Genomic DNA, 230,686 nt, shown 5'->3' with positions numbered 1-230,686 from the left:
GGGTAGGGTGTACCGGTTCAGGCAAGTGGACTGTCAGTGCCTGTGGCAGGAACCAACGCCATCCTGTTGCGGTAACGCCCTGGGGGAGCTGTACCTGTTCGGGTACCATTACCGCCAGTTCCAGTCAGCGACCAGGATGGCGCCGACTACGCTTCAGGCAACCCGGCCATCTCGCTGAGACCCGTGGCTTTCCGGCTCCGCATCGCTGCGGGTGTGGCGTTTTTCTGATGTATTATTTCGCTTACAGGATCGCGCTGTCAGCGCGCCCGTCCGGGGTTCTTTTCACGCGATCTGGCACCAACAATAGGACTTGTTTCAGGCCGCGAACATGATGCAATTGAACTAGTCTGCAACTGTAAGGATGCTGTAACAGCGCTGGCACGGATGGCCCCACGAGCTGATAAAGTCCAGATGGGGAAAAACAGGTGGATACGCTCAACAGGCTGACGCTGGGGTTGTACCGGGTGGCGCGGGAGAAGGCGAATGCCGAATTTCAAACGGCCGCGCTGGGTCTGATCAGGCAGGCGTTGCCTTTCAACGGTTTTTTGTGGCGCACCTCCTTGCAGACGCTGGAAGGTCTGCTGTGTCGGCGGGAGTTTCGTTGTGGGGATGTGTCGGACCGGGCCGCCGCCCTGTCGTCGGATGAAGACGTTGCACAGCAGCTAAGTGGTCCGGCACCGACTCTGCGAATATCAGTTCCCCAGCCCGAGCTTGGGCTGGTGCATGAGTGTGTATTTTTTCGTGCTGGCGATGACGATAGCTTTGATCCGCAGGAGCAACTGCTGTGCGAGCAGCTGCTGCCACACCTGATCGAGTCCCAGGCGATCAACCGTCTGCTGGGTGTGGCGCGTCTGAGCAGTCAGCACCGCGGTCCGCACCGCAGTCTGGGTATTGTCGACAGCAACGGTGTGCTCCATTACCAGGAAGGCGAGTTTGGCGTGCAATTGCGGCGTGAATGGCCCGACTGGCAGGGCCCGCGGCTACCTGCCGCGCTGTGCCGGGCGCTGCTGGACGATAATCAGGAGTTGTTCGTCGGGCGCCTGTTGGTGCTGACGCGCCTGCTGGAGGACGATTTGCTGATACTGCGGGTACGGCCGCGTCTGGCTGTGGATAACCTTAGCGCGCGCCAGTTGCTGGTGGCACTGCAGGTGGCGCGTGGGCTCAGTCACAAGGAGGTGGCCCGGGCGCTGGGGATAGCGCCCGCCACGGCACGCAACCATATCCAGGCCATCCATGACCGTCTGCGGGTGCGTAACAGCGCCGAGCTGGTGGAGCAGCTGCAGCTGGCCGGTTACTGATTCAGGCCGCTGCTCAGCGGCGCCTGCCCCGGGCAAGCAGCTGCAAGACCTCCTCGAAAACGGCATTGTCGAGCTGATGCTCCATGTCCAGCGCCAGGTTATGGCGATAGTAGGGACTCAGGTCCAGCCCGACACCCAGGGCATAGAGCTCCATGTCGCCGCGGGCTTCAATCTGACTCACCACCTGGCGCAGATGCACATCCAGCAAGTCGTCGCTGTTGGAATGCAGGGTGGCGCTGTCCATCGGGCAACCGTCGGAAATGACGATGATGATGCGGCGTTCTTCCCGCCTTGCCTGCATGCGGCCCAGGGTCCAGAGCAGGGCCTCGCCATCCACGCCTTCGCGGAACAGATCCGGCTTTAGCAATGCCGCCATGGATGCGCGGGCGCGCCGCCAGGGCGTGTCCGCATCCTTGTACACGATATGGTTCAGCTCGTTCAGCCGGCCGGGATTGGCCGGCTTGCCACGTCCAAGCCACTGCTTCATAGGCCGGCCACCGTTCCAGTGCCCGGTGGTGAAGCCCAGTACCTCGGTGCTGGCACCGGCCTGCTCAAGGGCTCTTGAGAATACATCGACCAGCATGGCGATGGATTCGATATGGGCCTTCATGGAGCCGGAGTTGTCGATCAGGAAGCTGACCAGGCAGTTGCTGTGGGGCTGGTGGCGCTCCTGACGAAACAGCTGCCGGTAGCCGGGCGATGTGACCAGGCGGGACAGACGGCGGGCATCGAGGCGACCTTCTTCCAGGCCGAATTCCCAGCCGTCGCGCTCAGGCGCCGACAGAATGCGCGCCAGCTTTCGGGCCAGGCGAGGCACATTAAGCCCCTGGGCGCGGATGCGAGTATCCAGCTTTTCGCGCAGGTCGGTCAGCTGTTCGGCCCGCACCAGCTTAGCCGCAGGCAGCACACGATCGTACTGGGTAGTAAAGACGCGATAGCTATCGCCATCACCGGCATGCTCACGCTCGCTGGCGGCGACAGACTGGCCGCCGAGCTCACCATCATCACCTTCGAGCTCCAGCAGCAGGCTGAAGTTCTGGTGGCTGTTCTCGCTGATTTCAGAAGCATCGCGCTCTTCGTTCAGCGCCATTTCCTGATTCAGTTCATCGATCATGTCCTGAATCACCGCGGCTATGGCTAGGGCATGTTCGGCAAAGGCCTGCTGGTCGTGGCGGGTACGGCGCAACAGACCAAAGTGTGCGCCTATCTGGCGGCCCAGAGAAACCCGGGGCATTTCAATCAGCATTTCGGACTCTTCGCTCACCGGGTTGCCGCTGAGCAGTGCCCAACTCATCTGGGTGAGGGTGTAGAGCATAAGGCCGATATGGTTTTCGGTCTGGCCTGAGGCGTGGAATTGCGCGCTCCAGGCGCTGAATCTGTGGGTCAGATTGGCGCGCACGCCGGGGTGATGGTCTTCTACCAGGGATTCGACCCGCAGCTGCTCCAGCATTTCGAATATCAGCCGGGCAATGGGCGCGGCGGGCTTGAGTTTGTCATGCAGGCGGCGGTCATTGTGCCGCAGCCGCAGGGCGATACCATCGGCGGCGCCGCGAAAGGAGCGGAAGTCGTCCCGTTCCAGATCGGTGAGCAGATGAGGCACGCGCACCGGATAGGCGCGGCCGTCGATTTCCAGCCGCCGGCCGCGAAAGCGCAGGTTGCGGATGCCGGTCTCTGCGCGCATGGCGGCGCCGCTCAGCTCTTCGATCTGCTGCTGCTTGCGCTCAAGCCTGGGGGCATCGCTGCTCTTCTCCGCAGCCTGGGGCGCGAGCTGCGGTGCCTGCTCCGGGTTCCAGGCGGTGAGCGGTTTATTGAAGCCGCTTTGAGTCATGGCTACCTCAGCTGGATGCGTGCAGCAGATAGGATTCCGTCAGTTCCTGATTAAAGCAGCGCTGGAAGTACTCGGCGACAATGGGCCGCTCGGCTTCATCGCACTTGTTCAGGAACGACAAGCGGAACGAGCGGGCCAGGTCGTGGAAGATATCGTTGTTTTCGGCCCAGGAGATCACGGTGCGGGGCGACATCAGCGTCGACACATCGCCGCTGGCAAAGCCCTGACGGGTCAGCTCGGCCACGGCCACCATGGCGGCGACCTGCTTGTGTCCTGCTTCTGTGGCGAAGGAGGGTACCCGCGCCTGCACTATGGCGATTTCATCCTCACGGGGCAGGTAGTTGAGGGTGGCGACAATGTTCCAGCGGTCGATCTGTGCCTGGTTGAGCACCTGGGTGCCGTGGTACAGGCCGTTGAGGTTGCCAAGGCCGACGGTATTGGCGGTGGCGAACAGGCGAAAATAGGGGTGCGGATGTATCACTTCGTTCTGATCCAGCAGGGTGAACTTGCCGTCGCGCTCCAGAATGCGCTGGATCACGAACATGACATCCGGTCGGCCGGCGTCGAACTCGTCAAAAATTAGTGCCACGGGGCGGCGCAGTGCCCAGGGGACTATGCCTTCCTGAAACTCGGTCACCTGCTTGCCATCGCGCAGGCTGATGGTGTCCTTGCCCACCAGATCCAGGCGGCTGATGTGACCGTCCAGGTTGACCCTTATGCAGGGCCAGTTCAGGCGTGCCGCTACCTGCTCGATATGGGTGGATTTGCCGGTACCGTGCAGCCCCTGAATCATGACGCGCCTGTCCTGGGTAAAGCCCGCCAGGATGGCAAGTGTCACATCTTCGTTGAATTTGTAGGCCGGATCGATTTCCGGCACATGGTCGTCACGCTCGGTGAAGGCGGGCACACGCAGGTCTGAGTTGATACCAAAGCGCTCCCGCACAGAAACCATAGTGTCGGGTTGTTCAATGAGCATCGTCTCGGTCATCAGTTCTGCCTCAGGTTAAACACTGCAAATTAAACACAGCAAAGCCCCGGCGCGGCGCGGCCGCAGACGGACGCTGGATAAAAACAGTGTAAAGGAGGCCGCCCTCCCGGGGAGGAACCAGATGGTGGCTGTTGATGCAGCCAAGGGTGCCCCGTCGGGGTCAGCCGCACGGGGTGTCGCGGCGGCACTCGCTGAAGATGCGCGTGGTGCAGTTGTCGCAAGTGGGGCGATCGAGACGCTCGTAGATGCGTGTGATGGCGATGCCCTTGCTGATAAAAATATTCTCCGCCCCCAGTTCCTCAATATGGCCGTTCTTGTCGAGGTAGTGGGACACCCGGTCTTTCAGGTTGCTCAGATAAAGTGTGCCTCCTGCGGCACGACGGCGCCGGGCCTCGTGCACCAGCAGTTCGGCGCCGGCGATATCGATAAAGTTCATGCCGTTGCCCACGATCAGCAGGTTATTCTCCGGCAGGTCCTGCAGGTATTCCTTGACGTAGTTCACCGCGCCGAAAAACAGTGACCCCTCGATGCGGATAATCCGCAGCTGCGGGCATTCGGGCAGATCGCGGCCCTCGTTGCTGACGAAAAAGGGCGTGGGGGAGGTCGGGTCCGGCAGCACCTGGACGATTTTCGGCTTGGAAGTGGTCTTGAGGTAGAACACCAGCGACAGCATGACGCCTATATAGATCGCGAACTCCATCGCCATGATCAGGGTGGCGAGGAAGGTGATGATCAGCACCGAGGCTTCCGAGCGCCCGGCCTTGAGAATGGCGCCTATATGGTGAAAGTCGATCAGATTCCAGGACACCACCAGCAGAATGCCCGCCATGCTGGGGATGGGCACATAGGCGGTGAGATCCGACAGCAGCAGTACGATGATGGCCAGGGAAATGGCCGCGAACACGGCCGCCAGCGGTGTGCGTGCCCCCGAGGCGTAATTGACCCCGGTGCGGGTGAAAGAGCCGGAGGAGGCATAACAGGAGAAAAAGGAACCGACAATATTCGACAGCGCCTGGCCCATGAACTCCTGGTTGCCGCTGATAGTCTGATGCGAACGGCTGGCTACCGAACGGGCGATGGATACGGCTTCCACCAATCCCAGCAAACCGATGGCAAGCGCACCTGAGCCCAGCTGATGCAGCAGTGCTGGCGAGAAGTCCGGCAGGCTCAGGGGGGGCAGTGTCGCGGGGATCGAGCCCACCAGGGCAATGTTGTGCTCGGCGGCGCCGAGTACCGCGGCCAGGGTGCTGCCGATGATCATGGCCAGCAGCATGTTGGGCCACCTGGGTAACAGCTTCTTGATAATCAGGCAGCTGAACAGGGTGCATAGCGCCACGGCCAGGGAATACAGGTTGGTATCAGCCAGTCGCTCCAGCACACCCATCCAGGTGGAAACAAAGGTGCCATCGCTCTCTACGCTGACCCCCAGCAGGTTCTTCATCTGACTGGAGGCGATGACCACTGCGGCGCCTGCGGTAAAACCGATAACCACCGAATGGGAGACAAAATTCACCAGCACGCCCATACGCGCCAGCGCCAGCCCGAGCTGGAAGAGCCCGGCGAACAGCGTCAGCGTCAGCGCCAGTTGAATAAATTCGGCGGAGCCGGGCTCGGCCAGCGGGCTTATGGTGGTAAACACGACTATAGACAGTGCCGCCGTGGGGCCCGAGATCAAGTGGAAGGACGAGCCAAAGAGCGCGGCAATAATAGCCGGCACTATGGCTGCGTAAAGGCCGTACTGGGGCGGCATGCCGGCGATAAGCGCGTAGGCCACGCCCTGGGGCAGTACTATGACCGCATTGGTGAGGCCGGCAAAAAAATCGCAGCGCAGGCTTTCCCGGTTTACTAAACGCCCCCAGAGCAGGAACGGAAACAGCCGTGTCCAGAGTGTCTGTTTGGGTCGGGTTTTGAATGCGCGTGCCATGAAAGCCCCTGTGTCGGAACGGTCGAATGATCCGGGTTGCCCTGCAGTCAATGATGAAGCATCCCATGCTTCAAACCCGATAATTCAAGCCTAGTGACTTCAAAGGCTAGCCCATAGAGCCAGATAAACTGTCTTTGTCATGCCATGCGAGGTTGTAACGGCCAGGGCTCAGAGTTGCGCCCGGGCTCAGATTCAGCCCTGTAGCTGCCGGCTGGCACTATAAGTCCTTGCTGGTTGGCGTTTGTCGCCTGGCCGTGCAATCTTCTACACTGTTTAAATATAACCAGTTAATGTCAGCATATTCTTTTAAGTTATATGCAGCATCATGGTCCTTATGCCTGCGAGTTGCAGTGCCGTGCTCCAGTGGCGCTGTGAAGGATAATCAGGGTGTGGTCGCCTGTATTTTCAAGCGCGAAGATTCCAGGTTGCGGCACCGGTACCGGGTTGGAAAATAATAATGAATTCAGTAAAAGCTGATGTGCCCTGCAATCTTGATGCGCAGTTGCTGATCGATTCGGTTGAACTGCCGGAGTTCGAGGCGCACGACAAGCAGCAGATCAAATACACCACCTGCTATATGTGTGCCTGTCGCTGCGGCATCAAGGTAACGGTGGAAGACAATCAGGTTCGCTTCATTCAGGGCAACCCCAATCACCCGGTCAACAAGGGTGTGCTCTGTGCCAAGGGTAACTCCGGCATCATGAAGCAGAACTCCCCCGCCAAGCTCAGCGCCCCCATGCTGCGCAAACCTGGTACCGAGCGTGGCGCCGGCGAGTTTGAAGTCATTTCCTGGACCCGGGCACTGGATATCCTTGAAAAGCGCCTTTCCCATATCCGCGCCACAGATCCCAAAAAACTCGCTTATTTCACCGGCCGCGATCAGATGCAGGCCCTTACTGGCATGTGGGCGAGCCAGTTTGGCACCCTCAACTGGGCGGCCCACGGCGGCTTCTGCTCGGTCAATATGGCGGCCGGCGGCCTCTACACCATGGGCCACGCCTTCTGGGAGTTCGGCGATCCGGACTGGGACAACACCAAGTACTTCATGATGTGGGGTGTGGCGGAAGATCACAGCTCCAACCCGATCAAGATTGGTCTGAAGAAGCTCAAGGAACGCGGCGCCAAGTTTGTCTCCATCAACCCGGTACGTACCGGCTACCAGGCCATCGCTGACGAGTGGATCTCCATTCGGCCAGGCACCGATGGTTTGCTGGCGCTATCGATGGTGCATGTGCTGCTCAAACACCAGCTGGTGGATGAAGAATTCCTGATTCGCTACACCAACTCGCCGCAGCTGGTGGTGAATACCCCGGGCGTGCAAGGCGATGGCCTGTTCTATCGCAGCGGCGGCGAAATCCAGATCTGGGACCAGACGACCGACAGCTTCGCCGATGCCAGCCGTACCGATGTGGCGCCGGCCCTGTTTGGCGAATTCAAGGCCCCCGATGGCACGCCGTTGCGCACCGCCATGAGCATTCTGCTGCAGAAATATCTCGACGACGAGTACGCCCCTGAAAACGCGGCCAAAGGGTGTGGCGTGGACGCCGAGACCATCGAGCGTCTGGCGCTGGAGATGGCCCATGTGGCGTTCCGGGAAACCATTACCATCGATGTTGAGTGGACCGACTGGGCCGGCCGCAAGCAGGACAAGTTCATCGGCCGCCCTGTGTCGATGCACGCCATGCGCGGTATCTCCGCCCACTCCAATGGCTTCCAGACCTGCCGTGCCATTCATTTGCTGCAGATTCTGCTCGGCACCATCGACTGCCCCGGTGGCCATCTGGCCAAGCCGCCGTTTCCCAAGCATGTGCCACCGGGCATCAAGCCTGCGAAGGAGTGCGCGCCCAATACGCCGCTGAAATCACCGCCGCTGGGTTTCCCGACCTGCCCGGAAGATCTGGTCATCGATGCTGACGGCAATCCGCTGCGCATCGACAAGGCCTACAGCTGGGACGCGCCTATCTCCTGTCACGGCCTGATGCATATGGTGATCAGCAACGCGGTCAAGGGTGATCCCTACAAGATCGACACCCTGATGCTGTTCATGGCCAACATGGCCTGGAATTCCAGCATGAACACCGCCCAGACGCTGGAGATGCTCTGCGCCAAGGAAGACGACGGCGAGTACAAGATTCCGTTTATCGTCTGCTCCGATGCTTTCCACTCAGAGATGGTGGCCTACTCCGATCTGATACTGCCGGATACCACCTATCTGGAGCGCTACGACACTATTTCGATGCTTGACCGGCCTATCTCCGAGACCCATGCCGCCTGCGACTCGGTGCGTATTCCGGTGATCCAGCCCGATCGCGATGTCTTGTCATGGCAGGAAGTGATGATCGAGATGGCGGGCCGGCTGAAATTCCCGGCCTTCACTACCCCCGAGGGTGAGCGCCGCTACGAAGGCTACAAGGATTTCATCATCAACTTTCAGAAGGAACCCGGTATCGGTTTCCTGGCGGGCTACCGTGGTGTTGATGGCAGCAAATCGCTGCGCGGTGAGCCGAATCCGCGCCAGTGGGAGGCCTATGAAGAAAATGAGGGCTTCTTTGAATTCGAGCTGGGGCTGAACCAGCGCTACATGCGCCACGCCAACCGCGACTATATGGAGCTGGCGAAGGAGGCCGGTTGGGTGGGCTCTACCGATCAGATCCTGATCGAGCTGTATTCGGAAAAACTCCAGACCTTCCGCCTGGCGGGCCAGGGTCTGTACGACGGCCCCATGCCCACCGAAGAGCACCACAAGGAGCGGCTGGTCAAATATTTCGACCCACTGCCGTTCTTCTACATGCCACTGGAAGAGCAGCGTATCGATCGTGATGAATACCCCTTCCATGCGGTGAATCAGCGGCCCATGTTCATGTATCACAGCTGGGACAGCCAGAACGCCTGGCTGCGCCAGATCATGTCGCAGAACTATCTGTTCATGAACCGGGTGGCGGGCGAGAAAGCCGGCATCAAGGATCTGTCCTGGGTTTGGGTCGAGTCCCATAACGGCAAGATCCGGGCCCAGGTGAAATTGATGGAAGGCTGCAACGAGAACACCGTCTGGACCTGGAACGCCATCGCCAAGAAGGGCGGCGCCTGGGGCCTGTCGAAGGACTCAAACGAGGCGACCGATGCCTTCCTGATGAACCATTTGATTTCCGAACTGTTGCCCACGAAGGGCGACAAGCAAGACGGAGTGACCAACTCAGATCCGGTTACGGGGCAGGCCGCCTGGTACGACCTGCGCGTCAAAATCACGCCGGCGGCGGAAGGTGAAACCGGAACCTGGCCGCTGTTCTCGTCCCATGAGCCGCTGCCGGGAGCCAAGGCGTCGCCGCAGATGCTCAGCTACAGCAGTCACAAGAACGTCAACCTCAAGCGTCCGATGCTCGATATTCTGACGCGTGGCGAGAAATAACGGGAGAACAATAATATGAAACTCGGACTCGTCGTCGATCTTGATACCTGTGTTGGCTGTCATGGCTGCGCTACAGCCTGCAAGCAGTGGAACACTTCCGGCACCATAGGCCCGCTGTCGGACAAGGACCCTTACGGGCGTGATCCGTCGGGCACCTGGCTTAACCGGGTACGCACCTACGAAGTGGGCGATACGCCCAACAGCAAGACCGTTCATATGCCAATGTCCTGCATGCACTGCGAAGACGCCGCCTGCGTCACCGTGTGCCCCACCGGCGCCTCCTACAAGCGCAAGGAAGACGGCATAGTGCTGGTGGATCAGGACAAGTGCATGGGCTGCAACCTCTGTTCCTGGGCCTGCCCCTATGGCGCCCGCGAGCTGGATCCGCAGGAAGGCACCATGAAGAAGTGCACCCTCTGTGTGGACCGCATCTACGATGAAAAACTGCCGGAAGCCGAACGCCAGCCGGCCTGCGTGCTGACCTGCCCCACCAGCTCGCGGGTGTTCGGTGACTTTGATGATCCCGATTCCGAGGTCAGCCGCCTGACCCGTGAGCGCAGTGGTCAGCAGCTGATGCCGGAACTGGGTTACAACCCGGTGAACACCTATCTGCCACCGCGCAACAAGAAGGTGGTTGAAACCTACCAGCTCAAGCCGTCCCTGGGGGCGACCCTGAAGCAGTGGGTTAACAAGGTCATCACGCGCTGAGTTCAGCCGAACCGTTTCAGGAGTTCTTGTTATGCATCCGGCATTTTCTGTACTGATCTTTACCGTCACCTCCGGGGCCGGCTATGGCCTGTTCGCCCTGATGGTACTGGCACAGCTGGCGGGGCTGAATGCGCTGCAGGACAGCACCCTGCTGCTGTCCGGTGCTGTGCTGGCACTGCTGATGATCACCATCGGCCTGCTGTCGTCCACGCTGCATCTTGCGAATCCGAAGAATGCCTGGCGTTCCTTCGCGCGCTTTCGCACTTCCTGGCTGTCCCGCGAGGCGGTGTTCGCCGTGCTCTTCTATCCGGTGGCGCTGCTGTATCTGTTTGGCATCTACGTCCAGGGCAGTGAACTGGGCGGCTTTTACAGCGCCTGCGGTGTGGTGGCGGCGCTCTTGGCCATGGTCACGCTGTTCTGCACCAGCATGATCTATGCGAGCCTGAAAACCATTCGTCAGTGGTGCACGGCGCTGACGCCGCTGAACTACCTGTCTTTGGGGCTGATGTCCGGCGCGCTCTGCCTGGCGACCTTGCAGGCGTTGCTGCAGGATGGCCTGTCGCCGGTGCTGCGCAGCGCAGGGCTGGGCCTGATTGCCCTGGGTGCGGTGGCCAAACTGATCTACCTGTTCTGGATCGGCAAGCCCGCCGGTGCCACCATCAAGACCGCCACCGGCTTTACCCAGGCCAGCGTGCGGCTGCTGGATGCCGGCCACAGTGCCGGTACCTTCCTGACCAATGAGTTTGGCTATACAGTGGCGGCCAACAAGTTGCTGCGCCTGAGATTTGCCATGGTGGCACTGGCCTTTGTCGTGCCCTTCCTGCTGCTGCTGCAGGGCCATGCGCTGGCAACGCTGCTCGCCGCACTGCTGGCACTGGCGGGGTTGCTGGTGGAGCGCTGGCTGTTTTTCGCCGAAGCCCGCCATGTTGTGCGCCTGTATCACGGCGACCAGCGCACCTGAGACAGTACGACTTTTTCGTTAGTTCTGAGCAGCCGTGCCGGGTACCGGTGCTGCTGCTTTTGCGGGTAAAGGCTTTGCGAAGTGCCCGTTTCAACCTGATACACAAGGATGCTTTGAAATGATGTTTGAATCCCGTAATCCGGCCACCGCCGAACTGATTGAAGTCTTTGACCTGCTCAGTGGTGCCCAGCTCGAGGCGCGCCTGGACAAGGCCCAGGCGGCGAGCCTAGAGTGGCGTGCCACTGGCAACGACCAGCGTGGGGCTTTATTGCGCCGGATCGCGGCGGTGCTGAGGGCGCAGCGCGAGTCCCTGGCGCACACCATCTCGCTGGAAATGGGCAAGCTGCTGCCTGAAGCCCTGGGTGAAGTCGACAAGTGTGCCCAGTGCTGTGAGCACTACGCCGAGCACGCCGCGGCCATGCTGCAGGATGAGCTGATCCCGACCCATGCACGCCGCTCCCTGGTGAGTTTCGAGCCGCTGGGCACCATTTTGGCCGTGATGCCGTGGAACTTCCCCCTGTGGCAGGTGTTCCGCTTCCTGGCGCCGACGCTGATGGCCGGCAATACCGCGCTGCTCAAGCACGCGCCCAATGTGTCCCGCTGTGCGCTGCTGGTTGAAGACATACTGCGTGAAGCCGGCGCCCCCGAAGGTCTGTTCAGCACCCTGCTGATTTCCGTTGAGCAGACCGCCGCGGTTATCGCCGATGGCCGTGTGCAGGGCGTCGCCTTTACTGGCAGCGAAGCTACCGGGCGCAAGATCGCCGCCATGGCGGGGCAGAATCTGAAAAAAGTGGTACTGGAGCTGGGCGGCTCCGACCCCTTTATCGTGCTGGAGGACGCCGATCTCGACAAGGCGGTGGAATTCGCCATGAAACTGCGTTTTGGCAATGCTGGTCAGATCTGCATCGCCGCCAAGCGCTTTATTCTGACGCCCACCATAGCCGATGAGTTTGTCGAGCGCATGCTGGCGCGGGTGGCGCAGTTGCAGACCGGCGATCCGTTGCAGGCGGGTACTACTCTGGCGCCTATGGCGCGGGAAGATCTGCGTAGCGGATTGCAGCTACAGGTGGACGCGGCTATTGCTGGCGGCGCCCGGCTGCTCACCGGTGGCGCTGTGCAGGACGGCCCCGGCTGGTTCTATCAGCCCTCGGTGCTGGACAACGTAAAGCCCGGCAACATGGCCTTCGACGAAGAACTCTTTGGCCCGGTGGCGTCCATCGTACGGGCGGCGGATGCGGAAGAGGCCATTCGTCTGGCCAACGCCACGCGCTTTGGCCTGGGGGCCAGTATCTGGACCGCCGACAGCGAGCGGGGCGAGGCCATTGCCCGTCGCCTCGAAGCCGGTGCCTGCTTCGTCAATGCGCCGGTCGCCAGCGATGTGCGCATGCCGTTCGGCGGCACCAAGGCGTCTGGTCTTGGGCGTGAGCTGGCCAGCTACGGCATTCGCGAGTTCTGCAACATCAAGTCGCTGTGGATCGCCGACTAAACGGCGCGGGCCGCCTGATGGTTTCATTTGCCCCCAGGGGTAACGGCGAGGATGTTGCATGATCGTCTTTGGTGGCTCTGAACTGCTGTTGCTGCTCTGCCTGGCGCTGGCGAGTTATATTCAGGCCACCACCGGCTTTGCCTTTGGCCTTATAGTGATGGCTACTGTTACGGCGCTGGGGCTTGCCCCCATCGATGTGACGGCGCTGCTGGTCGGTGCCCTGACGCTGGTCAACGCGGCGGCGACGCTGCGAGGCGGCCGCTGGCGGGATGCGAACTGGCGGGCGCTGGGGCTGATGCTGGCAACCTGCCTGCCGGTCACCTTTGTTGGCCTGGAGTTGCTCTCTTACACCAGCGAGGGCCAGCTGGGTTTGCTCAAGGGAACGCTTGGGCTCTGTCTGATCGGCAGCAGCCTGCTGATGATGTACCGGGTAACACAGCTGGAAAAGCCATCTTCGGTGCCGGCCTTTGCTTTCTGCGGCGTTCTGGCCGGCCTGATGGGGGGGCTCTTTGCAGTCTTTGGCCCGCCCGCCACCTTTATGATGTACCGGCAGCCCGATCGTATCGCTGCCATTCGTGCAACCCTGATTTGCTTCTTCAGTGTGATGTCTGCATTGCGCCTGGTTGCTGTGCTCTGGACGGAGCCGGTAGGCGAGAGCTTTGTCGGCCTGGCACTGCTGGGGGCGCCGGTGGTAATGTTCGCGGCCGTGGCAGCGCGGCGTTTCCCGCCACCCTTGTCGAACCAGGCACTGCGGCGCTTTGCCTTTGGCTTGCTGCTGTTGTCCGGCATCAGCCTGACGCTGAAAGGCTTCTTTTGATGCCCAGGTGTTCGCTCTGGCAACCTCAAAGCCCCAGCCATTCGGGCCGGCGCGGGATGTCGGTGGAGTAGACGCGCTCCATGCGGATGATGCCCCGGTCGATCAGGTCCGCCACGGGCGCATCGGTCGGGCCCGTGACGTGGCTGCGATAGATCAGCACCCGTGTCACGCCGCGATGATCATCGGGCGTCCAGCTGGCCGGTGAGCAGACCCCCTCAAGCCCAGCCGGCACCCAGTCCCTGTGCTGGTAAATACCCTGGCGGATATTGGCGCCGCTGATGCCGCCGTTCCTGTCGGCCCACTCCATGGCTTCCTTGATAAGGAACATCGAACAGACGCCGCGGATGTAGTGCACCGGTCGGTACGTCTGGCCGCTGGGATCCGACATTTTGGAGACTTCCTGCACGGTATACATGCCCGGGACATCGTCGCCCCACTTGGCGGCGCCCATGACCCAGACCACGCCATCGGCAGCGCTGCCGGCTGCCTGCATCACGTTCTCGTCAAAGCCCCAGATATTCACCATGAACTGGGTGTGCACCTGCAATGCCTGGCACTGTGTCAGCAACACGGAAACCGAGGCGGTGGTGTTGGCCAGGTAGGCGTAATCGGCGCGCTCGGTGTTTAGGCGTTCGCACTGGGCGCTGAAGTCATCCGGGGCCATGGATACCGCTATGACCGGCAGTACCTCGAAGCCGAGCTCCCGGGCGTAGGCCTGACAGGCATTTTTCGGCGCATTGGGGTAGGGGTGATTTTCGCCCATGTGGACGAAGCGCGGCGCGGTGCTGTTACCCCGTGCTGTCCAGTCGTCCTTCGCCCACTGCAGCAGGCCACGGCAGGCGTCCGAGTAGGAGGGACCGTAGAAAAAATTGTAGGGCGCGGCCCGACCGCCGGCGCCCCGGCCTGTGGGGTCGGTCAGCGAGGCGGCGTAGGAGGCTGAAAAATAGGGTATTTCGTCCTCGGCCACAGCGCCGATCAGGGCCTCGGTGGAGGGGGTGCTCCAGCCATGAATGGCCAGTACCTGCTGTGTTTTCCATTTGCGATAGCCTTCGAGCGCCCGCGGAACCAAATAGGAGGTATCGATCGTATCCAGGTCGATCAGGCGGCCATTCACGCCGCCGTTGGCATTGATCCAGTTGCTGGCGTCGATCATCGCCTGGCCATAGATACGCCCGGTGCCGGAGGCTATGCCGCTCTGGTCCACCAGCTGGCCGACCAGCAGGTAGGGGGAGGGCTGTACAGGCGGCGGTGCCGCCGTCGGTGCCGGTGCGGGTGTTGGCGCCTCCGTGGGCGTGGCCGGTAACAGCAGCCAGACCAGCAGGGCCCCCGCGGCCAGGCCCGACAAGGTGCCCAGGGCGGGCAGCAACCAGCGGGGCCTGGATGTGCCGGGGCTGTCGGTTGTGTGCTGATCGTTGGCGCGCACCCGGTAGACGCTCACCGGTTTGGCGATGTTCTTGACGTGCTGTTCACCGAGGAAGTCGTAGCCGAAGTGCACCTTGCCTTCCACGGCGTCGTAGACGGAACTGGAGATACAAATGCCGCCGGGTTCCGCGAGGGCTTCCATACGGGCGGCGATATTGACGCCATCGCCGAAGATGGTGCCGCTATCGTCTTCGATAACATCGCCGAGGTTGACGCCGATGCGAAACTCCATGCGCCTGTCAGTCGGCAGTTCCAGGTTACGGCCTTCCAGCACTTTTTGAATCTCGACGGCGCCGTTCACAGCTTCCACGGCACTGGGGAACTCGGCCAGAATATTGTCGCCGGGAGCGTCGACAATGCGGCCCATATGGCGCTCGATCACCCGCCCAATGGCCTGCTGATACTCCTTGAGCGTATCGATGGTTGCCCGCTCGTCTTCGCCCATCAGGCGGGAGTAGCCGACGACATCGGCACTGAGAATGGCGGCAAGCTTGCGCTGGCCCTGGGACTGGCTCATGCAACTGTCTCACTGCGTAGAGTGTATCGTGGCCGAGGTTCCGCCGATTGCCGCATACCGCTGCAATGCGCGGGGTACTCTTCAGTGTAGACGGCCAGCAGTGCTGGGGGAGGCGCGAGGCCTGGGCTTCCTGCGGGGCCTTAAGCCCTGATATCCAGCAGGGTACCTATGACATTGTCAGCGGCCTGGATGACCTTGATACCGGAGAGAGCATAGGTTTCGGCCTGCTGCAGGCCGGTGAGAGATTCGATGTTGCTGGTGCGAGCTATGTTTGCCGAATGGCTGCCCGCCATCTGGGCCAGTTCACCGGCGCGCTGGCCAATACTGGACTGGGCTTGTTGCAGCAGTGCAGAGCCGGCCGATAGGGCGTTATTGATGGGAAACATATGGCGATACCTGAGCGTTTCAGTGCTACTCAGGCAGTGTAGCAAAGGCGATTGCTGAAGGGGCGCTCAAGGGCTCAGTGCCACTGTTTCAGGTTGAAGCGCATCTCTGCGATCTTGGCGCTGACGACCTTTTCGAGGTGGTTCAGCTCGCCCAGCAGCTGTTCCCGTGTGGGGGCGGGCTGGCCCTGGCGGGTAAGTTGCTGCAGCTCGTCCAGTGCGCTGAGCAACTCGGCGGCGGCGGTATTTGTGGCCAATCGCTGGAAATCGAATTTCATGCTGTGGGGCTGGCTGTTGCCCCCTGTGCAGTGGAAGTAGACCTTGAGTTCGTCGCTGTGGCTGCCTTCCTTGAGCGTATAGCGCGCAATGGACTCAACCTCGGTAATCCCCATGGCAGAGAGTGTCGGGTACTTGTGCATGAGATCTCCAGGTTGTCGGCAAAGGGTGGCGGCAGTTGGGCTGGGCGGCTGTCCTGTTCTGGTACAGAGAGAGCCCTGATGGTCCGTCTGACAGAGTAGGGGCTTTGGCGGCAATGCTCTAGCGCCAGTCGCCACTGAACGATGATGCCAGTCAGGAGGGGGATATGTATTAATCAGGGATGCTTGGTTCCACCCAAGCACCAAGGCTGGATCTAGCCACAGCGGGCCTTGCTGGTCATGATGAAATAATGCGCCCTGAATGGCGCCTCGATTTATAAAAGACACAGTTATAAAAAAAACGAAGGTGACGAGATGGCTGCAGCAAGCGTGGAAATCAAACTCAGCGAACAGGCGGCGAAGCTTTTTGCGGACTACGAGCGTTATACCAATGTAACGGCCGAGGTTTACATCAACGAGCTGGTGGACAAGACCCTGCCCACGCTGCAGGCCATGGTGTCGGCATTTGAAGAATGCCAGGACAATCCGGATGCGGTGATGGAAGTTTTCGGCCGCAAGATGGGCGAAATGATGCTGGAGCAAAAGCAGGCACAGCAGGAAGCCAGCGAGTCGCACTAAGTCGTTTCAGGTTCCGCGGGTACCTTGAGAGGTATCAGGTAGAGTAGCAGGCAGTGGCCGCTGGGCCACCGCCGGCAAAGCGCATTACTTCATGCTCTCGATCTGGCGACGCAGTTCGTCGATCTTTGAGTTCACCACGGTTTCGAGGTGATTCAGATCTTCCAGGAAGCGGGCTTTCACATCTTCCGGCGGCAGTGCGGCAGGCTGGGTGGTCAGCTTGTTCAGCTCAATCACGGCGCTCTGCAGCGTCGGGCTGCTGTCGGTCAGGCTGTCCCACTTTTCACCGCTGCGAAACTGCATCGGGATGGACTTGCGCGGCCGGGCAAAGGTGAATTTCTTGCTGCGTGACAGCAGCGAAGCCTTGGGGCGCTTGTAGTAAATTTTCAGCACATCCACATCGCTTTCGCGGCGCAGGCTGTACTTGGTGATGTCTTCGAAGGAGCTAATGCCCATTTCTTCGAGCGTCGGGTAGTCTGACATTAATCTGATCTCGCCAATAACAATGGATAAAGGGTCGTCTGGCTATAGCAGGATAACCGCAAAAGCCAGTATCAGCACACATGGGTGTGCCGTCTGTAATCGAGATTGTTGTTATTGTCGAAGCGGGCAGATTATAGAGCCTGCAATCTGCCCGCATAGATCCAGCGTGGGCTCCCATTGGGAGCCAGTCGAGCAGCCTTAAACCGCCGCAACCGAGTCCAGGTAGCGCACTATATCCGACGATTCATACATCCACTGTACATCGCCGTTTTCGCTTTCAATGCGCAGGCAGGGTACTTTCAGCTGTCCACCCTGTTGCAGCAGTTCCTGACGATAGTCGGCCTGTTTTTTCGCATCCCTTGTTTCAATCTTCAGCGACTGACGACGCATGGCGCGGCGTACCTTGACGCAAAACGGGCAGGCGGCGTACTGGTACAGTGACAGGCGCGAGGTCTGCAGATCCAGCACAGCCTGTTGCTCAGGTGCACGCTTGATGCCCCTTGGGCGGGTCAGGAAGTCGAGTAGCAGAATGATACGTCCAAGAATCCAGCGGATGATCGCCATCGTGTATTACCTTCAAAAAAGCTGATTCTGTAAGTGCGCCGCTTTATATCACAGATAGCGGTGTGCGGTCGAATTTTGATCAGTGTCAGGGGCCAGCCGCCTGCTGGCTTACAATCTTTTTACAACACCCATACGTTTGTCTGACCGCCCGGGAGCGCGGGCGCCCTAGAGTGCACACAGACAGTGACGATTACAGCGTGACCGGCACTGTATACACTCAACCGGGGGAGAACGATCATGCAAACTGGGATAAAACATCATTGCTGGCTGCGGCCACTACTGCTACTCGTGCTTTGGCTGCCGCTGGCGGTACAGGCGCGGGACGTGGGCCTTAATCTGAGTCTGGCCACGCCCGTGATGGACGCGGGCAGCACTCAGACGGCCTTTATCAAGATAGCCCTGCAGGGGTTCGAGCAGGAAAGCCTGGCGCAGCGCTCGCCGGTGAATGTCGCCATAGTGCTCGACAAGTCGGGCTCCATGAGCGGCGAGAAAATCGCCAATGCGCGTGAGGCGGCCATTATGGCGATTGCGAGCCTGGATGCGCGGGATATCGTCTCGGTGATCAGTTATGACTCCCGCGTCCAGGTGGTGGTACCGGCCACCCGGGTGGAAGATCGGCAGTCAATTTATCGTGCTATTCGCCGGCTGCAGGCCGGCGGCAATACGGCGCTCTTTGCCGGCGTCAGCAAGGGCGCGCGGGAAGTGCGCAAGTTTCTTGAGCGCCAGCAGGTGAGCCGGGTCATATTGCTGTCCGATGGCCTGGCCAATGTTGGGCCCCAGTCGCCCCATGAACTGGGCCGCCTGGGCCAGTCCCTGGCCAAGGAAGGTATCAGTGTCACCACCATCGGCCTGGGGCTGGGCTACAACGAAGACCTGATGACCCAGCTGGCGGGCTTTAGCGACGGTAACCATGCCTTTGTCGAAAATGCCGCGGATCTTGAACGTATCTTTCAATATGAATTCGGCGATGTGATGTCCGTCGTGGCGCAGGATTTGAACATCGAAATTCGCTGCCTCAATGGCGTGCGGCCGCTGCGTCTGATCGGGCGTGAGGCTGAGGTGATCGGCGACCGGGTGCGCACCCGTCTGAGTTCGCTCTACAGCGAGCAGGAAAAGTTCGTTATTCTCGAGGTGGAAGTCCCGGCCCACGCCGCCGGCAGTACCCTGGATCTGGCCGAGGTGCAGCTGGATTACAACAATCTGGCGCTGCGGGAAAAACGCCAGCTCAGCGGCCTGGTACAGGTCGCCTTCAGTGCCTCGGCGCAGGAAGTGCAGCAGGCGGTCGACAAACCGGCACTGGAGTCTGCGGTGGAACAGGTGGCCAATGAATACAGCCGCCAGGCGCTGGAACGGCGTGACCAGGGTGATATCGAAGGGGCCAGAAGTATTCTGCAGAAAAGTGCCAAGCTGCTGGGCTCCAAGGCCGACAGTCTGAGTTCACCGAAACTGGAGGCCCAGGAAGCAGAAGCGCTGCAGGACGCCGATGACATATCCTCGGAAGATGACTGGAACCGCAAGCGCAAGGAATTGCGCGAACGCCAGTACAAGCGCTCAACCCAGCAGACCTATTAACGGAGCAGGGAGACCTCTGAGCCTGTGAAGTATCGCGCCCCGCTACTGCTGATTCTACTGGTGCTTCTGCCCGTGCTGCTGCTGGGTTGGCTCGGCCTGCGCCTGCAGCACAACGAGCAGCAGCTGGTGGGGTTGCAGCTGCAGACGCTGATAGAGCAGCAGCTGCAGTCGGTGGATCAGCAGCTGCAGACGCATTTTCGTCAGCTCGAAGGCGTGCTGCAGCAACAGGCACAGCGCCTGCAGCGTCAGACGGACCCCGACTACAGCAGTGAAAACTTGCGCGCCTTTATCAAGGACTCGGTCTACGTGGAGCAGCTGTTTGTGCTGGGCGGCGACGGGAATAGCGAGCGGCTTTTCCCTCCGCGCTTCGCACCGCTGAGCCAGGCGGAGCAGCGTTTTGTCGAGCAGATGCAGCCGCTGTGGCAGTCGCCGGACCTGTTTCGCCCGGCGGCTGTCGATCCCGTGGATCAGCGGCAGCAGGCACCGGTGCTGGCGGCGGGTGATTCCTCCAGTTATCTGGCCAGTGGCCAGCTGCGGGCGCCGTCGGCCCCGGCCGAGCTGGCGCTGGATCTGGCGGACGCAGACCGTGTGGCAGCCAAGACCGAAGCTGCTGCCACCGCGCCTTCTGGCTGGATTGCCTGGCACGCCAACACCGGCCTGATGCAGGTGTACTGGTGGCGCGATGACCGGGGGCGGACACTGGGCTTTGTGCTTAACAGCGCACGCCTGCTGTCGGATCTGATCAACCGCTTGCCGGAGGGCGAGCTGGGCGACCAGCAGTTGGGCAATGCCGAAATTCGCCTGCTGGACAGCCGTGGCAGCACCCTTTACAGCTGGGGTGGTTACCGGGCCCAGGGCAATGCACTGCGCGTACTCTGGCTGAACCATCCGCTGGGCAGCTGGCGGCTTGAGTACCATGCTCCCGCCGGTACTCAGGCCGGAGCCCAGGGCGCGCTCACGCAGGTGGCGCCGCTGCTGCTACTGGCACTGGGGCTGGGCCTGCTGGGCTATCTGCTGTACCGCGAGCATGGGCGGGAGTTGCGCCTGGCCCGTCAGCGGGTCAATTTTGTTAATCAGGTGTCCCACGAGCTGAAAACCCCCCTGACCAATGTGCGCCTGTACGCCGAAATGCTGCAGGAACGCCTGGCGGACGAGGAGCAGGATCCGGGGGTGCTGCGCTATCTGAATGTTATTACCGGCGAGAGTCAGCGCCTGTCCCGCCTGATCGACAACGTGCTGAGCTTCTCCCGGTTGCAGCGCCAGCAGCTGCAGTTGCGGTTTGAATCCGCTGATGTGGATGAGCAGATTGACCGCATCCTGCAGACCTTTGTACCTCTGCTGCAGCAACGTGGTATCGAGGCCGAATTTGTCGCCGGGATAGGCGCCAGGCTGCGCTACGATGCCGGCGCGCTGGAACAGATTCTCAATAACCTGCTGAGCAACTGTGAGAAATATGCGCCCAACAGTGGCCGCCTGCGGCTTGAATCCTGGTTACAGGGCTCAAGCATTTACATCCGGCTACAGGACCAGGGCCCGGGGATTGAGCCCGGCGAGCAGCAGCGCATCTTCGAACCGTTTTATCGCAGCAGCAACAAGCTCACCGATGGCGTGGCGGGCACGGGTATTGGTTTGGGGCTGGCGCGCGAACTGGCCCGCGCCCACGGTGGTGACCTGACCCTGGAGCCCGGCGGGCAGGGCGCCTCTTTTCTGATTCGGCTGGAGCTAAAGCCATGAAAATACTGATTGCCGAAGATGATCTGAATATTCGCCTGGGATTGGCGGAGCTGCTGGAGGCCGAAGGCTATAGCTGCCTGGAGGCCGCCGATGGCGACCAGGCCTGGGCGCTGTTCGAGCAGCACAGGCCCGATCTGGTATTGCTGGATATCATGATGCCGGGGCAGGACGGCTACAGCCTGTGCCGGCGTATCCGTCAGCAGGACCAGCAGTTGCCGGTGATTTTTATCAGCGCCAAGTCGGAGGAAATCGATCAGGTGCTGGGGCTGGAACTCGGCGCCGATGACTATATCAAGAAACCCTTTGGCAGCCGGGAAGTGGTGGCGCGCATTCGTGCCGTCACGCGGCGCTGCCTGGCGCGGCGCATGCTGCCCGCCGAAGATGACAGCTTCCAGATGGCGGATCTGCGGGTGCTGCCGGCGCAGTTACGGGCCGAACGCAATGGCAGCCGTATCGACCTGAGCCTCAGGGACATGCAGATTCTGCAGTTGCTGCACCGCAATCCCGGCCGGGTACTGAGCCGTGACGAGCTGTTTGATGAATGCTGGGGGCGCCATTATCTTCCCAGCAGCCGCACCCTGGATCAGCATATTTCCAAACTGCGCAAAGCGGTGGAGCTGGACCCGCGCACCCCCGCGATTATCGTCACGGTGCACGGCGTCGGCTACCGCTATGATGGCTGATGGCACTGCGGCTATGCTTTGAGCTGAAATGCGCACAATGGCAACGGATGCTGTGCTGTAAACGCCAGACGGAGGACGAGCAAACCCCATGCGCTGCACTGACTGTGGCCAGGACAATATAACCGGCGCCCGCTTTTGCGAGCACTGCGGTACCCGCATGGCGCGCTGCTGCCCGGGTTGTGGCCAGTCCGTGAGTGCGGCTGCCCGTTTCTGCAATGCCTGCGGTATCGCACTGGAGGATGCTGCTCCCGAGGTACTGCCTGCCGCCACGACGGCGGCGCCCATTCAGTACACCCCGGTGCATCTGGCCGAACGGATTCTGGCCGAGCAGAGTGCCCGTCAGGCGCGTGGTGGCAATGGCGGTGAGCGCAAGACCATTACCGTGCTGTTCGCGGACATGACCGGCTCCACGGCGCTGATTCAGGACCTGGATCCGGAAGAGGCGCGCCGACTAATCGACCCTGTGCTCGAACTGATGATGGAGGCTGTGCATCATTACGAGGGCTATGTCGCCAAGTCCCTGGGGGACGGCATTCTGGCCCTGTTCGGGGCGCCCATCGCCCACGAAGATCATCCCAGGCGGGCACTCTATGCGGCGCTGCGCATGCAGGAAACGATTCGTCATCACAGTGATCGCCTGCGGCTGGAACAGGGCATCGCGTTGCAGGTGCGGGTGGGCATCCATAGCGGTGAGGTGGTGGTGCGGGAAATCCGCACCGATGATCTGCACACGGATTACGACCCTGTGGGCAATACCATCAACATAGCCGCGCGCATGGAGGGTATAGCTACACCCGGTACCATTCTGGTGAGCGAAGCGAGCCATCGCCTGACCGAGGGGTATTTCGACTTCAAGCCCCTGGGGGACACCCGAATCAAGGGCTTGTCCGAGCCGCTGGCCGTGTATGAGCTGCAGGGGCTCGGCGCCCTGCGCACCCGGCTGGAAGTTGCTGCACACCGGGGGCTGGCTCGCTTTGTCGGCCGCCAGGGCGAAATGCTGCAGCTGCAGCAGGCGCTGGACAAGACCTGTAGCGGCCAGGGCCAGATCGTCGGTGTGGTGGGGGAGCCGGGTGTCGGCAAGTCGCGGCTGTATTACGAGTTCAAGCACCGCGCACAGCAGCCCTGTCGGGTACTGGAGACCTTTTCGGTTTCCCACGGCAAAGCCTTCGCGTGCCTGCCGCTGATCGAGCTGCTGAAGAACTACCTGCAGATTGGGCCCAAGGATGATGAGCGCCAGCGGCGCGAGAAAATTACCGGCAAGGTGCTGACGCTGGACCGCAGTCTGGAAGGGAGCCTGCCTTATCTGTTCTACCTGCTGGGGGTCGCCGAGGCCGATTCTGCGCTGCGCCAGATGGATGGCCAGGTGCGGCGCCAGCGTACCTTTGAGGCGATCCGCCAGCTGCTGGTGCATGAAAGTCTCGATCAGCCGCTGGTGCTGATCTTCGAGGATCTGCAATGGCTGGATCGGGAAACCGAAGCCTTCCTCAGAACCCTTAGCGACGGCGTGCCCGCGGCCCGCATGCTGCTACTGGTGAACTACAGGCCCGAATACCAGCACGACTGGGGCCAGAAAAGCTGCTACACCCAGCTGCGCCTCGACCCGCTGGGGCCTATGGAAGCCGGGGAACTGCTCGCCGCCCTGCTGGGAGACGATGCATCCCTGGCGGCGCTCAAGCCTCTGATCATGACTCAGACCGAGGGCAACCCCTTCTTTCTGGAAGAGGTGGTGCAGACCCTGGTGGAGGAGGCCGTGCTCAGCGGCAGCGCGGGTGCCTATCGGCTGCAGCAGGCGCCGGCGGATCTGCATATACCCACCACAGTGCAGGGGGTGCTGAGCGCGCGTATCGACCGTCTGGCCATGGCCGAGAAAGCCCTGCTGCAGACCCTTGCGGTGATCGGCAAGGATTTCCCCTGGAGTCTGGTGGAGCAGGTGGTGGGGCCGCCGGAAGATGATCTGAAGCGGGGACTGTCGCGCCTGCAGGCGGGGGAGTTTCTGTATGAACGGCCGGCTTTTCCGGAGGTTGAATACACCTTCAAGCATGGCCTGACCCAGGAAGTGGCCTACGGTTCGCTGCTGCAGGAGCGTCGCAGCCGGTTGCATGAACGCACGGCCCAGGCGATTGAAACCCTCTTCAGCACCAGTCTGGACGATCGCTGCAGCGAGCTTGCGCACCATTACAGCTGCAGTGGCAATGCCGACAAGGCGGTGGAATACCTGCTGCGGGCCGCAGATCAGGCGATGCGGCGCTCCGCCAGTAAAGAGGCACTGGCACACCTGCGCCAGGCACAAAGCCTGCTGCCGGCACTGCCCGACACCTCGCGGCGTACAGAACTGGAGCTGCAGCTACAGATCAGCCTGGGCCATGTCTGGATGGCGGTGCGCGGCTTTGGCGCCACCGAGGTTGAAGCGTGCTTTACCCGGGCCGAGATTCTGGCGCGCGAACTTGGCGACAGCCAGCAGCTGTTTTCCGCGCTGGTGGCGCTGCGGCGTTTTTATACCCTGAGGGCCGATTTTGGCGCCGCCCAGCCCATGGCCGAACAGCTGCTGGTGATGGCGCAGGCGGCCGCAGACCCGGCTCTGCTGGTACAGGCCCATGGCGCTCTGGGGGCAACCTCGCTGTTTCGGGGCGAGCTGAATGCGGCCCAGCAGCACTGTGACCAAGTGCTGGCGCTCTATGATGCCACCGAACATGGCAGCCATACTTTTGTATACGGCATCGAACCGGGAATTCTGGGGCGGATTATAGGTGCCTGGACGCTCTGGTATCGCGGCTTTCCCGACCAGGCGCTAAGACGCTGCCTGGAGGCGCTGGAACTGGCGCAGCAGATCCCCAACCCTTATACCCTGGCGGACCCGATGATCTTTAGGGCCGAGTTGCATCATCTGCGCGGTGAGGTCACACAGGCGCGGGAGTGGGCCGAGTCGGTTATTGCGCTTGCGACCGAGCAGGGCTTTCCCTATTGGCAGGCCCGCGCCAGCATCCTGCGTGGCTGGGCCCTCGCCGAGCAGGGAGAGTCGGTCGAAGGCATCGCGATCATTCGCCAGGGCATGCAGGATTACCACTCCACCGGCGGCGAGTTTCTCAAACCCTATTTTCTGGCGTTGCTGGCCGAGTCCCTGGGTAAGGCAGGCCAGAAGCAGGAGGCGCTACAGGTGCTGGATGAAGCTCTGGCCTGCGTCAAACAGACCGGCGAAAACCTCTATACCCCCGAACTGCACCGGCTGAAGGGGGTGTTCCAGCTGGAACAGCCGGAAGTCGCACAAGACTGCCTGCAACAGGCCATCACTCTGGCAGCCAAACAGGACAGTCGCTCGCTGGAGCTGCGCGCCGCCGTGGATCTGGCCCGGCTATGCCTGCACGAAAAGCAGCATGGCAAACAAGGGGCCAAGCAGACGGCCCGGCAACATAAGGCCCACGAGTTGCTGATCGCCCGCTACAAGGCTTTTGATGAAGGCCTGGATACCGCTGATCTGCAGGCCGCCCGGGCACTGCTGGAGCAGCTGAAGGACAGCCCGAACCAGGGCTAGGCGGCGGATCGGCTCTCAGGCGTTTCTCTGGTCCATCTCACGCGAGGTTTGCAGCACAATACGGTTCAGTTCGCTGTCGCGGGAGTGGTGATACAGGCGTATATCGAAATCCAGATCCCAGTGTTCATCGCCGGCACGGCACAGCCGGCCGTCCCGCAAGTCCGTCAGGATGGACGAATAGGGGAGCCAGGCGAAGCCGAGTTTTTCCAGCACCATGGATTTGAGGGTATGGGAAAAGGGGTTTTCATAACGTCGCTGTACATAGCAGCGGTGGTCCTTGTCTTGCAGTAACTGATCAATGCTTTTGCCAAATAAGGCTTCGTGGGTGTAGGCGACAAAGGGCACCGGCTCGGCCGGGTTGCCTGGCAGCGCGAACAGCGGCTCTTGGGTCTGCCCATTGGGCACCGACACCGGAATCAGCTTCTCACGCCCCACCAGGGTGTATTCAAAGCGGCTGTCGTCCAGTGGCAGGCCGATATTCTTGTGGGCATAACAGAACAGATAATCCACATGCCCCTGGGTAAACAGCTCAACACAGTCGATTAGTTTCTCCGATACCAGTCGAACATAGATGGATCCGAAATTGCGTTCCACCCGTTTTACCCAGTCGAGAAACAGGGTTTGGGCGATGGAATTTTGCGCTGCAACAGCGATTTCCCGTTCGCTGGTTTTACCCAATGCTCGAACTTCCTCGCGGCAATTATAGAGTTTGCGCAATATGACTTCGGCTTCCCGGTAAAACAGTTTTCCCTGGGGTGTCAGGGCCAGGGGGGTGCAGTCTCGGTTGACCAGATCTGTTCCTACCCACTCTTCCAACGCCTTGATTCGTCTGCTGAAAGCCGATTGAGTAACCAGCCGCTCGCGGGCTGCGGCGGTGAAGTTCTGTAATTGGGCCAGGCAGACAAAATCTTCCAGCAACTTCAGGTCCATCGGTTTTCCTTCTCGCGCGAAATAAAAACGCTCAGATGTTTAATGAGTTTGCGATTGCAGCACAAGAGTGTAGTTTTCCGACTTTTCCGAGTAATTACGATGCATGAGTATCAATACCAACACAAGTGTCAGGCACCTTGCGGAGCTGACGGACGCAATCGGACTAGCGTCAGTCGGAATTAGCATTGGGCAAAGGCCTCTATGGCGTTTGATACTGGCGCCAACACTAGCACAGGCTATCCCGTACTGGTGCACTATAAAAACAGCAGGAGAATTGCATGAAAAACCGGTTTACCGCCCAGGCATTACTGGCAGGATGTGTTGCACTCGGGGCCGCATTCAGCAGTGTACAGGCCGCCGAAACCATTCGCGTTTCGACCTACGTCAATGAGTCCGATATTCGTTACGAAGGCTTCAAACACTTCGCCGAACTGGTGAAGGAAAAGACCGATGGTGGCGTAAAAGTCATGATTTTCCCCTCATCCACGCTGCATGGCTGGAGCGAAGGTGTCGATGCCGTTCAGGGTGGTGTCGCCGACGTCAGCTGGATGCCCGCCGACACGCGGCTGGCTTGCTACCGCGTGACGTCACTTTACCCGGCTGCCATTGATCTGGAAAACCAGGTCGAGCTGGATGCCGAATATTCCGAGCTGATGCGTGAAGAGGCGGCCTCGGTCAATCTGATGCCCCTGATCAATTCCAACTACTCCTACGACCAGGAATGGTGGTTCGAAAAGCCGGTTGAGAGCCTTGGCAAGCTGGACGGTCAGCTGGTGCGTTCAATTGGACCCCTGGTCAGCATGATGATCGAAAACTGGGGTGGCAAGCCGGTTTTTGTTGCACCCAAGGAAGTCTTCCAGTCGGCCGAGCGCGGCGTGGTTGATGGCATCAACATGGGCGTTGCCACCTATAGCTCCTGGAAGTTGTGGAACGTGATGCCGCACATGGTTAACGCCAACCTGTTCTACGGCAATATCGTTTACATGATGAACAAGAAAAAATTCGATGGCCTGAGTGCCGAGCATCAGCAGGCCGTGCTGGATGCGGCGCAGGAGTCCGAAGCCTGGCTCAAGCCGCGCTATGAAGACTGGGTCGATGCCCGTGTCGGCAATGCGGTGATGAAAGGCGGTGGTTCTGCCGTCACGATCAGCAAGGATAAGCGTTTGAGCCTGATCAACGGTGTTCAGTCCAAGTGGGACCAGGAAGTGGATGCCGCCTGCGGCAAGCCGCTGGCAGATAAAGTACGCAGCCTGTTTGCCAAACACTCCTCCTGATATTCCTCCGGCGCGCCAATGCCGCTGCACGGATGCATTAGCATTGGCGCCAGACCCATAAGTCCCCAACACCAGGCATGTGTGAGCGCCTGCCTGGTTTTGTGGGAGTAGCCGCCAACCAGGCAAGGGAATCCTGGTGGTCGCCAGGTTAATCGAGGCTTGAAATCATGACACAGGCACTGGCAAAGATGCTTACCGGCGTCGCGCGCATCCTGCTTTATTGTGGCGGCATTATTGTACTGATACAGGCGACCTGGATCAGCTATGGCGTGTTCATGCGCTATGTGATGAATAACCCCGATGGGGTTGTGACTGAGGCAACGGCACTGCTACTGGTCCCCGTGGCATTTTTTGGTCTGGCCTATGCGTTGCACATGGATGCCTACCCCAAGGTCACGATCTTTCGCGATCTGATGCCGGTGAAACTGCAGGGCTGGGTTGATCGATTCAACCTGCTGATCATGACGCTGACAGGCGCCTTCTTTGCGCTGGCAGCCTGCAGGGCGACGCTGCATTCGTTCAGCTCCGGTGCTGCCTCTGAAATTCTGCTTTGGCCAAGGTTTTACTTCTGGGTGCCAGTGGCCATTTCCCTTGTTGTGTTTGTATTGACCGCAGCGGTGATGCTGCTGAGATACCAGCACCCCACCGCTCAGGAGACTCAGTGATGGAGTGGTATACAGTGGGTTTGGGCCTGATGGGGCTATTGCTGTTATTCATTTCGATCGGCTTGCCGATTCCCTTTGCCATGGCGGCGGCCTCAGTGCCCTTTCTGTTGAGCATTCAGGACTTCTCAACCACCCTGGTGACTGCGGAGCTCAAGCTCTGGGGCGTCTGGGTTGATTATATTCTGCTGGCGGTCCCGCTATTTGTACTGCTGGGTGAGCTGATCGGGCGCTCCGCCATAGGCCCCAATTTGTACTGGTTCATGCATAGCAATGTACCGGTACGCGGCTCGGCGGCCTATGGCAGCATTGGCGCCTGTGCGGGTTTTGGCGCCGTTTGTGGTTCCAGCATGGTCGGCTCCCTGACCATCGGTGGCGTGGCGTTGCCGGAAATGCTCAAGCTGGGCTACGGCAAGCGTTTGTCCAGCGGTGTGCTGGCCGCGGGTGGGACTCTTAGTGTGCTGATTCCGCCGAGCCTCATTCTGCTGTTCTACGGAATAGTCACGGATCAGTCGATCGGTGAACTGTTTATTGCCGGCGTGATTCCGGGCCTGGTGCTGGTGTCGCTATTCGGAATTATCGTTGCGATCTGGGGCTGGCTGAAACCGGAAGATGTTCCCGCCGGCGATGAGAGCACGCCGATTCCCTGGGGGCTTGCGCTGTCGGCGGTGCTGCCGGTGCTGATCATCGGCCTGATTATCACGGTGTCCATTTACACCGGTATCGCCACTCCGACTGAAGCGGCCGGTATTTCCTGTGTCGCCACCGTTCTTATGGCGTTCGCCGTAGGGGGCTTGACCTGGCAAGGGTTTCTGGCAGCGGTCCGTTCCACCATGCAGACCATGGGCTACCTGGGCCTGTTGCTGTCGGCGGGTGTTTTGTTCGGCTTCGTCATGACCTATTACCAGGTGCCGCAGCAGTTCACCGAACTCTTCGTCGAAATGCAGCTGTCGCCCTATATGGTGCTGGCCGCGATCATCGTGTTTTACATCGTACTGGGGATGTTCCTTGAACCGGTGTCCATGACCTTTATCACCCTGCCGACCCTGTTCCCGCTGGTGTCTGCCGCAGGCTTCGATCTGGTCTGGTTCGGCGTTATTTACACCATCACCATGGAAGTGGCCGTGCTGACGCCGCCGGTAGGTCTGAATCTGTTTGTGATTCAGGGGCTGGCCCGCAAGGACATCACCATTGGGGACGTGATCATGGGTTGTCTGCCCTTTATAGGCGCGCTTATTTTCCTGCTGATGTTGCTGGTTATGGTGCCTGATACGGCGCTGTGGCTACCGGGGATTATGGAGTAGGAGAACACTGATGGGTTGTATAAGAACCGGAAAGGGCCCTGTACTGGTACTGGTACATGGCTTTCTGAGTGGCCTGAGTTACTGGCACAAGCAGGTTGAAAATTTTAGCAGCCACTTTGACGTTATAGCGCTGGATCTTCCAGGCTACGGCGGGGAAACCCGCACAACGGGGCCTGCGCGCATCGAGGACTTTGCCGATTGCGTGCTGCACCAGCTCGATAAACTGGGCGTCGAAAATTTCTACCTCATGGGGCATTCCATGGGAGGGATGATCGCCCAGGAAATTGCCCTCAAGGCCCCGGATCGGGTGACGCGGCTGGTGCTCTATTGCACCGGCCCGAACGGGCGCCTTCCGGGGCGATTTGAACCGCTGGAAGAGAGTATCCGCAAGGTCTGCGAGCGAGGTACCGAAGAGCCGGCGCGCTATACGGTGCCCACCTGGTTCACCCTGGGAACTGAGGATCCCGATTGCCAGGAGGGAATCGAGATGGCGTTACAGGTGTCGCGTCAGACCTACATTAACGGCCTCAAGGCGATGGGCGGCTGGAGTGCCGAACAACGGCTGGGTTCCATCCGTGCCCAAACCCTGGTGCTCTGGGCCGATCGGGATCGTACCTACATGTGGCAGCAACCCGAGGCGCTCTGGAAGGGCATCAAGGGGGCTAATCTGGCGGTCATACCCCAGTGTGCCCATAACGCCCATCTGGAAAAGAGTCATGTTTTCAACCAGATAGTGTTCGACTTTATTAACAGAAGAGACGGTTGAGTCCGGGTAGCTGAGACAGAGGGTAGGATGGCTAGTATGGCCACGGATTCATGGCGCAAGGCGTTGATGTCGGCTGTGAATCCGGAAGTGCTGTCGGGCGGCCCAGGGGTTGCCTCGGCAGTAGCGCTTGAATAGGGGAAGTAGCATAAGTCGGGACAACACTGACGTATTGCCAGAAGGGGGGAGGTGAACGATTCTAGCCAGGCTTTAGAGAAGTTAATGCCGGTGGATAAAACCCGCGCAGGCGTCAGTAGACGGCTGCGCGGGGCTGCTCCGGTGGTTAGGCCGGCTTGTTGTTGTAAATGTCCTTATCGAGCTCGCCTTCGCTATGAGCAATGAAAACCGCGACCGCGGCATCGCCAGTAACGTTAATGGTCGTACGGGCCATGTCGAGAATGCGATCGATACCGGCGACCAGCGCAATACCTTCAAGTGGCAGGCCGACGGACGTCAGCACCAGTGACAACACAATAAGACCGCCGCCCGGAACAGAGGCTGTGCCGATGGAGGCCAGCACGGCCGTCAGCAGGATCATCACATATTCCGTCATTCCCAGATCAATACCGTATGCCTGCGCGATAAAGACCGCCGTCAGTGCCTGATAGAGCGCCGTACCGTCTAGATTGATGGTGGTGCCTACCGGCAATACGAAGCTGGCAATATCCTTGGATACGCCCAGGTTCTGGCGTGCGCAGGCCATAGTCACCGGCAGAGTTCCTGCCGCTGTGGTGGTACTGAAAGCGACCAGCTGGGCTTCAAAGATACCTTTGAAAAACTGAATGGGATTAAGCCGCGTCAGCAGCGCCAGACCACCCCCAAGGGTGACAACCGCATGGATGATACAGCCCAGATAAACGCCCAGTATCACTTTGCCCAGGGGCAGCAGGACTTCCAGGCCATAGGTGCCGGCGGTGGTGGCGATCAGGGCGAAAACGCCGAAAGGTGCGAACGAAATCACAATGTCGGTGAGTTTGTACATTACATCGGCAAAAGAATCGAACATCTTACGTACCGGCTCCGCTTTTTCGCCGACCAGGTTAATGGCGATGCCCAGCAGTATGGCAAACAGGATAATCTGCAAAACGTTGCCGGTGGCAAAAGCGGCAAAGGGATTGGTAGGAATAATGCCCAACAGCGTATCGATAATACTGGGGGCTGCACTGACTTCGATACTGGTTGCGTGTCCCAGATCCATACCCTTGCCGGGTTCGAGCCAGATGGCCAGGGCCAGGCCAATCGGAATCGCGAGGGAGGTGGTCACTATATAGGTAACGAAGGTTTTTACACCAATGCGGCCCATACGGGTCACGTCCTTGACGGCGGTGACACCGCATACCAGGGACACAAAGATCAACGGAACTACCAGCATCTTGATACTGGCAATAAACGCCTTGCCAATCGGCTGCAGGACAGTAGCGCTTTCACCCAGTATGACGCCAGTGATAGTACCCAGCACCAAGCCAATCATGACCTTTTGCCAGATATGGAGTTTTTTCCAAAAAAACACATTGCCAGTTTGGCTAATGGTAGTAGTCATTTTTTATCCCTTTTTCTGCAAGTGGAAGTTTATTTTTTTGGCAATGAACACTACAAATTTTGCTATTTATTATTTGTTATCTATTGAAACAGGATAAATCCCAGCACCAGCAGCGCGATAAAAAGCGTTTCGCTGACCACCAGCAGAACCGGCTTGATGCCCACGGTGAGAATTTCCTTCAGCGACGTACGTACACCCAGGGCAGCAATGGCGGTGAGCAGCAGCCAGGAAGCACTGTCGGCCATGGGCTCAACGATGACCTGCGGCATCCATCCCAGGCTATTAAAGATGAACAACACCACGAAGCCGATCAGAAAGCCCGGTACGCCGACGCTGCCGCCACCCACTTCCCCGCGGCTAGCCATGGAGCGGCGAATCACGACGCCTATCACCAGCACGATGGGGACAAGCATGGCGACGCGCAGCAGTTTGACAAAAGTACTCAGATCACCCACTTCGGCCGATACGCTGTAGCCTGCACCCACGACTTGGGCCACATCATGGATGGTGCCGCCGATAAAGAGTCCGGCTTCGGCCGGTGTCAGTCCCAGTTCATGACTGACCATGGGATAAAGCACCATGGCCAGGGTACTCAGCGTAGTCACGCTGATCACCGTGAACAGGGTGTCTTTTTTGGTCTGCGCATTTTGCGGCAGCACGCTGCTGATGGCCATCGCCGCCGAGGCGCCACAGATGGCGACAGAGCCGCCGGTGAGAGTGCCAAAGCCGTTACTGAAGCCCAGCATGCGTGCCATCAGAATACCGAAGCCGATAGTCAGCAGTACGGCGGAGCAGACCATCAGCAGCGGTGGCCAACCCAGGGAGAGTACATCGGAAAAGGTGATGCGCAACCCCAGCAGCGCCACGCCAAGGCGCAGCAGCGTCTTGGCGGCCAGCTCGATGCCGGGGACAACCCTGGGCTCGTCACTGAGAAAGTTAAACGCAAGGCCCAGCAGCAGACCCATCAGCATGGCCGGTGCGCCATAGCGCTGCGCCAGGAAGGTCGCTGCGATACCGATAGTCACGGCGACGCAGAGCCCCGGGAAGTAGCGCTGCTTGAGCTCACCCAGTCGGTCGATGGAATTCACTGCCAGTCCTTTCATGCGTTTATTTCTCGTGCTGGCCGGTTAGTCGTACTTGGGGAAGTCGAACGCGGTGCGGTAACCGAACAGCGCCTGGCTGCCGCCGGTATGCAGGAAGACCACGTTGTCGTCCTTGTCGAAGTGACCCTTGCGCACCAGGTCGATCAGGCCGGCTGCGCCTTTGCCGGAGTAAACCGGGTCCAGCAGAATGCCTTCGTGACGGGCGAACAGCTCGATCGCTTCCAGAGTACTGGCCGCCGGAATGCCATAGCCTTCACCCACGTAGTCGCAGTTGGCAACAACATCTTCACGCTTGACCGCACCCGGGATACCCAGTTTTTCACAGGTACGTTCAGCCAGGCGGAATACGTTGGCTTCCTGCTGTTCACGCGGTACTCGTACACCGATGCCCAGTACCGGAATCCGACTGTTGCTGCCACTAAAACCGGTAACCAGACCCGCCTGGGTGCCGGCGGAACCGGTGCCGTGCACGACGGTATCGATGCGCAGACCGGCCGTGTTGGCCTGAGTCAGCAGCTCGAGGGCGCAATCGACATACCCCAGGGCGCCGATTTCATTGGAGCCGCCGCCGGGCACGATGTAAGGCTTTTTGCCTTCGGCACGCAGCGTGGTTGCCAGTTCTTCCATGGCCGCATTCATGTCGGTGCCGGCGGGGAACTTGGTCAGGGGCGCGTCCATCAGCTGATCCAGCATGACGTTGCCGTTGTAGTTGTAATCCACTTCGCCGGAACCGGTACGGTCTTCCAGCAGGATGTGGCATTTCATGCCGAGCTTCGCAGCAATGGCTGCGGTCTGGCGGGCATGGTTCGACTGGGTCGCGCCCTGGGTAATGATGGTATCCGCACCCTGCTCAACGGCATCCGCCATCAGGAATTCCAGCTTGCGGGTCTTGTTACCGCCGCCGGCCAGACCGGTGCAGTCATCACGCTTGATCCACAGGTTCGGGCCGCCCAGGGCCTTGGACAGGTTGGTCAGCGGCTCAAGGGGAGTCGGAAGGTGGGCAAAGTGCAGACGGGGAAAACGGGCCAGATGCATGTAGTAGCTCCTGCAAGCGGTGTGTTGTTGATGTCTACCGATAGTAGGGACAAGACCCGAATCTGTACCAATGCTATATTGTCAGAATCCGGTTACTTTTCGGCATAGGTGCCGTGATTCGGGCGTTATGGGGCAGGTTCAAGGGGGCGGTGATGGAATTAAAGTGGCTTAAGGACTTTGTGGCACTGGCGGAAAACGGCAGTTTTTCCAAGGCGGCCGAAGCACGCTTTGTGACGCAGCCGGCGTTTAGTCGTCGCATTCGTTCGCTGGAAAACTGGCTGGGTGTACCTTTGGTTGATCGCAATCAGTATCCCACCACCCTGACACGTGTGGGCGCAGAGTTTGTGGTCGAGGCTAAACGCATGATCGCCGATACCTACTCAACGCGCGATCGCTTGCGGTTACACGATGAGCAGCGCCAGAGCCTGCAGTTTTTTGCCCAGCATTCACTGGCAGTGTCGTTCTTTCCACCCTGGGTTCAGAGCGTGGAATCACTGTTCGGAGATACTCTGGTGCGGCTGCAAACCGGTAACCTGCATGATGTGCTAGACGCTTTTCTGGCGGGCATGGGGGATTTTCTGCTGTGTTTCTCGTCGCCGGTGACCATCAGTCAGCTGCAACGTGAAGATATCGAAGCCTTGCAGGTGGGGTCCGACCGGCTGATTCCGGTGTCGGCGGTTGATGCCGCAGGGGAGCCCTGCCATGCACCCGTTGCCGGGCACCGCTTGAAGCTGCTGACTTATCCACAGGACAGCTTCCTTGGCGAGCTGGTAAAAAGTGAATGTCTGCCGCGCATGCAACCGGAACTGAATTATCAGCCCATGTTCGAGAACGCCCTGGCAGAAGGTCTCAAGGCGTTAACACTGCAGGGGCAGGGGGCCGCCTGGCTGCCCGAAAGCCTGGTACGTCAGGAGCTGGATGCGGGCCAGCTGGTGGAACTGGGCTCGCCGATGGTGGCGGTGGATCTCAAAATTCTGCTGTATCGCTTTCGCCAGGCCCGCACGCCTGCTGTGGACGCATTCTGGCGGGCGTTGCCGGTGCGGGATATTTGATCCCGCACCTGGACTCCAGCAGCTTAGCTCAGGGTTATAAACCCCAGCACCAGCAGCACGATAAAGAGGGTTTCGCTGACGACCAGCAGCACCGGCTTGATGCCCACGGTGAGGATTTCCTTCAGCGAGGTGCGCACGCCCAGGGCGGCGATGGCGGTGAGCAGCAGCCAGGAGGCACTGTCGGCCATGGGCTCTACGATCACCTGCGGCATCCAGCCCAGGCTGTTGAGGGTGAACAGCACCACGAAGCCGATCAGAAAGCCCGGCACGCCGACGCTGCCGCCGCCCACTTCACCCCGGCTGGCCATGGCACGGCGAACCACCACACCGATCACCAGCACGATCGGCACCAGCATGGCCACGCGCAGCAGTTTCACGAAAGTACTCAGGTCACCCACCTCGGACGACACGCTGTAACCGGCACCGACCACCTGGGCCACATCGTGGATGGTGCCGCCGAGGAAGAGGCCGGCTTCGGCCGGTGTCAGCCCCAGCTCATGGCTGATCATGGGGTAGAGCACCATGGCGAGGGTGCTCAGGGTGGTCACGCTGATGACGGTAAAGAGGGTGTCTTTCTTGGTCTGCTCGGTTTGCGGCAGCACACTGCTGATGGCCATGGCCGCCGAGGCGCCGCAGATGGCGACGGAGCCGCCTGTTAGGGTGCCAAAGCGGTTGCTGAAGCCCAGCAGGCGTGCCATCAGAATACCGAAACCGATGGTCAGCAGCACGGCGGAGCACACCATTAGCAGCGGTGGCCAGCCCAGGGTGAGCACATCGGAAAAGGTGATGCGCAGGCCCAGCAGCGCCACACCCAGGCGCAGCAGCGTCTTGGCGGCCAGCTCGATGCCGGGGACCACACGGGGCTCGTCACTGAGGAAGTTAAACGCCAGGCCCAGCAGCAGGCCCATCAGCATGGCCGGCGCGCCGTAGCGCTGGGACAGGAAGGTCGCGGCAATGCCGATGGTCACGGCGACACAGAGCCCGGGGAAGTAGCGTTGCTTGAGCTCACCGAGTCTGTCGATGGGATTTGCGACCAGCTGTTTCATGGGCGAGTAACTCGAATTTTATTGGGTTTATGAGCGTTGAGCGCAGCCTGTTTACCGGTTGCGGCGCGCCGCCCCGGATCGCAGCGAGATGCAGCGTCACGGGATTTGAGACCATTCTTATGGATCCAACCGGCAACTGTTAGGGCCAGATACCCGAATGATTAATGCCAGTGCGCCTGTAGCGCAGGCGCGGAGGGGTGGGGGCAGGGAGCCTCAGGAGTGGAACTGCACCACATTGATGGGTGGCAGGTGACTGGACAGGCAGAGCCAGCGATCGCCCTGATCCTCACTTATCCACAGGCCGCCGGTGGTCGAGCCAAAGGCCAGGGCATTGCCGCTGCTATCCACTGCCAGGGCATGACGGTAGGTCAGGTCATAGGCCGGTTCCGTTGGCAGGCCGCTGTCGAGTGTGGTGAAGCTCTGGCCGCCGTCCCGGGTGCGGGTGACGACCAGTTTGGCGTCCACCGGCACCCGGCACTCGTCTTTTACCGCCGGCACAAACCAGGCGCAGTCGGGGTCTTGGGGGTGTACGGCCACGGCGAAACCAAACACCGAAGGCCCGGCCTCGGTAACCTCGGACCAGTGGTGGCCGCCGTCGGTGGAGCGGAAAATACCATTGTGGTGCTGAATCCACAGATGATCGGGTGCTGCGGCGCAGCGCACCATGCGGTGCGGGTCCTGGCTGGTGGGTTCATAGGCCTGCTCTGGTGGCAGGAAGGCGGCACGCAGGCCCTGACCAATCAGCTGCCAGCTTGCTCCCCCGTCCAGGCTTTCCCAGACGCCGCCACAGGACACCGCCAACGTCAGCTGGCGGCTGTTGCGGGGGTGTACGCAGATGGAGTGGATGCCGGGGGCATCGTAGCCACCGCCAAACCAGAATTCACGCTCCGGTCGCGCCCAGAGGGAATCGACCAGCTGCCAGGAATCGCCTCGGTCGATGGATTTGAACAGCCCGCCGGGAATGGTGCCGGCCCAGAGAGTGCCGGGCTGATCGGGTCCGCCGGGGCAAAGTTCCCAGATTTGTTCGACGGTGGGGCCGTCGTCGGTATCCGTCCTGGGAAAGGCCGGGGTGCTGATTTCAATCCAGTTGTCGCTGCCAGGGTCGGCCCGGTAGAGTTTGACGCCAAAATGCCCCAGGTTCAGTGCGGTGAACTGGTCGCCGCTACGCGGGTCGGTTAACAGCATGGTAACCGGGTCCCCCAGCAGGATGGGGGACCGGGGCTGCCACTGGCTGGCTGCGACGCGGTCGAAAATGAACAGCCCCTTGCGTGTACCGACTCTGAGTTGCATCTTGCTGTCCCCGTGGTTGGGTGTTCGTTGCCAGGTGCGCAGGGCTGCATCAGCCGCCGGAGAGCGCCTGCAGGATATAGATTTCGGAGTCGGGCCTGAGCCTGTCGCTGAGGTGGCGGCGATCCCGGATCTGCTGGCCATCGACGAAAATGGCGACGTTTTTGCGCAGCCGCCGCTGATCATCGAGGATATAGCCCGCCAGGCGGTCATTGCCGGCAAAGGCCTGGCTGAGGGCTTCGCGCAGGGTACCTGCGCTGACATTCAGCGAGGGGCAGTCGAGATAGCGCTGCAGGTGGCGGGTGAAGTTGATGGTCGCCATGGGTGTGACGCGGCTGGCTGTGAATGGTCTGTTGATGATAGTACAGCCAGCTTCAGGGGGGGGCAGACTTGATCAGTCATCAAATCGGCTAGTGCTGCCGCAATCACTGCAATGCACGGCGTTGCGCACCGGGAACAGCGGGAAGTCGAGCCCCAGAAATACCAGAAAGGCCAGCCTGCGGCCCACCGGCTGGTAGCGGGTGTTACTGCTGCCACAGCAGGGGCAGATCAGCGGTTCTGAGCCTTCCTGTTCTTCCACATCCTGGCTGCGGTCCAGGGCGAGGATATCCTGTGCCCGCTGCAGTTGCTGCGCATCCACCTGCAGTCGCACCCCGCCCAGGGCATTGCTGTACAGCCACTGCATGCCGATGGTGAATTCGTCGGCGACCCAGGCGTCGATGCCTTCGGCTTCGAGCTGAGAACGGGCAATCTGGGCCTGATAGGGGAAATCGAAATGGGCGACGGTGAGCAGCATGGCTGTGTCCGGGCTGGCGACTAACGGCGGCAGCGCCTGGGGCGCTGCACTTGCCCTTAAGCATAGCCAATGGCTCATTCCCTGGGAACGCCTCAGTTCAGCTAAAGGCAAACAGCTTGATGGCGGCCAGGCTCGCCATGATGCGAATGAGCCATTTGAACTGCGACAGTTTCAGCCGGCGCAACAGCCAGTAACCGATGCTGGCGCCAAGAACCAGGGCCGGCAGGCCGTAGAGGCTGAGCCTGAGACTGTCCTGGGTGATCAGGCCCAGGGTCCAGAGCATCGGCAGTTTGGCACCGTTGATGATCATGAAGCCCCAGGCACGGGTGCTGACGTAGGCATCCTTGGACAACCGCTGTTCCAGCAGATAGAGGCTGAACAGAGGCCCGGCGGCATTGGCAACCATGCTGATAAAGCCCGCGGCAAGGCCGGTGATGTTGGCCGCCAGCGGGTGGCGCATGATGCCGGCGGGCTTGTGATCCAGCCAGAGCCCCAGTGCAAGCATGGCCAGAATCAGTCCACCGAGCATGGGCGTGAAGGCACTGGTATCCAGGCTGCCGAGCAGCCATGTGCCGAGCAAGACGCCGATCAGCGCCGGCGGCAGCAGCGCAATCAGCACCGCCCAGCTGATATCACGTCTGTACATGGCGATGGCCATCAGGTCGGTGGCAACATACATGGGCACCAGTATGGCCAGAGCTTGCGGGCCGGTTACGGCAAGCATCAGCACCGGCAGGATGAGCAGCCCCATGCCGCCCACGGAAAACTTGGAGAAACCGGTGATCAGGCCCGCGGCCAGTACGCACAAGAGTGTCAGATCCAACGCAGGGTGCTCCCAGGCTTGTCATGTTGCTTGAACAGGGTGCTAGAGTAGATCGATTTATGAACGTAAGATAACGATCTGTTTAGCTCATTATGATCGTTTTTATCATTCATTAATCGAGGCGTCGGCAGCATGACCAACGAGCAGCTAAGGGCGTTTATTGCCGTGGTGGAGCAGGGCAGTTTTCGCGCCGCCGCAGGCCAGGTGTTCAAGACCCAGTCCACGGTGAGTGCCGCGGTGCGGGCGCTGGAAGACGAGTTCGAGCTGCAGCTGTTCAGCCGTGACAACTACAGGCCAGCGCTGACACCGGCGGGCAAGTCGTTCTACCGTGAAGCCCGCAAATTGCTGGGGCAGGTGCAGCGCCTGGAAACCCTGGGGCACCATCTGGCCCAGGGCGCGGCGCCTTCGCTGGCACTGTCCCTCAGTGCCATGTGTGCCTATCCGCTGTGGCTGGAAACCGTAAAGGAGTTCTGGGGGCGCAATCCCCAGATGCACCTGAGCATCAATACCCAGCATCTGTCGGGCATAGTGGAATCCCTGCTGCAGGAAAAGGCGGATCTGGCCATGGGGCCCCATACGGGCCTGGATGAGCGCTTCGACTTTGTGCGGGTGGGTGATATCGACATGCTGACGGTGGCAGCGCCGACCTATCTGAGCGGTGCAGGCGAGCGCATTATCGGCCAGGCCGAGCTGCGGGGCTGCCCGCATATTTTGCTCAGCGACAGCGGGTCCCTGTCACCCTTTGACCACGTCCATGTGATTCCGGGCGGGCAGCGCTGGTATGTGGGGGATTATCAAATGAAAAAAGCCCTGCTGGTGGCGGGCATGGGCTGGGCGCGCATGCCGGCGCAGATGGTGCAGGCGCAGCTGGCGAACGGGGAGCTGGTGGCACTGGAAGTGGAAAACTTCAGCTCCCGCAGCCGGGTGCCGATTTACCTGATTCGGCTGCGGGACATGCCGCTGAGCGAGCTGGCGCAGGGTTTCTGGCAAGAAATGATCGCCGCACGGGGCTGAGTGGCCGCGGGTGTTTCAATCGAGACAGCCGCTGTCGATGGCGGTGATCTCTATCTCCAGGTCGCCAGCCGGGCGCTGCCAGCGCACGCAATCGCCAAGACTGCGACCCAGCAGTGCCTTGGCCAGCGGCGAGGTCCAGCTGAGCAGGCCCTGGGCTATATCCGCTTGGTCCTCGCCGACAATACGAAACTGGTGTTCGTTGTCCCGTTCGTCGACAAAGTGCACGCTGCAGCCAAAGCGTACACTTGTTGCCGCGGGGCTGGCAGGTTCCAGCACCTGGGCCGTTTTTAGCCGCGCGCGGTAATAGCGCAGGTCCCGCTCCAGTGCCGGCAACCGGGTACTGGCGGCCCAGTCATCGCCGGCCTTGAGAGCCGTGATCTCCTGTTCGCACTGCTGCAGTTGTGCCTGCATCCGGCGATGGCCCTCGAGGGTCATGTAATTGGGGTGCGGGCTCAAGGGCCGGTCGGGCAGATGCTCCGGCTGGTCGCTGTCTTCTTTTACAAAGGCTCGGCTCATGACAGGCTTCACTGGGTTAAAGTCTTAAGCTAATTCCTGGCGGACCTGTTGGCCAGCCGCAAAGCCCCGCAGGGCGCAATTGGCTACTTGGGTGTCGCTCATTAACCGCAACCTGGCACTCTCTGACATTGAGCGCCGGAAACCTTTTGGGGGCTGAACATATGAAAAAATGGCTGTTGCTGGTGGTGTTGGTGCTGGCTGGGTTCAGCGCACTGGAGCGCATCGCCCCGACTGGTCCTGTGGTTGACACCTCGGGTGCGAATGCGGCCCTGATGCAGGTGATCGCCAGGCGGCAAAGCGATACGCAGGTGCAGGGTGTTGGCCGGGTGTCGCGACTGCTGGCAGATGACCTCAAGGGCAGTCGGCATCAGCGTTTTATCCTGGATCTGCCCGGCGGTGGCACCCTGCTGATTGCCCACAATATCGACCTTGCACCCCGCATTGACAGCCTGCGCCAAGGCGATGAGGTGGAGTTTTACGGCGAATATGAGTGGAATGATCGCGGTGGCGTAGTGCACTGGACGCACCATGATCCAAGGGGAAGCCATGCAGGTGGATGGCTGCGGCACAAGGGCCGGACCTATGAGTGAGTCCTGCCGGCAGGCAGAGATTTGACCGTCAGGGTGGGTGCACTGGAGCTATCTCGATTATGATCCCCGAGGACGCCACGAGGGAGGATGGCTAAGGCACAAGGGCCGGACTTACGAGTAAATATCCAATGCCTACAGCCTACAGCCTACAGCTTACAGCTTACGGCTTACCGCTTACCGCTTACAGCTTACGGCTTATCGCTTTCCTTCCGCTTGGGCCGGTCACTGGCCCCAGCATCGGGCTGCAACTGGTTCTTCGGTCACCCGAACCCTGATCGTTATAGTGTTGACCCTCTGCTGGCCGGATGACCGCTTTTGCGGTGCTATCCGGTTTTGGGGCCTTAACTCCTAACAAGAACAACTTTCGGGAGCCAGCCCAATGGCCTTTACACCTGTTGCCTGTCGACAGGCGGGCGTTCGTGTCCGCCATATCAGATCTTTTCACATCATCCAGCCGTTCGGGCTGCTGCTCATGCTACTGGCGCCTGTATGCCGGGCCCAGGGGCTGGATGCCCAGGTCAATGCACTGCTTGCACCGCTGAGTGAGATGTTTTCCAGCCTGGTGTTCTACAGCGTTGAGCTGCTGGGTGTGCAACTGCCGCTGGTGGTGCTCTGGCTGGTGGCCGGAACCCTGTTTTGTACCCTCTATCTGGGCTTTATCAACCTGCGAGGCCTGCCCCATGCGTTGCGCCTGGTGCGGGGTGATTTCTCCACGCCCGGCGAGGCGGGGGAGGTATCCCATTTTCAGGCGCTGGCCACGGCGCTGTCCGGCACCGTGGGGATCGGCAATATCGGTGGCGTGGCGGTGGCCATTGCCATTGGGGGCCCAGGCGCCGTGTTCTGGATGCTGGTGGCGGGCTTTCTCGGCATGTCCACCAAGTTTGTCGAATGCACCCTGGCGGTGATGTTCCGCCAGCACAACAAGGACGGCTCCATTTCCGGTGGCCCCATGTATTACCTGCGCGATGGCCTGGCCCGACGGGGCTTGCCGCGCATGGGACGGCTGATGGGGCTGCTTTATGCCTGGGGTATCGTTATCGGTGCCATGGGAATCGGCAACATGTTCCAGTCCAACCAGGCCTTCGTGCAGTTTGTGGCGGCCACCGGTGGCCAGGAGCAGAGCTGGTTCAGTGACAAGGGCTGGCTCTTCGGTGTGATTATGGCCGCGGTGGTGGGGTATGTGATCATCGGTGGCATTCGCAGCATTGTGAAGGTCACCGAAAAGGTGGTGCCCTTTATGGCCGTGCTCTATGTGGGCTTGGCGCTGCTGCTGATCATCCTCAATCGTGAAGCCCTGCCCTTTGCGCTGCAGGCTATCTGGGACGGTGCTTTCACCTCGACAGGCGCCGCCTGCGGCGCCCTGGGCGCCATGATCGTTGGTTTTCAGCGCGCGGTGTTTTCCAATGAGGCGGGCCTGGGCTCGGCGGCCATCGCCCATTCGGCGGTGCGTACCCGAGAGCCTGCGACCGAGGGTTATGTCGCCCTGCTGGAACCCTTTATCGATACCATTGTTATCTGCAGTCTCACCGCACTGGTTATCATCACCACGCTCTATTACCAGCCCGGCCTGACCGACATAGAGGGCGGCGTGGCCATGACCTCGGCGGCCTTTGAGCGTCAGCTGAGCTGGTCGCCACCGCTGCTGGCCTTTGCCGCCATGCTGTTTGCGTTCTCGACCATGATTTCCTGGTCCTACTATGGCCTCAAGGGCTGGACCTACATCGTGGGTGAAAACCCGCGGGCGGATCTGGGCTTCAAGCTGGTGTTCTGTATGTTTGCGGCCCTGGGCAGCATGATTCAGCTCGAAGCCGTGTTGAGCTTCTCTGACGCCATGGTGTTTCTGGTCTGTGTGCCCAATGTACTGGGCATTTATCTGCTGGCACCGCTGGTACGGCGGGAGCTGCGTGCCTATCGGAGCCGGTTGCAGCAGCGGGCCGCCGAGTCTGCAGATACCGCGGCAACGGCGGTGCCGCTCTCGAAACCGCGCTAGGCTCCCGGTTGCAAGCGGGCAAGCTGGCGGTCGTGCAGGCTGCTGAGCAACCCCAGGGCGCAGATGGCCCCGATCAGCGCCATGAGCATGTCGGACTGGGTATCCCAGATGTATCCCTGGGTGCCCAGGAAAGACTCGGCGGCCTCTGCGCTCAGCAGCGCGACCCACCATTCGATCAGCTCGTAAAAGGCGCTGAACGCGAGGCAAAAACAGACGACAAGAAAGGCACGCCAGTAGTTGCCATTGACGACATCCAGGCGCAGCAATATCTCCCGCGCGGCTATGGCCGGCACAAACCCCTGGGCGAAATGCCCGACCTTGTCGTAGTTGTTGCGTGAACTGCCGCTCCATTGTGCGATCTGATCGAATAGCGGCACCTCAGCGTATGTATAATGCCCCCCTACCATCAGGATGATGCAATGTAGCAGGATCAGGCCGTAACACAGCGGCGTGAGGGGGAAGCGATCCCGTGTGGCGGCGAGCAGGGCCAGGGCGGCCAGCGCCGGCATGACCTCCAGCCACCAGGTCAGGCGATCCTTGGGCGCAATGGCCGACCAGAGCAGCACGGCGCCGAACACCAGCAGCCACAGCAGTGCCGGGGTCTTGCGCTGAAAAGCAGAATGCATAAGTGGCTCCTTGCCGGCAGGGCTCATAACAAGAGGGTGCGAACATGATAGCAGTCAATGGCGATATGGCCCGGCGTGTCCATATCCACACAGACGCCGAGCCCTGGCTGCCAAGTCCTGGGGGCGAAGTGCTGCGCAAGCGGCTGCACCTGGTGGGCACGGCCGAGGGCGGCGAGGTGACATCCCTGGTGCGCTACCCTGCGGGTGCAAAATTTCCGCTGCATCCCCATCCCGCTGGGGAAGAAATCCTGGTACTGGAAGGCGTCTTTACCGATCAGGAAGGCGACTGGCCGGCGGGCAGCTATCTGCTCAGCCCGGAGGGTTATGAGCATGCGCCTTCATCGAAGGAGGGCTGCCTGCTGTTCGTAAAGTTGCGTCAGTACGCAGGATCCAGGCACCATTTTTCGGTCACCACCAAGGCGCGTGACTGGCAACCGAAGGAGGCCTGCGTGGAGTTCAAGATGCTGTATCAGGAACAGGATTATGCCGAAACCATGCGGCTGGAGCGCTGGAGTCCGGACACTCTGCTGGCGCCGCGCGTCTATCCAGGCGGCGTTGAAATACTGGTGATCGAAGGCAGTTTTAACGACGAGCAGGGTGACTATCAACGTCATGACTGGCTGCGTTTGCCTGCCGGTGCCAAGCACAGGCCGGCCAGCAAGACCGGCTGCAAGCTGTATATCAAGGAAGCGGGCCTGGCGGCACTCACTTCGGTGCCGACCGTAGCCTAAGGTGCCAGCTTAACTTTCCAGCAGAAAGGTGACGGGGCCATTGTTGGTCAGGGAGACCTGCATATCAGCGCCAAAGCGCCCGCAGGCCACCTCGGGATGACGCTCGCGGGCCTGCTGCAGGAAGTAGTCATACAGCTGCTCGCCCAGCGCAGGGCTGGCACCTGAGGAAAAACCGGGGCGCAGACCCTTGCGGGTGTCTGCCACCAGGGTGAACTGGGAGACGACCAGCAGGCCACCGCCTGACTGGGGCAGATTCAGGTTCATCTTGCCGTCTTCGTCGCCGAAAATACGATATCCCAGTACCTTGCTCAGCAACTTGTCGGCCGCCGCCTGATCATCGTTGCGCTCAACACCCAGCAGTAGCAGCATGCCGGCACCTATGCGTCCGGTGCACTCGTCGCCCACCATCACCTGGGCCTGACTGACCCGCTGTATCAAAGCTTTCATCGCTGACTGTCCGTAAAAAGGCGTAAAAAAAGCGCATGCTAGCACGGCCGTGGCCACACCGTGACAGGCGCTTGCAGCAGTCCCCATTCTGCTTTCTTTCTACTTTCTACTTTCTACTTTCTACTTTCCCCTTTCCCTTGCTTCAGGCCAGGCTGCGGGCGAAGTCGTCAGTGGCTTCCACCAGGTTGCTGATGATGCCGGGCTCGAACGCCGAGTGACCGGCGTCGCGCACCAGGTGCAGTTCGGCCTGGGGCAGCGCCTTGTGCAGCGCGTGGGCCTGCTCCGGCGGGCAGACGACATCGTAGCGCCCCTGCACTATGACAGTGGGAATATCACGGATGATGTGGGTATCCCGCAGAATCTGGTCAGGTTCAAGGAAGGCCTGGTTGACGAAGTAATGTGCCTCGATACGGGCCATGGCCAATGCCACATGAGGGTCGGCGCAGTGATCGACAACCTGGCTGTTGGGGTCCAGCGTCGAGCAGCGACCCTCCCAGAGGGACCAGGCCTTGGCGGCGGACAGGCGGCCAATTTCGTTGTCTGCGGTCAGGCGGCGGTGGTAGGCCCGCAGCATGTCGCCGCGCTCGGCAGGCGGAATCGGCTGCTCGAAATGTTCCCAATAGTCTGGAAACAGGGCATTGGCGCCGCGCTGATAAAACCACTGCAGATCCTGATCGCGGCACAGAAAAATGCCGCGCAGTATCAGGCCACAGACCCGCTCCGGGTGGGTCTGGGCGTATACCAGACTCAGGGTCGAGCCCCAGGAACCGCCAAACAGCAGCCAGCGATCAACTCCCAGCAGGGCGCGGATGCGCTCCATATCGGCCACCAGGTGCGAGGTCGTGTTATCCACCAGGGATGCGTGGGGTCTGGAGCGGCCGCAGCCGCGCTGATCGAACAGAATGATGCGGTACTTGGTGGGGTCAAAGAAGCGTCTGTGGGTCGCGCTGCACCCGCCCCCCGGGCCGCCATGCAGGAACAGCACCGGTATACCCTGGGGGCTGCCACTTTCTTCCACGTACAGGTTGTGGATATCGTCGACCTGCAGACGGTGTTCTGCGTAGGGTGGAAAGTCGGGGTACAGGGTGCGCATGACCTGGCCTTTTGTTGTGTGTGGGACTGAGTCAGTCACTCAGTATAGGGTTGTCCACCGTCAGCTGCATCCGAATCTTGCGCTCTGTAATGGTGCCGGTGCAGACCTGCGCGGGAGCATCATTGCCATAAGCCAGGCGCAGTTCGTTCAGGCAGACTTCGCGCAACAGATTGGACTGGGCCTCATCGCGCCAGACGGCGTTAAAGGGGGAGTCGAAAAAGAACTGCTCGGGCAGGACGGGGCGAATCATGCCTTTCTCGGTCCATTGCCGCGCGTAGTGTTCGGGCAGGATCCCAATGTACTGGCCGCTGAGTATCAGGGTCGGGGTGCTGATTATTAAATCGCGGATTCCACTGGGGGTCTTTGATCTGGTAAAAATCTTTCTGGTAAGAACCGCGATTTCACCCCCCGTTATCGCGCTGATTGCCCATCTGGTCGTGTTTAGAACCTAGACTGAGGCGTCAGTTGGGGGTTAACTCCCGCTTTAGCTCTCGTTCAATTCAACCGGCGCCTCAACAGCGCCGGTTTTTCGTGTGAGCCCTGTTTCAGCTGCTGTGACCCGCGATAATAGCGTGCACCGCCTGAGCTTCCGCTTCGCTGGCGCCGGCGACCAGACCCTCCTCGATCAGGCTGTTGATACGCTCCTTGTGCAGTGCGAACAGCTCGTGCAGTGATTGGGTAATCTCCAGGCGCTGCTCGGGGTAGAGCTCGACCAGCAGCTGCATCAGGTGGCCAGACTGTTTGGGCAGGGTCAGCACCATCTTGGTGGCGACATCGCTGGGCTGCAGGTCGGCGCTTTCCAGGGTGACACGGATCAGTTCAGCCGGATCCCTGGGCTGCTGGCGCAGCGCGACCAGCAATAGCTTGAGGGCCGGTTCTTCGATCTGGGCGATGCTGTAGTCGACGCGCGGATCCAGCTTGGATGAGCCCAGGGAGGTGGGCTGAGTGGTCACGCGGTAGGGCGCACTGGCGCTCAGGCGTTCGGTGCGGATAAAGAACTTTCGTACCAGCAGGAAGACGATCACGGCGGCGTGGACAAGGATGAGGTAGTAGTACAGCCAGATGCTTTCGAAGGCGCTCATCAGAAAGCCCGCGGTGATCGGGCCTATGACGCCCCCGACACCCAGAATGATCTGCAGTGTGCTGGTGGCGGGCATGGCATCTTTAAGGTCGATATGATCGAACACCTGGGTTACCGCCAGCGGGAACAGGGCCACGCCAGAGCCGCCCGATACCAGGAACACCAGCACCAGCAGTCCGGTGGGCAGGCCAACAAAATAATCAAACACAATCAGCAGGTTGCTGGTGATACCCAGGGTCATCAGGCCCGCCGCGACTGAGCGCTTGTCGTAGCGGTCGGCCAGCCAGCCAGTAGGGTACTGGGTGAGCAGGCCGCCGAGCTGGTAGGAGCCCAGAATCAGGGATAGCCAGACGCCGGTAAAGCCGCGTTCATAGGCATAGAGCGAGATCAGCGAGACGCTGGCGGCGCTGATCAGGCCGGCACAGAAGCTCGACAGGGTGCCGGAGGGTGAGTAGGCCCAGAGCTTTTTCAGCGACATGGCGCGGGCGCGTTCGGTGGCTTCAGGTACCGGGATGCGACTCATGGACATGATGATCAGCGAGATGCACAGAAAGATGCTGATGATGCCAAACAGACGCGGGTCGCTGTCGACCGACAGGTTCAGCAGGAAGGGTGCGCTGCCAAACCCCAGGGCGATACAGATCTGGTAGATGCTGAAAATCTTGCCGCGGTTGGTGCTGTCGCTTAGCACGTTAAGCCAGCTTTCGAGGGTGATAAAACCGGTCACGAAGCTGAAGCCGGCCAGCAGGCGCAGCAGCCCGGTGAGCCAGATATTGGTGAGGTAGCTGTGGGCCACGGCAATGATGGCCAGGGTTGCGGCCATGCTGGCAAAGGCCCGGATATGTCCGACCCGGTGTACGGCGCGCGAGGCGAAGAGTCCCGCCAGTACGGCGCCGGCGGCATACATACTCATCGCCACGCCTATGTCTGAGGTGGCGATACCCTGATCGCTCATGCGAATGGGCAGTAGCACGAAGAAGAGGTTGAGACTGGCGGCGTAGGCGGTAATCGCGAACAGGATGGGGCTGATACGGTACAGAAGCTTTTGCTGCATGGAATACATCCTTTTATAAGCTGAAACACCCGCCAGACAGCCCTCTACGATACGCGAGAACCCTTGGCGGGCGTAGCCCTCAATGGCGCCTGGCCACGCAAATTAAAGCGGAGCCGCTCAGGCCTTCAGCGTGTTGCAGCGCAGTACCTCATGGCAGGCGCCCATGCTGTGGTAGTCACACTTGCCACCGGGCGGGCTCTTGATGTCGTCATAGCGCTGATTGTCGGCATCCAGCAGGCGGAACCAGGCGCCGTGGCGGTGATCGATCATATGCTCCCAGCTGTAGTCCCACAGGCGTTCATACCAGCGCCAGTAGTTGGCGTCACCGGTGCGTTCTGCCAGCAGGGCGGCAGCAGCCATGGATTCGGCCTGTACCCAGAAGTACTTGTCGTCATCGCAGATGCGACCATCGGGGGCAAAGCCGTAATAGATGCCGCCGCGCTCTTGATCCCAGGCGGTACTGAGCGCTGTATCGAACAGGCGTCGGGCGCAGGGCAGCAGCCAGTCTGCCGGCTGGTGGCGTTCGATCATCAGCAACAGCTTGGCCCACTCGGTGAGGTGGCCGGGCTGAAAGCCCCAGGGACGGTAGAGGTTTTTGGGATCGGCCTTGTTGTAATCCCAGTCGACCTGCCAGTGAGCGTCGTAGTGTTCCCAGATCAGGCCATCGGCCAGCGCGGCCTGACGCTGGCAGATAGTCTGCGCCAGGGTCATGGCGCGCTCGAGGTACTTCTTGTCTGAGGTCGCTTCGAAGGCGGCGATCATGGCTTCGCAGCTGTGCATGTTGGCATTCTGGCCGCGATAGGGCGCAACGGTGTTCCAGTCGGCGCTGATCTCGTCGCGATAGAGTCCGTAGTCGGCGTCCCAGAAGTGCCGCTCCATCAGGGCGTAGGTCTCTTCTATCCAGGGGGCGGCCTCCTGGATACCGGCCTTAAGGGCGCTGGAATAAGCCAGCAGTACAAAGGCCAGGCCGTAGCAGTGGTTGGTCGCATCAGCGGTTGTGTCACCGTCCAGCAGCCAGCGATAACCGCCGGTGGTTGGGTTCAGGTGTTTTTCCCGCAGGAACTTGAGGCCATGGCGCACCGCATCCAGATACGCAGAATTACCGAACTCGATGGCGGCCATGGCGTAGTTGAAGATCATGCGGGTGCTGCTGACCAGGTGGCGACTGCGGGCATCGTAAACGCTGCCATCATCACGAAATGCCTGATAGAAGCCCCCCTGCGACGTATCAATGCTCTGGGGGTAGTAAAACCCCATGATTTCGCGGATGTGGGTCTGCAGAAAACGGCGGGAGCGAAAGCCGCAGTCAGCCGGTGGCGGAGTATGAAAGCGAACGTCTTGCATAGGATCCTCAGATAAAAATATCGGAAATCATAGGGAAAAACGCTATGGCCAATAGTGCTGCGAGCATACCCAGTAGCATCGGCAGTGCACCGGTAAATACTTTGTGTACCGCTGTTTGACTGATCTGGTTGGCAATAAAAAGATTACCACCCAGCGGTGGTGTTACGAATCCAAGGCCCAGCCCCACGATTAGAATCATTCCGAAGTGATAGGGGCTGACACCATAAGGGGTTAGCAACGGATAGAGTAATGGCGTCAGGATAATAATGGAAGCCAGGGTGTCCATGATGCAGCCGACCAGCAACAGCAGTATCACTATCAGTACTACCGTTGAGATATAGCCACTCATATGGCTGGCCATCATCGCCGTTAATAATTCCGGAACCTGCTGCGATGACAATAATTTTCCCAGAGCAACGGCAAAGGGGATCAGGAACATGGCGACAACCGTAATAATGGCGGATGTGGACAGCACCTGATAGGTATCTTTTAACTTTAGCTCCCGGTGGATAAATACACCGACGATAAAGGCGTAGAGTGATGCGACTGCAGCCGATTCAGTGGGGGTGAAAACGCCTGAGTATATGCCGCCCAGTATAATCACCGGGGTGAGAATAGCCCATTTTGCATGTGCCAGCGCCTTGAGCCGGGTGGTTGCTGTACCGGCCTGTCTGTCTCCGCCCCAGTTGTTCTTCTTGGATATATAGTAGGCCGGAATAGCCATGCTGACGGCGACCAGGAGCCCGGGTATCAAGCCCGACAGGAACATGGTGGAGACCGATGTACCCGGTTGAGTGAGGGCGTAAATTATCATTGGATTGGAGGGCGGAATAATGATGGCAATAACACCGGAGCAGGCGGTGAGTCCGGCGGCAAAACCACGGCTATAACCCTGCCTGATCATCTCGGGGATGGTGATAGAGCCGATGGCCGCGACAGTCGCGGGCGCCGAGCCTGACAGGCCGCCAAACAGAACGCTGGCAAAGATGGTGACGATGGCCAGCCCACCGGGCAGGTGGCCAACAAACTCATCGGCCAGATCCAGAATGCGCTGAGCCACACCGCCGGTGGCCATGAGGGTGCCCGCCAGAATAAACATCGGAATCGCCAGCATCGGGAAGCTGTCCAGAGACTGGTATGAGTCAATGGCGAGCTCGATGTTGTCCAGCCCGAGCATTGAAAAGCAGGCAACCAATATAATGCCCAGTGTCACTGCGACAGGCACCTGCAAAAAAATAAGGACAAAAAATGCCAGGATCGAAAGGCCAACTTCCAGACTACCCACGGTGTGCCTCCTTCTCGATAGCAGTGTTGTTCTCTGTATAGGTACTGGTATTTTTTCGGTTTTTTCTGATAGAGCGTGCAATGCTTTGAACAAGTCTGACGATGGTAAGACTGAAAATCAGGGGCATCATTCCAAACAGGATCCAGTAAGGGATTCCAAGACCTTCAGTGGTTGATCCCAGCATGCGGTGGAAAAGGCTGGCGCGATAGGATGCCATAATAAATGCCACGCAAAAGCCAATGAACAGTATTTTAGACAGTATCTCTATTACGAGTCTTTTTTTCGCCCAGGACGCTGTGGTTGGCAGTATATCTATAATGACATGACGATCAGATTTAACGGCCCAGGGGACGCCGATAAATACAATAAAGATCATTAGAGTACGTGATACTTCATCAGTGTATGCCGATGGAGAATTCAGGATGTAACGGAAGAAAACCTCGGCATTTAGCGTTATTGCAATGTACCCTAACATGCAACTGCAAAGGAACTCTTCGAACCGATCTTCAATAACGCGTAATATCTTCAGCATTAGAATTCCTCGCGTTTTACCCGAGTTCACTCAAAGTCCCTGGAGGGCCGAGACCTGCCCAGACTTTGAGTGTACCCAGGTAAATTTTTACTTACAGCTGATTAGATAATTCACGTTTCAGGACGTTGACGAATTCCATCTCTTCACTGCTGAAGTCCTGGGTTGCAATTGCGGTCGCACTGTCTGTAATCAGCTCAGCAAACTGCTGCTGTTCCTCGGCAGTGGGCACATAGACTGTGACGTTCTGTTCCTGGAGCTTGGCTACAGATTTTTCCAGAGCTTCATCGTACAGTGGTCGCGTTGTCATGACCGCTTCGTCCGCAGCTTGCTGGACCTTGGCCTGAAGGTCTGCGGGCATTTTTTCCCAGATCTTCCGGTTGATGGTCATGAAAGAGCCGTGGGGCTGGAAGTTCAGCATGTTGAACTGCTTGCCAACTTCACCCAGTGCAAAAGCAACCGAGGTAATCGGGGGGATTGCCAGGCCATCGACAGTGCCAGTCTGCAAGGCGGTATAGACTTCGGAAATGCCCAGGGTTGTGGCACCGGCGCCCAGCTGGGTGATCATGTCCCTTTCCACGGCACTGGGTGTGACGCGGATCTTGAGTCCCTGCATGTCGGCAGGCGAGTGTACGGCCTTCTCGGTGGTCAGAATGCCGCGGAACTCGAAAGGCACTACGTAGAGCAGATGCAGGTTCTTCTTGGCCATGTGCTTTTGCAGTTCATCGACCACAGGGCCACCCAGCTGACCATTGGGGTAGAAAAGATCGAGGGACTTTTGTGCATCACTGACGATATAGGGGATATCGAAGGTCCGCATGACGTTCACAACAGAGCCCAGGTTCGCGCCCGAAGAGTAAGCGCCCTGAACCGAGGAGCCCAGCTGCGTCTTTTGCAGCAGCTGGGTATCATTGCCCAGGGCACCACCGAAGCTGGCGTTTATATTGACATGGCCATCGCTGTATTGGGCGGCAAGCTGCTGGAAGGTCTCCAGAGTCTTGGCCCAGTGCGAGGTGCTGGGTGTAGTAGTCGCCAGCATCAAGTCATATTCTGCCGCCCCACTGATGGCCGATAGAGGAAGCAGGCAGGCGCCGACCAAGAAATTTCTGAGTGCTTTTTTGGGAAACATATAAAATATCCTTTTATAGTTTTGATGGTGTATTTTACGGTTTGAACGCTTGTTTTTTACTTGTGCACTTTTACAGTTGTAATTTATTCAAAATTTCTTCCGTGTTATGGCAGGGCGTATCACCAATCTCACGCATTTTCTTGTCCAGTTCCAGCGTCATCTTTCGTACTATATTTGCGTACTCCGGATCCTGATAGCAATTGAACAGTTCCAGAGGGTCCTTTTCACAGTCGAAAAGCTCCCACTCTTTTTCCTCACCGCCGGGGCTTGTTCCCGGAAGATCAAAGTCTTCGTTATACCAGTAAATCAGTTTGTATCTTTTGTTGCGGATCCCATAATGGGCGTAGGCATTATGGTGTTCGTCCTTATGCATCCAGTAGCGATGATAGGCCAGTTGCTGCCAGTCTTGCGGTGTATTGCCTTCCAATAGCGGTCTGAAGCTGGTGCCCTGCATATAGCTGGGTTCGGTCAGGCCGGCATAGTCCAAAAACGTCTGCGCGAAGTCGACATTGCAAATAATGTCATCACACACAGTGCCTGCTTTTATTTCCTTGGGATAGCGCACAAGAAATGGCATTTGGAATGATTCTTCGTACATAAAGCGCTTGTCGAACCAGCCGTGTTCGCCCAGGAAGAATCCCTGGTCTGAGGTATAGATGACGATAGTGTTGTCGGTCAGGCCATTCTCATCGAGATAATCCAGCATGCGGCCGACATTTTCGTCGATGGAGGCGATGGTGCGCAGGTAGCGTTTGATATAGCGCTGGTATTTGAAGTGGCTGAATTCCTGCTGGCTGCTGAATGTAAAAACTTCGCCGCTGTCTTTGTCAATCAGCCTGATCTGTGACACATCATCAGGGTTGGGAATCTTGCGCACGCTGCCGCCTGCAACCGCGATCTCGCCTACCTCAGCGCCGCCTTCGGGTTGTACGAGACCAAGGTCGTAATAGGTAATGTCCGACTCGATACGCATTTTTGCCGCGGCGGCGGCTTTGCTGCGGTTCTTGTAATCATCGTTGAAAGTATCGGGCACCTTGATGTCGTCCTGGTACAGGTGCCTGTGTTTGGCGTTCGGTTCCCAGGAACGGTGCGGTGCCTTGTGGTGGCACATCATGAAGAATGGCTTCGCGGGATCACGCTGATCCAGCCAGTTCAGGCACTTGTCCGTGATGATGTCGGTGGCGTAGCCGGACTCATGTACCGTCTGACCCATCTCGATCATTTCGGGGTCATGGTAATCGCCCTGTCCTGGCAAAACAGACCAGAAGTCGAAGCCTGTGGGCTCGTGAGCCGCGCCTTCTCCCAGGTGCCACTTTCCGACCATTGAGGTCTGGTAGCCATCGGTTTTGAGATGTTTGGCAACATTGGGGATATGCTTGTTGATCTTGCTATCCAGCGTCACTACGCCATTAACGTGATTGTAGGTTCCCGTCAGGATGCTGGCGCGGCTCGGTGTACAGATGGAATTGGTGACGTAGCAGTGATTAAGGCGCATACCCTCCTGCGCAATTCGATCCAGGTTCGGCGTCTGATTTATTCCATAGCCGTAGCAGCTGATGGCCTTAGAGGCGTGATCGTCCGCCATGATGAATAGAATATTTGGCTTTGAATTCATTAGTTCCTCCGTCATGGGTCAAGGAGTTTTCAGGCTGTTCGCCGCATCGTGCAGTATTTTTTTGTAACGACTGATGTGTTTTTCTTTATCGGGAACCTGTAGAGCGGCTTCGGCGATACAGATAAGGAATAAGGGACTGCCGTTTGCATCAAGGATGAGTTTTGCGAAGCGTCTGATGCCCCGAACATTACCTTCGATATCATAAGCTACATCACTGATGTCCGTGGACTCTATGATATCTTTTGCTTCGCTCTCGGTAATGAATTCCCGTTCAGTACCGGTACGAAAAAATGCTGTTTTGTCGAATGTCTCACTGACTTTTTCCCAGCCAAGGGCTTTCAAATAAAGACGGGAAGGGGAGTCGAGTTCATACATTGCACGTCTAAAACCTGGTTGTGCGCGCAAGCGAATTGCCAGATCCTTGTATTCGTTTTTTGAATGCCAAAGCAGGTGGTCGCTATCAATTAGAATCGATTCAGCCGTTTGCTGAGAGCTGTCAGCAATATCATTCAGAACCTGTTCCAGCTTTTTAAGATAATCGCTGGACATGGGCAGTGATTTTTTAAATTCAAAGTTGCTTATATAAGTTGTGTGACTCTGTCGCTGTATATAACCCGTCTGTTCAAGGGTACTGACGATTCTGAACAGGGTTGCCATGGCTATATTGCAGTGCCTGGCGATTTCAGTGAGCGATACGGGTTGTTGCCCACTGGTGGCGAAAAACTCCAGCACCTTGAGTGTTCTTTTAACGGGCTCTGACATGGTGGTTTCTGTCTTTAGTCGCTTTTAGTTATGGAGTGATAGTACGCCCGACCCAAACAAAAAGTCAATAATGAAATATTAAAAGCCAAATATGGAATATCTTGAGTTTGGTGGAGGCATCTGGTGGCTGGTTGAGAGCTTTTGGAGCCTGTGTGCTCGGGCGGGAATGCATTTTTTGCAGGCGGTATAGGGTAACTTATTGATTTTAAGTGTTTTTTATATCAGGCATCTTCAGCCTTGAGAGTGACTTTGTTTCAGATAGGGTTTTCAAATATGAAATTCCAATACGAAAAAGGCCGCCGAGACAGAATTCGGGCGGACTTTTGCCGCGGGTGGCAGGCCCGGCCTGAATGTTGTCAGGCCTCCAGCGTACCTCATGGCAGGCCCCGTGGTTTGCGCTGTGGCGGCATACAGGCACAAAAAAGGGGAGTACCTGGCGGCACTCCCCTTTTTACAAGACTATTAAGACCGGATCACTGCAGCTGCAGCGACCCGCTTACTTCTTGTTGCGCTTGCGCTCGTTTTCTTTCAGCAGCTTCTTGCGAATACGCAGGCCTTTGGGAGTTACCTCCACCAGCTCGTCGTCTTCGATGAAGTCCAGCGCCTGCTCCAGGGTGAAGCGGATCGCCGGAGTCAGCTGAATGTTTTCGTCGGTGCCGGAGGCACGAACGTTGGTCAGCTGCTTGCCTTTGGTCGGGTTCACGGCCAGGTCGTTGGTGCGGCTGTGGATGCCCAGGATCATGCCTTCGTAAACATCGGTGTTAGGCTCGATGCACAGACGGCCACGTTCCTGCAGGTTCCACAGGGCATAGCCCAGGGCCTTGCCGGTGACCATGGTCACCAGTACGCCGTTCATGCGCGAGGTGACTTCGCCTTCCTTGATCGGACCGTAGTGATCGAAGGTCGAGGTCAGGATGCCAGTACCGGAGGTCATGGTCAGGAAGATGGAGCGGAAACCGATCAGACCACGGGACGGAATCATGAAGGTCAGGCGTACGCGGCCCTTGCCATCCACTTCCATGTTGGTCATGTCGCCTTTGCGCTTGCCCAGCTCTTCGATAACCGAACCCTGGTGCTGCTCTTCAACGTCCAGCATAACCAGTTCGTACGGTTCTTCTACCTTGCCGTCGACGATCTTCTGGATAACTTCGGGGCGGGACACGCCCAGCTCGAAGCCTTCGCGACGCATGGTTTCGATCAGTACCGACAGGTGCAGTTCGCCACGACCGGAGACCTTGAATTTTTCAGGGGATTCGCCCTGTTCAACCCGCAGTGCCACGTTGTGGATCAATTCGCGCTCGAGGCGGTCCTTGATGTTACGGCTGGTGACGAACTTACCGTCCTGGCCTGCGAACGGCGAATCGTTGACCTGGAAGGTCATGGAAACGGTGGGTTCGTCGACGCTCAGCGGCGGCAGGGCTTCTACCAGGGACGGATCACACAGGGTATCGGAGATGTTGAGTCCATCGATACCGGTGATGCAGATGATGTCGCCGGCCTTGGCCTGCTGTACTTCAACGCGTTCCAGACCCATGTAACCCATGATCTTCAGAACCTTGCCGCTACGGACCTTGCCGTCGTGGTCGATAACCTTGACCTGGGCATTGACCGCGATCCGGCCGCGCTTGACGCGACCTACACCGATGACGCCAACATAGCTGTTGTAGTCCAGTGCCGAGATCTGCATCTGCAGCGGGCCATCCATGTCGACATCCGGCGGGCTGACGTGCTCAACCACGGCTTCGAACAGCGGTGTCATGTCATCGCTCATCTGATCGACTTCAAGACCTGCGATGCCGTTCAGGGCAGAGGCGTAAACGATCGGGAAGTCGAGCTGCTCGTCGGTGGCACCCAGGTTATCGAACAGGTCGAAGACCTGATCTACAACCCAGTCAGGGCGCGCGCCCGGACGGTCAACCTTGTTGATGACCACGATCGGGCGCAGGCCCTGGGCGAAAGCTTTCTGGGTCACGAAGCGAGTCTGGGGCATCGGGCCGTCGACGGCGTCAACCAGCAGCAGTACGGAGTCAACCATGGACAGAACGCGTTCCACTTCACCACCGAAGTCGGCGTGTCCCGGGGTATCGACGATATTGATCCGGTAACCGTTCCATTCAATGGCGGTGTTTTTCGCCAGAATGGTAATACCGCGCTCACGCTCCTGATCGTTGGAGTCCATGACGCGCTCAGCGCCTTCATCGCGTCGGCCCAGGGTACCGGACTGCTGCAGCAACTTGTCGACCAGTGTGGTTTTACCATGGTCAACGTGCGCGATGATGGCAATGTTTCTAAGCTTCTCGATCACCAGTTCTTACCTTCAAGAAAATCGGAAAGGCGGCATTATACGGGAGCGAAGCCGAACAAGCGATCAGCATATGATCAAAATGTGGCCAGTTGGGCAACTGTTTCTGTTTGCAGGGGGCTTCGCACGAAAAATACTCCGAGGGCCCCTTTTTGAGGCAGACAGCTTTGGAAGGGTTGCAGTATGATTGGGCTCGCTGATGCTCGCATGGGCAGAAAATACTGTAAATGACCCGTAGTAGTGCGCTGGCGTTCTTTTGTGCTTCATGTTGGTGCGCCGCTGGGGCTTCGTCGGGTCTGGATTGACCGAAAATGAAGCACTTAGGGCTTTTGTAGTGCTGGCACGGAGATTGCTCTTGCTACAGCCAAGAGGTTGTAGGCCGTTTTTAGCAGGACTGCAGAACCACGGATCTGACAGTTTCAACAGAGTGGAGAAAGGCAAATGTCAGAGAATACTCTGAATCTGATTAAAGAAAGCGAAGCTCGCTGGATTGATATGCGCTTTACCGATTTCAAAGGTAAAGAGCAGCATCTCACCATTCCGGTTTCGGACATGGGTGATGAATTCTTCGAAGACGGCAAAATGTTCGATGGTTCTTCCATCGCAGGCTGGAAGGGAATCAACGAATCCGACATGATCCTGATGCCGGACGACAGCGCTTCCGTGCTGGACCCCTTTGCTGAAGACGCTACCGTTATCGTACGTTGCAACATCGTTGAGCCCATGACTGGCCAGGGTTACGACCGTGACCCGCGTTCTGTTGCAACGCGCGCCGAAGAATACCTGAAGTCTACCGGCATTGCCGATAGCTGCATGCTGGGCCCAGAGCCGGAATTCTTCGTGTTCGATTCTGTTGAGTGGCACGCCGGTATCGGTGGTTGCGGTTACAGCATCGGTTCTGAAGAAGCGTCCTGGTCGTCCGACAAGCAGTTCGAAGGCGGCCGTAACACCGGTCACCGTCCGCGCGTTAAAGGCGGTTACTTCCCGGTTCCGCCAATCGATTCCCTGCACGACCTGCGCGCCGCCATGTGCGATGCCATGGAAGCCATGGGCCTGACCATCGAAGTTCACCACCACGAAGTTGCCACCGCCGGCCAGTGCGAAATTGGCGTGCGCGGTAACAGCCTGGTGAAAAAGGCGGACGAAGTTCAGATCCTGAAGTACTGCGTGCACAACGTGGCCCACAGCTACGGCAAGACTGCGACCTTTATGCCCAAGCCGCTGGTTGGCGATAACGGCTCAGGTATGCACGTGCATCTGTCCATGAACAAGGACGGCGTGAACATCTTCGCGGGTGACGGCTACGGTGGTCTGAGCGAAACTGCACTGTTCTACATTGGCGGTATCGTCAAGCACGCCAAGGCTCTGAACGCCATTTGCAACCCGGCTACCAACTCTTACAAGCGTCTGGTACCTGGCTTCGAAGCGCCGGTCATGCTGGCATACTCTGCCCGCAACCGTTCCGCGTCGCTGCGCATTCCTTACACTACCAGCCCCAAGGGCCGTCGTGTGGAAGCGCGCTTCCCGGATCCTGCTGCCAACCCTTACCTGTGCTTCGCGGCACTGCTGATGGCGGGTATCGACGGTATCAAGAACAAGATTCATCCTGGCGACCCGGCTGACAAAGATTTGTACGACCTGCCGCCGGAAGAAGCGAAGCTGATCCCGACCGTTGCCGAGAGCCTCGACGAAGCGCTGCTGGCACTGGAAGCGGATCGTGAGTTCCTCACCGCTGGCGGAGTATTCTCCGACGACATGCTGGATGCTTACATCCGCCTGAAGCGTGAAGAACTGGCGCGCGTCAACATGACGACGCACCCGGTAGAGTTCGACCTCTACTACTCCGTATAAGCCGTTCCGTATAAGAAAGGTGCCGCTGTGGTGGCGCTGATCTGACGGCCCGCAAAAAACCTCCTTCGGGAGGTTTTTTTGTGCCTGTTTTTCGCCATCGGCACTGTCGCGGTGGCGATCAATTCGGGGTTACATCGGCCGCTGAGCAGGAAGTAAAAAAGCCGTTATTCGTTATTCGTTATTCGTAGCTAGCATCAGACCTTGCACCTTGCACCTTGCACCTTGCACCTTGGAACTGTGCTTCACAGCGGGCGCTGCGGATGTCGGAATTCGCTAGGCTCATTACCAACCTGCGAATGCCGTTGTAGCCGGGAAATGAGCTCCGGGCGAATTTCGAAGATATACCGGCAAATTCCGAGAAACAGGGTAAAACTGGCGGCGTTCGAGCAGAGGGTCTAACTGTGTGCCCACTTTTGTGGGGGCGCACAGTCATTGTGGAGCGCCATTCCAAGGCGCCATAGCAGAGCGCGTGGCTGTTGTGGTGCGGCTGGCTGTTATAGGGCGCGGGAATGCACCATAGTGGTGCATGTCCGCGCCCAAGGCTAAACTCTAGCAGGGCGCCGGGTTGCCCCATTATGGCGCCGGCCAGGGCATTCAGCCCGTTTTAGCGCTGTCAGCAAGTTGGCGCTGATCTTGCTACTACTTATAGAGTCCAGCAACAGAGTTCATTATGTTCAGGCCATCTCAGCACAAGCAGATACTCGATAACCTCAGCAAGGCTGTGATCATGCTCGATGGCGCGCTGTGCATCGTTTACATGAATCCGGCGGCCGAGATGCTGTTCGAGGCCACCATGCGCAGGCTCAAGGGCATGCGGGCGGAAGAATGGCTGGCGGCCAGTCCGGCCGAACTGCAGGTATTGCAGAACTCGATGGCGTCGGGGCATCCCTACACCAAGCGCGAGGCGCGCATGATCACCATGAGCGGGCATGAGCTGACCGTCGATTACAGCGTCAATACGATTCCGCAGTCCGGTGGTGGTCGCACCCTGCTGGTGGAAGTGGAAGCGCGTGACCGACTGATGCGCATCGAGCGCGAAGAAGAGTTGCTGGCCCGCCACGCCGCGGCGCGCAATCTGGTGCGTGGACTGGCCCACGAAATCAAGAATCCACTGGGGGGCATTCGCGGCGCCGCGCAATTGCTGGAGCGCGAACTGAACGATGCCGACCTGCACGAATATACCCGTGTCATCATCGAAGAGGCCGACCGGCTGCGCAACCTGGTGGACCGGCTGCTGGGGCCGCGCAAGCTGCCACAGCTGTCGGCGGTGAACATTCACGCCATCCTCGAACGGGTGTGCAGCCTGGTGAATGCCGAGAGTGGTGGCTGGATCAACATCCAGCGGGACTACGACCCCAGTATTCCCGAATTTACCGGTGACTCGGAGCAGCTGATTCAGGCGGTGCTGAACATAGTACGCAATGGCATGCAGGCGCTGCAGCGTGCCGGCACGCCTGAGCCGACGCTGCAGCTGCGCACCCGCGCCATGCGCCAGGTGACCCTGGGCACGGAGCGTCATCGTCTGGTGTGCTGTGTGATGATCAGCGACAACGGCCCGGGCATTCCCGCCGAAATATTCAACAACATCTTCTACCCCATGGTCACCGGACATGCCGATGGCACGGGTCTGGGGCTGTCCATTGCCCAGTCGATCATCAATCAGCACCAGGGGCTGATCGAGTGCGTGACTGAGCCGGGCGAAACCCAATTCAAACTCTTTATACCGTTGGAGCTACAGCATGAGAATCTCAGGTAACGTCTGGATCGTGGACGATGACCGGTCGATCCGCTGGGTGCTGGAAAAGGCGCTGGATCAGGCCGGACTTGAGACCCAGTCGTTCGACAACGCCGATGATCTGCTGCGCCGCCTGACGCGTGAGTGTCCCGACGCCATCATCAGCGACATCCGTATGCCCGGCACCGATGGTCTGGCCATGCTCGACAAGATTCAGGATACCCATCCTGAAATCCCGATCATTATCATGACCGCCCATTCGGATCTGGAAAGTGCGGTGGCATCCTACCAGGGCGGCGCCTTTGAATACCTGCCCAAGCCCTTTGATGTGGATGATGCCGTGGCACTGGCGCGCAGGGCCCTGGCCCACGCCCGGGAGCAGCAGCAGGGTGCGGTCATCGAGCCGGTGGTGGTGCGCGCCACCGAGATTATCGGCGAGGCGCCTGCGATGCAGGAAGTCTTCCGTGCCATTGGCCGGCTGTCGCAGTCCAATATCACGGTGCTGATCAATGGCGAGTCCGGCACCGGCAAGGAGCTGGTCGCCCACGCGCTGCACAAGCACAGTCCCCGCGCCAGTCAGTCGTTTATCCCGCTTAACATGGCGGCCATTCCCAAGGATCTGATCGAATCCGAATTGTTCGGGCACGAGAAAGGCGCTTTTACGGGGGCTGCGTCTGCACGTCGCGGGCGTTTCGAGCAGGCCGACGGTGGCACCCTGTTTCTGGATGAGATCGGCGACATGCCGGCGGATACCCAGACCCGGCTGCTGCGCGTGCTGGCCGAAGGCGAGTTCTACCGCGTGGGTGGTCATACGCCGGTGCAGGTGGATGTGCGCATTATCGCCGCCACCCATCAGAACCTTGAAAAGCTGGTGGCCGACGGGCGCTTTCGCGAAGACCTGTTTCATCGCCTCAATGTGATTCGCATCCATATTCCGAAACTGTCGGAGCGACGCGAGGATATTCCGCGTCTGGCGCAGCACTTTCTCGCCAGCTCGGCCAAGGAGCTGAGTGTCGAGCCCAAGGTGCTGAAGGCGGAAACTGAAAAGTTTATGAGTCACCTGTTATGGCAGGGCAACGTGCGTCAGCTGGAGAACACCTGTCGCTGGCTTACGGTGATGGCCTCGGGCCGCGAGGTGCTGATCGAAGACCTGCCGCCGGAGCTGCTGGAGCAGCAGGACCAGGGCACCACCGTCAGTTCCAACTGGGAGCAGGCGCTGCGCCTGTGGACCGATCAGCAGCTGGGCTGTGGTCGCCAGGGGATTCTGGAAGAGGCGGTGCCGGCGTTCGAGCGCATCATGATAGAAACCGCGCTCAAGCATACCGCTGGCCGCAGGCGCGATGCCGCCCTGCTGCTGGGCTGGGGCCGCAACACCCTGACCCGCAAGATCAAGGAACTGGGCATGGATAGCGGCACCGAGGTCGACGAGGACGAGTAACGGATGCGCCGGGTGAATGCAGACTTTTCATTGTGAATAGCGCCACCACAGGCGCAGTATCAGGAGCTGTTGGCGCAAGCTTGTGCGATGTTTTCAGGGTGGAGGCGGCTTCGTTCGGGTTGAGTAGATCAACCCAGTATCCGCCCTTTTAGTCCCTTATCCATGGCTGTGCCTGAACATGGGCAATTACCGCAGGTAATCAGGGATGAAAGAAATACCGGATATTATTCAACAGGTTGCGCCTACGCTGGGGTTGGCTCTCAAGGGGCCTTTCGCCGCCGTGGCACAGCGTTATATTCAGGATCATCTGCCGCCCGGCAGTGAGGGCAGCGAGGCCAGTCCGCAGGAACGCCTCTTAGCGCTGCTCGATGATGCGAAAAATCTGCACAGGATCAAGGATCTCGATCAGCCGTTTCGGCTCGAAATGCAGAAGCTGGGCGTCGATCTGCACAAGCAGCAGGGCGCTGGCCCTGATAACCCCAGAGCAAAAGCCGCCATTAATCCGCAGGTACTCATCAGTGTGCTATTTCTGATCGCATACTTCAGCATGCTGGCAGCAATCTTCTATGTCGAAATCAGCGATGAAATGAACATGCAGACCGGGGATAATTCCCTGATGGATCAGTTGCAGATCCTGTTTGGCGTGCTCACGGCGGGCGTGGTACAGGTGCTGAGTTACTGGTTTGGCGGCACCAGGGGCAAGCCGGCGCCCTGAGTCGGAGGCCGTCGCTGCTGTGATGCCAGCCCGGTCAGCGAACTGCGCAGCGGCGCCGGTCCCTCACCGGGCAGGCACGATGGTTACCGAACTTGTAGGCCGGGTTAGACGCGCTTCGCACCTGCTATAAGCCCTGTTCGCGCACGCTTTTGAGTGTCAGGTCGAAGCAGGTGCGCACCTTCTGACAGAGCTCATCCACCTCATCCCGGCTGATAATCAGCGGCGGTGACAGCACCATGCGGTCACCCACGGCGCGCATGATCAGGTTGTTTTCAAAGCAGTGATCCCGACAGATTTGCCCCGCGGCGCCGGTTTCTGCGAAGAAGGTCCGGCGGGCCCGGTCCTTCACCAGCGCTATGCCGGCAATCAGGCCGATGCCTTCGATATGTCCCACCAGCGGATGTTCCGCCAGGATTTGGCGCAGGCGCTGCTGGAAGTAGGGCCCTATGTCGTCGGCGACATACTCGACGATTTTTTCCTGCTTCATGGTGCGGATATTGGCGATGGCCACGGCGGCGGCCACCGGGTGTCCGGAGTAGGTGAAGCCGTGGTAGAACTCGCCGCCTTTTTCGATCAGGCTGCTGGCCACGCGGTCCCCCACGGCCACGGCGGATATGGGCATGTAACCCGATGACAGCCCCTTGGCCATGGACATCAGGTCGGGCTCGATCCCCAGCGTCTGGGAGCCGAACCAGCTGCCGGTGCGACCAAAGCCACAGATCACCTCGTCGGCCGCCAGCAGAATGTCGTATTTGCGGCAGATGCGCTGGATTTCCTGCCAGTAGCCCGCCGGCGGCATGATGACACCGCCTGCGCCCTGAATGGGTTCGCCGACAAAGGCCGCGACCCGCTCGGGGCCCAGCTGCAGGATGCGCTCTTCCAGTGCGGCGGCGGCCTTGAGGCCAAACTCCGCTTCGCTCAGCCCGTCACCCTCGCCATACCAGTACGGCTGGCGGATATGTTCGATATCCGGCAGGAAAGGACCACCCTGGCGGTGCATGGGGGTCATGCCGCCAAGGCTGGTGCCGCCGATGGTGCTGCCGTGGTAGGCATTGTCCCGGCTGATCAGCAGGGTTTTCTGTGGCTGGCCTTCCAGTGTCCAGTAGTGGCGAATCATGCGCATCAGCGTATCCACCGCTTCCGAGCCCGAGTTGGCAAAGAAAATGTGATTCAGATCCCCCGGTGTCACGCTGGCGATTTCCTGGGCCAGCACGGCGGCGGGGGCCGTGGTGGTCTGGAAAAAGTTGTTGTAATAGGGCAGTTCTTCAAGCTGGGTTTTGGCGGCGTCGATCAGTTCGCGCCGGCCATAGCCGAGGTTGACGCACCAGAGCCCCGCCATGCCATCCAGAATCTTGTTGCCCTCGGAATCCCACAGATAAACTCCTTCGCCGCGCACCATGACGCGAGCCCCTCTGCGGTTTAGCGCCGCGGTGTCGGTGAAAGGGTGCAGGTGATGGCGTGCATCAATCTGCTGCACGGACGTTGTGAGGTTGTGGCCGGGTTCGGTGGTGGCTGGCGTGATGATCTGGTTGGCGACGCTGGCTGACATGGGGTTCCCCCTGGTGTGCATTCGAACAGGACGCCGGCCGTGCTGTATGCGCGGTGACGGTGATGTCCCTGAGTTGCCTTATTTTGTGATCACAAAATTTAAAAAGTCAACGCAATAATGTGATCACGAAACAATGAGTCGCCAGGAAGGGGGTCGCGGTTTTTAACCCGGGCGGGTGTCGGTGGCGCAGGATGGGGGGCGCTGCAGAGCGGGCTCAGGCACGCGGCTCGATGACATCCTGAAACAGGCCTGAGGTGATGACAAAGCCAATGCCGTCGCGGATATCGGCGCTGATAGCCAGGCGCAGCGCAAAGGCGTCATGACGACGAATGGCATCCAGCGCTTCGTTATGGCGATCAATCTGGTAGTGGCCCGCCAGCTCAGTGGTGGCCAGACGCATGAAGGGGCCAAGCTGGAGCCACAGGCTTTCGATCAGGGTGAGGGTGACCTGGTGCGGGTTGGCGCTGTACAGGCGGCGGTGAAACTGCTGATTGCAGATGCTCACCTGGGCGTGATCGCCACGCTCATAGGCCGCATCAACCCGGGCATCCAGCTGTTCCAGCTCGGCCAGGCCCGCCTTGTCGATGTAGGGCATGGCGCGCTCGGCGGCATGGGACTCGAGCGCGACCCTGGCTTCGAGCAGTTCCTGAAATTTCATGGCCGTCATTTTCGGCACCAGCACCCGGCGGTTGCCCTGGATTTCCAGCGCGCTTTCGGCCGCCAGCTGTCGCAGTGCCTCGCGCACCGGCATGGGGCTCACCTCCAGGGTTGCTGCCAGTTCGCGGATAGTCAGGGCGCGCCCCGGCGGGATCTCGCCACACATCAGGGCATGGCGCAGGCTCAGATAAACCTTCTGGTTTACCGTCATGGCGGGATCGAAACCCTCGAGGGTCAGTTTCAGTGGGGCTTTGGATTTCATGTTGGCCTGATATCGATGGAATCTGCACAGCATAGTAATGAGATCAGGTCGAACTTTATACCCCCGAGTAGGTATAGCCAACGCCCTTGTCTCTGCGCTTACAATGTGATCACATTATGCCCCGTTTCTGGTATCCACTTCAGGATTGCCACGAATGCTCAAGCCTGGGCTGCGGTATCCGGTTTGGGGCAGAGCTCGGCACTCGATAAAAATAAGTAACGGAGAGAGTCCATCGCATGAACATGAAATCCGCCACACTTGCCGCCATCCTGGGGTGCACACTGTCTGTTTCGGCCGCCGCCGAACAGCAGGTACTGAATATCTATAACTGGTCGGACTATATAGCCCCCGAAGCCATCAGTCGGTTCGAGGCCGAGACCGGCATCAAGGTGAACTACGACGTTTACGATTCCAACGAGGTGCTGGAAGCCAAGCTGATGTCGGGCCACAGCGGCTATGACCTGGTGGTGCCGACCGGCGCCTTTATGGAGCGCCAGATTCAGGCCGGTATCTACGCGGCAGTGGATCGCAGCCAGCTGAGCAACTACGCCAATCTGGATGCGCAGCTGCTTGAGACCGTGTCCCGGCATGATCCGGATAACAGTCACGGTGTGCCCTATACCTGGGGCACCATCGGCATTGGCTATAACCAGGACATGCTAAGGCAGCGTCTGGGTGATATGCCCGTGAGCTCCTGGGATCTGATCTTCAAGCCGGAACTGGCGGCAAAGGTGGCGGACTGCGGCATCGCGGTGCTGGATTCCCCGGCCGAGGTGGTAGCCGTGGCGCTGAATTATCTGGGGCTGGATCCCAACAGTGAAGACAAGGATGACCTGAAAAAGGCAGAAGTGATGCTGGCGGCGGCGCAGCCGAGCATCAAGTATTTCCATTCATCGCAATACATCAGCGATCTGGCTAACGGCGAGATCTGCGTTGCGGTGGGTTATAACGGCGATATGCTGCAGTCCCAGGATCGCGCCGCCAGTGCTGGCCAGGGCGTAAAGGTGGCGTACAGCATCCCGGATGAGGGCAGCCTGGCCTGGTTTGACCTCATGGTGATTCCGGCGGATGCGCCCAACCCGCAGGCGGCGCACCGCTTTATTAACTTCGTGCTGCAGCCGGACGTGGCCGCCGGTATTTCCAACTTCGTCTATTACGCGGTACCCAATACCGGTGCCGAGTCGCTGCTGAATGACGATGTGCGCAGCAACCCCGGCATTTACCCGCCGGCGCAGGTGAAAGCCAATCTGTTTTCCCAAAATGCCCACAGTGCCCGTTTCGATCGTCTGCTGACCCGCTCCTGGACCCGCATCAAGACGGGTCGTTGAAAGCCGGCCGCCGCGCTTTCGAGGCGCGGCGGCGATCGCCGACGCAATTTGTGAGGATTTTTCGATGCAGCTCAATGACTCTCTTCTTCAGCAGGTTGATCAGTCGCCGCTTGAAGCCCTGCCGCTTTGGGCGCGCCCTGACGCCGAACCCTTTGTGCGCATAGAAAATGTTAGCAAGCAGTTTGGCGACTTTACCGCCGTCGACGCCATTTCGCTGGATATCTACCAATCGGAGCTGTTTTGCCTGCTGGGCGGGTCTGGCTCCGGCAAGAGTACGCTGCTGCGCATGCTGGCGGGCTTTGAGGCGCCGAGCGGCGGCCGGATTCTGATTGACGGAGTGGATATCTCGGCCATCCCGGCCTGGAAGCGTCCGGTTAATATGATGTTCCAGTCCTACGCGCTCTTTCCGCACCTGTCGGTGGAGCAGAACGTGGCCTTTGGTCTCAAGCGTGACGGCGTGCCCCGCGCCGAGGTGAAACAGCGGGTGGCCGAAATGCTCGAGCTGGTGCAGCTCGGGCACCTGGGCCGGCGCAAGCCCCACCAGCTGTCCGGCGGTCAGCGCCAGCGCATTGCCCTGGCCCGGGCGCTGATCAAGCGCCCCAAGCTGCTGTTGCTGGACGAGCCCCTGGGGGCACTGGACAAGAAGCTGCGCGAGGAAACCCAGTTCGAGCTGATCAATATCCAGCAGAACCTGGGGGTGACCTTTATGGTCGTGACCCACGATCAGGAAGAGGCCATGACGCTCTCGACCCGGATCGGCGTCATGGACCAGGGCCGCATCGTGCAGGTGGGCGAGCCCCACCAGGTCTATGAATATCCGCAGAGCCGTTTTGTGGCTGATTTTGTGGGGGCCATCAATCTGTTTGAAGGCCTGATCAGCGAAGACGAAGTGGATTCGGTACGTATCCGCTCGGAGCAGGCCGGCGCAGAACTCTTCGTCAACCATGGTATCAGCTGCACCCTGGGTCAGAAGGTCTGGGCGGCGGTGCGACCGGAGAAAATGCGCATTTCCCGTACCCGCCCGGCGGACGCTGACAATTGCATCAGCGGCAACGTGGATGAGGTGGCTTATATGGGGAGCCTGTCGGTATTTCGGGTGCGTCTTGCCAGCGGCCAGATGGTGCGGGTCACCAAACCCAACATGGCGCGGCGCTTTGATGAGCGCATTCAGTGCCGCGATCCTGTGTATCTGAGCTGGGGTGCCGACAGCTGCGTGGTGCTGACATCATGAACCGCCGCACGAGCGCATTCATACCCGCGGCTACCGGGGCTGTGTCCGGGCTATGGCGCCAGGCACTGCACGGGCTGAGCGCCCGATTGCAGCCCGGTAAAACCCTGGTGGCCTCGATCCCGACCTTCTGGCTGGCACTGTTCTTCCTGATTCCCTTTGTGGTGGTGTTCAAAATTTCCCTGGCGGAGCCCGCCATCGCGGTGCCGCCCTATACTGCACTGTTCGAGTGGGACGCCGACCTGGCCCTGGCCTCGCTGCAGCTGAACCTCGGCAACTATCTGTTCCTGTTCGAAGATTCGCTCTATCTGGAGGCCTACCTGAATTCCATCAAGGTGGCGGCCATTTCGACCTTTATTACCCTGCTGCTGGCCTATCCCATGGCCTACATGATTGCCCGCAGCAGCCCGTCCAACCGGGTGATTCTGCTGTCCCTGGTGATACTGCCGTTCTGGACCTCCTTCCTGCTGCGGGTCTATGCCTGGATGGGCTTTCTGAAAAAGAATGGCGTGGTGAACGAGCTGCTGCTGTCCATGGGGCTGATCGACGAGCCGCTGATCATGCTGCAGACCGACTTCGCCATCTATATCGGCATCATCTATACCTATCTGCCGTTCATGGTGCTGCCGCTCTACAGCACCCTGGAAAAACTCGATATCAGTCTGCTCGAAGCCGCCGAGGATCTGGGCTGCAAGCCGATGCAGCGCTTTTTTCTGGTGACGCTGCCGCTGTCGCTGCCGGGTATGCTGGCCGGCTGTCTGCTGGTGTTTATTCCGGCGCTGGGGGAGTACGTCATTCCGGCGCTGCTCGGTGGCTCAGATACGCTGATGATAGGCCGGGTACTCTGGGACGAGTTCTTCCTCAATCGTGACTGGCCACGGGCATCGGCGGTGGCGATTCTGATGCTGCTGTTCCTGGTCATGCCCATCATGTTATTGCGCAACGCCCAGGGGCGGCGGGAGGAGAGAACATGAAGAGGCGCAAACCGGGTTTTTTGCAGCTGTCGTCCTGGCTGGGCTTTGCCTTTCTGTACGCCCCGATTATTTCGCTGATCGTCTACAGCTTTAATGCCTCCAAGCTGGTGACCGTGTGGGGGGGCTTTTCCCTCAAGTGGTACAGCGCGCTGCTGGACAACGAGCAGATTATCGATGCCGCCATTGTCAGCCTGAAAGTGGCCGTGATCAGCGCCAGCCTGGCGGTGGTGCTGGGTACCCTGGCGGGTTTCTGCCTGTCGCGCTTTGGCCGCTTTCGCGGTCGCATGGCGCTGTCGGGCATGATTACCGCTCCGCTGGTGATGCCCGAAGTCATCACCGGTTTGTCCCTGCTGTTGCTGTTTGTGGCGCTGGAAGGCAGCTTCGGCTGGCCGGCAGGACGGGGCATCACCACGGTGATCATCGCCCATGTCACCTTTTGCATGGCCTATGTGGCGGTGGTGGTGCAGTCACGTCTGGCGACCCTGGATGAATCCCTGGAAGAGGCGGCGATGGATCTGGGGGCCAAGCCCTGGACGCTGTTTTTCCTGGTCACGCTGCCGCTGATATCGCCGGCGCTGATCTCCGGCTGGCTGCTGTCCTTTACCCTGTCGCTGGATGACCTGGTGATCGCAAGCTTTGTGTCAGGCCCCGGCAACAGTACCCTGCCGATGGTGATTTTTTCCAAGGTGCGTCTGGGCGTGACCCCCGAAATCAATGCGCTGGCAACCCTGATGATTCTGGTGGTGGCTGTCAGTGTCCTGGGCGCCACCTGGCAGCTGCGCCGCCAGTCACGCAGTGTGCGCAGCAATGCCTGAGATAGCGGACATTCGGGCTTTTGTGGCGTAGCGGGCAACGCGGTGCCCAGTGAATAACAGTGGAGTAGACAGGCAATGAAGATAGGCATTCTCGAAACCGGTACCAGCCCGCAGGCGCTGGCGGCACAGTACGGTAGCTATGCCGATCTGTTCGTGCGCATGCTGGGCGCGGCGGACCCGGGCTTGAGGTTCGAGCGTTACCAGGTGGTGGATGGGGTTTTCCCGCCCGCGCCCGACCTGTGCGATGGCTGGATCATTACCGGCTCGCGCCATGGCGTCTATGAGGACCTGCCCTGGATGCGCCGCCTCAGTGACCTGATCCTGGAGCTGGTAGCACAGCGCCGTCCGCTGCTGGGAATCTGCTTTGGGCATCAGATCATCGCCAGTGCGCTGGGTGGGCGGGTCGAAAAATCCGCCCGTGGCTGGGGGCTTGGCGTGCATCAGTATCAACAGGTCGGGCCCTGCAAGGGGCTGGGCGGACGCGGTGACACTCTGGTGCTCAATGCGCTGCATCAGGATCAGGTGGTGGAAAAACCGGTAACGGCTGAAGTGTTTGCCAGTTCCGATTTTTGCCCCTACGCGGCGCTGCGTTACGGCGATAGCGTGATTAGCTTCCAGGCGCATCCCGAGTTCACGCTCGACTATACGGCGGCGCTGCTCGAGGCGGTGAAAGGCGAGCGATTGCCACAGGCTCAGGCTGATGTGGCACTGAGCGGCCTGCGGGCAGCGGATGCGCTCAACGATTCAGGCCGGGTGGCCCGCTGGCTGGTGGAGTTCTTCCGACGACAGGGCCTGATGCCTGCGGACTGTACCGGCTCCGGGGCGAATGCGACGGCCTGCGCACCGCGAATAAGTGGTATTAACCCGCGGGTTAATACATGAAGCAGGGATGCTTCATCATTGGCCGCAGGCCAAGGCGAATGCCATACAAACAAGCATGTCCACGCACCTGCGGCCGTTTTTATGGCGTGACGGACAAATAGGGAGGGAACCTATTTGTCCGCTAGGTTAATAGCGTCGCTTGAGGTCATCTGAATGTACTGCGCAAATACATCTGAACTGAGTGCCGCCAGTGTCTGGTCGCGGGAAGTGGCTCAGCTGATCGATCACATCCGTCTGCCGGGCTTCCCCCAGGCACTGGCCAGCGCGCTGGGGCGGATGGTGCATTTTGATACCATGCTGCTGGCAGTCTACCGCGAGCAGGACAGACCGCGGGTGCTGCACCCGCTGGCGAGTGATCCGCGCAGCGCCGCCATGTGCCGTTATCTGAATGAAGCCTATATGCTGGACCCGGTGTTCAACGCCATTCGCCGCCAGATTCGCCCCGGCGTACAGCGCCTGGCCGATATAGCGCCCGATTCATTTGAGCAGAGTGATTACTATCGCAGCTGCTACCGCGAATTCGGTCTTATCGACGAGGTGGTTCTGTTTATCTATCCCGAACCTGGCATCGCTTTTACCGTTTCTATCGGTCGCCGGCAGGAACTCGGCTCAGTGACGCGGGCCGAGCGTCTTGGGCTTCAGGCGCTGTTTCCGGTGCTCAGCGCCCTGGTGAAACAGTTCTGGCTGGTGCAGTCGGGGCGATATCTGAACGAGCGCAAATCCGGCGGCGCCCTGGCCCAGGCGATGGAAACCTTTGGTTGCGGCATACTCACCGCGCGGGAGCAGGAGGTCGCGGGGCTGGTGCTGCAGGGCTTTTCCAGTGATGCCATCGCCGCCCAGCTGCATATCAGTAGCGGCACAGTGAAGGTGCATCGCAAGAATATGCACGCCCGCCTCAATACTTCGACCCAGTCCGAGCTGTTCTCCCTCTTTTTGGATCATCTGGCTAATCAGGCGCCCCTGTAAATGCTGGCTTTTGCTCCACACAGCAGATCGCCTGATAGCGCGGGTGGATATCTCGTTCAAGTGCCCTGCTGTTCTGGGAGTGCGCAGCGTCTTTCCCTGCGCGGGTCTGGCTGTTATAAACAGCGTTCATCCATGCCGATTTAAATGCTGTGCAGGGTTTTGCCCGGGCGCTACAGGCAGGTAACAGAACGAGGAAAGACGAATGCGATTGCAGGGACGCATCACGCGCTGGAAAGATGACCAGGGCTTTGGCTTTATAACCCCTGATGGCGGCGGCGAGCCTGTGTTCGTGCATATCTCGGCCTTTGCCAGCCGGCGCTTGCGCCCCTCTGTGCAGGATGTCGTGGTCTACACCCCGGGCACCGGTGAGCGCGGTCGCCCCCAGGCGCTGAAGGTCAGCTATCCCGGCGATAGGCGTCAAGCCCGTGTGTCCAGGCGCTCCAGTGGCAACGGGACCCTGGGGCTGCTGTTTGCCGGTATCTTTCTGGGCTTTGTCGCCGTTGCGGCCATGCTGGGCAAGTTGCCGTTGTTGCTGGCCGGCCTCTACGCACTGGTCAGCCTGGTGACCTTTGGCACCTACGCATGGGACAAGTCCGCCGCGCAGAAAGGGCAGTGGCGTACCCAGGAAAGCAGGCTGCATCTGTTGGCGTTGCTGGGGGGCTGGCCGGGCGCCATGGCGGCACAGCAGATCCTGCGTCACAAGTCGATCAAGGGCTCCTTTCGCTTTGTTTTCTGGCTGACCGTTAGCGCCAACTGCGCGGTGCTGGGCTGGCTAATGTCTTCCGCAGGCGCTCCCCTGATGAGTTTGATTGCCGGTTAGAGTGATGTGCCGCGCCCTTGCGCTCACCGCTGCTTTGCTGCATGTTGCATCACTGCCGTGGCGGCATCGCTGCGCATAATAAGCATAAGAATGCGGGGCGGCTGTGATGCGGGTGGGGGCTATTCCGGGGTTGAAACGGCTCGGTATTGGCGGGCGGCTGTTTCTGGCCTTTGTGCTGATTTCGTCCATTACGGTGCTGGCCAGCGGTCTGGCCACCAATACCTATCTGGACCTGAGCGAACGGCTGCTGGCGCTGAAAGAGCAGGATATTCCGGGGCTGGATGCGGCCGCGCGGCTGAACAACACGAGCCGGCTGGTGGTGGCCACGGCACCCCTGCTGGTGACCAGCGACTCCAACCTGGCGCGCCAGCAGGCGATGGGTGAACTGCGCGGGGCTATCCTGGATATGGACCAGCTGATGCGCAATCTGCCGGACTATAACCGCTACTTCAGCGAGCTGATCGTGCAGATCGAGAACAGTCTGGTGCTGCTGAATCAGAGCGTGGAGCGGCGTGAGCAAATAAGGCGCGAGCTGGCGCTGGAGTCGAACCGGGTGTTTCCGCTGTTTTCGCAGTTTATCCAGCGGCTGGAGGCGTCCCATCATGCGCTGTCCGGCGACGCCCTGGGAGCTGTGATCAGCCGGCTGTATTATTTTTCCGGCATGGTTGAAAAGGTGCGCAATGACGCCTCCTTCAATGACCTGGACTACACCTTTTTGCGACTGGAGCTGCTGGGTGCACAGATCCGACAGCAGTTGCAGGGCATTGCCCCCGATACTATCGAACCCGAGCTGATCGATGATCTGCACGAACTGCTGCGGATCGGTTCGCGCGCAGGAGCGCTCTTTGCGCTCAAGAATGAAGAGCTCGACCTGCTGTATCAGCAGAGCTTCTTTCTGGAAAACAGTCAGCAGCATATTCAGCAGCTGGCCACCCAGATTAATCACCATACCAACCAGACCAACGCCAGTATCAGTGACTCGCTGCAGGCGGCCATACTGTCGATCAATGTCAGTATTCGCAGCAGCCTGTTGCTGTCGCTGATCAGTCTGGTAGTGGCCTGCGCGATCTCCTGGTTTTACGTGCGACGCAACGTGCTGCAGCGCATTATTGAACTGCAGCAGAACATGCGTGCCATCGCCTCGGCGCAGCTGGATACTAATATCCGCATTCTGGGGGACGACGAGGTCTCCGCCATGGCACGGGATCTGAAGCATTTTCAGAAAACCGCCATCGAGGTGGAGCGCACCAATCAGCGCCTGGCCGCCGAAATCGACGAGCGCATCACCGCCGAAGCGCAGCTCAAGGCGGCCCAGAACGAACTGATACAGGCCGGCAAACTGGCGGCGCTGGGTCAGTTGAGTGTCGGTATTACCCACGAAATCAATCAGCCGCTCACCGCCATTGCCAGTCATCTGCATAGCGCCGGGCGCAGGCTCGACCGGCAGCAGCCGGAGCAGGCGCGCCTGAGTCTGAACAAGATTCGCCAGCTGCTGGACAAGATCGCCAGCATTACCCGCCATCTCAAGGCGTTTGCCCGCGAGGCCGGCACTGAGCTGAGTCCGGTGGATCTGGATGGGGTCATCCGGGAAGCACTGGAGCTGATGTCGGCGCGGCTGGCGGACGTGGACTGCGAACTTTGTTATGAACCTGGCCCCCCAGGGCTCAGGGTCGAGGCGGAGCCGATTCGGCTTGAACAGGTGCTGGTCAATCTGCTGAGCAATGCCATTGATGCGATGAAAAACAGCAAGGTCCGGCGCCTGAACATTCGGCTTGGGCAGGCGGCCGATACTGTCATGGTTGAGGTGCAGGACAGCGGTATCGGCATGGTGGCGGATCAGCTGGGGCAGATCTTTGATCCGTTTTTTACCGGCAAGGAGGTCGGCGAAGGCCTGGGTCTGGGCTTGTCGATCAGCTACAACATAGTGCAGGATTTTGGCGGGCATATTCGGGTGCAATCCCGCCAGGGGCACGGCAGCACCTTTACTCTGGTACTCAAAAGGGCGGGACAGCATGCATAGCGATATCCAGGTCGTCATCATCGACGATGATGCAGAAATCACCGAAGCGCTGACCGAAATGCTGGAGCTGGACGATTTCTGCGTGCAGGCCTTTGCGCAACCCGAAAAGGCGCTGGCGTCCCTGCACGCGGACAGTCCTGTGGTGGTGCTGAGTGACGTGCGGATGCCAAGGCTCAATGGCCTCGATCTGCTGGCCCGCTTGCAGCAACTGGATGCGGCAATACCGGTGCTGCTGATGAGTGGCCATGGCGATATTCCCATGGCCATCGAGGCCATGAAGGAGGGCGCCTACGACTTTCTGGAAAAACCCTTGCAGCCCGAGCACCTGCTGTCGCGCCTGCACCATGCCATCGACAAGCGGCGCCTGGTGCTGGATAACCGCAGCCTGAGGCAGAATCTGGAGGCGCGCTGCGGGCTCGAAGCCTCGATTATCGGTGAGTCCGCGGCCATCAAGGGCATTCGCCAGCAGGTGCTGGCCCTGGCCCAGGCGAATGTGGATACGGTCATTTACGGCGATACCGGTAGCGGCAAGGATGTGGTGGCCCGGGCGCTGCATCAGTGCAGTGCCCGGCGTGACAAGCGTTTCGTGGCCATTAACTGCGGCGGCATGAGTGAAAGCCTGATTGAAAGCGAGCTGTTCGGTCATGAGGCGGGCTCCTTCACCGGCGCCAGCAAGCGCCATATTGGCAAGATTGAAGTGGCCAATGGCGGTACCCTGTTTCTGGATGAAATCGAATCCATGCCGCTGTCGTTGCAGGTCAAGCTGTTGCGGGTGCTGCAGGAACGCAGCATAGAAAGGGTCGGCAGCAGCACGCCTATTCCGGTGTCGCTCACGGTGCTGGCGGCCAGCAAGGACGATCTGGCCCAGCTGGGGGAAGAGGGGCGCTTTCGCAAGGATCTGTATTACCGCCTCAGTGTGGCCAGCCTGAGCATTCCGGCACTGCGCGACAGGCCCGAAGATGTGCTGCCGCTGTTCCATCATTATGCCCAGCAGGCCTGCGAGCGTTTCGCGCGGCCCCTGCCGGAACTCAGTGCGGCACAAAGCACCCGTCTGCTGCAGCACGACTGGCCGGGCAATGTGCGTGAACTCAAGAATGCTGCCGATCGCTTTGTGCTGGGTATAGGCGAGAGCGCCATGGCCACGGATGAGGCGCCGGGCGGCTATGAGGAACGCATGGATCATTACGAGCGGCACATTATCCGCGAAGAGCTCAAGGCGGCGCAGGGACAACTCAATGCGGCGGCACAGCGTCTTAACCTGTCGCGCAAGACGCTGTACCGCAAGATGAAGAAGCATCGGCTGGACAAGCAACTGTTCAAGGCTGGCGAGGATGATGGGTCATAGCTGTCTTTTAGGGGCGGCTGGATGGGTCTGAAGTGTCCCGTTTGGGCGGGTACTTGACCCGATGATTAAATATAACTAGCTGTAAAATAAAGACTTTTAATTATTGGTTCTGATCTTGCTATCTATCCCGTCGACTAAGCCTGGCAGTGTCCGGGCTGCGTAGCACCGCCGCCGCAGGATATCGGGCGGCGCCAACACGATGAGCGACAAGGATAAAAACAATGCTAAGAAAATCCCTAACCGGCCTGCTTCTGACGGCTTCCCTGCTACTGGGTGCGAGTATCGCCAACGCCGATGAGTGCAGCCACCGTGGCGTGCTGGACGACAAGTTCTGCGACGAGAACAAGGATCTGGTGGCGGATTCGCCCAAGGATGCGTCCCAGTGGCGTGACCCCAGTACCCTGGTGTTCACCTACACCCCGGTGGAAGACCCAGCCGTGTACAAGGATGCGTTCCAGGAGTTTCAGCAGCATCTGAGTGCAGCCACCGGCAAAAAGGTGATCTATTACACCGTGCATTCCAATGCCGCTGAAGTGGAAGCCATTCGCTCCGGCCGGCTGCATATCGCCGGATTCTCCACCGGCCCGACCGGTTACGCCGTCAACCTCGGCGGCTATGTTCCCATTGCCGTAAAGGGCACCGCCGATTCCTTTCAGGGCTATAACCTGATTACCATAGTGCGCAAGGACAGCCCGATTCAGACCATGGCGGATCTGAAAGGCAAGCTGGTGGCACACACATCGGCGTCGTCCAACTCCGGTAATCTGGCCCCCCGGGCACTGTTCCCGGCGCTGGGCATTACGCCGGACACTGACTACACCGTTAAATACTCCGGCAAACACGATCAGTCGATCATGGGCGTGTTGAGCGGTGACTACGATGCCGCGCCCGTGGCCTCCGATGTGTTCGATCGCATGGTGTCCGCCGAGCGCATCAAGCTGGATGACTTCCGTATTATCTACACCAGCCCGCGTTTCCCGACGTCGGCCTTTGGCTACGCCCATGACCTGCACCCTGAGCTGGTCGAGAAGATCAAGCAGGCGTTCGCCAGCTTCCGCTTCTCGGCGCAAATGACCGAAACCTTTAACGGTGCCGATCGCTTCTACCCCGTGACTTACCAGGAAGACTGGAAGGTTATCCGCGATATAGCCCATGCCACAGGTACTGCCTATTCCAAGGCCGGCCTCAAGGCACTGGCTGAAAAGGATGCTGCCAAGGCGGCCAAGAAGCGGGCCGAGCAGGTCGCCGCTGAAGCGGCCAAGACAAGCAGCTGAGTTTCACCCGCCAGGCAGGCCGGCGTGCTGCTGCACTGCGGGTGACCGGGGCCGGACTTTGCCGGCCGCGTGCACCCTTATTGCAACATCGCAGCCGTACGCTGTTCCCCGGCCCTGTGGGCCCGGGGAGCGCTGTTTAGCACTCCGACTCTGTGGGCGTTGCTGCAGTCTGTGGTGGCGCCCGAACTCCTTGAATCGCATAACCGCAGGTCTCCCTCGTACGGGAACCTGCTAAGGATGAACCATGAAAAAACTGACCAAAAGCCTGCATGCCCTGGCGGGCATGACTCTGCTGGCGGGCATGGCCGGTGGCGCCTTTGCCGCCACGGCCACCGATGCGGGCGCCAAAGCCGAGATGGCGGCGGCGCAGCTGGGACCCCGGCCTTTCTACCTGATCGATGCGATGCAGGACAGCCCGCTGAAAGAACGCCTCAGTGCCTGCAAGGATCAGAGCTTCTCCCGCTCTGACCTGTCCATCGGCCACCGTGGCGCGCCCCTGCAGTTCCCCGAGCATACCCGTGAGTCCTACGTTGCTGCGGCGCGCATGGGTGCCGGCGTGGTGGAATGTGATGTGACCTTTACCAAGGATCGTGAACTGGTATGCCGCCATTCCCAGAGCGATCTGCACACCACCACCAATATTCTGGCGGTGCCGGAGCTGGCGGAAAAATGCACAGTGGCGCCGGACTACAGCAGCGACACGCCCTTCAAGGATGTGGAGTGTCGCACCAGTGATGTGACGCTGGATGAGTTCCTGTCCCTCAAGGGCAAGATGGACGCCGGCAACAAGGAGGCGAAAACGCTGGAGGAATACATGAATTCCACCGCCGCCTATCGCACCGATCTGTATGCCGCTAACGGCACCCTGATGAGTCACCGTCAGAGCATCGCGCTGTTTCAGCAGCTGGGTGTGAAAATGACGCCGGAGCTCAAGGGCGCCGCGGTGGAAATGCCGTTTGAGGGCGACTATAGCCAGCACGACTACGCCCAGCAGATGATCAATGATTACAAAGAGCTGGGCGTGGATCCGGCTAATGTGCTGGCGCAGTCCTTTAATCTGGAGGACGTGAAATACTGGCTGGCGAATGAGCCTGCCTTTGGCGCCCAGGGCGTGTATCTGGATGATCGCTATGACATCGAAGGCTTTGACTACAGTAATCCCGCCACCTGGTCGCCCAGCATGGGCGAGCTGCAGGCGATGGGCGTCAAGATCATAGCGCCGCCGCTGTGGATGCTGGTGACGGCCGAAAACGGCAAGATAGTACCCTCGGTCTATGCCACGGCTGCGAAGGATGCCGGCCTCGATATCATAACCTGGAGCCTTGAGCGCTCAGGGCCGCTGAACGGCGGCGGTGGCTGGTATTACCAGAGCATCAACGATATCACCAGCAATGACGGCAATACCTTCGACCTGCTGGACGTACTGGTGCAGGACGTGGGTGTGATTGGTGTCTTCTCCGACTGGCCCGCCACTGTGACTTACTACGCCGGCTGTTCCAGCTAAGCTTCCCGGCTTTAAAAGCGACGCCGGGGCCGGTTTAGGTCCGGGCGTCGCTACCCCTGTGCCTGTGCCCTGACTGGACCTTTCTGGCTCCTGCGCATTGGTGCACCCAATTTTCATGTTTACAGGATTTGGCTATGTCTTCTGCTCAGGCGTTTCTTGAGATTAAAGGCCTTAAAAAAGAATATGTGAGTGGTAACCCTATACTCAAGGGCATTGATATTACGATCACCGAACCCGGTATTATTGCCATTATAGGCCCCTCGGGTACCGGCAAAAGTACGCTGCTGCGCTGTATCAACCGCCTGATCGAGCCCACCGCCGGGCAGATCATGTTTGACCAGGCAGATCTGTGCGATGCCAGGGGTGGCGAGCTGCGCAAACTGCGCCGGCATGTCGGCATGGTGTTCCAGGAATACAACCTGGTGGAGCGCCTGAGCGTGATCGAAAATGTGCTCACCGGGCGGCTGGGGTATATGTCGGCCTGGCGTGCCTGGCGGCGCAATTTCAGCCAGCAGGATATCAATATCGCCTTCGAGTTGCTGGATGCGGTGGGCCTGAGCGAACACGCCACCCAGCGCGCCGACAGCCTGTCCGGCGGCCAGCGCCAGCGTGTCGGCATTGCCCGGGCTGTCATGCAGGATCCGCGCATTCTGCTGGCCGATGAGCCGACCTCCTCACTGGACCCCAAGACCGCCGTGGAGATCATGGAGCTGCTGGAACGCTTTGCACAGGAGAAAAACATTCCGGCGCTGGTGAATATCCATGACGTAACCCTGGCCCGGCGTTTTGCCAGGCGCATGATCGGCATGGCCGGCGGCAAGGTGGTGTATGACGGCAGCCCAGAGGGCATTTCCGATGCGCATCTGAAACTGATCTACGGAGGTGAGTCATGGCTGGCGTAAAGTCTGTTGCCGGGCAGGCAAGGCCTAACCCCTTTGCGCGCAACGGGTTCGTGACCGGCATCTGGCTGCTGCTGGCGGGCTATCTGCTGTATTCGGTCAATGCGCTGGGGCTGAGCTGGGATCGTATAAGCACCGGTATGGGCTTTGCCGGCAACCTGCTGGACAAGATGTTCCCGCCCAACTTCAGTCGCTGGGAACTGCTGCTTGGCGGCCTGATCGAAAGCCTTGAAATAGCCGTGATAGCCAGCTTTGTCGGCATAGTCGTGTCGCTGTTTCTGGGGCTCTTTGCGGCGCGCAATATGATGAGTGGCTGGGTGAGTAGCCCGGTGCGAGCGCTGATTGCACTCTGTCGTACCTTTCATCCGGTGATTATCGCCATCCTGTTCGTCAAGAGTGTGGGCTTTGGTGCCCTGGCCGGCATCCTGACCCTGGTGGTCGCTTCCATTGGCTTTATCGCCAAGCTGTTTGCCGAAGCCATAGAGGAAATATCTCTCAAACAAGTTGAGGCGATTCGTGCCACCGGCGCCAGTTTTGTCAGTGTCGTGCTGTTTGCGGTGATGCCACAGGTGTTCTCGCGCTTTCTGGGCTTTGCCACCTATCAGCTGGATTCCAATCTGCGCAACTCCACCATGGTGGGTATAGTCGGTGCCGGCGGCCTGGGCGGTACGCTGTTTTCGGCTTTCCAGCGCTTTGACTATGACTTTGTCGCCGCCATCCTGATCGTCATTATTGCCCTGATCATGTTTGGCGAGTTTCTTTCCAACCTGGTGCGCAGGATCTTCAAATGAAAACATCGACCGCGACCCCCCAGACCGGCATCGATCACCACTGGCAGCGCTTTACCCTGAGTCAGAAACTGTCGCGTTATGCGGTTTACCTGGTGCTGGTCATGGCGCTGGTGCTGTCGATGCAGACGGTGGAAGTGATTCCTGAGTTTTTCTATGATGCGCCCGAACAGATGGCCGACATGTTTACCCGCATGTGGCCGATAGACTTCGCCTACTATCCGGTTTCGGTGCACGATGCCATGCTCGAAACACTCAATATCGCGACCCTGGGTACGCTGCTGACGCTGATTTTTGCCATTCCGCTGGCGCTGATGAACGCCAGTAATGTGGTGGCATCGCCCTGGTGTCACTGGGTGGCGCGCTTTTTCCTGGTATCGTCCCGCTCTGTCAATTCTTTGGTGTGGGCGCTGCTGTTTGTGGCCATCTTCGGCCCGTCGGTGATTGCAGGCGTGCTGGCCATTGCTTTTCGTTCGGTGGGTTTTGTCGGCAAGCTGCTGGGTGAGGCCATCGAAGAGATCAATATGGGCCCCATCGAAGCCCTGACGGCAACGGGCGCTTCATGGGCGGCGATTCTGCTCAAGGGGTACTGGCCACAGATTCTGCCGGCGTTTTTCAGCATAGTGCTGTTTCGATGGGACATTAATGTCCGCGAGTCGGCGGTGCTTGGGCTGGTGGGCGCAGGCGGTATCGGCGTAGTGCTCAGCGACTCCATGAATCTGTTCGAATGGCAGCGGGTGGCCATGGCGCTGCTGGCGATTTTTGTCGTGGTCATACTGGCGGAAATCCTGGTGGTGAATATCCGCAAGCGACTTCTATGATGTCGGTTAGAGGCCGGGCAATGGCGGGCTTTTTTGGGAGGGGAGAGCAACAGTCGTGACGCAATTTAACAACAGCTACTACCTGATGCGCCATGGCCAAAGCGAAGCCAATGTGGCCGGGTTGATCGTCAGTGCGCCCTTTATAGGCACGACGGCCTACGGTTTGACTGAAGAAGGCGAGCGCCAGGTGCAGGCGTCGCTGGCGCACTTTGAGGGCCCGCGGCCGACGCGGGTGATCAGCTCTGATTTTCTGCGTGCCCGGCAAACGGCGGTGCTGGCCGCCCGTTATTTCGAGCTGCCATCGCCTGAACTGGATGTCGGCCTGCGGGAGCGATTTTTCGGGGGCTGGGAAGGTCAGGCGGACAGCGGCTACGGGCAGGTTTGGCAGCAGGATGAAGCCGACACCGATGGCAGCCTTGATAAGGCCGCAGAAGACGCAGGGAGCCAGGGGCAGGGCGCCGTTGAGCCGGTAAGCTGCGTTCTGCAGCGTGGGCTTGATACGTTACGGGCGCTGGATACGCGCCATGCCGGAGAAGTGTTGTTGCTGGTGTCCCACGGAGATCTGGTGCAAATACTGCAAACGGCCTTTGTCGGGCTGGCCGCCCGTGCGCACCGGCGAGTCCCCCATCACCAGACCGCGGAGATAAGGTCCCTGGTGAGCCGGGGTCAATCCTGGCCAATGATCTCCTGATCAGTACAGTGTTGGCTATTACCGCGGATGTCGGTTAATGCAAAGGCCCATGTATAATGGCTGCCTTTACGGCTGACGCTGGCTGACATTGCATGTTTCATATCGCACTTTATGAGCCGAGGGTTCCACCCAATACCGGCAATATTATTCGGCTGGCGGCCAATAATGGCTGCACGCTGCACCTGATTGAGCCTTTGGGGTTTGATCTGGAGGAAAAGAATCTGCGCCGGGCGGGGCTGGATTATCATGATCTCGCCCGTGTGCACCGGTATGAAAATTATGGCGTCTTTATAATCGCCATGCAGGGCCGGCGGATTCTGGCCTGTACCACCAAGGGCACCCAGTCCCACGATCAGATTGAATACAGGCCCGACGATGTGCTTTTGTTCGGCTCTGAAACCAGCGGCCTGCCGGATTCAGTGATGCAAGGCATTGCGCCGGATCAGCGCTTGCGTATTCCCATGATGCCGAATAACCGCTCGTTGAATCTATCCAATGCGGTGGCGATTATCAGTTATGAGGCCTGGCGGCAGCAGGGGTTCCACGGCGGAGCCTGATCCATAGACTGTGAGCTTGCCTGTGTTGCAAACGCAAAAAGCGCTGATCCCGGGAGATACAGCGCTTTTTAATAGCAGTTCGTTTAAAGCCGGTATTAACCGGCCTTAACGCCTGATTACTTCTGAATCAGGAAATCTTCTTTCTTGGCGCCTTTTTCAAAACGCTCCAGGAAGACACGCGGGGTACGGCCACGGCCGGACCATTCATGCGGCTTGCCTTCAGCATCGATCAGACGGTACTTGGCCGGTACAGAAGCCTTCTTGGTGGCAGTGGCGCCGCCAGCGGACAGATCGTCGGCAGACAGACCGAGTTCGGCCATCTGAGCCTGGATCTTTTTAACGGCTTCCAGACGAGTTGCATCAGCGGCTGCGCGTTCTTCTTCTGCAGCAACTTTCTCGTCGCGGATTTCCTGAAGGTCGGAAAGAACTTTTTCCAGTTCTGCGACGGAGATTTCAGATACAGCTTTACGCAGAGAGTTTTTGCGCAGCAGTGTAGAAGTGAACTCGTTTTCGCTCATTTAATAGTCACCTGTGTCATGTTGATATTGTGCTGGATTCTACAGAATAAATTTATATTAGCAAAGATAATGCAGAGGTAAAGTTTCAAATCAATCTGGATTGTAAAGTATCTGAGCGAATAGTCTAAGCGAGGGTGCCTATTTTAGGCGTTGGTCAGAATCCAGCCTTTGTCTGTTTTAAATGTCGCCACTTGTTGTCTTGCCGGAAATTCCCCTAAGGTTTGTAATGTCGATACGGCGAAGGCAAACGGAACTTTCGGGGCTATTAGTGAGTCACTGACCCTTGGGTTTAAGGGGGCTGTGAGCTGTGACTATGGGGTGAAGGCTGAGTTATCGTTGCAGGGGAGCTGTTTCAGGCCGTCTGTTTGTCAAACGGCCTGAGTACGCTGGCTATTTAACAGGGCTGGCCGATAAAGAGTTCGTCGAACAGGGCATAGGTCTTTTTGATCCAGACGCGGGTGCGCTGGCGTTCCATCAGACTGAGGTGCTCAAGGTTTTTGTCTTTGATGTTTTCAGCGCCCCAGAAGCTGAAACTCAGCTCGTCTATCTTGCGCATGGTTTCACGGTGCAGGGCGGGTAGCGCCGCATGCCGGGTGCTGCCGCCGGCCGTGGCAGGATCGCTGTGCAGTATGGCATCGATGGTGGCAAAGTTTGTACCGCGGCCCTCGTTCTTGATAACGGCGATATTCATTCGGCTGCCGTATTTGGCCAGAAAGGTTTCCAGCAGCGCGACTGAATCGAGACCGTCGTCGACGATATACCAGTACAGCAGCGGAATCTGCAGTTCAGCGCACATGTCGAGCACGCCGTTTTCATCGATCCAGCGATCCAGAAAGCGTTCACTCTGGGCTGGCAGGTCGATCAGAATCTGCTGCTCGCCTTCAGTGGCGAACTCCATTATCTGGTCGATGCTGTCGAATGAGTCCAGGTTGACCGGGCGCGTGTATTGCGGATAAAAACGACTTAGTGTGGCATGGGACTGATCGGCGTCCAGCCCGAGGTAGGGCTGGCCCCGGTCGAGGAAGTACTGCGACAGCAAGCGTGAAAGCACCGATTTGCCTACGCCGCCTTTTTCCCCGCCAATAAAATGGATACTGCTCATCAATAACAATCCTCGTTAATGTCAATCTGCAGGTACGATCGGAATCACAGTGGTTACAGCATACAGATCCCAGGCGCTGTATCGATCAGAGGTAACCTGGGTTCAAAGGCACGGATGCCCCCTCGGCGGTTATTCCTCAGGCGTAAAATGGCTTTTGCACCGCATTGGTGCGGCTTAGTCCTCTGCCCATTCCGCCAGTTCAGACACTACACCTGCTTTGTTTGCGCGGCTACCGGTGCGGCTCCCCCTTTCGCCGTTATTCACCCCACCGCTCAGTGGCTTGCCGGCGTGCCGAGTTGGGCTGCCACCGCGCCCGCTTTTTGTACGCTCGAGTGGGCGATGCAGTAATCGCACCAATCAGACGGCAGTGCCCTCATTGCTTGGTCGCTCGAGGTATCTGGTAGAACTGGCTCGGCAGGATAAGGTGGAAAATGCGATTGGGCACTCTTGTATCGGCGTCGCCGAGGTCGGTATGTTAGCGCCAGCAGGCTGTTGCTGCCGCGAATGAGGTGATTTCATTTTATATGGGCAGCTTTATCCGGGTGCCGTTGGCAGAAGACCCTAATGGGCTGTTCTGTTGGTTATTTTTGTTGGAATGTTGCCGGCTGGATTAATTTCATTCAGGCGTTCGGGTATTGCTACTGCTGCAGTGGGAAACGGATTCCGACTTCAGGTTGACGTACGCGTAAACCCTTATTAGTATGTCTCGACTTCGCGTCTCACAAGGACGCGATGCTGGAAATCAAATAAAGCCGGCTGGGGACAAACCCGCCGGACAATAACAACAAGATTTGCTGCCTTGCCGTGATCCGGCCAGGGACGAGGATTTTACATGAGTATCTGGCAACACCTGCTCAAGGCGCGCCGTTGTGCGCATCTCTCCACCGGCGGCCCGGCCCGCATATCTGCTTCACCATCACTGACTTCAGGCGCAGCGCCACGGTTCTGATTCCGTTGCAGCGCGCATATCCATTTTTGGCAGTTGATCGTCTGTAATAGCGGCACCCGTCACGGGTGCAGGTTGCTACAGGCGCAGGGTGAATCTGTATGAGTCATGACATCAGCCTCAATGACAAATGGGAGCTGGACGCAGGTCGCGTTTATCTCACCGGCAGCCAGGCGCTGGCGCGTCTGCCCATGTTGCAGGCACAGCGGGACCAGGCCGCGGGCCTGAATACTGCGGGTTTTATTTCCGGCTATCGCGGCTCGCCGCTGGGAAATTTCGACAAGACCCTGTGGGAAGCCAAGGCCTACCTGGCCAAACACCGCATTCATTTCCAGCCCGGCATTAACGAAGACCTCGGCGCCACCGCCGTCTGGGGCTCGCAGCAGGTGAACCTGTTCCAGGGCGCCAAGTACGATGGCGTCTTCGGGCTCTGGTACGGCAAGGGGCCGGGCGTCGATCGTACCGGTGATGTGCTCAAGCACGCCAATGCGGCGGGCAGCTCCCGCTTCGGCGGCGTGCTGGCGGTGGCAGGCGACGACCATGCCTGCAAGTCCTCCACTTTGCCGCACCAGAGCGACTATGCCTTCAGCGACGCCATGATGCCGGTGCTGCATCCCAGCGGGATTCAGGAAATGCTGGATTATGGCCTCTATGGCTGGGCCATGTCCCGTTTCAGCGGTTGCTGGGTGGGCTTCAAGGCGTTGGCCGAGGTGCTGGACTCGTCCATCTCCGCGGACCTGGACCCGCACCGCGTGCAGATCGTGCTGCCAGAGGATTTCCCGCTGCCGGAGGGGGGCCTTAACGCCCGCTGGCCCGACAAACCGCTGCAGCAGGAAGAGCGCCTGCATCACTACAAGCTCGATGCGGCTAAGGCGTTCTGCCGTGCCAACCGCCTGGACCGGACAATCTTCTCCACCTGCGATGCGCGTTTTGGCATTATCACCACCGGCAAATCCTACCTCGACGTGGTGCAGGCGCTAACGGACCTGGGCCTGGGTGAGGCCGAGTGCGCCGCCATCGGCCTGCGGCTGTACAAGGTGGCCATGCCCTGGCCGCTGGAGCCCGAGGGCGTGCGGGAATTTGCCGCCGGCCTGGAAGAAGTGCTGGTGGTGGAGGAAAAGCGCGGCCTGATCGAGGAACAGCTCAAGGAGCAGCTCTACGGTACTGACAAGGCCCCGTGCATCGTCGGCAAGCGGGACGAGCAGGGCGCCGAACTGCTGCCCTCCATCGCCGAGCTGACGCCGGCCATGGTGGCCCGGGTGATAGCCGCCCGCATCCAGAGCCGCTACAGCAGCGCCCGCCTGAGCGAACGCCTGAGCTTTCTGACCGGCAAGGAAGCGAGCCTGGCCGAGCCGCGGGAGCTGCTCGAGCGCACGCCGCATTTCTGTTCCGGCTGTCCGCACAATACCTCCACCGTAGTGCCCGAAGGCAGCCGCGCGCTCGGCGGTATCGGCTGCCACTACATGGCCACCTGGATGGATCGCGAAACCGATACCTTTACCCAGATGGGCGGGGAGGGCGCCACCTGGATAGGCCAGTCGCCCTTTACCCATGAAAAGCACGTGTTCCAGAACCTGGGCGACGGCACCTATTTCCATTCCGGCCTGCTGGCCATCCGGGCCGCCATCGCCTCCGGCGCCAACATTACCTACAAGGTGCTGTATAACGATGCCGTGGCCATGACCGGCGGCCAGCCTGTGGACGGCATGCTCACGGTGCAGCAGATCAGCCATCAGCTTTACGGCGAGGGTGTGCGCCGCATCGCCGTGGTCAGCGACGATATCGGCAAGTACCCGTCGCGGGCCGACTTCGCCGATCGCACCACCTTCCACCCGCGGGAGGATCTGGATGCGGTGCAGCGCGAGATGCGCGAAATCGAAGGCTGCTCGGTGATGATCTATGACCAGACCTGCGCCGCCGAGAAACGCCGCCGGCGCAAGCGCGGCACCCTGACAGACCCGGACAAGCGCGTGCTGATCAACCCGGCGGTCTGTGAAGGCTGTGGCGACTGCGGCGTGCAGTCCAACTGCCTGTCGGTGCTGCCGCTGGAAACCGAGCGTGGCCGCAAGCGCACCATCGACCAGTCTGCCTGCAACAAGGATTTCAGCTGCGTGCGCGGTTTCTGCCCAAGCTTTGTCACCGTCAAGGGCGGTACCCTGCGCAAACCCGCCGGCATCGGCACCGGGGTCGCCTTCCCGGAACTGCCGCAGCCGGTGTTTGCCGGTGAACACAGTCCCTACGGCATTCTGCTCACCGGCGTGGGCGGCACCGGCGTGGTGACCGTCAGCGCACTGCTGGGCATGGCGGCCCATATCGAAGGCAAGGGCGTGGCGGTGCTGGACCAGGCGGGCCTGGCGCAGAAGTTCGGCGCCGTGGTGAGCCATGTGCGCATAGCGCCCTCGCAGCAGGATATCCAGGCGGTGCGTATCCCGGCGGGGGAGGCGGACCTGATGATCGCCTTCGACCTGATGGTGGGCGCAAGCCTGGATGCGCTGGCCAAGCTCGACAGCCGCTTCTCCCGTGCCGTAGTCAACACCCAGAAAGCCATGCCGGCGGCCTTTACCCGCGAGCCGGACCTGCAGTTCCCGGGTGACGCCATGGAGCGCAGCATTCGCGAGTCCTGCCACCCGGATGGCAGTTTCTTCCTCGATGCCTCGGAGCTGGCGCTGGCGCTGATGGGGGATGGCATGGCGGTAAACCTGTTCACCCTCGGCTTTGCCTGGCAGCAGGGCCTGTTGCCGCTTCGGGCCGAGTCCATCGAGCAGGCCATCGAGCTTAATGGCGCGGCGGTGAGCAAGAACAAGCAGGCGTTCCTGTGGGGCCGGCGTGCCGCCCATGACCTGGCGCGGGTGCAGGAACTGGCCCACCCCACGGCGGTGCCGCTGAAGATCATCGAAACACCGGCGCAACTGATCGAGCGGGAAAAAGCCCATCTGCGTGACTATCAAAATGCCGCGCTGGCGCAGCGTTACGAAGCGCAGGTACGCCGCGTTGAGGCGCGTATCGGCGAGGTGGCCGGTCACGACAGCGCCTTGCTCAAAGCCGTGGCCCAGAGCTACGCCAAGCTGCTGGCCTACAAGGACGAGTACGAAGTGGCGCGCCTCTACAGCGATGGCAGTTTTCGCAAGCTCTTGGCCGAGCAGTTTGAAGGCGAGGTGGAGCTGGAATTCAACCTGGCGCCGCCGCTGCTGGATGGCCGTTTTCTCGGCACGCTGTTTGGCAAGGGCACCGCGAATGGTCGCCCGCGCAAACGCCGCTTCGGCCCCTGGATGGAATCCGCCTTCGGGCTGCTGGCCAGGGCCCGGGTGCTGCGCGGCACGCCGCTGGACCCCTTTGGCTACAGCGCCGACCGGCGCCTGGAGCGGGCGCTGATCCGCGAATTCGAAGCCGATATCGATGCCATAGTGCAGCACCTGAGCGGCGACAATCTGGCCGCCGCCCGGGCGCTCGCCAGCCTGCCCCAGCAGGTGCGCGGCTATGGCCCCGTGAAGGAAGCCGCCTGGGAAAAAGTACAGCCAGAGCGTGCACGCTTGCGTGGCCTGCTGTGCGCCCCGGTGCGCTCAGTCGAACCCCAGATTATCGATGCCGTCTCCGGCGCCGCCGTTTAATCCTTTGTGATGTTGCCCACAGGAAAAAGAATCATGTCTGTATTTAGTCATCCGGAATTTGATAACCATCAGCACCTGTCCTTTGTCAGCGACGAAGAAACCGGCCTGCGGGCCATAGTTGCGGTGCACAACACCAACCGCGGGCCGGCGCTGGGCGGCTGCCGCATGTTCCCCTACGCCAGCGACGAAGCGGCATTGCGCGATGTGCTGCGTCTGTCCAGGGGCATGACCTACAAGTCGGCTCTGGCCAACCTGGACCTGGGCGGCGGCAAGTCGGTGATTATCGGCGATCCCCGTGCCCACAAGAGTGAAGCCCTGCTCGAAGCCATGGGGCGTTTTCTGGAACAGCTCGGCGGCCTTTATATCGCCGCCGAGGACTCCGGCACCAGCGTGGCGGACCTGCAGGTGATGGGGCGCCATACCCGCCATGTGGCCGGTATTGCGGCGCGCCCGGGCTTTGATGGCCGGCACAGCAACGGTGATCCGTCACCGGCCACGGCCTACGGCACCTTTGTTGGCCTCAAGGCGGCGGTGGCGCATCAGCTCGGCCGCAGTGACCTGGAAGGTCTTAAAGTGGCGGTGCAGGGTATCGGTAATGTCGGCTATCGCCTGGCGCAGCTGCTCAGCGATGCCGGCGCCAAGCTCTGGGTGCACGATATTCACAGCGATGCGGTGGCCCGTGCCGTCGATGAACTCGGTGCCACCGCCGTGGCGGGGGATGAAATCCTTGGCCTCAACGTCGATGTGGTGGCGCCCTGTGCACTCGGTGCGGTGCTGAACGACCAGAGCATCGCCCGGCTGCAGGCCCGGGTGGTGGCGGGGGCCGCCAACAACCAGCTCGAACTCGCACGCCACGATCAGGCACTGAGCCAGCGCGGCATCCTCTATGCGCCGGATTTCGTGATCAACGCCGGTGGCATTATCGATGTCTGCTACGAGCGCAATGGCCATGATGCCGAGGCTGTGCGCCGCCATGTGGAAACCATCGGCGATACCCTGGGCGAAATCTTCGCCCGCGCCTCCTTGACCCAGCAGCCCACCGGCGTGATCGCCAACCGCCTGGCGGAGGAACGCTTCAAGCCGGGCAGGGAGAAAGGCGACCTGCAGGTGGCCTGATGCCCGACTTTTACAGCCCGGGTTCTTGGTAATTGGTAATTGGTGATTGGTGATTAGTGCCTGGTGCTTGGTTCCTGGTTTTTCAATCTTGAACCTTTCACCTTTCACCTTTCACCTTTCACCTTGGCCTTTAAACCGAACGAAAGCTCCTCCCTATAAAAACAGCAACACGGAGATTCACATGACTCAATCTGTCACTTCAGCGCCAGCACCGGGCGCAGCCTCTGGCGCAAACAGTGCCGCTTCGCCCAAACGTGCTTTCTGGTCGTCGCGCATGGCCTTTATCCTGGCGGCCACCGGCTCCGCCGTGGGCCTGGGTAACGTCTGGAAATTCCCCTATATCACCGGGGAGAACGGCGGCGGCGCCTTCGTGCTGGTGTACCTGCTCTGTATCGCCATCGTTGGTATTCCCATCATGATGGCGGAGGTGCTGATCGGCCGGCGCGGCGGGCGCAGCCCCATCAGCAGCATGGGTATCCTGTGCCAGCGCGACAAGCTGCACAGCAACTGGCGCTGGCTTGCCGGCATCGGTGTGCTGGCATCCTTCCTGATACTGTCGTTCTACTCGGTGATCGGTGGCTGGGCCCTGTCCTACGTGGGCACGGCGGGCAGCGGTGAACTGAGCGGCCAGAGCAGCGAAACCATCGGTGCGATATTCTCCGGCCTGCTGGCGGACCCCGGCACTCTGTTGATCTGGCATACGCTCTTTATGGCGCTGACCATGCTGGTGGTGGCCCGGGGCCTGCGCGGTGGCCTTGAGCGTGCGGTGACCATCCTGATGCCGGCGCTGTTCGTGCTGCTGTTGCTGCTGGTGGGGTATGCCATGACCACCGGCCATTTCGGCCAGGCGCTGAGCTTCCTGTTCCAGCCCGACTTTTCCAAACTGACCACCGAGGGCATCCTGGTGGCACTGGGTCATGCCTTCTTTACCCTGAGCCTGGGCATGGGCGTAATGATGGCCTACGGCTCCTACCTGCCCAAGGGCGTGTCCATCGCCCGCACCTCCATGCTGGTATCGGTGATGGATACCGGCGTGGCGCTGCTGGCGGGGCTGGCGATCTTCCCGCTGGTGTTCGCCAACGGTCTTGAGCCCGGCGCCGGCCCCGGCCTGATCTTCCAGACCCTGCCCCTGGCGTTTGCCCAGATGCCCTTTGGCAGCCTGTTCGGCACCCTGTTCTTCGTGCTGCTGGTGTTCGCCGCCTGGACGTCCGCCATCTCGCTGCTGGAACCGCTGGTGGAATGGCTCGAAGAACGCCGCGGCATGAACCGCATGATCAGCACCCTGGGTGCAGGCATCGCCGCCTGGCTGCTGGGCATCGGTTCCATCCTGTCGCTGAACGAGTGGTCGGACTTTGCGCCCCTGGGCATGTTCGCCATCTTTGAAGGCAAGACCATCTTCGATCTGCTGGATTACCTCACCGCCAACATCCTGCTGCCGCTGGGCGGCCTGCTGGTGGCAGTCTTTGTCGGCTGGTTCATGGCGCGCCAGGCGCTGGAGAACGAACTGTCCATGGGCCGTCGCAGCTTCGCGCTCTGGTACGGCGTGTTGCGCTACGTGACGCCGGTGGCGGTGGCCATCGTGTTTATTTATAACCTGGTGTAAAGCGACGGCAAGGCGCAAGGCGCAAGGAGCTAGGTAAAAGGCGCAAGGCGAAAGTAAAAAGTGAAAGCAAAAAGGCAGGGCGTATTGGCGGCCTGCCTTTTTTGTGTGGGAGCCCGCTCCGCGGGCGAATAGCGTTGTTTGCGTAGGATGATGAGATGGGAGATGGTCTCCTCCCCACTCCAACCGAGCGCAGTCCATCAAGGGCTGGCTACTTTGTCTCTCCGCTTGCGTGCTGTTTTTATGACCAGGCTAATCTGCAGTGGATATTTCTCGTTTCTCGCACAGACCGTGCTAATCTTCAGCGGTGCAGGGGAGGGCGCGGTCTTCCTTTTCCATTAGCAATCGTTGCCCTCGTTCCCCGCGCGACAGTCGCCAACGAAGGATCAATGGCGCTCGCAGCGCAGGCAGTCTGCACAACAAGGGGCGCCAGCTTCATCGGCTGACTTCCAGCAAGATCGCTAGCTCAGCAGTGGACACCAGGCTATGTGAAGGGGCCACCCGGCTCTGTTCGCTTTCTCCCCTGACTCCACTCCCGCAGCGTATCGACAATGGCATTCCCTTGTTGCCGGGGCGGTAGCGTGGTTTTTGGGGTAGAGGAGGCCAGAACTTATCTTTTGATTCAGCCTCGGCCTCTAATTGAAAGGGAAAAGGAAAAACTTGGCCCTTTAATCATTATTTTGCCTACATTCGTACCTGATTGGAGATTTAGCCAATGGGATTCTATCTGAGAAAGAGTATCAGTGTCGGACCGTTACGATTTAATCTTTCTAAGTCAGGTATAGGCATTTCGGCAGGTGTAATTGGCCTTCGCTTTGGCATCGGTCCGCGAGGTAACTACGTTCACATAGGCCGAGGTGGCCTTCACTATCGCGCGACGCTTCCTACTTCATCGTCCCTCCGTGACTCGCCAGCTCAGTTTCGCTTTCAATCGACAGCAGAAATACCTCTTGGAACCCATGCTCCGCTTGAGGAGATCGAGTCGGCGGATATTTCTACAATCGTCGATTCGTCATCCCGAGAGCTTTTAGACGAGCTGAACCGGAAGAGTACGAAGGTTCGCCTGTGCCCTTTCGTTGCGGTTTCATCTGTTGTATTACTGGCTTTTGGTGCATTTTCCGGCTGGTCCGCTTGGCTTGTAGGCTTACTCGCAATAGCATTCGCTGCGGGAACGTATGCCGCTCACATAAGAGACACCCTGCAGAAAACCGTTGTGATGTTCTATGACTTTGACGCCGATATGGAGGCTGCTTACGCCAAACTTCACACGGCTGCGAGCCAACTTTCCAATTGTGGGGCGGCTTGGCATATCGAGGCGTCTGGAAAAGTACATGATCGGAAATACCACGCGGGAGCCAGTGATCTTGTCCGCCGAAATAGCACTTCCATCCGAAGGGGCGAACCACCGTACGTTAAGACAAATATCGAAACTGTCGCTGTTAGTGTGGGCCGTCAAACACTGCACTTCTTCCCTGACCGCGTTTTCATATATGATCAGAACGGCGTGGGTGCCGTCGGTTATCAAGAGCTGCGCGTGGAAGTGGGCGTAACTCAATTTATTGAAAGCGAGTCAGTTCCCGGAGATGCAGAGATCGTCGGACGAACGTGGAAGTACGTCAACAAGTCTGGTGGCCCCGATAAGCGTTTCAAAGACAACACGGAATTACCCATCTGTCGATACGAGGAAATCGCTCTGTCGAGCCAGTCAGGGCTAAATGAGGTGATTCAATTATCCCGGTGCGGCGCAGGAAGGGGTTTCGCGGAAGCCATTTCGTCGCTGGGCAGGAAAATGCCCAAGGAAGTCGTCTGTGTTGCATAAGCGGTATAACTCCCTTTCCCCTTTCCCCTTTTTCTATAGTCAAGGTCCCAATAAAATGTCTCATTCAGAAACAAGCTGTCTTTGTGGTGCTGTGGAAATCGTTGTTGATAAAATCGATCCCAAGTTTAGCGTATGTCATTGCCAGTCATGCAGGACCTGGGGTGGGGCGCCATTTTTTGCTGTTAAATGCGGTACCCGAGTGGATATTAAGGGTGGTGATAAAGTCAAGATGTATGAGTCGTCATCCTGGGCGTCCCGCGGTTTTTGTACGGAGTGTGGCACTCATCTCTTTTATAAGTTCAAAGAAACGGGCGAATATAACATGCCCGTAGGGCTGTTCCCAAACCTGGAGGGGCTGGAGATGGATATGCAGTATTTCAGTGACATGCGCCCCGGTTATTACTGTTTTTCAAATAAAACAAAAGAAATGACTACGGCTGAGATAATGGCTTATTTCGCCGATAAAATGTAACAGTGAAAGTGGTAGATTACTCGGGTAATAAAGAGACTCTTTTGCTTTGGTTTCTGGTTGTTAGCAGGAAGTGAAGATCTGCCCCTGTGCTCCGTTATTTGGCCATCATCGAGTATCCGTAAAGATAAATCATGGAAGTCATAAAAGGTAGAGAGTTTACAGCGAGTCGAGCCTGGGGTTCAAAGTTGATCGCGAATATGCAGGGCATAACTACCAAATTACATTGGACCAACCAGCCCTACAAATGGCATATCAATGCTGGGGAAGAGGTCTTCGTGGTTATTGATGGCATTGTGCACATGCACTACAGGGAAAACTCCATTGAAAAGGTCGCTGTGCTGGAAGCTGGCGATATATTTTTTGCCTCAGTCGGCACGGAGCACGTGGCTCGTCCTCAGGGAGAGGTGCGGGTCCTGGTGGTTGAGAGCGAGGGCAGCGTATAACAAGGCCAAGCCGTTCGCTACAGGGCTTCGCCCTTCTGCGTTAGGGTGTGGGGTATTTTCTTTCACTTCAGCCTTTCATTCGAAGGTAAAAAAAAGAGGCCTGGGCCTATCCCTTTTTCCAGGTCGTACCAATGCAAGGGGATTTATATGAGATAAAAATACGTAGGTCGACTAGTTTGTTGTTCGCATTCAAATACTAAAGGATTAGTTTATGTCTACAATTACGATAACCAATAATACGAAATTGCCAATCCATGCTGCGACAGAATGGAATCATATCGTGCAGGAATACAGAAATAACATTGAACCAGGAGAGACCATTGAAATATCAGCCGCAAATTTTGGCTGGCAAGACTTAATGGTGATTACTGGCTTTGAGGAAAACAAAATAAGCCATTCCCAGGATTGGTCTCATGCGCTTGGCTTTGGCATAGTTATTGTCGGCGCACTCGGGACCATCGCCGGCACAGCGTTAACCATAGCAACGTTCGGAGGATCAACGCCGCTTTTGGTTGCAACTGCCGCGGCAACTGCTGCGAGTGCCTCGGCGCTTGTTGCAGATACGGCCGTAACGATTGCTAATTTTGTAGTTAATCCAGCAACAGTTCCCTCTTTATGGGGGCCTGATGGTTATACAATAGTTGTCTCCGGTGGAGACGTTAGCGGTACATTGGATAGTGCTTCAGGAAAGTTTACTGTGACTGGAGTATCACCACTGGTTGTGAAGTGGACTAATAAAACGTCGCATACTTCCGGGACCATAGGATCGACGCGATAAGAGGTTCAGGGGTCTTGCGTTTTGTCATATAAGGCCGCCTGTATATGCCGGCGGTAAAGGCAAGACCCCAGCCGTTTTCGGTCCCGATGCTTTTTTTTGACTTGGCGTATTGTGCCGCCCTTGCACAACCTTGTGCCAGGAAGCAGGTTTCAGTGGCAAAACAGCATGTTCGATTTTGCCGATATTTTCGGGCGTCAGCAGTTGCCGGCGGCCCGTTGCAACGAGCAGTATTGGCAGCGGCGTCCATAATGAATCAAGGCCGCTCTGCCGTTTTGCGCGAGCGTACCGTACGAACGATTAGACCCGTCCAGGAGGGCAAGACCAATGCGTTTAGCAGATATCGTACAGCGAGGTTGGGAGGCACTCGGTGCCGGAGACTTCGATACCCTGGTGGCCGACTACGTGGAGGACATGACGTTTATCATGCCGGGGCAGACCGATGTCCTTGAAGGGCGCCAGGCGTTCCGCGGGGCGCTGGATGGCCTTGGGAATATTCTCCCGCCAGGCTTTGAAATCACAGGGCTGCGTCAGATCGAAGGGGAAAACGAAGTCGTCTCGATCCTTGAGTGGAGGTCCGAGAAGGTCCCTGGCTCCCAGGCGTCCGTTCTGTTCAGGTTCAAAGGCGACAAAATTTACGAGGAGCGGTGGTTCCTCGACACCGAACAATGGAAGCACGCGTTCTGAGTTCTGTTTTTTGCTGGTTCATGGCGGCTTGAAACACGGGAACGGCAGGTTGCGAAACAAAGGTGTGCACGGACAGGGCCCGGCGAGCCCGAACGGGTGATACCGGGCGTTAGGCGGCTATGTCGGGTAAGGAGCAATCATGACTCCTGCCCTCGACTCGTGGACAGGTAGGCGCAGAAAGCCCCATCGACCCAGGATATCCCGGTCACACACCTGCCGAATCCGGCGGTCATGAATCAACGGTACTTATTGCTGGCCGCGACTGCAGCGTGGGGTTAGGCCGGGCTTGGATTCCAGCACCAGCGTGAGTGTGCCTGCATCATGGCAGTAGACAACATCATGGCCTCGCCAAAAAGAGCAGAAATCAATAATACCCATGCTGATTGCAGAGTTGCAGGATGGGTTTGTTTGGCGACAACCACAGTACTGCTTCCCTCTGTCTGCTAATCTTCACTTCCCCCTAAAGTCCGCGAAGAACACATCACCCCCCTTTCCCCTGCGCTTTACCTTGCACCTGCTCTACAGCCAGTCTTTGCGCTTGAAGAAGTAATAGGTGCCGAAGGCGCTGGCGACCATCATGCCGAGCGCCATGGGATAGCCCCAGCTTTGCTGCAGCTCGGGCATGATATTGAAGTTCATGCCGTAGATGCTGGCTATCAGGGTGGGTGGCAGGAAGACCACGGCGGCCACCGAGAAGATCTTGATGATCTTGCTTTGTTGCAGGTTGGTGAAGCTCATGGTGGCGTCGAGCATAAAGTTTATCTTGTCGAACAGAAACTGGGTGTGGGGCAGCAGGGACTCGATGTCAGACAGCATCTCCCGGATCTGGCGCTTGTTGTCCTTGCTCAGCTTGTCGATCTGATAGCGCTGCAGAAAGCGCAGGGTACGCTGGGTATCCAGCAGGCTCAGGCGGATTTTGCCGTTGCTGTCTTCCTGGCGGGTGATCATGCGCAGCAGTTCATCCAGGCCGTCGGTCTCGAAGACCTGCTCTGAGGCCGGTCCCAGAATCTTGTACACGTCTTCGATGGAGTCCGACAGGTAATCCACCTTGAGGGCAAACAGGTGCAGCAGCAGCTCCATCGGGCCCGCAGCGTGAATCCGGTCCTGGCGCAGATACTGGCGCAGCAGGCGGAACAGGCTGAGGTCTTCACCCCGCACACTGATCAGGCGGTCGACACGCAGGTTGAGGGAGACGTTAAAGCTGCGCAGTTCCTGACCGACCTTGTGGGGAAACAGCGAGTTGATATGCAGGCCGTCCTGGTCGGTAAAAAAACGCGAGGATGCCTCTATCTCATCGACCTTTTCCTGCCCGGGCAGACCACCGACAAAGTGGCCCGACAGCCAGTTACGCTCGTCCTCGTCCGGTTCCAGCGCATCGATCCAGATGGTGCCATCGGGGATGTCATCGTTGATGCTCAGGCGTGTCTTGCGCAGGTGATTGTGTTCGAGTTGATATGCGGCCAGCATGGGGCGGCGTACTCCCTGACAGTGATGCGCCAGAGTATAACGCCACAGCGAGGCACGTCTGTAGCGCGGCGGTGGGGTTTTACGGGGTTATTGTGCAAAAATTGCAGCGGCAGCGGGGCGAAAGACGAAAGGTGAAAGAGGGCAAGGCGAAAGGGAGCAAGGAGAAAGAGAGGACGGAGCGCCGCCGGAGAAACCGTGGCGGCGCTTTATCTGGGGTCGTGTAGTTACTTGCCCTGGGTCACGTACCGCAGGATCTCTACCACTTGCTCAGGTTGCTGCGCCCAGGCCATGGCGGCGGCGTCGACTTCTTTCAGCGGATGGATGATGTCGGCGTCGTGCAGGGTAATGAACGGGGTGCCCAGTGCCGCCAGGTAGCCAGCGTCAAAGGCGGCGTTCCACTGCTTGTACTGGCTGCCAAAGCGCACCACGGCGACATCGGCGCTCTCGATCAGGGTTTTGGTGCGGATGGCGTTAACTTTGGATGACTTGTTGTCGCGCCAGAAGGGCTTGTCTTCAGCGCCCAGGTGATCGCCGGCGGCATCGGAGGCATCGTGGTCGGTGACGGGGCCGACGAAAGCAACGGGCAGGTCCAGTGCCTGGCAACCGGCTTCGATGCGTTCACGCCAGTCGCTGTGAATCTCGCCGGAAAGGTAGACGGTCCAGATCATGGGGGGCTCCTTGAGTGTTTTTATGTATACAAAATGGGGTTGGCTTTGTGCATTGTCCCGAACAAGCGGCCGCGCTGCAAGTTGGCAGGCCGCGCTTGTTCCGCTCAGCGGGCCGTGGCAGTCTTATCGTTTGATGCTTTGACGGGGCAAACGGATGCAGTCCTTGCTGATCGTAACCGAGTTGTATGGCTTTGATGTAACCACCGGCTGCCTGCGCGGCCTTTGTCACGATGGCCGCTCCCTGCTGGTGCAGGCCGAACCCGGGCAGCAGGTTAACTGTGACCTGTTGCAGAGTCTGCCATGTCCGTTCTTCCTGCTCAGTGATCAGCCCGCCGAAGTCCTTGGCGATATGCTGATGCTGTCCCCCCGTACCCTGGTCAGCGTGCCGCCGTTTTCGACTATGGAGGTTGCCGCCATGCTGGATAGCGGCCAGGCAGAGTTGTTGCTGGAGCAGGCGCTACGGGGCTGATCTGCCGGTAGCCTTAGAGGCCGTAGCAGGCCTTCACGGCGTCGCTGCCCTGTTGTTCCATGTCCTGGTATTTGCGCCAGAATTCCGTATCGACCAGCTGGAGATGCCTGCTGGTACCAGCCCTGCGGTAACGGCTCAGGTGGCGTGGGCCGCCGTTGTATACGCCGTAAGCAGCACGGGCGAGAGCGCGGGGATCGCCGCCAATCTCATCTTCCTTGCGCTTGATGGCGAAGTCGACCAGGTAATGCACCAGGATCTCGTTGCCGGCCCGGGCGTTATAGCCGACATCGCGGCTGAGTGAGTCGATGTTGTACAGGCCGCGCCAGACATGGCGGTTGATCTGCATCAGGCCTATGGCACCGCCCGGTGACACTATGGTGCGTACCTCTCCATCCTTGCGGACGAACTGTCGCCAGCAGCTTTCTTGCCAGGCCGTGGTCCGCAGCAGGGTGGCGTAGATATCGAAGGCATCCCCCGGCACCTTGCCCTTGCGTCGCTCGGCTATCACCACCTGATCAAACAGTTGCGCCATGGTGCCGAGATAGTCATCAATCTCAGCGGTGGCCGGTACCCAGTTGGTGAGTCGAGCCACCAGGGTCGGGGTTATCTGGCCGGCATGGGCCGGCGGCATTAACCAGGCCAGAGGCAGGGGTGGATCCTCGGGTTCATCCATATTCAGTTCGGGGTCCAGCCCGAGCAGCCTGCGCAGCGCCGGGTCCACCTCGGTATCGTATTCGAGAGTGTCGTCGCTGACCGCGGGCACCAGCAAGCGGGCCAGGCTGCGCAGGCTGTGGCGGTCCAGCTGCATGCCCAGGTGCGGCGCGACCCTGTCCAGGGCGCTGAGGGCGTCGGCGGCGCTGATAAAGGTCGCGTATTGCAGAGCCTGAATTCCGGGAATGTCCAGGCGGGTGTCGTGCAGCAGCGGTGCCAGTCGCTCCCAGGTATTGAGAAAGAGGTCGCGGACCGGATCGCGGGCACGGTCATCATCCGCCAGGGCGTCACGCAGGTCGAAGCGGGCCTGCAGCAAAATATCGACCAGGGCATTTGCAAGCTCAGGCTCGGCTGTGCTGGCGAGGGTCTTGATCAACCAGGTGGCAAAGCTGTCCCAGGACTGCCAGGCGCTATCCCAGCGGGCCAGTTCCTCTGTGCTCAATACCCTGTCACTGGCCGGCTGCCACCCGGGGGGTGCATCCGGAACCTGAAGTCGCAGCAGTACATCCAGCCCGGCGGGAGTGGGGGTGACCGCTGTGAATGCGAGGCCCAGGGGCGGGCTGTCAGCAGATTGTGGGTCCTTTAGTGTCAGGCGCAGCAGATCTTCAAGGCCGGCAGTCACGGCGCCAAGATCAATGCTGATGGCATCGTACCTGGGCTGGATAAAGGTCTTGATCCAGTCCCAGATAACACCTGGCACCGCGCGCGCCTGCTCGTCGGACTTGAGGATGCTGGAGTTGATGGTCTGGATATGGATCGCCGGTCTGCGCTGGTCGATATAGGCCTGGTGCAGGGTTTCAACCACGCCTTTCCACTCCAGTGGCAGCATGCAGTGATTGCCGGTCGGGATGCCTGTCCGGGTGCTTACATCGGTGAGGATACGAATCTGGCCGCCGTCGGTACCCTCAATGCGCGGGTTGGACAGGCGCAGGCTGTTGCAGCCGCTGCTGTCTGCAAGGAGTTCCACCGTCTTGCCCGGGCCCGACAGCAGTTGTTCGTCAAGCGCCCTGTGCAGAATGCGGTAGTCCAGGGTGACAGGAAGGTCCAGCTCGGTGGCGAGCAGGCGCAGTGGCAGGGCCCAGAGCAGAGCGCCGAGTACGAGTGCCGTGGCAGAGCGAGTTTGCATGAACAGACCCTCTGGGGATCATGGCTGACACTGGATTTCAGATAGCCGTTACACAGGTGTTTGACTCGGCTGCACTGTAGCAAAGTTCCCGTTCGCCGGCTGCGGTAAAAGGGCCTGAAAAAGTTCATGGCACTGCATTTTGGCGTGCGGATTTTGTCTGGTTTCGCGCCTTATCCCCGAAAGCTGTGTGTAATATTGTGGATAACATATGGGTACTTGTCCCAGGCTCGGTGGTCATGCCGTCTGACGCCGCGCGGGTATTAATTGATCGGCGCAGAGGCTGTGGCTGCAGTGCTTTGCCGGCTGCGCAGGCAGATCTGAAACTTATCTGATTGAGGTTGATGTCAAGTGCCGCGGGGAAATAAAACGCTTGTGACAAAGCCGGTTGTCCACAGATAAGCAGGTGCAAGACAGTGGCCAGGCTGGACTAATACCCCTGGGCACCGGTTGGCGCAGATGCTCTGTGGTGATCTGCTTGTTGCGCAGTGGCCAGGGTGGCGCCCCGTTACCTGCAGTCAGAGTTCATCCCGTTGGGCTTTAGCCTCATTTGGACTGGTCGGTCGATTAGTATAATTAACGTGCTACATTGTGGCGTAGAATAGCCGCATGGCAGGGATAGCTGGCTATCAGGCTGAGGGTTTATGGAAGGGGGTTGTTCCGGTTTGTTCGTCTCGCCTGTCTCTATATTGCCTGGCTCAAGGTGCTGTGTGTTATAGGCTGTCCGATTAGCTAAAAATAAGTGTCTCTAAATAGATACTAAATAGCTGAGCTGACTTCAGTAATTGACAGCATAGTTTGCTAGGATGTGGCACTTGTTGTCACAACCGTCAGCTTTTATTAGCAGTGCAATGACTTTCGCCAGGGATGGGCAGGTTCACCATGGTTCAGTTCCACCGATCTAGCCGTGCTATCAGGCGAACAGCCGCCATAGGGGGATTCACCCTTATTGAGCTGCTCGTCACGCTTTCTATTGCCGCCATTCTGCTGACCCTGGGCGTGCCGTCTTTCCGTTATGTGATGGAGGACTCGCGCATGGACAAGGGGCAGTCCAGCCTGATTGATGCCATACAGTTTGCTCAGAGCGAAGCGGTCAAGCGCAATGCGGTCGTTGCCGTCGCGCCGTCTTCTGGCGCCGGCTGGACCCGCGGTCTGTCCGTGACTGTTGGAGCTGAGCAGTTGCGCAGCCTGGACAGCCTGTCTGGCGTTACCCTTAGTTGCGTTGGTGATTGCACCGGCTTGAGCTTTTCAGGTGCAGGTACCACCACGGCGCAGACGTTTCATCTGTGCAGCAACCGAGGCAACGGACGCCAGATGACGCTCTATGCCACCGGCAAGGTTAAATTGGGCAGCTGGAGCGGTTGTAATGCGTAGCTCTGGTTCAGACTCGGTTGGTTCTATCTCAACCCCCGAGCGGGGTTTCTCGATGATCGAAGTGCTGATTACCCTGCTGGTCTTTTCCATCGGCTTGCTGGGTATGGGGGCCATGTATGCCCAGAGCCTCTCGATCAGCCATAACACTTACCTGCGTTCCCTTGCCTCGATACAGGCCGCCGACATGGATGAGCGCATCCGCGCCAACCCCTGGGCGGCGGCCGATGCCTATGTGATGGATGGCACTCAGTGTCTTGGGCTGGGCTCAGGTGCAGCCTCGGTAGCGGTGCCTGTGGCTCCGGTGGATTGTGCTACCGCGAGCTGCGCGGTATCCCAGACGGTGAGCTGGGATTTGGAGCAGTGGTGCAGCGCCAATATAGACCTGTTTGGCGGGCTCTTTGCCTCGGCGGCGATCACTAGCACGTCGGGAGACTATCAGATCGACCTCAACTGGCAGGAACGCGTTTCAGAGCAGAATAATCAGCGCAGTATCGAGACCCGCGGATTCAGTTACCGCCTAACCCCATGATCGGCACGGAGCACCTCAAGATGCGAGCCAGACAACGCGGAATGTCACTGATCGAGCTGATGATTTCAATGCTGATCGGCCTGGTGCTGGTTATGGGCGTCGTACAGGCGCTGATGATCAGTCGCTCCGCCGTCGTCAGTCAGGCCAGCATGGCGGCAATTTCCGAGAATGCGCGGGTTTCTTTCGAGCTGATGAAGCGCGAGTTGCGCCTGGCGGGGCTGAACGCCACTTCCAGCAGCTGGCTCAGCTTTGCCCAGGTGGACGACGCCGACCATGCCAACGCCTGGGTGCTGAGCGCGGAAGGGGATGGCGCGACTGTTGAGTACTGGATAAATGCGGATAACGAGCTGGTGTATCGCCGTGACAGCGACAGTCCCCAGCCGCTGGTGGACGGTATCTCCGCGATGAATGTGACCTTTGGTGTGGGCGATCCGACTGATGGCAGTGTGCAATATGTGGGTCAGAGCGATATTGCCAGCGTCGCCCAGGATAATATCTGGGCGCTACGCATCGAACTGGCATTGAATGACCCCGAGGACAATGGCTCCGACCTGCATTTTGGCCAGCGTAGCATCAGCTCCACCGTGGCCCTGCGCAATCCGCTGCTGAATGCCGTGGCGGGTATCACCACGGCGCCTGCTGCCGGCAGCGATGACGATGATGATTCTGGCGATGGGGATGACGGCAGCGACAACGGGGGAGACGACGGCGATACCGGAGGGGATAACGGCGACACGGGTGGCAGTGATAACGGCGATAGCGGCGATGACGGTGGCGATAGCGGTGGTGATTCAGGTGGAGACAGCGGCGGTGACTCCGGCACTGTGGCCAGCTGTTTTGTGACGGTAATCGGGTCAAAAGATCATAAAGATTCCAGGGTTACCATAACCGTTGATGGCGCAAGCGCACTTGCCTGCGCAAGTGCTGGGACGAACCCCAACCCTACCTACAGCTGTATCGGTGGCCCTTACGCTGAAGGAATGCTGATCATGCTGAACGACAGTAAACATGACACTACTAAAGAATTCACTCTGTCGTGCGGCACTCAGTCTTCAGTGACAAAAACCATAGATTTTTAGAGTCAGCATATGCCTACGTTCAAGACATCCAGAAGCCGCGGCTTCACCCTGATCGAAGTCATGATTGTGGTGGTGATCGTCGGCATTATTGCCTCCTTCGCGGTGCCATCCTACGTACGCTACGTGCGTGACGGCAAACGCAGCGAGGGCCAGGTGGCATTGCTCAGCCTGTCGACACAGCTGGAACGCTGTTTTACCGAGGGTTTTTCCTATGTCAGCGGTTCGTGCCCGACCGGGCCGCTGGATAGCCAGAGCGGCTATTACAGCTTGAGCGTTTCGGCGGCGGCGACCAGCTATACACTCACCGCCGAATCCAACTTTCAGGACACTCAGTGCGGTGACCTGACACTGACACACACGGGTAGCCGGGGCTCCAGCGCAGGGGGCGCGTGCTGGAAGTAGCCCGCTGCCAAACAACACAGGATGTGGTGAATGAAGATTAATTGCAGCCTGCAGGTTCCGCGCGAGCGGGGTTCTGCGTTAATCGTCGGCATGATCATCATGATTGTGATGGCGATTGCCGGCCTGTCGATGATGAATACGACCCTGCTCGGCGAGCGTAAAAGCAGTAACGCCCGGGCGCAGTTGCAGGCATTTCTGGCGGCGGAAGCCGGCACCAGCAAGGCGCAGGACTACCTGATTCTGAATTGGGCCGGCTATAGCTGTGCCGTCAATGCGGCCTTGCCGGGCATGTCTGGCGTGGCCTACGGCAGTGCCCGCTATACAGTTACGGCGGTCACCTGTGGCACCGATGAAGTCACCCTCAGAAGCAGCGGCATTCAACAGGAAACCGGCGCCTCCCGCGATATAGAATTTGTGCTGCAGAGTGAATCATTGCGCGGCGGTGGGCTCGGCGGTGCGATCAATTTCGTCGGTGATGTAGTCACCTTCGACACCCCCAGCTCCAATGCCTTCGAAGTGGATGGTGTCGGCGGGCCGGCGATTACCGCCTCCACCGACGCTTATCGCGACGGTATTCTGGCGGCTATCCCATCGGACAGAATCGACAATTATATAGGTGGGGTGGAAACGGCGGATTTTCCTGAAACCTGGAGTACTGCTACCGGCCTGCAGGCACTGGTAAGCGCTATCGAAACCAGCCCAGATGCTCGGGTTTATAATACTGATGGCGATGTTGATGTCGATGACCTGGGCTCAAGCAGCAATATGAAGATCACAGTGGTCAAGGGGGACCTGTCGCTCAAGGGGAATGATACAGGGGCGGGTGTAATGGTGGTGTATGGCGACCTTTCATATCAGGGGACGCCAACTTGGGACGGTCTGATTATTGTACTGGGTGGTACCTTCGCTGTGGGTGGTGGCGGTAATGGTGGTCTGGGAGGCTCCATGTTTATTGCGGATGTAGATACCAGCCTGCCGGCCTGGACATTCACAGGCTCCGATTTGAAGTTTGACACCAACGGTGGCGGTACATCGGACTATACCTATGACTGCGATAAATTGTCCGACGCCCGGGATCTTTTGAACGTCGTCGGGAAAACCCTGTGGGACATGGATGCAGGGGATTGCAGCAGCCCAGGCAGTGGCACCGGCACCGGCGGCGTGGTGCTGACGCAGTGGCGCGAACTGATTGCCCGCTAAGACGTGTGCTCGCTCGTGGGGGAAAGCTGCGCCGTTCTTCTATACTGCAGACCATGGCCTTAGAGCGAACCTGGCGGCGGGGTGACAGCAATGGTGCGGGACGATGCGCGACAACGGCTGCTGGATGCAGCGACCGGCTACTTCGGCAGCCGGAAAATGGCGGAAGAATGGATCAATAGCCCGCATATGGGGCTCGAAGGCATGACGCCGCAGGAAATGCTGAATTCAGGCCCGAGCGTCGAACAGATCATGGATCTGGTGCATCAGCTGGAGCAGGGCGATGCGCCCTGACACTGCCCGGCTGTTGGCAGCCTCCGGTGCAGTGGGCCTTTCTCAGGCGCCTGTGAAGTTTTCATCAGAGTAAAATATGAACGCCTGACTGTAATTCCACTTTAGATAAACTCATCGAGTTTTTATCTTCCAGTCCACCTATTGGTGCTTTTAGGTCTGCTTATTAATTGGGTTAATATTCACAGGTTTTTATACCTGTCGTTTCTGTAATCTGCTGTTTTTAGCGATGTTTTAGTGTCTACTAGGGATAAGAAGATTCTTCAGTTTGTGCTATTTTTAATTGAATCACTCACTAAATAAATGGAATTAACGAGATGATATCGCCCCAGATCCCACCCGATGAAGCACAGCGCCTTGAAACCCTGCGGGCGCTCAAAATTCTTGATTCGGCTCCTGAAGAGCGTTTTGACCGCCTCACGCGCATGGCCAAGCGCATGTTTGGTGTGCCTATCTCGCTGGTCAGTATCGTCGACAGCGACCGGCAGTGGTTCAAGTCGGCCCAGGGGCTGGATGCAACCGAGACCCCTCGGGACATTTCCTTTTGTGGCCATGCCATTCTGGGTGATGATCTGTTTTTAATACCCAACGCCATCAAAGATGAACGCTTCCATGATAATCCGCTGGTCACGGATGCGCCTAACATCCGTTTCTATGCCGGCTGCCCGTTGCGGGTTGGCAGCGGCCACAAGATGGGCACCCTGTGCCTGATCGATGACAAGCCGCGGGAGATGGATGAGGAAGACAAGCAGCTGTTGCGGGACCTGGCGGTCATGGCCGAGCAGGAGATTGCCGCGCTGCAACTGGCGACACTGGATGAGCTGACCGCGATTTCCAATCGCCGGGGTTTTATCTCGCTGGCCAAGCATGCATTGGCGATGTGCCGGCGCCATGGGCAGTCGGCGACGCTGGTGTTTTTTGATCTGGACGATTTCAAGCCTATTAACGATACCTATGGTCATGCCGAGGGTGATATAGCGCTGATCGCATTTGCCAACCTGCTGCGGGAAAATTTCCGCGACTCCGATGTGTTTGCCCGCGTGGGAGGGGATGAGTTCGTGGCGCTGCTGACCGGTACCGGAGAAGAGTATGTACAGCAGGTACTTGAGAACTTTCAGCGGGCGGTGGATCAGTACAACACAGAAGCGGCCAGGGGCTATGACCTTAAGTACAGCGCGGGCTACGCCATCCGAAAAAGTGACGATAGCTGCGATATCGAAGCCCTGATGGCGAGGGCGGATGAGCTGCTGTATGAGCAGAAGACAGCGCGCAAGCGCTAGACGCGGGTTCTATATATTCGCCGCTCGCGGAGCAGCCGGTGGCCGAACCAGGATGTGTGACTTTGACCTCAAGACCCTACCGGGTGGCGAGATTTATCGAGGAGCCATTCATTTTTCGCGCGCTTCAATGTTTATGCCGGAAATGCTTTGTTAGCATGGGCGCATTATCCGGTCTGGGATCAATCTTATGTCCGCTCCATTTGACAGTAAGCAGAGTATCGGCCTCACCCGGGAGCTGATCGAAGTGCTGTTCCCAATTTTTGAGCAGGCCAGTGCCGGTGCTATTGCCGTGGACAGGGAAGGGCGCATCACCTGGATCAATACCCGCTATGCCAGCCTGCTGGGTATCAAGGATCCTCATACCCTGATTGGCCGTCCGGTGCGTGCTGTTATTCCCCACAGCCGGTTACCGGAGGTATTGCGAACCGGCCAGCCCCTGCTGCTGGACATCATGGAGCATCAAACCCAGCAATTGGTGGTCAGCCGGTTGCCGTTTTTTGATGATGCAGGCCAGGTCAGCGGCGCCGTGGCCTTCGTGCTCTATGACGATTTGCAGCCACTTACGCCTCTGGTCAGCAAATACCGCCAGTTGTACCAGGATCTGCTGGCCGCCAAAAAAGCGCTGGCAAATAAGGCCCGCAGCACCCGCTACAGCCTGAATGACTTTGCTGGCGCCAGCCCCGCAGCTCTGGAGGTTAAACGCCGGGCCAGGCTGGCCGCCGGGCGTGACATGCCGGTGCTGTTGCTGGGTGAAACCGGTACCGGCAAGGAGATACTGGCTCAGGCTATCCATTCCCTGTCGCCCCGGACCGCAGCGCCCTTTGTCGGCGTTAATGTGGCGGCGGTGCCTGAAAATTTGCTGGAGGCCGAGTTTTTCGGGGTAGCCCCCGGCGCATTTACCGGCGCCGACAGGCGCATGCGCAAGGGCAAGTTCCAGCTGGCGCACGGGGGTACCCTGTTTCTTGATGAAGTGGGCGATATGCCGCTGGCCCTGCAGGCCAAACTGCTGCGCGTGCTGCAGGAACGTGAAATCGAACCCCTGGGTTCGAATCAGGTGATCCCGGTGGATGTGCGGCTGATTGCCGCTACCAGCCGTGATCTGGATGCCATGGTGGCCGAGGGCAGTTTTCGCTCCGATCTGTACTATCGCCTCAACGTACTGGAAATTTCGATCCCGCCGTTAAGGGCGAGGCTGTCGGATATAGGTGTGCTGTGCGAGACGTTGCTGGAAGATATCTGCGCCGGGCAGGAAGTGCGAGCTGAGGTCACCGATGCAGCCATCAGTGTGCTGGAGTGTTATGACTGGCCCGGTAATATCAGGGAGTTGCGTAACGTGCTGGAACGCGCCTTTACCATGGGTGAGGGCAGCGGAACGCTGGATGCCGACGCCGTGTGCAGGGTACTTCCCAAAGCGGTCTGTGGTTCGAATACTCCCCCAGAGACAGCCGCCGCCCGACCGCTGGCGGAGGTGTTGGCCGAGGCTGAAGCTGTCGCCATAGGTGCGGCTTTAAAAAGCTGTAACAGTAATCGTTCGAAAGCGGCCCGGTTGCTGGGAATTTCCCGTTCTGCGCTCTATGAAAAGCTTGCCAGACTGTCCTGAATTTAAGACAACTGTCCGCCATACAGGACGATTTAAGGAGCATCTGCTAACAATCTGTCCAGATAACAGGACAGGCGTTCTTTTTTTGCAACAAAAATAAATTAAGTTATTGAATTATATCGATTTTTTAATTGAGGCATGATTTGTGCTCTTCCATATGGGCGAAACGCCGGCCAAGGACAGACAAATGACTGTCCGTCGGGCTGGCAGAGCAACGACCCCAGAAGAAGGATAACTGCATGTCGATTAATAAGAAATTTTCTAACCTGAGCTGTGGACTGACCGCCGCTGTACTTTCTGCCAGCCTGTTGAGCACGCCGGCCACGGCAACTGAAAAGGTGCGTTGGCAGGTGCCGCTGGCGTTTCCGTCTCACCTGGTGGGTCTGACCACCCCGGTCAAGCACCTGTCCGAGTCCTTAAGTGCGGTGTCAGGCGGTGATATCACGCTACGTTATTACGAGCCGGGTGAGTTGGTACCGCCATTTGAAATTATGGATGCGGTGAGCTCCGGCAAGTACCCCGCGGGCTATACCTGGGTTGGCTACGATCAGGGCACTATTCCGGCCCTGCCGCTGTATTCGGGCGCGCCTTTCAATATGGAGCCGCCGGCCTACCTGGCCTGGTATTACGAGGGCGATGGTAAAAAACTGCTGGAAGAGATCTATGATGCGCGCAATATCCACCCCATGCTGTGCAGCATCATAGGTCCCGAGGGCGCAGGCTGGTTTAAAAAGTCGATTACCGACCTCAAGGACTTCGATGGGCTGCGTATCCGTTTCGCCGGCATCGGCGGCAAGGTACTTGAAGAGTTAGGGGCTTCGGTCACCATGGTGCCCGGTGGAGAGATCTTCCAGGCGCTGGAACGCAACACTATCGACGCCACCGAATTTTCTCAGCCCGCCATCGACAAGATGCTGGGTCTCGATCAAATCGTGAAAAACTACATCATGCCCGGCTGGCACCAGACGCTGACTACTTCGCATCTGCTGGTGAACAAGGACGTCTGGAACAAGCTTGAGCCCGAAACCCGTGCGTTGGTAGAAATGGGCTGTGAATCCGCCACCCTCAAGGGCTTTGCCCAGAGTGAGTGGGCCCAGCCGACCGCCCTGCGCGATTACGAAAAAGAGGGCGTAAAAGCCCAGGTACTGCCCGAACAGGTGCTGCGCGAACTGCAGACGGTCACCGACAAGGTGATGGATGAAATGGCCGCCCAGGACGAGATGTTCAAGCGCGTACTCACCAGCCAGCGCACCTTTATGGAGCATCACTCCATCTGGCACGGCAAGGGCTACCTGCCGCGCGATTTCTACCAGTACGACTGAGTTAGCCTCCCAGCAGTCTGTCGGGCTTTTCCGCAGTAGATCAGTGTTAAGTCCGACAGGTTGCCAGTGGCAGGCCCGGCGTGGCCGGTGCCTGCCTTTCCCCTTATTACTGGTTTAGCGAGGTTAATGTGACTCAACACAGTAATTCTATCGAGGCCGGGCCCAGGGATCTGCCGACCAACCGTCTCTCTCGACTGCTGGACAGCGTTGTGGAGGCCGTGGGCCGGCTCAGTTCCTGGCTCTGGCTGGCGGTACTGGTCGTGGTGCTGACCAACGTTTTCAGCCGTTTCGTGCTCGCAGCAGGATCTATTGCGCTGGAAGAGTTGTCCTGGCACCTGTTTGGTATCGCCATGATGCTGACTCTGGGCTACGCGGTGGTGCGTGATGACCATGTACGGGTAGACGTGCTGCGGGAAAAATTCTCGCTGCACACCCAGGCGGTTATCGAACTGGTGTGCATATTGCTGTTGGCCCTGCCCATCATCTATTTGATGATCGACGCCCTTATCCCGTACGCCTACAAGGCTTACATTTACGATGAGCGCTCCCAGGCCCCGAGCGGCCTGCCGTATCGCTTTATCTTTAAAAGCGCCCTTCCCCTGGGGCTTATTCTGGTCGCCATAGCGCTGTTCTCCAGAGCCCTGCGTTGCATGACGCTGCTGTTCGGGTTTCCCCGTGCCACAGAGATGCCCGAGCAGAGCAGCAATAACGACCACCCCCACCCCTGAATCATGAGGTAGCTGTCCATGGAGTTGGAACCCCTTCTCGTTATGGCCATGTTCGCCAGTTTTATGGCGCTGTTGCTGCTGGGCTTTCCGGTGGCTTGGGCGTTGGCAGGCATCGGTCTGGTATTTGCGGCTCTGGGCCATCTAATGGTGGAGCAGTTTGACGCCAATCTCTGGTTTACCTGGAACGGCACCATTGGCGTGCTGGATGCGCGTATCTACGGCATAGTGGCCAACGAACTGATGGTGGCGCTGCCGCTGTTTATTTTTATGGGCATCATGCTTGATCGTTCTGGCATCGCCGAAAAACTGATGCACAGCCTGGTGCGTGTACTCGGCCCCTTGCGCGGGGGCTATGCCATTACCGTGGTGATCGTTGGCGTTTTACTGGCGGCCTCCACCGGCATAGTGGGCGCCTCAGTGGTGCTGCTTGGCATGCTGTCGCTCGGGCCCATGATGCAGGCGAATTACAACAAATCCCTGGCCGTGGGCACTGCCTGCTCGGTGGGTACCTTGGGCATTTTGGTGCCGCCGAGTATCATGTTGGTGCTGATGGCAGACCGCATGGGTACCTCCGAAGCGTCGGTCGGCAAGTTGTTTATGGGGGCGCTGATCCCCGGCCTGATGCTGGCGGCTATGTATATCCTCTACATTGTGGTGCTGTCCTGGCTGAAAAAAGACATGGCACCGGCACCGAAACATCACGAGCGCCTCGACGGCCGGGCGCTGCTGGGCGTGTTCCTGGCGGTAGTACCGCCGATGATATTGATCCTGGCGGTGCTGGGCTCCATTTTCTTCGGCATTGCCACCACGACCGAGGCTTCCGCCGTGGGCGCTGCCGGTGCCCTGCTGATGGCGCTGTTGAGTCGCAGGCTGAATCTGGAGGTCTTGAAAGAGTCCCTCTATCAGACCAGTCGCACCACCGCCTTTATTTTCGGCATTTTTATCGGTGCGACCGTGTTTGCCGCCGTGCTGCGTGGCCTGGGCGGGGATGATGTGATCCGTGACGCCATTACCGGTCTGCCGTTTGGTACCACCGGCATACTGCTGACCATTTTGTTTATCACCTTCCTGCTGGGCTTTTTCCTCGACTGGGTGGAAATCACCCTGATTATCCTGCCGCTGGTGGCGCCTGTGGTGTTTTCCTTGGGGGTTGAGCCTGTGTGGTTTGCCGTCATGTTTGCCATCTGCCTGCAAACGTCATTCCTTACGCCGCCGGTGGGTTTTGCCCTGTTCTACATCAAGGGCGTATGCCCGCCAGAAATCACCACCCGTGATATCTACCTGGGGGTCTTGCCCTTTATTGCTCTGCAACTACTGGGGCTGGCGCTGGTGTTCTGGTTTGAGCCCCTGGCCACCTGGCTGCCGAATGAAGTTTATGGCGGTCACTGACCCAGAACTTAACAAGGAGAAAACTATCATGCGTCTGAAAGATCAAATTGCGTTGATCACCGGCGGTGGCCGGGGCATAGGCAGAGCCATTGCCGAACATTATGCCCGCGAAGGCGCCAGGGTGGCGGTGGCCGATCTGGATCTGAGTAGTGCCGAACAGGTGGCGCTGTCCATCGTCACCGCCGGAGGTTCGGCGATGGCGCTGAAGATGGACGTGACCGATGAGCAAGCGGTGGAGCAGGGCGTCGCTGCGGTGGTCAGTCATTGGGGCAGGCTGGATATTGCCCTGGCCAATGCCGGTATTCAGCATATAGAACCCCTGCACAAACTGTCCTATGCCGACTGGAACAAGGTGGTGGAGGTGCATTTGGGGGGCGCTTTTCTGGTCACCCGGGCGGCGCTGCAACAGATGTACGCTAACGGCGGTGGCACCATGCTCTATATGGGCTCGGTGCATTCGCTGGAGGCCTCGCCGCTCAAGGCACCTTATGTGGCCGCCAAACATGGCATGCTGGGACTGTGCCGTACGGTAGCCAAGGAAGGCGCCGAGCATGGCGTGCGCAGCAATATCATCTGTCCCGGCTTTGTGCGCACGCCGCTGGTGGATAAGCAGATTCCAGAACAGGCACGTGAGCTGGGTATTTCTGAACAGGAAGTGATCCGTAACGTGATGCTCAAGGAAACCCTGGATGGCGAATTCACCTCCCTGGACGATGTGTCTGAACTGGCGGTGCACCTGGCAGCCTTTCCTTCCGCTGCCCTGTCCGGCCAGTCGCTGGTGGTCAGCCATGGCTGGCATATGCAATAGCCGCCATCCATTGATGTGGCAATCGCGGTCTGCTTCGGTTGGCTGCGGTCAGGGTGCCCAATAGTCGCCTGGCAGCCTCCTCACTGTCGGATTTCCTTGATTTGGTTCCAGCCCGTGCTCCGGCTTTACCGGTGGCCGGGCCGGCGCTGAACTCGTTTGCAAAGAGTAAGGGCGCTTTCCCACCTGCGGCAATGTACGGTCATGCACCGCGCATGACGAAAGTTCACTGTGACACAGTGGAATTCACTCGCTGGCGGCAAAGCCCGGCAGCAGCCATTGTCTAAAAGCGTTATGCTTGGCGCCCGACAAGCTGGTGACCCTTGCATGACCATAGCCCTGATCAATCTGCCCGAACCCACTGGCGCGGTGACCTGTGCCAGCTGCGCGGCCCGCTGCTGTCGCCTGACCGTCATGTTGCTGACCGATACCGGGGTTCCCGAGCGCTTTATCGAGTACGACGACTGGGGCGGGGAAACCATGGCGCAGGGGGATGATGGCTGGTGCCTGGCGGTGGATCGAAACACCATGCTCTGCACCATCTACGAAAATCGGCCACTGATCTGCCGCGAGTTCGAGATGGGGGCCTATGAGTGCCTGACCGAGCGCGCCGATACCTCTTTCTGACAGGGCTGCTGTTTGGCAACTAGTGTACTGTCCGGCAAACTCGACTACAGCAATGACGTTGTGGGTCCCTTGCGGCTGAGTCAGAACCGCAGTTATTACATCACCCATCTTTTGGTCAAGGAGGCACTGGATCTGGCTGTCGCCGCCGGCACGGATTTGAGCCGCTACGATTCCCGTGGTGAGGGAATCATGGATGCGCTCAATATAATGTACGCCGGACAGACCCAGTACGACGGTGACCTCTGGCCGCACAATTCCGACATCAACCTGCGTTACGGAAATATCTCCACCAACCTTTACCTGCTCACCAGCGCCGGGAGAAGCGCCTGGGATCTGAGCATTGGTACCTTCTGCCATGAGAACGGGCACCTGCTCTGCCGGTTCCCGGATATGTACGACTACGGTGCTGTGAACCGGGAAGGCGACGGTGTGAAGAGTGCCGGCAGCTACTGCCTCATGGGCTCCGGCAATCACCTCAATTCCGGGCGCACACCCGCACCTGTGTGTGCCTACCTGCGTGACCTGGCGGGCTGGTGCGACAATGAGACCCTGCTCAATACGGCGGCGGTCATCCAGGCCGTTCACGGAGATTACAACCGCGTGCTGAAATTCAGAGGCCGCACGCCTAATGAATACTTTCTGGTGGAGAACCGCTCCAAGCTTGGGCTCGACCAGCACCTGCCCTCCAGCGGGCTGGCCATTTATCACTGCGACACCCTGGGCTCGAACGAATTTCAGCAGGGTACTGGCCAGCGTCACTACCAGTGTGCGCTGCTGCAGGCGGACGGGAATACCGATCTGGAACACAACGTTAATCAGGGCGACGGTACCGATCTCTTCGGCGGAGTGAATGGCGTTGCCATATCCCACGCCACCACCCCATCCTCGCGTCTGTGGGATGGTTCCGATTCGGGTTTTGTCCTCTCGGACATTGCTGTACCGGACGAGAGGCTGGAGTTCCGCGTCGGGGTTGTTGAACCGCCCCCAGTCATTTCGGTATCGACCCTGGTGGGCGAAAACATGACATCAATGTCGATTCCGGACAAAAATACGGCCGGCATCAACAGCAAGATCAATATGGGTCAGACGGGGCTGGTGCAGCGCATCAAGGTGAGCCTGGATATCACCCATACCTATATCGGTGATCTGGTGATTGAGCTCATGGACCCTGCGGGCACCCGGGTTAAGTTGCACAACCGTGAGGGCGGCGCGGCGGACAATCTGTCCAAAAGTTACGCGCTGGAGTCGCTGGCCGCGCTCGCGGTCTTCGTCGGGCGGGCTGTGCAGGGCGATTGGATGCTCAGTGTAAAAGACCTGGCGGGTCGGGATCTTGGCACACTCAACCGCTGGAAACTTGAAGTTGAGGTCGAAAGGGTTGCTCAAATCGTCCAGGGTGAAATCGCCCCTAATCTTGCTATCCCCGATAACGATGCCGCCGGCGTCAGCAGCAGTATCGTCATCAGCCAGTCAGGCAGCGTCGATCAGCTGAAGGTGAGCATCGACATTACGCACATTTATATAGGCGATCTGCGTCTTGTACTCATCTCGCCCGCCGGGCGCAGTGTAGTGCTGCACAGCCAGCTGGGTGGAGGGCAGGACAATCTGGTCGTAACCTACGACTCAGCCGCGCCGCTCTCGCCGCTGTCTGGGCTGAGTGGCCAGCCCATCCAGGGCAACTGGACGTTAAGGGTCGCGGATCTGGCGCGCATCGATGTAGGTAGGCTGAACAGCTGGAGCCTGGAAATCGTGCCTGGGGGTTGATACAGATTGGTGTTCGCCGGAGCCGCTGAGCCGCGGGTGTTATCTTGCAATGCACCCTGCTGATCATGGGAGAGCATGACCCGGGCGTTAGATGGAGAGAGCATAGACGTTTTTATGCCCGGTCTCGCTGTCCAAATCGCCGCTGGCCTATTGGAGCCACGGGGTGAAGAGGCCGACACCCAGTGTCTGGCCCCACTATCGCCTGCACAAAAAAGGGACTGACGCCTGGGCGTCGGTCCCTTTTTTGTATTCCAGCCCTCTTTAACTATAAGCCGGGGGCTCAGTGTGCCTGAGGCTCGCTTTCGGCGGGCTGAGCGGCTTTCTGCTGCATCTGCTGCGCGTACAGGGCATCGAAGTTCACCGGCGCCAGCATCAGTGCCGGGAAGCTGGCCTTGGTGGCCAGGCTGTCGACCGATTCACGGGCGTAGGGGAACAGGATGTTGGGGCAGAAGGCACCCAGGGTATGGTTCAGTTCGGCGTCGGCCAGACCTGCAATCTGGAAGATACCCGCCTGCTGAATCTCGATCAGGAAGGCGTTGTTGCCATCGTTCTTGGCCGTTACGGTCAGGGTCAGAATCACTTCGTAGTGATTCTCGCCCAGGGTACGGGTACGGGTGTTCAGATCCAGATTGATTTCTGGTTTCCACGCCGACGTGAAGATCGCGGGTGTGCCCGGGGCTTCCAGCGATACGTCTTTCAGGTAGATCCGCTGTACCGAAAATTGCGGTCCTGTGGCTTGCTGTGCGCCGTTCTGTGCGTTTTCTTCAGCCATGTTGTGTGCTCCTTGTGTATGCGTGAGTTCACTGCCATCAAAACAGGGTCAGTGTATTGCTGTGCCCGAGTGGCAGGGAGGCTGGACGCCACCCGGGTTGATCAGGCCAGCAGCTTGTCGAGCTTGCCCTGTCGCTCCAGGGCGTAGAGCTCGTCGCAGCCGCCGATATGGTTTTCACCAAAGAAAATCTGCGGCACGGTGCGCTGACGGCTGCGCTGCATCATTTCGGCGCGCTTGGCCGGTTCTTTGTCGACATTGATTTCCGTATAGGTCGCGCCTTTGCCATCGAGCAGCATCTTGGCGCGAATGCAGAACGGACACCAGGCGGTGGTGTAAATAAGGATATCGGTCATGGTGCTCACTTTATGACGGGCAGGTTCTGGCCCTTCCATTCGGTCATGCCGCCGCTGAGGCGGGTGACCTGTTCAAAACCGGCCGCGGTCAGCTTCTTGGTAGCACTGCCGGCGGTCTGGCCCAGGTTGCACACGACTATGACCGGTCGCGACTTGTATTTGTTCAGTTCCCCGATACGGGTATCAAAATCGGCGATGGGCAGGTTGACCGCATCGGTGATGTGTCCTGTAGCCCATTCCTTTTTGGCACGGACATCAATGACAACGGCGTCCTGCTTGTTGATCAGCATGACAGCCTCATTGGGCGTGACAGATGTGCCGGACTTGCGGCTTTCATTCCAGAGTAGCATGGCCAGGGTCAAAACCCAGGCAGCGATCAGGTAGGGGTGATTGACAACAAATTCGAACAGGTTTTCCATCGTGAATTCCGTTAACTACGCCTGATTTCGCAAATGCTCGAGTCTGAATTTTGCAATTGCACTGAAAATTAGCGGCTAAGTATACAATGCTGACTGCGGCGGCATAAGGGGAAGGGTGATGATAGCCGCGATTGGCCTGCCGGGGCGCTCTGCTCAGTCGCAATAGGGGCTAATACACAGTAAAATGGCCGCTTCGCAAACCCGATCCGGACATCAGAACTTCCATGACTGCCACTCGTATCCCCAAAGCACTGATCATTCTCGACGGCTTCGGCATCGAGCACACAGCATCCTCCGCCATCGAAGCCGCACAGACCCCCACCTGGGATGCTCTGCTGGCAGCCAATCCGAATTCCCGCATCGAAACCTCCGGCCTGGCCGTAGGCCTGCCCGACGGTCAGATGGGGAATTCCGAAGTGGGGCACATGAATATTGGTGCCGGACGCACGGTTTATCAGAACTTCACCCGTATTTCCAAGGCCATCAGTGACGGCGATTTCTTTGACAACAGCGTGATCTGCGCCGCGATGGACAAGGCGATCAGCGCCGGCAAGGCGGTGCATGTGCTGGGGTTGCTGTCGCCAGGCGGCGTGCACAGTCATGAAGAGCACATGCTGGCACTGCTGGAAATGGCGGCAGCACGCGGCGCCAAGTCGGTTTATCTGCACGGGGTGCTGGATGGCCGCGACATGCCACCACGCTCGGCTGAACCCTCTATTGCCAAGGTCGAGGCCAAGCTTGCCGAAATCGGTGTGGGAGCGATTGCCACCCTGGTGGGGCGTTACTATGCGATGGACCGGGACAACCGCTGGGATCGGGTAAAGGTTGCCTATGATGCCATGACGCTGGGCCAGGCACCGCAGCGCTTTGAGTCCGCCCAGGCGGCGCTGGCGGCAGCCTATGAACGCGGCGAGAACGATGAGTTTGTCCAGGCTACGGTACTGACCGATGCCGCTGGCAAGCCCCGGGGGACCATCTGCGACGGCGACGCCGTGATCTGTGCCAACTTTAGGCCGGACCGCTCGCGGGAAATTACCCGCGCCCTTGTGGATCAGGACTTCGATGGTTTTGAGCGCAGCGCGCATCCGGCCCTGGCCGAGTACGTGATGATGACCGAATATGCAGCCTCCATCGATTGCGCCTGCGCCTATCCGCCGGCCAGTATCAGCAACGATCTGGGCGAATACCTGTCGGGCCTTGGCAAGACGCAGCTGCGTATTTCCGAAACCGAGAAATATGCCCACGTCACCTTCTTCTTCAATGGTGGTCGCGAGGAAGTCTACCCCGGCGAAGAGCGCATTCTGGTGCCCTCTCCCGATGTCGCTACCTATGACCTCAAGCCGGAAATGAGTGCGCCTGAAGTCACCGAAAAGCTGTGCGAAGCCGTTCGCAGTGGCAAGTACGACCTTATCGTCTGCAATCTGGCCAACGGCGACATGGTGGGCCATACCGGCAAGTTCGATGCTGCGGTCAAGGCCTGCGAAGTCATTGACGACAGCATTCGCCAGATTCTGGCGGCCATGCGTGAAGTGGGCGGCGAAACCCTGATCACCGCCGATCACGGCAATGTCGAATTGATGGTCAATCCCAAGACGGGTCAGCCCCACACCGCCCACACCAACTGGCCGGTCGCACTGATCTACGACGGCCCCCGTGTCGCTCAGGTGGGTCTTGCCGACGGTGCCCTGTGTGACCTGGCGCCCACGCTGCTGGCCCTGATGGGGCTGGAACAGCCGCGGGAAATGACCGGCAAGTCCCTGATAACAAGGGGCTGATCCTGCCGGGGCCGCCCCAGGAATCCCATGATGATGCGTATACTAATGTTGGTGCTGCTGGTTCTGCAGGGCAGCCTGCTGATGGCAGCGGACAAGCAGGCCACCGAGGCGCAGATTCAGCGGCTGCAGAAAGATATCAGTGCCCTGCAGAACTCTATCAAGGGGCAACAGGGCGAGCGCAAGACGCTGCAGCAGACCCTGCGCGACAGCGAAGCCGAGATCGGTCAGCTGGGCAATCAGCTGGCCGAGCTCGAGCAGAAGCTGGGCCAGCTGGGTAGTCGGGCCGGTGACCTGGAACAGCGCCGTGATGCGCTGCGCGCGTCTCTGACAGCCAGTACGGATCAGTTGCAGCGCCAGCTGCGCAAACAGTATCGCCTGGGTAATCAGCCACGCCTGCAACTGCTGCTTAACCAGGGTGATCCGGCCCAGATCGATCGTATGCTGCACTACTTCGACCTCATCAACGGGGAACTGGTGGCGCAGCTGACGCTCTATCAGCAGCAGCTGACGGAGCTTGAAAGCACCGAGTCGGCGCTGGATGACACCCAGGCCGAGTTGCTGGCAAGGCGCAATGAGCTGGAAAGCCGGCAGCAGCGCCTGGGAGCGGTGCGCGAAGAGCGCAAGGCCACCCTGGCCAAACTCGCCAAATCGATTGATTCCAAGCAGGGCAAGCTCAAGGGTCTGGACAGCGATCGCAAGCAGCTTGAGTCGGTGCTGGCACAGATCGAAAAGGCGCTCAAGGCGGCGAAAATGGCGCGTGAAGCCCGTTCGTTGCCGGATCTCAAGGGCAAGCTGTCCTGGCCGGTGGACGGGCGCCTGGTGCGGGCCTTTGGCAACACAGACTCGGGTGTCAGCTATGACGGCCTCCTGATCGCGGCCCAGGCCGGGCGGGAAGTGCGTGCGGTGCATCAAGGCCGGGTGGTATTCTCGGACTGGCTGCGGGGCTACGGCCTGCTGCTTATTATCGATCATGGCGGCGGCTACATGAGCCTCTATGGCCACAACCAGCGGTTGCTGAAGGAGCCGGGCGCCTGGGTTGATGCCGGTGACGCCGTGGCGACCGTGGGCAACAGTGGCGGCTATACTGAGCCAAGCCTCTATTTTGCGGTACGTTTTAACGGCAAGCCGACGGACCCGGCGCGCTGGCTGGCCGGGCGCTAGCGCCAGGGTCTTTTGTTAGAGCTGATCCATTTCCGGTGTGACTGAATTAAGGATGCTGTTATGAAGTTGTTGACTCATGCACCTGAACTGCTGAACAGGATGTTCGGTGCGCTGCTGTTGTCTGTCTTTCTGGCAGCGCCTGTCTTCGCTGACGACGTACCTCAACAGGATGGCGAGGATATGCTGGCCGAGGCGCCGACCTTGCCGTTGGAAGAGCTGCGCCTGTTTGCCGAGGTATTCGAGCGTATCAAGACCGCCTATGTTGAGCCGGTGGATGATGCCAAGCTGCTGGAAGATGCCATTCGCGGCATGATCGCCGGGCTCGATCCGCATTCATCCTACCTCGAGGCCGATGCCTACCAGGACCTGCAGGAGTACACCAGCGGCGAATTTGGCGGCCTGGGGCTGGAAGTGGGACAGCAGGACGGCTTTATTCGCGTGATTGCTCCCATCGATGATACGCCGGCTCAGCGCGGTGGCGTTAAGGCGGGCGATCTGATCATCAAACTCGACGAAACACCGGTGCAGGGGCTGTCGCTCAACGAGGCCGTGGCGCTGATGCGCGGCAAGCCGAACGAGCCCATCGTCCTGACCATCGTGCGCGAGGGGGTTGAAAAACCCTTCGATATCACACTGATACGCGATCGCATCAAGGTCGCCAGCGTCAAGCATCGCCTGCTGGAGTCGGGTTACGGTTACCTGCGGGTGTCCCAGTTCCAGGTGAATACCGGCAAGGAACTCGCCAAGGCGATCAAGTCGCTGGAAAGCACGACCCCGCTGCGTGGCCTGGTGCTGGATCTGCGCAACAATCCCGGCGGTGTGCTGCAGGCGGCCGTTGAGGTCAGCGACGCCTTTATCGACGAGGGTCTGATTGTCTATACCGAAGGCCGTTTGGCCAACTCTGAACTGCGTTTCAACGCCAGCGCGGCCACGGTGGCCCCCAGTGTACCTATGGTGGTGCTCATTAACGCAGGCTCCGCTTCGGCGTCCGAAATCGTGGCCGGTGCGTTGCAGGATCACAAACGTGCGCTTGTGCTGGGTACCGACAGCTTTGGCAAGGGGTCGGTGCAGACCATTCTGCCGCTGACATCGGACCGTGCCGTCAAGCTCACCACCGCACGTTACTTTACCCCCAATGGCCGCTCCATTCAGGCCCAGGGCATAGTGCCGGATATACGGGTGGATGAGGCCGAGGTACGCAATCTGGATAACGCCGAAGGGGTCAAGGAGAGCGACCTGAGCGGTCATCTGGAGAACGGTAACGGCGCCGCCAAGGCCATAACAGGGGCCAATGCCAAGCTGGTGGAACAGGACTTCCAGCTGTTTGAAGCCCTGAATCTGCTCAAGGCGCTGGTGATTCTGCAGCCACCGCTCAAGCAGGGCTGATGCGCCGACGCGCCTTGCTGGCAAGTCTTGCTGCCCTGGCGGGCGGGGCTGCTCTGCCGGCGCTGGCCCGGGTGCCGGGCCTGGGTAATGTTGAACAGCCGCGCCTGCTGCTGGTGATCGACGATGTGGGACACAGTCTCGCCTCCGGTCGCCGCACCCTGGCGCTGCCGGGCCCGCTCAATTGTGCCTTCCTGCCCCACTCTAACCACGGCCGTACCCTGGCGCAGGAAGCCCGCGCCCTGGGCAAGGGCGTGATGCTGCATGCCCCCATGGCCAACAGTCAGCAGCTGGCCCTGGGCCCGGGTGCTCTGACGCCGGATCTCGACAAGGCCGAACTGCAGCGCATTCTGCGCGATGACCTGGATGCGATTCCCCACGCCGCCGGCGTGAACAATCATATGGGCAGCCTGCTGACATCCAGCCGTGCGCCCATGGAGTGGGTGATGGAGGTACTGCGCGAACGCGGTCTCTGGTTTGTCGACAGCCGCACCACCGCCAGTACCCTGGCCTGGCAGGTGGCGCAGGAACAGGGGGTGCCTTCACTGATGCGTGATGTCTTTCTGGATCATGAGCAAACGCCGGAGTTCGTGCACCGCGAGTTCCGCCGCGGCCTCAAAATTGCCCGACACTATGGCTCCGCACTGCTGATCGGCCACCCCCATGATGTGACCCTGGATTATCTGCACGAGGCGCTGCCGCTGCTGGACGAGCTGGGTTTTCAGCGTCTGACGGTATCTGCGTTTTTGCAGCAGCAGGCGGATTTTCGAAGCCTCAATTCCGCCGACCCACGCTTGATAAATACCCACCGCCGTCACTGGGGCATGGGTTAGACGGCCGTGTAGTACTAGCGCTGGAATGGGTAGACGTTGCCCAGTTGCAGAATGCGGGTCAGCTCATCCAGTGCGGTGCGCGATTCCAGCAGTAGCTGCGGGTCGGCCAGATCCTTTTCGTCCAGCCGGTCGCGGTAATGCGCATCGACCCAGCTGTTGAGCATAGTGAACAGCATTTCGTTCATCAGTGTGCCGGGGTTGACCGCCGCCCGTTCGGCCTCGTTCAGCACCACCCGCAGGCGCAGGCAGGCGGGCCCGCCACCATTGCTCATGCTCTGTTTCAGATCGAATATCTTCAGCTCGTCGATACCGCTGTCGGTGTCAGCCACAAGCGCCTGCAGGTACTGCCAGACCGGCGCCATCTTCTGGCTCTCCTGGGGTATCACCAGCAGGGTGCGACCGTCGGGCAGCGACAGCAACTGGCTGTTGAAGAGGTAGGACTGCACCGCCTGCTGCACCGAAACCGCGTGGCTGGGCACCTCTATGATGCGAAAATTCCCCTGCATGGCCTGGGTCAGCTGCTGCTTGACGTCGGCCTGATCCATAAAGGCCTGCTCGTGGCAGAACAGCAGGTTGCGGTTACCGACGGCGATCACATCGTTGTGAAACACGCCCTGGTCGATCACCTCCGGGTTTTGCTGGGCATAGATGACATAGGGCGGGCTGAGCTGGTGCTTGCGCACTATCGCCTGGGAAGCTTCGAAGGTCTGGCGGGCTGGAAACTTCTGTGGCTCAGGTTGGCTGCTGTCGAAGGCATGGCGCCCGAACACGAAGAACTCGATACCGCGCTGGCCATAGTCGTGACAGAAGCGACTATGGTTGGCGGCGCCCTCATCACCAAAATGCTCGGCGCCGGGCAGCGCGCTGTGGTGCTTGAAGTGGCGCTCATCGGCAAAAGTGGCGGCCAGAATGCGCCCGGTGGTTTCGTGCTCGATGGAGCGGTGAAACTTGTTGGTGAGATTGGCCGGGGTGAAGTGCACCCGGCCATCCTGAGTATCAGCACTGGGGGACACAGTGGCGGCGTTGGCTGTCCACATGCTGGAGGCCGAGCAGCAGGCCGCCAGAATGCGGGGTGAGTGTTGGGCGGCCTGCGACAGCACCTGGGCATCAGTACCGCCAAAGCCGAGCCTGCGCAGGGTATGAATATCGGGCCGCTCCTGGGGTGCCAGTACGCCTTGCACCAGCCCCAGGTCGTGCAGGGTCTTCATCTTGACCAACCCCTGCCTGGCCGCGAGTCTGGGGTTGGATGCCTGGGCCCTGTGCTGGTCCGAGGCGATGTTGCCGAAAGACAGGCCGCTGTAGTTGTGGGTCGGCCCGACCAGGCCATCAAAGTTGGCTTCGCAAGCGGTCATGGAGCCCTCCTTCTGTTGAGTACCCTGCATCAGCGCGGCTTCCGGTATTTGCCGAGCGTGCTGTCGAGCGCGCCATCGGCCAGTTGCAGCAGTATCAGGGTGCTGAGTTTGGCGCGTGCAGTGAAGCTGCTGGCGTACATGAACTCGTCGCTGCTGTGAATCTTGCCGCCCTGGACCCCCAAAGTATCGATATTGGGGACACCGGCGGCGGCAAGATTGTTTCCATCGCAGCAGCCTCCGGTGGGCTTCCACTCCAGTGTCATGCCCAGCTGTTCACCGCAATCGCGGGCCAGCTCGAACAGTGCGAGGTTGGTGGCGGACAGTTGCTTGGGTTTGCGACCGAAGGCGCCGTGCAATTGCAGGCTGATGCCGTCGCGGCTGTTGATGCTGGCACTGAGGCGATCCAGCTGTTCGAGGCACCAGGCTTCGTCGTCGGCCTGGCCGATACGGATATTGAACCTTGCCATGGCCTGATCCGGCACTACATTGACGGCGCCACCACCATGGATGAATCCCGGGTTCAGCGTGATGCCTTTACGCTGGCCGTTGAGGTCGTCCAGCGCACTGACAAAGTCGCACAGTGCCCGCACGGCGTTGCGTCCCAGGTGATGCTCACGCCCGGCGTGGGCGGCCAGGCCCTGTACCGTGACGCTGAAATTGCCGCTGCCCTTGCGCTCGCCCGCCAGGTTGCCATCCGGCAAGCAGGGCTCGTAGATCAGCCCCAGATCGCAGCGCGAGGCGGCTTCGCTAATCAGCGGGGCTGAGCTTGGTGAGCCAATTTCCTCATCCGGATTGAACAGTATTTCCCAGCCAATACGGTCGCTATAGGGGCTGCGCTCCAGTGCCTCTATGGCTTTTAGCATCACCATCAGGCCGCCCTTGAGGTCCGCGACCCCGGGCCCATTGAGGGTGTTGTCATCAAGCCAGCGCACTGACTGGAATGGGTGGTCCGCCGCGAATACCGTATCCATGTGACCACAGAAAAAAACCTGCAGTGGTGCCTCGGGTCTTTTGCGGATGCGCAGCGCATCCCCCAAGGGGAATAGCTGCTCCTCGCCCTGGTCGGTGATGAGGCGATAGGGCGCCACCGGAAGCACCTCCACAGTGCCGCCGAGCGCACTGCAATAGCGCTGCAGGGTTTCGCGTACGCGGTTGACGCCGGCGTGGTTGAGGCTGCCGGAATTGATGGCGGCCAGCTCCAGGGTGCGAGACAGCATGTTATCGTGCTGGCTGTCGAGCCAGTCAATCCAGGGGCTGTGGGCAGGGTTGAGTTTCATGGTGGTCTCGTCCTGTGGAGTCTGGCATTGGCGTCACGGCGGTCGAGAGGGCGACCCTAAAAGGGTCACCCGGTTTGGTACGGGGTTACTGAGCGGCCAGTACCTGCTCGATAGCCGTTTCCAGTTTCGCCATGGCGGCGCTGATATCCTCATCGGGGATGACCAGAGATGGCGTGAAGCGCAGCACGTTGGGGCCGGCCATCAGGATCAGCAGGCCCTGGGCACGGGCCGCGGCGAGAAACTCACCGGCCTTGCCATGCCAGGCGTCGATCAGCTCGGCTCCGATCAACAGGCCTGCGCCACGTATCTGCTTGAAGATGCCCAGCTTGTCGCCGATACGCTGCAGCTGATCTGCAATAAGGGCATGTTTGCGGCCAACGTCGGCCAGCAGCGCGGGGTCGCTGACGATGTCCAGTACCTTGCCAGCCACGGCGCAGGCCAGGGGGTTACCGCCGAAGGTGCTGCCGTGGGCGCCAAAGCCAAAGCTGGCGGCGATCTCGGCGGTAGTCAGCATGGCTCCGATGGGGAAGCCGCCGCCCAGGCCCTTGGCGCTGGTGAGGATGTCGGGCGTCACGCCCATATCCATGTAGGCAAACAGCTTGCCGGTACGGCCAATGCCGGTCTGGATTTCATCGTAGATCAGCAACGCATTGTGCTGATCGCACAGTTCGCGCACCGCCCGGGTGAATTCCGCCGTGGCCGGGATAATGCCGCCTTCGCCCAGAATGGGTTCCATCACGACCGCGCAGGTACGCTCTGAAATGACCGCTCTGAGCGCCTCTATATCGTTGTAGGGCACGTGGGTAATGCCGCCGGGAGCCGGTTCAAAGCCCTGGCGATACTTGGGCTGGCCACCGACGCTGACGGTAAAGAGGGTGCGGCCATGGAAGGACTGTTCGAAGGCGATGATTTCGTGTTTCTGCGGGCCCACATGGTCGTAGGCATATTTGCGTGCCAGCTTGAAGGCCGCTTCGTTGGCCTCGGCGCCGGAGTTGGCAAAGAAAACCCGTTCGGCAAAGGTCTGCTGGGTCAGCTGCTGGGCCAGCGCCAGCGCCGGCTCATTGGTGTAGACGTTGCTCAAGTGCCAGAGTGTGTCGGCCTGATCCTTGAGTGCCTGCACCAGTTGTGGGTGACAATGGCCCAGCAGGTTGACGGCGATACCGCCGGCCAGGTCAATATAGTCGCGGCCTTCCTGATCCCACAGGTGCGAGCCCAGGCCGCGCACCGGAACTATGGCCTGGGGTGCGTAGTTGGGCACCATTACTTCATCAAAGGTTTGCCGGTTTACCGGGGTACTTGTCATGGCTGTCCTCTCAAATGATTCCATTACAGATTGCGCAGGTTGCTCAGTTCCCGCACGGCGACAGACAGCATGGGCAGGTCCGGTGTGTCGCTGTTGCGTATCTCACTAAACAGCTGTTGCAGGTGTTGCAGGATGGGCCTGCTCTGGGCCTGCCAGTGTTGCAGGCGCTGATCCAGATCATCGCAGTTTTTGATGCCGCTGAGTACTGCTGTGCAGGCCTGGGCAAGGGCGCCATCGACTTCCAGTGACAGGGCGCGGCGGGCCTTGCGCTGCCACAGGTCCCGTTCGGGCAGTGCCAGGATCATTTTGCGCAGCGGACTCAGTTCCAGATGCTGTTCCAGGGTGAAGTAGACGCGACTCGCCGTCTTGCTGTCCTGGTCACTTTTCAGGCAGAGCGCGACTATTTCCAACCCGCGGGAGAGGTTGGACAGGGTCGCCAGGCGCTGGGCCAGAGCGGCGGGCAGCCCTGCGTCCTGCAGGGTCTGGCCTTCGTGCTGCAGGTGCTCCTGCTCGGCGGTATCAAGGTAGGGCAGCAGCACATCGCTCACCTCTGTGACACTGTTGCCGTAGCGTGCCAGCAGGTCGGTGATGTCCAGGTTGTTGCCGTGGTTGCGTAGCACCCAGAGGCTGGTGCGTTCGAGCAGCGAATGGATGCGTAGCAGCTGGCGGCGGAACAGGCTGTCATCGAGCTGGCTTTCAAAGCACTCGAGCTCGCGCCAGATGGCGGGCATGTCCAGTAGCTGGTGGGCGACCATCCAGGCGCGCACCGCATCCAGGGCGCTGCAATGGGCTTCGCCCCGCAGGTAGGTGACCAGGGTTGAGCCCATGCGGTTGCAGATCAGGTTGGTGCAGTGGGTGGCGATCAGCTGCGGGTGCAGCGGGTGCTGCTGCAGCGCGGCTCCGAAGCGCTGCTGGATCACATCGGGGAAGTAGTTGTGCAGCTCCCGGGCCAGCCAGGGGTCGTCGCCGATGCCATCCTCGATCAGCTGGTCGCACAGCCACAGCTTGCTGTAGGCCAGCAGTACCGCAATTTCGGGGCGGGTCAGGCCCTGGCCGCTGCGTGCCAGTTCATCCAGTTGCTCGTCGCTGGGCAGGTATTCCAGTTCGCGGTTGAGACGGCCGGCCTTTTCCAGCTGCTGCATCAGGCGACGGTGGTCGTTGATGCGCCTGGGCGCGACCTGGTTGGCGGCGCTGAGAATCTGGCACTGACCGTAGTTATGCCGCAGCACCAGACGGGCGATATCCTCGGTCATGCTTTCGAGCAGTGGATTGCGCTCGTCTGCATCGAGGGTGCCGGCGATCACCTGCTGGTTGAGCAGGATTTTCAGGTTGACCTCGTGGTCGGACGAATCCACGCCGCCGGCGTTGTCGATGGCGTCGGTATTGATCAGGCCGCCGTGGCGCGCGAACTCGATACGTGCGCGCTGGGTCAGGCCCAGATTGCCGCCCTCGCCAATGACCTTGAGGCGCAGCTCGCTGGCGTCCACCCGCAGATTGTCATTGTTGCGATCGCCCACCTGATCATGGCTCTCCTGGCTGGCCTTGATGTAGGTGCCGATACCGCCATTCCAGAGCAGATCCACAGGCGCTTTGAGGATCACCCGGATCAGCTCGTTGGGCGTAAATCGCGTCTGTTCGGTGCCCAGCGCCGCTTTGGCCTCGGGGCTCAGGTCTATATGCTTGGCGCTGCGCTTGTAGAGCCCGCCGCCAGTGGAAATGAGGCTCTGATCATAGTCCTCCCAGCTGGAGCGCGGCAGTTCGAACAGCCGCTTGCGTTCCTGCCAGCTGGAGTCGGCATCGGGGGTAGGGTCGATAAAGATATGCTGGTGGTTGAAAGCGGCCACCAGGCAGATATGCCGTGACAGCAGCATGCCGTTGCCGAAGACATCGCCGGCCATGTCGCCGACACCCACCACGCTGAAATCTTCGCTCTGGCAGTTGCGGTTCTGTTCACGAAACAGGCGCTTGACCGACTCCCAGGCGCCACGGGCGGTGATGCCCATCTTCTTGTGGTCGTAGCCGTTGCTGCCGCCGGAGGCAAAGGCATCACCGAGCCAGAAGCCGTATTCGGCGCTGATGCGGTTGGCGATATCGGAGAAGGCCGCGGTGCCCTTGTCGGCCGCCACCACCAGGTAGGGATCCTGGCCATCGTGGCAGATGACGTTGGCGGGCGTGACGATCTCATCGCCAACGCGGTTGTCGGTGATGTCGAGCAGGCCGCGGATAAAGGTCTCGTAGCAGCGGATCACCTCGGCCTGGATGGCGTTGCGATCGCCGCCTGCGGGCAGCTGTTTGGGCACAAAGCCACCCTTGGCGCCGACTGGCACTATCACCGAGTTCTTCACCATCTGCGCCTTGACCAGCCCTAGCACTTCGGTGCGGAAATCCTCGCGCCTGTCGGACCAGCGCAGGCCGCCGCGGGCGATGGGGCCGGCCCGCAGGTGTACGCCCTCGACCCAGGGTGCATAGACGAAGATCTCGAACGCCGGGCGTGGCTCGGGGGCGAAGTTCAGCGCACGGGTATTGAGCTTGAAGCTCAGATAGCCTTTTTCCCGTTCTTCATCGGCCTGGTAGTAGTTGGTGCGCAGCATGGCGTTGACCACGCCCAGGTAGTGACGCAGGATGCGGTCCTCGTCGAGGTTGTCGACGGTTTCCAGCGCGGCCAGGATATCGGCCGCCAGCAATTGCCCCAGCGCCTTGCTGCCCGGCGGTGCCTGGGGGTCGAAGCGGGCAGTGAAGAGTGCCAGCAGCTGACGGCAAATCTGCGGATTGCGGTACAGCGCCTGCTCGATATAGTGCTGACTGAACGGCAGGCCCAGTTGCAGCAGGTATTTGCACAGGGCCCGCAGCAGTGTGACCTGATGGTAGGAGATGCCGGCGCGCAGAATCAGTTGATTGAAGCGATCGTCTTCCAGTTCGCCATAGTAGGTGCGGATAAAACTCTGCTGGAACTGTTCGCGCAGGGCGCTGTTGCCGAGGTCAAGTTCGGTTTCGCTGTCCAGGCGAAAATCGATGATCCAGAACGCCTGCTCGTCCTCCTCACCGATGGCGTAGGGGGAGGCATCCAGCACCCGAACACCCAGGTGCTCCAGGATCGGCAATACATCGGACAGCGCCAGGCTGTGGCCGCGCCCCAGCACCTTGAAACGTACGTGGCCTGTGTCGGGGCGGTACAGCTGGGTGGTCAGGGCTGCGTGCAGGGCGCTGAGCTCGCGAATATCAGCCACCGCGGTACGGGGGCTGTGGTCTTCGCGGTAGGCGGCGGGGAATAAAGGCCCAAAACGCTCAAACAGCCGATTGGCCTCGGCTTCGTCAAAATTGTGCAGCAGCGCCTGATGCAGCTTGTCCTGCCAGCTCTGGATGGCATCGGCGATCAGGCTGCGCAGCAGGTCACGGTTATACTCCTGGCGATGCGCCTGCTTGCAGTGAATGCTGAACTGGATCATGGCCAGCGGCTGCTCGCTCAGGCGCACGCTGTATTCGGCGCTGTGCCCCTGCAGCTGGCGCAGCAATATGTCCTGCACGCGGATGCGAACATCGGTGTTGTACTGGTCCCGCGGCACCAGCATCATGACGTTGATAAAGCGGCCGTAGGTATCGGGGCGCAGAAAGACGCCAAAGCGGCGTTGTTCCACGCACTCCAGCATGCCGTTGATAGTTTCATGCAGCTGTTCGTAGCTGGCCTGCAGCAGTTCGTCCCGCGGGTAACCGTAGATGATATGGCGCAGCGCCTTGTAGCCGTGGGTGTCGCTTGGCATGCCGGAGGCATCCAGCAGTCGCTGCACGCGCTGGCGAATGCGTGGAATCTGGGTAATGGGTGTGTCATAGGCCTTGCTGGAATAAAGCCCGAAAAAACGCCACTCACCTGTTACCTGGCCTTCGGGTGATGTCTTTTTTACGCCAATGTAATCGAAGTGCGCCTGCTGCTGCACGGTAGAGCGGGTGGATGACTTGGTCAGCACCAGCACCTCCGGTGCCTCCAGCTGACGGCTGAGGTGGTCGTCCAGCTCCAGGGTGCGCTGGGACTCGGAAATGGGATCGCGAAAGCAACCCAGACCGCTGCCGTCCTCGTAGTGCAGGCGGTAGCGTTTGCCTTCGATGGCCTCGACCCGGTAAAAGCGAAAGCCGACAAACAGGAAGTAGCCATCGGCCATCCAGCGCAACAGCTCCACCGCCTCCTGGTTGTCCTCGCACAGGTTGCAGGCATCGCTGTTCTCGCACCAGCTGGCGGCTTCTTCAACCCGTGCCAGCAGGGGTTTCCAGTCGGCTACGGTGTAGCGCACATCGAGCAGCACCTGCTGCAGGCGTGACTCCAGATGTTCCAACACCTGGGGGCTGGTCTGGCGATCGACTTCAAAACGCACCAGTGTTTCAACGATCTGACCGGGCGCATCGCCACTGTTGTCGCACAGCTGCAGCAGCCGCCCCTGCTCATCGCGTTCAACGCGGTATATCGGATAGATCTGACGGTGGATCGGCAGCCCCTGGCGGGCCAGCTCGGTGGCGCAGCTGGCGACGATGAAGGGCATGTCGTCCATGACAATTTCAATCACGCTGTGGGAGCTGTGCCAGTGATCCTGTTGTGGGTCCGGATTATAGGCGCGGATCAGGGTCTGCTGGGGAGCGCGTTGCTGCAGACTGTGCCAGATGTCGAGCAGGGCGCCGTAGCGGTCTTCTGCCGTCATGGCGCTGTTACCGGTGGCTTCATCGGCCTGGGGATGGAATACATGATTGCTGAGGCGTTGCAGCTGTGCGGCCTCGTGGGCGGTGTGTCGGGCACTGATCAGCGCCTGCAAGTCGGTTGTTACGCGGCTGTGGTGTGCAAAGTTCAGGGCCATGGCTCTCTGTCTTGTTATCCTGTGGGCCCGCTAAGTATCAGTCAGGATTGCGGACTTCGACAGGAGCCAGAGCGGATAAGTGTATTCAGCGGCCATTGCCGGGCTTCAAACCGGCCCACAGAACAGAGGAAACACCGCGCAGGGCCAGCGGGACCGGATCCCTGTGTGTATCAGCGGTTGCTATTGCCCCTGCGCGCACTGTCGGCCTGAACAAAGCCCGGGCGCCCGGCATACCAGCCGCAGCCAAACTGTGTCAGCTGCAGTAGCATCAGCAGCAGCAGGGCGCCGCTCCAGTTGTTCATCCAGTCATTCACCAGGCCCAGCATCACAGGCCCAGTGGCTGCCAGCAGATAGCCGATGGACTGTGCCATCGCCGACAGTGCGGTGGCTTCAACATGGCTTTGGGTGCGCAGGCCGAACAGTGCCAGTGCATAGCTCAGGGATGCCGAACCACTCAGCCCCAGCAGCGCGGCCCAGAAAATCGGTGCTGCGGTTGGCGCCAGCCAGAGGCCGCACAGTCCCGCGGTACCCAGCACAAACACCAGCAGTGCAAGCGGGCGCTGATCCTTCATGCGGGCGGCGATCATCGGTGTGAGCAGGTTGGCCGGGATGCCCGCCAGATTAATCATGGAGGTGGCGAAGCCGGCGTCCTGGTCTTCAAGACCCGCATCCATCAATATCTTGGGCAGCCAGGTGGCGACGGAATAAAAGAAAAAGGACTGCAGGCCCATAAAGATGGTGAGCGCCCAGGCGGTCGGGTCGCGCCAGAGTGTGACTCTTGCGCTGGGGCCTGGGGCTTCCTGGATCCGTACCCGTAGCATGTAAAGCCACAGCGGCAGGCACAGCAGGGGCAGTAGCGCCCAGAACAGTAGCGGTGCCTGCCAGGCATCAAAGGCGTCTCGCAGCGGGATGGCGAGATAAACACCGAGCCCGGCACCCAGGGTGAGGGCGACCGAATAGAGTCCGGTCATCAGGCCGATCTGGCGCGGAAAATAGCCCTTTACCAGTCCCGGAATCAGCACATTGAGCAAGGCGATGGCACTGCCCAGCAGCAGGGTGCCTGTGAGTACCATGCCGAACAGGCTGGTGGCGCGCAGGCTCGCACCTGCGGCAATGAGCAGCAGCGCCACTATCACCAGAATGGGTGCGCGAATACGCCGGGCCAGGGCTGGCACGCAGCCGGAGACCAGGCCGAAGCAGATCAGTGGCAGGGCGGTCAGCAGACTGAATTCACCGGCGGACAAATCGAGGCTGGCACGGATGTCGGCAACCAGGGGGCCGACGACCACCAGGCCGCCACGCAGATTGCCCGCCGCCACCAGAATGGCGAGGACGGCAAGAAAAAATGCCCACTTGCGGCCATCAAAGGGGCCTTTGAGTAATATCATCCATGTCTCCGCGAAATTGGGATGCTGCCGTGCTCAGAAGGATAGCCTGACGGGGTGAGGCAGGGCGCAGCGGGCCGGATTCTGACGCATCGGGATTGGCAGCAATTGTGCCATTTTGGTGTGCACCGAAACAGGGCAAAAATCGAACAGTCTGTTGTACTTTTTGTGCGTCTATTCAGTGACAGGAAACAGCTGCAGCAGGGCGAGTGCGTCCCCAGTCAGCTTGATGCCCACCAGAATGGTCAGCGTTTCGAAGGCGCGTTTGACCAGCTTGTTGCCCTTGGCGATGGACAGGTGGGCCCCGCAGTAGGCGCCGATAAGGGCACCGAGCAGCAGGGCCGGCAGCCAGGGCCATTGTGGCGCCTGCTGCAGACTGATCGTAAGGGCGCCCAGGCCGTTCCAGAAGAGTCCGACCAGTACCAGCACATAACTGACGGCGCGCTGATAGTCGAAACCGAACCAGCGCACCAGCCAGAGAGTCACGAAGAGCCCGGTACCTGAGGTCAGGGAGCCGTTGAGGATGCCGATCAGCAGCAGACCTATGCCGCCAATGATCAGGCCGCGGCGGTCACGGTTGCGGGGCTCGAATGTCATGCCGAGCTGTTTTTTACAGCCTGAGTAGATTCCCAGGGCGCAGGTGAGCAACCCCAGTGCCAGCAGTGTCCAGGCTTCGGGCAGCTTGAGTACGCTCCAGGCGCCCAGCACCACACCGGGGAGGCCGCAGGCCAGAATGTAGCCGCAGAAGCGCGGTTCCAGGTGACCTTCGCGCAGGTGGCGCAGGGTAGCGCCGAGCCCCAGTGCCACGCTGGCTATCTTGTGGGTCGCCAGCGCCACGCTGAAACTCAGTCCCAGAAACAGCAGTACCGGCAGTTGCAGCAGGCCGGCCCCGCCGCCTGCCAGTGCGGACAGACCATTGGCCAGCAAGGAGAGCACAAAGAGGCCTGTATGTTCGAGCAGCAGTTCGGGCGTCATGGCTCAGGTCGTTGCAGGTGACAGGGTGGAGCAGGCGTATTGCCCTGTGCGGCCACTGGTCTGTCCCAGTTCTCATGGGTCGCCAGCACTCTCAGGCTGCGGGGCGGAACAGGCCTGTGGCCAGGCGCGGCCACTGGTCGGACCAGAGTTCGGTCGGACGCTGGCGGAATTCGCTGCGCACGAACTGGCGGATACGGCCTTCGATGGTGGCCAGCATCAGGTTGGCGGTGGCGCCTGCGGTGGTGTGGGTGCGCAGACCTTCGCGTATTTCAGCTTCGCGCAGGATCTGGCGCAGCTGGGTTTCGAGGCGCTCGAACACCTGGTGTACCCGTGCGCGCAGGCGGTCGGTTTCGCCCGCCAGGGCATCACCGGTGAGGATGCGGGCCATGCCAGGATTGCGTTCCACGAATGCCAGCACCAGGGTGAGTATTTGCTCGCACTGGCGGATGGCGCCCTGGTCTGAGTCCAGAATCAGGCTGACACGGGAAAACAGTGTTTCCTCGATAAAGCTGATCAGGCCTTCAAACATGCGTGCCTTGCTGGGGAAATGACGGTACAGGGCAGCTTCCGACACGCCGACCTCCCGTGCCAGTGCGGCGGTGGTGATACGCTGGCCCGGGTTGCTTTCGAGCATATGTGCCAGCGCCTGCAGAATCTGCTCGCTGCGCGAAACCTTGGTTTGCTCGCTCATGCAAAGTCCTTTAAAGCGTGCGATTAGAAAATAGCAGTGCCTGCCACTGGGCGTGGCTGGCACTGTTGTAGCGCTGAGATCGATACCGTACTAGAGCGTGCGGTTGGTGATCAGGGTGCCGACACCCTCGTCGGTGAAAATTTCCAGCATGCAGGAATGCTCCACCCGACCATCGATGATGTGGGCGCTGTTGACGCCGTTTTTCACCGCACTCAGGGCGCAGTCGATCTTGGGCAGCATGCCGCCGTAGATAGTGCCATCTTCGATCAGGCCGTCGACCTGGCGGGTGGACAGCCCGGTCAGCAGTTTGCCTTCCTTGTCGAGCAGGCCTGCGATATTGGTCAGCAGTATCAGTTTCTCGGCTTTCAGCACTTCGGCGATCTTGCCGGCAACCAGGTCGGCGTTGATGTTGTAGGACATGCCGTCCTCGCCCACGCCTATGGGGGCTATAACCGGAATGAAATCGGAGTTGACCAGCATGTCGAGCACCTTGACATTGACCTTCTCGACTTCGCCGACATGGCCGATATCAAGGATTTCGGGCGCCAGCATCTCGGGGGTCTTGTGCTTGACGCGCAACTTGCGGGCCGTCAGCAGCTGGCCGTCCTTGCCGGTCAGGCCAATGGCCTTGCCGCCGTTGCTGTTGATCAGGCCGACGATCTGCTTGTTGACCATGCCGCCGAGCACCATCTCAACCACGTCCATGGTTTTGGAGTCGGTGACGCGCATGCCATTGATGAAATGGGATTCGATATTGAGCTTTTCCAGCAGGTCGCCGATCTGCGGGCCGCCACCGTGGACCACTATGGGGTTCAGGCCGACCAGTTTGAGCATGACGATGTCGCGGGCAAAGCTGTTCTGCAGTTTTTCATCGACCATGGCGTTGCCGCCGTATTTGACCACCAGGGTCTTGCCGACAAAACGCTGGATGTAGGGCATTGCTTCGCTGAGCACCTGGGCGGTGTTCATGGCTTCGCTGCGTGTCAGTGCCATTGCTGTGTCACTCCTCTATCGACGTAATCGAGCAGGCGTCCCTGCTTGATTGTTGCCCCTGCAAAGTGGGCTGAATTGTGTAAAATCCCCTGGCTCTCAAGGGGCCGCAGTCTGTCGGACCTAACACTGATGCTTAGTGTCGGCCCGAGGAGCCGAAACCGCCGTCGGCGCGCTCGGAGGCGTGGAATTCATCCACCATCTCAAAGTCTGCCTGCACCACCGGCACCAGCACCAGCTGGGCAATGCGCTCGCCGGGCTCGACCACAAAGGTGGTCTGGCCGCGGTTCCAGCAGGACACAAACAGCTGACCCTGATAGTCGGAATCGATCAGGCCAACCAGGTTGCCGAGCACAATGCCGTGCTTGTGACCCAGGCCTGAGCGCGGCAGGATCATGGCGCACAGCGACGGGTCTTCAATATAGATCGCCAGGCCGGTGGGCAGCAGTTCTGTCTGGCCGGGCTCAAGTGTTACAGGTGCGTCCAGGCAGGCGCGCAGGTCCAGGCCTGCGGAACCGGCGGTGGCATAGGCGGGCAGCGCAAAGTCGCGGCCAATACGGGGATCAAGAATCTTTACTTGCAGTTTCTTCATGGGGCTCGGTTATAGAGTTCGGCAATTTGACGGATCAGCTGGCTCGCCAGCTGGCGTTTCGAAGTTTGGGGCAGCACCAGTGCCGCATCGCGGCTGACCAGGGTAACGGCGTTTTCGTCGCTGTTAAAGCCGATGCCGGGCTGGGATACGTCGTTGGCGACGATCAGATCCAGATTCTTGCGTTCCAGCTTGCTGCGGGCATAGCTGAGCAGATCCCGAGTTTCGGCGGCAAAGCCGACAGTAAAGGGTTTGCGGGGCAGGGCGGCGACGCTGGCAACGATATCCGGATTCTTTACCAGCCGCAGCTCCATGATCTCCTCGGCACCCTTCTTCAGCTTGTGCTCGGATACCGCCGTGGGGCGGTAATCGGCCACGGCGGCAGCGGCGATAAAGATGTCGCAGCTATCGATTCCGTCCATGGCCGCCGCCAGCATGTCTTGTGCGCTTTGCACCTGTACCCGCTCCATGCGTGGGGGTGCTGGCAGGTTGACCGGCCCGCTGATCAGCTTGACGCGCGCGCCTGCATCCACCGCCGCCTGGGCGAGGGCGTAGCCCATCTTGCCGGAGCTATGGTTGGAAATGTAGCGTACCGGGTCCAGTGCCTCGCGGGTCGGGCCTGCGGTAATAAAGACGGTCTTGCCGCTCAGCAGGCCGGTGTCGAACTGGGCTGCGGTGAGCTGGGCCAGCTCTGTGGGTTCCAGCATCCGGCCGGGGCCGGTGTCGCCGCAGGCCTGTTCGCCACTGCCGGGACCAAAGATGCTGATCTCGCCGGCGTGCAGGCGGGCAATATTGTCCTGGGTATGACGGTTGCGCCACATGGCCTGGTTCATCGCCGGCGCCAGACAGATCGGTGCCTCGGTAGCCAGACAGAGGGTGCTGAGCAGGTCATTGCCCTGACCATCGGCCAGACGGGCGATGAAATCGGCACTGGCCGGTGCAATCAGGATCAGGTCGGCCCACTTGGCCAGCTCTATATGACCCATGCCGGCTTCGGCTTCAGGATCCAGCAGATGCTGGTGGACCGCATGGCCGGACAGCGCCTGCAGCGTCAATGGGGTAATGAACTCAGTGGCCGCAGGCGTCATGACAACGCGCACGTCGGCACCGGCGCCCTTGAGCAGGCGCGTGAGCTCGGCACTTTTGTAGGCGGCAATGCCGCCGGTAATGCCCAGAATGATTTGTCTGTTAGTAAGTCGTTGCATACCCGGAACCGATGAGTCGCCGTCGCCTGAAAAAGAGCGCCTAAGATATCACTTCAGGGCTGCTTTGCGTAGGCATGGACGGGCGGCCTCTGGGCGTTGCTCCTTTGTGGCTTGTAAGCCGTAAGCCATAAGCCATAAGCCGTGATTGGTGATTGGGAGCTGGGTGAGTCTATGGTTGGCGGTGGGGTTGGACTGCGCCAGTGCTACGCTCAATGAATGGTGGCAATAAACAGTGGCTATAGAGCGGTACTTACAAAGCTGCATCTATTAAACGATATTTATAGAAAGTAGCGACACAGGGAGGTGTCTCATGTCCATTTCAGACTGGCCGGCGCAGGAGCGTCCACGGGAACGCTTGCTGTCACTCGGTGCGGCGGCTTTGTCCGATGCCGAGTTGCTGGCGATTTTTCTGCGTACCGGTGTCAGCGGCAAAAGTGCGGTGGATCTGGCGCGCGAGCTGCTGGATCGTTTTGGCGGGCTGCGACCGCTGCTGGAGAGCAGTCGTGAGCAGTTCTGTCAGGGTTTGGGGCTGGGGGATGCCAAATATGCCCAGCTGCAGGCGGTGCTGGAAATGGCGCGGCGTCATCTGGAGGCGACACTGGAGCGGGGTGATGCGCTGGAAAATCCGGCAGCGGTTCGGCGCTATCTCACGGCACGGTTGCGGCATCAGGCGCGGGAAGTCTTTGCCTGTCTGTTTCTGGATAACCGCCACCGGGTGATTCATTTTGATGAGCTGTTCTTCGGCACCATCGATGCCGCATCTGTTTATCCGCGCGAGGTGGTCAAGCGGGCGCTGGCGCATAACGCTGCGGCGCTTATTCTGGCGCACAATCACCCCTCGGGTGTGGCTGAACCCTCGCTGGCCGATCAGCAGATTACACGCCGTCTGATCGATGCCCTGGCGCTGGTGGATATCCGGGTGCTGGATCATATGGTGGTCGGGGACAGGGAGGTCGTATCCTTCGCTGAACGGGGGCTGCTTTAAAGGGCTAATATTTGCACAAACAGGCTGGTATCGCGGCCCATGTTTGAGTATGATATGCGCCCTTCTGTCCTCCTGGTACGGGATTTTGTCCGGTTTTTGGACGCTCCGCCTGAGATAGCTGCTGCAAATGCTATCGATAAGTATCTGGACAGGGTTATATAAAATTTTCGAGAAGGTTTTCGAGATGTCTAAAGTTTGCATGGTTACCGGCAAGCGTCCGGTCACCGGGAACAACGTTTCCCACTCACAGCGTAAAACTCGCCGTCGTTTTCTGCCGAACCTGCATTGGCACCGGTTCTGGGTTGAGAGCGAGCAGCGTTTCGTTCGTCTGCGTGTATCTTCCAAAGGTATGCGTATTATCGATAAGAAGGGTATTGACTCGGTTCTGACCGAAATGCGTACCCGTGGCGAGAAATTTTAAGGAGTTAGGTCATGGCTGCTAAAGGCGCTCGTGAAAAGATCCGCTTGGTTTCCTCTGCCGGTACTGGTCACTTCTACACTACCGACAAGAACAAGCGCAACACACCGGAAAAGCTTGAATTCAAAAAGTACGATCCGGTTGTTCGTCAGCACGTTCTGTACAAGGAAGCCAAGATCAAGTAATTGATCTGAGCTTGCTGAAAGAACCGGCCCTAGTGGCCGGTTTTTTTGTGCCTGCGTTTTGCTTGGGTGGGGGGCGCAGTGCAGCCGTTGCTGGGGTCTTGGCTTCTGGTCTGTTTGATATGACAGCTATAGGCGAGCGCATGGGAATGCTGTCGTGATCCTGCTTCTATGTAAGTTCGCCCCCCAGGGTATAACGCGCTCTGTGGCCCGTTATTACTGTGTTTCTCCTGCTCAGGGCATCAGACTCATGAGCGGAATTATGGTTTAGTTAGCCTGTAGTCATTTTGTCACATTGATAAAAATGTGACCCACTTCTCATCTGTAACCGTATATTTTTTATAAGTCATAAACAGGCTGTCTGTAATAGGAGACGAATGTTAGGGTTTAGTCTACCTGTACCTCGGTACAATAGGTCTGCTTGCCCATATGGCCTATGGTGCGGACAACCTGAAAAAGATACGAATTCATAACAGAGGTGGTTCATGGCGATTACGGACGTTGCGGGTACTGTTAGCTCTATTACCGGGGCTGTAGTGGCCGTGAGCCAGGATGGCAGCGAGCGCGTGCTTGCGCTGGGTGATACCGTTTATCTGCACGAAACCTTGCGTACCGACGAGGGCGCGCGGGTTGAGATCAGCAGTGTAGCGGGCGACCGGCTGGTGCTCGAAGGCGGTGAAGAGCTGCAGATATCCCAGGCTGTCGCCGGGCCAGATGGCGCCGGCGACGCTCAGCCGCTTGTTGCCGCGACCGTAACGTCCGTTATCGGTACCGCCGTTGCAATTGCTGCCGACGGCAGTGAGCGCATTCTGAGTGTTGGCGATCCTGTATTTGAAGGCGATCTGGTGCGCGTGGCCAGCGGTGGCCGTATCGAACTGGCCAATCGTGCCGGTGAAGCGGTTGAGCTTGTGGCCGGGCAGGAAGTTCTGGTCGCACCGGAGTTTCATGCCGATAGCGCGCGTTTCGACCCGTCCGAGTCGGTGGCTTCCGGTGACAGTGTTGCCAAGGCGCTGGTGTCGGTAGGTGAAGTTGATGCCATTCAGAGCGCCATCCTGGCGGGTGAGGATCCGACGGCTATCGCCGAAGCCACCGCTGCCGGCCAGGCACCTGGCACCGGTGATACGGGTCCGGGGGATTCCGGCAGTCGGTTTGTACTGCTGGATCGTACCGGCCAGGAAGTCAGCCCCCAGGCGGGATTCAACACCAGTGGGCTTGATCGCAGCATCAGTGAGATTCGCACCGAGGATCAGGGTCTCGAGGTTGAACCGGTGGTGACTGTGACCATAAAGGATCCCGATGGAGCCTTCCCGGTAACCGTTAATGGCAACTCCGTCGTCGTGCCTGAGGGTACCGATAGCGGTGATGGCAGCCAGACCCGCAGTCTGACCTTCGTAGTGACGCTCGATCAGCCCCATGGACAGGACGTTACGGTTACCTACGAGCTGCGTTCCGGCACCGCGACCACACCGAGCGACTGGGTAAACGGATCCCTGACGAATACCGTGACCATTCCGGCAGGCCAGCTCAGCGCTGAGATCACTGTCGAAATCGTGATGGATCACTTCGATGAAGGCGATGAAACCTTTGAGCTGGTTCTGGTCAGTGCCACCAATGCCACTGTTGACGGTACTGCTGATCGTCTCGACATTACCATCGAAAATGATGACTCCACCCCTGTTGCCAATTCCGATACCAACGCCCTGACCGAAGGGCTGTCCGCGTCTACTGCCGGCAATGTGATTACGGGCGCTTCGGCTGGGGATGTCGCTGATACGGACGCAGATGGCGATACGCTGCAGGTTGTTCGCGTTGAGCTTGACGGCACCAGCCTGACCGTGACGGATGGCAGCGCTACGGTGCTGCAGGGACTCTATGGCAGCCTGACTCTGAATGCAGATGGCAGCTACAGCTATGTCCTGACCCCGGGTGAAGCTACTCCGGCTCAGGCATTGGATGATGGCGAATCGCTGACTGAAACGTTCACCTACACCGTTACCGATGGCTTTAACGCTGAGCAGAGTGCCACCCTGACTGTAACCATCAACGGCAGCAACGACGGTCCGGGTGTAAGCGTGGATCCGGGTAACGTGGGCGGCGGCAACGACAGCGTCAACGAAGCGGGTCTGGCCGGCGGTTCCGCCGCCGGCGATGGCAGCGATGTTGCGACCGGCACCTTCACCCTGTCCGACGCCGATGGCCTGGATGACCTGGTCAGCGTCACCATCAACGGTACCACCATCGCCATCGCCGACCTGGTCGGCAGCGTCATCCCCGGTGCCAACGGTCATGGCAACCTGACCATCGACAGCTACAACAGCGCCACCGGTGTGGCCGGCTACAGCTACCAGCTGAGCGGTCCGACCAGCGACGTTGACGGTGTTACCGAGCAGGACACGTTCAGCCTGAGCGTGTTCGATGGCAGCCTCAGCTCCGCTGACAGCACCATCACCATCGACATCACCGACGATGTACCGCTGGCGGTAGACGACGGCAAGAGCCTGGGCGAAGACGCCAGCGCCGCCATCAGCGGCAACGTGCTGGATAACGACCTGCACGCCAACGATGAAGCCGGTGCCGATGCCCCGGTGACCTTCGTGCAGTGGACCGGCAGCACCACTGGCCAGTACGGCAGCTTCACCGACAATGGTAACGGCGGCTACAGCTATACGCTCAACACCAGCAACGCCGCGGTGCAGGGGCTGGACGACGGTCAGAGCCTGACCGAGACGTTCAGCTACCAGATCACCGATGCCGATGGCGACACCGACACCGCGACCCTGACCCTGACCATCAACGGCAGCAACGACGGTCCGGGTGTAAGCGTGGATCCGGGTAACGTGGGCGGCGGCAACGACAGCGTCAACGAAGCGGGTCTGGCCGGCGGTTCCGCCGCCGGCGATGGCAGCGATGTTGCGACCGGCACCTTCACCCTGTCCGACGCCGATGGCCTGGATGACCTGGTCAGCGTCACCATCAACGGTACCACCATCGCCATCGCCGACCTGGTCGGCAGCGTCATCCCCGGTGCCAACGGTCATGGCAACCTGACCATCGACAGCTACAACAGCGCCACCGGTGTGGCCGGCTACAGCTACCAGCTGAGCGGTCCGACCAGCGACGTTGACGGTGTTACCGAGCAGGACACGTTCAGCCTGAGCGTGTTCGATGGCAGCCTCAGCTCCGCTGACAGCACCATCACCATCGACATCACCGACGATGTACCGCTGGCGGTAGACGACGGCAAGAGCCTGGGCGAAGACGCCAGCGCCGCCATCAGCGGCAACGTGCTGGATAACGACCTGCACGCCAACGATGAAGCCGGTGCCGATGCCCCGGTGACCTTCGTGCAGTGGACCGGCAGCACCACTGGCCAGTACGGCAGCTTCACCGACAATGGTAACGGCGGCTACAGCTATACGCTCAACACCAGCAACGCCGCGGTGCAGGGGCTGGACGACGGTCAGAGCCTGACCGAGACGTTCAGCTACCAGATCACCGATGCCGATGGCGACACCGACACCGCGACCCTGACCCTGACCATCAACGGCAGCAACGACGGTCCGGGTGTAAGCGTGGATCCGGGTAACGTGGGCGGCGGCAACGACAGCGTCAACGAAGCGGGTCTGGCCGGCGGTTCCGCCGCCGGCGATGGCAGCGATGCCGCCACCGGCAGCTTCACCCTGTCCGACGCCGATGGCCTGGATGACCTGGTCAGCGTCACCATCAACGGCACCACCATCGCCATCGCCGACCTGGTCGGCAGCGTCATCCCCGGTGCCAACGGTCATGGCAACCTGACCATCGACAGCTACAACAGCAGCACCGGCGTGGCCGGCTACAGCTACCAGCTGAGCGGTCCGACCAGCGACGTGGACGGCGTCACCGAGCAGGATACGTTCAGCCTGAGCGTGTTCGACGGCAGCCTCAGCTCCGCTGACAGCACCATCACCATCGACATCACCGACGATGTACCGCTGGCGGTGGATGACAGCAACAGCCTGGGCGAAGACGCCAGCGCCGCCATCAGCGGCAACGTGCTGGACAACGACCTGCACGCCAACGATGAAGCCGGTGCCGATGCCCCGGTGACCTTCGTGCAGTGGACCGGCAGCACCACTGGCCAGTACGGCAGCTTCACCGACAACGGTAACGGCGGCTACAGCTATACGCTCAACACCAGCAACGCCGCGGTGCAGGGGCTGGACGACGGTCAGAGCCTGACCGAGACGTTCAGCTACCAGATCACCGATGCCGATGGCGACACCGACACCGCGACCCTGACCCTGACCATCAACGGCAGCAACGACGGTCCGGGTGTAAGCGTGGATCCGGGTAACGTGGGCGGCGGCAACGACAGCGTCAACGAAGCGGGTCTGGCCGGCGGTTCCGCCGCCGGCGATGGCAGCGATGCCGCCACCGGCAGCTTCACCCTGTCCGACGCCGATGGCCTGGATGACCTGGTCAGCGTCACCATCAACGGTACCACCATCGCCATCGCCGACCTGGTCGGCAGCGTCATCCCCGGTGCCAACGGTCATGGCAACCTGACCATCGACAGCTACAACAGCGCCACCGGTGTGGCCGGCTACAGCTACCAGCTGAGCGGTCCGACCAGCGACGTTGACGGTGTTACCGAGCAGGACACGTTCAGCCTGAGCGTGTTCGATGGCAGCCTCAGCTCCGCTGACAGCACCATCACCATCGACATCACCGACGATGTACCGCTGGCGGTAGACGACGGCAAGAGCCTGGGCGAAGACGCCAGCGCCGCCATCAGCGGCAACGTGCTGGATAACGACCTGCACGCCAACGATGAAGCCGGTGCCGATGCCCCGGTGACCTTCGTGCAGTGGACCGGCAGCACCACTGGCCAGTACGGCAGCTTCACCGACAATGGTAACGGCGGCTACAGCTATACGCTCAACACCAGCAACGCCGCGGTGCAGGGGCTGGACGACGGTCAGAGCCTGACCGAGACGTTCAGCTACCAGATCACCGATGCCGATGGCGACACCGACACCGCGACCCTGACCCTGACCATCAACGGCAGCAACGACGGTCCGGGTGTAAGCGTGGATCCGGGTAACGTGGGTGGCGGCAACGACAGCGTCAACGAAGCGGGTCTGGCCGGCGGTTCCGCCGCCGGCGATGGCAGCGATGCCGCCACCGGCAGCTTCACCCTGTCCGACGCCGATGGCCTGGATGACCTGGTCAGCGTCACCATCAACGGCACCACCATCGCCATCGCCGACCTGGTCGGCAGCGTCATCCCCGGTGCCAACGGTCATGGCAGCCTGACCATCGACAGCTACAACAGCAGCACCGGCGTGGCCGGCTACAGCTACCAGCTGAGCGGTCCGACCAGCGACGTGGACGGCGTCACCGAGCAGGATACGTTCAGCCTGAGCGTGTTCGACGGCAGCCTCAGCTCCGCTGACAGCACCATCACCATCGACATCACCGACGATGTACCGCTGGCGGTGGATGACAGCAACAGCCTGGGCGAAGACGCCAGCGCCGCCATCAGCGGCAACGTGCTGGACAACGACCTGCACGCCAACGATGAAGCCGGTGCCGATGCCCCGGTGACCTTCGTGCAGTGGACCGGCAGCACCACTGGCCAGTACGGCAGCTTCACCGACAACGGTAACGGCGGCTACAGCTATACGCTCAACACCAGCAACGCCGCGGTGCAGGGGCTGGACGACGGTCAGAGCCTGACCGAGACGTTCAGCTACCAGATCACCGATGCCGATGGCGACACCGACACCGCGACCCTGACCCTGACCATCAACGGCAGCAACGACGGTCCGGGTGTAAGCGTGGATCCGGGTAACGTGGGCGGCGGCAACGACAGCGTCAACGAAGCGGGTCTGGCCGGCGGTTCCGCCGCCGGCGATGGCAGCGATGCCGCCACCGGCAGCTTCACCCTGTCCGACGCCGATGGCCTGGATGACCTGGTCAGCGTCACCATCAACGGCACCACCATCGCCATCGCCGACCTGGTCGGCAGCGTCATCCCCGGTGCCAACGGTCACGGCAGCCTGACCATCGACAGCTACAACAGCGCCACCGGTGTGGCCGGCTACAGCTACCAGCTGAGCGGTCCGACCAGCGACGTTGACGGTGTTACCGAGCAGGACACGTTCAGCCTGAGCGTGTTCGATGGCAGCCTCAGCTCCGCCGACAGCACCATCACCATCGACATCACCGACGATGTACCGCTGGCGGTAGACGACGGCAAGAGCCTGGGCGAAGACGCCAGCGCCGCCATCAGCGGCAACGTGCTGGACAACGACCTGCACGCCAACGGCGAAGCCGGTGCCGATGCCCCGGTGACCTTCGTGCAGTGGACCGGCAGCACCAGCGGCCAGTACGGCAGCTTCACCGACAACGGTAACGGCGACTACAGCTACACGCTCAACACCAGCAATGCGGCGGTGCAGGGGCTGGACGACGGTCAGAGCCTGACCGAGACGTTCAGCTACCAGATCACCGATGCCGATGGCGACACCGACACCGCGACCCTGACCCTGACCATCAACGGCAGCAACGACGGTCCGGGTGTAAGCGTGGACCCGGGTAACGGCCAGAACGGTGCCGCGGGCCCTGATGACAGCGTCAACGAAGCCGGTCTTGCCGGCGGTTCCGCCGCCGGCGATGGCAGCGATGCCGCCACCGGCACGTTCACCCTGTCCGACGCCGATGGCCTGGACGACCTGGTCAGCGTCACCATCAACGGCACCACCATCGCCATCGCCGACCTGGTCGGCAGCGTCATCCCCGGTGCCAACGGTCATGGCAACCTGACCATCGACAGCTACAACAGCGCCACCGGTGTGGCCGGCTACAGCTACCAGCTGAGCGGTCCGACCAGCGACGTGGACGGCGTCACCGAGCAGGATACGTTCAGCCTGAGCGTGTTCGACGGCAGCCTCAGCTCCGCTGACAGCACCATCACCATCGACATCACCGACGATGTACCGCTGGCGGTGGATGACAGCAACAGCCTGGGCGAAGACGCCAGCGCCGCCATCAGCGGCAACGTGCTGGATAACGACCTGCACGCCAACGATGAAGCCGGTGCCGATGCCCCGGTGACCTTCGTGCAGTGGACCGGCAGCACCACTGGCCAGTACGGCAGCTTCACCGACAACGGTAACGGCGGCTACAGCTATACGCTCAACACCAGCAACGCCGCGGTGCAGGGGCTGGACGACGGTCAGAGCCTGACCGAGACGTTCAGCTACCAGATCACCGATGCCGATGGCGACACCGACACCGCGACCCTGACCCTGACCATCAACGGCAGCAACGACGGTCCGGGTGTAAGCGTGGATCCGGGTAACGTGGGCGGCGGCAACGACAGCGTCAACGAAGCGGGTCTGGCCGGCGGTTCCGCCGCCGGCGATGGCAGCGATGCCGCCACCGGCACGTTCACCCTGTCCGACGCCGATGGCCTGGATGACCTGGTCAGCGTCACCATCAACGGCACCACCATCGCCATCGCCGACCTGGTCGGCAGCGTCATCCCCGGTGCCAACGGTCATGGCAACCTGACCATCGACAGCTACAACAGCAGCACCGGTGTGGCCGGCTACAGCTACCAGCTGAGCGGCCCGACCAGCGACGTGGACGGCGTCACCGAGCAGGATACGTTCAGCCTGAGCGTGTTCGACGGCAGCCTCAGCTCCGCTGACAGCACTATCACCATCGACATCACCGACGATGTACCGCTGGCGGTGGATGACAGCAACAGCCTGGGCGAAGACGCCAGCGCCGCCATCAGCGGCAACGTGCTGGATAACGACCTGCACGCCAACGATGAAGCCGGTGCCGATGCCCCGGTGACCTTCGTGCAGTGGACCGGCAGCACCACTGGCCAGTACGGCAGCTTCACCGACAACGGTAACGGCGGCTACAGCTATACGCTCAACACCAGCAACGCCGCGGTGCAGGGGCTGGACGACGGTCAGAGCCTGACCGAGACGTTCAGCTACCAGATCACCGATGCCGATGGCGACACCGACACCGCGACCCTGACCCTGACCATCAACGGCAGCAACGACGGTCCGGGTGTAAGCGTGGATCCGGGTAACGTGGGCGGCGGCAACGACAGCGTCAACGAAGCGGGTCTGGCCGGCGGTTCCGCCGCCGGCGATGGCAGCGATGCCGCCACCGGCACGTTCACCCTGTCCGACGCCGATGGCCTGGATGACCTGGTCAGCGTCACCATCAACGGCACCACCATCGCCATCGCCGACCTGGTCGGCAGCGTCATCCCCGGTGCCAACGGTCACGGCAACCTGACCATCGACAGCTACAACAGCAGCACCGGCGTGGCCGGCTACAGCTACCAGCTGAGCGGTCCGACCAGCGACGTGGACGGCGTCACCGAGCAGGATACGTTCAGCTTGAGCGTGTTCGACGGCAGCCTCAGCTCCGCTGACAGCACCATCACCATCGACATCACCGACGATGTACCGCTGGCGGTGGATGACAGCAACAGCCTGGGCGAAGACGCCAGCGCCGCCATCAGCGGCAACGTGCTGGATAACGACCTGCACGCCAACGATGAAGCCGGTGCCGATGCCCCGGTGACCTTCGTGCAGTGGACCGGCAGCACCACTGGCCAGTACGGCAGCTTCACCGACAACGGTAACGGCGGCTACAGCTATACGCTCAACACCAGCAACGCCGCGGTGCAGGGGCTGGACGACGGTCAGAGCCTGACCGAGACGTTCAGCTACCAGATCACCGATGCCGATGGCGACACCGACACCGCGACCCTGACCCTGACCATCAACGGCAGCAACGACGGTCCGGGTGTAAGCGTGGATCCGGGTAACGTGGGCGGCGGCAACGACAGCGTCAACGAAGCGGGTCTGGCCGGCGGTTCCGCCGCCGGCGATGGCAGCGATGCCGCCACCGGCAGCTTCACCCTGTCCGACGCCGATGGCCTGGATGACCTGGTCAGCGTCACCATCAACGGCACCACCATCGCCATCGCCGACCTGGTCGGCAGCGTCATCCCCGGTGCCAACGGTCATGGCAACCTGACCATCGACAGCTACAACAGCAGCACCGGTGTGGCCGGCTACAGCTACCAGCTGAGCGGTCCGACCAGCGACGTGGACGGCGTCACCGAGCAGGATACGTTCAGCCTGAGCGTGTTCGACGGCAGCCTCAGCTCCGCTGACAGCACCATCACCATCGACATCACCGACGATGTACCGCTGGCGGTGGATGACAGCAACAGCCTGGGCGAAGACGCCAGCGCCGCCATCAGCGGCAACGTGCTGGATAACGACCTGCACGCCAACGATGAAGCCGGTGCCGATGCCCCGGTGACCTTCGTGCAGTGGACCGGCAGCACCACTGGCCAGTACGGCAGCTTCACCGACAACGGTAACGGCGGCTACAGCTATACGCTCAACACCAGCAACGCCGCGGTGCAGGGGCTGGACGACGGTCAGAGCCTGACCGAGACGTTCAGCTACCAGATCACCGATGCCGATGGCGACACCGACACCGCGACCCTGACCCTGACCATCAACGGCAGCAACGACGGTCCGGGTGTAAGCGTGGATCCGGGTAACGTGGGCGGCGGCAACGACAGCGTCAACGAAGCGGGTCTGGCCGGCGGTTCCGCCGCCGGCGATGGCAGCGATGCCGCCACCGGCAGCTTCACCCTGTCCGACGCCGATGGCCTGGATGACCTGGTCAGCGTCACCATCAACGGCACCACCATCGCCATCGCCGACCTGGTCGGCAGCGTCATCCCCGGTGCCAACGGTCATGGCAACCTGACCATCGACAGCTACAACAGCAGCACCGGCGTGGCCGGCTACAGCTACCAGCTGAGCGGTCCGACCAGCGACGTGGACGGCGTCACCGAGCAGGATACGTTCAGCCTGAGCGTGTTCGACGGCAGCCTCAGCTCCGCTGACAGCACCATCACCATCGACATCACCGACGATGTACCGCTGGCGGTGGATGACAGCAACAGCCTGGGCGAAGACGCCAGCGCCGCCATCAGCGGCAACGTGCTGGATAACGACCTGCACGCCAACGATGAAGCCGGTGCCGATGCCCCGGTGACCTTCGTGCAGTGGACCGGCAGCACCACTGGCCAGTACGGCAGCTTCACCGACAACGGTAACGGCGGCTACAGCTATACGCTCAACACCAGCAACGCCGCGGTGCAGGGGCTGGACGACGGTCAGAGCCTGACCGAGACGTTCAGCTACCAGATCACCGATGCCGATGGCGACACCGACACCGCGACCCTGACCCTGACCATCAACGGCAGCAACGACGGTCCGGGTGTAAGCGTGGATCCGGGTAACGTGGGCGGCGGCAACGACAGCGTCAACGAAGCGGGTCTGGCCGGCGGTTCCGCCGCGGGCGATGGCAGCGATGCCGCCACCGGCAGCTTCACCCTGTCCGACGCCGATGGCCTGGATGACTTGGTGAGCCTCACCATCAACGGCACCACCATCGCCATCGCCGACCTGGTCGGCAGCGTCATCCCCGGTGCCAACGGTCATGGCAACCTGACCATCGACAGCTACAACAGCAGCACCGGTGTGGCCGGCTACAGCTACCAGCTGAGCGGTCCGACCAGCGACGTGGACGGCGTCACCGAGCAGGACACGTTCAGCCTCAGCGTGTTCGACGGCAGCCTCAGCTCCGCTGACAGCACTATCACCATCGACATCATCGACGATGTGCCGAGCATCAGTGTTGCCGCCGGCAGTCTTGATGGTGTCAGCCTGCTGACGCAGGACGCGGATACGGGGGATGATGCAAACCCTGATACGGCCACCAGTGCAGCGGCATTTGACGGCGTCTTCAGTGTTAGCAGTAGCGCAGGCGGGGCTGATGGTCAGTCCGGCGCCATCAGCTGGAATTATGCGCTGAGTCTGAGCGTCGTTTCAGGTACGGCATCCGGTCTTAAGAGTGGCGGCGTTGCTGTCAAATTGTATCAGCTGGCCGACGGCACCATTGTTGGCAGTACCAGCCCAACAGCCCCGGTGGTTATCGATGACGCAGTGGTATTCAGTCTGGGTGTGGACAGTGCAGGTGTCGTCACTCTGAGTCAGTATGCGGCGCTGGATCACGGTATTGCCGAGACCGAAGGCGCTTATGACGATGATGTACTGAGTCTTGCCAGTAACCTGGTGAACCTGACCGGTACGGCCACAATCACCGACAATGATGGTGACAGTACCAGCAATAGCCAGAGCGTCGACCTGGGGGGCACGGTCAGCTTCGCGGATGATGGTCCGACGGTCACTCTGACAATCGGCAGTGATAGCCGGGTAACCCTTAAAACGCAGGATGCTGACACGGTCGGTAGTCTGACCGATACAGCAACCAGCAATGCGGCCTTTGGGGTTGCCATCATTGCTTCGCTGAGCTCCGGTGCTGATAGTGTTCAGGCCAGCGGACTCAGTTATGTGCTGAGCCTGACGTCCCAGGGAGCCGACAGTCTGCTGACCAGCGGTTCCGAAGCGGTGTATCTGTACACCCTGGCAGACGGCACCCTGGTAGGTTCAACGGCGACCACCAATCCTGGCAGTGTGGATGCCTCGGTGGTGTTCAGTCTCAGTGTCGACGCTGATGGCAAAGTGACTCTAAGCCAGCATCAGGCGCTGGATCATGCTACGGCCAGTACGTCGGGTTTTGAGAGTGATGTGCTGATTCTGAGCAATGGTCTGGTGAACCTCCAGGTCACCTATTCGATCACCGATGGTGATGGCGATTCGGCGACCAGCACCAAAACCATCGACCTGGGCGGGAACGTCCAGTTCGCGGATGATGGTCCGTCGCTGGCGACGACTAACCTGGCGATCGCCAATGAGACCGGTACTTATAGCGGCACTTATGCGTTCGATGTCGGGGCTGATGTGCAGTCCTTTGCTGACAGCTTTGATGGCAGTGCGCTGCAGTGGACCAATGCAAGGCCCGGCTACAGCCTTGAGCATGATGCGGCGGGCTCGAATGCCAGCTACCAGCTGTACAAGGGCCTGTATGAAGAAGGTGGGGATTCATTCACCTTCTTTACGCTGCAGGTCAACGCCGATGGCACCTATGACTTCAACATGGTCACGCCGGACCCGGTGATCGAGAAGGAAACATCCAGCTTGCTGAGCGGCATTTCCGGGGGCTCGAACCTGGCCTCATACACCTTCGGCGCGGCCCAGTTCGGTGGCGAGTTTGAGATTGTGGTGACCGGGAAGTCGCAGGGGGTTGCCGATACGCTGACCATCTCGTCCACCGATCTGGGGGTGAGCGATAACGTCATGCATGGCAACAAGACTGATGTGCTGCGCTTTGACGTGCAGCAGGTGGCAGGCCGAACCGGGGTGCTGTCGGAACTGACCATCCAGATTTCCAACACCGCGGGCGTGAAGATCACTGATACGGTCGGTATCAGAATTCACTACACCACTGGCCCTGACGATACTTATGCTGAAGCGATCGGGGCTGATTACAGCATCACCATGGCAGCGGATCCGTCGCGGGAGGTGGAATATATGCAGCTGTTCCCGGCGAATGCTGGTGTCAGCTTCAAGATCACCGGCTTGTCCGGCAAGTACGTCACCAGCGAGTTCCCGGATGACTATGCGCTGGACTTCACGCTCAGCGGATCCGATTCGGATGGCGACTCGGCCTCGGCCAGCTTCTCGGTGAATGTGAACGCCACGGACAACGGTTCGGCGCTGATCGAGGGCACTTCGGGCAGCGATACGCTCTTTGGCACCGCCAGCAACGATATCCTCACGGGGCACGATGGTGCGGATCTCTTCGTCTGGAGCGATGGTGATGAGGGTGGCGTGGGATCAGGCCTGTTCGCCGAAGATACGGTGACGGACTTCAATCCATCGGAAGGTGATGTGCTTGATCTGTCGGATCTGCTGGTTGGTGAAACCGAGGCGACCCTGGATGCCTATCTGTATCTGGATGACAACGGCACCGACAGCACGCTTTACGTCAGCACCAGCGGCAATATGAATGCTGCTGATGCAAGCGAGGCGGCAACCAAGGCAGATCAGGTGATTAACCTGACCGACCTTAGCGGTACTGATATAGATGCGCTGATTGCCAGCGGCAATCTGACGGTGGACAACAGCTAGCGCCTGTTGTCTGGCCTGAAACCCAAAAGCCGGCTGATGCCGGCTTTTTTGTGTCTGGGCAGCGGGCTCAGTTGCCGACGATGGCATCCAGCTTGGCGGCACAGATAAAGTCGTTATCCGACAGGCCGTTCACGGCGTGGGTGCAAAAACGCACCGTACAGTAACCCCAGCCCATGCGAATATCCGGGTGGTGGTTTTGCTGGTCGGCCAGAAAGCAGGCGGCATTGGTGGTATATACAGCCTTGGCAAAGCCCTTGAAGCGAAAATCCCGTTCTATATAGCTGGCATCATCGGCCAGCTCCCAGTCCTGGTGCAGCTGGGGCATTAATGCCTTGGCTTCGGCAGCAGTCAGTGCCGCAATGCCACCTTCGCAGGGTACGCAGGTCTGGCCGGCAAGATCGCAGAATGAGTCGCTCATGGGGATGTCCTCCTTGGTGTTCGTGGATTGCCGCCGTGAAGAAGGCTGGCGTTACAATTGAGACTGCTGTTTTAGTGCATCAGTTTAGCGTGGCTTTGGGAGCGTAGCGGGGCGGATGCAGCCCCAGTGCCTGGGCATGGTGGATAGTCCCCAGTATGTCGGTGCTGATCAGGTCGCGTAGCTGGTCGATGCCTTCGAGCACAAAGTACAGGGGCTGGTGAATGTCGATTCGATAGGGCGTGCGCAACACATCCATCAAATCAAACGGCTGGCGCTGTGCCTGCGGGCTTTCGATGGCGTAGGGCAGCTCGCTGGCCGAAGACGCAAGCCCGGCGCCCAGGGCCTTGAGGCCGCCGTTTTCGCGAATCAGGCCAAACTCTACGGTAAACCAGTAGAGCCGGGCCAGCCAGACATGATCCTGAGGGCGGGCCTGGGTGCCCAGCACGCCTATGTGGTGCGAAAATTCGGCGATCTGCGGATGGGCCAGCAAGGGGGTGTGGCCGAAGATCTCGTGAAAAATATCCGGCTCCTGCAGGTATTCCAGTTCATCGCGCGAACGGATAAAGGAGGCCGCCGGGAAGATGCGGGCGGACAGCAGCTGATAGAAACGGTCGAAACCGATCAGCGCAGGGACCGGCGTGACGCTCCAGCCCGTTGCCTGCTGCAGGCGTTGTGATACCTCGACGCACTGTGGAATCCGCTGCGGGCTCAGTGCCAGCTGGGCCAGGCCCTCGGTGAATACCCGGCTGCAATAGCGCTTGGCCCGTGCCTGCTGAGGGCTGAACAGAATCTTCCAGACCGCGTCTTCCTCGGCGCTGTAGGGAATCATGCCCTGGGCGTCGGGTTGGTGAGCCTGGTAGCGGCTTGTGGTTTTCATGGTGGGCTCCTGAACAGCATTCCATACCTCATTAGAGTATCGAAGAGCGCGGGAAATTTGCTTGCGCTGTTGTACAAAACACCGCAATCTTTGAAAGGATATTGCCTATATATTTTATTTTGAGAAATAAAATGTCTGAAACAATTAAACTGGATAAAACGGATCGCCGTATGCTGCGCGAATTGCAGCGCAACGGCCGTATCAGCAATCAGGAACTGGCCGAGCGCACCAGTCTGTCCACCGCACCCTGCTGGCGGCGGCTTAAAAAGCTCGAGGACAGCGGCGTTATCAACCGTTATGTGGCCCTGCTGGACAGCCACAAGCTGGGCATGCAAACCATGGCCTTTATCCACCTGTCGCTGCTGGATCACAGCGACGCCAGCATTGCTGCGATTGATGAGTTTGTCGAGCAGTCGCCGGAGGTGATGGAGTGCTACGCCATCACCGGCAGTGAAGACTACCTGCTGCGCATCGTTGCCCAGGACATGGAAGCGCTGGAGCGCTTCATGATGCAAAAGCTGCTCAAGCTCAAGGGTGTCAAGTCGACCAACAGCTCGCTGGTGCTGCGCCAGAAGAAGTACACCACTGAGTTGCCGATTAGTGATTAGTGATTAGGGCAGGGGTTATAGCTGCTCGCGGATCAGGTCTCCCAGCGCTTCGATGGCCTGCAGATAGTAGGGCGTGGCCTCGAAGGTGCTGTAGTTCAGCCGAATACAGTGGCTAAAGCGACCGTCGCTGGCAAAGAGGCTGCCGGGGGTAATGCCGATACCGGCCTGCTGGGCTGCCCGGTACAGGCGGTCGCTGTCAAAGCCTGGGGGCAGTTCAACCCAGCAAAGAAAACCGCCTTTGGGGATCAGCGGCAGGGCGCAGCCCGGCCAGTACTGATAGATGGCTTCGAGCAGCAGGCCCAGGCGTGCCTGATAGCGCCGGCGTACCTGGCGCAGATGGCGTTCATAGCGATTGTCTGCCAGAAAGTCGGCCGCTGCATGCTGCAGTATGCCGGGGGAGGCCAGGGTGGTGACATATTTGAGGTAGTTGACCTGCTCATAGTAACGCCCCGGCATGATCCAGCCGATACGGATATCGGAATCCAGGGTTTTGGACAGCGAGCTGCACAGCAACACCCGTCCTTCGGTATCCAGGGCCTTGAGCGGCGGCGGTCGGCTGCCCTGGTGGCACAGCTCTCCGAAGACATCGTCCTCGATAACGGGCAGGTCATGCTCGCAGGCCAGGCGCAACAGTCTGTGGCGTGCAGCCGTCGGCATGCAGGCGCCGGTGGGGTTGTTGAAGCTCGGGTTGGTCAGTATGGCCTTCACCTGCCAGCGCGACAGCGCCTGAGCGAGCGCCTCCATATCCATGCCCAACTGCGGGTGCCCGGGGATTTCCAGCGCCCGCATGCCCAGGGCTTCGATGCACTGCAAGGTGCCATAAAAGCAGGGCGACTCCACGGCTATGGTATCGCCGGGGCGCGCCAGTGCCAGCAGCGCCAGGGTGATGGCTTCCTGGGCGCCGTTGGTAATGACGATATCGTCGGCGCCGGCCGGCAGCGAGGCTGAATGGAGGCGCCGCGCCAGTTGCGCCCGCAGCGCATTTAGCCCGGGAGGCGCCACGTAGTGGCTGTTGCCGCCGGGTGCTGCGGCTATATCCCTGGCATGACGCGACAGGCGGCGGTAGAAAAACTCGCGCCCGCTACAGCGGGCATCCGGGTCGGCGCTGCCCAGGGGAACCAGCTGGGCATTTTGGGCCGCGCCTATTATTTCCAGCGCCGTGGCGCCAAGCTGCACTTTGCGCGGCTCCAGTGCGGTGCCGGGGTTCGGGCTCAGAGGGCGTGCCCGCACGTAGTAGCCCGAGCGCGGGCGGGGCTCAATCAGCTGTTCGTCTTCAAGCATCATGTAGGCGTGTATCACGCTGTTGCGGCCGATACTGAGCCTGCTGGACAGCTCACGGATCGAGGGCAGCGGATCGCCAGGGCGCAACTGCTGCTCCAGAATCTGGTTGCGCAACAGCTCGGCGGTCTGTTCATATATTTTCATGGGCACAGTCTAGCTACATATGGTCTTGGATGTGCCATTGAATGCGACTGTACCCATCCAAATAACGGCGTCTTGTGTCTGTTTTGCCCAGGCGTAAACACCGTATGCTTGAACCCTTGTTCAACCTGGCGGCAAGCTAGACTCAGTCACCCAGAGGATTTATGCATGAGCGATTTTCAGGCGCGGCTGGTACGCTGGGTACCGCTGCTTTTCGTCCTGCTCTGGAGTACCGGTTTTATCGGTGCCAAGTACGGGCTGCCTTATATCGAACCCTTTTACCTGCTGTTCATCCGCATGCTGCTCACCCTGGTGGTGTTTGCACTGCTGATGCGCATCTTCCGTGCCCGGGCGCTGGGGCCGCGTCAGGCGATGCACCAGATGGTGGTGGGGTTGATGGTGCACGGGGCTTATCTGGGGGGCGTGTTTGCGGCCATTAGCTGGCAGATGCCGGCCGGGATTGCCTCGCTGCTGGTTGGCCTGCAGCCGCTGCTCACAGCGCTGATTGCCTGGCAGTGGCTCGGCAGCCGCTTGCGCAGTCTGCAGTGGATCGGTTTGCTGCTGGGCCTGTTAGGTGTGGCGCTGGTGCTGGCGGGGCGTGACTCGGGCGCATCCGGTGAGCTGGTCTGGCCGGCGTTGCTGGCACTGGTGCTGGCTCTGGTGGCAATCTCGGTGGGCACCCTGTATCAGAAGCGCTTTGGGCAGGGGGTGGACCTGCTGAGTGGCTCTTTCTATCAGTATTTGTCCACGGCCCTGCTGATGGGGCTGCTGAGCTTTGGGTTTGAAACCCAGGCAGTGGACTGGCAGCCAGAGCTGTTTCTGGCGCTGTTCTGGCTTGTGGTGGGGTTGTCGGTGTCAGCCATTCTGCTGCTGATGCTGATGATCCGCGAAGGCGAAGCGGCGAGAGTTGCCAGTTACTTCTATCTGGTGCCGCCGGTGACGGCACTGGAAGCCTGGTGGCTGTTCGACGAAAGCCTGGCCCCCGTTGCCCTGGGCGGCATCGCCATCGCCGTGCTGGGTGTGTACCTGGTGATCAGGCCCGCCCGCGTTACCGCGCCAGCGATATCAGCGACTGGGGCCGGGGTGAAAGGCTCGGGCTAAAGGGCCGTGCTGCAGCCTGCAGGGTTCTCAGTCGGGGTTTGCTATCATGGCGCCTCCTTTTTTTGCGTGGCGTGGAGTCTTTAACCGATGCCTGAGTTGCCTGAAGTCGAAACCACCCGGCGAGGTGTGGCGCCCTATCTGCAGGATCACAGTGTCCAGGCTTTGGTGGTGCGTCAGCCGCGGCTGCGCTGGCCGGTGCCGCCGGAACTGGCGGGGCTGATTGAAGGTCAGCCGGTGCGGGCGGTGTCGCGCCGTGGCAAATATCTGCTGATCGACTTTGACGCCGGCACAGTGCTGGTGCATCTGGGCATGTCCGGCAGCCTGCGGCTGGTGCCCGGTGAGCAGCTGCCCGGCAAGCACGATCATGTGGATTTTCTGCTGGATTCGGGTCTCGCCCTGCGCCTGACTGATCCGCGGCGCTTTGGCGCCGTGCTCTGGCAGGAAGCCGGCACCGAGCATGCGCTACTGGCGTCACTGGGGCCTGAGCCGTTGTCAGAAGCCTTTGATGCGCCGCTGTTGCAGCAGGCCTGCAAGGGGCGGCGCAGCGCGATCAAGCTGCGCATCATGGACAGCAAGGTGGTGGTGGGGGTGGGGAATATCTACGCCAACGAAGCGCTCTTTGCCGCCGGTATTGATCCCCAGCGGGCCGCGGGGCGGATATCTGCGCCGCGCCTGGCGCGACTGGTGGCTGAAATCAAGCAGGTGCTGGAACGCGCCATTGCCCAGGGCGGTACCACCTTGCGGGACTTTGTCGGCGGTGATGGCAAGCCTGGCTACTTCAAACAGGAGCTGTGCGTCTATGGTCGGGGCGGCGATAGCTGTGTCTGCTGTGGTACTGTACTTAAAGAAATTCGTCTGGGGCAGCGCAGTACTGTGTTTTGCCCGCGCTGTCAGCGCTAGCTACGGGCGAGTATGACTTATTACAGGGGTTTATAATCTATGACCGCAGCGCAATCCGCGTTGACTGACAAGGCGCTGCAGCGCAACAGCTTTCGCGAGCAGTTGCGGGATGGTTTGGGCATTCAGGAGCTATTGCAGGGCAGGGAAGTACTGCAGATTGAGGCGGATCCGCCGATTCATTGCGAGTTGTACGAGTTCGACAGTCAGGCCCCCGTACTGCTGTTTCTGCCGGGGCTGGGGACCTATTCCGAGCTCTATGCCGAGCTGCTCGCGGGCATTCGGGATCAGGGATTCAATGTTGTGGGGGTTGATCCCCGTGGCCACGGTTATTCCGGCGGCGAGCGCGGCTATTACAGTGTCGAGGATACAGTGGGGGATCTGCAGCGCGTGCTGGATACGCTGCAGGAACGCTTCAGCGGTCCTGTGGGCGTGTTTGGCTATTCCGGTGGAGCTGTGACGGGCCTGGCGCTGGCCGAAAAGGACAGCCGGGTGCAGGCGCTGTTGTGTGGCACTCTGTTGCTGAGCGAACTGGCACCGGATCTGCTGCATGGCCTGGGCTGGCAATGGACGAGTGCATCGGCCTGGATGTTTCCGCGCATGAAGGTGCCGCTCAAGGGCTTTATTGACTTCGAAACCCTGCTGGCCGGCCATCCGGCGGGTCCACTGATCAACGCCGACCCCATGCTGGTGTTCGAGTATCCGTTGCGCACCTTGGCCAGCCTGTTCAGTCGCAGCGCCGGCATTTTGAAGCAGGAGTATCCGTTTTCGCTGGTCATCATGCAGGGTACGCGGGATGAGGTGCTGGATGTGGACTATGCCCGCCGCGTCGTGGCGCAGTCGGTGCATCCCATTGAGCTGGTGCTGATTCCGGCCGAGGGGCATATGCTGCCCTGGGACAATGCCGCTGTGCTGGCGCAACGCTCGGCGCAGTGGTTTCATCAGCAACTGCAAAGTTCACACGCCACCCCCGCCTGAGTCGCTGTCATCCCGGTGTCATGGTCTGTTCATGTGGCTGTCACCGGCGGCATCGGACAATGCACCTGACTGCAATACTGTCAGGTGATGCCGATGAATACGCTGCAACAGAAAATCACTCAGCTTGATACGCTTGCGTTCCACTGGTGCCAGGGTCATGCCCGGGCACCGCAACTGGCGTCTGTCAGTCGCTGGGTGTCGAGACTGGGGGATGGCCTCTGTTACATCCTGCTGGGCGTTGCGCTGGCGCTGTTCGAACCCGAGGACGGGCATCGCTTCCTGCAGGCCGGCCTGCTGGCGTTTGGGATCGAACTGCCGGCCTATCTGGTGCTTAAAAACCTGATCAGGCGCGACCGGCCCTGCGATCGCTTCGATCATTTCTCGGCCTATATAAAACCCTCGGACCGCTTCAGTTTCCCCTCCGGTCACGCGGCGGCGGCCTTTACCTTTGCCGCTGTGATGGTGGCACATTATCCCAGCCTGCTGCTGCCACTCTACGGGCTGGCCAGCCTGATCGGCGCCTCCCGCGTATTGCTGGGGGTGCATTTCCCATCGGATATTCTCGCCGGCGCCTTGCTGGGCATCTGCTGCGCGCAACTCGGTATTCTGCTGTTCGGTCTGGGGTAAAGCGCCATGAAAATACTCTACGGTGTGCAGGCGACAGGGAACGGGCATATTACCCGGGCGCGGGTCATGGCCGGAGCCCTGGCAGCACAGGGGCTGGAGGTCGACTACCTGTTCAGTGGTCGACCCCCGGAGCAGCTGTTTGATATGGAACCCTTTGGCGATTATCGCTGTCGCCGCGGCCTGACCTTCCAGTATGGCGCCGGCGGGCGTGTGAATGCGCTCGGCACCCTGTGCAACAACAGCCTGTGGCAGCTGTGGGGCGAGATCCGCGGGCTGGATCTGAGTGGCTATGATCTGGTGATCAGCGACTTCGAACCGGTGTCGGCCTGGGCGGCACGGCGCCAGGGGATCCCCAGTATAGGTATCGCCCATCAGTATGTGTTCAACTACGACCTGCCGGGGCGGCACCAGGGGTATTTGACGCGCGGTGCCGTTCGTCTGATGGCACCGGTGGATACCGCCATTGGCCTGCACTGGCATCACTTTGACCAGCCCATACTGCCACCGCTGATCTCGCCACCGCGCTATCCGGTGACGCTAGAAATCGACAAGATTCTGGTGTATCTGCCCCATGAAAGCCGCGCCCAGCTGCTCGACTGGTTCAGCCGTTTTGCGGACTACCGCTTTGTGGTTTATTGCGATAGTACCGAGCCCGGAACACAGAAAAATGTGCACTTCCAACCCTTCAGTCGTGATGGCTTTGAACGGGATCTGGCCAGTTGTGCCGGCGTGATCAGCAACAGTGGCTTCGGGCTGGCCAGCGAAACGGTGCAGTACGGCAAGAAGTTGCTGAGCAAGCCCTATCGTGGCCAGGTGGAGCAGCTTTCCAATGCTGAAATCATGCAGCAGCTGAATCTGGCCTGGGTGATGAACGGCGACTGTGACCTGGGGCAACTCAAACGCTGGCTGCAAGAGCCCAATCTGTCCCCGGCGCCTTATCCGGACGTGGCCGGTGCGCTGGCGCGCTGGATTGCAGACGGTCATGCAGAGCCTGCGGCATCTCTGGCCAAACGGCTGTGGCGTCAGCATGCCGCCCAGCCCTGGGTAACAGCGGGCACCTGAGCGCCGCGCAATCCATTTTCAGTTGGGTTTTATCTGGGCGAGCTGCTGGAGTATGGTCAGACATCATTCCAGCGGAGAGCGTCATGCAGAACAGAACGGTGCTGATTACGGGGGCCGGCAGCGGTATTGGCCAGGCGGTGGCGCTGGTACTGGCTGCACAGGGGCATCGCATTATCGCCACCGATCTGATTGCGGCGACTGCACAGCGTACTGCAGACCAGATACTGGCCGCCGGTGGCCAGGCGCGGGCGCTGACACTGGATGTCAGTGCTCAGGCGGATATCGATCAGCTGGCGTCGCTGTTACAAGCCGAAACGGTGGATGTGCTGATCAACAATGCCGGCCTGCAGCATGTGGCGCCACTGGAATCCTTTCCTCCTGAGCGTTTTGACCTGCTGGTGCAGGTAATGCTGAACGGCGCCGCCATGCTTACGCGGGCACTGCTTCCCGCCATGCGGGCGTCGGGCTACGGACGCATTATCAATATCGGCTCCATTCATGCCCTGGTGGCATCGCCTTACAAGAGCGCCTATGTGGCGGCCAAGCACGGGCTGCTGGGTTTTTCCAAGGTGGTGGCGCTGGAGACGGCCGATACCGATATCACCATCAATACCATCTGCCCCTCCTATGTTCGCACACCCCTGGTGGACAAGCAGATTCAGGATCAGGCACGGGAAAACGGCATCAGTGAAGCTGAGGTAGTGAGCGAAATAATGCTCAAGCCCATGCCCAAGGGGGTCTTTATCAGTATTGAGGAATTGGCTGGACTGACGTTGTTTCTGATGAGTTCTGCGGCACGTAATATTACCGCCCAGGCGATTGCGGTGGATGGCGGCTGGACCGCGCGTTAATGTCGTTTTGAAAGGCTAAGGTGTTGTAAAGCGGGGATAAAATAAAAAGGGCGGGATGATCCGTCATCACGCCCTCTTGTCTGGCTTCCATTTTCCGTGCGCTTGAATTGCGTCCTGCGTGCTTCCGATTCGTCCTTTGCGCTTACCGAGGCCATCCTTGCTATTCGTTCCATGAACAGGAGATCCACCTGACTGATTATGGACGTTACCCAATTTATTAATATAGGAAAAAGTCCTAAAAGCTGTTTCATAAAGTTTACGGTTTTGGCGTGGCGACCGGATGCGCTCGAAAAATCGAAACTGTCACGAAATATTTACAGTTGGCTGCCCGGATGGCGCGGGGCCTGTCGAATGTTGACTGGCCCAATGCTCAGATCAATTTGGCCGTGGACATTATCCCTGTGAAACGCATAGACTAGATGCCTTCTTGTCGGGGTGCCTTAAAAAGCACCGAGCGCATATCGGTTCGCCGATGTTCTGCTCGGTCATTTGAGGGGCTGAGATCAAACCCGTTGAACCTGATCCGGTTAGTACCGGTGTAGGAAACCGAGATATGTCCCATATACTCTTTCCTCTGTTCTTCTGGTGAATCTTTGGCCGACAGCCAAATTTATCCGGAGCCGAACATGCAGCAGCGTTCCCCGCATGCCTGTCCCATAGCACTGACCATCGCCGGGTCCGATTCTGGCGGCGGTGCCGGGATTCAGGCTGATCTCAAGGCTTTTTCTGCGCTGGGCGTTTATGGCGCTTCGGTTATTGCTGCCCTGACGGCCCAGAACACCCGCGAAGTGCGCGCCATCCAGGATGTGCCGCCGGAATTTATTCGCAGCCAGATTCAAACCGTATTCGATGATCTGGCCATTGGCGCTGTCAAGATCGGCATGCTGAGCCAGCCGGCGGTGATTGCCGTGGTGGCCGAGGAACTGCGGCGCTACCAGGCCCGCAATATAGTGCTCGATCCGGTCATGGTGGCCAAAAGCGGCGACAAATTGCTGGCAGAAGCGGCAGTTGTCAGCCTGCGGACCGAGTTGCTGCCGCTGGCGTCCATTCTTACCCCCAACCTGCCGGAAGCGGCGGTGCTGCTCGATTGCGAAGAACCGACCTGCCGCGATGACATGATTCGTGCCGCCCAGGCATTGCTTGAATTCGGTCCCAAGGCGGTGCTGCTCAAGGGTGGGCACCTGCAGGGGCAGGACAGTGCCGACCTGCTCTGCACGGCCGAGCAACTGCTCTGGCTGCCCGCCAGGCGTATCGCTACGCGCAATACCCACGGCACCGGTTGCACCCTGTCATCCGCCATAGCCGCCGAGTTGGCCAAGGGGGTGTCGGTGCAGGCGGCAGTCGAGACGGCCAAGGCCTACATCAGTGCGGCCATAGAAGCGGCGGACAGGCTTGAGATCGGCAGCGGTCATGGGCCTGTCCACCACTTCCACCGTTGGTGGTGAGCGGCCGGATGCTCGGAATTGATGTACGCAACGCCAGTCTTGCCTGGCAGGGTCACAGTGTTTTCAGCGACCTGAATTTTCACTTGCCGGCCGGCGAGTGGACCTGTCTGCTGGGGCAGTCCGGCGTTGGCAAGAGTTCATTGCTGCGCCTGCTGGCGGGGCTGACCGAGCAGATGCAGGTGCGGGCCGAGATTGTTGCCAGCGATGGCAAGTCGCTGGACGGGCGCGTGGCCTGGATGGCGCAGCAGGATTTGCTGCTGCCCTGGCTGAGCGTGCTGGATAATGTGCTGCTGGGGCCGCGTCTGCGTCGCAGCCGTGTCACGCCGGCGCAGCGCGAACAGGCGCGCTACCTGCTGAACCAGGTGGGTTTGGCGGGGCTTGATTCACGCTACCCTGCGGCCCTGTCCGGTGGCCAGCGCCAGCGTGTGGCCCTGGCGCGCATGCTGATGGAAGACCGCCCGCTGGTGCTGATGGATGAGCCTTTCTCGGCGCTGGATGCCGTGACGCGGCTGAAGTTGCAGGATCTGGCGGCCCACCTGTTGGTTGACCGCACTGTGTTACTGATTACCCATGATCCGTTGGAGGCGCTGCGGCTGGGGCATCAGGTGCTGGTGCTGCAGGGCAGCCCGGCCCGCCTCACCGCACCGTTGCGCCCGCTTGATGCACCGCCCCGGGCGGTGGATCAGCCCGAGGTGCTGGAATTGCAGGGGCGTCTGCTGCGCCAGCTGATGGAGCTGTCGACATGAATGCCCTGCGTAGCCTGGGCATAGCGGCAGGGCTCTGCGGCCTCTGGCAACTGCTGGTGTGGTTAACCGATGCACCGCATTTTATCTTGCCGGGGCCCTTGCGGGTGCTGGCGGCGCTGTACGGCAATATAGGCCTGATATTGCAGCATGCCGGTGTGACCCTGGCGGAGATACTGCTGGGTCTGTTGCTCGGCGTCCTGCTGGGTCTTGGCAGCGCCCTGACGCTGATCTGGTTTCGGCGCCTGCGGCCCTGGATGCTGCCGATCCTGGTGATCAGCCAGTCGATCCCGGTGTTCGCACTGGCGCCGGTACTGATGCTCTGGCTGGGGTATGGCATGGCTTCCAAGGTCGCCATGGCAACGCTGATCATCTATTTCCCGGTGACAGCGGCCTGTTACGACGGTCTGCGGCATACACCGGCGGCCTGGCTGGAGCTGGCCCGCACCCTGGGGGCGGACAAACGCACCCAGCTGCTGCAGATTCGCCTGCCCTCGGCACTGCCGGCGCTGGGTTCGGGGCTGCGGGTCGCCGCCTCGGTGGCGCCCATAGGGGCGGTCGTGGGGGAGTGGGTGGGTTCATCCACCGGGCTGGGTTATCTGATGCTGCATGCCAATGCGCGCATGCAGGTAGATCTGATGTTTGCCGCCCTGCTGGTGTTGTCGCTGATGGCGGTGAGTTTGTATTTCCTGATTGACTGGCTGCTGCGGCGCCTGATGCCCTGGCAGTCCGAAACCCTGTTTGATGATGCCCGGGAGGCAGAATAATGAAAACAACAAAGCTAAAAGTCGGCGCCATGCTGGCCGCTGCGCTGCTGAGTGCGAATGTTATGGCGGCGGACAAGGTCACGCTGCTGCTGGACTGGTTTATCAATCCGGATCACGGCCCGCTGATCGTGGCGCAGCAGCAGGGCTACTTCAAGGAGCAGGGGCTTGATGTGGTGATGCAGGAGCCGGCGGACCCGTCCATGCCGCCCAAGCTGGTTGCGGCCGGCAAGGCAGACATGGCGGTGGCGTATCAGCCGCAGCTGCATGTGCAGGTCGATGAAGGTCTGCCGCTGAGCCGCGTAGGGACCCTGGTGGCAACGCCGCTGAATTCCCTGGTGGTGCTTGAAAGCAGCGATATCAAGTCGATTGAAGACCTCAAGGGCAAGAAGGTCGGCTATTCGGTCGGCGGTTTCGAGGATGCGCTGCTCAAGGCCATGCTGGCCCGTGAAGGTCTGGCGCTGTCGGATATCGAAATGGTGAACGTGAACTGGTCGCTGTCGCCGTCCCTTATTACCGGCAATGTTGATGCCGTTATCGGCGCCTACCGCAACTTCGAGCTGAACCAGATGGATATCGAGGGTCATCCGGGGCGGGCGTTCTACGTCGAGGAGCTGGGCGTGCCGGCCTACGACGAGCTGGTGCTGGTGGTGAACAACAAGGACCGCAAGGACCCCAAGTATGGCCGCTTCATGCGGGCGCTGGAAAAGGCGACCCAGTTTATCGTCAATCATCCGGATGAAGCCTGGACCAGCTTTGTCAGCTACAAGGCGGATCTGGACAACGAACTGAACAAGCGTGCCTGGGCCGATACCCTGACCCGCTTTGCACTGCGCCCGGCGGCGCTGGATAACGGCCGCTACGAGCGCATGGGGGCCTTTATGCAGGCCCAGGGCCTGACCAAGGCCAACCCTGCGGTATCGACTTACGCACTTGAACCCAAGTAAGACGTCGGAGCACTGATGAACATGTCATTTTCACAACAGCTGCGCAGCAATGCCGAGCCCTGGTGGAGCGGTGCCGTAGAGCACCCGTTCACCGTTCAGCTCGGTGACGATAGCCTGGCGGACGCGGTTTATATCCGCTACCTGCTGCAGGACTATGCCTTTATCGGCACCCTGGCCGATCATGCCGCGTTCAGCCTGGCGGCGGCGCCGGACATGGTGGCCAAGGGCAGGCTGGCGGGTTTTCTGGCGGCGCTGACGTCGGCCGAGAATGACTACTTCGAGCGCTCCTTTGCCGCCCTTGATGTAAGCCCTGCCGATTACCGGGCGCCTGAGCTGAACCCGGTGGCCCAGTTGCTGGCGCGGGAAATGCGCGATGCCCAGGCCTGTGGCTACGCCGACATGATAGTGGTGCTGGCCTGTGCCGAATGGGTGTATCTGAGCTGGGCCCAGCGCGAGGCGCAAAAGACGCCGCCGACGCGTTTCTGGCTGCGGGAATGGATCGATATCCACGTGTTGCCCGAGTTCGAGGCGTTTGTGATCTGGCTGCAGAGCGAGCTCGACAGCTTTGGCGAGCTGGATGCGGCGGACCGCAAGCGTCTTGAGCAGCGTTTTACCCGCATGGCCTGGCTGGAACAGGCGTTCTTTGATGTGTTGCTGACCGAGCAGAAATGATCATGTCCATCTATGAACAGCTTAAGCGCGCCGCCCAACCCGACTGGGATGCCTATATCCAGCACGATTTTGTGCGCGGCATGGGTGACGGCACCCTGGCGCCGGAATCCTTTGCCCATTATCTGAAGCAGGATTACCTCTTTCTGCTGCAGTTCAGCCGTGCCTGGGGCCTGGCGGTATACAAAAGCCGCACCCTGGAGCAGATGCGTTATGCCCAGCAGGGCATCAACGCCATGCTGGATATCGAGATCGGCTTGCATGTGCAGTACTGCGCCGACTGGGGTATCAGCGAAGCGCAGCTGCAGGCCTTGCCGGAGGCGGCCGCCACCGTGGCCTATACCCGTTATGTGCTGGACTCGGGTCTATGCGGTGACCTGGCAGATCTGCATGCGGCGCTGGCGCCCTGCATCGTGGGCTATGCCGAAGTCGCCCGCTGGCTGCTGGATCAGCCGACGACCCAGTTGGACGGAAACCCCTACCGCGCCTGGATCGAAATGTACGCCAGTGAGGAGTATCAGCAGGTCGCCGACGCCGAAATCCGCCTGCTGGATGAACTCTGCGCCGGCATGCCGGCACGGCGCCTCGGTGAACTGTCACACACCTTCCATACCGCGACCCGGATGGAAGGCGCCTTCTGGCAGATGGGGCTCGATCTGAGCGCCTGAATGAATTCCTGAAGTGAAACCCTGGCCCGCCAATCACGGCGGGGTTGGGGGGCCTATGCCCAAATTAAGCTCAAAACACGCTTTTCAATCATGCTGGCAGGATGCCGGCGCTAAACCGACCCAAGAGGATGAGAATAAAATGGCCGAGCAAAACAAGCCTTTCAGTCGTGGCGTTGTCGCTGACGTCGCCTCAGTGCAGCCGTTCCCCAAGTCCCGCAAGGTGTATATCGAGGGTAGCCGACCGGATATTCGCGTCCCCATGCGCGAAATCTCGCTGGACGATACTCCCACGGGTCTGGGTGGAGAAAAAAACGGTCCGCTCTATGTCTACGATACCTCAGGCCCCTACACAGATCCGAACACGGCCATAGACGTGCGCAAGGGTCTGCATCCGCTGCGTGATGCCTGGATCGACGAGCGCAACGACACCGAAATGCTGGATGGCATGACCAGTGATTACGGTCGCATGCGCGAATCCGATGCGAGCCTGGATGAGCTGCGCTTCGAGCTGACCCGCAAGCCGCGTCGTGCACGCCCCTTGAAAGACGGCCAGGCCGGCAACGTCACCCAGCTGCACTATGCACGCAAGGGCATCATCACGCCGGAGATGGAATACATCGCCATCCGCGAGAACATGAAGCTGGCCAAAGCCGAAGCCGAAGGCAGCATGGTTGACCAGCAGCACCCCGGACACAGCTTTGGTGCCCGCCTGCCAAAAGAAATCACGCCGGAATTCGTGCGCAAGGAAGTGGCCGAAGGCCGTGCCATTATTCCGTGCAACATCAACCACCCTGAGCTGGAACCGATGATTATCGGTCGCAACTTCCTGGTGAAGATCAACGGCAATATCGGCAACTCTGCGGTCACCTCCTCGATCGAAGAAGAAGTCGACAAGATGACCTGGGGCACCCGTTGGGGCGCCGATACCATCATGGATCTGTCCACCGGCAAGAACATCCATGAAACCCGTGAATGGATACTGCGCAACTCGCCGGTGCCCATCGGTACCGTACCCATCTACCAGGCGCTGGAAAAAGTGAACGGCGTGGCCGAAGACCTGAACTGGGAAGTGTTCCGCGACACCCTGATCGAACAGGCGGAGCAGGGCGTGGATTACTTCACCATTCACGCCGGCGTACTGCTGCGCTACGTGCCCATGACCGCCAAGCGCATGACCGGTATCGTCTCCCGCGGTGGCTCCATCATGGCCAAGTGGTGCCTGGCGCATCACCAGGAAAACTTCCTCTACACCCACTTCGAAGACATCTGCCAGATCTGCAAGGACTACGACGTGTCCTTCTCCCTGGGTGATGGCCTGCGTCCCGGCTCCGTCTACGATGCCAACGATGAAGCCCAGTTTGCCGAGCTGGAAACCCTGGGTGAACTGACCAAGATCGCCTGGAAGCACGATGTGCAGGTGATGATCGAAGGCCCTGGCCATGTGCCTATGCACATGATCAAGGAGAACATGGACAAGCAGCTGGAAGAGTGTCACGAAGCACCTTTCTACACCCTGGGCCCATTGACCACCGATATAGCACCGGGCTACGACCACATCACCTCAGGCATAGGTGCGGCCATGATCGGCTGGTACGGCTGCGCCATGCTCTGCTACGTCACGCCCAAGGAACACCTGGGCCTGCCGAACAGGGATGACGTCAAGACCGGCATCATCACCTACAAGATCGCCGCGCATGCTGCAGATCTCGCGAAAGGGCATCCGGGCGCGCAGATCCGCGACAACGCCATGTCCAAGGCGCGCTTCGAGTTCCGCTGGGAAGACCAGTTCAACATCGGCCTGGATCCGGACACGGCCCGTGCCTACCACGACGAAACCCTGCCGAAAGAGTCCGCCAAGGTGGCGCATTTTTGCTCCATGTGCGGACCCAAGTTCTGCTCCATGAAGATCAGCCAGGAAGTGCGTCTGCTGGATGCCACCCAGATCGAGGCCATCAACCTGGAAGCAGAATCGGGCATGCAACAGAAGTCTGAGGAGTTCCTGGAAACCGGCGGGAAGATCTACCACAAGGTGTGATCATTACACTGAGGTAACAACTTTCGAGTGAATAAAAGGCCGGCTATCCCCAAAGGTAGCCGGCCTTTTTCCTTTTTCTTTGAAACGAGTCAGGCGTACAGGACTTCGCCGCCCATCACGCCGGGCATGCAACACTCCTGAATACGCTGCGCAAGGCCGAGGAGTTCCTGGAAACCGGCGGGAAGATCTACCACAAGGTGTAATCTCTACACTCAGGTAGAAAAGCTTGAGTGACTAAAAAGGCCGGCAGTCTGTAAAGATTGCCGGCCTTTTTGTTTTTAGGGTACGAAAATAGGCAGGCACTGCTGAGTCGTCAGTCCCCCAGGGGCTGGCTGTCGTCGTGATCCCGGTATGCCACCAGGTGGTGCTTGATGCGGCGTACGTTCTCCAGCGCCCGTTCGCCGATGGCGATGGCAAGCTCCGAGGCCAGCACGTCGATCACTGCCAGCAGGGCATAACGCGAGGCGGTGGGCTGATTCACGAAGCTCTTCTCTTCGGGGATATCCACCGGCAGCAGAATATCCAGATGGGCACAGAGGGGGGCGTCGGGCCGTGTCATGCCGATAACGGTGGCGTCGTAGCCGCGGGCGATATCACAGGCGTTGGCCAGATCGGCGAAGCGCCCGGAGGTGGAGATGGCGAGCAGTACATCACCTTTCTTGAGTGTTGCGGCGACCATCTGCAGCATCTGACTGTCCTGGTAGGCATTGACCGCCAGACCCAGTCGAAACAGCCGGTGCTCGACATCCTGCGCCACTATGGTGGAGCCGCCGCCGCTGCCGAATACAGCAATGCGCCCGGCGTGCTGCAGGGCACTGACCGCCTGCTGGATAGTTTCGCTGTCCAGCAGCGCCAGCTGCATTTCCAGTGCCTGCTGGGCGCGGCGTACCACCTGCTCGGCGGCTTCAGAGTGGCTGCCGGACGAGGTCTGACCGGCCAGAAAACGCACCCCCACGGCGCGTGCCTGGGCCAGGTGAACCTTGAATTCACGCAGATTCTTGAAGCCCAGCTTGCGGCAGAATCGCGTCACTGTAGGCGTGCTGGTATCGGACCACTGTGCCAGTTCGGTGGTACTGGCATGCACGGCGCGATCGACGTCGGACAGTATCACCTCGGCCAGACGCTGATCCGCCTTGCTCATGGCATTGGTATTGTCCTTGAGCGCGGACACTATATCGGGGGCTGCCGGTGGCGTCATGATGGGGTTCACCCTTCCTTGATAGTCAGCAATGGGTCAGTAGCGCGCCGCCGCACCGGGTCTGAAAACACTGCGCTGGAGTATAACACCGCTTCACAAACCTCAGCGAGCCGGGGCCTGCGCCTGGGTATGGACGCGTTACCAAACCCAGGCGAGGCGGGTGTTACTGCGGATCCTTGTAGGCGGTGACGTCGATTTCCACCTTGGCGTCTACCACCAGCGGTGACACCACGGTGGAGCGTGCCGGCGGGTGGCCCTGGAAGTATTCCTTGAAGACGCCGTTGAAACTCCAGAAATCCCGCGGGTCGTCCAGCCAGGCATTCACCTTGACCACGTCTTCGAGCTCGTAACCGGCTTCTTCCAGTATGGCTTTGACATTCTCGATGGCCTTGCGGGTCTGGGTCACTATGCCGCCTTCCACCACTTCACCATTTTCCAGCGCGACCTGGCCCGAGACAAACAGAAAGCCACCGGCTTTGGTGGCCTTGGCGAAAGGCAGCTCCTGGCCACCGGCACCCTGACCTGCAAGGCGGAATCGTTCGATAGGCATAGATGTACTCCTGAATAAAATATGAAGAAAATCTTCTCTTTTTTAAATTTACAGTTGATTTTTACCCTGTTCAGGGTCATATTTCAATCACAAAGTGAAGATTGTGTTCATAAATAACAAAAACAGAGGTCTCCCTATGAGCCGGTGTCAGAGGCTGAGCAGCAGGCTCAGTGGCAGAATCAATCTGCTGAATCAGAGGGTTGTCGGCGTGCTGATGGCCGTGCTGCTGCTGGATGTGTGGATCGCGGTGCTCGATCGTTACCTGCTGCACTGGCAGATCAGCTGGGTCGAGGAGCTGGCGCGCTACATCATGATCTGGGCGATCCTGCTGGCGGTGCCCTGCTGTACGGCGGGGCGTGAACATATAGGCCTGTCTACGGTGGTGCAGCATCTGCCGGCGCCAGTGCAGCGCGGCCTGAGAATCCTGGTGGATCTGCTGTCGCTGCTGTTTTTCGGCTACCTGGCCTTCTCCGGCACTGAGCTGGTGGTCAAGGGGCTGCAGCAGGTTTCCACGGTCTTCGGCTTGCCCATGGCCTATCCCTACGGTGCTATTCCGGTGGCCTTTGGTCTGGCGGCGCTGCAAAGCCTGCTGGCACTGCTGCGGGACTGTGGCAGGGATAGGCTGGAGCCCGCAGCGGATTCAGAAAAGGCACTGCAGCTGCAATAACCCCCCAAAGTGCTGAGCGCGGTGTTTTGCCGCCAACCATAACAACAATACAGAGGAGTGACGCAATGACGATCGCCCTGATTCTGGTGGTACTGCTGATTATCGGTACTCCCGTAGGCGTTGCGCTGGGCCTGGCGGGCCTGGCCGGCATGTTTAGCATCGGCGGACTGCATTTTGCGTCGCTGGCGCCGGCCAAGGTCTTCAACGGCCTGAATATCTTCCCGTTCCTGGCCATGCCGTTCTTTATTCTGGCTGGCGAAATCATGAACCACACCGGTATTACCTCCCGCTTGGTACAGTTTTCCCAGGCGCTGGTGGGGCATTTTCGCGGTGGCCTGGCGCACTCCAACATGGTGGCGTCGGTGTTCTTTTCCGGTATCACCGGAGCGGCTACGGCTGATGCTGCCGCTTTTGGTCGTACCCTGGTGCCGGCGATGGTGGAGCAGGGCTACAGTCGCCCCTACGCCTGTGCCGTTACGGCGGCGGGCTCCATCATAGGTCCGACCATTCCGCCATCCGGCCTGATGGTGGTGTACGGATCCCTGATGGGAGTTTCCATCGGCGGCCTGTTCGCCACCGGCATTCTGCCGGGCCTGCTGATCTGTTTGGTGTGCATGGCCATTATTGCCGTCTTCGCCAAGCGCAAGAATCTGCCCAAGGCGGCCCAGCGCGCCTCACTGCGCCAGCTGCTGGGTCACTTCAAAGGCTCGCTGCTGGCACTGCTGATGCCCCTGATTATCCTGGGTGGCATTGTCAGCGGCATCGTCACACCCACGGAAGCGGCCTCAGTCGCGGTGGCCTATGCCCTCTTTATTGGCTCGGTGGTGTATCGCAACCTGAGCTTTGCCGCCCTGTTTCGCATGCTGATCAGTACGGCGCAGATTTCAGCGGTGATCTACCTGATTATTGGCGCCGCCTCGATCTTTGGCTGGTGGCTGAGCTTCAATCAGATTCCCCAGTTTATCGCCACCTTTATCAGCCAGCTGTCGGATAACCCCAACGTGATCCTGTTGCTGATTATTGGTCTGCTGCTGGTGGTGGGCATGATCATGGATATCAACGCCATGCTGATCATTCTGGCGCCGGTGCTGGTACCTCTGACCGAGCAGATCGGCATGGACCCGTTGCACGCCGGCATTATCTTCGTACTGGCGCTGAATATATCGCTGATGACGCCGCCGGTGGGCGCCTGCCTGTTCGTGTTGTCGTCGGTCACCGGCGAAAAGCTGGAACGCATTTCGGCTGAGCTGATGCCCTTCCTGATAGGCCAGCTGATCCTGCTGATGTTTCTTGCCTTTACCCCTGAAGTCACGCTCTTCATCCCGCGTTTGCTGGGTTACTGAGCCGGCTTGAATCCTGCGGCTACGGCCATTTATCCACCTGAAACCATAGAGAGACTGTCGATGAAAAAAATAATCACCTCCATCGCCGCTACATCCCTGCTGGCCACTTTGGCCGCCATGCCCCTGACGGCCAACGCCGAAAAGGTGCTGCGCTTCGCCCATGACAACAAGGCGGACATGCTGGAGAACCCGGCCCATGCCTTCACCGGCGTGTTCAAGAATATCGTTGAAGCGGCCAGTAATGGCGAGATCAGGGTCGAGATCTACCCTAGCAATCAGCTGGGCTCGGCGAAGGAACATATCCAGATGGTACGGGATGGCCAGATCCAGGGCACGCTGTCGTCTACCGGCGCCCTGGCGGGTTATTACCCCCGTATCGGTGTGCTCGATGTGCCTTTTGCATTCAACAGTAATGCGTCCACCTATGAGGTATTGGACGGCAGTTTCGGCAAGGCGCTGGCGGCGGATATAGACGCCAGCCTCGGCGACGTCAAGGTACTGGGTTTTCCCGATACCGGTGGTTTCTTCTCGGTGACCAACTCCAAGCGGGCGATCAATACCTTGGAAGACTTCAAGGGCATTCGCATTCGCACCATGACCCTGCCGACGCACCAGAAGATTATTCAGTCCCTCGGTGGCGAGGCCTATCCGCTGGCCTGGGGCGAGGTTTATTCCTCCCTGCAGACCGGCGTTATCGATGGCCAGATGAACCCGATTCCCACGGTGACCTTCGCCAAGTTTGATGAGGTGCAGGAATACCTGACCCTGACCAACCATCTGTTTGCGCCCTATACGCTGATGCTGAACAAGGCCTTCTATGACGGCTTGACGGACGAGGAACGCAAGATCATCCATTTTGCGGCCCAGTCGGGCATTGTCGCCGGCAGAGGTCTGTCCCGCGTGATCGAAGCCTCGGAGCGCGGTCTGGAGGGGCTGAAAAAGACCATGAAGGTTAACGCCCTGTCGGCAACGGAGCGCGAACGTTTCCGCGAGGCGACCCAGCCGGTGGTCATTGAAGACATTCGCCAGGTGCAGGACGGCAAGGGTGTCGAACTGCTGGATCTGTTTCTGAATGAAACCCAGCAGGCCAACGACAAGCTCTACCTGAACTAAGTCCCCAGGCCCCCGAGCCTGTGTTCGGGGCCAACCTCTCGAGGTGTTTTATGCGAGTTTTTGTAGCCTCACTGGCCACCGAGACCAATACGTTTTCGCCGGTGTTCACGGATCTGGCGTCATTCAAGGAAAGCTTTTATGCCCCGCCCGGCGAACATCCGGCCACGCCGACGCTGTGCAGTGCCCCCTTTATTGCCTGTCGCGAGAAAATCCCGGCGCTGGGCTGGGAGCTGATCGAAGGCACCGCCGCCTGGGCCGAACCCGGCGGCCTGGTGAACCGCAGCACCTACGAGCTGCTGCGCGATGAAATACTCGGGCAACTCAGTGCCGCCCTGCCGGTGAATGCGGTCATACTCGGGCTGCACGGCGCCATGGTGGCCGACGGTTATGACGACTGCGAAGGCGATCTGCTGGCGCGGGTGCGGGCTCTGGTGGGGCCGACGGCGACCATCGCCGCCGAGTTCGATCCCCACAGTCACCTGACGGCCAAGCGGGTTGAGCAGGCGGATATATTGCTGGCGTTCAAGGAGTTTCCCCACACCGACTTCGTCGACCGCGCCCGGGACCTGGTGGACCTGGCGGTGCGCCATGTGCAGGGGGAGATCAAGCCGACGGCAGCGGTGTTCGATTGCCGGATGATAGAGGTGTTGCCCACCAGTCTTGAACCCATGCGCAGCTTTGTGGATCGCTTGCATCAGCTGGAACAGGAGCCGGCAGTGCTGTCCATTTCCGTTATCCACGGCTTTATGGCCGGGGATGTACCCGAGATGGGCACCCGGCTGCTGGTGATTACCGACAACGACCAGGCCCGCGCGGACAGCCTGGCGCAATCCCTTGGCATGGAGCTGTTTTCCTTTCGCGGCAAAACCCGCCCGCCCTATATAGCGCCTGAGCTGGCGATCGCAGAGGCCCAGGCCTCGTCGCGGCAGCCGGTGGTCATCGCCGATGTCTGGGACAATCCCGGCGGCGGTGTGGCCGGGGACTCGACCCTGGTGCTGCAGAAAATGCTCGACATGGGGGTGACCGATGCGGCGGTGGGCACCATCTGGGATCCCATGGCGGTGCGCTTTTGCGTGGCGGCGGGAGAGGGCGCGAAGATCAGGCTGCGCTTTGGCGGCAAGGCCGGGGACAACGCCGGCGCGCCCATGGATGCCTGGGTGGAGATCCGCAGGGTGGTGCGCGATGCCGTGCAGAGCTTTGGCGACAGCGTGGTACCCCTGGGGGACAGCGTCTGCATACGCCTGGCGGATACGGCCATCGATGTGGTGCTCAACAGCAACCGCTCCCAGGCCTTTGCGCCGGACCTGTTCAGCAATCTGGGTATAGACCCTGCGGCCAAGCCGATCCTGCTGATCAAGTCGACCAATCACTTTTACGATGCGTTCGCCGCCATCAGCCAGCACATTATCTACTGTGATGCGGGGGGGCCTTATCCCAGTAACCCAGTCACCAGCAACTATCGCAAGATGACCCGTCCGATCTGGCCGATCGTGGAGAACCCCCACGCACTCACAGACGACACACTGGAGACACGCTGATGCTCTACCCACAACTGGACACGCCCTGCGTTTTGATCGACGAGGCGATACTCGAGGCCAATATCCGCGGTTTTCAGGCCTATTGCGACGAGCAGGGGTTGCGGGTGCGCCCGCATATCAAGACCCACAAGCTGCCCTGGGTCGCGCGCAAGCAGCTGGACGCCGGGGCTATTGGCATAACCTGCCAGAAGGTGGGGGAGGCCGAGGTTTTCGCCGCGGCGGGGTTTGACGACATCCTGATCAGCTACAACATCATTGGCGCCGCCAAGCTGGCACGGCTGCTGGCACTCGCAGGCCAGGTCAGGACCCTGGCGGTGGTGGCCGACAGCGAAGCGGTGCTGCAGGGGCTTTCGGCGACCTTCGAGGGTACGGGTAAAACACTGGATGTGCTGGTGGAGTGCGACACCGGCGCCGGTCGCTGTGGCGTGCAAAGCCCGGAACAGGCGGCGCAGCTGGCGCAGCTGGTGGCGCGCTTGCCGGGCCTGCGTCTGCGCGGGCTCATGACGTATCCGGCGGCCTACAGCGAAGCCGTGGTGCAGCAGTGGTTCAGCCGGGCGGCTGCATTGTGCGAGCAGCAGGGCCTGGCGCTCGAGGTGTTCAGCAGTGGCGGTACGCCCAGCATGTGGCATGCCCATGAAGCGCCCATCGTCAATGAGTACCGCATTGGCACCTATGTGTACCAGGACCGCTCCCAGGTGGCTGCCGGCGCTTGCGAGGCGGACTGCGCGCTGACGGTGTTGACCACCGTGGTCAGTGTACCGGTGGCAGGAAGGGTGATCGTGGACGCGGGCAGCAAGGCGCTGACGTCGGATCTGCTGGGACAGGACGGTTACGGTCAGGTGGTGGGTTATCCGCAGGCGCGGGTGATTGGGCTGAGTGAAGAGCATGGGGTACTGGATTTCTCCGCCTGCAGCCAGGCGCCGCTGGTGGCTGAGCGGCTGCGGATCATTCCCAACCATGCCTGCCCGGTTTCCAACCTGTTCGACGAGGTGCACTTCTGTCGTGACGGTGAATTCCGCCGTACCGAGGCGGTGCTGGCACGGGGCAAGGTGACTTGAGGAGCACCAGGTGAACAAGGCTTACGATATTATCGCGCTGGGAGAAACCCTGCTGCGCCTGACGCCGCCTGATCTGCAGCGGCTGGACCAGAGCGCCGGTTTCGATGTGCAGGTGGGCGGCTGCGAGTCGAACACCCTCAGTGCCATGGCGCGCCTGGGGCTCAATTGCGCCTGGCTGTCACGCCTGCCGGAGAACGAACTGGGTGACCGGGTCCGGCAATCGCTGCGTCAGCACAATGTGGATGTGCAGCATGTCAGCCCCGGGGGTGATGACCGCCTGGGGCTGTATTTTTACGAGCCGGGGCGGGCACCCCATCGCAGCCAGGTGATTTACGACCGGGCCGATTCGGCCATGGCCCGCATGCAGCCCGCAGACTTGCCGGTGGCCCTGTTCCAGCCGGGACGGGCGCGACTGTTTCATACCTCGGGCATTACCCTGGGGCTGTCGGCATCGGCCTGCGCCACGGCGCAGCAGGCATTGCAGCTGGCCCTGGAGGCCGGCATTCCCTGCAGTCTGGATATCAATTACCGCCAGCGCCTCTGGTCGCCACAGCGGGCACGCCTGTGTCTGGAGCCCCTGCTGGGGCAACTGGACCTGTTGCTGGTGGCGGAACGGGATATTCAGGCGCTCTGGCCCGAGGCCTGGGATGCCCATTGCCACGAGCGCACGCTGCGCCGCTTTCAGCGCTGGGCGCCCAATAGCCTGCTGGTCATGACCCGCGGCAGTGCCGGTGCCGCCTTGCTGACACCCGCCGGTGAGCTGCATCAGACCGATGCATTTAGTGCGCAGGAGGTGGAGCGTCTGGGGGGCGGTGATGCCTTTGCCGCCGGTTTTCTCAGCGCCTGGCTGGCGGGCAAATCCCATTCCGAGGCGCTGCGCCAGGGTGCCGCAGTGGCGGCATTCAAGTACGCAACGCCGGGGGATATTGCCTGGATCAACCGCAGCCAGCTGGATCGTCTGCTGGCCGACCCCGCAGCGACGGGGCTGTGTCGCTAATAAGCGTCTCGATAATCGCCCGGTGACGTAGCCTGAATTACTGCAGCCAGGTTATGAACGCCGGGCTCTGCTGCAGCGACTTCAGGCTGATGCTGTAGCTGTCACCGTCTTCAGTATGGCGCAGGCGCATAAGCTGGTAGCCGTTGCCGGGGCTGAACCAGAGCAGTGTTTCCTGGCTGGCATCGTTACCCTGCTTGTTGAGGCGCAGGGTATCGATGCTTTTTCCGTCGAGCTTCAGTTTTTCCTTACCCGCAATGTCAAAGCGGTAATCCTTGAGTTTGCTGCGGCTGACAAAGCGGTAGTGATAGTCGCCAGTCTGGCGGGCCAGGTCCTGCTGCAGCTTGAGCTGATAGAGCAGAGGGTCGAGGGTGCCGGGCGTAATGTTGATGGTGTTCTGGCCCTTTTTGTCGCTGTAGGTCACCTTTTTGCCGGCGCCATCAAAGCGCAGCTCGTACTTTTTCGAGATCCCCAGTATCGACTGACTGTAGCGATACAGCTCCGGAGTCCAGCGCCCTTTGGCATCACGGCTGAAGGTGCTGCTCTCCTCGATACGTGCGATCGAGCCCCGGGCTCTGGACTCGAACACAAAGCGGTTATTTCCCAGCGGCTTCAGAGTGCGCACCAGCGCCAGGTCAAAACCCTTGTACTGAGCGCCGTAGCTGGTGGTCAGCAAGGGTTCGGCGGCCTGGATGCGGCCGGCGCAGAGCAGAACGAGCAACAGCAGGGCAGGGGTCATGCGTTTGAACATTCGATCGATCCTCCACAGAGTCCAACTCAGTTATAAGGTAGCGCCAGTGTACGGCAAATGAATGTCAGTGCCCTGTTCTGCATCTGATTCCAGGCCTTACTTTCAGTCTCCTTTCAGAGAGCGCGCCTAGACTGGCTTCACCGGTTCGGGTTGCCGCAAACAATTTTCGATGAGGTGATAAGGATGAGCAAGCAGCGTTTTATTTCCGGGGGAGTACGTGCAGGCCTGTTCGGTTTGGCACTGGCGCTACCTTTCGCGGCTCAGGCCGAGGAGCCCCAGGTGATCAACCTGACCCAGACGGGATGCCAGTTCCTTGAAAGCGAAAATGGTGTTGATCACGGTTACAGCACCCGCAGCATGGCTGACTGCGAAGCGATCAATGCACAATCCGGGGAGGAGCGCCTGGCCGGGGCAAAGACGCTGGAGCTTAAACCGGGTCGCTATATTTTCCGGGTCAGTAACGAGAACGTGCCCTATGAACTGGGCTTCTGGTTGCGCGGCGCAACCCTGGTGGACCGCGCCCTGCTGCCCAGCGTATCGGGCGGTGGCCTGGCCCTGGGAACGACCCGCGACTATGAAATTGAGCTCAAGCCCGGCGAGTATGTCTACTCCTGCCCGCTGAACCCGACGCCGGATTACAGTCTGATCGTGAAAGGCTAGCGGAAGGCTCTATAAGCAGCCATGCAGGATTTTTAGTGGACATGTGAACGCAGCCCTCGCCGGCAGAAGACGCCGGCGAGGGCTGCCTGCGTACTGAGCGTGCTCTGCCGAGCGCTTGATAGACGAAAACTGTCTAAGCGGGGGCTAAAGTACTGCACTATTCTTCCTTGGTAGCGTCGGCCTTGCTGCGCTCGGGATACTCGGGGTCGTGGTGACAGTGATCTTCGGGTAGCAGCGGCAAACTGGGGTTACAGGTGCTTTTGGCTGCTGGTGCCTCGTGCCCGGTGAATAGTGACGCAAAGTTACGCATACCAGGCTCCGTTGTTTGAATGCAGTGCACCCGCCTGACGGGATCACGCTAGTGATATTGTCGTTTAATGCTGGAGAAAGGTGCAGGGAGAGACGCCGGCATTGCTGGAGACGCCGGATTGCTGTCAGCCAAATTGTGACACGGACGTCGCCTTTCTTTTTCGCAACCTCCATCTGTTGTCTTTGGCGCTTTCCGCTTGAACTTGCTGCGTTACCGTGCGCTTTCAGCCCCATTAGGCTGCGATATTCTATCGGGCACCTCGAAAAACCTCGCCGACCAGCGGTACCCTTGGGTAAAATTCACAGCGTCTGATACAGCCATGGACTGATACCGATGAAGAAGCCACGCAGCGCCCTCAAGACCGATTTGTTTGCCGCCGATCAGCACCGGGAGAAGATCGACCGCCTGGGCGATCCGCTGGCGGAGATCAATCTGCACATCGACTTTTCTGCCCTGGCGGCGGCCGTTGATCAAGTTGCGCCGCGTCCGGTCAGCTCGCAGGGTGGCAGGCCTCCCTTCCCGACGGAGACGATGGTGCGAATTCTGGTACTCAAACGGTTATACAACCTGTCCGACGAGCAGATGGAATACCAACTGCTGGACCGCATGAGTTACCAGCGCTTTTGCGGACTCACGCAGATCAGTAATATTCCGGACCGCACCACGATCTGGACATTTGAGAACCGGATCGGTGAAGCCGGCGCCAGAGCCCTGTTTGACGGTGTAGCGGATCAACTGATGCGCCGGGGCTATATTGCGCGCGGCGGTCAAATTATCGATGCGACCCTGGTCCCTGCGCCCAAACAGCGTATTCGCAGTCATGAAAAAGACATCATTGAGCAACAGGCTACGCCCGCCGACTGGAAGCCGGCCCAGCGCCGCCAGAAGGATGTGGATGCCAGCTGGACCAAGAAACATGGCAAGAGCCACTTCGGCTACAAGCTGTCGATCAATGTAGATAAACGCTATAAGGTGATCCGCGCTATTGAGACCAGCACCGCCTCGGTGCATGACAGCCGCCACTTCGAGCAGGTACTTGACCCCTATAACACCAGCCAGAATGTCTACGCCGATCGTGGCTATGCCAGCCAGGCGCGGGAAGCGGATCTCAGGCAGCGTGGCAATCGCCCTGAAATTCAACGCAAAGGGGCGCGTAACCGCCCACTGTCCGACTGCCAGAAACGACGCAACCATCGCATCGCCAAGATCCGCGCCCGGGTAGAACATGTGTTCGGGGCAATCGACCAGATGGGAGGCATGCTGATTCGAACCATCGGCCAGGCCCGGGCGAACGTTAAGATGACGCTGATGGCGACCTGCTACAACCTGAAGCGGTTGGTGTATTTACGCAGAGCCGGAATCGAAGCCTTCTGATGGCCACCGTAGGTCGAATCGCGCCCAGTAGGCCTGATTCGACCTAAGAGTAGGCATCAAACTGAGTAACTAAACTTTCACCTCGTCGAGAAATTGACCCTGCTTTTGTCGTCACCGTAGGGTCGTTACTCAATTTACCGAAAATCATCGGTTAATCGAGGTGCCCTATCAACGGTTTTTGTCCATTCGGTTAAAGTTGTCTTTAAATTCTCTGAATGCAGCCCTGAGCGATACAAAAATGTCCTTTTAATTACAAGGGGATTTGAATCCATTGTTTGAGTTAAAAATCAGAAAAAACAGATGACGGCCCCATTTTTGTTTTGTATGATCGAGTTTAAAGGAATTCAGCTAGCGTTCAGCGAAACCGACTCGTGAGTACCCCAGGGCAAACGCATGATCACATTTTGATCTCCCCAAGCACTTTGAGCATGTAGTCGAGGTCCCAGCCACAGGCTTTGCGCTTGTTCTTGATGCCCACCTTGTGCGTCGTATCCTGCTTGAGAAGATTCAAGACGATTTGCCGGGCCGTCGCCAAATTTTCGGCGGCAAAGCCTTGGCGGGCACGAGAGCGGTCTTCGTCGAAGGCTACATCCAGCACCCAGTGCAGACAGTTTTCGACCTGCCAGTGCTCGCGAGTAGCGGCCAAGACCTCCTGGGCCGTCAACGTGCGGCTGGAGATGTAATAACGGATCATGGTGTCACCCTTGCGAGCGTCCTGGCGGTCCAACTGCACGGCCGCCACCGTCTTGGCCTGCCAGCGCTTCGCGGTGGCCAGTGCCGACGGCTCGTTCAGAACCCAACAGCGACGGTGTTCCTGGCGGCCGTGCTGATGCTCTGCTCGCTCGGCAAACACGGGGCCCGGCGCGTCTTCAGGGGTGTTTTCCCAGTACCGATCGAAGTACTCGGCCACCTCTTTATGCAGACTCTTCTGGTTGGCTTTGACCGCCAGCAGATAGTCGGCACCGCGCTTGAGGATGCTATCGGCGATGCGCTTCTGGCACCCCATCGCATCCAGGGTGACCAAGCACCCTTGAAGCTCCAGCAACGCCAACAATTTGGGGATAGCGGTGATCTCATTGGACTTACCGTCCACTTTGTATTGCCCCACCGCCATGCCCAGGTCGGTGGACCAGGCATTGACCATATGAATGGCGTCCTTGCCCTTGTTCCAGGCGGATCCTTTGACCGTCTTGCCATCGATAGCGACAGTGCCTGACAGACCGCTACCCACCATCACGTCCTGGACCCAGGTAATGAACAGGGTTCGGAAAGCTTTCGGGTCCAACAGGCTGAACATGCGATTGAAGGTATCGTGGGAGGGAATACCACCAGGCAACGTCAGGTGCTGACGGAACCAGCCCTCTCGAGTCTGGGCAAACAGGGCGATAGAGTTCCAGTCGTCGGCCCCACAGAGGATTCCGCAGATACTCATAAACATAACTTCGGCAAAATTGTGAGTGCATTTTGCGCTTTGTCGAGGGTCTTCAATCTCTTGGAGATGGCTGAGCAGAGAACGCTTTGACATAGGGTATTCGCGCCTGTCCTATGATGGAAATTCTCTGAATACCAGCCGGGCTTGTCGGTTGCAAGAGAGAAGTAAGATCCGTGCTGCGCTGTGCAAAAAACGTTCATGCGTTTGCCCTGGTGAGTACCCGAATATGGAATATAATCGGGAATAGGTCAGGTTTCGAACTCAAAGGACGCTTTAAACAAGGAAGGGACTATCATGACCAAACTCCACGTTTTTATCCTTCAGACTCAGTGCAAATTCGCCCGCTTTCTTCGCAATGAAGAAGGTGCCAGCGGTATAGAGTACGCGCTTTTAGCTGCTATGGTAGCTGTTGCTTTGGCTGTGGTTGTGCCCGACGTAAAGCTGGAAGTCGAGACAATCATGGACAGCATTCTTCAAGGCCTCAAAGGTGAAGCGCCTGCTGCCGGTTAATTGGTGCCGCTCTGGTGTGAGCTACCCCGGCTATTCTTTCTGGTCACGCTGCTGCTGATTGCGATCAGTGACGCCCGGCAGAGGCGTATTCCGAACCTATGGGTGCTCTGCTTGCTGGCGTTTGCGCTGCTGTCGTTATTGCTCTGTGACCGGGCAATTTCGGGCGCGAAGCTTGAGTGGTCGGGTATTGGTGGGTCGGCGCTGGCGGTATTGCTGCTGGCGCTTCCCGGTTATATCGGTCGTCAGCTTGGGGCCGGAGATATTAAGCTATTGCTGGTATTCTGTATGGTCTTTCCCTTAGGCATACTTTTATTGATCATGGTATTGGCCTTTGGTGGCTTGGCCGTCGCCTGTGTTATCGGGCGGCGCAGAAGCTTGCCGTTTGCGCCTTTTATGGCAGCTTTTTCCTGCATGGCAATACTGGGAAGTTACTGATGTCTGCGAATCGGTTTGAGCGCGGCGGTGCGGGTATCGAGTTTGTCCTGGTGCTGCCGGTGTTCTTTATGATTTTTTATGCCATCGCCAACTACAGCATGATTTTCTCGGCCAACCAGATGCTGCAGTATTCAGCGGAAGAGGGGCTGAGAAACAGTATATCTTTTGTGGATGAAAGCTGCTTTTTCAGTACCACTGAATGTGACTCCGCCGCGGTCCGGGCGCAGGTCGAGCTGGCCACCAAGGATGTGCTGGGGCAGGTGACGGGCAATGCTACCGAGTCGAGCCTGGGCAGTCTGTTTGGTCAGTCGCTGGATGCTGCGTTGCAGATTCGCACCGGGGATACGGCCAGCGGTGGCTGTTGCCTGGTAGAACTGGTGTACGACTATGCCGCTTTTCCCTTTTTGCCGGCACTGATGCTGCCGGTGCCTGAGCGCTTGAGCACCACGGCAAGCCTGAATCTCTAATACCAAGGAACGGGAAGCTTAATGCAAGGACGCAGTATGAAGATGATCGCCCTGACCCTGATTGGTCTGGCGTTAGTCGTGGCGGTCTATGGTCTGAGTCTGGGTAATGCTGATCCTGTGACTGTGAGGGCGGCGGAGCCTGAGCCTGCACAAACGGTTTGGACTTTTCGTACCTCCATGGTGCCTGGCACCGCGCTGGCGCCTGAACATCTGCAGCAAGCGCGGGTGATGCAGCGCAATGCGGCCGATGTTCAGGACGCCGAGCCCTATATGGGGCGCATTCTGGCCCGTACGGTGATGGGGGGCAGTCGCTTGCAGGAGGTGCTGCTGGAAACTGAACGCCCGATGCTGGACGCACTGCCCCCGGGATACCGTGCTCTGGCCATCAAGGTCGATGAGGTCACCGCCGTGGGTGGTCATCTGAGTACTGGTGATCGGGTCGATGTGCTGCTGTATATCAAGGCCAGCAAGGAACTGGGGCCTGATACCAGTGCCCGCAGGCTGCTCAGCAATGTGCTGGTGCTGGCCTATGGCGAAGAGTTGATAGGCGTATCTGATGCTACTGAGCAGAAACGGCAGGATCGCTCCCGCTCGGTCGTATTGGCCGTGCCCGATGCCCAGACGACGGCCCTGATGCTGGCTGAAAACGCGGGCGTACTGCGTCTGGCGGTGGTGGGCATGCAGGATAAACTGATTGATGCGACCAGCGACCCGAGTCGTAGTTTCAGCACACCGCTACGTACTCTGACGAGCAAGCCCAGCGCGTCCACCCTTCCCATTGCCAAACCGGTCGTCAAGCGGCCGGCGGCACCCTCCGTGGAAGTTTATCTCGGCGAAGAGAGAAAACTTGTCCGTACCGGATACTAGGAGTTCCAATGCCGTTTCGAAGTCTCATTGTGCTGCTTGTTGTGCTGTGCGGGTCCTGGCAGCTTCAGGCTGCGGAACAGCGGCTCTACGTGGGTGGCCAGAAGTCCATCACGCTGAATGCACGCATAGCCCGGGTCGCCGTGGGGGAACCGAGTATTGCCGGTGTCAGGGTGTTGTCGAGTCGCCAGGTTCTGCTGACGGGCAAAGCGGTCGGCGACACCAGCCTGCTGGTCTGGCTCAGTGGCCGTACCGAGCCCGAGCGCTTTGACCTGGCGGTGTATCCCGCCGGCAGCGAAACAGAAAATGTTCAGGTGCAGACCGATATAAAGGTGGTGGAGGTCAGCCGCCAGGCGCTGCAGTCGGCCGGGTTCTTTTTTGGCAAGAACACCGGTAACAGTATTTACGCCATAGGTAACGGGGGAACCCTTTCCGGGGTTGAGTCCGGCTCCGGCGGCTTCACCCTGAGCAGCAACTCGGGCTTCCTGTCGGATGGGAGTGCCTTTGGCATTATCGCCGGCAATGCGAGCAAGGGACTGCTGGGCACCGTCAGCGCACTGAGCAGTAACGGCTTTGCCTATACCCTGGCAGAACCCAGCCTGGTGTCCATGTCCGGCCAGCCGGCATTTTTCCTGGCAGGCGGCGAGTTTCCTTTCCCCAAAAGCTCCGATAACGGCGAGATCAGTGTTGAGTTCAAGGAATTCGGCGTGCGTTTGAACCTGACGCCCACCGTATTGCCGGGGGAACGCATCATGCTAAAGGTGGCGCCCGAAGTCAGCGAACTCGATTTCACCGGCGGCCTGCAGGCCGCCGGTGTTTCGGTGCCGGCTCTGCGGGTGCGCCGGACCGATACCACCATACAGTTGGGCGCCGGTGAGAGCTTTATCATCAGTGGCCTGGTCAGTCGCAATACCCTGAAAAGTGCTGACCGGCTGCCGTTGCTGGGTGACATTCCTATCCTGGGGGCTTTCTTTCGTTCCACCCGCCTTGAGCGCAGCGACAAGGAACTGCTGATGATCGTAACGCCTCACCTGGTCAGGCCGTTTGCGCGCACCGCAGAGTTGCCGCCGCTGCCGGGCGAGATTTATCGCGACTACCAGCCGAGCTTTTTGCAACAGCTGTTTATCGATCCGGCGCCGGGCACTGTCGGCGCCATGCCCTCGGGTATGGGATTTTCCGCCGAGGTGCGGCCGTGAAAGTGATCGCCTACAGTGCCGATCGCAGCCACTGTGCGTCTATCAATGCCATGGTGCCGGAGGGTGTCGAGCTCTCCTGGCTGCCGGAACCGACAGCATTAAGCGGTGTGGGTGAGGCGCGGGTGCTGGTGTTGCTGGCGAGCCGCGCGTCTGACACAGGACTCGAGGCGCTGATCAACCTGTTTGGCCCCAGGCCCGTTCTGCTGGTCGACCTGACGCCCGACGGGCACTGGTACAACGCTGAGCTGTCCGCCTGGGTGCAGCTGGTTGAATTAGACGACATGAATGCCACCTTGCACCGGCTCTGTTCTGCCAGGGCCATGTCGCCGGCGCGCAGCCTCGCGCTAATGTCGGCTCGCAATGAGTATGACGGCGCCGTACTGGCGGCCCATATCGCCTGGGCACTGCATCAGCGCAGCAACGAACGGGTGCTGGTACTGGATCTGGGCATGCCGCAGTCTGCTCTGCCTGCCTATCTGGACATGGAACCCCATATCAGTTTTCTCGACCTGGTTGAGAACAGCCAGGCGCTGGAGTCCGGCTGGCTGGATGACAAGCCAATCGAGGCGTTGCCCGGAATCGATGTTATCGGCATGGCGAGCGGCAAGAGTGACAGTCGCCTGAATGCGCAGGATCTGACCCGGACGCTGCAAGCGCTGAAAACCCGTTACGCGCATCTGATCATCAATCTGGTGGGGATGCAGCCTTCGGGACTGCTGAATCTGATGGCTGCCGAGGTTGAGCAGCAGTGGGTGCTGTCGGATCAGAAGAACCTGAGTCTGGCGAGCGCGCTCGAGCTGGCTGAACACTTGCTGGGCCTGGGCCTCAGGCCCGGTGGTGTTAACCTGCTGCTGGCACCCTACGTAAAATCCGTACTGCCGGCGCGGGATTCCATCGAGAGCAAGATTCCACTGCCACTGCGCGGCACTCTGCCCTGGATGCCGGAAATTCTGACCCAGATCAATGCCGGCACTCTGCTGCCGCCGGGATCTGATACCGCGCCGCTGTTGCAGGCTGTAGAGCAGGCGCTCTGGTTGCACGAGCCCGTCTCCTGGTGGCGAAAACTGTCCACAAGGAGCGCCTGATGCTTGCGTCCAACACCGATCTCCGGCTATCGAATAACCAGCTGGATGTGGCGCCCGAGGAAGAAAACCTGGGTCTGCGCGTTAGCCTGCATGCCAATATTATCGAACGCCTGGAAGAAGACGGGCTGATGTTCGAGATGGAGCGGTTTGAGCTTCATCCCCATGTGCAGGGCTATGTGCGTGCCTATCTGCTGGAACAGGACATTCGCAAGAGCGATTACGATATCGGTCAGCTGGTGGCCGAGTTGCTGGACGAAATGGTCGGCTTTGGTCCGGTGCAGGCATTGCTGGATGACCCGGCGGTGGACGATATCCTGATCAATGGCGCGCGCCAGGTGTTTGTCGAGCGCGGCGGCCTGCTCGAGCGGGTGCCACTGCGCTTCATTAACGACCAGCATGTGCTGCGGGTCATCAGACGCATGATTGCACCGCTGGGGCGGCGTATCGACGAGTCCAGCCCCATGGTGGACGCGCGTCTGCCCGATGGCAGCCGTATCAATGCGATTATCCCGCCGCTGTCCATCGACGGCCCCTGCCTGTCGATACGAAAGTTCAAACCCGAAGCCCTGACCATTGAAGACCTGATCCGGGGCGGCGCGCTCAATGCTGCCATGAGTCAGTTTCTGGCCGACTGTGTCGCTGGCCGCTTCAATATTCTGATCAGTGGCTCCACCGGTTCCGGCAAGACTACCTTGCTGAATATTCTGAGCCAGAACATTGGCCGGCGCGAACGCGTGGTGACCATCGAGGATGCAGCCGAACTGCAGTTGCGCAATGGCCATGTGGTGCGGCTCGAAACCCGACCGCCAAACAGTGAAGGCCAGGGTGAGGTGATGCCACGCGAGCTGCTGAAAAATGCCCTGCGCATGAGGCCCGACCGCATTGTACTGGGTGAAAGCCGCGGCGCCGAGGTACTCGACATGTTGCAGGCCATGAACACCGGCCATCAAGGCTCCATGAGCACAGTGCACGCCAACTCCGCCCGTGATTCCCTGGTCCGGCTCGAAATGATGGTGACGCTGTCGGGGTTTAATGCGTCTGATCTGCTGATCAAGCAGATTATCGCCACGTCCCTGGACATGATCATACAGGTAGCCCGCTTGCCTGATGGCAAGCGGGTCATCACCGATGTGGTGGAAGTGCAGGACCTGGCGGATGGCCAGATTCGCACCCAGCCGCTGTTTCGTTATGACGCCGGTCGGGATCAGTTTGAATCCCTCAATGGTCTTTCTGTCGGGCTGAGCCAGAAACAGGCGAGGTACCGGGGGTGCTGATTGGTATTTCGGTCGGCCTGCTACTGGCGGCGGGGCTGCTGTTGCTGCTTGCCAGCCGCACCGGTTCAGAGGCGCCTCCGGCTCCGGCACCGCGGGAACGACCGAGCCGGCTGTCCATGCTGGGGTCAAATCGTTCGCTCCTGATGCTGGCGGTGCTGATTGTCGCGGGTGTTGGCCTGTCCTACCACATGGGCGGGGCCTACTTTGCCGTGGTGGCCGCGGCGGTACTGCCGGCGCTGGCAATGCTGCTGGTGCTCTATCGCCGTTCGGTATTGCAGCAGCATCAACGCCGGCAGCTGCCGGGGTTTATCAATCAAATTGTGCGCCGCGTCACGGTGGGAGCGAACCTTAGCCAGGCGGTCGAGCGGGCGGCGAAAAGTATCGAGTCGCCGCTGGCCGATGTACTGCAGCGGGCACTGCACCGCACCCAGCTGGGCGACGAGCTCGCCGCTGCTTTTCATTTTGAGGCTCGCCGTACCGGGCTGAACGAGTTGGCGCTGCTGGCGACGGTTTTCAATATCAACCACCAGTACGGTGGCAGTGTGGTGACGGCGCTGGACAGCCTGGCCAAGCTGCTGCTGCAGCGCGAACGGGCCTGGCGTGAGCTGCGGGCCATGACCGGAGAAACACGCTTTACGGCGCTGGTGTTCGGTGCGGTTCCGGCGCTGATGGCGCTCTATTTGCTGCTGGTGAGCCCGGCTTACCTGCTGGGTATGTGGCACGACGAGGGCGGACGTCAGCTGCTGCTGGCCGGAGCCGGCCTGCAGATGCTGGGTGTGCTGGTGTTGTGGCGCATGATCAAGTCGATCTAGGGGGCGGGATGACGCAGAACGGCTTGTTGCTGTTAAGCCTGATATTGATCCTGCTCAGTCTTGGGCTCTGGTGGTGGACGCGCCGGGCGCGGGTTCGGCAGCGCGTTGATGAGCGCCTGGGGCAGTCGCTGCGCCGCCGATCCAGAGGAGACCGGCTTTTGTCCCAGGGGCAGGATATGTGGCGGCGGCGATCACGTCAGCGCAAGCCCCTGGCGGAGCTTCCACTGCTGCTGCGCCAGGCCGGCTGTATTGGCCATCGAGCCCAGTTGATTGGGCTGCTGCAAATGGTACTCATCTGGCTTGGCATTGTTGGGCTGACACTGGGCTGGAGCCTGGGGCGCGACAACGAACTGGGCGAGACGGTGGTGATGCTGTTTCTGGCCGGCTGTGGCGGCGCCCTGGGCCTGCTGCGCTGGCTGCGCTTTCGTGTGGTGGCCCGAGCCGCGCGCATTGATGAAGAAATGCTGCTGGTACTGCAGGTGCTGCGCATTCTCTGGGATGTCGGCATGTCGATTGAAACCATGCTGCGCACCCTGACGCGGGAGCTTGAAGTGCTTGCGCCTGAGGCCGTCAAGGAACTGCGGGTGGTATTGGCCAAGATCGAATCGGGAGGGGCGCGGGAACAGGCGCTGGCGGATATAGCCCGACTGTCGACGTCGGAGGGATTTCAGGATCTGATGACATTGCTGACCCAGGTATCGGAAACCGGCGGCGGCATGTCCAGTTCGCTTGAGGCGCTGGCGGAACTGCTGCAGGACCGGCGCCGTACCGGGCTGCAGGAACGGGTTAGCAAGCTGTCGGGCCGGATGTCGGCGGTCATGATGTTGTTGATGTTTCCGGCGCTGTTGCTGGTGCTGGCAGGGCCGGGCTTTCTTGCTCTGGTAAAGGCGCTGGAAAATGTGGGGTAGGCGATGAAATTTTTAGGTTTGATACTGGCGCTGTCACTGGCTGGCTGCAGTGGTACGCCGGAGATGTTTTCCGCAGTTTCAGAACAGCAGACGGTGGAACCTTCCCGGGGGCTCTGTGGCGAACAGATTTCGGCAGAACTGGGGGTCAAGTTGTCGCTGATCAGGCAGCAGCAACAACAGGGGCAGTACTACGCGGCTCTGGCCAGTCTCGATGCGTTGCCGACCAAGAGTCCGACTTACCAGCTATTGCGGGCTGACACGCTGCGTGCGCTGGGGCGCTTTGATGAGGCTAGAACCCAGTACCAGGGCCTGACTGGTGGCTGCCTTGCCGGGCGGGCCTGGTATGGTCTGGGCCGGATTCACCTGCACAAGAGCGAGCTGGGCCAGGCTCTGGCGCGTTTTCAGCAGGCCCTGACGCAGATTCCCATGGAGGCCGACCTGCACAATGATGCCGGCTTTCTGTTGCTGGCCTCAGGCCAGGATAACGTGGCACGAACGCATTTTCTGACCGCACTGGAACTGAACAATCAGCACCGCCAGGCTGCGCGTAACCTCTGGTTTTTACTGCTAAAAGGCGGGGAAGTCAGTGCGGCGCAATCGTTGCAGCAACGCTTTGACTGGTCTGATCAGGAGCAGCAGCGTTTCAGCATTGCGGTCGCACATTTCAAACCGACTACCCTGGACGTTTCCGATGAATAAAGTATTGATTCTGACACTGCTGCTAAGCGGTGTGGCTGTAGCCCAGGAACAGGAAGCGGACCTGCAGGGGGAGGTCGGATCCCTGACGCGGCACTGGCTCGAACTGCAGCGCAGTGGCCAAATGGCGACGACTCAGCCGGATCGGCTGACGCCCGCGGCAGCGCAGAAGGTGACCGAGCGCATGGTTGAATCCTTCAGCCATCCGATACCGGAGTATTTCGCCGAGGATAGCTTCGGAGAAAAATGATGTATCGCCGTACCCAAAAGGGGGCTATTGGTCTCAGTGCCGTACTGCTGCTGCTGAGTGTTGTCATGCTGGCGGCGGTGGTTATCGATACCGCGCGGCTGTTTTTTGCCCAGCGCGAGCTGCAGACCCAGGCAGACCTGGCGGCACTGGCGATGTCGCGGGGCGTTTGTTACGTCGATGGCGTCAATGCCCGGGCAGCTCTGGAGGCCGAGGCCCAGGCAAATCTGGTACTGAATGGCTTTGACCTCGAACAGGGCTCGGCGGCCTTCACCTACGGTGGCGTCGGTATTGAGGACAGTCACTGGACGCTGGATACCGAGGGGGTGGATTATCAACCGGGCGCCCGGGTGAGTCTGACGCGCGCGCTGCCGGCGAGCCTGGTAGCCGGTGGTCTCTGGGGTGGTCAGGTACAGCTGGGCGCATCGGCGGCGGTGTACAAGCGCATGGCCGTGGGCTTTGGCATAGGCTCAGGGCTGCTGGATGTGGATCTGACCAACTCCCTGCTGGGGGCGCTGTTAGGTGGCGAGCTCAATGTGCTCAGCTACAACGGCCTGGCCAGTAGCCGCCTTAGTCTTGGAAGCCTGCTGGCGGCAATGGATGCCAATGGCCTGCTGGCGGCAGACCTGGCGGTGGGAACGGTCGATGAAGCGCTGGCGTCCAATATCGCGCTGGCGGACCTTGTCGAGGCCTCCATCGATGCACTGAATGCGCAGGGTACGGCTGATGTGGAGGCGATCGACGCGCTGACGGAACTGGAAAATGTCGCCCGGGTCGGTGGTCTTAGCCTGACCCTGTCGGACCTGCTGAGGCTGTCCACGGCGACGGATGAGGGCATGGGTGGTGAGATAGAGCGCGCTGCGCTGGCCACGGAGATTAATCTCTATGGGCTGGTCAGCGGGGCTGTTATGGCTTCCAACCAGAATCATTTTATTGAGGTTCCGGGGCTCGACGTTGACCTGGGTATCGCCGGGCTCAGTGTTGGGCTGACCATCATTGAGCCGCCGCAGTATACCTTCGGGTTGCTGCCGGCTGCAGCAGATGATGACTGGGTCGCCCAGGTCGAGACGGCGCAGGTCGAACTTGATGTCAAGGCGGCATTGTTGCCGGGAGGACTGAGCCTGGGCATTCCCCTGCTGCTCAACCTGTCGCTGAATCCGGGTACGCTCGGTATCCATGTGGATGTCGCCAAGGCCCGCACCCGGTTGCTGGATGCGCCGGTCTGCAATTGGAGCGCGCCGCAGTTGCAGCTCGAGTTCGAGACGGCGCCGTCGGTGGCGAACCTGACCGTTGGCGACGACCCCGAGCCGGAAATCGAAGCTAGCGTCAATGTGCTCGGGCTTTTTGGCAGCTTGTTGACCGTTGGTATCGATATCGAGGCCAGCGTACCGGAATCATCACAGTCGTCGATCGAGCATTCCTTCACGTTGGGTGGGGAAGCGCTACCTTCCGATCCTCCTGAAAGGGTAAATGCTCCGCTAGGGAAGACCTTGGATGCAACCCTGGATGAGATGACGTTGGATCTGAACGTAATACTGCTAGACGGTGCCTTGAATTCTTTGCTGGGTTTATCGCTGGATTATGTGCTGGATGAGGTACTTGGATTGGTGAAAGAGCCTGTACTGGATGTCGCCAAGCCTTTGGTGGTTACGCTAGTCGGTGACGTTGTCGAACCCCTGCTGCAGGCGCTGGGTATCACCGTGGGCTATGCCGATGTGATCGTTGAGTCCGTGGATATGGGCAAGAGCAACCTGATTGAATAGGCTGGGCAGTGCAGGGGGCTAAATGCTAGCAGCTTGTCGGACTTGACCGATCGTAGCGAGGGAAAGTCCGTTTTGAAGCAGTTTTTGGGCTCTTTTGAGGCGAATAGTGGTTCTATTTAACAAAAAAGAGCGCGAAAAATGGCCAAAATCGGCTTTTCCGCAGTAGATTAGCGTTAAGTTTGACAGGCTGCTAGGCTGCGCGCTTTCGGGCTGATACGGATTTCGATTTCCCATGGCGGATTTACTTGGCTGGCAGTATGCCCTTATCGGGCTGATTTTTGTCTGGAGCGGTTTTGTGCGCTCCGGCCTGGGCTTTGGTGGCGCTGTGCTGTCGCTGCCCTTCCTGCTGCTGATTCTGGACGAACCCCTAGTATTCCTGCCCCTGATCGCGGTGCATCTGCTGGTGTTCTCCAGCCTGATTGCTTGGCAGGGTTACCGCCGCAATCGGCGTGAGCCTGCGGCGGCGGGGGGCGGCAGTATTGACTGGCCCTATCTGAAAAGCTCGCTGAAAGTCATGATCATCCCCAAGCTGGTGGGTGTCTTCGGGCTGCTGACGCTGCCGGCGGAAATAATGACCAGCATTATTTTCGGTATCGTTATCGTCTATGCCGTCGGCTATGTGCTGGACCGGCCCTTTCGCAGCAACAACCCCTATGTGGACAAGCTGTTCCTGATGCTCGGGGGCTATGTCAGTGGCACCTCTTTGATAGGTGCGCCGCTTATAGTGGCGGTCTATGGCACCCACGTAGCCAAGCATCAGCTGCGCGATACGCTGTTCGTACTCTGGTTTATTCTGGTGGTCATCAAGATGACCTCTTTTCTGATCGCGGGAGTCGACCTGCAGCTGATTCACCATCTCTGGTTGCTGCCCTGTGCCTTTGTCGGTCATCTGATCGGCGAGCGTTTTCACCGGGCGCTGGTCACGGCCGAGACGCCGCTGTTCTTTCGCGTGCTGGGGGCGGTGCTGATTGTGGTCAGCCTGATGGGCATGGCGCGGGGTTTCGGGTTGCTGTGAACCGAGTACTGCCAGGCTAGAGAGTCAGATCGGCGGGCAGGGCCTGCTGGATGATCCGCCGGGCGTTGGGGATATCGTTGCCCAGCGCTCGCTGCCGCGCGGCGGGTTCAGCCAGGCCCTGATCGCGCCAGCGCTCTATTAGCCGTGCTTCCAGTATCGCAAGGGGTACGTCCAGTCGAATCGACAGATCCCAGTAGCTGCGCAGTTGCGACCAGGGTTGCTCGTCGAGCAGCAGATAGTTGCCTTCCACAATCAGGATAGAGTGCTCCGGGCCTATACGGGCGGCGCCGGCGATGGCGATATCGCGGTTGCGATCAAACAGCGGCACAAAGACTTCAGGCTCGGTGGCCAGGCGCTGGATCAGGTGAAGAAAACCACTGGCATCGAAGGTTTCGGGCGCACCCTTGCGCGATTGCAGTCCGCGCTGCTGCAGGATTGCGTTATCGAGATGAAAACCGTCCATGGGCACCAGCGCCGCGCACGGGTGTTGGGCATTAATTGCAGTCGTTAGTTGCTGCGCCAGCGTCGATTTTCCCGAGGCCGGAGCACCGCTCAGTGCAACCAGGGTGCGACGGCCTTGGGGGCTGATGGCAAGAATACGCTTAATGAGTGGCGCTAGGTCGGCGGGGGTTGTGGTCGGCATTGCTGGGCTCCGGTTTTTCCTGCTAGGCGCCAATCAGGTCGCGCCAGGCTTCGAGCACGGCCTTGAAGTCGTCCAGGCCACAGCCGGCCTGGAGTTCGTCATCGTAAAAACTCAGTTCTGCCAGCTCTTCATCCGGTGCCGACTCATCCAGAATATGTGCCCGTACCTGAGCTTCCTCCCGGGTCAGCCAGAGGCAGTATTCGATGCCGCTGAGTTCGAACTCCGGAATCTGGCGCTGCTGCAGCTGGTCAATGGTGTGCAGCAGGCTGTCCAGCTGTTGCCGGTTCTGGCCCAGCTCCTCGTTCAGCCAGCGGCCAAAGGCTTCGTGACCCATCGAAAATTCGGCAAAGTAGCGACCTATATCGTCGCGACCAAAGGTATATTCCACAAGTGTTCTCTGCGCAGATCAAAAGGCGTCATAGTACCCTGTTTGGCGGGCGCCGCGGTAATGGCAACGGGCCCTCTGCGGCCTCGGGCCAGACGGATCTGCACTAAGCTGAAGTCAGGATGGATAGCGGGCTGAGCGCCACTTTTTTTTGCGGGGATGATTATTTATGAATACACAGGAAGAGGTGGCGTTTTATTGCCCCTACTGTGGCGAGCGCATCAGTGTGCTGGTGGACTGCAGTGAGGCCGAGCAGCAATACGTGGAGGACTGTCAGGTGTGCTGCAGCCCCATGGTGCTGGATATCCAGGTGGATGACTCCGGCATGCCGACGGTGGATGCCAGGCCGGAGAATGAATAGTCGCCTTTAGCAGCCTTTGGCGATGCGCTGCAGTAGCTGCTCGAAAAGGTGCAGGTGCTGCTCCAGCTCGGGTGTTGCCTGGCGGGCAAGCAGTTCGGCGCCGCTAGCTGCAATGGCGCCGATCAGCATCAGGTTGTCGGCCATGTCGAAGCGCTCTATCGTCATGCCGTCTGTATCTGTATCCGTTGCTGAATCGCCCGGGGTGACCCGGTCGGCGTAGAGGCGCCCGTCCAGGCTGTACCCCCACACCGGCTTGCCCAGCCCGGTCATAAAACCCAGTTCAAACGCCGTGCCCGCATCCAGGCTTGGGCCGCGAAAGGGCGTCATATTGGCGGCCAGCAGATCCGCTTGTCGCATCAGGCTGATATTGGCGCGATAAATCGCCATGCCCGCCTCACGCGGCGCAAGACCATCCAGTTGCAGCGCGCTATCCAGCGGAAACAGACCCTCAAAACCGTAGCGCGCACAGAGCTCGACCTTGGCGGCGCCGGCTTCAAGCGCATTGGGCCAGAATACATCGGGCCCGGCGATGTAGATTTTGCGTACAGGCATGGGACTACCTTAAAAAGACGTGGTGTCTCTGTATGATGCCGTGTCTGTCCACTGGGTTAATAGCTAAACCTCGTCCAGCACGGCTCCGATGAAGGCGCGCTGTAAATCACCTGCGCTGGGAATAACCCAGGTGGGTGTCTCATAGGTAAAGGCGTTATCGGGTTTTTCCTGGTAACGGGCACTGGCCCGCGCGCCCAGTTCAACATCCAGCGGTAGCTCCTTGCGGGCGATGTTCAGACGTTCGGATTCCCACAGATCGATGGAGCCTATCAGGACATCCAGTTCAACGAAGATTCGGCCGCCCAGGTCGAGGTAAACGGTCGGGCTGACTACGGCATCAAGTCGGGCTGTGACCGCAAAGCCGTTTCGAACATTCCAGGAGGGTTGAACCACGGCGTCGAGTTCGCCGTTCAGCATGGCGCCCACACTGAGCTCGATCTCGCCCCCGCCGCGTATCACCAGCACCCGGGCCGAGAGGCCAACCAGCAGCGAGCCCTCCAGCCCCGCCTGCGCATCCATGTGCAAACGGGCGTTGCCTTCAACGCTGGTATCGTTTGGGTTATCAAAGTTGTAGAAAACGTCCAGCCGCACATCCTGCAGGGTGAAGGGGCTGGTTCTGACGTAGGCGTTGAGTGAGCCCCCCAGGCGCAGGGCGACATCGGCGACACCGATGGACGCCAGGGGGATGTCGACATCGAAGGAGGGGCGGCGACTGCGGGGCAGTTCCAGATCCGGTGTCTGCTCGTCGCTGAGAATTTCGATGTCTTCGGTCACCTCGACCCCACCGCGCAGGCTGATGCCGCCATCGCGGGCGAATTCCACGCCGGCGGTAGCGTCCAGCCAGGGTGTCAGTGCCAGGGTGACACTGCCGCTGCCGTAAAATACCAGGGCCTCGGTCGTCTGCCCCTCTACCGGGTTACCTTGTGCATCAATCGCCTGGTTGGTAACAGCCAGGCTAACGGTGCCGCTGGCGATATCGCGTTCGAATGCACTGCGCAGGCTGGCGGTGAAAATGCCATTCTCCAGGGCGCCGCTGAAGCGGGTTGCGGTCAAGCCCGGTATCCGTGAGGTATCCAGGTCCGCTTCTATAGCCCCGCCCAGGGTCCATAGGCCCTCGGCGCTTTTGGTGACCAGGATATTGACGGTAGCGCTGTTCAGGCCCGGAACCTCTCCGGTCAGCTCGACACCGCCCCTGACCTCGAGTCCGCGCTCTGCGCCATAGGCCAGATTGAGGGTGCCGCGGGACAGCCAGGGATAGCTGAAGCCCACGTCGCCGTTGCCGCTGAGCACGCCTTCTGCCCAGTTGACACTCAGGGTGCCGTCACTGACGCCCGGTATCAGACCCTCCTCAAAACCGACTTCGCCGCCAAAGCTCCAGGCGCCAGCGCGGTAACCCACGCTCAGGGTGGCCGGGTTGAACAGCGTCGACTCAAAGTTGAATTCACCGGTTGCGGCGAGTCCGGTGTCCGGCAGCAGGCTGGCGGTAATTTCGCCCTGGCCGACATTGTCGATGCCAAAGTTGACCCGCCCCTCAAGGCTCCAGTCATTGTCCAGGCTGTAGGAGGCCCGCAGACTGCACTCGTCCACCGAGAAGGGGGCCGGCAGGGCGATGTCTTCGGTGCTGAATTCCTTGAACACCGAAACGGTACCGTCTGCGAGGCTGATGCCGATGGCAGTGGACTCGCTGAAAAACGGCAGACTGACGTTGATATTGCCCTGGGCAACGATACCCCGATCGCCCGCCACCTCAATGTTATTGAAGGTGATGGGGCTGAAAAAATTGGCCTTGAGGTTGCCGATTGTGGTGCGCCATGAATCCTGCAATATTCCGCCGTAACGGGCGCCAATAAACCGGTTCAGGGGCAGATCCACCGGCTCTGTACTTTCGAAGACCTTGTCCCGCTGGGATACGTGCACGCGCAGGTAGCCGAAATCCGGGGTTTCCACCACGGATTCAGGGTCTGTGCGAAAGTATTTATGGGTAATAACCAGGGGCTTGAGCCAGTAGCGCTCGCGCCGCAGCCGGGAGGGGACTTCCTGCTCTGCTGTGGTGTCGCCACTCCAGCTGAACTCGCGACTTACGCCCCCGTTGGCGCGGGAAAAAATCCGCGCCAGGCCCGGTCCGCCAATTTTCGTCGGGTCCGCCGCCACCAGAGCCCGCAGGTGGGCACCGCTTTCGATGTCGGCTCGAATCCAGAAGTCCGAGTTGCCGACACTGGGCCCACCACGGCCAACGGCACCCTCGAACACCAGAGTGAAAGCACTTTTGATGTCCCGTTCAGTGTCACCATAAGCGCCCTCGGTGGCGCGGATAAAGCCGCTGATCTTGTCGCTGATGGCCGTGCGAACCATTTGTCCCGAGGTGGTATTGGCATTGCCCTCCAGCAGTTCGTAGTTTTCCAGTGCGTTGCCTTCGGGGCTGTGGGGCCAGTTCGCCAGTTGCAGTTCGACTATGTGGTCGACATGGAAGAAGCGCGGCTCCGCCCTTGGGTTTTTGCCACCCCAGGTAGGAATCAGAAATTCGCTGGCCAGGCTGTCCAGTGAGCCCGAGTAGTAGCGGTTCTGGCCGGCCCTGGTGCGGACTTCAAACACATGCTGGTCACCTTCTGGCATTTCCCCGGCATTGGCGGTTTTGAGCTTGCTTTCAAGTTCTGTACGGATAGTGCTTTTATCCAGCGAGGTCAGCCAGTTGTCCCGTTGGGCCGGATCGTTTTCGCCGCTGCGATCAACCCGTTCGCCCTGTCCCCGGCGCAGAGGCGACAGCGCCTGGTAGCGGGCGCGGCGATGACCACGGTTTTTAAACGCGGGCAGGGCGATGCTGGTCCAGGTAATAGTGCTGGCCGCGGTATCCACCAGCCCGGTGGTTTTATTGCCAGCGACAGGCAGAGGTGCGGCAGCTTGCTCGGGGGCCGGCTCTGAACCCGTGAGCTCGCGCTGGATCCGCTTGTGCTGCAGCGCTGCGCTGCCACGGCGTTGCTGTACTACGTGGGTCAATTCGTGGGCCAGCAACTGCTGTCCCGCCGTGGTATGGGGCTGATACTCACCGGGGCCAAAGAAAACGTCCTTGCCGGTGGTAAAGGCCCGGGCACCAAGGCCTGAGGCCAGGCGATGGGCGGAGGGGGAGTCGTGGATGCGCGTGTCGGTAAAGCGGGTGCCAAAGCGGGGCTCTAACAAACCCCGGGTGCTGGCCTGCAGGGGCTCACCGCCACCCCGTGAGGCTGTGATATCCCGCTCAATATTGTTGCTGATGTCGCCAACAGGCCCATCGGCGCTGGCCTGCAGCAATTCCTCGTCTTCCTCGTAGGTGGAGGCAGTCCCCTCCGGCATTCTCTGGATGGCGCCGGTGTCCAGCGCGCTGATATTGACCGCTTGCGGGCTGTCTGCCGTGACTCGCTGGGCGACCTGGTCCGCCTCTTTTTCGTAACGGTCGTTGGGCTGGCCAAGCTGCATTTTTGTCTGCAGGGCAGGGCCTTTTGCTGATCGGTTCAACAGCGCTTTGACTGCACTGGCCTGAGTGGCGCCACTGCTGCTACCGGGCGCCGTTTTGCGGGGCGAACGCTGGGTGTAGGTATGCATCAGTAAAACGCCTTGCCGTAATGGGCCACCAGCCAGTCGGTCAGCGTCCTGTCTTTTTTACTGTCGCCCAGCAGGGCGCCGTAGGATCTGATGGCGTCGTTGATCAATCTGTCGCTGGCCTTTTGGATCTCGGATGTGTCTTTGGGTGTCAGGGCCAGTTTGATGGAGGCTGAATGATCGCCCATATCACTGACCACTCTGGCGATGCTCTCCGCCAGCACAATATCCAGTTGCGTTACGGTTTCATGGCCTGGATTCTGGCGGTGCAGGCTGAGATGCAGTGCCTTTGAAATTTTCTTCAGTTGTGGCAGATCCTTTTTGAACTTGGCGTCCTTGGATGCCAGCAGGTCCTTGCGGTATTTGACCAGTGCAAATTGCACCTCAATGGCGCCATCGGCCAGATGAGCCGCTTCGTGCACCAGGGTGGCAACGGATTCCTTGCTGTGGGTCACTTTGGCCACACCGGGCTCCAGATGGATAACCTGGTCATCGAAGTCCGCCCAGCCGCCGAGGTAAAGTGCGGCGTCATCGCGGTTGTAGTCCGTATTGACGCTTTTATTGAGAGCCGCGCTGCTGTCGACAAACAGCTGCAGCCGGTCTCCCGCCTTTTTATAGTTGCCGGCGGCATCGGCCTGTTTGCTGCCGAATACCCGCGTGAGCATGGTTTTTGATGTCTGCGCCTGGCGGATGATCTTGATGGCCCATCGCATGACCGAGCGCAGTTTAGGCCTGTCCTTGTCCTTGATCCTGGCGTTGGTATCGAGCACAGACCTGTAGATGAGGGTGCGATCACTGCTATCTACCGCCGCCTCAAAGGCACTTTGATCGATGCTGCCGGGCGCTGGAAAAATGGCATCCACAATGGCGTCCAGAGAGTCTTTGCTTTTGAGCCTGTTGTCTTTGTTCAGGCGGATCAGGGTGGTCTTCACCAGCGCTTTCAACTCGGCCTGATCGATTCCCAGGGTTTTGCTTTGGGTAATGTCCCTGAGGTCGCTGAAGCGGGGCAGGCGGTAGCGCCGCCGCCCGCGCCCAAAATAGTGTTGATGCAGGTCCTTTGGAATATCGAGCGCGACACGGCCTGCGCGGGCGATACTGGCGGGCGCACTTGCCTGCTGCACGCTGAGCGGTGGCGTCGGCGCGGCGACTGTTGCACGACGCTGAATGCGCATGCCATCAAACCTCCCTCAATTTGGCCTTGGCCGCGGTGTTTATCTTCTTCGCGGTAGCTGCGTCTATGCCGGCCTGGACCAGTTTTGCGGTCGTCACCTTGGACAGTTCCTCCACGGTGCGAATATCCAGTTGGCGTAACATCGTATCCACTTCGGGTGAAACCTCGGCAATGCTCTTCACGGGCCTGTCCCTGGCAATATCCCGGTTTATTTCGGTGCGCATGGCCTTGATCTCTTCCAGATCGCTGCGCAGGGCGCTAACGCCGCTGGTCAGCTCGAGATTCTGTGCTGACATCTGTGCCAGCAATGCCTGCTGCTGATCCCGTTCAGTTCGGGCCTGTTCGAGCTGTTGTTCCAGTGCGGTGATTTCAGCTTTGGTCTGACTCTTGCGGGTTTCCAGCGCCTGCAAATCCTGGCTGGTTTTATCCAGTTCAAGTGCTGCCTTGCGGGCCTCCAGGGCTTCCAGTTCTGCTGTGGGCAGCCGGACGTCCAGCGGCGCTTTTTCTATGTGGTAGAACTGCACAATGCCGTCTTTTTCGATCAGGGTTACCTTGCTGCCGGGCTCGATAACCTGGGGTGTGGCGGTAAAGGCGTTGGCGTAGCTGCCGGAATAGCGTGCGTCATAGGTTTCGATGGCACCGACCTCGATGCCTCTTTTTTCGAACTCGGCTTTGGTTGTCGGGGTGTCGCTGCCGATATAGCTCTGTTTGGAAACCCCGGGCTCTGTGGTCTGGGCGCCTCTGGCCTGCTGCATACCGGCGTCCATAAGCGTCTTGCCGTAAAAATTCAGGGATGTTTTCTGTTGCTCCCACAGGGCTTTCATATCGGTGCGGTTGAAGCTTCTCTGGTTTTTCTTGATGCTGCCCGCGTCTGTCAGCGCTTTTTTATCACCCTGAGCATCAGCTTTTGGCTGTGGCAACAGCATTGCTCGCAAGGCGCCAAACAGATCCGGCAGCACCGCGCAGCAGAATTTAGAGATGCCCTGTTTCAACAGCTGCAGCACGGGAATGAGCGAGGCCCAGTATTCCACCGTAGGGAAGCTTTTGACGGTTTTGCGCTTGTCGAAATTGCACACCTTGTACACCTGCCCGCCGCGCACTTCCACGGTCGCCAGCCAGAGCTTGCTGTCGTCATCGCAGCTCGGGCACTTCACCAGCAGGTGATGGCAGAAACAGTCCTTCAGGTATTGCAGCACATTGGCAATCAGGCCCCAGAAGGCCAGCAGAATGGCGTAGCGATAGTTTTTCAGGGCCTGGTTGAATTCGAGTGTCGGTGCCAGCTCGGAAACGGCGGTTACGGTAATGGTCTTGCTGACAAAGTTGAGTGTGTAGATGGAGTCGGTTGCCGCGGAGGCGGCCATGTCCGCCGGACCCACCTGCACGGGAATACGCGCGCTTTCGGTGGGGCCGGCATCCCGGTCCAGCGGCTGGAGGCGGCATTCGTTTTCCACGGCCACCAGCAAAAGCTCACTGGGTGCATGCCAGCGGAGCCAAAGATCCGAGTTGCCAAGCCCGGTGCCGCCAATTTCCTTGAGACCGTCCGCGCCCAGGGGTAGCTGATAGGCGGATACCCGTTTGGCGGCACTGGCCGAAACCTGGGTAATGCAGTAAAGCCGTGCCCCTTGTTCGCCGTTATCGTCGCGGGCATCCGCCGGGCTCATGGCCAGGTTGCCACTGCCGAGCAAGCTTTGCCCCTGGGGATTGCGCAGTGGCGTAGTGACCTGGGGGCTGAGATTTTCCCCGCTGGTGTTGAGGTCGCACTGAACGATGTTCCGATAGTATCCATCGCTGGAGATTTCGTCGCTGGAGCCGCACCAGGCGGTCTGGCTTTCGGGGTCCAGCAGGAGTTGTCCTGTGGCGTTAAAACGGTAGAAAGGTGTTAACTGTGGTTTGGTGTCCGTGGCAATGACATCCGGCTCAACGCGGTACAGGCCTTTATCCTTGCCAATGGCATAGATCAGATCCTTGTCCCTGGGGGCCATGACCATGTCGGTCACCAAAATATCGCACAGGACGCTCGATTGCTGCCATTCATGGGTTGCGCCAATGAAGGCCGCACCAAAGAGGGTATCGGTGCTGCGCACCGCCGCACAGGCGTAGAGTTTGCTGCCATCGTTACTGAAGCAGAGCGCGGTGATTTCGGCGCCCTGGGCGGCGGGCATCTGCAGCACGTCCACCAGCTTGTTGGATGCCAGGTCAAAGCGGTGAATGCTGTTGTCCGTGCCACCAAAGCTGTAGAGATGCTTCTGATCCGGATGCATGAGGACACGGGTGTGATCGCCGCGACTGAATATAGTGTCGATTTGGTTCTCTTTGAAGGGGTAGGGTGGAAACTCCTCATCCTGGAACATGGCGCAGAAGGTGCGGCTGCGCAGCAGTGCCCGCAAGCGGTTATAGAACGCCAGCAAAATCTGGTGCTCGTGCAGGGATGTCCAGACAAAGTGACCGTGATTGCCGAATAAAAACCAGGCGACAAGATTGAAGACACTGATGGTTTTTCGTCTCTGGTCGGAGATGAGTATTCCTTTCTCGTCTTCGGCGGTTTCCAGCGCCTCATCGTCCTGAAAGCGTACTTCCTCGGACAGTGCCTCGATCAGGTCTTTGACGCAGTGCTGGTAAAAGTCGAGCAACAGGGTGCCATCAAGCCAGGCGTATTTTTTGTCCTTGCTCCAGGGTTCCAGCACGAATTGGGGCTCGGGGTCGCCTTTTGCGATGCGCAGGCAGAAGGTGCCGTCGCCGTCCACCAGTAACGCCTCGTCTTGCGCCTGTTCCAGCGCACTGATCATATCCAGTATCGGAACCTCTTGTGGCCCCTTCAGTACCAGGTCCTCGCCTTCGCAGCTGAGGGCGTAGCCCGGGGTGACGCAAACGGAACGGCGATCGCCGGCGCTGCCGCCAGCTTCGTCCGCCGCGTCGCTATGGTTCTGACAACACTCGGCAATCAGGCCGCAAACGATGCCCCAGCCGTGCAGGTGTTTGTTGTGCCACTTGAGATCCCGTTGCTGGCACAGGTGATCCAGCGCCTCCTGTACCGTGTCCACGTCGGGCATGTCGCAAACGCCGTTGTCGTAGCAGACGTCTTCTGCGTGTATATCGGTCAGGGGCGGGAATTCAAAACGCCGGCATTGCTCGCCCTCATAGAGGCTCAGTTCATCGCCCACCACAGACCCTATGGTCATGTAGTGGTGTTCTATGCCCTGTGGTAAGGCTGCGTCCAGCAACTGTGGATCCAGAGCATGCACCGATTCACGCACCGCCACCTGCCAGTAGTCTCCCGCCAGCAGTGCATTGTCTTCCAGCGCCAGTGTCAGCGTGATCGCATCCAGCACCAGGAGGACGGTGTCGCCGTTGGTCACCCGGCCGGGGCTGTTGGCGCCCAGTGTGGTGGAGAGTGCGACATTGCGATCGAAACCGCTGTCGAGCTGCCACTCGCCCGCTACCCGATCAAAGGCGGCAAAGCCGTCCCAGCGGCGCACCAGTGACAGGTTGGCGGGCTCTGATCCTGATGCGGGGAAGCCAGCTACCAGTTCGCCATAGGTCGGTGTAAAACCCGTGGCGAGATGTCTGCCGGGGTGTTTCTCCGAGGCAAAGCCGGTGTCGGCACCGCTGAAAAATTCGTAGCACCATGCAGCGCTGGCAAAGCCGGGCGGCAGGCTGTTCAGGCTATGCTGCTCGGCGCCGTTTTCCGAGGACCACTTCAGCAAGACCCGGGACGGCTGCCCGGCGGCATCGTACTCGACCTGATGTACTTCCACCCGGAACAGGTAATTGCCGATCTTTTCCTGCAGGGCCAGTTCCTCTGCACAGGGATCGCAAAGGTCGGGCTCAGTGCTGCCTTCGCGCAGTTCCAGGCTGAGCCTGGCAGTGCCGGTTTTGGGATTAATCAGCGGATCTTGCGGGTCTGTGTCGGTGCTGCACCATTTGAGCTGACACATGACCTGGCGCCGGGTGCAGGTGTCGGCCCCGTTAAGGGCAGGATCTATGAGGTCGATATCCTCAAGCGCAGTGACGCTGCGCTCCCAGACATCGAGATAAAGACGGTGGTCGCCAGGGGGAAGGGGACAGGCGGGGAAATCCGCCTGATTCTGAATGTTATCGATGCTGCCATCCGCCGGTGCGGCGTTTATTACCGCGGGCAGCAGTCGGGCACTGATCCCCTCGATAACAGCCTCCCCGTAATAGAGGCCTGCTGTGTCGGATGCATCACGCCGGACAATACCGCTGTTTCTAGGGGTGCCGGTCAATACGCTGTGCAACAGCGCCTGTCGCACACGCTCGCCATCAATAAGATTGAGTTCATTCCAGTCGGCGTCGGTGAGCATGCGGCCCATCTGCTGGAAGACGCCGTTGTAGCGTTTGGTGGCATCGAAACTAGTGCGCGACAGTTGAGTTTTCATGGTCGTTCCATCGTCAATTCATGGCAGTTGCAGCAGTTGCGGATCGGGTATCAAGACCGCGTGCCGTCCCATGGGTAGAAAATCATCCAGCTTCTCGACCACGGCTTCGAACAGCCGGGTCAGGTAATAATCGTGGTAGCAGCCGGGCTCGGTGCCGTCTTCGGCGGCGTGTTTTACAGCATCGGAGCTCGCCGGGTGCAACACGGCGCAGCTGCGCTCACCGAAGCGGGCGCTGAAGAACACCGGTGTTTCTGTGGTGCAGGCGTGCAGCCTGAGATCGCCGGTGGGGGTTGCAGCGGGTAGGGCGCAAAAGCGCAGGCAGCCCGCTTTGGGGGGCTTGGCACTGATGTGGTCGCGCTTGAGCGGGCCCAGGAAGATGCAGTCGGATGCCTGCAGATGTTCGGTGAAACAGGTTTCCAGCACCGTGCAATATTCCAGGCGACTCAGCGCCCGGGCGCCCTGCAGGTTTTTGAACAGGGTGTTACGGGCGTAAATCACCGGCTCCTCGAGATCAATGGCGTGGACTTCCACCCGCCGTACGGCGCAGTCGATAAACTCCACCCGACCGGCATCGAGTTCCAGGCTGTTGTCCAGTATCAGCCCCTCGAAGCGGACGCTGAGCGCGTCGGCAGGTCCGACACCGCTGTCCTGCTGCAATAATTTGATCAGCCGCCGGATGCGCACTGGCCTGAAGTCGTCCTGACCATAGGAACGGTTGCGATAAATCCGCAGCCCCGGTTGCTCGATGATTTCAATGTGTTCCAGAAAGGCGGCGCCGGGTTCCGGCTGCCACAGCACGGTGGTGATCGGTGGCTGGAAGAAGCCCGCAGGCGGCGCCGTGTAGAGTAGGATATTGGCGGGGTGGTGATGGCCGTTTTGCCAGTCGGGGTTGCGGATATCAACGGTGCGGCGGGAGACGTCATCGAAGGCGCCAGGATGACAGGGTGCGCCGTGTCGGCTGGCCTGGCGCCAGACATGGGTTAGGTCGTCTACCGTGCTCTGCTGGCTGCCGGGCCCTTGTTCTGCCTTGATGGCAGCGGATGGTCGTGCAATGTCCGGAGTGACCGCCGGGAGTCCTGGGTGCAGTGCTGCGAATGGGGGCGGTGCGTCCGGTGCATCGTCGGCGTAGCCGTAATAGCGCGCCGATACCAGGGGAATGTTCAGTCTCGGGGTAGTGGCGACCCGCTGCCAGCCTTCGTGAACCACAACTTCCAGGCCTGCGATGGACTCGGCAATCGCCTCCAGGGTTTGCAGGCTGCCTTTGCCCTGGCGCCAGGTCACGGCATTGGCGACTTCGGCGCGGCGACCCTCGGCGGTGGGTGACACCAGGCGGACATCGAACAGGTCGGCGAAATAGGGGATAAGCCAGTCCTGCAGGGGAATCTCGCCCTGTTCCGGCTCGGCGATAAAATTATCAGCCAGGCGCTGGCGCAGGCTGTGCTCTATCTGATCCAGCAGCTGGCCTGCACCTGCGAAGAGTTGCTGCAAATCGCCGCTGTCCCGAGTCCGGTACACTGTCGGAACACTGTTGTACAGGGCGGCAGCGGCCCCTTCCAGCTTATTGTGCGGCATCACAGACTCCACTCATGGCTGTTGATCGCAATTTGGGACAAGGCTGCATCCAGGTGCAGCAGTTGCTCCGGGCGCGCGCTAATGCGACGGATGGATGAATCCGCCGCCCGCACAACCCTGGCGGCGGTGGCGGCGTTGCCTGCGCCATCCAGCAGCAGGGAGGCGATAACCAGACTGCAATTGCTGACACCCTCGACAGATTCCACCGCCGCCATGAGCTGTGATCGGAACAGGGGCTCGCCGAGCTTGCGCTGACTCAGGGAAAAGGTTTCCAGCAGGGCGTTGCGCACGGCGTCGACCACAAGCTCAGGCTGAAAGGCGCGGCTGTCCACGGCCAGGCTGACGTCGACGGAAAATATCAGCGGTTGCCAGGGCGCAATGTCCACCTGAACCTGGGGCTCGGCCCGTTGCTGCAGGAAGGTCTGTACATCTTCTTTCAGGGTGCCGAGCTGCCCACCCCCTGCCGGCAGGATGACGACCCGGACAATCTCGCCGGGCCGTCCGTCTGGCGCTGGCCGAAAGGCCCGGGCCTGCCAGACACCGGCCTGGCTGATGGCCAGGTGCTGGAAATCCACCAGGGATACAGCGCGTCCCAGTGTCAGGGTGGATGCCGGCGCGTTGTCCCGCAGAGTTGTCGAATCTTCCCGGTCGTTGCCGCCACTGGCGGCCATGGGTTGCAGGAAATCGTCTATCCAGGGATGGGGGCTTAGGGCCTTGACGAGCGCGCCTGGCGCAAGGTTGCCCGCGAGACCCGCGCCGCGCCTGTAGCGGGCGCGCACATTGTTGTTGCCGGTGGGCAGGCGGCGGCCATGGCTGCCATCGCCAAAACAGAGGGTCACATTGCCGCCCTCCAGCTGGATAACCGCGTACTGGTGCTCTTCCGGGCCGGCACTGTCCAGGCTGTCCACCTGTTGCCATCGGCGTCCGCCGACCCAGACTTCCAGGTCTGCCCTGACGCCCTGAACAAAGGCGGGATCCGGGACATGACTGAGGTCGTCGACCTTGAGTTCGAAGCTCTGATTGCTACGGCTGGCATCGCCCGAGCCCAGTACTTTTTCCTTGGCGGATTCGCCGTGCCCGGCGGCAATAGCATTGCCATAAATGACCGTGTTCCAGGCGGCAAAGCCCTGCACGGGAGGATGCAGTCGAATCTTGCCCTGTGCGCGGTCAACCTGGGTGACCAGTGCCTGCTGGGCCTGTTCGCCATCACTGACGATGACCTTGCGGCCGGGTTTCAAAGTCTCTGGCAGCATCTGCAGGGTTATACTGTTATCCCCATCCTGAATGGGGTCTGTGTTGCGGTCGAAACCCGCAGGATGCAGTTGATGTTTGAAATGGCCGTGGATCAAGGCCGCGCCGCCGAGGGACGGCACCAGTTCAAGCAGCACCGAGTCCGCGCCGGCTTCCAGTGATTCGAGACGTGCGGCTGACAAGGCACCATCCTGGTCCTCGATCACCAGCAGGTCGCCGGTACTGAGGGATTCCGCCTTGCCACTGAGCTCCACCGATTGCTGGCTGGCATAGGACACCGGGCCCAGGGCTTGGTCAGCGGTGCTGTAATAGGCCAGGGCGGGCTCTTCAAGGTAGTCATAGAGGCCGCTGATGCTTGTCACCGCGGATTCATTGATAGGGTTTAAACCAGCATTAAAGAGGGCGCCGGAGTGGCGGTCGGAGGCAAGCGGCAGGATGATGCGATGCTCGTCGGCGCCGTTGATTGAGTAAAGCTGGCGCTGGGCTGCCAACCCGAGGAAAACCTGGGTGCCTGCTGCGGGGCCGTTGCGGTCGAGCAGCAGGCGGGAACCCTGGGATATCGCAACGCGTGCGGCCTGCCAGGTACTGCCATTGGCCCATATTAGTATTGAGTTATCCGCCACCGGAATAGAGCTGGGGGACAGGCTAATGACATTCTGGCCGGTAATTTTCGGCACTCTGCGTGAGCGGGCCGTCAGCCATAAAACAGCGTCAGCCAGCGGCGGGGCAGCGGGCCAACCGGGGGCCGGATTATGAAGCCGAAGCTGCAACGCGTCGATGCTTATATCCACAAGGCTCACCGCGACCATGCCATCTGCACAGCTCAGAACGCCGAGGTCCCCCACCGATGTGCCCTTAAGGGGGCCCGCCAGCGCAAAGGTAGTGATATCGGCGTTTTGCGCGAGCACTGCCGTTGAGCGGTTCCAGTTCTTCGCCTTCAGCTCGTTCAGGGTGGCATCGAGATCAAGCTCCTCCAGGGTTTCAAAGATCACCGGTGGGGAGCCATCGTCGGGCTTGGTTTTTACGCCAAAGCCTTTTTCCAGCAGGCCGCTGACATTGTCAGTCGCCAGCAAGACCAGCGCGGTGCTGGCGGATGGACTGGGTGCCGGCCGGTAATTGAGCAGAGCCACGAGTTTTCGCAGACTCTCCCATTCGGTGGCGGTGGCGAGAAAGGTTTCATTGCTGTTGGCATCTATATGCTCGGTCAGCACGTGGGCGGAGCGGGCCAGGGTGCGCATGATCTCCACAGGTAGTCTCGCCTGGGCCCGTGGTATTGCTGGCGCAGGCGCTCATTTTCAGTGTTTGCCGCGCTGAGAGATGCATCGATTTCGAGTTCGGGCCACTGTGCCTGTGCTCCGGAATTGAAGGCCTGCACCAATCCCTGGCGCAGGGTTTCGAGGTGGGTGATGGCATTGCCGTCCACGTAACGCAGCCGCGACAGGCCAGCGCGGTTCCAGCGGCTGAGGTCCGTTTGTTGCAGGCGGTCTTTCATCCCCTTTGTCCTCCCTGTAGCTTGATGCGCAAGCTGCCCCGCTCAGGCGCCCCCGGGAGGCTGTCGCAGATGGCGATTTCGATGCCCTCGAGTCGAATCAGGCCAGCGCCGGACTGGTCGGGCCAGCGCTGGCCGACCCGCTTGAAGCGGTTGAGACAGATCGCTTCGATGCCGTCGAGCGCCATGACCCGTTTCACTATGTCGCTGGCGTGAATGTCTTCCCCAAACTGCAGTCGGCCCGGTGCAAAAAAGTCTCGAATGCAGTCCTCCACCGCGTGGCGGATTTCGGATTGGTAGTAATTACTGGCGGCGCGCACCGCCAGAGAAATATCGATACCAATGCGTTCGGCGTCCCGCAGGAACACTTCCTGGCCCGCCATGCGCCAGTGGTCCAGCAACGGGCGCAACAGGGTGCGGGCGCTGATATCCGGCGCCCACTGGGGGGGCAGGATCTTGTTGGCGCGATGAAAGGCCTCAACCTCGTACTGAAATCTTGCAAAGGCGGGCCCGAGTTCAGCCGCCAGGGCGTCCAGATCCAGCGGGATGTCCTCAAGCAATGTCACCGCCACATCAATGCTTTGCCAGGAACCGGACCAGCGGCTGCTAGCCTCTGCCCGCAGCACCAGCGGATGTTCGGCGAGGTTGGCGTAATCCGGCAAGGTCACCATGCGTCTCTGGCGATGGAGCTGTTTGGGGCCATCGCGGCGGGCCTGGTCCATGGCGCTGGGGTACAGGGTCCAGAAGCGGTCCAGGGTGTAGCGGCGACAATGACGGACGAAGTCCGGTGCGCCGTCCAGCAAATCCTGCACGCTGTTCAGTACGCTGTTATCGGCCGTCTCGGGCGCTGATAAAAATGCCAGCACCCGTTGCTGATCCGAGGGGGGGCGTGGCTGCAGTGCCTCTTCGAGCTGTGGCCTCAAGGCCCGAAAGGCGGGTAAAAATGCCGTCAGCCGGCGCAGTCGAAGCTGCAGGGTTTCGTTAAAACCCGGTACGGCTTCGGGTATGGCCGCCTGGGTCGGAGCCTGTGCCACGGCGTCGTAACCTATCATGGATAGCAGTTTGCGGACGCTGCTCGGGCGCCGCGCCGTTTCCAGATAAGCTTCGGCCTGGCTGCGGTCCAGGCGATCTGAATACTGATCCAGCAGCACCGAGAATGCTTCGACCAGCACCACTTCCATGTCCGCCGGCGTCCAGCGCCTGCGCTCCGGGAAACGGGCGGCCAGTTCTTCCAGCATGGCGAGGCGAAAGCCATCGTAATCCCGCTGCAACCAGTCGAAATCGTCACCCAGGTGCGGCAGGGCGTCTGGCAGGACGACCTCGCGGTCGCCGCAGTCGCCACAGTGGTTGTGGAATTTCAGGTTCGATGCATTCGCCATCAGAGTGCTCCCCCTTCAGCAAAACGCAGCTTTTCGCTGTGGTTGATGGCGGCCAGGGTATAGGCGATGGTGATGATGAGTTTTTCGCCGTCGGGTTCGACGGAAACGTCCAGGCTTTGTGGCAGTACCTCGCCCTTGAGGGCGTCTATCAGGGCCGCGGTGAGCCGTTTGTTGGTGACCTCCGCCAGAGACTGATTATTGGGTTCGAAGATCAGCGCCCGCACACCTATGCCGAACTCCGGCCTGAACCAGCGCTCGCCGGGGTTGGTGAAGAGTATCTGCTCGATCTGTTCACGCACGTGCTGGCGGCGATCGCTGGTGACGCCGCCGCCCGCCGCAACCTTGAGCGGAAAGCGCAGGAAATCGTGCTTGTTCAGTTGTGTGCTCATGATGCTGTCGTCTTTAGGGTCATGACGGCGGGGGTGAGCGGCGGAATCGGTGGCCCTGAAGGGGCTCCCGGTGCGGTGCAGTTGTGTGTGTGGGAATTAAACAGCGAGAGGAAGGTCTGGGCCTTGATCAGGGCCTCCCCGCCGCTGCCGCCAACTGCGACCTGCTGGCCTTCAATGGTGATGCTGGTGCCCTTGATGGTGATCCCGGCGGCCGCCATCTCGGTGCTGTTGCCGTTACTGTCCCTGATCACAGTGCCGCTGCTGTCCATGGTGATGCTGTTGCCCGAGGCGTCGGTCAATTCCACCCGGTTGTTTTCCGCATCCAGGTGTAACAGGGCACCGCTGGCATCGGTCCAGTTAACGCTGCCCTGGGGGCTGACGGTCAGCTCGGTGCCCGCCGGATGGGTCAGGCGGAAGCTTTCTTCGCCGCTGGTATCGTCGAACTCCATGACATGGCCGGAGGACGTGGCGAACAGACGTTTCTCCGGGGGTGCGCTATGGGCACTGGTGCCCGGCTGCCAGAAGGTGCCGACCCAGATGGCCTGGTCGATATTGCCGGCTTCGAATTCGACCCAGACCTGGGCATCGATGTCGGGAATGCTGTAACAGCCCTGGCCGTCGAGGCCTCCGAAGGGCAGGCAGGGCAGGGCCCAGTTGGAGGTCTGGTTGCCAAGCACCGAGGGCACGAGCAGCTTCAGGCGGCCGCGGTATTCCGGGTCCTGGTTGTCGACCACCAGGCCCCTGTGTTTGCCGAAGACCTGATGCTGGGCATCTGTTGCCAGTCGTTGCAGTACGTCGTCCATCACAGCACCCCCGCCAGAACGCTGGCTGCTGCTGATTGCTCGTCGCCATAGGCGTTGCGCAGCAGTTTGAAGCTGACCCTGTAGCCGTTGCTGTCAAAGCGGTGGGTGCAAGCGTCCACGTACCAGCGGCCGCTGTAGCGCTCACCCGTGCCGTCGATAAGCACCGGCTCGCCGATGCGCAGGACATTGGCGTAACGGCTGCCATCCAGCTCCCCTGAGCCCTTGATGCGCATGGCGGCCCTGTTGGCGGCAGCCTGGGCGCTGACACGGGCTTGTTCATCCGATACCCGGCCGGTCCGCGGTACCTGCCAGGTAAAATCCCCTGCAGCCTCGCTGGTGGCCGGGCGGGTACCCAGCAAGGTGTTGTCGGGCGCAACGGTTTCCTCTTCTGGCTGGGTGCCGGTTTCTGCTGCCAGCTGGTACAGCACCTGATCGGGCTGGTGGCCGTCGTCGTCAACGGAGAAACTGATGCAGTTGGTGTCTGGGCCGGCATAGACCAGTACCGCGGGCTGAGGCTCCAGGTCGAGGCGCATGGGGCCAATGTAGAGGGCGTCTTCGAGAAAAATCATGTCGTTGCCGTTGGTGTCGGCCCGCTGCTTGAGGAAGCGCAGGTCGGTGGCGTTCTGGTTGAGGTTCTGGATGGGAAACACCGGGCCCTGGTAATTGATGGCCTGGCCGCTGCGCCTGGCGATGGCGCTGCTGATCTGGCTGTCATCGGTGGTGGCGTCATCCTCGGCCCAGACCTGGTTGATGTGGGTTCTGTCCAGCAAGAGCGAGGCGTCCTGGCATTCCACGGTGAGCTTGGCGGCGCCCTGGTCCTCGGGGCATTCCAGTTTGACCTGGCGGATGTAGCCGGCCATCAGGTACTGCTCCTGAGCGCCGAACACCGCCTTGATGTGAATTTCCCGCCAGGGCTTGATGCGCTCGTCGTCCGCCAGGGTCCAGTTGCCGTCCTCAATGCGGCGGGTGTCGAATTCCAGTTTGGCGGTGGTCCAGCTGCTGCGATCGGCATCGACCTCGACCAGCGCCAGGGCCGGGTAGAGGTCGTCGATTTCGCTGTTGTCGATAAGAACCCGGCATTCAGCCGGCCCCAGGGTGCTGCCGCCCAGCAGGTCTATGAGTGACATGGCTATTCTCCCACCCGGGGAATCAGGATCACTCGGCCCACCATGGCCTTGTCGAGCACTGACCGGGGGCAGGTGAATTCCGGGTTGGCATCGACAATGCGCCACCAGAGCCGGTCGTCCTTGTAATAGTGTTGGGCCAGTTGATCCAGCCGGTCGCCTTCTACCACCTCGTGTTCGATGACCCCGGTGGACGGGCCTATGGGGCGGGTCTGCAACCCCGGGAAAATGTCAGGGTCCGTAAAGTGGGGCGTGCTCTGGTAGCGGGACTTTTTACTCAACATGATTCATATCACCGTAGTCGCAATGGTGGGCACCGAGTTCAGGGCGGCGCCTATGGCCTGACGAATCTGCTCAACCTTGTAGAACGGATTGTCGCCCTCAATCACCTGAAAGCTGAGGGTGACGTTGGCTCTATAGGGTTGCAGTGAGGGCAGATGGGCGTTTTCCTCAACCTGCACACTGGTGAGGAATACCGGCAGAATATGTGTGCCCCAGATCAGCAGCAGCACTGAGGGGTGTGTATCGCGCTGGAATGCCCGGGCGCCACCGAGGCCCAGGGCAGCGAGAGTGGTAAAGCCCCCGGGACCCTGGGATTTGGGTTCCACCATGCTGCGCAGGGTATCCAGCTCCGGAGCTATGCCAAGGGTAATGGCGTTGGTATGGCCGATGGCGTTCGGGTCCGCCATGCGGTCGGTGGCATCGAGCAAAATGGTGAGATCGAATTTCTCCGGCTCAACGGAAACACCCTGGGCGACCCGTGGCGTGTCCATGGGTGTGGTAAAACCGTAGCCCCCCTTGGCGCCCGGGGCATTGCCCATGGTGATGTTGACGGTACGGGTCCGGGTGATGGACTGGGGGTTGAACTCGAAATACAGCACCAGGGGCGGCAGGTTGAAGCCGTATTCCATCAGAAAACCGTGACTGAGATTGACTGCCATGGTGCTACATCTCCTGTACGGATCTGGCGCGCAGCTGCTGACAGATAGCCGCGGCTATCTGCATCCCAAGACGTCTGTCGCTCAAGGCGGGGTTCAGGCGCAAGGGCGGCACATCCAGGGTTTCAAGGCTTGCTTCCAGACGGCCAAGCGTCAGGTCGCTGGCAAACTGCTGGCGCAGGCCCGCGCCAATCTCGCGGGCGATAGCGCTGGCACGATCCCGGAAAACGGGTGCCAAACGCAGGTTCATGCGGCCTATGCTGATATCAATCATCCCGAGGCCTCCGCGATCAGTTGGTCGGGCAGGTAGGGCGCCAGCTGCCCAAGGTCGCCCGGTTGCAGTCGTGTCCGCTCCTTGGATAGTTCACGCCAGATGGCGGTGGCGATGTGGGACAGGCCAATGGGACTGTCGTCGGCGGCGGCAAGATAGGCGGCATAGAGTGCTGCGTTGCGGATCTGCCCGCCGGTGAGGTTGACCGCCTGGGCCAGCTGTTCGAAATCGATGTTCTGGGCCAGGGGGGCACGGGGTGGCAGCAGCAGGCGCCACAGCCGAATACGTTCAGCCACCTGAGGTTTGGGGAACTCCACCACCAGGTGCAGCCGGCGCAGAAATGCCTGGTCCAGCTGTGACCGCAGGTTGGTGGTCAGTATGCAGGGGCCACTATGGGTCTCCATCCGCGTCAGCAGATAGCTAACCTCCATGTTGGCGTAGCGATCCCGGGCATCCTTGATCTCGCCGCGCTTGCCCATCAGGGCGTCGACTTCGTCAAACAGCAGTACCACGGTTTCTGGTGGGCGGCATCAAACAGGCGCGACAGGTTTTTTTCGGTTTCACCGATATATTTGCTCACCAGACTGGCCAGGTCGACGCGATACAGCGGCCAGCCCAGCTCGTGTGCCAATACCCGTGCGGCGAATGTTTTGCCGGTGCCCGAGGCGCCGCTGAAAAGCGTCACCGGGCCGCCCGAGTCACGCCCGCCCCAGCCGTTAACCACTGTCTCTCTGTATTTGAAGTGATAGGAAAATTCACGCAATAGGCAGATCCGGTCGGGGGGGAGCACCAGGTCGTTGAACCCGGCCTCAGTGTCGATGCGGGTCGCGCCAGGGATGGACGACACCTCCGGGCGCTGTAGCAGCCTCGACAGGGTACCGGGTTCGGCGCGAATGGCGGCGGTGACGTCCTCCTCGCTGACAGTGAGGAGCCGGTCCGGGCCGCTGGCGAGGCTCCAGATCAAGCTGTGCAGGGTTTCGTTCTCGTCCACCTCCAGTGCAAGCAGGGCGTGGATCAGCACGGCGCTGGCGTGGTGATGCTGGCCGCCGTTGAGGTCGCGGTATATCCAGGCCAGCGGCGGATGCGCCTGTGGACCTATGACGCAGGCAAGCAAATCCAGCGCCAGGGCTGGGGCATGGGGGCGCACCAGGCGGCGCCAGGGACTGAAGACCCCGTCGCGCAGTGCGCGCACCTGTGCCTGCAGCTGTTGCAGTTGTTCGAGGGCGTTACTGTCGGGGTTCCGTCCGTAGCGGCTGTCGAGCAGGCAGCGGCCCAGAACTTCCAGACGCTGCCATTCAACGTCCAGGGTCGGCGTGTTCTTCAGCACTGGCTGCGGCGTCGGGCTGTTCATCCGTTACTCCGGTACAGGTTGATCAGTAGCGGATTACTTTCCAGCCTGATGGGGGCGGCGCCGGCAAAGGGCGTGATTTCCCGGCTCGCCGTCAGTAGCCCCTGTGCCGCGCTCTGGTCGGGAGCAAGGGCAAAAGGCAGCGCAATTTGCAGTGGGAAGATGCCAGGTTGCGGGGCGGGAATGGCGTCCGGGGTGATCGCCGCGTGGCTGGGTGAGGCCGCCACCGGGGCTCCGTTGTCGCGCCATTGGGATCCGTCCCAGACTCTCCAACTCAACTGCACGGCTTCACCTGGTACGCCGGCCAGCCAGATTCTGGGCGCAAAGGCTGCGAATTCCGGACTGTCGACGTCGAAGCTCAGGGTATGGGCGCAAAGATCGTCCAGTAGCCAGCACAGCGCCGGTTGCCACTGGGGGTTGTCGACGTCTATGCGTACCGGATTGAAGACCGGCCGTTCCACAATGCCGGAAAAGCGGGCGTGGCGGGCGCTCATGTCAGCCAGGGCTTGCTGGCTGATGGCGGCGACCCGGGGTGGCTCTATAGCGGCTTCTATCGGTGTGATCACCGCCAGCGCCATTTCATAGATCAGTGAGGGTCTGTAGGTGGTGTCGCCCTGGGTAGACCAGACCTGGTTGATCTGCTCGTCGGTCACTGGGCTGAAAATGACCTGGAGACGAATTTCCTCACCGTCCAGAGCCACCGGTTGCAGCACCGGTGTCTGGCGGAATAGCTGCATAATATGCCCGAGAAAGCGCAGGTCATTCTCGCCACTGGCAATGGGATCCTCATCAATGGCAAATGAGGTAATAAGGCAGAAAAGCCGAATATGCCAGGGCTGGCCCGGTCGCAGTCCGGCCTCGAATCCGCCGGGCTCGAAGCGGTAGAAAAACAGGTTGACCCTGTGGCCGGGAGCCGCAGGCAGATCCGCCGGTGCGCCTATGCTAAGCGAGACCTCGTTGCCGCCGGCATTGAGACCGTTGCGCAGGAAATCTTCGACCTCTCGACAGATGATTGATAAGGATGAGGTCTGCGGCATTAAAGGCTCCTCAGGAAATAGCGGCTGCCGGAGTCACTCTCCCGCTCAAGCCCGCTGCGACGGTCCTGATCGGGTTTCGTTGATTCCACCACCACGTTGATCTGTCCGATCCTGAGTTGGGGTGCGCCGCTGGCGAGCGCCTGATGCGAGCGGGGTGGCGCTGATGTGTGCTGCCTTATAGGTGTATGGGCCGCTGCGGGTGGTGATTGTTGATCCCTGTTGATATTTTTGGCAGCGTCACGGTGAAGTGGTCTGTGCGGATGCGGGTCCTGTGAATCCTGGGTGGTCCGGGTGTCACCTTCCTGTGTCGTCCGGATGGTTGTTTGGGCTGGGGGTGGCGCGGGTTGCTTGTCCTGTACAGGCGGCACCGCAGATTTATCGGATGAGTCCACCTGTGTGTCTGTGTTTATTTTGGCTGCGGGAATTGGTGTGTTTTCGTGGCCGCCTGAGGATGGCTTTTGTTGTGCTGCGCGGGTGGGATTGGCGTCCGTCTTTGCCGTTGTGGGTGCGCTCGGGCTTTGCTGGCGGGTCAAAATTTCCTCGGATCTTGCCACCAGGGTTTGCTGACTCAGATGCTTTAAATACTGATGAAGAGGCGCTTGTGCGCTTTGCTGGGCGGCAGCGTCATGGGTGTCCTTCGCGCTCGCAGGTTCAGGCCTCTGTTCGCGGGTGGGCGGCAAATCAGGGGCTTGCGACTTGGCACTGTCCAGGGTATCCGGGCTCTGCTCGATGGGCAGCGAAGGCGTTCCGGGGTGGTTATTGTCGGGGGTAGTGGAAGGCTTGGGGTTCTCGCCCGCCAGGCTTACCTCAAGCACTTCTTCAGAATAGGCCGGGGCCGACTCACCCAAATGCCGCTCCCGGGCATCGGCCACTATATCTGCCAGATAGCCCATCAGTGTCCGGCCTCCATGGCGTCTGAAGGTCGGTTACTTTCGATGAGTTGCAAATAGTGATGACGCCGGCGCCGTGGCAGATCCAGGATTTCCCGCTGAGACCAGTGATAGCTGCTGGCCAGGCGATGAATCTCGCTGAGCAGGGCATCGGACGAAGAGTCCAGACTCTGATAAGGGTCCAGGTTTATGGTGTTTTCCACCTGGCAATGGGGGCAGGGCGCCAGCAGCTGCAGGGCGACTTCCGGCGCCATGGATTCCAGGGTCTGATCCAGTGTTGCAATATCCTGCGGTGACAGTGTCGAGACATCGGGGATCGGGTTCAGCAGCGAGGCCAATAACTGCAGCTGCTGTTCTTCAGGGCTTTTACGCTGATCCAGGCCCGACTGGTCGGCGCCCGTGGGCAACCTTAGCCGGTAACTCGTCTCATTGATCTGCACTGAACTTTCGGGGAAACCTGGCCCTGCACTTTTGACCGGCAGGCTGGAGGGTCTGTAGCTCAGGTCAAAAACGGCGTTGCAGTCGCTGCAGCGCGCCGACAGCCAGCGCAGGCTGTCATCCTGCAGTACGCTCAGCTGGCGCATCAGGAACTGGCGATCACCGACCACCAGTGACGCCACCAGCAGCCGGTCCGGCTCCTGTCCCGTGAGGGTTGCCAGAGCGCTGGCGAGCACTGCGGTTACCCTGTCTGCGGTGCAGCCATCCTCTGCGGCAGCTTCCTCCAGTGACAGTTCCAGCGCACCGTTCAGCGGATGGAAATGATAGTCCCGTCGCAATGTGCCCTCGATATAAAGGCCGCCGGGCAAGGGGGGGAGTTTCATCAGCTTTCCGTCGGTTCAGTGATCGCCAAATCCCGTTCCCAGCCCTCATGCTGCAAGATGATGGTCTGGATACCCACAGCGTTCATGGTGCCGGCGTCGAATTCCGGCAGTGCCTGGTATTCGGACACCCAGGCGCGGTGCAGCATGTAACTGATGACAGGAACGCCCTGCAGGTTGAGCACATTGAGGGTAATGTCCTTGCGGTAGTTGAGCAGGGACATGGCGGCGTTGCCCTTGAAGTTGTTCACCAGATTTGCCCAGTTCTCAAAAACAGGGTCGTGGGTCAGCCCCTGTTCAAGGGTCACAGGTTCGTAACTGGTACCGCCGGGCATCACCCGCTCGTGGGCAGGGTCGCCCGCCGAGCGCCATTTGACGGCTTCGGTGGTTTTCTTCAGAACACTCATTTTGCGCAGCCCTGCCACGACCTGGCCGTCGATCACGACCTGGAACATGAAGGTGCGATAGGGATCGTAGCGATGGGTGTTGACAGGAAAAATTGGTGCGGCCATGGGGTTTCTCCTCACTCAATCAGGATTGTTCGCCAACTTTCTGCTGGATGCGGATGATGACGAACTCGGCGGGTTTCAGCGGTGCAAAACCGACCTGAACGATGACCTGCCCGCGGTCTATATCGGCCTGGGTCATGGTGTCGCCGAGTTTGCAGCGAACGAAATAGGCCTGGTCGGAGGTGGCACCCTGAAAAGCGCCGGCGCGGAAGAGACCGTTCATGAAGGAGCCGATATTGCCCCTTAACGAACCCCAGAGCGGTTCGTCGTTGGGCTCGAACACCGCCCACTGGATACCGTTGTAGATGCTCTGTTCGATAAAGATTGCGGTACGGCGCACGGGCACATAACGCCATTCAGGCGAGGCTTTGGTTGCCAGAGTGCGACTGCCCCAGATCACCGAACTGTATCCCGGCAGACGTCGAATGACATTGACCCCCAGGGGATTGAGCTGATCCTGTTCCAGGTCTTCGGCGGCAAACTGCAGAGCAGCAACACCGTTCAATTGAGTCTCGACGCCGGCGGGGGCTTTCCACACGCCACGACGGGCATCGGTGCGGGCCCAGAGACCGGCCGCCAGGGAGGACGGTGCAATGGCCACCGTTTTTGGCGCGGTGGGATTGCGGTCGGCGTCATAGGCCGGGTTCGCGACGCTGACCCAGGGGTAGTAGAAGACGGTATAGGTGGAGGTCGGCAGCCCCAGCGATTTGACCGTGGCGGCCTGGTCCAGCTCCAGCCCCGCCGGTGGATCCAGTATCAGTATGCGATTGCGCATGGCTTCGCAGTGGGCCAGCGTTTGCGTAATGATCGGGTTGGTACCGCTCGCAGGCCAGGGGTTGCCCGGCAGCACGACAATGCTGACGTCCCTGACCTTGCGCAGGCTGTTGGCATAGAAGGCGCCGTATTCTGCTGCACTGGGGGCATTGGCGACACCACCGGTCAATGGCACGCCCTGTTCCAGCAGCCCGAGGCTTTGGATGGGGACCAGGTTGCTGATGCCCAGTTCTCGCTGACGCCCGGGTGTGGCGACGGGGTTGTCGGCGGCATTCATGCCGAGGATGTCGGCGAGGGCGCCGTCGGTAACCTGAATCCCCGACAGCCGCACCGCTGACGAGCCCGATGTGAAGCTGAACCGGGTTGTGCCGGCGTTATAGCTAGCGGAAAAAGCGGCCAGGGACTCACGGCCATTGGCTGCTGCCCGTACCGCGTTTTGGATGGCCAGAGCGATAGCCGCCCCTGAGGTATCGTTGTTGGCGGTGAGGTTTAATGCGGCTGTCGCCAGGGACAGGGTGACACTGTTGCCATCGACACTGAGCGTCAGGTCGGCCAGGCCTAGGGCGGAAACGCTGGTTGCGAAAGGCAGGTCCGCCGGGGAGACGACGGCCCCGGTGATGCGGGCGCTATCCTCGGGTCTCAGGCGCAGCAGTTCAGCAAGCCCACCCCCGAAGACCTCCACCACTGCCAGGCTTTCGTCCTCTGCGGCGGTGAGGGTGAAGCGATCCGTGGCGCCACTCCAGCTTGCGCTGAAGGTCTGGTAAGCGTCCTGTGGGCCCAGGGCCTGGATCGCTGCCTCGAGAGCGGTGGCGACATCGTCAGGATCGTCGCCGGGAGTAACTGTTACCGAGATCTGCTCGGTCTGCAGACCGTTGATGGCCAGGTTCATCAGTAGCGGACTACCGCTGGCGGCGGCAAAGGGGTTCGGATCCGGCAGGGCACCGCCCACCAGGGAGGCCGCCTGGTAATTGGCGGCCACTGCAGACCCCAGTGCAACAGATACCAGGCTGGATGCGCTGTTGATCCGGGTCAGGGCGTAGTCCGGCGAATCGGCATTCATCGAAAGATCGGTGAACACCTCATCCACGACCAGTTCACCGTCTTTGCGGTGCCCCGCCACCAGAGCGAACAGCTCGGCATCCGCATCCGGCTTTAGAATCTGCACAAAGATGTCATTGCCCCAGTCGCCGACATTTTTTGCACTGATTGCCAGTCCGCCATTGGCGAGAGGGCCTCCGCCGGCGACACCCTGGCCGTTAATGCCCAGAGCGGCGGGGGCGGAGCCTTCACCGCTCAGGCGGCAGACAAAAGCGGCGCCGCCACCATTGAGATAAAAGGCCTGTACGGCCAGCCCCATAGTGTCATCGGCGCCGGTGACACCGCCGAAGTCGCGTACATAATCGTCGAACTTGCCTATTAAAGTGGCGCCCGAGGGCCCTCGGGAAGAGGCCCCGACGAAGGCGGTGACGGACGTGGAGACGCCTTCAATGGGCCTTGCGCCACTGGGGATTTCTTCGATATAAACGCCGGGATGTAGATAGCTTGCCATGCTCAGACTCCTGAATGTGAAGTCCAGGTGAGGTCGGCAAGCGGGCGGGTACGAGACCGCAGGGCTTCCCAGCTTCCCCTGAATTCTTACTCCCTTTACTGCAACTGCGGGCGGGTTTCTAACGCTTGTTTTAATTTAGTTCAGGTAGTTGAGACGCCAAGATGAAAATCTTGCACGGTGTTTGCCAATGCGAGTGAATAGGTTTTGTTGTGGCTGACAGCTGGGTGTTTGTTGATCTATTGTTGGCGTTTAATTCTAAAAATCTGTTGTTAGCCGGAGTCAGTGGGCGCCCTGCTTGTCGCGCCATGGCTACAGATTTCTGGGTATTAAATTTATCTATCAGGCAGACGCTATCGATCGAGCTATAGCTATATTAACGGTCGTAGTGGCAGGATTTGGAGCGGTACTACGGTGTTACTGCCACCGGTAGTCTGTTGATGCTGCCGGTCATTATTCCAGGGGAATATGCGGCAGTATTGTACTGCGACAGAAGGGGCTGGGGCGGCCGTATATGCCGAACCTCGTGTCTGAAAAAGACTTGGCTATCAGCCTGCCAGTATCCAGGGATTCTTGCGGGCGGCTCTGGCGGTGGCGCGCTGTACCGGGCTCATCTGGGCATCGTTGTGGTCAAGGGTGCGCTGCAGAAAAGTCTTGGGCGTTGCCCTATGTGGCTGTCGAATCAGTCCGAGGTATCGCACTAGCTGCATCAGTCGGGTGGTCATCATGTCCGTACCTCTCGTTAGCTGAATCGAAAGGGTTCGATTCCAGGGCGGTTCCGGTCGCCGCTGTAGTCACTGTTACGCCATTCGCTTTGATTAGGATCACTGGGTGGTCAAGATAATCCATCTATGGCTGCCAGTTATAGCGTGGCTTTGTGAAACAGCGCTGAAACCGCACTGAAATCCAGGGAGCCTGCTGGGTACTTTTGAGAACCCTTGCCCGGCGTGACAGGCCGGGCAATATTTGAATCAAAGCTCCCAGCGGGCAAAGCGCCGGCGCAGGAGCAGCAGTCGCGGGCGGATGCGCCCACCACCGGACTCCAGCACTGAGGCGATCACAATGGCGAGCATGCCAAGCACGGCCAGGCTGATCCAGCCGCTGAGGTCAAACACCTGCAGCATCTGGTACAGCTGGTAGATCAGGCTCACCGCGGCCAGCACCAGGCCTGTGCCAAAGAGCGCAAGCTGGCGATAATGGCGCCCGATCAGGGCCAGTACCAATCCGATAGCCAGGCTCGTTAAAGAGGTCGCCAGCCCTTCGAACAGGATGAAGTTGACGATCAGGCCCAGGGACAGCATCAACATGACCATTAAGCGGTACAGCCCGGAAGCCATCTGGGCCCGGTGCGACACCTCATATAGCAAAGCGGCGCTGATAAGCGCTGCCAGCTGCAGCATCAGGGATTCTGTGAGGATGCCCTCCAGCAGCAGTACACTGCCCACGCCGATCATGGGGGTGAGCAGGCCGCTGCAGACTTCCAGCAGCCCTCTGGCGATTGACTGGCCCGGCAACAGCAGGCTGAGCTGGCGTGCGGCCAGAAAGAGTATCGCCAGGCTACTGGTAAACAGGAAAGCATCAGTGTCGTAGAACCAGAGGCTGCGTCCGGTCAGCACGACCAGTGGCAGGTACAGCAGCGCCCGGGCGATCAGTCCGTCGGGTGTGCGGGCAGCAAGGCTCTGTTGCTGCGTTTTTTCATTGCTCAGTAACATGCACAGAGCCAGTGGCAAGCTGAGTGCCGCCATGTACAGAGGGTCTCGCAGCGGAATCAGCAGCAGGGCATTGGACATCATGAAGATGATGCTCAGGCGTGTGCTCAGAACCCGGGCGAGGGTACGAAACCCCAGCAGCATGACCGGTATCAGCGCCGCGACGGCCAGAATGACGGTTGTGACGGTGGCGCCCTGGGAGCCAAGTTGCCAGAGCGCGTAGTCCGGATGGCTGAGGCTGGTCTGGGGCCCAAATGCCGAGTACACAAAGGCGCCCAGAATGGCAAAGTTGGCGGGCACCGAGGTCAGTGCCAGGGTGACCAGCAGGCGAGCCCCCTTGGCCTCCTGCAGCCAGTGGCCGCTGGCAAGCCCGACACCGCAGAGCAGCAGGCTGTGGCCAAGCAGCATGGCGTAGCGCAGCAAGTCGTTACCGTCCTGCCAGCCCTGCAGCAGAAAACTGTACATGGCCACCAGCAGTGCAGTGGCGCCGGCCATGCGCAGCAGCTGGGGCAGGCGTTGCATCAGGGGTGTGGCAGTGGCCGAGCCCTGATTCAAGGCGAGGTTATGAGCGCCAGTATCTGTATCGGGCGCTGCTGTATCTGCTGTTGCTATCGCGGGTGCTGCGGTGGGCAGCCAGGGATCGGGATGCTGGTTCATTTTGCGTCCTCCTGCAGCAAGGCATTGAGCTCGGCGCGCAGCCTTGCATCCTGCTCATCGCGGCTGAAGGCTTGGTCGAGGTTGTCCTCCAGGCTGATGTCACCCATGCGAAGTTCCTGCTCGCTAAGCCGCACATCCCAGCGCTCAAAGCTGGTTTCAAGGTCCCGCAGGGAGCTTTCGCTGTCTGGCGCGGTAGCGACGCGGGCTGCAGTACCGCTCTGGCGGGCACGCATGATCGAGTGACGATTGTTCAGTGAGTGCAGGCGCGTTTCGCTGTCGGTGACATCCCGGGACAAACGGGCTGCCGACTGGCGGTAGCTGATCAGCCCCTGGGCCAGGTGCTCGGCCTGGGACCTGCATTGCTGGCGGCGTTCGATACAGGCCAGGGCTCGGGTTGGATCTGTGCTGGCGCAGCTTTTGGCGCGTTCCGCCCAGAGCTGCTCATCCTCGTGCAGTGCGGCTATGCGCGATTGCAGTTGAGCCTCTTCGCGCTGCATCTGATTCAGCCGTGCCCGGGCCTGGGCCACCTTGTGACGCATTTCATCAATGCTGGTTTGCACAACGGCTTCGTGATCCTCGATTTCACCGACGATGCCATCCAGGCGGGCCATAAAGGTAGTGGACAAGCGCTTGATCAATGACATGGTGCAGGGCTCCGGCTATGGGTTCGAAGCCATTCTTTGCCTGAATCACGTATTAATAAACCGTTGCGTAAAAAGCTCCGTTTTTATCACTGTAAAGTATACTAATAAGATACTTTTCGGGTGAGTACAGCTGTGGCACAGACTGAAGCAATCATATCGACACTGAAGCGGGCGCTGCGCGCCAGTGGGTTGACCTACGCCGATGTGGCGCAGGGACTTGGCATGAGCGAGGCGAACGTAAAGCGTCAGTTCGCCAGTGAGCGTTTTACGCTTGCGCGAATTGAGGAAATTTGTCGGCTGATGCAGATGGATCTGTCGGAACTGTTTCAGCAGTTTGAAGCGGCGCGCCAGCGCATTGTGCATCTGAGTGAAGCCCAGGAGCGGGAGCTGGTGGCGGATCCATTGCTGCTGATGGTGGCGGTGTTTGTGCAGAACCACCTGGGCTTTGCCGATATCACCGGGCGATACAGTATCAGTGAAGCTGAGTGTATTCGTTGCCTGGCCAAGCTCGACCGATTGCATATCATCGACCTGCTGCCGCACAACCGCATCAAGCTTCGCATCGACGAGCACTTCAGCTGGATTCCGGGCGGGCCCATTGAGCGCTATTTCGAGCAGGAAGTGCAGCAGCAGTTTCTGCGTGGCAGTTTTCGAAAGTCCGGCGGCACGCGGCTGTTTTGCACCGGCATGCTGAGTGAGCATTCACGCCAGCTGATTGGCCGCAGACTGCAGGCGTTGAGTCAGGAGATCGCTGAACTGCAGCGCCAGGATGCGAGCCGCCCGCTGGCCGAGCGCCATAATACCGGGGTCTTGCTGGCGCTGCGGGAGTGGGAGTTCTCCGCCTCCCAGCCATTTCTGCGAAAGTAGTGGGGGGCTTTAGATCAAGGCCCGGTTGCTCAGGCTTTCAGCGGATGACCAGCGGGCAGCTGACGTTCTATCCAGAGGGCCAGCTTGTGCTTCATGTTGCGCTCGTTTTCCTGATCTTTTGCCAGTGGCTGAATCAGCTGATCTTTTACCAGCAGTCGGTACAGCGCCCGGGTTTTCTCGCTGGCGCTGTCGGTGGCTTCAAACTCGCCGGCACCACGTTTTTGCATGTAGAGTCCGCCCACGCGGATGGCTTCACGTACCAATTCGGCTTCCTGCTTCAGTTTACTCATGCTTGATCCTGCCTTTTCGGTGCGTTTTTTCTGGTTATGGTTGCCGTGCCAGGCGGCTCTGGTCTCTGTTGTCTGCAGGTCGCCTCGCCCGGATATCATATCGTCTGGCCCCCGTGGCTGTACACGCCCGCGGTGACGGGAGGACGCTGGAAGTGACTTTGTCCTTGAGTATACTGGGGTGACTTTTACCCAGGCAGGTTCATCATGAAGTACAGCATTATCCCGGTAACGCCTTTTCAGCAAAACTGCACCCTGATCTGGTGCGAAGAGACCAACAGGGCCGCGGTGGTTGATCCGGGCGGTGATCTTGAACTTATACAGGCGCGTATCGATGAGCTGGGTGTAGTGGTGGAAAAAATCCTGCTGACCCATGCCCATATCGATCACGCCGGCGGCACCCATGAGTTTTCCACCCGGCACAGTATTCCTGTTGAAGGGCCCCATCCTGGTGATCTGTTCTGGATCCAAGGGCTGGATCAGCAGAGCAAGATGTTCGGGTTTCCCCGGGTCGAGTCCTTTACCCCCGATCGCTGGCTGGACGACGGTGATGTCGCAACGGTGGGTAATCAGCAGTTGCAGGTGTTGCATTGCCCTGGGCATACGCCGGGTCATGTGGTGTTTTATCACCAGGCCAGCGAGCTGGCACTAGTGGGGGATGTACTCTTTCAGGGCTCGATCGGGCGCACCGATTTCCCCCAGGGCAATCATCAACAGCTGATCGATTCCATTCGCAACAAGCTGCTGCCGCTGGGGGATGAGGTTGCCTTCATTCCGGGGCATGGGCCCATGTCCACCTTCGGAGAAGAGCGACGCAACAACCCCTTTGTCTCAGACAAGCGTTACGGTTAGTTTTTAAATAGTTTAAGGCAATTGATTTCATTTGAATCGTTAATTTTATCTATCAAAAATCGGCTTCTATACTGGCTCTAGTTAAAAAGAACATTCAATCAGACAAGGAGTATGAGCATGAGTAATCAATCGATTCAGATCGGTATTGTGGAAGCAGCACGCAAGGCCATTGCCGATGGCCTGAGTGGCCTGCTGGCTGACTCGTACACGCTCTATCTGCAGACGCACAACTTTCACTGGAACGTGACAGGCCCGCAGTTTCGCGAGCTGCATCTGATGTTCGAAGAACAGTACAACGAGCTGGCGCTGGCGGTGGATGAAGTCGCTGAACGCATCCGTACCCTGGGTGCGGTGGCACCGGGTACCTACAAGGCCTACGCGAGCCTGAGCTCTATCAAGGAAGTCGATGGTGTGCCGCCGGCGGCTGACATGGTGCAGTTACTGACTCAGGGTCACGAGCAGGTGGTGCGGACCTGTCGCCAAGTACTGAAAGTGGCGCAGGCCGCAGACGATGAGTCCACCGCATCGCTGGTATCGGATCGCATGCGGATCCACGAAAAAACCGCCTGGATGCTGCGCAGCATGGTCTGATCCGAATTTCTGGCAATGTCGGCTTGTGTCTTAATTGCCCGGTATTGCCAGCTCCAGCGCCTCGAGGTCTCAGGTTTCAGGATTTTGAGGCGCTGGAAACGCCGCCGCTGAGCAGGAATGCGGTCACACTGGCGGCGGGCACATCAAGGCGCTGAATTTTTGTTTTCGGAACCACAATCAGATTGCCGGCAAAGTTATAGGATTGCGGCAGGTAGACCGCAACATCGTCCTCCAGACCGAAGTCGACCATCGACGCCTGGGTTACAAAGCCCATCAGGCGCACCGTATCATCCTGAGTCACGCTCACCAGAACCGGTGTATCAAAGCGTTTCTCATCCCCCAGAAAAGCCCCGAACAGATCCTTCAGTGAGCTGTAGAGCATTTTGACCACCGGAATGCGATCCAGCAGCGCATCGATGCGCCCAAGCAGGAATTTCCCCAGATAGTTGGATGCCACGAGCCCTGTCAGGATGATGATGGCGAAGGTCACTCCTATGCCGGTGAGCGTCACCAGCCAGCCGGACTCAAGCCCCGGAAACAGCCGGCCGGTAAGGGCGCCTACGGCGTAAAAGAGGGTTTCATTCAGTGCAGTGAAGATTAGAAAGACGAGGTATACGGTCAGTACCGCTGGCAGTAACAGCAGCAGTCCCTGGAAGAACAGGCGCATTACGTAGGTCATAGGGTGTTCCGTCGCTTCAATCCGTTGCGGTTGCCACACTATAAACGCTGATGACTGAACCGGTCATGTATGTGAATCCCTGGGTGGGACAGTCGTTTGCCAGAGCTGTTTCTGGCTCCACTCTATGCTCTGTTGTTACGGCTTACGGCTTACGGCTTACGACTCAGGGCTGATGGGGGCGGGCGAGGTAGCTGCCGGATTGCATTTCGATCAGCCGACTGAGGGTACGGCGAAACTCAAACTCGAGCTGGCCTTGGGCATAGAGTGCCTCCAGCGGTGCCTGTACCGACAGATAGAGTTTCACATTACGGTCATACAGCTCGTCAATCAGGCCGATAAAGCGCCGTGCCGGGTCGTCCATCGGCGACCAGCGCACCTGTCGGTTACCGGTGCTGGTGGGCGTAAAGCTGCCATCCTCGGTGCCCCGGGCCTTGATGCCTTCCAGAATCGGGCCGCGAAACACAGGCACATCGCTGAGCAGAACGGTATGAAAGCGTTGTGCCAGTTCTATGTAATCCAGCGACGAACGCGGCCCCAGGCACAGGGCTTCAAAACTGAGCCAGACAACCCCATTACCCTGTTTGTGTACCGGAACGGGGCGTTTGCACAGCTGGATGCAGTCTGTGCCCTGGGTGGCGGCCTCGATTACTGCGATCTTGCTGATGAAGGCAAAGCGCCGCGCCAGCTGTCTTTCGGCAGGGGCCTGCAAGACCACCTCGGCAACGGCCGCTGCATGGCGACGATGGTCCTGACCGCCATCCAGCGAATGCACTCGGGTATGTTGTTCCAGCAGGCGGATGGCCGGGACAAAGCGGTCGCGCTGCAGGCCATCGCGGTAGAGGTCAGACGGTGGCAGATTTGATGTGGCAATGAGCACGACGTCCTGCCGCAGCAGTGCATCAAACAGGCGCCCGAGCAGCATGGCATCGCCGATATCCGATACCTGCAGTTCATCGAAGCAGAGTACCCGGTGCTGCCGCGCCAGCCGCCGGGCAATCAGCTGCAGCGGGTCGGGCTTGCCTGACTCCAGTGCCAGCTCCCGGTGAACTCGGGCCATGAAACGGTGAAAATGCAGCCGCAGTGCGACGCCGGCCGGTAGCGATGCGTGAAACAGGTCCATCAGCAGTGTTTTGCCACGGCCAACCGGGCCCCACAGATAGAGCCCCTTGAGCGCAGGTGCGCGTCGCAACCTGCGGCTTTGCAGCAGCTCAGCCTGAAGCTGGTCCAGGTGGGTCAGAGCGGCTTGCTGTGCAGCATCTGCGACAAAGTCATCTGTTTTGACGCGGGTTTGATAACGCAGGCTGGGGGTCATGCTGTTCTCGATGTCCGGAGCCTGGTGATATTAACTCAAATAACGCCTATTTATGCAGCATCATCACCATTTCATAGAGCCGCGGGTCGTGCTTGCGCTGGCCGATAATATCGCCCAGCGGTGCCGGTATGAGTTCACGCCCGAGGGTGCCAACCATCACATCGGTATAGCCGGCCAGCAGATAGCTGATCGCCGTGGCGCCCATGCAGGATGCCAGTACCCTGTCATGCCCTGTGGGGCTGCCGCCGCGCTGAATGTGCCCGAGAATACAGATGCGGGGTTCTTCGCCGTGTTGCTGCAGCTGCTCGGCCAGGCGGGCGGTCAGGCCGGGCTCGGTGCCCTCTGCCAGTATGATAATGCCGCTAGAGCCGCGGCCCGCCTTGCGGTTGCTGGCCAGGGTATTACTGATTGATTCCAGCACGATGGGATATTCTGGAATCAGAATCATCTCGGCACCGCAGGCAATGCCGACCTGGGTGGCGATAAGACCCGAGTTGCGCCCCATGACTTCGACCAGGAAAAGCCGCTCATGGGACAGCGCCGTATCGCGGATGCGATCGATTGCTCCCAGTGCCGTGTTCACGGCGGTATCAAAACCGATGCTGTCATCGGAGCCGTAGATATCGTTGTCGATAGTACAGGGCAGGCCGATGACCGGAATCCCGCTCTCCAGTGCCAGCAGGTGTGCGCCGGTCAGGGTGCCGTCGCCACCGATGCAGATCAGTGCCTGAATGCCGCTTTCGCGCAGCACTGCTGTGGCCTGGCGGCGCCCCTCGGCTGTCTTGAAAGCTTCGCAGCGGTTACTTTTCAAAATGGTGCCGCCACGCTGAATGATATTGCTGACCGATGGCGACGACAGGCGGCGCATGTCGGCGTTCATGAGCCCTGTGAAGCCGCGCTCTATGCCATAGACTTTCATTTGCTGATTCAGCGCCGTGCGTACCAGCGCTCGAATTGCGGCGTTCATGCCGGGGGCATCACCGCCGCAGGTGAGAATGCCAATGGTCTTGAAGGATGTAACAGCACATAGGTCCGGTAATTTGTACATGGATGACTCCATAGTGGTCTGTCACAACTATAGAAGACGCCGGGCCTATACCCGGCCGGCCAATGTGCTGCTGTGGGAATCTGCCCTCTGTGGGCAATACTGTTCAACGGTATTGAGTCCGGATGCGCTTGGGTCGATAGTAGGGCAGGGCACAGGCTGTTAATGAAGGTATGGAAAATATGTCAGGTCAGTTTGCCGAACGTATCGCGGCGGCGGTGCTGGAAAAATTCGCCGATTACCGCACCCGTTTCCAGAATATTACCGCGGTGGCGCAGCTGCGTTTTGAAAAGGCCGACTGGCACGCGATCCAGCAAGCCGGTGCTGCACGGATTGATCTGTACGAAGACAATTTGCAGGAAGCTGCCAGCGGGATTGTCGAGCAACTCGGAGAGGTGGTATACGACGCACGCCTGTGGCACGACGCCAAACGCTGCTATGCGCTGAAAATTCAGCAGCGTAATGATCCGGAGCTGGCCGAGACTTTTTATAACTCGATTTACCTCAAAGTCTTCCGGCACCACGAACTGGATGATGCCCTAATGTTCATTCGCTCGGCCTATGAGGGTAAACCAATCAATTCCGGCGAGCAGTTTTGCCGCCTGTACTCAACGCAACAGGGGTTGGTGGCGCTGCTGGGAAAGCTGCTGGATGACTATGCCTTCAACATTCCCTGGGAAAACCGGCGGCGGGATATTCGCAACCTGGCGCGTCATGCCCGCAAGCACATTCCCTTCGTCGATATAGCCCGGGAGGAAGTGACGGTCGAAGTCATGCGCAGTGTGTTCTTTCGCAACAAGGGTGCCTATATCGTTGGGCGCATCAATTACGCCAGTGGCGCCATGCCGTTTATCCTGCCGGTTCTGCACAACGGTGCAGGCGCTGTCTATGTCGACACGCTGATACTGGAAGAGAATGATGTCTCGGTGATTTTCAGTTTCACCCGTTCCTATTTCATGGTGGATGTAAATGTACCGTCCGAATTCATCGGTTTCCTGCATACACTGATTCCGATGAAGTCCAGGGCGGAGCTGTATTCCTCCATCGGCTTTTACAAGCAGGGCAAGGCGGAGTTCTATCGCAGTTTTCTGGATCATCTTGCGATGTCAGACGACCAGTTTGTCATAGCCCCCGGCATCAAGGGGATGGTGATGACGGTGTTTACACTGCCCTCGTTCCCGGTGGTGTTCAAGCTGATCAAGGACCGCTTCTCCTCGTCGAAGAATGTCACGCGAGCCACTGTGAAAGAAAAGTATCAGCTGGTAAAACGTCACGACAGGGCCGGGCGCATGGCTGATACCCAGGAATTCGCCAACTTTCTGTTTCCGCGCAGCCGTTTTACCCAGGAGCTTATTGATGAGCTGCAAAAGGTCGCTGCCTCTTCCGTCGAGATAGAAGGCGACCTGGTCACTATCCGTCATCTCTGGGCGGAACGCCGCATGACACCCCTCAACATCTATATCGACAGGGCGCTGGCGAACGATGATGAACCGGACCTGTTCCATGTCATCAATGAATTCGGCAAGGCGATAAAGCAGCTGGCGGCCGCCAACATCTTTGCCGGCGACATGCTGTTCAAGAATTTCGGTGTGACACGTCACGGTCGGGTGGTGTTCTACGATTATGATGAAATCATGTACCTGACGGAGTGCAACTTCAGGCGTATTCCCGAGGCCATGTATCCTGAGCAGGAAATGTCGGGCGAGCCCTGGTACTCAGTCGGGGCCAATGATGTCTTTCCGGAGGAGTTCAGCATCCTGACGGCCTGCAATGCCAAGGTGCGTCGCATCTTCAACGAGCTGCACGGTGATCTGCTCGAGGCCGCCTTTTGGCAACGGATGCAGCAGCAGGTGCGGAATGGGGAAATTGTCGATGTTTTCCCCTATCGTCAAATTAAGCGCTTTGCCCGCGCAGGGGCTTCGCAAGGACGCGAATTCAACTAGCTTGCAGGTATCAGTGACGGCCCGATTAAATAAAAGTGACAGTTCTGTTGACACCAGATCTCCCATGGGTAAAATAGCCCCACTTTCGAGGCACAGCCAAGTAACAACGGCTGCAGCGCGAAAGGCAAGTCGGAAGTAAGTGGTTGATTTTCAAGTGTTTAGCTTGGTGAATCGGCCGGCAGTATCGGCTTGTGAGTCACTCGTTTTTCTCCTCGGCTTAGGTCGGAAATGTTGAAAAAAAGAGTTGACTTAAAACACCGAGACGCTAGAATATGCGCCTCACTTGAGACGCGGGATCAGCGGCAACGATCCTTGAGTCCAAACGCTCTTTAACAGATTGATCAGATAATTCGTGTGGGCGCTTGTCAGGATAAGGCATAAATAGCTTTATCAAGGTAAGCAACCCTAATGTGAATTCATTTAAGTTGTTATAGCTTGAGTCAGAATTATCGATACTTCGGTATCTTGATTTTAAACTGAAGAGTTTGATCATGGCTCAGATTGAACGCTGGCGGCAGGCCTAACACATGCAAGTCGAGCGGTAGAGAGAAGCTTGCTTCTCTTGAGAGCGGCGGACGGGTGAGTAACGCGTAGGAATCTACCTGGTAGTGGGGGACAACATTCGGAAACGGATGCTAATACCGCATACGCCCCAAGGGGGAAAGGAGGGGATCTATTTATAGACCTTTCGCTATCAGATGAGCCTGCGTAGGATTAGCTAGTTGGTAGGGTAAAGGCCTACCAAGGCGACGATCCTTAGCTGGTCTGAGAGGATGACCAGCCACACTGGGACTGAGACACGGCCCAGACTCCTACGGGAGGCAGCAGTGGGGAATATTGGACAATGGGGGCAACCCTGATCCAGCCATGCCGCGTGTGTGAAGAAGGCCTTCGGGTTGTAAAGCACTTTCAGTGGTGAGGAAAGGGTAGCGGCTAATAACCGTTACCTGTGACGTTAGCCACAGAAGAAGCACCGGCTAATTCCGTGCCAGCAGCCGCGGTAATACGGAAGGTGCGAGCGTTAATCGGAATAACTGGGCGTAAAGCGCGCGTAGGTGGTTGAGTCAGTCAGATGTGAAAGCCCCGGGCTTAACCTGGGAACTGCACCTGATACTGCTTAACTAGAGTACGGTAGAGGGCAGTGGAATTTCCTGTGTAGCGGTGAAATGCGTAGATATAGGAAGGAACACCAGTGGCGAAGGCGACTGCCTGGATTGATACTGACACTGAGGTGCGAAAGCGTGGGTAGCAAACAGGATTAGATACCCTGGTAGTCCACGCCGTAAACGATGTCGACTAGCCGTTGGGAGACTTGCTCTCTTAGTGGCGCAGCTAACGCAATAAGTCGACCGCCTGGGGAGTACGGCCGCAAGGTTAAAACTCAAATGAATTGACGGGGGCCCGCACAAGCGGTGGAGCATGTGGTTTAATTCGACGCAACGCGAAGAACCTTACCTACTCTTGACATCCAGAGAACTCGCTAGAGATAGCTTGGTGCCTTCGGGAGCTCTGAGACAGGTGCTGCATGGCTGTCGTCAGCTCGTGTTGTGAAATGTTGGGTTAAGTCCCGTAACGAGCGCAACCCTTGTCCTTATTTGCCAGCACGTAATGGTGGGAACTCTAAGGAGACTGCCGGTGACAAACCGGAGGAAGGTGGGGACGACGTCAAGTCATCATGGCCCTTACGAGTAGGGCTACACACGTGCTACAATGGCCGGTACAGAGGGCTGCAAACCCGCGAGGGGGAGCCAATCTCACAAAACCGGTCGTAGTCCGGATCGCAGTCTGCAACTCGACTGCGTGAAGTCGGAATCGCTAGTAATCGTGGATCAGAATGCCACGGTGAATACGTTCCCGGGCCTTGTACACACCGCCCGTCACACCATGGGAGTGGGTTGCACCAGAAGTAGCTAGTCTAACCTTCGGGAGGACGGTTACCACGGTGTGGTCCATGACTGGGGTGAAGTCGTAACAAGGTAGCCGTAGGGGAACCTGCGGCTGGATCACCTCCTTAAACGACATGGCTTGTTCTGGCATAGCGTCCACACGAATTATCTGATCAAACGTTAAAGAGAGCGAAATATTCGCGGGGATAACCTGTGGATAAAAGAGCTTGTAGCCGCAAGGCTAAAAGCTTGATGATGTAGGCTTGTAGCTCAGCTGGTTAGAGCGCACCCCTGATAAGGGTGAGGTCGGTGGTTCAAGTCCACTCAGGCCTACCAATTATTCGTCAGAATGATTGCTTGTAGCTCAGCTGATTAGAGCGCACCCCACTCTTTATGATAAAGAATGGGTGAGGTCGGTACCTCAAATCCACTCAGGCCTACCAGTTTTCCGGCAGGAAAGTTGTAGTAGCTCAGCTGGTTAGAGCGTACCCCACTCTTTATGATAAAGAATGGGTGAGGTCGGTGGTTCAATCCACGTTGACATCACAG

Annotated in this window: 197 protein-coding genes, 1 tRNA gene, 1 rRNA gene, 1 pseudogene and 2 riboswitches; of the genes and pseudogenes, 113 read left to right on the top strand and 87 right to left on the bottom strand. The window is 59.7% G+C overall.

Annotated elements, in window-relative coordinates; genetic code table 11:
* Window positions 1–153 precede the first annotated feature (153 nt).
* Window positions 154–228, bottom strand: a riboswitch (cyclic di-GMP riboswitch).
* 197 nt (window positions 229–425) lie between these two features.
* Window positions 426–1,298 carry a helix-turn-helix transcriptional regulator gene (locus A8C75_RS20845; protein ID WP_067386279.1) on the top strand — a complete coding sequence of 291 codons (873 nt, stop codon included), beginning with the start codon at window positions 426–428 and terminating at the stop codon, window positions 1,296–1,298.
* Between the two features lie 13 nt (window positions 1,299–1,311).
* Here the strand turns inward: A8C75_RS20845 and A8C75_RS20840 are convergent, their stop codons facing one another.
* The 3 genes from A8C75_RS20840 to A8C75_RS20830 all read right to left on the bottom strand — a co-directional run bounded on the left by A8C75_RS20840 (window position 1,312) and on the right by A8C75_RS20830 (window position 6,038).
* Window positions 1,312–3,126 (bottom strand): cobaltochelatase CobT-related protein, encoded by a 1,815-nt coding sequence (locus A8C75_RS20840; protein ID WP_084784187.1) that lies wholly within the window; start codon window positions 3,124–3,126, stop codon window positions 1,312–1,314.
* A gap of 7 nt (window positions 3,127–3,133) precedes the next feature.
* Window positions 3,134–4,114: an AAA family ATPase gene (locus A8C75_RS20835; protein ID WP_067386278.1), complete on the bottom strand. Its 981-nt coding sequence runs from the start codon at window positions 4,112–4,114 to the stop codon at window positions 3,134–3,136.
* A 160-nt stretch (window positions 4,115–4,274) separates the two neighbouring features.
* On the bottom strand, window positions 4,275–6,038 hold the full coding sequence (locus tag A8C75_RS20830; protein WP_067386277.1) for a SulP family inorganic anion transporter: 1,764 nt from the start codon (window positions 6,036–6,038) through the stop codon (window positions 4,275–4,277).
* A 457-nt stretch (window positions 6,039–6,495) separates the two neighbouring features.
* Between A8C75_RS20830 and A8C75_RS20825 the strand changes: the two genes are divergently transcribed.
* From A8C75_RS20825 to A8C75_RS20805, 5 genes are all read left to right on the top strand, one after another.
* Window positions 6,496–9,444 carry a molybdopterin oxidoreductase family protein gene (locus tag A8C75_RS20825; RefSeq protein ID WP_084784186.1) on the top strand — a complete coding sequence of 983 codons (2,949 nt, stop codon included), beginning with the start codon at window positions 6,496–6,498 and terminating at the stop codon, window positions 9,442–9,444.
* Window positions 9,445–9,459: 15 nt separating this feature from the next.
* Entirely contained in the window at window positions 9,460–10,152 is a 693-nt protein-coding gene (locus A8C75_RS20820) for a 4Fe-4S dicluster domain-containing protein (RefSeq protein ID WP_067386276.1), read from the top strand.
* A gap of 31 nt (window positions 10,153–10,183) precedes the next feature.
* Window positions 10,184–11,113: a dimethyl sulfoxide reductase anchor subunit family protein gene (locus A8C75_RS20815; protein ID WP_067386275.1), complete on the top strand. Its 930-nt coding sequence runs from the start codon at window positions 10,184–10,186 to the stop codon at window positions 11,111–11,113.
* A gap of 118 nt (window positions 11,114–11,231) precedes the next feature.
* Window positions 11,232–12,599: an NAD-dependent succinate-semialdehyde dehydrogenase gene (locus A8C75_RS20810; protein WP_067386274.1), complete on the top strand. Its 1,368-nt coding sequence runs from the start codon at window positions 11,232–11,234 to the stop codon at window positions 12,597–12,599.
* 58 nt (window positions 12,600–12,657) lie between these two features.
* Window positions 12,658–13,416, top strand: a complete 759-nt coding sequence (locus A8C75_RS20805) for a sulfite exporter TauE/SafE family protein (protein WP_067386273.1) — start codon at window positions 12,658–12,660, stop codon at window positions 13,414–13,416.
* A 25-nt stretch (window positions 13,417–13,441) separates the two neighbouring features.
* Here the strand turns inward: A8C75_RS20805 and A8C75_RS23235 are convergent, their stop codons facing one another.
* The 3 genes from A8C75_RS23235 to A8C75_RS20790 all read right to left on the bottom strand — a co-directional run bounded on the left by A8C75_RS23235 (window position 13,442) and on the right by A8C75_RS20790 (window position 16,157).
* On the bottom strand, window positions 13,442–15,355 hold the full coding sequence (locus A8C75_RS23235) for an ABC transporter substrate-binding protein (protein WP_084784185.1): 1,914 nt from the start codon (window positions 15,353–15,355) through the stop codon (window positions 13,442–13,444).
* A gap of 140 nt (window positions 15,356–15,495) precedes the next feature.
* Entirely contained in the window at window positions 15,496–15,741 is a 246-nt protein-coding gene (locus A8C75_RS20795) for a hypothetical protein (protein ID WP_067386272.1), read from the bottom strand.
* Between the two features lie 74 nt (window positions 15,742–15,815).
* On the bottom strand, window positions 15,816–16,157 hold the full coding sequence (locus A8C75_RS20790) for a DUF3461 family protein (RefSeq protein WP_067386271.1): 342 nt from the start codon (window positions 16,155–16,157) through the stop codon (window positions 15,816–15,818).
* Window positions 16,158–16,469: 312 nt separating this feature from the next.
* On the opposite strand from A8C75_RS20790, the gene A8C75_RS20785 reads away from it, so the two are divergent.
* Window positions 16,470–16,733 (top strand): hypothetical protein, encoded by a 264-nt coding sequence (locus A8C75_RS20785; protein ID WP_067386270.1) that lies wholly within the window; start codon window positions 16,470–16,472, stop codon window positions 16,731–16,733.
* Window positions 16,734–16,817: 84 nt separating this feature from the next.
* On the opposite strand, the gene A8C75_RS20780 is transcribed toward A8C75_RS20785, so the two are convergent.
* Both A8C75_RS20780 and A8C75_RS20775 read right to left on the bottom strand, forming a co-directional pair.
* Complete coding sequence (locus A8C75_RS20780) at window positions 16,818–17,213, bottom strand: DUF3461 family protein (RefSeq protein WP_067386269.1); 396 nt, start codon at window positions 17,211–17,213, stop codon at window positions 16,818–16,820.
* A gap of 198 nt (window positions 17,214–17,411) precedes the next feature.
* Window positions 17,412–17,777, bottom strand: coding sequence for a glutathione S-transferase N-terminal domain-containing protein (locus tag A8C75_RS20775; protein WP_067386268.1), 366 nt, complete (start codon window positions 17,775–17,777; stop codon window positions 17,412–17,414).
* Between the two features lie 237 nt (window positions 17,778–18,014).
* Here A8C75_RS20775 and A8C75_RS20770 point away from each other — a divergent pair, with 237 nt between their 5' ends.
* The 4 genes from A8C75_RS20770 to A8C75_RS20755 all read left to right on the top strand — a co-directional run bounded on the left by A8C75_RS20770 (window position 18,015) and on the right by A8C75_RS20755 (window position 25,295).
* A complete protein-coding gene (locus tag A8C75_RS20770; RefSeq protein WP_067386267.1) occupies window positions 18,015–19,349 on the top strand; it encodes a vWA domain-containing protein in 1,335 nt (444 codons plus the stop codon).
* A 24-nt stretch (window positions 19,350–19,373) separates the two neighbouring features.
* On the top strand, window positions 19,374–21,083 hold the full coding sequence (locus A8C75_RS20765) for a sensor histidine kinase (protein WP_067386266.1): 1,710 nt from the start codon (window positions 19,374–19,376) through the stop codon (window positions 21,081–21,083).
* Window positions 21,080–21,766 carry a response regulator transcription factor gene (locus A8C75_RS20760; RefSeq protein ID WP_067386265.1) on the top strand — a complete coding sequence of 229 codons (687 nt, stop codon included), beginning with the start codon at window positions 21,080–21,082 and terminating at the stop codon, window positions 21,764–21,766. The genes A8C75_RS20765 and A8C75_RS20760 overlap by 4 nt, the downstream gene beginning before the upstream one ends.
* Before the next feature lie 88 nt (window positions 21,767–21,854).
* A complete protein-coding gene (locus A8C75_RS20755) occupies window positions 21,855–25,295 on the top strand; it encodes an adenylate/guanylate cyclase domain-containing protein (protein ID WP_067386264.1) in 3,441 nt (1,146 codons plus the stop codon).
* Between the two features lie 15 nt (window positions 25,296–25,310).
* On the opposite strand, the gene A8C75_RS20750 is transcribed toward A8C75_RS20755, so the two are convergent.
* Window positions 25,311–26,225 (bottom strand): LysR family transcriptional regulator, encoded by a 915-nt coding sequence (locus A8C75_RS20750; protein WP_067386263.1) that lies wholly within the window; start codon window positions 26,223–26,225, stop codon window positions 25,311–25,313.
* A 278-nt stretch (window positions 26,226–26,503) separates the two neighbouring features.
* On the opposite strand from A8C75_RS20750, the gene dctP reads away from it, so the two are divergent.
* The 4 genes from dctP to A8C75_RS20730 all read left to right on the top strand — a co-directional run bounded on the left by dctP (window position 26,504) and on the right by A8C75_RS20730 (window position 30,231).
* Window positions 26,504–27,499, top strand: a complete 996-nt coding sequence (dctP, locus tag A8C75_RS20745) for a TRAP transporter substrate-binding protein DctP (RefSeq protein ID WP_067386262.1) — start codon at window positions 26,504–26,506, stop codon at window positions 27,497–27,499.
* A gap of 167 nt (window positions 27,500–27,666) precedes the next feature.
* Window positions 27,667–28,164 carry a TRAP transporter small permease gene (locus A8C75_RS20740; protein WP_067386261.1) on the top strand — a complete coding sequence of 166 codons (498 nt, stop codon included), beginning with the start codon at window positions 27,667–27,669 and terminating at the stop codon, window positions 28,162–28,164.
* Window positions 28,164–29,465, top strand: a complete 1,302-nt coding sequence (locus A8C75_RS20735) for a TRAP transporter large permease (RefSeq protein ID WP_067386260.1) — start codon at window positions 28,164–28,166, stop codon at window positions 29,463–29,465. Before A8C75_RS20740 ends, A8C75_RS20735 begins: the two co-directional genes overlap by 1 nt.
* Before the next feature lie 10 nt (window positions 29,466–29,475).
* Entirely contained in the window at window positions 29,476–30,231 is a 756-nt protein-coding gene (locus tag A8C75_RS20730; protein ID WP_067386259.1) for an alpha/beta fold hydrolase, read from the top strand.
* Window positions 30,232–30,511: 280 nt separating this feature from the next.
* Here the strand turns inward: A8C75_RS20730 and A8C75_RS20725 are convergent, their stop codons facing one another.
* The 3 genes from A8C75_RS20725 to cuyA all read right to left on the bottom strand — a co-directional run bounded on the left by A8C75_RS20725 (window position 30,512) and on the right by cuyA (window position 33,906).
* The gene (locus tag A8C75_RS20725) at window positions 30,512–31,768 is read right to left on the bottom strand and encodes a dicarboxylate/amino acid:cation symporter (RefSeq protein ID WP_067386258.1); all 1,257 of its coding nucleotides are present in this window, start codon (window positions 31,766–31,768) and stop codon (window positions 30,512–30,514) included.
* A gap of 80 nt (window positions 31,769–31,848) precedes the next feature.
* Window positions 31,849–32,871, bottom strand: a complete 1,023-nt coding sequence (locus A8C75_RS20720) for a YeiH family protein (protein ID WP_067386257.1) — start codon at window positions 32,869–32,871, stop codon at window positions 31,849–31,851.
* Between the two features lie 24 nt (window positions 32,872–32,895).
* On the bottom strand, window positions 32,896–33,906 hold the full coding sequence (gene cuyA, locus A8C75_RS20715; protein WP_067386256.1) for a D-cysteate sulfo-lyase: 1,011 nt from the start codon (window positions 33,904–33,906) through the stop codon (window positions 32,896–32,898).
* Between the two features lie 152 nt (window positions 33,907–34,058).
* Between cuyA and A8C75_RS20710 the strand changes: the two genes are divergently transcribed.
* On the top strand, window positions 34,059–34,958 hold the full coding sequence (locus A8C75_RS20710; RefSeq protein ID WP_067386255.1) for a LysR substrate-binding domain-containing protein: 900 nt from the start codon (window positions 34,059–34,061) through the stop codon (window positions 34,956–34,958).
* 23 nt (window positions 34,959–34,981) lie between these two features.
* Here the strand turns inward: A8C75_RS20710 and A8C75_RS20705 are convergent, their stop codons facing one another.
* The 5 genes from A8C75_RS20705 to A8C75_RS20685 all read right to left on the bottom strand — a co-directional run bounded on the left by A8C75_RS20705 (window position 34,982) and on the right by A8C75_RS20685 (window position 38,910).
* The gene (locus tag A8C75_RS20705) at window positions 34,982–36,004 is read right to left on the bottom strand and encodes a YeiH family protein (protein WP_067386254.1); all 1,023 of its coding nucleotides are present in this window, start codon (window positions 36,002–36,004) and stop codon (window positions 34,982–34,984) included.
* 213 nt (window positions 36,005–36,217) lie between these two features.
* On the bottom strand, window positions 36,218–37,294 hold the full coding sequence (locus tag A8C75_RS20700; RefSeq protein WP_067386253.1) for a WD40/YVTN/BNR-like repeat-containing protein: 1,077 nt from the start codon (window positions 37,292–37,294) through the stop codon (window positions 36,218–36,220).
* 49 nt (window positions 37,295–37,343) lie between these two features.
* On the bottom strand, window positions 37,344–37,613 hold the full coding sequence (locus tag A8C75_RS20695; RefSeq protein ID WP_067386252.1) for a MoaD/ThiS family protein: 270 nt from the start codon (window positions 37,611–37,613) through the stop codon (window positions 37,344–37,346).
* A 72-nt stretch (window positions 37,614–37,685) separates the two neighbouring features.
* Window positions 37,686–38,087, bottom strand: a complete 402-nt coding sequence (locus tag A8C75_RS20690) for a putative signal transducing protein (RefSeq protein WP_067386251.1) — start codon at window positions 38,085–38,087, stop codon at window positions 37,686–37,688.
* A gap of 97 nt (window positions 38,088–38,184) precedes the next feature.
* Window positions 38,185–38,910 (bottom strand): sulfite exporter TauE/SafE family protein, encoded by a 726-nt coding sequence (locus A8C75_RS20685; RefSeq protein WP_067386250.1) that lies wholly within the window; start codon window positions 38,908–38,910, stop codon window positions 38,185–38,187.
* A 132-nt stretch (window positions 38,911–39,042) separates the two neighbouring features.
* On the opposite strand from A8C75_RS20685, the gene A8C75_RS20680 reads away from it, so the two are divergent.
* Complete coding sequence (locus A8C75_RS20680) at window positions 39,043–39,924, top strand: LysR family transcriptional regulator (protein WP_067386249.1); 882 nt, start codon at window positions 39,043–39,045, stop codon at window positions 39,922–39,924.
* 15 nt (window positions 39,925–39,939) lie between these two features.
* On the opposite strand, the gene A8C75_RS20675 is transcribed toward A8C75_RS20680, so the two are convergent.
* Window positions 39,940–40,440, bottom strand: coding sequence for a GreA/GreB family elongation factor (locus tag A8C75_RS20675; protein WP_067386248.1), 501 nt, complete (start codon window positions 40,438–40,440; stop codon window positions 39,940–39,942).
* A gap of 161 nt (window positions 40,441–40,601) precedes the next feature.
* On the opposite strand from A8C75_RS20675, the gene A8C75_RS20670 reads away from it, so the two are divergent.
* Both A8C75_RS20670 and A8C75_RS20665 read left to right on the top strand, forming a co-directional pair.
* Window positions 40,602–41,030, top strand: coding sequence for a DUF3465 domain-containing protein (locus A8C75_RS20670; RefSeq protein WP_067386247.1), 429 nt, complete (start codon window positions 40,602–40,604; stop codon window positions 41,028–41,030).
* Window positions 41,031–41,409: 379 nt separating this feature from the next.
* The gene (locus tag A8C75_RS20665) at window positions 41,410–43,020 is read left to right on the top strand and encodes an alanine/glycine:cation symporter family protein (RefSeq protein WP_227819977.1); all 1,611 of its coding nucleotides are present in this window, start codon (window positions 41,410–41,412) and stop codon (window positions 43,018–43,020) included.
* Here the strand turns inward: A8C75_RS20665 and A8C75_RS20660 are convergent.
* Entirely contained in the window at window positions 43,017–43,646 is a 630-nt protein-coding gene (locus A8C75_RS20660; RefSeq protein WP_067386246.1) for a DUF2238 domain-containing protein, read from the bottom strand. The two genes, A8C75_RS20665 and A8C75_RS20660, sit on opposite strands and share 4 nt — an antisense overlap.
* Window positions 43,647–43,690: 44 nt before the next feature.
* Between A8C75_RS20660 and A8C75_RS20655 the strand changes: the two genes are divergently transcribed.
* Complete coding sequence (locus A8C75_RS20655) at window positions 43,691–44,377, top strand: cupin domain-containing protein (protein ID WP_067386245.1); 687 nt, start codon at window positions 43,691–43,693, stop codon at window positions 44,375–44,377.
* A 9-nt stretch (window positions 44,378–44,386) separates the two neighbouring features.
* Here the strand turns inward: A8C75_RS20655 and dtd are convergent, their stop codons facing one another.
* The 11 genes from dtd to typA all read right to left on the bottom strand — a co-directional run bounded on the left by dtd (window position 44,387) and on the right by typA (window position 57,021).
* Window positions 44,387–44,824: a D-aminoacyl-tRNA deacylase gene (gene dtd / locus A8C75_RS20650; protein WP_067386244.1), complete on the bottom strand. Its 438-nt coding sequence runs from the start codon at window positions 44,822–44,824 to the stop codon at window positions 44,387–44,389.
* A 142-nt stretch (window positions 44,825–44,966) separates the two neighbouring features.
* The gene (gene pip / locus A8C75_RS20645) at window positions 44,967–45,917 is read right to left on the bottom strand and encodes a prolyl aminopeptidase (RefSeq protein WP_067386243.1); all 951 of its coding nucleotides are present in this window, start codon (window positions 45,915–45,917) and stop codon (window positions 44,967–44,969) included.
* A gap of 31 nt (window positions 45,918–45,948) precedes the next feature.
* Window positions 45,949–46,167, bottom strand: coding sequence for a hypothetical protein (locus A8C75_RS20640; RefSeq protein WP_067386242.1), 219 nt, complete (start codon window positions 46,165–46,167; stop codon window positions 45,949–45,951).
* Window positions 46,168–46,462: 295 nt separating this feature from the next.
* Complete coding sequence (locus tag A8C75_RS20635; protein WP_067386241.1) at window positions 46,463–48,052, bottom strand: MFS transporter; 1,590 nt, start codon at window positions 48,050–48,052, stop codon at window positions 46,463–46,465.
* Between the two features lie 117 nt (window positions 48,053–48,169).
* Window positions 48,170–49,396 (bottom strand): AGE family epimerase/isomerase, encoded by a 1,227-nt coding sequence (locus A8C75_RS20630; protein ID WP_067386240.1) that lies wholly within the window; start codon window positions 49,394–49,396, stop codon window positions 48,170–48,172.
* 7 nt (window positions 49,397–49,403) lie between these two features.
* On the bottom strand, window positions 49,404–50,774 hold the full coding sequence (locus tag A8C75_RS20625) for a TRAP transporter large permease (protein ID WP_084784184.1): 1,371 nt from the start codon (window positions 50,772–50,774) through the stop codon (window positions 49,404–49,406).
* Window positions 50,674–51,156, bottom strand: coding sequence for a TRAP transporter small permease (locus A8C75_RS24300; RefSeq protein WP_227820036.1), 483 nt, complete (start codon window positions 51,154–51,156; stop codon window positions 50,674–50,676). The genes A8C75_RS20625 and A8C75_RS24300 overlap by 101 nt, the downstream gene beginning before the upstream one ends.
* Window positions 51,157–51,304: 148 nt before the next feature.
* Window positions 51,305–52,249: a TRAP transporter substrate-binding protein gene (locus A8C75_RS20615; RefSeq protein ID WP_157890344.1), complete on the bottom strand. Its 945-nt coding sequence runs from the start codon at window positions 52,247–52,249 to the stop codon at window positions 51,305–51,307.
* Between the two features lie 160 nt (window positions 52,250–52,409).
* A complete protein-coding gene (locus tag A8C75_RS20610) occupies window positions 52,410–53,954 on the bottom strand; it encodes a sulfatase family protein (RefSeq protein WP_067386237.1) in 1,545 nt (514 codons plus the stop codon).
* An 18-nt stretch (window positions 53,955–53,972) separates the two neighbouring features.
* The gene (locus A8C75_RS20605; protein WP_084784183.1) at window positions 53,973–54,716 is read right to left on the bottom strand and encodes a helix-turn-helix domain-containing protein; all 744 of its coding nucleotides are present in this window, start codon (window positions 54,714–54,716) and stop codon (window positions 53,973–53,975) included.
* A 496-nt stretch (window positions 54,717–55,212) separates the two neighbouring features.
* Entirely contained in the window at window positions 55,213–57,021 is a 1,809-nt protein-coding gene (gene typA / locus A8C75_RS20600) for a translational GTPase TypA (RefSeq protein WP_067386235.1), read from the bottom strand.
* Window positions 57,022–57,459: 438 nt separating this feature from the next.
* On the opposite strand from typA, the gene glnA reads away from it, so the two are divergent.
* From glnA to A8C75_RS20580, 4 genes are all read left to right on the top strand, one after another.
* Window positions 57,460–58,869 (top strand): glutamate--ammonia ligase, encoded by a 1,410-nt coding sequence (gene glnA / locus A8C75_RS20595; RefSeq protein ID WP_067293447.1) that lies wholly within the window; start codon window positions 57,460–57,462, stop codon window positions 58,867–58,869.
* Window positions 58,870–59,539: 670 nt separating this feature from the next.
* Window positions 59,540–60,625 (top strand): nitrogen regulation protein NR(II), encoded by a 1,086-nt coding sequence (gene glnL / locus A8C75_RS20590; RefSeq protein WP_067386234.1) that lies wholly within the window; start codon window positions 59,540–59,542, stop codon window positions 60,623–60,625.
* Window positions 60,609–62,042, top strand: coding sequence for a nitrogen regulation protein NR(I) (gene glnG / locus A8C75_RS20585; protein WP_067386233.1), 1,434 nt, complete (start codon window positions 60,609–60,611; stop codon window positions 62,040–62,042). Before glnL ends, glnG begins: the two co-directional genes overlap by 17 nt.
* 205 nt (window positions 62,043–62,247) lie before the next feature.
* On the top strand, window positions 62,248–62,757 hold the full coding sequence (locus A8C75_RS20580; protein WP_067386232.1) for a hypothetical protein: 510 nt from the start codon (window positions 62,248–62,250) through the stop codon (window positions 62,755–62,757).
* Between the two features lie 124 nt (window positions 62,758–62,881).
* On the opposite strand, the gene A8C75_RS20575 is transcribed toward A8C75_RS20580, so the two are convergent.
* Both A8C75_RS20575 and A8C75_RS20570 read right to left on the bottom strand, forming a co-directional pair.
* The gene (locus tag A8C75_RS20575) at window positions 62,882–64,306 is read right to left on the bottom strand and encodes an aspartate aminotransferase family protein (RefSeq protein ID WP_067386231.1); all 1,425 of its coding nucleotides are present in this window, start codon (window positions 64,304–64,306) and stop codon (window positions 62,882–62,884) included.
* Between the two features lie 214 nt (window positions 64,307–64,520).
* Window positions 64,521–65,225: a GntR family transcriptional regulator gene (locus tag A8C75_RS20570; protein ID WP_067386230.1), complete on the bottom strand. Its 705-nt coding sequence runs from the start codon at window positions 65,223–65,225 to the stop codon at window positions 64,521–64,523.
* Between the two features lie 236 nt (window positions 65,226–65,461).
* Here A8C75_RS20570 and A8C75_RS20565 point away from each other — a divergent pair, with 236 nt between their 5' ends.
* From A8C75_RS20565 to A8C75_RS20490, 16 genes are all read left to right on the top strand, one after another.
* Window positions 65,462–66,553, top strand: coding sequence for a polyamine ABC transporter substrate-binding protein (locus A8C75_RS20565; RefSeq protein ID WP_067386229.1), 1,092 nt, complete (start codon window positions 65,462–65,464; stop codon window positions 66,551–66,553).
* Between the two features lie 64 nt (window positions 66,554–66,617).
* Window positions 66,618–67,784, top strand: coding sequence for an ABC transporter ATP-binding protein (locus A8C75_RS20560; protein ID WP_067386228.1), 1,167 nt, complete (start codon window positions 66,618–66,620; stop codon window positions 67,782–67,784).
* Window positions 67,781–68,755, top strand: a complete 975-nt coding sequence (locus A8C75_RS20555) for an ABC transporter permease subunit (protein WP_084784182.1) — start codon at window positions 67,781–67,783, stop codon at window positions 68,753–68,755. The genes A8C75_RS20560 and A8C75_RS20555 overlap by 4 nt, the downstream gene beginning before the upstream one ends.
* Entirely contained in the window at window positions 68,752–69,570 is an 819-nt protein-coding gene (locus A8C75_RS20550; protein ID WP_067386227.1) for an ABC transporter permease subunit, read from the top strand. Before A8C75_RS20555 ends, A8C75_RS20550 begins: the two co-directional genes overlap by 4 nt.
* A gap of 75 nt (window positions 69,571–69,645) precedes the next feature.
* Window positions 69,646–70,452, top strand: a complete 807-nt coding sequence (locus A8C75_RS20545; RefSeq protein ID WP_067386226.1) for a glutamine amidotransferase-related protein — start codon at window positions 69,646–69,648, stop codon at window positions 70,450–70,452.
* Between the two features lie 153 nt (window positions 70,453–70,605).
* Window positions 70,606–71,418, top strand: coding sequence for a helix-turn-helix transcriptional regulator (locus A8C75_RS20540; protein WP_067386225.1), 813 nt, complete (start codon window positions 70,606–70,608; stop codon window positions 71,416–71,418).
* Between the two features lie 202 nt (window positions 71,419–71,620).
* Complete coding sequence (locus A8C75_RS20535) at window positions 71,621–72,238, top strand: DUF1294 domain-containing protein (RefSeq protein WP_067386224.1); 618 nt, start codon at window positions 71,621–71,623, stop codon at window positions 72,236–72,238.
* Between the two features lie 130 nt (window positions 72,239–72,368).
* Window positions 72,369–74,258 carry an ATP-binding protein gene (locus tag A8C75_RS20530; protein WP_227819976.1) on the top strand — a complete coding sequence of 630 codons (1,890 nt, stop codon included), beginning with the start codon at window positions 72,369–72,371 and terminating at the stop codon, window positions 74,256–74,258.
* A complete protein-coding gene (locus tag A8C75_RS20525) occupies window positions 74,251–75,603 on the top strand; it encodes a sigma-54-dependent transcriptional regulator (RefSeq protein WP_067386222.1) in 1,353 nt (450 codons plus the stop codon). The genes A8C75_RS20530 and A8C75_RS20525 overlap by 8 nt, the downstream gene beginning before the upstream one ends.
* A gap of 221 nt (window positions 75,604–75,824) precedes the next feature.
* Window positions 75,825–76,877: a phosphate/phosphite/phosphonate ABC transporter substrate-binding protein gene (phnD, locus tag A8C75_RS20520; protein ID WP_067386221.1), complete on the top strand. Its 1,053-nt coding sequence runs from the start codon at window positions 75,825–75,827 to the stop codon at window positions 76,875–76,877.
* 244 nt (window positions 76,878–77,121) lie between these two features.
* On the top strand, window positions 77,122–78,381 hold the full coding sequence (locus A8C75_RS20515; protein WP_067386220.1) for a glycerophosphodiester phosphodiesterase family protein: 1,260 nt from the start codon (window positions 77,122–77,124) through the stop codon (window positions 78,379–78,381).
* 134 nt (window positions 78,382–78,515) lie between these two features.
* Complete coding sequence (phnC, locus tag A8C75_RS20510; RefSeq protein ID WP_120785219.1) at window positions 78,516–79,283, top strand: phosphonate ABC transporter ATP-binding protein; 768 nt, start codon at window positions 78,516–78,518, stop codon at window positions 79,281–79,283.
* The gene (gene phnE, locus A8C75_RS20505) at window positions 79,271–80,071 is read left to right on the top strand and encodes a phosphonate ABC transporter, permease protein PhnE (RefSeq protein ID WP_067386218.1); all 801 of its coding nucleotides are present in this window, start codon (window positions 79,271–79,273) and stop codon (window positions 80,069–80,071) included. Before phnC ends, phnE (A8C75_RS20505) begins: the two co-directional genes overlap by 13 nt.
* Window positions 80,068–80,889 (top strand): phosphonate ABC transporter, permease protein PhnE, encoded by an 822-nt coding sequence (gene phnE, locus A8C75_RS20500; protein WP_067386217.1) that lies wholly within the window; start codon window positions 80,068–80,070, stop codon window positions 80,887–80,889. The genes phnE (A8C75_RS20505) and phnE (A8C75_RS20500) overlap by 4 nt, the downstream gene beginning before the upstream one ends.
* Before the next feature lie 55 nt (window positions 80,890–80,944).
* Window positions 80,945–81,580: a histidine phosphatase family protein gene (locus A8C75_RS20495; protein WP_067386216.1), complete on the top strand. Its 636-nt coding sequence runs from the start codon at window positions 80,945–80,947 to the stop codon at window positions 81,578–81,580.
* A gap of 92 nt (window positions 81,581–81,672) precedes the next feature.
* Window positions 81,673–82,137 (top strand): tRNA (cytidine(34)-2'-O)-methyltransferase, encoded by a 465-nt coding sequence (locus A8C75_RS20490; RefSeq protein WP_067386215.1) that lies wholly within the window; start codon window positions 81,673–81,675, stop codon window positions 82,135–82,137.
* 116 nt (window positions 82,138–82,253) lie between these two features.
* On the opposite strand, the gene A8C75_RS20485 is transcribed toward A8C75_RS20490, so the two are convergent.
* Together A8C75_RS20485 and A8C75_RS20480 are read right to left on the bottom strand one after the other, a co-directional pair.
* Complete coding sequence (locus A8C75_RS20485; RefSeq protein ID WP_067386214.1) at window positions 82,254–82,655, bottom strand: H-NS histone family protein; 402 nt, start codon at window positions 82,653–82,655, stop codon at window positions 82,254–82,256.
* 394 nt (window positions 82,656–83,049) lie between these two features.
* Complete coding sequence (locus A8C75_RS20480; protein WP_067386213.1) at window positions 83,050–83,757, bottom strand: P-loop NTPase family protein; 708 nt, start codon at window positions 83,755–83,757, stop codon at window positions 83,050–83,052.
* A gap of 1,047 nt (window positions 83,758–84,804) precedes the next feature.
* Between A8C75_RS20480 and A8C75_RS20475 the strand changes: the two genes are divergently transcribed.
* The 8 genes from A8C75_RS20475 to A8C75_RS20445 all read left to right on the top strand — a co-directional run bounded on the left by A8C75_RS20475 (window position 84,805) and on the right by A8C75_RS20445 (window position 95,223).
* Window positions 84,805–88,311, top strand: a complete 3,507-nt coding sequence (locus A8C75_RS20475) for an indolepyruvate ferredoxin oxidoreductase family protein (RefSeq protein ID WP_067386212.1) — start codon at window positions 84,805–84,807, stop codon at window positions 88,309–88,311.
* A 33-nt stretch (window positions 88,312–88,344) separates the two neighbouring features.
* The gene (locus A8C75_RS20470; protein ID WP_067386211.1) at window positions 88,345–89,427 is read left to right on the top strand and encodes a Leu/Phe/Val dehydrogenase; all 1,083 of its coding nucleotides are present in this window, start codon (window positions 88,345–88,347) and stop codon (window positions 89,425–89,427) included.
* A 181-nt stretch (window positions 89,428–89,608) separates the two neighbouring features.
* Window positions 89,609–91,030 carry a sodium-dependent transporter gene (locus tag A8C75_RS20465; RefSeq protein WP_067386210.1) on the top strand — a complete coding sequence of 474 codons (1,422 nt, stop codon included), beginning with the start codon at window positions 89,609–89,611 and terminating at the stop codon, window positions 91,028–91,030.
* Window positions 91,031–91,742: 712 nt separating this feature from the next.
* A complete protein-coding gene (locus A8C75_RS20460) occupies window positions 91,743–92,846 on the top strand; it encodes a DUF4236 domain-containing protein (RefSeq protein ID WP_067386209.1) in 1,104 nt (367 codons plus the stop codon).
* A 55-nt stretch (window positions 92,847–92,901) separates the two neighbouring features.
* Window positions 92,902–93,318, top strand: coding sequence for a GFA family protein (locus A8C75_RS20455; protein ID WP_067387559.1), 417 nt, complete (start codon window positions 92,902–92,904; stop codon window positions 93,316–93,318).
* 131 nt (window positions 93,319–93,449) lie between these two features.
* A complete protein-coding gene (locus A8C75_RS20450) occupies window positions 93,450–93,761 on the top strand; it encodes a cupin domain-containing protein (RefSeq protein ID WP_067386208.1) in 312 nt (103 codons plus the stop codon).
* Between the two features lie 211 nt (window positions 93,762–93,972).
* Window positions 93,973–94,539 carry a hypothetical protein gene (locus A8C75_RS23730; RefSeq protein ID WP_157890343.1) on the top strand — a complete coding sequence of 189 codons (567 nt, stop codon included), beginning with the start codon at window positions 93,973–93,975 and terminating at the stop codon, window positions 94,537–94,539.
* A gap of 324 nt (window positions 94,540–94,863) precedes the next feature.
* Window positions 94,864–95,223 carry a nuclear transport factor 2 family protein gene (locus tag A8C75_RS20445; RefSeq protein WP_067386207.1) on the top strand — a complete coding sequence of 120 codons (360 nt, stop codon included), beginning with the start codon at window positions 94,864–94,866 and terminating at the stop codon, window positions 95,221–95,223.
* 519 nt (window positions 95,224–95,742) lie between these two features.
* Here the strand turns inward: A8C75_RS20445 and corA are convergent.
* Window positions 95,743–96,690: a magnesium/cobalt transporter CorA gene (gene corA, locus A8C75_RS20440; RefSeq protein ID WP_067386206.1), complete on the bottom strand. Its 948-nt coding sequence runs from the start codon at window positions 96,688–96,690 to the stop codon at window positions 95,743–95,745.
* A 224-nt stretch (window positions 96,691–96,914) separates the two neighbouring features.
* A complete protein-coding gene (locus A8C75_RS20435) occupies window positions 96,915–97,358 on the bottom strand; it encodes a YtoQ family protein (RefSeq protein WP_067386205.1) in 444 nt (147 codons plus the stop codon).
* A gap of 154 nt (window positions 97,359–97,512) precedes the next feature.
* On the opposite strand from A8C75_RS20435, the gene A8C75_RS24090 reads away from it, so the two are divergent.
* Complete coding sequence (locus A8C75_RS24090) at window positions 97,513–97,827, top strand: hypothetical protein (protein WP_067386204.1); 315 nt, start codon at window positions 97,513–97,515, stop codon at window positions 97,825–97,827.
* A gap of 13 nt (window positions 97,828–97,840) precedes the next feature.
* On the opposite strand, the gene A8C75_RS20425 is transcribed toward A8C75_RS24090, so the two are convergent.
* Entirely contained in the window at window positions 97,841–99,664 is a 1,824-nt protein-coding gene (locus A8C75_RS20425; protein WP_067386203.1) for a lysozyme family protein, read from the bottom strand.
* A gap of 879 nt (window positions 99,665–100,543) precedes the next feature.
* Between A8C75_RS20425 and A8C75_RS20420 the strand changes: the two genes are divergently transcribed.
* From A8C75_RS20420 to A8C75_RS20355, 14 genes are all read left to right on the top strand, one after another.
* Entirely contained in the window at window positions 100,544–101,035 is a 492-nt protein-coding gene (locus A8C75_RS20420) for a GspH/FimT family pseudopilin (RefSeq protein WP_162272114.1), read from the top strand.
* On the top strand, window positions 101,028–101,564 hold the full coding sequence (gene pilV / locus A8C75_RS20415) for a type IV pilus modification protein PilV (protein WP_157890342.1): 537 nt from the start codon (window positions 101,028–101,030) through the stop codon (window positions 101,562–101,564). Before A8C75_RS20420 ends, pilV begins: the two co-directional genes overlap by 8 nt.
* Window positions 101,565–101,584: 20 nt before the next feature.
* Complete coding sequence (locus A8C75_RS20410) at window positions 101,585–102,643, top strand: PilW family protein (protein ID WP_162272108.1); 1,059 nt, start codon at window positions 101,585–101,587, stop codon at window positions 102,641–102,643.
* 9 nt (window positions 102,644–102,652) lie between these two features.
* Window positions 102,653–103,045, top strand: coding sequence for a type IV pilin protein (locus A8C75_RS24045; RefSeq protein ID WP_067386199.1), 393 nt, complete (start codon window positions 102,653–102,655; stop codon window positions 103,043–103,045).
* 30 nt (window positions 103,046–103,075) lie between these two features.
* Window positions 103,076–104,245 (top strand): pilus assembly PilX family protein, encoded by a 1,170-nt coding sequence (locus A8C75_RS20400; protein ID WP_067386198.1) that lies wholly within the window; start codon window positions 103,076–103,078, stop codon window positions 104,243–104,245.
* A 90-nt stretch (window positions 104,246–104,335) separates the two neighbouring features.
* Complete coding sequence (locus A8C75_RS20395) at window positions 104,336–104,536, top strand: antitoxin Xre/MbcA/ParS toxin-binding domain-containing protein (protein WP_067386197.1); 201 nt, start codon at window positions 104,336–104,338, stop codon at window positions 104,534–104,536.
* Between the two features lie 314 nt (window positions 104,537–104,850).
* A complete protein-coding gene (locus A8C75_RS20390; protein ID WP_067386196.1) occupies window positions 104,851–105,813 on the top strand; it encodes a GGDEF domain-containing protein in 963 nt (320 codons plus the stop codon).
* Window positions 105,814–106,000: 187 nt separating this feature from the next.
* Complete coding sequence (locus A8C75_RS20385; protein WP_067386195.1) at window positions 106,001–107,413, top strand: sigma-54 interaction domain-containing protein; 1,413 nt, start codon at window positions 106,001–106,003, stop codon at window positions 107,411–107,413.
* A 239-nt stretch (window positions 107,414–107,652) separates the two neighbouring features.
* On the top strand, window positions 107,653–108,735 hold the full coding sequence (locus A8C75_RS20380) for a TRAP transporter substrate-binding protein (protein ID WP_067386194.1): 1,083 nt from the start codon (window positions 107,653–107,655) through the stop codon (window positions 108,733–108,735).
* Between the two features lie 128 nt (window positions 108,736–108,863).
* The gene (locus A8C75_RS20375; RefSeq protein ID WP_067387557.1) at window positions 108,864–109,463 is read left to right on the top strand and encodes a TRAP transporter small permease subunit; all 600 of its coding nucleotides are present in this window, start codon (window positions 108,864–108,866) and stop codon (window positions 109,461–109,463) included.
* An 18-nt stretch (window positions 109,464–109,481) separates the two neighbouring features.
* Window positions 109,482–110,852 (top strand): TRAP transporter large permease, encoded by a 1,371-nt coding sequence (locus A8C75_RS20370; RefSeq protein ID WP_067386193.1) that lies wholly within the window; start codon window positions 109,482–109,484, stop codon window positions 110,850–110,852.
* Window positions 110,853–110,880: 28 nt separating this feature from the next.
* On the top strand, window positions 110,881–111,660 hold the full coding sequence (locus A8C75_RS20365) for a 3-hydroxybutyrate dehydrogenase (RefSeq protein ID WP_067386192.1): 780 nt from the start codon (window positions 110,881–110,883) through the stop codon (window positions 111,658–111,660).
* A 324-nt stretch (window positions 111,661–111,984) separates the two neighbouring features.
* Window positions 111,985–112,284: a YkgJ family cysteine cluster protein gene (locus A8C75_RS20360; protein WP_067386191.1), complete on the top strand. Its 300-nt coding sequence runs from the start codon at window positions 111,985–111,987 to the stop codon at window positions 112,282–112,284.
* Window positions 112,285–112,296: 12 nt separating this feature from the next.
* Complete coding sequence (locus A8C75_RS20355) at window positions 112,297–114,045, top strand: M6 family metalloprotease domain-containing protein (RefSeq protein WP_067386190.1); 1,749 nt, start codon at window positions 112,297–112,299, stop codon at window positions 114,043–114,045.
* Between the two features lie 280 nt (window positions 114,046–114,325).
* On the opposite strand, the gene secB is transcribed toward A8C75_RS20355, so the two are convergent.
* From secB to A8C75_RS20340, 3 genes are all read right to left on the bottom strand, one after another.
* Window positions 114,326–114,817 (bottom strand): protein-export chaperone SecB, encoded by a 492-nt coding sequence (secB, locus tag A8C75_RS20350; RefSeq protein ID WP_067386189.1) that lies wholly within the window; start codon window positions 114,815–114,817, stop codon window positions 114,326–114,328.
* A gap of 101 nt (window positions 114,818–114,918) precedes the next feature.
* Window positions 114,919–115,170: a glutaredoxin 3 gene (gene grxC / locus A8C75_RS20345; protein WP_067386188.1), complete on the bottom strand. Its 252-nt coding sequence runs from the start codon at window positions 115,168–115,170 to the stop codon at window positions 114,919–114,921.
* A 5-nt stretch (window positions 115,171–115,175) separates the two neighbouring features.
* Window positions 115,176–115,589: a rhodanese-like domain-containing protein gene (locus tag A8C75_RS20340; protein WP_067386187.1), complete on the bottom strand. Its 414-nt coding sequence runs from the start codon at window positions 115,587–115,589 to the stop codon at window positions 115,176–115,178.
* Window positions 115,590–115,813: 224 nt separating this feature from the next.
* Here A8C75_RS20340 and gpmI point away from each other — a divergent pair, with 224 nt between their 5' ends.
* The 4 genes from gpmI to A8C75_RS20320 are packed head-to-tail and all read left to right on the top strand — an operon-like array spanning window position 115,814 to window position 120,741.
* Window positions 115,814–117,364, top strand: coding sequence for a 2,3-bisphosphoglycerate-independent phosphoglycerate mutase (gpmI, locus tag A8C75_RS20335; protein WP_067386186.1), 1,551 nt, complete (start codon window positions 115,814–115,816; stop codon window positions 117,362–117,364).
* Window positions 117,365–117,394: 30 nt separating this feature from the next.
* The gene (locus A8C75_RS20330; protein ID WP_067386185.1) at window positions 117,395–118,525 is read left to right on the top strand and encodes a murein hydrolase activator EnvC family protein; all 1,131 of its coding nucleotides are present in this window, start codon (window positions 117,395–117,397) and stop codon (window positions 118,523–118,525) included.
* Between the two features lie 60 nt (window positions 118,526–118,585).
* On the top strand, window positions 118,586–119,911 hold the full coding sequence (locus A8C75_RS20325; RefSeq protein WP_227819975.1) for a S41 family peptidase: 1,326 nt from the start codon (window positions 118,586–118,588) through the stop codon (window positions 119,909–119,911).
* A complete protein-coding gene (locus A8C75_RS20320) occupies window positions 119,911–120,741 on the top strand; it encodes a divergent polysaccharide deacetylase family protein (RefSeq protein ID WP_067386184.1) in 831 nt (276 codons plus the stop codon). The genes A8C75_RS20325 and A8C75_RS20320 overlap by 1 nt, the downstream gene beginning before the upstream one ends.
* Window positions 120,742–120,755: 14 nt before the next feature.
* Here A8C75_RS20320 and astB read toward each other — a convergent pair whose 3' ends face one another.
* From astB to coaBC, 10 genes are all read right to left on the bottom strand, one after another.
* Complete coding sequence (gene astB, locus A8C75_RS20315; RefSeq protein ID WP_067387554.1) at window positions 120,756–122,093, bottom strand: N-succinylarginine dihydrolase; 1,338 nt, start codon at window positions 122,091–122,093, stop codon at window positions 120,756–120,758.
* A 29-nt stretch (window positions 122,094–122,122) separates the two neighbouring features.
* Entirely contained in the window at window positions 122,123–123,370 is a 1,248-nt protein-coding gene (locus A8C75_RS20310; protein ID WP_067386183.1) for a hydrolase, read from the bottom strand.
* 85 nt (window positions 123,371–123,455) lie between these two features.
* The gene (locus tag A8C75_RS20305; RefSeq protein WP_067386182.1) at window positions 123,456–124,673 is read right to left on the bottom strand and encodes an aspartate aminotransferase family protein; all 1,218 of its coding nucleotides are present in this window, start codon (window positions 124,671–124,673) and stop codon (window positions 123,456–123,458) included.
* A gap of 23 nt (window positions 124,674–124,696) precedes the next feature.
* A complete protein-coding gene (locus A8C75_RS20300; protein ID WP_067386181.1) occupies window positions 124,697–129,511 on the bottom strand; it encodes an NAD-glutamate dehydrogenase in 4,815 nt (1,604 codons plus the stop codon).
* 170 nt (window positions 129,512–129,681) lie between these two features.
* A complete protein-coding gene (locus A8C75_RS20295) occupies window positions 129,682–130,899 on the bottom strand; it encodes a CynX/NimT family MFS transporter (protein ID WP_067386180.1) in 1,218 nt (405 codons plus the stop codon).
* 171 nt (window positions 130,900–131,070) lie between these two features.
* The gene (locus A8C75_RS20290; RefSeq protein ID WP_067386179.1) at window positions 131,071–131,871 is read right to left on the bottom strand and encodes a sulfite exporter TauE/SafE family protein; all 801 of its coding nucleotides are present in this window, start codon (window positions 131,869–131,871) and stop codon (window positions 131,071–131,073) included.
* A 91-nt stretch (window positions 131,872–131,962) separates the two neighbouring features.
* Window positions 131,963–132,562 (bottom strand): nucleoid occlusion factor SlmA, encoded by a 600-nt coding sequence (gene slmA, locus A8C75_RS20285; protein WP_067386178.1) that lies wholly within the window; start codon window positions 132,560–132,562, stop codon window positions 131,963–131,965.
* Between the two features lie 90 nt (window positions 132,563–132,652).
* Complete coding sequence (gene argB / locus A8C75_RS20280) at window positions 132,653–133,555, bottom strand: acetylglutamate kinase (RefSeq protein ID WP_067386177.1); 903 nt, start codon at window positions 133,553–133,555, stop codon at window positions 132,653–132,655.
* A 133-nt stretch (window positions 133,556–133,688) separates the two neighbouring features.
* On the bottom strand, window positions 133,689–134,144 hold the full coding sequence (dut, locus tag A8C75_RS20275; RefSeq protein WP_067386176.1) for a dUTP diphosphatase: 456 nt from the start codon (window positions 134,142–134,144) through the stop codon (window positions 133,689–133,691).
* Window positions 134,141–135,346 (bottom strand): bifunctional phosphopantothenoylcysteine decarboxylase/phosphopantothenate--cysteine ligase CoaBC, encoded by a 1,206-nt coding sequence (gene coaBC / locus A8C75_RS20270; protein ID WP_067386175.1) that lies wholly within the window; start codon window positions 135,344–135,346, stop codon window positions 134,141–134,143. The genes dut and coaBC overlap by 4 nt, the downstream gene beginning before the upstream one ends.
* Before the next feature lie 310 nt (window positions 135,347–135,656).
* Between coaBC and radC the strand changes: the two genes are divergently transcribed.
* The 4 genes from radC (at window position 135,657) to A8C75_RS20250 (ending at window position 150,073) form a co-directional block, all read left to right on the top strand.
* Complete coding sequence (radC, locus tag A8C75_RS20265) at window positions 135,657–136,331, top strand: RadC family protein (RefSeq protein ID WP_067386174.1); 675 nt, start codon at window positions 135,657–135,659, stop codon at window positions 136,329–136,331.
* Window positions 136,332–136,515: 184 nt separating this feature from the next.
* A complete protein-coding gene (gene rpmB, locus A8C75_RS20260) occupies window positions 136,516–136,752 on the top strand; it encodes a 50S ribosomal protein L28 (protein ID WP_067386173.1) in 237 nt (78 codons plus the stop codon).
* Window positions 136,753–136,763: 11 nt separating this feature from the next.
* On the top strand, window positions 136,764–136,934 hold the full coding sequence (rpmG, locus tag A8C75_RS20255) for a 50S ribosomal protein L33 (RefSeq protein ID WP_020681085.1): 171 nt from the start codon (window positions 136,764–136,766) through the stop codon (window positions 136,932–136,934).
* A gap of 482 nt (window positions 136,935–137,416) precedes the next feature.
* Complete coding sequence (locus tag A8C75_RS20250; RefSeq protein ID WP_067386172.1) at window positions 137,417–150,073, top strand: retention module-containing protein; 12,657 nt, start codon at window positions 137,417–137,419, stop codon at window positions 150,071–150,073.
* Window positions 150,074–150,140: 67 nt separating this feature from the next.
* Here A8C75_RS20250 and A8C75_RS20245 read toward each other — a convergent pair whose 3' ends face one another.
* Both A8C75_RS20245 and phhA read right to left on the bottom strand, forming a co-directional pair.
* Window positions 150,141–150,491, bottom strand: a complete 351-nt coding sequence (locus tag A8C75_RS20245) for a 4a-hydroxytetrahydrobiopterin dehydratase (RefSeq protein ID WP_067386171.1) — start codon at window positions 150,489–150,491, stop codon at window positions 150,141–150,143.
* A gap of 79 nt (window positions 150,492–150,570) precedes the next feature.
* On the bottom strand, window positions 150,571–151,455 hold the full coding sequence (gene phhA / locus A8C75_RS20240) for a phenylalanine 4-monooxygenase (protein ID WP_227819974.1): 885 nt from the start codon (window positions 151,453–151,455) through the stop codon (window positions 150,571–150,573).
* 44 nt (window positions 151,456–151,499) lie between these two features.
* On the opposite strand from phhA, the gene A8C75_RS20235 reads away from it, so the two are divergent.
* Entirely contained in the window at window positions 151,500–151,976 is a 477-nt protein-coding gene (locus tag A8C75_RS20235; protein WP_067386169.1) for an Lrp/AsnC family transcriptional regulator, read from the top strand.
* A gap of 15 nt (window positions 151,977–151,991) precedes the next feature.
* Here A8C75_RS20235 and A8C75_RS20230 read toward each other — a convergent pair whose 3' ends face one another.
* Complete coding sequence (locus tag A8C75_RS20230) at window positions 151,992–153,401, bottom strand: aminotransferase-like domain-containing protein (protein WP_067386168.1); 1,410 nt, start codon at window positions 153,399–153,401, stop codon at window positions 151,992–151,994.
* 165 nt (window positions 153,402–153,566) lie between these two features.
* On the opposite strand from A8C75_RS20230, the gene A8C75_RS20225 reads away from it, so the two are divergent.
* From A8C75_RS20225 to thiC, 13 genes are all read left to right on the top strand, one after another.
* Window positions 153,567–154,499 (top strand): DMT family transporter, encoded by a 933-nt coding sequence (locus tag A8C75_RS20225; protein WP_067386167.1) that lies wholly within the window; start codon window positions 153,567–153,569, stop codon window positions 154,497–154,499.
* 87 nt (window positions 154,500–154,586) lie between these two features.
* A complete protein-coding gene (mutM, locus tag A8C75_RS20220) occupies window positions 154,587–155,399 on the top strand; it encodes a bifunctional DNA-formamidopyrimidine glycosylase/DNA-(apurinic or apyrimidinic site) lyase (RefSeq protein WP_067386166.1) in 813 nt (270 codons plus the stop codon).
* A 39-nt stretch (window positions 155,400–155,438) separates the two neighbouring features.
* The gene (locus A8C75_RS20215; protein WP_067386165.1) at window positions 155,439–156,374 is read left to right on the top strand and encodes an alpha/beta hydrolase; all 936 of its coding nucleotides are present in this window, start codon (window positions 155,439–155,441) and stop codon (window positions 156,372–156,374) included.
* A gap of 93 nt (window positions 156,375–156,467) precedes the next feature.
* Window positions 156,468–157,001 carry a phosphatase PAP2 family protein gene (locus A8C75_RS20210; protein WP_067386164.1) on the top strand — a complete coding sequence of 178 codons (534 nt, stop codon included), beginning with the start codon at window positions 156,468–156,470 and terminating at the stop codon, window positions 156,999–157,001.
* Window positions 157,002–157,007: 6 nt separating this feature from the next.
* Window positions 157,008–158,063 carry an MJ1255/VC2487 family glycosyltransferase gene (locus A8C75_RS20205; protein ID WP_067386163.1) on the top strand — a complete coding sequence of 352 codons (1,056 nt, stop codon included), beginning with the start codon at window positions 157,008–157,010 and terminating at the stop codon, window positions 158,061–158,063.
* An 83-nt stretch (window positions 158,064–158,146) separates the two neighbouring features.
* Window positions 158,147–158,914, top strand: coding sequence for a 3-hydroxybutyrate dehydrogenase (locus tag A8C75_RS20200; protein WP_067386162.1), 768 nt, complete (start codon window positions 158,147–158,149; stop codon window positions 158,912–158,914).
* A 421-nt stretch (window positions 158,915–159,335) separates the two neighbouring features.
* A riboswitch (TPP riboswitch) is annotated at window positions 159,336–159,477 on the top strand.
* Between the two features lie 63 nt (window positions 159,478–159,540).
* Complete coding sequence (gene thiD / locus A8C75_RS20195; protein ID WP_067386161.1) at window positions 159,541–160,359, top strand: bifunctional hydroxymethylpyrimidine kinase/phosphomethylpyrimidine kinase; 819 nt, start codon at window positions 159,541–159,543, stop codon at window positions 160,357–160,359.
* Window positions 160,360–160,367: 8 nt separating this feature from the next.
* Window positions 160,368–161,105, top strand: a complete 738-nt coding sequence (locus tag A8C75_RS20190) for an ABC transporter ATP-binding protein (RefSeq protein WP_067386160.1) — start codon at window positions 160,368–160,370, stop codon at window positions 161,103–161,105.
* Window positions 161,102–161,869 carry an ABC transporter permease gene (locus A8C75_RS20185; protein WP_067386159.1) on the top strand — a complete coding sequence of 256 codons (768 nt, stop codon included), beginning with the start codon at window positions 161,102–161,104 and terminating at the stop codon, window positions 161,867–161,869. The genes A8C75_RS20190 and A8C75_RS20185 overlap by 4 nt, the downstream gene beginning before the upstream one ends.
* A complete protein-coding gene (locus A8C75_RS20180) occupies window positions 161,869–162,813 on the top strand; it encodes an ABC transporter substrate-binding protein (RefSeq protein WP_067386158.1) in 945 nt (314 codons plus the stop codon). The genes A8C75_RS20185 and A8C75_RS20180 overlap by 1 nt, the downstream gene beginning before the upstream one ends.
* Window positions 162,814–162,828: 15 nt before the next feature.
* A complete protein-coding gene (locus A8C75_RS20175) occupies window positions 162,829–163,485 on the top strand; it encodes a TenA family protein (protein ID WP_067386157.1) in 657 nt (218 codons plus the stop codon).
* A 2-nt stretch (window positions 163,486–163,487) separates the two neighbouring features.
* On the top strand, window positions 163,488–164,150 hold the full coding sequence (gene tenA / locus A8C75_RS20170; protein WP_067387552.1) for a thiaminase II: 663 nt from the start codon (window positions 163,488–163,490) through the stop codon (window positions 164,148–164,150).
* A gap of 139 nt (window positions 164,151–164,289) precedes the next feature.
* A complete protein-coding gene (thiC, locus tag A8C75_RS20165) occupies window positions 164,290–166,185 on the top strand; it encodes a phosphomethylpyrimidine synthase ThiC (RefSeq protein WP_067386156.1) in 1,896 nt (631 codons plus the stop codon).
* A 313-nt stretch (window positions 166,186–166,498) separates the two neighbouring features.
* Here the strand turns inward: thiC and A8C75_RS20160 are convergent, their stop codons facing one another.
* Window positions 166,499–167,383, bottom strand: coding sequence for a MurR/RpiR family transcriptional regulator (locus A8C75_RS20160; RefSeq protein WP_067293130.1), 885 nt, complete (start codon window positions 167,381–167,383; stop codon window positions 166,499–166,501).
* A gap of 163 nt (window positions 167,384–167,546) precedes the next feature.
* Window positions 167,547–167,933, bottom strand: a complete 387-nt coding sequence (locus A8C75_RS20155) for a RidA family protein (protein WP_067386155.1) — start codon at window positions 167,931–167,933, stop codon at window positions 167,547–167,549.
* Between the two features lie 136 nt (window positions 167,934–168,069).
* Here A8C75_RS20155 and A8C75_RS20150 point away from each other — a divergent pair, with 136 nt between their 5' ends.
* The 6 genes from A8C75_RS20150 to A8C75_RS20125 all read left to right on the top strand — a co-directional run bounded on the left by A8C75_RS20150 (window position 168,070) and on the right by A8C75_RS20125 (window position 174,649).
* Window positions 168,070–168,600: a TRAP transporter small permease gene (locus tag A8C75_RS20150; protein WP_067386154.1), complete on the top strand. Its 531-nt coding sequence runs from the start codon at window positions 168,070–168,072 to the stop codon at window positions 168,598–168,600.
* A gap of 65 nt (window positions 168,601–168,665) precedes the next feature.
* Window positions 168,666–169,943, top strand: coding sequence for a TRAP transporter large permease (locus A8C75_RS20145; RefSeq protein ID WP_067293141.1), 1,278 nt, complete (start codon window positions 168,666–168,668; stop codon window positions 169,941–169,943).
* A 60-nt stretch (window positions 169,944–170,003) separates the two neighbouring features.
* Window positions 170,004–171,056, top strand: a complete 1,053-nt coding sequence (locus A8C75_RS20140) for a TRAP transporter substrate-binding protein (RefSeq protein ID WP_067386153.1) — start codon at window positions 170,004–170,006, stop codon at window positions 171,054–171,056.
* A gap of 50 nt (window positions 171,057–171,106) precedes the next feature.
* Entirely contained in the window at window positions 171,107–172,594 is a 1,488-nt protein-coding gene (locus A8C75_RS20135) for a M81 family metallopeptidase (RefSeq protein ID WP_067386152.1), read from the top strand.
* Window positions 172,594–173,652: a D-TA family PLP-dependent enzyme gene (locus tag A8C75_RS20130; RefSeq protein WP_067386151.1), complete on the top strand. Its 1,059-nt coding sequence runs from the start codon at window positions 172,594–172,596 to the stop codon at window positions 173,650–173,652. The genes A8C75_RS20135 and A8C75_RS20130 overlap by 1 nt, the downstream gene beginning before the upstream one ends.
* A 10-nt stretch (window positions 173,653–173,662) precedes the next feature.
* Complete coding sequence (locus tag A8C75_RS20125) at window positions 173,663–174,649, top strand: sugar kinase (protein ID WP_067386150.1); 987 nt, start codon at window positions 173,663–173,665, stop codon at window positions 174,647–174,649.
* A gap of 37 nt (window positions 174,650–174,686) precedes the next feature.
* Here the strand turns inward: A8C75_RS20125 and A8C75_RS20120 are convergent, their stop codons facing one another.
* A complete protein-coding gene (locus A8C75_RS20120) occupies window positions 174,687–175,397 on the bottom strand; it encodes a DUF3108 domain-containing protein (RefSeq protein ID WP_067386149.1) in 711 nt (236 codons plus the stop codon).
* Between the two features lie 183 nt (window positions 175,398–175,580).
* On the opposite strand from A8C75_RS20120, the gene A8C75_RS20115 reads away from it, so the two are divergent.
* Window positions 175,581–176,057: a hypothetical protein gene (locus A8C75_RS20115; RefSeq protein ID WP_067386148.1), complete on the top strand. Its 477-nt coding sequence runs from the start codon at window positions 175,581–175,583 to the stop codon at window positions 176,055–176,057.
* Window positions 176,058–176,214: 157 nt separating this feature from the next.
* On the opposite strand, the gene A8C75_RS23725 is transcribed toward A8C75_RS20115, so the two are convergent.
* A complete protein-coding gene (locus A8C75_RS23725) occupies window positions 176,215–176,367 on the bottom strand; it encodes a hypothetical protein (protein WP_157890341.1) in 153 nt (50 codons plus the stop codon).
* Window positions 176,368–176,700: 333 nt separating this feature from the next.
* Here A8C75_RS23725 and A8C75_RS20110 point away from each other — a divergent pair, with 333 nt between their 5' ends.
* The gene (locus A8C75_RS20110) at window positions 176,701–177,741 is read left to right on the top strand and encodes an IS5 family transposase (RefSeq protein ID WP_067386147.1); all 1,041 of its coding nucleotides are present in this window, start codon (window positions 176,701–176,703) and stop codon (window positions 177,739–177,741) included.
* 397 nt (window positions 177,742–178,138) lie between these two features.
* Here A8C75_RS20110 and A8C75_RS20105 read toward each other — a convergent pair whose 3' ends face one another.
* On the bottom strand, window positions 178,139–179,266 hold the full coding sequence (locus A8C75_RS20105) for an ISAs1 family transposase (protein WP_067381573.1): 1,128 nt from the start codon (window positions 179,264–179,266) through the stop codon (window positions 178,139–178,141).
* A 201-nt stretch (window positions 179,267–179,467) separates the two neighbouring features.
* Here A8C75_RS20105 and A8C75_RS20100 point away from each other — a divergent pair, with 201 nt between their 5' ends.
* The 13 genes from A8C75_RS20100 (at window position 179,468) to A8C75_RS20040 (ending at window position 190,445) form a co-directional block, all read left to right on the top strand.
* On the top strand, window positions 179,468–179,683 hold the full coding sequence (locus A8C75_RS20100) for a Flp family type IVb pilin (protein WP_067386146.1): 216 nt from the start codon (window positions 179,468–179,470) through the stop codon (window positions 179,681–179,683).
* A 3-nt stretch (window positions 179,684–179,686) separates the two neighbouring features.
* Window positions 179,687–180,118: a prepilin peptidase gene (locus tag A8C75_RS20095; RefSeq protein WP_157890340.1), complete on the top strand. Its 432-nt coding sequence runs from the start codon at window positions 179,687–179,689 to the stop codon at window positions 180,116–180,118.
* On the top strand, window positions 180,118–180,585 hold the full coding sequence (locus A8C75_RS20090; RefSeq protein ID WP_067386145.1) for a TadE/TadG family type IV pilus assembly protein: 468 nt from the start codon (window positions 180,118–180,120) through the stop codon (window positions 180,583–180,585). Before A8C75_RS20095 ends, A8C75_RS20090 begins: the two co-directional genes overlap by 1 nt.
* 21 nt (window positions 180,586–180,606) lie before the next feature.
* Complete coding sequence (gene cpaB / locus A8C75_RS20085; protein ID WP_084784178.1) at window positions 180,607–181,452, top strand: Flp pilus assembly protein CpaB; 846 nt, start codon at window positions 180,607–180,609, stop codon at window positions 181,450–181,452.
* Window positions 181,453–181,460: 8 nt separating this feature from the next.
* Entirely contained in the window at window positions 181,461–182,645 is a 1,185-nt protein-coding gene (locus A8C75_RS20080; protein WP_067386143.1) for a type II and III secretion system protein family protein, read from the top strand.
* Entirely contained in the window at window positions 182,642–183,730 is a 1,089-nt protein-coding gene (locus A8C75_RS20075; RefSeq protein ID WP_067386142.1) for a CpaE/TadZ family protein, read from the top strand. Before A8C75_RS20080 ends, A8C75_RS20075 begins: the two co-directional genes overlap by 4 nt.
* Window positions 183,730–185,004: a CpaF family protein gene (locus A8C75_RS20070; protein WP_067386141.1), complete on the top strand. Its 1,275-nt coding sequence runs from the start codon at window positions 183,730–183,732 to the stop codon at window positions 185,002–185,004. The genes A8C75_RS20075 and A8C75_RS20070 overlap by 1 nt, the downstream gene beginning before the upstream one ends.
* Entirely contained in the window at window positions 184,998–185,816 is an 819-nt protein-coding gene (locus tag A8C75_RS20065) for a type II secretion system F family protein (protein WP_067386140.1), read from the top strand. Before A8C75_RS20070 ends, A8C75_RS20065 begins: the two co-directional genes overlap by 7 nt.
* Before the next feature lie 8 nt (window positions 185,817–185,824).
* Window positions 185,825–186,724: a type II secretion system F family protein gene (locus tag A8C75_RS20060; protein WP_084784177.1), complete on the top strand. Its 900-nt coding sequence runs from the start codon at window positions 185,825–185,827 to the stop codon at window positions 186,722–186,724.
* Between the two features lie 3 nt (window positions 186,725–186,727).
* Entirely contained in the window at window positions 186,728–187,423 is a 696-nt protein-coding gene (locus tag A8C75_RS20055) for a tetratricopeptide repeat protein (RefSeq protein ID WP_067386138.1), read from the top strand.
* Window positions 187,416–187,670 (top strand): DUF3613 domain-containing protein, encoded by a 255-nt coding sequence (locus A8C75_RS20050; protein WP_067386137.1) that lies wholly within the window; start codon window positions 187,416–187,418, stop codon window positions 187,668–187,670. Before A8C75_RS20055 ends, A8C75_RS20050 begins: the two co-directional genes overlap by 8 nt.
* On the top strand, window positions 187,667–189,430 hold the full coding sequence (locus A8C75_RS20045; RefSeq protein ID WP_120785218.1) for a pilus assembly protein TadG-related protein: 1,764 nt from the start codon (window positions 187,667–187,669) through the stop codon (window positions 189,428–189,430). Before A8C75_RS20050 ends, A8C75_RS20045 begins: the two co-directional genes overlap by 4 nt.
* A gap of 232 nt (window positions 189,431–189,662) precedes the next feature.
* Entirely contained in the window at window positions 189,663–190,445 is a 783-nt protein-coding gene (locus A8C75_RS20040; RefSeq protein WP_067386135.1) for a TSUP family transporter, read from the top strand.
* 16 nt (window positions 190,446–190,461) lie between these two features.
* On the opposite strand, the gene A8C75_RS20035 is transcribed toward A8C75_RS20040, so the two are convergent.
* Both A8C75_RS20035 and A8C75_RS20030 read right to left on the bottom strand, forming a co-directional pair.
* On the bottom strand, window positions 190,462–191,088 hold the full coding sequence (locus tag A8C75_RS20035; RefSeq protein WP_067386134.1) for a nucleoside triphosphate hydrolase: 627 nt from the start codon (window positions 191,086–191,088) through the stop codon (window positions 190,462–190,464).
* 22 nt (window positions 191,089–191,110) lie between these two features.
* Window positions 191,111–191,476, bottom strand: a complete 366-nt coding sequence (locus A8C75_RS20030) for a YacL family protein (protein ID WP_067386133.1) — start codon at window positions 191,474–191,476, stop codon at window positions 191,111–191,113.
* A 166-nt stretch (window positions 191,477–191,642) separates the two neighbouring features.
* Between A8C75_RS20030 and A8C75_RS20025 the strand changes: the two genes are divergently transcribed.
* Window positions 191,643–191,834: a CPXCG motif-containing cysteine-rich protein gene (locus A8C75_RS20025; RefSeq protein ID WP_067386132.1), complete on the top strand. Its 192-nt coding sequence runs from the start codon at window positions 191,643–191,645 to the stop codon at window positions 191,832–191,834.
* A 6-nt stretch (window positions 191,835–191,840) separates the two neighbouring features.
* Here the strand turns inward: A8C75_RS20025 and A8C75_RS20020 are convergent, their stop codons facing one another.
* From A8C75_RS20020 to A8C75_RS19910, 23 genes and pseudogenes are all read right to left on the bottom strand, one after another.
* Window positions 191,841–192,386 carry a nucleoside 2-deoxyribosyltransferase gene (locus A8C75_RS20020; RefSeq protein WP_067386131.1) on the bottom strand — a complete coding sequence of 182 codons (546 nt, stop codon included), beginning with the start codon at window positions 192,384–192,386 and terminating at the stop codon, window positions 191,841–191,843.
* A gap of 63 nt (window positions 192,387–192,449) precedes the next feature.
* Window positions 192,450–195,962 carry an eCIS core domain-containing protein gene (locus A8C75_RS20015; RefSeq protein WP_067386130.1) on the bottom strand — a complete coding sequence of 1,171 codons (3,513 nt, stop codon included), beginning with the start codon at window positions 195,960–195,962 and terminating at the stop codon, window positions 192,450–192,452.
* Window positions 195,962–197,131, bottom strand: coding sequence for a BTB/POZ domain-containing protein (locus A8C75_RS20010; protein ID WP_067386129.1), 1,170 nt, complete (start codon window positions 197,129–197,131; stop codon window positions 195,962–195,964). The genes A8C75_RS20015 and A8C75_RS20010 overlap by 1 nt, the downstream gene beginning before the upstream one ends.
* Window positions 197,132–197,135: 4 nt before the next feature.
* Window positions 197,136–201,527 (bottom strand): DUF6519 domain-containing protein, encoded by a 4,392-nt coding sequence (locus A8C75_RS20005; RefSeq protein ID WP_067386128.1) that lies wholly within the window; start codon window positions 201,525–201,527, stop codon window positions 197,136–197,138.
* A gap of 18 nt (window positions 201,528–201,545) precedes the next feature.
* The gene (locus A8C75_RS20000) at window positions 201,546–203,099 is read right to left on the bottom strand and encodes a hypothetical protein (protein WP_067386127.1); all 1,554 of its coding nucleotides are present in this window, start codon (window positions 203,097–203,099) and stop codon (window positions 201,546–201,548) included.
* Window positions 203,099–205,597 carry a baseplate J/gp47 family protein gene (locus tag A8C75_RS19995; RefSeq protein WP_157890339.1) on the bottom strand — a complete coding sequence of 833 codons (2,499 nt, stop codon included), beginning with the start codon at window positions 205,595–205,597 and terminating at the stop codon, window positions 203,099–203,101. Before A8C75_RS19995 ends, A8C75_RS20000 begins: the two co-directional genes overlap by 1 nt.
* A complete protein-coding gene (locus A8C75_RS19990; RefSeq protein WP_067386125.1) occupies window positions 205,555–205,842 on the bottom strand; it encodes a hypothetical protein in 288 nt (95 codons plus the stop codon). The genes A8C75_RS19995 and A8C75_RS19990 overlap by 43 nt, the downstream gene beginning before the upstream one ends.
* Window positions 205,839–207,218 carry a baseplate J/gp47 family protein gene (locus tag A8C75_RS23835; RefSeq protein ID WP_067386124.1) on the bottom strand — a complete coding sequence of 460 codons (1,380 nt, stop codon included), beginning with the start codon at window positions 207,216–207,218 and terminating at the stop codon, window positions 205,839–205,841. Before A8C75_RS23835 ends, A8C75_RS19990 begins: the two co-directional genes overlap by 4 nt.
* Window positions 207,218–207,607: a GPW/gp25 family protein gene (locus tag A8C75_RS19980; protein ID WP_067386123.1), complete on the bottom strand. Its 390-nt coding sequence runs from the start codon at window positions 207,605–207,607 to the stop codon at window positions 207,218–207,220. The genes A8C75_RS23835 and A8C75_RS19980 overlap by 1 nt, the downstream gene beginning before the upstream one ends.
* Window positions 207,604–208,410 carry a phage baseplate assembly protein V gene (locus A8C75_RS19975; RefSeq protein ID WP_067386122.1) on the bottom strand — a complete coding sequence of 269 codons (807 nt, stop codon included), beginning with the start codon at window positions 208,408–208,410 and terminating at the stop codon, window positions 207,604–207,606. Before A8C75_RS19975 ends, A8C75_RS19980 begins: the two co-directional genes overlap by 4 nt.
* On the bottom strand, window positions 208,410–209,537 hold the full coding sequence (locus A8C75_RS19970) for a phage late control D family protein (protein ID WP_067386121.1): 1,128 nt from the start codon (window positions 209,535–209,537) through the stop codon (window positions 208,410–208,412). The genes A8C75_RS19975 and A8C75_RS19970 overlap by 1 nt, the downstream gene beginning before the upstream one ends.
* Window positions 209,538–209,539: 2 nt before the next feature.
* On the bottom strand, window positions 209,540–209,818 hold the full coding sequence (locus A8C75_RS19965; RefSeq protein WP_067386120.1) for a LysM peptidoglycan-binding domain-containing protein: 279 nt from the start codon (window positions 209,816–209,818) through the stop codon (window positions 209,540–209,542).
* A gap of 3 nt (window positions 209,819–209,821) precedes the next feature.
* Complete coding sequence (locus A8C75_RS19960) at window positions 209,822–210,475, bottom strand: CIS tube protein (RefSeq protein ID WP_067386119.1); 654 nt, start codon at window positions 210,473–210,475, stop codon at window positions 209,822–209,824.
* Between the two features lie 4 nt (window positions 210,476–210,479).
* Window positions 210,480–210,746: a hypothetical protein gene (locus A8C75_RS19955; RefSeq protein ID WP_067386118.1), complete on the bottom strand. Its 267-nt coding sequence runs from the start codon at window positions 210,744–210,746 to the stop codon at window positions 210,480–210,482.
* Window positions 210,743–212,094 (bottom strand): annotated as a pseudogene (locus A8C75_RS19950) (ATP-binding protein). Before A8C75_RS19950 ends, A8C75_RS19955 begins: the two are co-directional and overlap by 4 nt.
* Window positions 212,091–213,128, bottom strand: coding sequence for a Pvc16 family protein (locus A8C75_RS19945; protein ID WP_067386117.1), 1,038 nt, complete (start codon window positions 213,126–213,128; stop codon window positions 212,091–212,093). Before A8C75_RS19945 ends, A8C75_RS19950 begins: the two are co-directional and overlap by 4 nt.
* Window positions 213,128–214,021 carry a PspC-like choline-binding domain-containing protein gene (locus tag A8C75_RS19940; protein WP_067386116.1) on the bottom strand — a complete coding sequence of 298 codons (894 nt, stop codon included), beginning with the start codon at window positions 214,019–214,021 and terminating at the stop codon, window positions 213,128–213,130. Before A8C75_RS19940 ends, A8C75_RS19945 begins: the two co-directional genes overlap by 1 nt.
* Window positions 214,021–214,839 carry a hypothetical protein gene (locus tag A8C75_RS19935; RefSeq protein ID WP_067386115.1) on the bottom strand — a complete coding sequence of 273 codons (819 nt, stop codon included), beginning with the start codon at window positions 214,837–214,839 and terminating at the stop codon, window positions 214,021–214,023. Before A8C75_RS19935 ends, A8C75_RS19940 begins: the two co-directional genes overlap by 1 nt.
* Window positions 214,839–215,348 carry a phage tail protein gene (locus A8C75_RS19930; protein ID WP_067386114.1) on the bottom strand — a complete coding sequence of 170 codons (510 nt, stop codon included), beginning with the start codon at window positions 215,346–215,348 and terminating at the stop codon, window positions 214,839–214,841. Before A8C75_RS19930 ends, A8C75_RS19935 begins: the two co-directional genes overlap by 1 nt.
* Window positions 215,349–215,367: 19 nt before the next feature.
* Window positions 215,368–217,668 (bottom strand): phage tail sheath subtilisin-like domain-containing protein, encoded by a 2,301-nt coding sequence (locus tag A8C75_RS24040; protein ID WP_067386113.1) that lies wholly within the window; start codon window positions 217,666–217,668, stop codon window positions 215,368–215,370.
* 545 nt (window positions 217,669–218,213) lie between these two features.
* Window positions 218,214–218,393: a hypothetical protein gene (locus tag A8C75_RS19920; protein ID WP_067386112.1), complete on the bottom strand. Its 180-nt coding sequence runs from the start codon at window positions 218,391–218,393 to the stop codon at window positions 218,214–218,216.
* A gap of 243 nt (window positions 218,394–218,636) precedes the next feature.
* A complete protein-coding gene (locus A8C75_RS19915; RefSeq protein ID WP_067386111.1) occupies window positions 218,637–220,031 on the bottom strand; it encodes a hypothetical protein in 1,395 nt (464 codons plus the stop codon).
* Window positions 220,028–220,675, bottom strand: a complete 648-nt coding sequence (locus tag A8C75_RS19910) for a PspA/IM30 family protein (RefSeq protein WP_067386110.1) — start codon at window positions 220,673–220,675, stop codon at window positions 220,028–220,030. The genes A8C75_RS19915 and A8C75_RS19910 overlap by 4 nt, the downstream gene beginning before the upstream one ends.
* A 132-nt stretch (window positions 220,676–220,807) precedes the next feature.
* On the opposite strand from A8C75_RS19910, the gene A8C75_RS19905 reads away from it, so the two are divergent.
* The gene (locus tag A8C75_RS19905; protein WP_067386109.1) at window positions 220,808–221,542 is read left to right on the top strand and encodes a helix-turn-helix domain-containing protein; all 735 of its coding nucleotides are present in this window, start codon (window positions 220,808–220,810) and stop codon (window positions 221,540–221,542) included.
* Window positions 221,543–221,571: 29 nt separating this feature from the next.
* On the opposite strand, the gene A8C75_RS19900 is transcribed toward A8C75_RS19905, so the two are convergent.
* The gene (locus A8C75_RS19900; RefSeq protein WP_067386108.1) at window positions 221,572–221,832 is read right to left on the bottom strand and encodes a DUF5062 family protein; all 261 of its coding nucleotides are present in this window, start codon (window positions 221,830–221,832) and stop codon (window positions 221,572–221,574) included.
* Window positions 221,833–222,036: 204 nt separating this feature from the next.
* Here A8C75_RS19900 and A8C75_RS19895 point away from each other — a divergent pair, with 204 nt between their 5' ends.
* Together A8C75_RS19895 and A8C75_RS19890 are read left to right on the top strand one after the other, a co-directional pair.
* On the top strand, window positions 222,037–222,681 hold the full coding sequence (locus A8C75_RS19895; protein WP_067386107.1) for an MBL fold metallo-hydrolase: 645 nt from the start codon (window positions 222,037–222,039) through the stop codon (window positions 222,679–222,681).
* A 117-nt stretch (window positions 222,682–222,798) separates the two neighbouring features.
* Window positions 222,799–223,272, top strand: coding sequence for a Dps family protein (locus A8C75_RS19890; protein ID WP_067386106.1), 474 nt, complete (start codon window positions 222,799–222,801; stop codon window positions 223,270–223,272).
* A gap of 76 nt (window positions 223,273–223,348) precedes the next feature.
* Here the strand turns inward: A8C75_RS19890 and A8C75_RS19885 are convergent, their stop codons facing one another.
* The 3 genes from A8C75_RS19885 to pfkA all read right to left on the bottom strand — a co-directional run bounded on the left by A8C75_RS19885 (window position 223,349) and on the right by pfkA (window position 226,311).
* Entirely contained in the window at window positions 223,349–223,951 is a 603-nt protein-coding gene (locus tag A8C75_RS19885) for a DUF502 domain-containing protein (protein WP_067386105.1), read from the bottom strand.
* 163 nt (window positions 223,952–224,114) lie between these two features.
* Entirely contained in the window at window positions 224,115–225,263 is a 1,149-nt protein-coding gene (gene zapE / locus A8C75_RS19880) for a cell division protein ZapE (protein WP_067386104.1), read from the bottom strand.
* Between the two features lie 46 nt (window positions 225,264–225,309).
* Complete coding sequence (gene pfkA / locus A8C75_RS19875; RefSeq protein WP_067386103.1) at window positions 225,310–226,311, bottom strand: 6-phosphofructokinase; 1,002 nt, start codon at window positions 226,309–226,311, stop codon at window positions 225,310–225,312.
* Window positions 226,312–226,490: 179 nt separating this feature from the next.
* Between pfkA and aceK the strand changes: the two genes are divergently transcribed.
* The 3 genes from aceK (at window position 226,491) to A8C75_RS19860 (ending at window position 230,473) form a co-directional block, all read left to right on the top strand.
* The gene (gene aceK, locus A8C75_RS19870; RefSeq protein ID WP_067387548.1) at window positions 226,491–228,251 is read left to right on the top strand and encodes a bifunctional isocitrate dehydrogenase kinase/phosphatase; all 1,761 of its coding nucleotides are present in this window, start codon (window positions 226,491–226,493) and stop codon (window positions 228,249–228,251) included.
* A gap of 473 nt (window positions 228,252–228,724) precedes the next feature.
* Window positions 228,725–230,265, top strand: a 16S ribosomal RNA gene (locus A8C75_RS19865).
* Between the two features lie 131 nt (window positions 230,266–230,396).
* Window positions 230,397–230,473, top strand: a tRNA-Ile gene (locus A8C75_RS19860).
* Window positions 230,474–230,686: the final 213 nt, after the last annotated feature.

The sequence above is a fragment of the Marinobacterium aestuarii genome (genome assembly GCF_001651805.1).
Classification (GTDB): domain Bacteria; phylum Pseudomonadota; class Gammaproteobacteria; order Pseudomonadales; family Balneatricaceae; genus Marinobacterium_A; species Marinobacterium_A aestuarii.
The sequence above is the reverse complement of the archived record's forward strand: the minus strand, read 5'-3'. Positions and strand labels throughout refer to the sequence as shown.

Bases quoted from the DNA above. Each gene is read 5' to 3' on its own strand.
- A8C75_RS20840 (WP_084784187.1), bottom strand. From the start codon at position 3,126: ATGACTCAAAGCGGCTTCAATAAACCGCTCACCGCCTGGAACCCGGAG.
- A8C75_RS20835 (WP_067386278.1), bottom strand. From the start codon at position 4,114: ATGACCGAGACGATGCTCATTGAACAACCCGACACTATGGTTTCTGTG.
- A8C75_RS20830 (WP_067386277.1), bottom strand. From the start codon at position 6,038: ATGGCACGCGCATTCAAAACCCGACCCAAACAGACACTCTGGACACGG.
- A8C75_RS20825 (WP_084784186.1), top strand. From the start codon at position 6,496: ATGAATTCAGTAAAAGCTGATGTGCCCTGCAATCTTGATGCGCAGTTG.
- A8C75_RS20820 (WP_067386276.1), top strand. From the start codon at position 9,460: ATGAAACTCGGACTCGTCGTCGATCTTGATACCTGTGTTGGCTGTCAT.
- A8C75_RS20815 (WP_067386275.1), top strand. From the start codon at position 10,184: ATGCATCCGGCATTTTCTGTACTGATCTTTACCGTCACCTCCGGGGCC.
- A8C75_RS20810 (WP_067386274.1), top strand. From the start codon at position 11,232: ATGATGTTTGAATCCCGTAATCCGGCCACCGCCGAACTGATTGAAGTC.
- A8C75_RS20805 (WP_067386273.1), top strand. From the start codon at position 12,658: ATGATCGTCTTTGGTGGCTCTGAACTGCTGTTGCTGCTCTGCCTGGCG.
- A8C75_RS23235 (WP_084784185.1), bottom strand. From the start codon at position 15,355: ATGAGCCAGTCCCAGGGCCAGCGCAAGCTTGCCGCCATTCTCAGTGCC.
- A8C75_RS20795 (WP_067386272.1), bottom strand. From the start codon at position 15,741: ATGTTTCCCATCAATAACGCCCTATCGGCCGGCTCTGCACTGCTGCAA.
- A8C75_RS20790 (WP_067386271.1), bottom strand. From the start codon at position 16,157: ATGCACAAGTACCCGACACTCTCTGCCATGGGGATTACCGAGGTTGAG.
- A8C75_RS20785 (WP_067386270.1), top strand. From the start codon at position 16,470: ATGGCTGCAGCAAGCGTGGAAATCAAACTCAGCGAACAGGCGGCGAAG.
- A8C75_RS20780 (WP_067386269.1), bottom strand. From the start codon at position 17,213: ATGTCAGACTACCCGACGCTCGAAGAAATGGGCATTAGCTCCTTCGAA.
- A8C75_RS20775 (WP_067386268.1), bottom strand. From the start codon at position 17,777: ATGGCGATCATCCGCTGGATTCTTGGACGTATCATTCTGCTACTCGAC.
- A8C75_RS20770 (WP_067386267.1), top strand. From the start codon at position 18,015: ATGCAAACTGGGATAAAACATCATTGCTGGCTGCGGCCACTACTGCTA.
- A8C75_RS20760 (WP_067386265.1), top strand. From the start codon at position 21,080: ATGAAAATACTGATTGCCGAAGATGATCTGAATATTCGCCTGGGATTG.
- A8C75_RS20755 (WP_067386264.1), top strand. From the start codon at position 21,855: ATGCGCTGCACTGACTGTGGCCAGGACAATATAACCGGCGCCCGCTTT.
- A8C75_RS20750 (WP_067386263.1), bottom strand. From the start codon at position 26,225: ATGGACCTGAAGTTGCTGGAAGATTTTGTCTGCCTGGCCCAATTACAG.
- dctP (WP_067386262.1), top strand. From the start codon at position 26,504: ATGAAAAACCGGTTTACCGCCCAGGCATTACTGGCAGGATGTGTTGCA.
- A8C75_RS20740 (WP_067386261.1), top strand. From the start codon at position 27,667: ATGACACAGGCACTGGCAAAGATGCTTACCGGCGTCGCGCGCATCCTG.
- A8C75_RS20735 (WP_067386260.1), top strand. From the start codon at position 28,164: ATGGAGTGGTATACAGTGGGTTTGGGCCTGATGGGGCTATTGCTGTTA.
- A8C75_RS20730 (WP_067386259.1), top strand. From the start codon at position 29,476: ATGGGTTGTATAAGAACCGGAAAGGGCCCTGTACTGGTACTGGTACAT.
- A8C75_RS20725 (WP_067386258.1), bottom strand. From the start codon at position 31,768: ATGACTACTACCATTAGCCAAACTGGCAATGTGTTTTTTTGGAAAAAA.
- A8C75_RS20720 (WP_067386257.1), bottom strand. From the start codon at position 32,871: ATGAAAGGACTGGCAGTGAATTCCATCGACCGACTGGGTGAGCTCAAG.
- cuyA (WP_067386256.1), bottom strand. From the start codon at position 33,906: ATGCATCTGGCCCGTTTTCCCCGTCTGCACTTTGCCCACCTTCCGACT.
- A8C75_RS20710 (WP_067386255.1), top strand. From the start codon at position 34,059: ATGGAATTAAAGTGGCTTAAGGACTTTGTGGCACTGGCGGAAAACGGC.
- A8C75_RS20705 (WP_067386254.1), bottom strand. From the start codon at position 36,004: ATGAAACAGCTGGTCGCAAATCCCATCGACAGACTCGGTGAGCTCAAG.
- A8C75_RS20700 (WP_067386253.1), bottom strand. From the start codon at position 37,294: ATGCAACTCAGAGTCGGTACACGCAAGGGGCTGTTCATTTTCGACCGC.
- A8C75_RS20695 (WP_067386252.1), bottom strand. From the start codon at position 37,613: ATGGCGACCATCAACTTCACCCGCCACCTGCAGCGCTATCTCGACTGC.
- A8C75_RS20690 (WP_067386251.1), bottom strand. From the start codon at position 38,087: ATGCTGCTCACCGTCGCCCATTTCGATTTCCCCTATCAGGCCCAGATT.
- A8C75_RS20680 (WP_067386249.1), top strand. From the start codon at position 39,043: ATGACCAACGAGCAGCTAAGGGCGTTTATTGCCGTGGTGGAGCAGGGC.
- A8C75_RS20675 (WP_067386248.1), bottom strand. From the start codon at position 40,440: ATGAGCCGAGCCTTTGTAAAAGAAGACAGCGACCAGCCGGAGCATCTG.
- A8C75_RS20670 (WP_067386247.1), top strand. From the start codon at position 40,602: ATGAAAAAATGGCTGTTGCTGGTGGTGTTGGTGCTGGCTGGGTTCAGC.
- A8C75_RS20665 (WP_227819977.1), top strand. From the start codon at position 41,410: ATGGCCTTTACACCTGTTGCCTGTCGACAGGCGGGCGTTCGTGTCCGC.
- A8C75_RS20660 (WP_067386246.1), bottom strand. From the start codon at position 43,646: ATGCATTCTGCTTTTCAGCGCAAGACCCCGGCACTGCTGTGGCTGCTG.
- A8C75_RS20655 (WP_067386245.1), top strand. From the start codon at position 43,691: ATGATAGCAGTCAATGGCGATATGGCCCGGCGTGTCCATATCCACACA.
- dtd (WP_067386244.1), bottom strand. From the start codon at position 44,824: ATGAAAGCTTTGATACAGCGGGTCAGTCAGGCCCAGGTGATGGTGGGC.
- pip (WP_067386243.1), bottom strand. From the start codon at position 45,917: ATGCGCACCCTGTACCCCGACTTTCCACCCTACGCAGAACACCGTCTG.
- A8C75_RS20640 (WP_067386242.1), bottom strand. From the start codon at position 46,167: ATGATTCGCCCCGTCCTGCCCGAGCAGTTCTTTTTCGACTCCCCCTTT.
- A8C75_RS20635 (WP_067386241.1), bottom strand. From the start codon at position 48,052: ATGCAGCAAAAGCTTCTGTACCGTATCAGCCCCATCCTGTTCGCGATT.
- A8C75_RS20630 (WP_067386240.1), bottom strand. From the start codon at position 49,396: ATGCAAGACGTTCGCTTTCATACTCCGCCACCGGCTGACTGCGGCTTT.
- A8C75_RS24300 (WP_227820036.1), bottom strand. From the start codon at position 51,156: ATGTTAGGGTACATTGCAATAACGCTAAATGCCGAGGTTTTCTTCCGT.
- A8C75_RS20615 (WP_157890344.1), bottom strand. From the start codon at position 52,249: ATGCTGGCGACTACTACACCCAGCACCTCGCACTGGGCCAAGACTCTG.
- A8C75_RS20610 (WP_067386237.1), bottom strand. From the start codon at position 53,954: ATGAATTCAAAGCCAAATATTCTATTCATCATGGCGGACGATCACGCC.
- A8C75_RS20605 (WP_084784183.1), bottom strand. From the start codon at position 54,716: ATGTCAGAGCCCGTTAAAAGAACACTCAAGGTGCTGGAGTTTTTCGCC.
- glnA (WP_067293447.1), top strand. From the start codon at position 57,460: ATGTCAGAGAATACTCTGAATCTGATTAAAGAAAGCGAAGCTCGCTGG.
- glnL (WP_067386234.1), top strand. From the start codon at position 59,540: ATGTTCAGGCCATCTCAGCACAAGCAGATACTCGATAACCTCAGCAAG.
- glnG (WP_067386233.1), top strand. From the start codon at position 60,609: ATGAGAATCTCAGGTAACGTCTGGATCGTGGACGATGACCGGTCGATC.
- A8C75_RS20580 (WP_067386232.1), top strand. From the start codon at position 62,248: ATGAAAGAAATACCGGATATTATTCAACAGGTTGCGCCTACGCTGGGG.
- A8C75_RS20575 (WP_067386231.1), bottom strand. From the start codon at position 64,306: ATGTCAGCCAGCGTCGCCAACCAGATCATCACGCCAGCCACCACCGAA.
- A8C75_RS20570 (WP_067386230.1), bottom strand. From the start codon at position 65,225: ATGAAATCCAAAGCCCCACTGAAACTGACCCTCGAGGGTTTCGATCCC.
- A8C75_RS20565 (WP_067386229.1), top strand. From the start codon at position 65,462: ATGAACATGAAATCCGCCACACTTGCCGCCATCCTGGGGTGCACACTG.
- A8C75_RS20560 (WP_067386228.1), top strand. From the start codon at position 66,618: ATGCAGCTCAATGACTCTCTTCTTCAGCAGGTTGATCAGTCGCCGCTT.
- A8C75_RS20555 (WP_084784182.1), top strand. From the start codon at position 67,781: ATGAACCGCCGCACGAGCGCATTCATACCCGCGGCTACCGGGGCTGTG.
- A8C75_RS20550 (WP_067386227.1), top strand. From the start codon at position 68,752: ATGAAGAGGCGCAAACCGGGTTTTTTGCAGCTGTCGTCCTGGCTGGGC.
- A8C75_RS20545 (WP_067386226.1), top strand. From the start codon at position 69,646: ATGAAGATAGGCATTCTCGAAACCGGTACCAGCCCGCAGGCGCTGGCG.
- A8C75_RS20540 (WP_067386225.1), top strand. From the start codon at position 70,606: ATGTACTGCGCAAATACATCTGAACTGAGTGCCGCCAGTGTCTGGTCG.
- A8C75_RS20535 (WP_067386224.1), top strand. From the start codon at position 71,621: ATGCGATTGCAGGGACGCATCACGCGCTGGAAAGATGACCAGGGCTTT.
- A8C75_RS20525 (WP_067386222.1), top strand. From the start codon at position 74,251: ATGCATAGCGATATCCAGGTCGTCATCATCGACGATGATGCAGAAATC.
- phnD (WP_067386221.1), top strand. From the start codon at position 75,825: ATGCTAAGAAAATCCCTAACCGGCCTGCTTCTGACGGCTTCCCTGCTA.
- A8C75_RS20515 (WP_067386220.1), top strand. From the start codon at position 77,122: ATGAAAAAACTGACCAAAAGCCTGCATGCCCTGGCGGGCATGACTCTG.
- phnC (WP_120785219.1), top strand. From the start codon at position 78,516: ATGTCTTCTGCTCAGGCGTTTCTTGAGATTAAAGGCCTTAAAAAAGAA.
- phnE (WP_067386218.1), top strand. From the start codon at position 79,271: ATGGCTGGCGTAAAGTCTGTTGCCGGGCAGGCAAGGCCTAACCCCTTT.
- phnE (WP_067386217.1), top strand. From the start codon at position 80,068: ATGAAAACATCGACCGCGACCCCCCAGACCGGCATCGATCACCACTGG.
- A8C75_RS20490 (WP_067386215.1), top strand. From the start codon at position 81,673: ATGTTTCATATCGCACTTTATGAGCCGAGGGTTCCACCCAATACCGGC.
- A8C75_RS20485 (WP_067386214.1), bottom strand. From the start codon at position 82,655: ATGAGCGAAAACGAGTTCACTTCTACACTGCTGCGCAAAAACTCTCTG.
- A8C75_RS20480 (WP_067386213.1), bottom strand. From the start codon at position 83,757: ATGAGCAGTATCCATTTTATTGGCGGGGAAAAAGGCGGCGTAGGCAAA.
- A8C75_RS20475 (WP_067386212.1), top strand. From the start codon at position 84,805: ATGAGTCATGACATCAGCCTCAATGACAAATGGGAGCTGGACGCAGGT.
- A8C75_RS20470 (WP_067386211.1), top strand. From the start codon at position 88,345: ATGTCTGTATTTAGTCATCCGGAATTTGATAACCATCAGCACCTGTCC.
- A8C75_RS20465 (WP_067386210.1), top strand. From the start codon at position 89,609: ATGACTCAATCTGTCACTTCAGCGCCAGCACCGGGCGCAGCCTCTGGC.
- A8C75_RS20460 (WP_067386209.1), top strand. From the start codon at position 91,743: ATGGGATTCTATCTGAGAAAGAGTATCAGTGTCGGACCGTTACGATTT.
- A8C75_RS20455 (WP_067387559.1), top strand. From the start codon at position 92,902: ATGTCTCATTCAGAAACAAGCTGTCTTTGTGGTGCTGTGGAAATCGTT.
- A8C75_RS20450 (WP_067386208.1), top strand. From the start codon at position 93,450: ATGGAAGTCATAAAAGGTAGAGAGTTTACAGCGAGTCGAGCCTGGGGT.
- A8C75_RS23730 (WP_157890343.1), top strand. From the start codon at position 93,973: ATGTCTACAATTACGATAACCAATAATACGAAATTGCCAATCCATGCT.
- A8C75_RS20445 (WP_067386207.1), top strand. From the start codon at position 94,864: ATGCGTTTAGCAGATATCGTACAGCGAGGTTGGGAGGCACTCGGTGCC.
- corA (WP_067386206.1), bottom strand. From the start codon at position 96,690: ATGCTGGCCGCATATCAACTCGAACACAATCACCTGCGCAAGACACGC.
- A8C75_RS20435 (WP_067386205.1), bottom strand. From the start codon at position 97,358: ATGATCTGGACCGTCTACCTTTCCGGCGAGATTCACAGCGACTGGCGT.
- A8C75_RS24090 (WP_067386204.1), top strand. From the start codon at position 97,513: ATGCAGTCCTTGCTGATCGTAACCGAGTTGTATGGCTTTGATGTAACC.
- A8C75_RS20425 (WP_067386203.1), bottom strand. From the start codon at position 99,664: ATGCAAACTCGCTCTGCCACGGCACTCGTACTCGGCGCTCTGCTCTGG.
- A8C75_RS20420 (WP_162272114.1), top strand. From the start codon at position 100,544: ATGGTTCAGTTCCACCGATCTAGCCGTGCTATCAGGCGAACAGCCGCC.
- pilV (WP_157890342.1), top strand. From the start codon at position 101,028: ATGCGTAGCTCTGGTTCAGACTCGGTTGGTTCTATCTCAACCCCCGAG.
- A8C75_RS20410 (WP_162272108.1), top strand. From the start codon at position 101,585: ATGCGAGCCAGACAACGCGGAATGTCACTGATCGAGCTGATGATTTCA.
- A8C75_RS24045 (WP_067386199.1), top strand. From the start codon at position 102,653: ATGCCTACGTTCAAGACATCCAGAAGCCGCGGCTTCACCCTGATCGAA.
- A8C75_RS20400 (WP_067386198.1), top strand. From the start codon at position 103,076: ATGAAGATTAATTGCAGCCTGCAGGTTCCGCGCGAGCGGGGTTCTGCG.
- A8C75_RS20395 (WP_067386197.1), top strand. From the start codon at position 104,336: ATGGTGCGGGACGATGCGCGACAACGGCTGCTGGATGCAGCGACCGGC.
- A8C75_RS20390 (WP_067386196.1), top strand. From the start codon at position 104,851: ATGATATCGCCCCAGATCCCACCCGATGAAGCACAGCGCCTTGAAACC.
- A8C75_RS20385 (WP_067386195.1), top strand. From the start codon at position 106,001: ATGTCCGCTCCATTTGACAGTAAGCAGAGTATCGGCCTCACCCGGGAG.
- A8C75_RS20380 (WP_067386194.1), top strand. From the start codon at position 107,653: ATGTCGATTAATAAGAAATTTTCTAACCTGAGCTGTGGACTGACCGCC.
- A8C75_RS20370 (WP_067386193.1), top strand. From the start codon at position 109,482: ATGGAGTTGGAACCCCTTCTCGTTATGGCCATGTTCGCCAGTTTTATG.
- A8C75_RS20365 (WP_067386192.1), top strand. From the start codon at position 110,881: ATGCGTCTGAAAGATCAAATTGCGTTGATCACCGGCGGTGGCCGGGGC.
- A8C75_RS20360 (WP_067386191.1), top strand. From the start codon at position 111,985: ATGACCATAGCCCTGATCAATCTGCCCGAACCCACTGGCGCGGTGACC.
- secB (WP_067386189.1), bottom strand. From the start codon at position 114,817: ATGGCTGAAGAAAACGCACAGAACGGCGCACAGCAAGCCACAGGACCG.
- grxC (WP_067386188.1), bottom strand. From the start codon at position 115,170: ATGACCGATATCCTTATTTACACCACCGCCTGGTGTCCGTTCTGCATT.
- A8C75_RS20340 (WP_067386187.1), bottom strand. From the start codon at position 115,589: ATGGAAAACCTGTTCGAATTTGTTGTCAATCACCCCTACCTGATCGCT.
- gpmI (WP_067386186.1), top strand. From the start codon at position 115,814: ATGACTGCCACTCGTATCCCCAAAGCACTGATCATTCTCGACGGCTTC.
- A8C75_RS20330 (WP_067386185.1), top strand. From the start codon at position 117,395: ATGATGCGTATACTAATGTTGGTGCTGCTGGTTCTGCAGGGCAGCCTG.
- A8C75_RS20325 (WP_227819975.1), top strand. From the start codon at position 118,586: ATGAAGTTGTTGACTCATGCACCTGAACTGCTGAACAGGATGTTCGGT.
- A8C75_RS20320 (WP_067386184.1), top strand. From the start codon at position 119,911: ATGCGCCGACGCGCCTTGCTGGCAAGTCTTGCTGCCCTGGCGGGCGGG.
- astB (WP_067387554.1), bottom strand. From the start codon at position 122,093: ATGACCGCTTGCGAAGCCAACTTTGATGGCCTGGTCGGGCCGACCCAC.
- A8C75_RS20310 (WP_067386183.1), bottom strand. From the start codon at position 123,370: ATGAAACTCAACCCTGCCCACAGCCCCTGGATTGACTGGCTCGACAGC.
- A8C75_RS20305 (WP_067386182.1), bottom strand. From the start codon at position 124,673: ATGACAAGTACCCCGGTAAACCGGCAAACCTTTGATGAAGTAATGGTG.
- A8C75_RS20300 (WP_067386181.1), bottom strand. From the start codon at position 129,511: ATGGCCCTGAACTTTGCACACCACAGCCGCGTAACAACCGACTTGCAG.
- A8C75_RS20295 (WP_067386180.1), bottom strand. From the start codon at position 130,899: ATGATATTACTCAAAGGCCCCTTTGATGGCCGCAAGTGGGCATTTTTT.
- A8C75_RS20290 (WP_067386179.1), bottom strand. From the start codon at position 131,871: ATGACGCCCGAACTGCTGCTCGAACATACAGGCCTCTTTGTGCTCTCC.
- slmA (WP_067386178.1), bottom strand. From the start codon at position 132,562: ATGAGCGAGCAAACCAAGGTTTCGCGCAGCGAGCAGATTCTGCAGGCG.
- argB (WP_067386177.1), bottom strand. From the start codon at position 133,555: ATGGCACTGACACGCAGCGAAGCCATGAACACCGCCCAGGTGCTCAGC.
- dut (WP_067386176.1), bottom strand. From the start codon at position 134,144: ATGAAGAAACTGCAAGTAAAGATTCTTGATCCCCGTATTGGCCGCGAC.
- coaBC (WP_067386175.1), bottom strand. From the start codon at position 135,346: ATGCAACGACTTACTAACAGACAAATCATTCTGGGCATTACCGGCGGC.
- radC (WP_067386174.1), top strand. From the start codon at position 135,657: ATGTCCATTTCAGACTGGCCGGCGCAGGAGCGTCCACGGGAACGCTTG.
- rpmB (WP_067386173.1), top strand. From the start codon at position 136,516: ATGTCTAAAGTTTGCATGGTTACCGGCAAGCGTCCGGTCACCGGGAAC.
- rpmG (WP_020681085.1), top strand. From the start codon at position 136,764: ATGGCTGCTAAAGGCGCTCGTGAAAAGATCCGCTTGGTTTCCTCTGCC.
- A8C75_RS20250 (WP_067386172.1), top strand. From the start codon at position 137,417: ATGGCGATTACGGACGTTGCGGGTACTGTTAGCTCTATTACCGGGGCT.
- A8C75_RS20245 (WP_067386171.1), bottom strand. From the start codon at position 150,491: ATGAGCGACTCATTCTGCGATCTTGCCGGCCAGACCTGCGTACCCTGC.
- A8C75_RS20235 (WP_067386169.1), top strand. From the start codon at position 151,500: ATGTCTGAAACAATTAAACTGGATAAAACGGATCGCCGTATGCTGCGC.
- A8C75_RS20230 (WP_067386168.1), bottom strand. From the start codon at position 153,401: ATGAAAATATATGAACAGACCGCCGAGCTGTTGCGCAACCAGATTCTG.
- A8C75_RS20225 (WP_067386167.1), top strand. From the start codon at position 153,567: ATGAGCGATTTTCAGGCGCGGCTGGTACGCTGGGTACCGCTGCTTTTC.
- mutM (WP_067386166.1), top strand. From the start codon at position 154,587: ATGCCTGAGTTGCCTGAAGTCGAAACCACCCGGCGAGGTGTGGCGCCC.
- A8C75_RS20215 (WP_067386165.1), top strand. From the start codon at position 155,439: ATGACCGCAGCGCAATCCGCGTTGACTGACAAGGCGCTGCAGCGCAAC.
- A8C75_RS20210 (WP_067386164.1), top strand. From the start codon at position 156,468: ATGAATACGCTGCAACAGAAAATCACTCAGCTTGATACGCTTGCGTTC.
- A8C75_RS20205 (WP_067386163.1), top strand. From the start codon at position 157,008: ATGAAAATACTCTACGGTGTGCAGGCGACAGGGAACGGGCATATTACC.
- A8C75_RS20200 (WP_067386162.1), top strand. From the start codon at position 158,147: ATGCAGAACAGAACGGTGCTGATTACGGGGGCCGGCAGCGGTATTGGC.
- thiD (WP_067386161.1), top strand. From the start codon at position 159,541: ATGCAGCAGCGTTCCCCGCATGCCTGTCCCATAGCACTGACCATCGCC.
- A8C75_RS20190 (WP_067386160.1), top strand. From the start codon at position 160,368: ATGCTCGGAATTGATGTACGCAACGCCAGTCTTGCCTGGCAGGGTCAC.
- A8C75_RS20185 (WP_067386159.1), top strand. From the start codon at position 161,102: ATGAATGCCCTGCGTAGCCTGGGCATAGCGGCAGGGCTCTGCGGCCTC.
- A8C75_RS20180 (WP_067386158.1), top strand. From the start codon at position 161,869: ATGAAAACAACAAAGCTAAAAGTCGGCGCCATGCTGGCCGCTGCGCTG.
- A8C75_RS20175 (WP_067386157.1), top strand. From the start codon at position 162,829: ATGAACATGTCATTTTCACAACAGCTGCGCAGCAATGCCGAGCCCTGG.
- tenA (WP_067387552.1), top strand. From the start codon at position 163,488: ATGTCCATCTATGAACAGCTTAAGCGCGCCGCCCAACCCGACTGGGAT.
- thiC (WP_067386156.1), top strand. From the start codon at position 164,290: ATGGCCGAGCAAAACAAGCCTTTCAGTCGTGGCGTTGTCGCTGACGTC.
- A8C75_RS20160 (WP_067293130.1), bottom strand. From the start codon at position 167,383: ATGACGCCACCGGCAGCCCCCGATATAGTGTCCGCGCTCAAGGACAAT.
- A8C75_RS20155 (WP_067386155.1), bottom strand. From the start codon at position 167,933: ATGCCTATCGAACGATTCCGCCTTGCAGGTCAGGGTGCCGGTGGCCAG.
- A8C75_RS20150 (WP_067386154.1), top strand. From the start codon at position 168,070: ATGAGCCGGTGTCAGAGGCTGAGCAGCAGGCTCAGTGGCAGAATCAAT.
- A8C75_RS20145 (WP_067293141.1), top strand. From the start codon at position 168,666: ATGACGATCGCCCTGATTCTGGTGGTACTGCTGATTATCGGTACTCCC.
- A8C75_RS20140 (WP_067386153.1), top strand. From the start codon at position 170,004: ATGAAAAAAATAATCACCTCCATCGCCGCTACATCCCTGCTGGCCACT.
- A8C75_RS20135 (WP_067386152.1), top strand. From the start codon at position 171,107: ATGCGAGTTTTTGTAGCCTCACTGGCCACCGAGACCAATACGTTTTCG.
- A8C75_RS20130 (WP_067386151.1), top strand. From the start codon at position 172,594: ATGCTCTACCCACAACTGGACACGCCCTGCGTTTTGATCGACGAGGCG.
- A8C75_RS20120 (WP_067386149.1), bottom strand. From the start codon at position 175,397: ATGTTCAAACGCATGACCCCTGCCCTGCTGTTGCTCGTTCTGCTCTGC.
- A8C75_RS20115 (WP_067386148.1), top strand. From the start codon at position 175,581: ATGAGCAAGCAGCGTTTTATTTCCGGGGGAGTACGTGCAGGCCTGTTC.
- A8C75_RS23725 (WP_157890341.1), bottom strand. From the start codon at position 176,367: ATGCGTAACTTTGCGTCACTATTCACCGGGCACGAGGCACCAGCAGCC.
- A8C75_RS20110 (WP_067386147.1), top strand. From the start codon at position 176,701: ATGAAGAAGCCACGCAGCGCCCTCAAGACCGATTTGTTTGCCGCCGAT.
- A8C75_RS20105 (WP_067381573.1), bottom strand. From the start codon at position 179,266: ATGTCAAAGCGTTCTCTGCTCAGCCATCTCCAAGAGATTGAAGACCCT.
- A8C75_RS20100 (WP_067386146.1), top strand. From the start codon at position 179,468: ATGACCAAACTCCACGTTTTTATCCTTCAGACTCAGTGCAAATTCGCC.
- A8C75_RS20090 (WP_067386145.1), top strand. From the start codon at position 180,118: ATGTCTGCGAATCGGTTTGAGCGCGGCGGTGCGGGTATCGAGTTTGTC.
- cpaB (WP_084784178.1), top strand. From the start codon at position 180,607: ATGCAAGGACGCAGTATGAAGATGATCGCCCTGACCCTGATTGGTCTG.
- A8C75_RS20080 (WP_067386143.1), top strand. From the start codon at position 181,461: ATGCCGTTTCGAAGTCTCATTGTGCTGCTTGTTGTGCTGTGCGGGTCC.
- A8C75_RS20070 (WP_067386141.1), top strand. From the start codon at position 183,730: ATGCTTGCGTCCAACACCGATCTCCGGCTATCGAATAACCAGCTGGAT.
- A8C75_RS20060 (WP_084784177.1), top strand. From the start codon at position 185,825: ATGACGCAGAACGGCTTGTTGCTGTTAAGCCTGATATTGATCCTGCTC.
- A8C75_RS20055 (WP_067386138.1), top strand. From the start codon at position 186,728: ATGAAATTTTTAGGTTTGATACTGGCGCTGTCACTGGCTGGCTGCAGT.
- A8C75_RS20050 (WP_067386137.1), top strand. From the start codon at position 187,416: ATGAATAAAGTATTGATTCTGACACTGCTGCTAAGCGGTGTGGCTGTA.
- A8C75_RS20045 (WP_120785218.1), top strand. From the start codon at position 187,667: ATGATGTATCGCCGTACCCAAAAGGGGGCTATTGGTCTCAGTGCCGTA.
- A8C75_RS20040 (WP_067386135.1), top strand. From the start codon at position 189,663: ATGGCGGATTTACTTGGCTGGCAGTATGCCCTTATCGGGCTGATTTTT.
- A8C75_RS20035 (WP_067386134.1), bottom strand. From the start codon at position 191,088: ATGCCGACCACAACCCCCGCCGACCTAGCGCCACTCATTAAGCGTATT.
- A8C75_RS20025 (WP_067386132.1), top strand. From the start codon at position 191,643: ATGAATACACAGGAAGAGGTGGCGTTTTATTGCCCCTACTGTGGCGAG.
- A8C75_RS20020 (WP_067386131.1), bottom strand. From the start codon at position 192,386: ATGCCTGTACGCAAAATCTACATCGCCGGGCCCGATGTATTCTGGCCC.
- A8C75_RS20015 (WP_067386130.1), bottom strand. From the start codon at position 195,962: ATGCATACCTACACCCAGCGTTCGCCCCGCAAAACGGCGCCCGGTAGC.
- A8C75_RS20010 (WP_067386129.1), bottom strand. From the start codon at position 197,131: ATGCGCATTCAGCGTCGTGCAACAGTCGCCGCGCCGACGCCACCGCTC.
- A8C75_RS20005 (WP_067386128.1), bottom strand. From the start codon at position 201,527: ATGAAAACTCAACTGTCGCGCACTAGTTTCGATGCCACCAAACGCTAC.
- A8C75_RS20000 (WP_067386127.1), bottom strand. From the start codon at position 203,099: ATGCCGCACAATAAGCTGGAAGGGGCCGCTGCCGCCCTGTACAACAGT.
- A8C75_RS19990 (WP_067386125.1), bottom strand. From the start codon at position 205,842: ATGAAAGACCGCCTGCAACAAACGGACCTCAGCCGCTGGAACCGCGCT.
- A8C75_RS23835 (WP_067386124.1), bottom strand. From the start codon at position 207,218: ATGGCGAATGCATCGAACCTGAAATTCCACAACCACTGTGGCGACTGC.
- A8C75_RS19980 (WP_067386123.1), bottom strand. From the start codon at position 207,607: ATGAGCACACAACTGAACAAGCACGATTTCCTGCGCTTTCCGCTCAAG.
- A8C75_RS19975 (WP_067386122.1), bottom strand. From the start codon at position 208,410: ATGGACGACGTACTGCAACGACTGGCAACAGATGCCCAGCATCAGGTC.
- A8C75_RS19970 (WP_067386121.1), bottom strand. From the start codon at position 209,537: ATGTCACTCATAGACCTGCTGGGCGGCAGCACCCTGGGGCCGGCTGAA.
- A8C75_RS19965 (WP_067386120.1), bottom strand. From the start codon at position 209,818: ATGTTGAGTAAAAAGTCCCGCTACCAGAGCACGCCCCACTTTACGGAC.
- A8C75_RS19960 (WP_067386119.1), bottom strand. From the start codon at position 210,475: ATGGCAGTCAATCTCAGTCACGGTTTTCTGATGGAATACGGCTTCAAC.
- A8C75_RS19955 (WP_067386118.1), bottom strand. From the start codon at position 210,746: ATGATTGATATCAGCATAGGCCGCATGAACCTGCGTTTGGCACCCGTT.
- A8C75_RS19945 (WP_067386117.1), bottom strand. From the start codon at position 213,128: ATGCCGCAGACCTCATCCTTATCAATCATCTGTCGAGAGGTCGAAGAT.
- A8C75_RS19940 (WP_067386116.1), bottom strand. From the start codon at position 214,021: ATGGGCTATCTGGCAGATATAGTGGCCGATGCCCGGGAGCGGCATTTG.
- A8C75_RS19935 (WP_067386115.1), bottom strand. From the start codon at position 214,839: ATGAAACTCCCCCCCTTGCCCGGCGGCCTTTATATCGAGGGCACATTG.
- A8C75_RS19930 (WP_067386114.1), bottom strand. From the start codon at position 215,348: ATGGCCGCACCAATTTTTCCTGTCAACACCCATCGCTACGATCCCTAT.
- A8C75_RS24040 (WP_067386113.1), bottom strand. From the start codon at position 217,668: ATGGCAAGCTATCTACATCCCGGCGTTTATATCGAAGAAATCCCCAGT.
- A8C75_RS19920 (WP_067386112.1), bottom strand. From the start codon at position 218,393: ATGATGACCACCCGACTGATGCAGCTAGTGCGATACCTCGGACTGATT.
- A8C75_RS19915 (WP_067386111.1), bottom strand. From the start codon at position 220,031: ATGAACCAGCATCCCGATCCCTGGCTGCCCACCGCAGCACCCGCGATA.
- A8C75_RS19910 (WP_067386110.1), bottom strand. From the start codon at position 220,675: ATGTCATTGATCAAGCGCTTGTCCACTACCTTTATGGCCCGCCTGGAT.
- A8C75_RS19900 (WP_067386108.1), bottom strand. From the start codon at position 221,832: ATGAGTAAACTGAAGCAGGAAGCCGAATTGGTACGTGAAGCCATCCGC.
- A8C75_RS19895 (WP_067386107.1), top strand. From the start codon at position 222,037: ATGAAGTACAGCATTATCCCGGTAACGCCTTTTCAGCAAAACTGCACC.
- A8C75_RS19890 (WP_067386106.1), top strand. From the start codon at position 222,799: ATGAGTAATCAATCGATTCAGATCGGTATTGTGGAAGCAGCACGCAAG.
- A8C75_RS19885 (WP_067386105.1), bottom strand. From the start codon at position 223,951: ATGACCTACGTAATGCGCCTGTTCTTCCAGGGACTGCTGCTGTTACTG.
- zapE (WP_067386104.1), bottom strand. From the start codon at position 225,263: ATGACCCCCAGCCTGCGTTATCAAACCCGCGTCAAAACAGATGACTTT.
- pfkA (WP_067386103.1), bottom strand. From the start codon at position 226,311: ATGTACAAATTACCGGACCTATGTGCTGTTACATCCTTCAAGACCATT.
- aceK (WP_067387548.1), top strand. From the start codon at position 226,491: ATGTCAGGTCAGTTTGCCGAACGTATCGCGGCGGCGGTGCTGGAAAAA.